General features: G+C 74.8%; 205 protein-coding genes and 4 pseudogenes (1 of these 209 running past the window's edge). 104 read left to right on the top strand and 105 right to left on the bottom strand.

Going from position 1 to position 223,104, the window contains the following annotated elements:
- Both J5Y05_RS11385 and J5Y05_RS11380 read right to left on the bottom strand, forming a co-directional pair.
- A protein-coding gene (locus tag J5Y05_RS11385; RefSeq protein WP_210871130.1) for an Acg family FMN-binding oxidoreductase crosses the window boundary here: on the bottom strand, positions 1-187 show its 5' end (the start). 806 nt of this gene lie to the left of the window's left edge; only the first 187 of its 993 coding nucleotides appear in the window; its start codon is at positions 185-187; its stop codon lies off the left edge, out of view.
- A 68-nt stretch (positions 188-255) separates the two neighbouring features.
- Positions 256-1,212, bottom strand: coding sequence for an NAD(P)-dependent alcohol dehydrogenase (locus J5Y05_RS11380; RefSeq protein ID WP_210871128.1), 957 nt, complete (start codon positions 1,210-1,212; stop codon positions 256-258).
- 167 nt (positions 1,213-1,379) lie between these two features.
- On the opposite strand from J5Y05_RS11380, the gene J5Y05_RS11375 reads away from it, so the two are divergent.
- A complete protein-coding gene (locus J5Y05_RS11375; protein WP_210871125.1) occupies positions 1,380-2,063 on the top strand; it encodes a TetR/AcrR family transcriptional regulator in 684 nt (227 codons plus the stop codon).
- Positions 2,064-2,115: 52 nt separating this feature from the next.
- On the opposite strand, the gene J5Y05_RS11370 is transcribed toward J5Y05_RS11375, so the two are convergent.
- A complete protein-coding gene (locus J5Y05_RS11370; protein ID WP_210871123.1) occupies positions 2,116-3,186 on the bottom strand; it encodes a zinc-dependent alcohol dehydrogenase family protein in 1,071 nt (356 codons plus the stop codon).
- Between the two features lie 267 nt (positions 3,187-3,453).
- Between J5Y05_RS11370 and J5Y05_RS11365 the strand changes: the two genes are divergently transcribed.
- Positions 3,454-4,032 carry an Rv1733c family protein gene (locus J5Y05_RS11365; protein ID WP_210871121.1) on the top strand — a complete coding sequence of 193 codons (579 nt, stop codon included), beginning with the start codon at positions 3,454-3,456 and terminating at the stop codon, positions 4,030-4,032.
- 97 nt (positions 4,033-4,129) lie between these two features.
- Positions 4,130-4,930: a dienelactone hydrolase family protein gene (locus J5Y05_RS11360; protein WP_307853844.1), complete on the top strand. Its 801-nt coding sequence runs from the start codon at positions 4,130-4,132 to the stop codon at positions 4,928-4,930.
- A 230-nt stretch (positions 4,931-5,160) separates the two neighbouring features.
- Here the strand turns inward: J5Y05_RS11360 and J5Y05_RS11355 are convergent, their stop codons facing one another.
- From J5Y05_RS11355 to J5Y05_RS11335, 5 genes are all read right to left on the bottom strand, one after another.
- Positions 5,161-6,069: a universal stress protein gene (locus J5Y05_RS11355; protein WP_210871120.1), complete on the bottom strand. Its 909-nt coding sequence runs from the start codon at positions 6,067-6,069 to the stop codon at positions 5,161-5,163.
- Between the two features lie 5 nt (positions 6,070-6,074).
- Positions 6,075-7,118 (bottom strand): alcohol dehydrogenase AdhP, encoded by a 1,044-nt coding sequence (adhP, locus tag J5Y05_RS11350; RefSeq protein ID WP_210871117.1) that lies wholly within the window; start codon positions 7,116-7,118, stop codon positions 6,075-6,077.
- A 272-nt stretch (positions 7,119-7,390) separates the two neighbouring features.
- Entirely contained in the window at positions 7,391-7,999 is a 609-nt protein-coding gene (locus J5Y05_RS11345) for a DoxX family membrane protein (RefSeq protein WP_210871115.1), read from the bottom strand.
- Positions 8,000-8,228: 229 nt separating this feature from the next.
- On the bottom strand, positions 8,229-9,953 hold the full coding sequence (locus J5Y05_RS11340; protein WP_210871113.1) for a sensor histidine kinase: 1,725 nt from the start codon (positions 9,951-9,953) through the stop codon (positions 8,229-8,231).
- 200 nt (positions 9,954-10,153) lie between these two features.
- Positions 10,154-10,846, bottom strand: a complete 693-nt coding sequence (locus J5Y05_RS11335; RefSeq protein ID WP_210871110.1) for a response regulator — start codon at positions 10,844-10,846, stop codon at positions 10,154-10,156.
- A 403-nt stretch (positions 10,847-11,249) separates the two neighbouring features.
- Here J5Y05_RS11335 and J5Y05_RS11330 point away from each other — a divergent pair, with 403 nt between their 5' ends.
- Together J5Y05_RS11330 and J5Y05_RS11325 are read left to right on the top strand one after the other, a co-directional pair.
- Positions 11,250-11,705, top strand: coding sequence for a pyridoxamine 5'-phosphate oxidase family protein (locus J5Y05_RS11330; protein ID WP_210871108.1), 456 nt, complete (start codon positions 11,250-11,252; stop codon positions 11,703-11,705).
- A 316-nt stretch (positions 11,706-12,021) separates the two neighbouring features.
- On the top strand, positions 12,022-13,230 hold the full coding sequence (locus J5Y05_RS11325; RefSeq protein WP_210871105.1) for a globin domain-containing protein: 1,209 nt from the start codon (positions 12,022-12,024) through the stop codon (positions 13,228-13,230).
- A 51-nt stretch (positions 13,231-13,281) separates the two neighbouring features.
- Here J5Y05_RS11325 and J5Y05_RS11320 read toward each other — a convergent pair whose 3' ends face one another.
- From J5Y05_RS11320 to J5Y05_RS11285, 8 genes are all read right to left on the bottom strand, one after another.
- Positions 13,282-13,755: a hemerythrin domain-containing protein gene (locus J5Y05_RS11320; protein WP_210871103.1), complete on the bottom strand. Its 474-nt coding sequence runs from the start codon at positions 13,753-13,755 to the stop codon at positions 13,282-13,284.
- A gap of 48 nt (positions 13,756-13,803) precedes the next feature.
- The gene (locus J5Y05_RS11315) at positions 13,804-15,051 is read right to left on the bottom strand and encodes an MFS transporter (RefSeq protein WP_247614435.1); all 1,248 of its coding nucleotides are present in this window, start codon (positions 15,049-15,051) and stop codon (positions 13,804-13,806) included.
- Between the two features lie 317 nt (positions 15,052-15,368).
- On the bottom strand, positions 15,369-16,349 hold the full coding sequence (locus J5Y05_RS11310) for an Acg family FMN-binding oxidoreductase (protein ID WP_210871101.1): 981 nt from the start codon (positions 16,347-16,349) through the stop codon (positions 15,369-15,371).
- Between the two features lie 115 nt (positions 16,350-16,464).
- Complete coding sequence (locus J5Y05_RS11305) at positions 16,465-16,911, bottom strand: hypothetical protein (RefSeq protein ID WP_210871099.1); 447 nt, start codon at positions 16,909-16,911, stop codon at positions 16,465-16,467.
- On the bottom strand, positions 16,908-19,535 hold the full coding sequence (locus J5Y05_RS11300) for a multicopper oxidase domain-containing protein (RefSeq protein WP_210871097.1): 2,628 nt from the start codon (positions 19,533-19,535) through the stop codon (positions 16,908-16,910). Before J5Y05_RS11300 ends, J5Y05_RS11305 begins: the two co-directional genes overlap by 4 nt.
- Positions 19,536-19,878: 343 nt before the next feature.
- Positions 19,879-21,150 carry a TIGR04053 family radical SAM/SPASM domain-containing protein gene (locus J5Y05_RS11295; RefSeq protein WP_210871095.1) on the bottom strand — a complete coding sequence of 424 codons (1,272 nt, stop codon included), beginning with the start codon at positions 21,148-21,150 and terminating at the stop codon, positions 19,879-19,881.
- Between the two features lie 322 nt (positions 21,151-21,472).
- Positions 21,473-21,973 (bottom strand): hypothetical protein, encoded by a 501-nt coding sequence (locus J5Y05_RS11290; protein ID WP_210871093.1) that lies wholly within the window; start codon positions 21,971-21,973, stop codon positions 21,473-21,475.
- Positions 21,974-22,187: 214 nt separating this feature from the next.
- Positions 22,188-22,829, bottom strand: coding sequence for a hemerythrin domain-containing protein (locus tag J5Y05_RS11285; RefSeq protein WP_210871091.1), 642 nt, complete (start codon positions 22,827-22,829; stop codon positions 22,188-22,190).
- 419 nt (positions 22,830-23,248) lie between these two features.
- Between J5Y05_RS11285 and J5Y05_RS11280 the strand changes: the two genes are divergently transcribed.
- Genes J5Y05_RS11280 through J5Y05_RS11260 form a run of 5 tightly spaced genes read left to right on the top strand, consistent with a single transcriptional unit; the run spans position 23,249 to position 30,725 of the window.
- Positions 23,249-26,941 (top strand): nitrate reductase subunit alpha, encoded by a 3,693-nt coding sequence (locus tag J5Y05_RS11280; RefSeq protein WP_210871090.1) that lies wholly within the window; start codon positions 23,249-23,251, stop codon positions 26,939-26,941.
- 1 nt (position 26,942) lies between these two features.
- A complete protein-coding gene (gene narH, locus J5Y05_RS11275; RefSeq protein WP_210871087.1) occupies positions 26,943-28,496 on the top strand; it encodes a nitrate reductase subunit beta in 1,554 nt (517 codons plus the stop codon).
- Positions 28,493-29,305 carry a nitrate reductase molybdenum cofactor assembly chaperone gene (gene narJ, locus J5Y05_RS11270; protein WP_210871085.1) on the top strand — a complete coding sequence of 271 codons (813 nt, stop codon included), beginning with the start codon at positions 28,493-28,495 and terminating at the stop codon, positions 29,303-29,305. Before narH ends, narJ begins: the two co-directional genes overlap by 4 nt.
- The gene (narI, locus tag J5Y05_RS11265) at positions 29,302-30,090 is read left to right on the top strand and encodes a respiratory nitrate reductase subunit gamma (protein WP_210871083.1); all 789 of its coding nucleotides are present in this window, start codon (positions 29,302-29,304) and stop codon (positions 30,088-30,090) included. The genes narJ and narI overlap by 4 nt, the downstream gene beginning before the upstream one ends.
- Before the next feature lie 17 nt (positions 30,091-30,107).
- Entirely contained in the window at positions 30,108-30,725 is a 618-nt protein-coding gene (locus J5Y05_RS11260) for a vitamin K epoxide reductase family protein (RefSeq protein ID WP_210871081.1), read from the top strand.
- Positions 30,726-30,779: 54 nt separating this feature from the next.
- On the opposite strand, the gene msrA is transcribed toward J5Y05_RS11260, so the two are convergent.
- Positions 30,780-31,292 (bottom strand): peptide-methionine (S)-S-oxide reductase MsrA, encoded by a 513-nt coding sequence (gene msrA, locus J5Y05_RS11255; RefSeq protein WP_210871079.1) that lies wholly within the window; start codon positions 31,290-31,292, stop codon positions 30,780-30,782.
- A 305-nt stretch (positions 31,293-31,597) separates the two neighbouring features.
- Here msrA and J5Y05_RS32600 point away from each other — a divergent pair.
- Positions 31,598-31,755, top strand: a pseudogene (locus tag J5Y05_RS32600) (SAM-dependent methyltransferase); the annotation flags it as partial.
- Between the two features lie 216 nt (positions 31,756-31,971).
- On the opposite strand, the gene J5Y05_RS11245 reads toward J5Y05_RS32600, so the two are convergent.
- Complete coding sequence (locus J5Y05_RS11245) at positions 31,972-32,427, bottom strand: GtrA family protein (protein ID WP_307853841.1); 456 nt, start codon at positions 32,425-32,427, stop codon at positions 31,972-31,974.
- A 536-nt stretch (positions 32,428-32,963) separates the two neighbouring features.
- Between J5Y05_RS11245 and xynA the strand changes: the two genes are divergently transcribed.
- Positions 32,964-33,980 carry an endo-1,4-beta-xylanase XynA gene (gene xynA / locus J5Y05_RS11240; protein ID WP_210871076.1) on the top strand — a complete coding sequence of 339 codons (1,017 nt, stop codon included), beginning with the start codon at positions 32,964-32,966 and terminating at the stop codon, positions 33,978-33,980.
- A gap of 19 nt (positions 33,981-33,999) precedes the next feature.
- Complete coding sequence (locus J5Y05_RS11235; protein WP_210871074.1) at positions 34,000-35,001, top strand: polysaccharide deacetylase family protein; 1,002 nt, start codon at positions 34,000-34,002, stop codon at positions 34,999-35,001.
- Positions 35,002-35,071: 70 nt separating this feature from the next.
- Here J5Y05_RS11235 and J5Y05_RS11230 read toward each other — a convergent pair whose 3' ends face one another.
- Together J5Y05_RS11230 and J5Y05_RS11225 are read right to left on the bottom strand one after the other, a co-directional pair.
- On the bottom strand, positions 35,072-36,007 hold the full coding sequence (locus J5Y05_RS11230; RefSeq protein ID WP_210871072.1) for an ion transporter: 936 nt from the start codon (positions 36,005-36,007) through the stop codon (positions 35,072-35,074).
- Positions 36,008-36,036: 29 nt separating this feature from the next.
- A complete protein-coding gene (locus J5Y05_RS11225; protein ID WP_307853840.1) occupies positions 36,037-36,699 on the bottom strand; it encodes a CGNR zinc finger domain-containing protein in 663 nt (220 codons plus the stop codon).
- 56 nt (positions 36,700-36,755) lie between these two features.
- Between J5Y05_RS11225 and J5Y05_RS11220 the strand changes: the two genes are divergently transcribed.
- Positions 36,756-38,147 carry an MFS transporter gene (locus J5Y05_RS11220; protein ID WP_210871068.1) on the top strand — a complete coding sequence of 464 codons (1,392 nt, stop codon included), beginning with the start codon at positions 36,756-36,758 and terminating at the stop codon, positions 38,145-38,147.
- Between the two features lie 173 nt (positions 38,148-38,320).
- Positions 38,321-40,057: a glucuronyl esterase domain-containing protein gene (locus J5Y05_RS11215; RefSeq protein WP_210871067.1), complete on the top strand. Its 1,737-nt coding sequence runs from the start codon at positions 38,321-38,323 to the stop codon at positions 40,055-40,057.
- A gap of 76 nt (positions 40,058-40,133) precedes the next feature.
- On the opposite strand, the gene paaE is transcribed toward J5Y05_RS11215, so the two are convergent.
- The 5 genes from paaE to paaA are packed head-to-tail and all read right to left on the bottom strand — an operon-like array spanning position 40,134 to position 43,841.
- On the bottom strand, positions 40,134-41,240 hold the full coding sequence (gene paaE / locus J5Y05_RS11210) for a 1,2-phenylacetyl-CoA epoxidase subunit PaaE (RefSeq protein WP_210871065.1): 1,107 nt from the start codon (positions 41,238-41,240) through the stop codon (positions 40,134-40,136).
- Positions 41,240-41,746: a 1,2-phenylacetyl-CoA epoxidase subunit PaaD gene (gene paaD / locus J5Y05_RS11205; RefSeq protein WP_210871063.1), complete on the bottom strand. Its 507-nt coding sequence runs from the start codon at positions 41,744-41,746 to the stop codon at positions 41,240-41,242. The genes paaE and paaD overlap by 1 nt, the downstream gene beginning before the upstream one ends.
- Entirely contained in the window at positions 41,740-42,567 is an 828-nt protein-coding gene (gene paaC / locus J5Y05_RS11200) for a 1,2-phenylacetyl-CoA epoxidase subunit PaaC (RefSeq protein ID WP_210871061.1), read from the bottom strand. Before paaC ends, paaD begins: the two co-directional genes overlap by 7 nt.
- Positions 42,568-42,576: 9 nt before the next feature.
- Positions 42,577-42,870, bottom strand: coding sequence for a 1,2-phenylacetyl-CoA epoxidase subunit PaaB (paaB, locus tag J5Y05_RS11195; protein ID WP_210871058.1), 294 nt, complete (start codon positions 42,868-42,870; stop codon positions 42,577-42,579).
- Positions 42,867-43,841 carry a 1,2-phenylacetyl-CoA epoxidase subunit PaaA gene (gene paaA / locus J5Y05_RS11190; protein ID WP_210871056.1) on the bottom strand — a complete coding sequence of 325 codons (975 nt, stop codon included), beginning with the start codon at positions 43,839-43,841 and terminating at the stop codon, positions 42,867-42,869. The genes paaB and paaA overlap by 4 nt, the downstream gene beginning before the upstream one ends.
- A 243-nt stretch (positions 43,842-44,084) precedes the next feature.
- On the opposite strand from paaA, the gene paaI reads away from it, so the two are divergent.
- From paaI to J5Y05_RS11175, 3 genes are all read left to right on the top strand, one after another.
- The gene (gene paaI / locus J5Y05_RS11185) at positions 44,085-44,534 is read left to right on the top strand and encodes a hydroxyphenylacetyl-CoA thioesterase PaaI (RefSeq protein ID WP_210871451.1); all 450 of its coding nucleotides are present in this window, start codon (positions 44,085-44,087) and stop codon (positions 44,532-44,534) included.
- Positions 44,531-45,877 carry a phenylacetate--CoA ligase PaaK gene (paaK, locus tag J5Y05_RS11180; protein ID WP_210871053.1) on the top strand — a complete coding sequence of 449 codons (1,347 nt, stop codon included), beginning with the start codon at positions 44,531-44,533 and terminating at the stop codon, positions 45,875-45,877. The genes paaI and paaK overlap by 4 nt, the downstream gene beginning before the upstream one ends.
- A gap of 137 nt (positions 45,878-46,014) precedes the next feature.
- Positions 46,015-47,313, top strand: coding sequence for a flavin-containing monooxygenase (locus tag J5Y05_RS11175; protein WP_210871051.1), 1,299 nt, complete (start codon positions 46,015-46,017; stop codon positions 47,311-47,313).
- Between the two features lie 104 nt (positions 47,314-47,417).
- Here J5Y05_RS11175 and J5Y05_RS11170 read toward each other — a convergent pair whose 3' ends face one another.
- The 8 genes from J5Y05_RS11170 to J5Y05_RS11135 form a co-directional block, all read right to left on the bottom strand.
- Positions 47,418-48,542: a tryptophan dimethylallyltransferase family protein gene (locus J5Y05_RS11170; RefSeq protein WP_210871049.1), complete on the bottom strand. Its 1,125-nt coding sequence runs from the start codon at positions 48,540-48,542 to the stop codon at positions 47,418-47,420.
- A 207-nt stretch (positions 48,543-48,749) separates the two neighbouring features.
- Entirely contained in the window at positions 48,750-50,114 is a 1,365-nt protein-coding gene (locus J5Y05_RS11165) for a cytochrome P450 (RefSeq protein ID WP_210871047.1), read from the bottom strand.
- A 16-nt stretch (positions 50,115-50,130) separates the two neighbouring features.
- On the bottom strand, positions 50,131-50,724 hold the full coding sequence (locus J5Y05_RS11160) for a GTP-binding protein (RefSeq protein ID WP_210871045.1): 594 nt from the start codon (positions 50,722-50,724) through the stop codon (positions 50,131-50,133).
- Positions 50,699-51,076, bottom strand: a complete 378-nt coding sequence (locus J5Y05_RS11155) for a DUF742 domain-containing protein (RefSeq protein WP_210871043.1) — start codon at positions 51,074-51,076, stop codon at positions 50,699-50,701. The genes J5Y05_RS11160 and J5Y05_RS11155 overlap by 26 nt, the downstream gene beginning before the upstream one ends.
- Entirely contained in the window at positions 51,073-51,474 is a 402-nt protein-coding gene (locus J5Y05_RS11150) for a roadblock/LC7 domain-containing protein (RefSeq protein ID WP_210871041.1), read from the bottom strand. The genes J5Y05_RS11155 and J5Y05_RS11150 overlap by 4 nt, the downstream gene beginning before the upstream one ends.
- A complete protein-coding gene (locus J5Y05_RS11145) occupies positions 51,471-52,643 on the bottom strand; it encodes an ATP-binding protein (protein ID WP_210871039.1) in 1,173 nt (390 codons plus the stop codon). Before J5Y05_RS11145 ends, J5Y05_RS11150 begins: the two co-directional genes overlap by 4 nt.
- 646 nt (positions 52,644-53,289) lie before the next feature.
- The gene (locus J5Y05_RS11140; RefSeq protein ID WP_210871037.1) at positions 53,290-54,318 is read right to left on the bottom strand and encodes an SCO7460 family lipoprotein; all 1,029 of its coding nucleotides are present in this window, start codon (positions 54,316-54,318) and stop codon (positions 53,290-53,292) included.
- A gap of 206 nt (positions 54,319-54,524) precedes the next feature.
- On the bottom strand, positions 54,525-54,881 hold the full coding sequence (locus tag J5Y05_RS11135) for a transglycosylase family protein (protein ID WP_210871035.1): 357 nt from the start codon (positions 54,879-54,881) through the stop codon (positions 54,525-54,527).
- A 314-nt stretch (positions 54,882-55,195) separates the two neighbouring features.
- Here J5Y05_RS11135 and J5Y05_RS11130 point away from each other — a divergent pair, with 314 nt between their 5' ends.
- The 3 genes from J5Y05_RS11130 (at position 55,196) to J5Y05_RS11120 (ending at position 58,083) form a co-directional block, all read left to right on the top strand.
- Positions 55,196-55,687, top strand: a complete 492-nt coding sequence (locus J5Y05_RS11130) for a DUF5949 family protein (protein WP_210871033.1) — start codon at positions 55,196-55,198, stop codon at positions 55,685-55,687.
- 219 nt (positions 55,688-55,906) lie between these two features.
- The gene (locus J5Y05_RS11125; protein WP_210871031.1) at positions 55,907-56,965 is read left to right on the top strand and encodes a right-handed parallel beta-helix repeat-containing protein; all 1,059 of its coding nucleotides are present in this window, start codon (positions 55,907-55,909) and stop codon (positions 56,963-56,965) included.
- A gap of 74 nt (positions 56,966-57,039) precedes the next feature.
- Positions 57,040-58,083, top strand: a complete 1,044-nt coding sequence (locus J5Y05_RS11120) for a methyltransferase (protein ID WP_210871029.1) — start codon at positions 57,040-57,042, stop codon at positions 58,081-58,083.
- A gap of 71 nt (positions 58,084-58,154) precedes the next feature.
- Here the strand turns inward: J5Y05_RS11120 and J5Y05_RS11115 are convergent, their stop codons facing one another.
- The 4 genes from J5Y05_RS11115 to J5Y05_RS11100 all read right to left on the bottom strand — a co-directional run bounded on the left by J5Y05_RS11115 (position 58,155) and on the right by J5Y05_RS11100 (position 61,719).
- Positions 58,155-59,315 (bottom strand): SchA/CurD-like domain-containing protein, encoded by a 1,161-nt coding sequence (locus tag J5Y05_RS11115; protein ID WP_210871027.1) that lies wholly within the window; start codon positions 59,313-59,315, stop codon positions 58,155-58,157.
- A gap of 153 nt (positions 59,316-59,468) precedes the next feature.
- Complete coding sequence (locus J5Y05_RS11110) at positions 59,469-60,161, bottom strand: class F sortase (RefSeq protein WP_210871025.1); 693 nt, start codon at positions 60,159-60,161, stop codon at positions 59,469-59,471.
- A 141-nt stretch (positions 60,162-60,302) separates the two neighbouring features.
- Positions 60,303-60,713, bottom strand: coding sequence for a hypothetical protein (locus J5Y05_RS11105; RefSeq protein ID WP_210871023.1), 411 nt, complete (start codon positions 60,711-60,713; stop codon positions 60,303-60,305).
- Positions 60,714-60,876: 163 nt separating this feature from the next.
- On the bottom strand, positions 60,877-61,719 hold the full coding sequence (locus tag J5Y05_RS11100) for an alpha/beta fold hydrolase (protein ID WP_210871021.1): 843 nt from the start codon (positions 61,717-61,719) through the stop codon (positions 60,877-60,879).
- 283 nt (positions 61,720-62,002) lie between these two features.
- Between J5Y05_RS11100 and J5Y05_RS11095 the strand changes: the two genes are divergently transcribed.
- Both J5Y05_RS11095 and J5Y05_RS11090 read left to right on the top strand, forming a co-directional pair.
- Positions 62,003-62,641 carry a hypothetical protein gene (locus tag J5Y05_RS11095; RefSeq protein WP_307853839.1) on the top strand — a complete coding sequence of 213 codons (639 nt, stop codon included), beginning with the start codon at positions 62,003-62,005 and terminating at the stop codon, positions 62,639-62,641.
- Between the two features lie 107 nt (positions 62,642-62,748).
- Positions 62,749-63,276, top strand: a complete 528-nt coding sequence (locus J5Y05_RS11090) for a GNAT family N-acetyltransferase (protein WP_210871017.1) — start codon at positions 62,749-62,751, stop codon at positions 63,274-63,276.
- Here J5Y05_RS11090 and J5Y05_RS11085 read toward each other — a convergent pair.
- The gene (locus J5Y05_RS11085; RefSeq protein WP_210871015.1) at positions 63,266-63,736 is read right to left on the bottom strand and encodes an ATP-binding protein; all 471 of its coding nucleotides are present in this window, start codon (positions 63,734-63,736) and stop codon (positions 63,266-63,268) included. The genes J5Y05_RS11090 and J5Y05_RS11085 overlap by 11 nt on opposite strands.
- A gap of 183 nt (positions 63,737-63,919) precedes the next feature.
- Complete coding sequence (pgm, locus tag J5Y05_RS11080) at positions 63,920-65,560, bottom strand: phosphoglucomutase (alpha-D-glucose-1,6-bisphosphate-dependent) (RefSeq protein WP_210871013.1); 1,641 nt, start codon at positions 65,558-65,560, stop codon at positions 63,920-63,922.
- Between the two features lie 299 nt (positions 65,561-65,859).
- Between pgm and J5Y05_RS11075 the strand changes: the two genes are divergently transcribed.
- Positions 65,860-66,681: an SAM-dependent methyltransferase gene (locus J5Y05_RS11075; protein WP_210871010.1), complete on the top strand. Its 822-nt coding sequence runs from the start codon at positions 65,860-65,862 to the stop codon at positions 66,679-66,681.
- A 22-nt stretch (positions 66,682-66,703) separates the two neighbouring features.
- Here J5Y05_RS11075 and J5Y05_RS11070 read toward each other — a convergent pair whose 3' ends face one another.
- On the bottom strand, positions 66,704-67,639 hold the full coding sequence (locus J5Y05_RS11070) for a LysR family transcriptional regulator (protein WP_210871008.1): 936 nt from the start codon (positions 67,637-67,639) through the stop codon (positions 66,704-66,706).
- A gap of 94 nt (positions 67,640-67,733) precedes the next feature.
- Here J5Y05_RS11070 and mdlC point away from each other — a divergent pair, with 94 nt between their 5' ends.
- From mdlC to J5Y05_RS11055, 3 genes are all read left to right on the top strand, one after another.
- Positions 67,734-69,314 carry a benzoylformate decarboxylase gene (gene mdlC / locus J5Y05_RS11065; RefSeq protein ID WP_210871006.1) on the top strand — a complete coding sequence of 527 codons (1,581 nt, stop codon included), beginning with the start codon at positions 67,734-67,736 and terminating at the stop codon, positions 69,312-69,314.
- A gap of 91 nt (positions 69,315-69,405) precedes the next feature.
- Positions 69,406-70,860 carry a benzaldehyde dehydrogenase gene (locus J5Y05_RS11060; RefSeq protein WP_210871004.1) on the top strand — a complete coding sequence of 485 codons (1,455 nt, stop codon included), beginning with the start codon at positions 69,406-69,408 and terminating at the stop codon, positions 70,858-70,860.
- A 59-nt stretch (positions 70,861-70,919) separates the two neighbouring features.
- Positions 70,920-72,182, top strand: a complete 1,263-nt coding sequence (locus tag J5Y05_RS11055; RefSeq protein WP_210871002.1) for an MFS transporter — start codon at positions 70,920-70,922, stop codon at positions 72,180-72,182.
- Positions 72,183-72,303: 121 nt separating this feature from the next.
- Here J5Y05_RS11055 and J5Y05_RS11050 read toward each other — a convergent pair whose 3' ends face one another.
- On the bottom strand, positions 72,304-73,056 hold the full coding sequence (locus J5Y05_RS11050; RefSeq protein ID WP_210871000.1) for a PepSY domain-containing protein: 753 nt from the start codon (positions 73,054-73,056) through the stop codon (positions 72,304-72,306).
- 291 nt (positions 73,057-73,347) lie between these two features.
- On the bottom strand, positions 73,348-74,349 hold the full coding sequence (locus J5Y05_RS11045; RefSeq protein ID WP_247614434.1) for a LysR family transcriptional regulator: 1,002 nt from the start codon (positions 74,347-74,349) through the stop codon (positions 73,348-73,350).
- Between the two features lie 208 nt (positions 74,350-74,557).
- On the opposite strand from J5Y05_RS11045, the gene snpA reads away from it, so the two are divergent.
- On the top strand, positions 74,558-75,226 hold the full coding sequence (gene snpA, locus J5Y05_RS11040; RefSeq protein ID WP_210870998.1) for a snapalysin: 669 nt from the start codon (positions 74,558-74,560) through the stop codon (positions 75,224-75,226).
- 63 nt (positions 75,227-75,289) lie between these two features.
- On the opposite strand, the gene J5Y05_RS11035 is transcribed toward snpA, so the two are convergent.
- The 7 genes from J5Y05_RS11035 to J5Y05_RS11000 all read right to left on the bottom strand — a co-directional run bounded on the left by J5Y05_RS11035 (position 75,290) and on the right by J5Y05_RS11000 (position 82,775).
- The gene (locus J5Y05_RS11035; RefSeq protein ID WP_210870996.1) at positions 75,290-76,135 is read right to left on the bottom strand and encodes an STM4011 family radical SAM protein; all 846 of its coding nucleotides are present in this window, start codon (positions 76,133-76,135) and stop codon (positions 75,290-75,292) included.
- 8 nt (positions 76,136-76,143) lie between these two features.
- Positions 76,144-77,625, bottom strand: coding sequence for an STM4012 family radical SAM protein (locus J5Y05_RS11030; protein WP_210870995.1), 1,482 nt, complete (start codon positions 77,623-77,625; stop codon positions 76,144-76,146).
- Positions 77,622-78,446 (bottom strand): STM4013/SEN3800 family hydrolase, encoded by an 825-nt coding sequence (locus tag J5Y05_RS11025; protein WP_210871449.1) that lies wholly within the window; start codon positions 78,444-78,446, stop codon positions 77,622-77,624. The genes J5Y05_RS11030 and J5Y05_RS11025 overlap by 4 nt, the downstream gene beginning before the upstream one ends.
- Before the next feature lie 76 nt (positions 78,447-78,522).
- Positions 78,523-79,851: an STM4014 family protein gene (locus J5Y05_RS31730; RefSeq protein WP_247614433.1), complete on the bottom strand. Its 1,329-nt coding sequence runs from the start codon at positions 79,849-79,851 to the stop codon at positions 78,523-78,525.
- Entirely contained in the window at positions 79,832-80,794 is a 963-nt protein-coding gene (locus J5Y05_RS11010; protein WP_210870993.1) for an STM4015 family protein, read from the bottom strand. Before J5Y05_RS11010 ends, J5Y05_RS31730 begins: the two co-directional genes overlap by 20 nt.
- Positions 80,795-80,798: 4 nt before the next feature.
- On the bottom strand, positions 80,799-81,752 hold the full coding sequence (locus J5Y05_RS11005) for an STM4015 family protein (RefSeq protein ID WP_210870991.1): 954 nt from the start codon (positions 81,750-81,752) through the stop codon (positions 80,799-80,801).
- A gap of 333 nt (positions 81,753-82,085) precedes the next feature.
- Positions 82,086-82,775, bottom strand: coding sequence for an adenosylcobinamide amidohydrolase (locus tag J5Y05_RS11000; RefSeq protein ID WP_210870989.1), 690 nt, complete (start codon positions 82,773-82,775; stop codon positions 82,086-82,088).
- Positions 82,776-83,010: 235 nt separating this feature from the next.
- On the opposite strand from J5Y05_RS11000, the gene J5Y05_RS10995 reads away from it, so the two are divergent.
- The gene (locus tag J5Y05_RS10995; protein ID WP_210870987.1) at positions 83,011-83,361 is read left to right on the top strand and encodes a hypothetical protein; all 351 of its coding nucleotides are present in this window, start codon (positions 83,011-83,013) and stop codon (positions 83,359-83,361) included.
- A 42-nt stretch (positions 83,362-83,403) separates the two neighbouring features.
- Here J5Y05_RS10995 and J5Y05_RS10990 read toward each other — a convergent pair whose 3' ends face one another.
- Positions 83,404-84,600: a globin domain-containing protein gene (locus J5Y05_RS10990; protein WP_210871447.1), complete on the bottom strand. Its 1,197-nt coding sequence runs from the start codon at positions 84,598-84,600 to the stop codon at positions 83,404-83,406.
- A gap of 82 nt (positions 84,601-84,682) precedes the next feature.
- On the bottom strand, positions 84,683-85,129 hold the full coding sequence (gene nsrR / locus J5Y05_RS10985) for a nitric oxide-sensing transcriptional repressor NsrR (protein ID WP_210870985.1): 447 nt from the start codon (positions 85,127-85,129) through the stop codon (positions 84,683-84,685).
- Positions 85,130-85,279: 150 nt separating this feature from the next.
- On the opposite strand from nsrR, the gene J5Y05_RS10980 reads away from it, so the two are divergent.
- Positions 85,280-85,711: a hypothetical protein gene (locus tag J5Y05_RS10980; protein ID WP_210870983.1), complete on the top strand. Its 432-nt coding sequence runs from the start codon at positions 85,280-85,282 to the stop codon at positions 85,709-85,711.
- Between the two features lie 33 nt (positions 85,712-85,744).
- On the opposite strand, the gene J5Y05_RS10975 is transcribed toward J5Y05_RS10980, so the two are convergent.
- Together J5Y05_RS10975 and J5Y05_RS10970 are read right to left on the bottom strand one after the other, a co-directional pair.
- Positions 85,745-86,428 (bottom strand): ABC transporter ATP-binding protein, encoded by a 684-nt coding sequence (locus tag J5Y05_RS10975; RefSeq protein WP_210870981.1) that lies wholly within the window; start codon positions 86,426-86,428, stop codon positions 85,745-85,747.
- On the bottom strand, positions 86,425-87,513 hold the full coding sequence (locus tag J5Y05_RS10970) for an ABC transporter permease (protein ID WP_210870979.1): 1,089 nt from the start codon (positions 87,511-87,513) through the stop codon (positions 86,425-86,427). The genes J5Y05_RS10975 and J5Y05_RS10970 overlap by 4 nt, the downstream gene beginning before the upstream one ends.
- 212 nt (positions 87,514-87,725) lie before the next feature.
- Between J5Y05_RS10970 and J5Y05_RS10965 the strand changes: the two genes are divergently transcribed.
- Both J5Y05_RS10965 and J5Y05_RS10960 read left to right on the top strand, forming a co-directional pair.
- The gene (locus J5Y05_RS10965; RefSeq protein ID WP_210870976.1) at positions 87,726-88,964 is read left to right on the top strand and encodes a sensor histidine kinase; all 1,239 of its coding nucleotides are present in this window, start codon (positions 87,726-87,728) and stop codon (positions 88,962-88,964) included.
- A complete protein-coding gene (locus J5Y05_RS10960; RefSeq protein ID WP_210870975.1) occupies positions 88,961-89,611 on the top strand; it encodes a response regulator in 651 nt (216 codons plus the stop codon). Before J5Y05_RS10965 ends, J5Y05_RS10960 begins: the two co-directional genes overlap by 4 nt.
- Here J5Y05_RS10960 and J5Y05_RS10955 read toward each other — a convergent pair.
- Together J5Y05_RS10955 and J5Y05_RS10950 are read right to left on the bottom strand one after the other, a co-directional pair.
- Positions 89,598-91,343, bottom strand: a complete 1,746-nt coding sequence (locus tag J5Y05_RS10955; RefSeq protein WP_210870973.1) for an MFS transporter — start codon at positions 91,341-91,343, stop codon at positions 89,598-89,600. The genes J5Y05_RS10960 and J5Y05_RS10955 overlap by 14 nt on opposite strands.
- Positions 91,344-91,473: 130 nt before the next feature.
- Positions 91,474-91,860 (bottom strand): MarR family winged helix-turn-helix transcriptional regulator, encoded by a 387-nt coding sequence (locus J5Y05_RS10950; protein ID WP_210871445.1) that lies wholly within the window; start codon positions 91,858-91,860, stop codon positions 91,474-91,476.
- A gap of 443 nt (positions 91,861-92,303) precedes the next feature.
- On the opposite strand from J5Y05_RS10950, the gene J5Y05_RS10945 reads away from it, so the two are divergent.
- The 9 genes from J5Y05_RS10945 (at position 92,304) to J5Y05_RS10905 (ending at position 100,691) form a co-directional block, all read left to right on the top strand.
- A complete protein-coding gene (locus J5Y05_RS10945; RefSeq protein ID WP_210870971.1) occupies positions 92,304-94,349 on the top strand; it encodes a sensor histidine kinase in 2,046 nt (681 codons plus the stop codon).
- Positions 94,346-94,753, top strand: coding sequence for a roadblock/LC7 domain-containing protein (locus J5Y05_RS10940; protein WP_210870969.1), 408 nt, complete (start codon positions 94,346-94,348; stop codon positions 94,751-94,753). Before J5Y05_RS10945 ends, J5Y05_RS10940 begins: the two co-directional genes overlap by 4 nt.
- A complete protein-coding gene (locus J5Y05_RS10935) occupies positions 94,750-95,097 on the top strand; it encodes a DUF742 domain-containing protein (RefSeq protein WP_210870967.1) in 348 nt (115 codons plus the stop codon). Before J5Y05_RS10940 ends, J5Y05_RS10935 begins: the two co-directional genes overlap by 4 nt.
- The gene (locus J5Y05_RS10930; protein WP_210870965.1) at positions 95,078-95,695 is read left to right on the top strand and encodes a GTP-binding protein; all 618 of its coding nucleotides are present in this window, start codon (positions 95,078-95,080) and stop codon (positions 95,693-95,695) included. The genes J5Y05_RS10935 and J5Y05_RS10930 overlap by 20 nt, the downstream gene beginning before the upstream one ends.
- Positions 95,692-96,924, top strand: coding sequence for a cytochrome P450 (locus J5Y05_RS10925; RefSeq protein WP_210870963.1), 1,233 nt, complete (start codon positions 95,692-95,694; stop codon positions 96,922-96,924). The genes J5Y05_RS10930 and J5Y05_RS10925 overlap by 4 nt, the downstream gene beginning before the upstream one ends.
- Positions 96,921-98,141: a cytochrome P450 family protein gene (locus tag J5Y05_RS10920; RefSeq protein ID WP_210870960.1), complete on the top strand. Its 1,221-nt coding sequence runs from the start codon at positions 96,921-96,923 to the stop codon at positions 98,139-98,141. Before J5Y05_RS10925 ends, J5Y05_RS10920 begins: the two co-directional genes overlap by 4 nt.
- A gap of 177 nt (positions 98,142-98,318) precedes the next feature.
- Complete coding sequence (locus tag J5Y05_RS10915; RefSeq protein ID WP_030419299.1) at positions 98,319-98,723, top strand: hypothetical protein; 405 nt, start codon at positions 98,319-98,321, stop codon at positions 98,721-98,723.
- Positions 98,724-98,951: 228 nt separating this feature from the next.
- On the top strand, positions 98,952-99,770 hold the full coding sequence (locus J5Y05_RS10910; protein WP_210870958.1) for a YhjD/YihY/BrkB family envelope integrity protein: 819 nt from the start codon (positions 98,952-98,954) through the stop codon (positions 99,768-99,770).
- A 129-nt stretch (positions 99,771-99,899) separates the two neighbouring features.
- On the top strand, positions 99,900-100,691 hold the full coding sequence (locus tag J5Y05_RS10905; RefSeq protein ID WP_210870956.1) for an SAM-dependent methyltransferase: 792 nt from the start codon (positions 99,900-99,902) through the stop codon (positions 100,689-100,691).
- A gap of 114 nt (positions 100,692-100,805) precedes the next feature.
- On the opposite strand, the gene J5Y05_RS10900 is transcribed toward J5Y05_RS10905, so the two are convergent.
- From J5Y05_RS10900 to J5Y05_RS10885, 4 genes are all read right to left on the bottom strand, one after another.
- Entirely contained in the window at positions 100,806-101,828 is a 1,023-nt protein-coding gene (locus tag J5Y05_RS10900; RefSeq protein ID WP_210870954.1) for an iron-siderophore ABC transporter substrate-binding protein, read from the bottom strand.
- 26 nt (positions 101,829-101,854) lie between these two features.
- Complete coding sequence (locus J5Y05_RS10895; RefSeq protein ID WP_210870952.1) at positions 101,855-102,676, bottom strand: ABC transporter ATP-binding protein; 822 nt, start codon at positions 102,674-102,676, stop codon at positions 101,855-101,857.
- Positions 102,677-102,725: 49 nt separating this feature from the next.
- Positions 102,726-103,685 carry a FecCD family ABC transporter permease gene (locus tag J5Y05_RS10890; protein ID WP_247614557.1) on the bottom strand — a complete coding sequence of 320 codons (960 nt, stop codon included), beginning with the start codon at positions 103,683-103,685 and terminating at the stop codon, positions 102,726-102,728.
- Between the two features lie 83 nt (positions 103,686-103,768).
- The gene (locus tag J5Y05_RS10885) at positions 103,769-104,833 is read right to left on the bottom strand and encodes a FecCD family ABC transporter permease (protein ID WP_210870949.1); all 1,065 of its coding nucleotides are present in this window, start codon (positions 104,831-104,833) and stop codon (positions 103,769-103,771) included.
- Between the two features lie 213 nt (positions 104,834-105,046).
- Here J5Y05_RS10885 and J5Y05_RS10880 point away from each other — a divergent pair, with 213 nt between their 5' ends.
- The 5 genes from J5Y05_RS10880 (at position 105,047) to J5Y05_RS10860 (ending at position 110,422) form a co-directional block, all read left to right on the top strand.
- Positions 105,047-105,607: an MSMEG_1061 family FMN-dependent PPOX-type flavoprotein gene (locus J5Y05_RS10880; protein WP_210870946.1), complete on the top strand. Its 561-nt coding sequence runs from the start codon at positions 105,047-105,049 to the stop codon at positions 105,605-105,607.
- A gap of 90 nt (positions 105,608-105,697) precedes the next feature.
- On the top strand, positions 105,698-106,558 hold the full coding sequence (locus tag J5Y05_RS10875) for an ABC transporter ATP-binding protein (RefSeq protein WP_210870944.1): 861 nt from the start codon (positions 105,698-105,700) through the stop codon (positions 106,556-106,558).
- The gene (locus tag J5Y05_RS10870) at positions 106,555-107,535 is read left to right on the top strand and encodes an ABC transporter substrate-binding protein (RefSeq protein WP_210870941.1); all 981 of its coding nucleotides are present in this window, start codon (positions 106,555-106,557) and stop codon (positions 107,533-107,535) included. The genes J5Y05_RS10875 and J5Y05_RS10870 overlap by 4 nt, the downstream gene beginning before the upstream one ends.
- Positions 107,536-107,542: 7 nt before the next feature.
- Complete coding sequence (locus tag J5Y05_RS10865; protein ID WP_210870937.1) at positions 107,543-109,609, top strand: iron ABC transporter permease; 2,067 nt, start codon at positions 107,543-107,545, stop codon at positions 109,607-109,609.
- A 207-nt stretch (positions 109,610-109,816) separates the two neighbouring features.
- Entirely contained in the window at positions 109,817-110,422 is a 606-nt protein-coding gene (locus J5Y05_RS10860; protein ID WP_210870934.1) for a GOLPH3/VPS74 family protein, read from the top strand.
- Between the two features lie 87 nt (positions 110,423-110,509).
- Here the strand turns inward: J5Y05_RS10860 and J5Y05_RS10855 are convergent, their stop codons facing one another.
- Positions 110,510-110,686 carry a hypothetical protein gene (locus tag J5Y05_RS10855; protein ID WP_210870931.1) on the bottom strand — a complete coding sequence of 59 codons (177 nt, stop codon included), beginning with the start codon at positions 110,684-110,686 and terminating at the stop codon, positions 110,510-110,512.
- Between the two features lie 196 nt (positions 110,687-110,882).
- A pseudogene (locus tag J5Y05_RS10850) lies at positions 110,883-113,100 on the bottom strand (MMPL family transporter).
- Between the two features lie 295 nt (positions 113,101-113,395).
- On the opposite strand from J5Y05_RS10850, the gene J5Y05_RS10845 reads away from it, so the two are divergent.
- Both J5Y05_RS10845 and J5Y05_RS10840 read left to right on the top strand, forming a co-directional pair.
- Positions 113,396-114,490 carry a sensor histidine kinase gene (locus tag J5Y05_RS10845; RefSeq protein WP_210870929.1) on the top strand — a complete coding sequence of 365 codons (1,095 nt, stop codon included), beginning with the start codon at positions 113,396-113,398 and terminating at the stop codon, positions 114,488-114,490.
- Positions 114,478-115,170, top strand: a complete 693-nt coding sequence (locus J5Y05_RS10840; RefSeq protein WP_210870926.1) for a response regulator transcription factor — start codon at positions 114,478-114,480, stop codon at positions 115,168-115,170. The genes J5Y05_RS10845 and J5Y05_RS10840 overlap by 13 nt, the downstream gene beginning before the upstream one ends.
- A 106-nt stretch (positions 115,171-115,276) precedes the next feature.
- On the opposite strand, the gene J5Y05_RS10835 is transcribed toward J5Y05_RS10840, so the two are convergent.
- From J5Y05_RS10835 to crtI, 4 genes are read right to left on the bottom strand one after another with little or no spacing between them, the layout of a single operon-like run.
- On the bottom strand, positions 115,277-115,753 hold the full coding sequence (locus tag J5Y05_RS10835) for an MSMEG_6728 family protein (protein ID WP_210870923.1): 477 nt from the start codon (positions 115,751-115,753) through the stop codon (positions 115,277-115,279).
- Between the two features lie 14 nt (positions 115,754-115,767).
- Positions 115,768-116,766: a Rieske (2Fe-2S) protein gene (locus J5Y05_RS10830; protein ID WP_210870920.1), complete on the bottom strand. Its 999-nt coding sequence runs from the start codon at positions 116,764-116,766 to the stop codon at positions 115,768-115,770.
- The gene (locus J5Y05_RS10825) at positions 116,763-117,785 is read right to left on the bottom strand and encodes a phytoene/squalene synthase family protein (RefSeq protein WP_210870917.1); all 1,023 of its coding nucleotides are present in this window, start codon (positions 117,783-117,785) and stop codon (positions 116,763-116,765) included. The genes J5Y05_RS10830 and J5Y05_RS10825 overlap by 4 nt, the downstream gene beginning before the upstream one ends.
- On the bottom strand, positions 117,782-119,302 hold the full coding sequence (gene crtI, locus J5Y05_RS10820; RefSeq protein WP_210870915.1) for a phytoene desaturase family protein: 1,521 nt from the start codon (positions 119,300-119,302) through the stop codon (positions 117,782-117,784). The genes J5Y05_RS10825 and crtI overlap by 4 nt, the downstream gene beginning before the upstream one ends.
- 375 nt (positions 119,303-119,677) lie before the next feature.
- Between crtI and J5Y05_RS10815 the strand changes: the two genes are divergently transcribed.
- The 4 genes from J5Y05_RS10815 to J5Y05_RS10800 all read left to right on the top strand — a co-directional run bounded on the left by J5Y05_RS10815 (position 119,678) and on the right by J5Y05_RS10800 (position 124,527).
- The gene (locus J5Y05_RS10815; protein ID WP_210870911.1) at positions 119,678-120,862 is read left to right on the top strand and encodes a lycopene cyclase family protein; all 1,185 of its coding nucleotides are present in this window, start codon (positions 119,678-119,680) and stop codon (positions 120,860-120,862) included.
- A gap of 45 nt (positions 120,863-120,907) precedes the next feature.
- Positions 120,908-121,633, top strand: coding sequence for a class I SAM-dependent DNA methyltransferase (locus J5Y05_RS10810; protein WP_210870908.1), 726 nt, complete (start codon positions 120,908-120,910; stop codon positions 121,631-121,633).
- A complete protein-coding gene (locus J5Y05_RS10805) occupies positions 121,633-123,189 on the top strand; it encodes an FAD-dependent oxidoreductase (RefSeq protein WP_210870906.1) in 1,557 nt (518 codons plus the stop codon). The genes J5Y05_RS10810 and J5Y05_RS10805 overlap by 1 nt, the downstream gene beginning before the upstream one ends.
- 177 nt (positions 123,190-123,366) lie before the next feature.
- Entirely contained in the window at positions 123,367-124,527 is a 1,161-nt protein-coding gene (locus J5Y05_RS10800; protein ID WP_210870903.1) for a S1 family peptidase, read from the top strand.
- Positions 124,528-124,659: 132 nt separating this feature from the next.
- Here the strand turns inward: J5Y05_RS10800 and J5Y05_RS10795 are convergent, their stop codons facing one another.
- From J5Y05_RS10795 to J5Y05_RS10775, 5 genes and pseudogenes are all read right to left on the bottom strand, one after another.
- Positions 124,660-125,091, bottom strand: coding sequence for a hypothetical protein (locus J5Y05_RS10795; RefSeq protein WP_210870900.1), 432 nt, complete (start codon positions 125,089-125,091; stop codon positions 124,660-124,662).
- Positions 125,092-125,446: 355 nt separating this feature from the next.
- Positions 125,447-125,641 (bottom strand): hypothetical protein, encoded by a 195-nt coding sequence (locus tag J5Y05_RS10790; RefSeq protein ID WP_210870898.1) that lies wholly within the window; start codon positions 125,639-125,641, stop codon positions 125,447-125,449.
- Between the two features lie 229 nt (positions 125,642-125,870).
- Positions 125,871-126,245, bottom strand: a pseudogene (locus J5Y05_RS10785) (hypothetical protein); the annotation flags it as partial.
- Between the two features lie 46 nt (positions 126,246-126,291).
- Positions 126,292-126,705 (bottom strand): SRPBCC family protein, encoded by a 414-nt coding sequence (locus tag J5Y05_RS10780; RefSeq protein ID WP_210870892.1) that lies wholly within the window; start codon positions 126,703-126,705, stop codon positions 126,292-126,294.
- 175 nt (positions 126,706-126,880) lie between these two features.
- Entirely contained in the window at positions 126,881-127,522 is a 642-nt protein-coding gene (locus tag J5Y05_RS10775) for a GNAT family N-acetyltransferase (protein ID WP_210870889.1), read from the bottom strand.
- Between the two features lie 243 nt (positions 127,523-127,765).
- On the opposite strand from J5Y05_RS10775, the gene J5Y05_RS10770 reads away from it, so the two are divergent.
- A complete protein-coding gene (locus J5Y05_RS10770) occupies positions 127,766-128,308 on the top strand; it encodes a DoxX family protein (RefSeq protein ID WP_210870887.1) in 543 nt (180 codons plus the stop codon).
- Between the two features lie 287 nt (positions 128,309-128,595).
- Positions 128,596-129,900, top strand: coding sequence for an SLC13 family permease (locus J5Y05_RS10765; protein WP_307853835.1), 1,305 nt, complete (start codon positions 128,596-128,598; stop codon positions 129,898-129,900).
- Positions 129,901-129,935: 35 nt separating this feature from the next.
- On the opposite strand, the gene J5Y05_RS10760 is transcribed toward J5Y05_RS10765, so the two are convergent.
- Positions 129,936-130,256 carry a hypothetical protein gene (locus tag J5Y05_RS10760; protein WP_053914282.1) on the bottom strand — a complete coding sequence of 107 codons (321 nt, stop codon included), beginning with the start codon at positions 130,254-130,256 and terminating at the stop codon, positions 129,936-129,938.
- Between the two features lie 132 nt (positions 130,257-130,388).
- Between J5Y05_RS10760 and J5Y05_RS10755 the strand changes: the two genes are divergently transcribed.
- Positions 130,389-131,255 carry a fructosamine kinase family protein gene (locus J5Y05_RS10755; RefSeq protein WP_210870884.1) on the top strand — a complete coding sequence of 289 codons (867 nt, stop codon included), beginning with the start codon at positions 130,389-130,391 and terminating at the stop codon, positions 131,253-131,255.
- 29 nt (positions 131,256-131,284) lie between these two features.
- Here J5Y05_RS10755 and J5Y05_RS10750 read toward each other — a convergent pair whose 3' ends face one another.
- On the bottom strand, positions 131,285-132,943 hold the full coding sequence (locus J5Y05_RS10750) for a catalase (protein ID WP_210870882.1): 1,659 nt from the start codon (positions 132,941-132,943) through the stop codon (positions 131,285-131,287).
- A gap of 430 nt (positions 132,944-133,373) precedes the next feature.
- Positions 133,374-134,900 carry a helix-turn-helix domain-containing protein gene (locus J5Y05_RS10745; protein WP_210870879.1) on the bottom strand — a complete coding sequence of 509 codons (1,527 nt, stop codon included), beginning with the start codon at positions 134,898-134,900 and terminating at the stop codon, positions 133,374-133,376.
- A gap of 163 nt (positions 134,901-135,063) precedes the next feature.
- Here J5Y05_RS10745 and J5Y05_RS10740 point away from each other — a divergent pair, with 163 nt between their 5' ends.
- From J5Y05_RS10740 to J5Y05_RS10730, 3 genes are all read left to right on the top strand, one after another.
- Positions 135,064-135,684 carry an L-threonylcarbamoyladenylate synthase gene (locus J5Y05_RS10740; RefSeq protein WP_210870876.1) on the top strand — a complete coding sequence of 207 codons (621 nt, stop codon included), beginning with the start codon at positions 135,064-135,066 and terminating at the stop codon, positions 135,682-135,684.
- A gap of 137 nt (positions 135,685-135,821) precedes the next feature.
- Positions 135,822-136,580 carry a dienelactone hydrolase family protein gene (locus tag J5Y05_RS10735; protein ID WP_210870872.1) on the top strand — a complete coding sequence of 253 codons (759 nt, stop codon included), beginning with the start codon at positions 135,822-135,824 and terminating at the stop codon, positions 136,578-136,580.
- A gap of 109 nt (positions 136,581-136,689) precedes the next feature.
- Positions 136,690-138,210: a metallophosphoesterase family protein gene (locus J5Y05_RS10730; protein WP_210870869.1), complete on the top strand. Its 1,521-nt coding sequence runs from the start codon at positions 136,690-136,692 to the stop codon at positions 138,208-138,210.
- A 15-nt stretch (positions 138,211-138,225) separates the two neighbouring features.
- On the opposite strand, the gene J5Y05_RS10725 is transcribed toward J5Y05_RS10730, so the two are convergent.
- On the bottom strand, positions 138,226-139,239 hold the full coding sequence (locus J5Y05_RS10725; protein WP_210870866.1) for a TauD/TfdA dioxygenase family protein: 1,014 nt from the start codon (positions 139,237-139,239) through the stop codon (positions 138,226-138,228).
- Between the two features lie 182 nt (positions 139,240-139,421).
- Here J5Y05_RS10725 and J5Y05_RS10720 point away from each other — a divergent pair, with 182 nt between their 5' ends.
- Complete coding sequence (locus J5Y05_RS10720; RefSeq protein ID WP_210870864.1) at positions 139,422-140,252, top strand: aldo/keto reductase; 831 nt, start codon at positions 139,422-139,424, stop codon at positions 140,250-140,252.
- 47 nt (positions 140,253-140,299) lie between these two features.
- Complete coding sequence (locus J5Y05_RS10715; RefSeq protein WP_210870860.1) at positions 140,300-140,926, top strand: DNA polymerase ligase N-terminal domain-containing protein; 627 nt, start codon at positions 140,300-140,302, stop codon at positions 140,924-140,926.
- Between the two features lie 63 nt (positions 140,927-140,989).
- On the opposite strand, the gene J5Y05_RS10710 is transcribed toward J5Y05_RS10715, so the two are convergent.
- The 3 genes from J5Y05_RS10710 to J5Y05_RS10700 are packed head-to-tail and all read right to left on the bottom strand — an operon-like array spanning position 140,990 to position 144,008.
- Positions 140,990-143,344, bottom strand: coding sequence for a SpoIIE family protein phosphatase (locus J5Y05_RS10710; protein ID WP_210870857.1), 2,355 nt, complete (start codon positions 143,342-143,344; stop codon positions 140,990-140,992).
- A gap of 32 nt (positions 143,345-143,376) precedes the next feature.
- Positions 143,377-143,847 carry a peroxiredoxin gene (locus J5Y05_RS10705; RefSeq protein WP_210870853.1) on the bottom strand — a complete coding sequence of 157 codons (471 nt, stop codon included), beginning with the start codon at positions 143,845-143,847 and terminating at the stop codon, positions 143,377-143,379.
- On the bottom strand, positions 143,844-144,008 hold the full coding sequence (locus J5Y05_RS10700) for a hypothetical protein (protein ID WP_210870850.1): 165 nt from the start codon (positions 144,006-144,008) through the stop codon (positions 143,844-143,846). The genes J5Y05_RS10705 and J5Y05_RS10700 overlap by 4 nt, the downstream gene beginning before the upstream one ends.
- Before the next feature lie 266 nt (positions 144,009-144,274).
- On the opposite strand from J5Y05_RS10700, the gene fes (J5Y05_RS10695) reads away from it, so the two are divergent.
- The 5 genes from fes (J5Y05_RS10695) (at position 144,275) to J5Y05_RS10675 (ending at position 151,606) form a co-directional block, all read left to right on the top strand.
- On the top strand, positions 144,275-145,642 hold the full coding sequence (fes, locus tag J5Y05_RS10695) for an enterochelin esterase (RefSeq protein ID WP_210870847.1): 1,368 nt from the start codon (positions 144,275-144,277) through the stop codon (positions 145,640-145,642).
- 218 nt (positions 145,643-145,860) lie between these two features.
- The gene (locus tag J5Y05_RS10690; protein ID WP_210870843.1) at positions 145,861-146,643 is read left to right on the top strand and encodes a 2,3-dihydro-2,3-dihydroxybenzoate dehydrogenase; all 783 of its coding nucleotides are present in this window, start codon (positions 145,861-145,863) and stop codon (positions 146,641-146,643) included.
- 239 nt (positions 146,644-146,882) lie between these two features.
- Entirely contained in the window at positions 146,883-147,515 is a 633-nt protein-coding gene (locus tag J5Y05_RS10685) for an isochorismatase family protein (RefSeq protein ID WP_210870840.1), read from the top strand.
- 3 nt (positions 147,516-147,518) lie between these two features.
- Positions 147,519-147,746, top strand: coding sequence for a phosphopantetheine-binding protein (locus tag J5Y05_RS10680; RefSeq protein WP_210870836.1), 228 nt, complete (start codon positions 147,519-147,521; stop codon positions 147,744-147,746).
- On the top strand, positions 147,743-151,606 hold the full coding sequence (locus tag J5Y05_RS10675) for a non-ribosomal peptide synthetase (protein WP_210870831.1): 3,864 nt from the start codon (positions 147,743-147,745) through the stop codon (positions 151,604-151,606). Before J5Y05_RS10680 ends, J5Y05_RS10675 begins: the two co-directional genes overlap by 4 nt.
- Positions 151,607-151,663: 57 nt before the next feature.
- Here the strand turns inward: J5Y05_RS10675 and fes (J5Y05_RS10670) are convergent, their stop codons facing one another.
- Both fes (J5Y05_RS10670) and J5Y05_RS10665 read right to left on the bottom strand, forming a co-directional pair.
- A complete protein-coding gene (fes, locus tag J5Y05_RS10670; RefSeq protein WP_307853830.1) occupies positions 151,664-152,944 on the bottom strand; it encodes an enterochelin esterase in 1,281 nt (426 codons plus the stop codon).
- A 56-nt stretch (positions 152,945-153,000) separates the two neighbouring features.
- Positions 153,001-153,687 (bottom strand): TetR/AcrR family transcriptional regulator, encoded by a 687-nt coding sequence (locus J5Y05_RS10665; protein ID WP_210870828.1) that lies wholly within the window; start codon positions 153,685-153,687, stop codon positions 153,001-153,003.
- Between the two features lie 173 nt (positions 153,688-153,860).
- On the opposite strand from J5Y05_RS10665, the gene J5Y05_RS10660 reads away from it, so the two are divergent.
- The 3 genes from J5Y05_RS10660 to J5Y05_RS10650 all read left to right on the top strand — a co-directional run bounded on the left by J5Y05_RS10660 (position 153,861) and on the right by J5Y05_RS10650 (position 157,363).
- Positions 153,861-155,351 (top strand): MFS transporter, encoded by a 1,491-nt coding sequence (locus tag J5Y05_RS10660; RefSeq protein WP_210870825.1) that lies wholly within the window; start codon positions 153,861-153,863, stop codon positions 155,349-155,351.
- A gap of 97 nt (positions 155,352-155,448) precedes the next feature.
- A complete protein-coding gene (locus J5Y05_RS10655) occupies positions 155,449-156,429 on the top strand; it encodes an ATP-dependent DNA ligase (RefSeq protein ID WP_210870822.1) in 981 nt (326 codons plus the stop codon).
- Between the two features lie 151 nt (positions 156,430-156,580).
- A complete protein-coding gene (locus J5Y05_RS10650) occupies positions 156,581-157,363 on the top strand; it encodes an NPP1 family protein (RefSeq protein ID WP_210870819.1) in 783 nt (260 codons plus the stop codon).
- Positions 157,364-157,385: 22 nt separating this feature from the next.
- On the opposite strand, the gene J5Y05_RS10645 is transcribed toward J5Y05_RS10650, so the two are convergent.
- The 4 genes from J5Y05_RS10645 to J5Y05_RS10630 all read right to left on the bottom strand — a co-directional run bounded on the left by J5Y05_RS10645 (position 157,386) and on the right by J5Y05_RS10630 (position 160,244).
- Positions 157,386-157,913: a hypothetical protein gene (locus J5Y05_RS10645; protein WP_210870817.1), complete on the bottom strand. Its 528-nt coding sequence runs from the start codon at positions 157,911-157,913 to the stop codon at positions 157,386-157,388.
- A gap of 198 nt (positions 157,914-158,111) precedes the next feature.
- Positions 158,112-158,966, bottom strand: coding sequence for an ABC transporter permease (locus J5Y05_RS10640; RefSeq protein ID WP_210870813.1), 855 nt, complete (start codon positions 158,964-158,966; stop codon positions 158,112-158,114).
- Positions 158,926-159,777, bottom strand: coding sequence for an ABC transporter ATP-binding protein (locus J5Y05_RS10635; protein ID WP_210870810.1), 852 nt, complete (start codon positions 159,775-159,777; stop codon positions 158,926-158,928). Before J5Y05_RS10635 ends, J5Y05_RS10640 begins: the two co-directional genes overlap by 41 nt.
- Entirely contained in the window at positions 159,774-160,244 is a 471-nt protein-coding gene (locus J5Y05_RS10630) for a MarR family winged helix-turn-helix transcriptional regulator (RefSeq protein ID WP_210870807.1), read from the bottom strand. The genes J5Y05_RS10635 and J5Y05_RS10630 overlap by 4 nt, the downstream gene beginning before the upstream one ends.
- 295 nt (positions 160,245-160,539) lie before the next feature.
- On the opposite strand from J5Y05_RS10630, the gene J5Y05_RS10625 reads away from it, so the two are divergent.
- Positions 160,540-161,331 (top strand): RNA polymerase sigma factor SigF, encoded by a 792-nt coding sequence (locus tag J5Y05_RS10625; protein WP_210870804.1) that lies wholly within the window; start codon positions 160,540-160,542, stop codon positions 161,329-161,331.
- A gap of 116 nt (positions 161,332-161,447) precedes the next feature.
- Here the strand turns inward: J5Y05_RS10625 and J5Y05_RS10620 are convergent, their stop codons facing one another.
- Entirely contained in the window at positions 161,448-161,768 is a 321-nt protein-coding gene (locus tag J5Y05_RS10620; RefSeq protein ID WP_210870802.1) for an ANTAR domain-containing protein, read from the bottom strand.
- Between the two features lie 235 nt (positions 161,769-162,003).
- On the opposite strand from J5Y05_RS10620, the gene J5Y05_RS10615 reads away from it, so the two are divergent.
- Entirely contained in the window at positions 162,004-162,807 is an 804-nt protein-coding gene (locus tag J5Y05_RS10615) for a VOC family protein (protein WP_210870799.1), read from the top strand.
- A 75-nt stretch (positions 162,808-162,882) separates the two neighbouring features.
- On the opposite strand, the gene glgX is transcribed toward J5Y05_RS10615, so the two are convergent.
- Both glgX and J5Y05_RS10605 read right to left on the bottom strand, forming a co-directional pair.
- Positions 162,883-165,036, bottom strand: a complete 2,154-nt coding sequence (gene glgX, locus J5Y05_RS10610) for a glycogen debranching protein GlgX (protein WP_210870796.1) — start codon at positions 165,034-165,036, stop codon at positions 162,883-162,885.
- Positions 165,033-165,542 (bottom strand): pep a2, encoded by a 510-nt coding sequence (locus J5Y05_RS10605; protein WP_210870792.1) that lies wholly within the window; start codon positions 165,540-165,542, stop codon positions 165,033-165,035. The genes glgX and J5Y05_RS10605 overlap by 4 nt, the downstream gene beginning before the upstream one ends.
- A gap of 261 nt (positions 165,543-165,803) precedes the next feature.
- Between J5Y05_RS10605 and J5Y05_RS10600 the strand changes: the two genes are divergently transcribed.
- The 6 genes from J5Y05_RS10600 (at position 165,804) to J5Y05_RS10575 (ending at position 174,719) form a co-directional block, all read left to right on the top strand.
- Positions 165,804-166,115 (top strand): DUF5133 domain-containing protein, encoded by a 312-nt coding sequence (locus tag J5Y05_RS10600; protein WP_210870789.1) that lies wholly within the window; start codon positions 165,804-165,806, stop codon positions 166,113-166,115.
- A 53-nt stretch (positions 166,116-166,168) separates the two neighbouring features.
- On the top strand, positions 166,169-168,166 hold the full coding sequence (locus J5Y05_RS10595) for an alpha-1,4-glucan--maltose-1-phosphate maltosyltransferase (protein WP_210870787.1): 1,998 nt from the start codon (positions 166,169-166,171) through the stop codon (positions 168,164-168,166).
- Complete coding sequence (gene treS / locus J5Y05_RS10590; RefSeq protein ID WP_210870784.1) at positions 168,163-169,881, top strand: maltose alpha-D-glucosyltransferase; 1,719 nt, start codon at positions 168,163-168,165, stop codon at positions 169,879-169,881. The genes J5Y05_RS10595 and treS overlap by 4 nt, the downstream gene beginning before the upstream one ends.
- 28 nt (positions 169,882-169,909) lie before the next feature.
- Positions 169,910-171,289, top strand: coding sequence for a maltokinase N-terminal cap-like domain-containing protein (locus tag J5Y05_RS10585; RefSeq protein WP_210870781.1), 1,380 nt, complete (start codon positions 169,910-169,912; stop codon positions 171,287-171,289).
- Positions 171,290-171,292: 3 nt separating this feature from the next.
- A complete protein-coding gene (glgB, locus tag J5Y05_RS10580) occupies positions 171,293-173,524 on the top strand; it encodes a 1,4-alpha-glucan branching enzyme (protein WP_210870779.1) in 2,232 nt (743 codons plus the stop codon).
- 103 nt (positions 173,525-173,627) lie between these two features.
- Positions 173,628-174,719 (top strand): glutamate--cysteine ligase, encoded by a 1,092-nt coding sequence (locus tag J5Y05_RS10575; protein ID WP_210870776.1) that lies wholly within the window; start codon positions 173,628-173,630, stop codon positions 174,717-174,719.
- Between the two features lie 94 nt (positions 174,720-174,813).
- Here J5Y05_RS10575 and J5Y05_RS10570 read toward each other — a convergent pair whose 3' ends face one another.
- A complete protein-coding gene (locus tag J5Y05_RS10570) occupies positions 174,814-175,047 on the bottom strand; it encodes a DUF6480 family protein (protein WP_210870773.1) in 234 nt (77 codons plus the stop codon).
- A 155-nt stretch (positions 175,048-175,202) separates the two neighbouring features.
- On the opposite strand from J5Y05_RS10570, the gene J5Y05_RS10565 reads away from it, so the two are divergent.
- Together J5Y05_RS10565 and J5Y05_RS10560 are read left to right on the top strand one after the other, a co-directional pair.
- A complete protein-coding gene (locus J5Y05_RS10565) occupies positions 175,203-177,104 on the top strand; it encodes an AMP-dependent synthetase/ligase (protein ID WP_210870770.1) in 1,902 nt (633 codons plus the stop codon).
- Positions 177,105-177,279: 175 nt separating this feature from the next.
- Positions 177,280-177,714, top strand: a complete 435-nt coding sequence (locus tag J5Y05_RS10560) for an ATP-binding protein (RefSeq protein ID WP_210870767.1) — start codon at positions 177,280-177,282, stop codon at positions 177,712-177,714.
- Between the two features lie 85 nt (positions 177,715-177,799).
- Here J5Y05_RS10560 and J5Y05_RS10555 read toward each other — a convergent pair whose 3' ends face one another.
- Positions 177,800-178,171 (bottom strand): PRC-barrel domain containing protein, encoded by a 372-nt coding sequence (locus J5Y05_RS10555; RefSeq protein WP_210870764.1) that lies wholly within the window; start codon positions 178,169-178,171, stop codon positions 177,800-177,802.
- A 337-nt stretch (positions 178,172-178,508) separates the two neighbouring features.
- On the opposite strand from J5Y05_RS10555, the gene J5Y05_RS10550 reads away from it, so the two are divergent.
- The 10 genes from J5Y05_RS10550 to J5Y05_RS10505 all read left to right on the top strand — a co-directional run bounded on the left by J5Y05_RS10550 (position 178,509) and on the right by J5Y05_RS10505 (position 194,538).
- Entirely contained in the window at positions 178,509-182,498 is a 3,990-nt protein-coding gene (locus J5Y05_RS10550; protein WP_210870761.1) for a HAMP domain-containing protein, read from the top strand.
- Between the two features lie 334 nt (positions 182,499-182,832).
- The gene (locus J5Y05_RS10545) at positions 182,833-185,199 is read left to right on the top strand and encodes a SpoIIE family protein phosphatase (RefSeq protein ID WP_247614542.1); all 2,367 of its coding nucleotides are present in this window, start codon (positions 182,833-182,835) and stop codon (positions 185,197-185,199) included.
- 197 nt (positions 185,200-185,396) lie between these two features.
- Positions 185,397-185,804 carry an STAS domain-containing protein gene (locus J5Y05_RS10540; RefSeq protein WP_210870753.1) on the top strand — a complete coding sequence of 136 codons (408 nt, stop codon included), beginning with the start codon at positions 185,397-185,399 and terminating at the stop codon, positions 185,802-185,804.
- Positions 185,805-185,968: 164 nt separating this feature from the next.
- Positions 185,969-186,865: an STAS domain-containing protein gene (locus tag J5Y05_RS10535; protein ID WP_210870751.1), complete on the top strand. Its 897-nt coding sequence runs from the start codon at positions 185,969-185,971 to the stop codon at positions 186,863-186,865.
- A complete protein-coding gene (locus tag J5Y05_RS10530; RefSeq protein WP_210870747.1) occupies positions 186,862-187,293 on the top strand; it encodes an STAS domain-containing protein in 432 nt (143 codons plus the stop codon). The genes J5Y05_RS10535 and J5Y05_RS10530 overlap by 4 nt, the downstream gene beginning before the upstream one ends.
- Entirely contained in the window at positions 187,293-187,733 is a 441-nt protein-coding gene (locus tag J5Y05_RS10525) for an anti-sigma regulatory factor (protein ID WP_210870745.1), read from the top strand. Before J5Y05_RS10530 ends, J5Y05_RS10525 begins: the two co-directional genes overlap by 1 nt.
- Complete coding sequence (locus J5Y05_RS10520) at positions 187,733-188,818, top strand: ATP-binding SpoIIE family protein phosphatase (RefSeq protein ID WP_210870742.1); 1,086 nt, start codon at positions 187,733-187,735, stop codon at positions 188,816-188,818. The genes J5Y05_RS10525 and J5Y05_RS10520 overlap by 1 nt, the downstream gene beginning before the upstream one ends.
- Positions 188,815-190,617 (top strand): PP2C family protein-serine/threonine phosphatase, encoded by a 1,803-nt coding sequence (locus J5Y05_RS10515; RefSeq protein ID WP_210870739.1) that lies wholly within the window; start codon positions 188,815-188,817, stop codon positions 190,615-190,617. The genes J5Y05_RS10520 and J5Y05_RS10515 overlap by 4 nt, the downstream gene beginning before the upstream one ends.
- A 210-nt stretch (positions 190,618-190,827) precedes the next feature.
- Positions 190,828-192,201, top strand: coding sequence for an NAD(P)/FAD-dependent oxidoreductase (locus J5Y05_RS10510; RefSeq protein WP_210870737.1), 1,374 nt, complete (start codon positions 190,828-190,830; stop codon positions 192,199-192,201).
- A 90-nt stretch (positions 192,202-192,291) separates the two neighbouring features.
- A complete protein-coding gene (locus tag J5Y05_RS10505) occupies positions 192,292-194,538 on the top strand; it encodes an FUSC family protein (protein WP_210870735.1) in 2,247 nt (748 codons plus the stop codon).
- Between the two features lie 68 nt (positions 194,539-194,606).
- Here J5Y05_RS10505 and J5Y05_RS10500 read toward each other — a convergent pair whose 3' ends face one another.
- The 3 genes from J5Y05_RS10500 to J5Y05_RS10490 all read right to left on the bottom strand — a co-directional run bounded on the left by J5Y05_RS10500 (position 194,607) and on the right by J5Y05_RS10490 (position 196,799).
- The gene (locus tag J5Y05_RS10500; protein ID WP_210870732.1) at positions 194,607-195,041 is read right to left on the bottom strand and encodes a hypothetical protein; all 435 of its coding nucleotides are present in this window, start codon (positions 195,039-195,041) and stop codon (positions 194,607-194,609) included.
- 253 nt (positions 195,042-195,294) lie between these two features.
- On the bottom strand, positions 195,295-196,176 hold the full coding sequence (locus tag J5Y05_RS10495; protein ID WP_210870729.1) for a SigB/SigF/SigG family RNA polymerase sigma factor: 882 nt from the start codon (positions 196,174-196,176) through the stop codon (positions 195,295-195,297).
- 176 nt (positions 196,177-196,352) lie between these two features.
- On the bottom strand, positions 196,353-196,799 hold the full coding sequence (locus J5Y05_RS10490; RefSeq protein WP_210870726.1) for an ATP-binding protein: 447 nt from the start codon (positions 196,797-196,799) through the stop codon (positions 196,353-196,355).
- A gap of 159 nt (positions 196,800-196,958) precedes the next feature.
- On the opposite strand from J5Y05_RS10490, the gene J5Y05_RS10485 reads away from it, so the two are divergent.
- A complete protein-coding gene (locus J5Y05_RS10485; protein WP_210870723.1) occupies positions 196,959-197,180 on the top strand; it encodes a hypothetical protein in 222 nt (73 codons plus the stop codon).
- Positions 197,181-197,800: 620 nt separating this feature from the next.
- Positions 197,801-198,256: a cyclic nucleotide-binding domain-containing protein gene (locus J5Y05_RS10480; RefSeq protein ID WP_210870719.1), complete on the top strand. Its 456-nt coding sequence runs from the start codon at positions 197,801-197,803 to the stop codon at positions 198,254-198,256.
- A 4-nt stretch (positions 198,257-198,260) separates the two neighbouring features.
- Here J5Y05_RS10480 and J5Y05_RS10475 read toward each other — a convergent pair whose 3' ends face one another.
- Complete coding sequence (locus J5Y05_RS10475) at positions 198,261-199,562, bottom strand: MFS transporter (protein ID WP_210870715.1); 1,302 nt, start codon at positions 199,560-199,562, stop codon at positions 198,261-198,263.
- Positions 199,563-199,696: 134 nt separating this feature from the next.
- Positions 199,697-200,311, bottom strand: coding sequence for a LysE/ArgO family amino acid transporter (locus tag J5Y05_RS10470; RefSeq protein WP_210870713.1), 615 nt, complete (start codon positions 200,309-200,311; stop codon positions 199,697-199,699).
- A gap of 69 nt (positions 200,312-200,380) precedes the next feature.
- Between J5Y05_RS10470 and J5Y05_RS10465 the strand changes: the two genes are divergently transcribed.
- Positions 200,381-201,283 (top strand): LysR family transcriptional regulator ArgP, encoded by a 903-nt coding sequence (locus J5Y05_RS10465; protein WP_210871437.1) that lies wholly within the window; start codon positions 200,381-200,383, stop codon positions 201,281-201,283.
- Positions 201,284-201,377: 94 nt separating this feature from the next.
- Positions 201,378-201,731 carry a DUF488 domain-containing protein gene (locus J5Y05_RS10460; RefSeq protein WP_210870710.1) on the top strand — a complete coding sequence of 118 codons (354 nt, stop codon included), beginning with the start codon at positions 201,378-201,380 and terminating at the stop codon, positions 201,729-201,731.
- A gap of 13 nt (positions 201,732-201,744) precedes the next feature.
- On the opposite strand, the gene J5Y05_RS10455 is transcribed toward J5Y05_RS10460, so the two are convergent.
- Both J5Y05_RS10455 and J5Y05_RS10450 read right to left on the bottom strand, forming a co-directional pair.
- Positions 201,745-203,418: an FAD-binding dehydrogenase gene (locus J5Y05_RS10455; RefSeq protein WP_210870707.1), complete on the bottom strand. Its 1,674-nt coding sequence runs from the start codon at positions 203,416-203,418 to the stop codon at positions 201,745-201,747.
- A 71-nt stretch (positions 203,419-203,489) separates the two neighbouring features.
- Positions 203,490-204,143, bottom strand: coding sequence for a TetR/AcrR family transcriptional regulator (locus J5Y05_RS10450; protein ID WP_307853828.1), 654 nt, complete (start codon positions 204,141-204,143; stop codon positions 203,490-203,492).
- A 187-nt stretch (positions 204,144-204,330) separates the two neighbouring features.
- On the opposite strand from J5Y05_RS10450, the gene J5Y05_RS10445 reads away from it, so the two are divergent.
- Both J5Y05_RS10445 and J5Y05_RS10440 read left to right on the top strand, forming a co-directional pair.
- Entirely contained in the window at positions 204,331-204,963 is a 633-nt protein-coding gene (locus J5Y05_RS10445; protein WP_210870705.1) for an alpha-ketoglutarate-dependent dioxygenase AlkB, read from the top strand.
- Positions 204,964-205,040: 77 nt separating this feature from the next.
- Positions 205,041-205,787, top strand: coding sequence for an MBL fold metallo-hydrolase (locus J5Y05_RS10440; RefSeq protein ID WP_210870702.1), 747 nt, complete (start codon positions 205,041-205,043; stop codon positions 205,785-205,787).
- Between the two features lie 68 nt (positions 205,788-205,855).
- On the opposite strand, the gene J5Y05_RS32460 is transcribed toward J5Y05_RS10440, so the two are convergent.
- Both J5Y05_RS32460 and J5Y05_RS32455 read right to left on the bottom strand, forming a co-directional pair.
- On the bottom strand, positions 205,856-205,999 hold the full coding sequence (locus tag J5Y05_RS32460) for a hypothetical protein (RefSeq protein ID WP_307853864.1): 144 nt from the start codon (positions 205,997-205,999) through the stop codon (positions 205,856-205,858).
- Between the two features lie 104 nt (positions 206,000-206,103).
- Positions 206,104-206,247, bottom strand: a pseudogene (locus J5Y05_RS32455) (AQJ64_40280 family protein); the annotation flags it as partial.
- 175 nt (positions 206,248-206,422) lie between these two features.
- Here J5Y05_RS32455 and J5Y05_RS10435 point away from each other — a divergent pair.
- Positions 206,423-207,709 (top strand): DUF4032 domain-containing protein, encoded by a 1,287-nt coding sequence (locus tag J5Y05_RS10435; RefSeq protein ID WP_210870700.1) that lies wholly within the window; start codon positions 206,423-206,425, stop codon positions 207,707-207,709.
- A 23-nt stretch (positions 207,710-207,732) separates the two neighbouring features.
- Here the strand turns inward: J5Y05_RS10435 and J5Y05_RS10430 are convergent, their stop codons facing one another.
- Positions 207,733-208,605: a universal stress protein gene (locus J5Y05_RS10430; RefSeq protein WP_210870697.1), complete on the bottom strand. Its 873-nt coding sequence runs from the start codon at positions 208,603-208,605 to the stop codon at positions 207,733-207,735.
- Between the two features lie 203 nt (positions 208,606-208,808).
- Here J5Y05_RS10430 and J5Y05_RS10425 point away from each other — a divergent pair, with 203 nt between their 5' ends.
- The 5 genes from J5Y05_RS10425 to J5Y05_RS10405 all read left to right on the top strand — a co-directional run bounded on the left by J5Y05_RS10425 (position 208,809) and on the right by J5Y05_RS10405 (position 213,629).
- The gene (locus tag J5Y05_RS10425) at positions 208,809-210,134 is read left to right on the top strand and encodes a CAP domain-containing protein (RefSeq protein ID WP_210870694.1); all 1,326 of its coding nucleotides are present in this window, start codon (positions 208,809-208,811) and stop codon (positions 210,132-210,134) included.
- Positions 210,135-210,258: 124 nt separating this feature from the next.
- A complete protein-coding gene (locus tag J5Y05_RS10420; protein ID WP_210870690.1) occupies positions 210,259-210,936 on the top strand; it encodes an AIM24 family protein in 678 nt (225 codons plus the stop codon).
- 106 nt (positions 210,937-211,042) lie between these two features.
- Positions 211,043-212,002: a threonine/serine dehydratase family protein gene (locus tag J5Y05_RS10415; protein ID WP_210870687.1), complete on the top strand. Its 960-nt coding sequence runs from the start codon at positions 211,043-211,045 to the stop codon at positions 212,000-212,002.
- A gap of 112 nt (positions 212,003-212,114) precedes the next feature.
- The gene (locus J5Y05_RS10410; RefSeq protein ID WP_210870684.1) at positions 212,115-213,095 is read left to right on the top strand and encodes an LLM class F420-dependent oxidoreductase; all 981 of its coding nucleotides are present in this window, start codon (positions 212,115-212,117) and stop codon (positions 213,093-213,095) included.
- 108 nt (positions 213,096-213,203) lie between these two features.
- On the top strand, positions 213,204-213,629 hold the full coding sequence (locus J5Y05_RS10405) for an SsgA family sporulation/cell division regulator (RefSeq protein WP_210870681.1): 426 nt from the start codon (positions 213,204-213,206) through the stop codon (positions 213,627-213,629).
- A 72-nt stretch (positions 213,630-213,701) separates the two neighbouring features.
- Here J5Y05_RS10405 and J5Y05_RS10400 read toward each other — a convergent pair whose 3' ends face one another.
- The 5 genes from J5Y05_RS10400 to J5Y05_RS10380 all read right to left on the bottom strand — a co-directional run bounded on the left by J5Y05_RS10400 (position 213,702) and on the right by J5Y05_RS10380 (position 218,246).
- The gene (locus J5Y05_RS10400) at positions 213,702-214,685 is read right to left on the bottom strand and encodes an aldo/keto reductase (protein WP_210870678.1); all 984 of its coding nucleotides are present in this window, start codon (positions 214,683-214,685) and stop codon (positions 213,702-213,704) included.
- Positions 214,686-214,752: 67 nt separating this feature from the next.
- Positions 214,753-215,973 (bottom strand): FAD-dependent monooxygenase, encoded by a 1,221-nt coding sequence (locus tag J5Y05_RS10395; RefSeq protein ID WP_210870675.1) that lies wholly within the window; start codon positions 215,971-215,973, stop codon positions 214,753-214,755.
- A gap of 138 nt (positions 215,974-216,111) precedes the next feature.
- On the bottom strand, positions 216,112-216,813 hold the full coding sequence (locus J5Y05_RS10390; RefSeq protein ID WP_210870672.1) for a ribonuclease H family protein: 702 nt from the start codon (positions 216,811-216,813) through the stop codon (positions 216,112-216,114).
- 31 nt (positions 216,814-216,844) lie between these two features.
- Positions 216,845-217,642 (bottom strand): VOC family protein, encoded by a 798-nt coding sequence (locus J5Y05_RS10385; protein WP_210870670.1) that lies wholly within the window; start codon positions 217,640-217,642, stop codon positions 216,845-216,847.
- 121 nt (positions 217,643-217,763) lie between these two features.
- On the bottom strand, positions 217,764-218,246 hold the full coding sequence (locus tag J5Y05_RS10380) for a VOC family protein (RefSeq protein ID WP_210870667.1): 483 nt from the start codon (positions 218,244-218,246) through the stop codon (positions 217,764-217,766).
- A 361-nt stretch (positions 218,247-218,607) separates the two neighbouring features.
- Here J5Y05_RS10380 and J5Y05_RS10375 point away from each other — a divergent pair, with 361 nt between their 5' ends.
- Positions 218,608-219,492: an RNA polymerase sigma factor SigF gene (locus tag J5Y05_RS10375; RefSeq protein WP_210870664.1), complete on the top strand. Its 885-nt coding sequence runs from the start codon at positions 218,608-218,610 to the stop codon at positions 219,490-219,492.
- Between the two features lie 48 nt (positions 219,493-219,540).
- Here J5Y05_RS10375 and J5Y05_RS10370 read toward each other — a convergent pair whose 3' ends face one another.
- Positions 219,541-219,996 carry an ATP-binding protein gene (locus tag J5Y05_RS10370; protein ID WP_210870661.1) on the bottom strand — a complete coding sequence of 152 codons (456 nt, stop codon included), beginning with the start codon at positions 219,994-219,996 and terminating at the stop codon, positions 219,541-219,543.
- 144 nt (positions 219,997-220,140) lie between these two features.
- On the opposite strand from J5Y05_RS10370, the gene J5Y05_RS10365 reads away from it, so the two are divergent.
- The 3 genes from J5Y05_RS10365 (at position 220,141) to J5Y05_RS10355 (ending at position 222,569) form a co-directional block, all read left to right on the top strand.
- Positions 220,141-220,749, top strand: coding sequence for a PRC-barrel domain-containing protein (locus J5Y05_RS10365; protein ID WP_210870658.1), 609 nt, complete (start codon positions 220,141-220,143; stop codon positions 220,747-220,749).
- Positions 220,746-221,162 (top strand): PRC-barrel domain-containing protein, encoded by a 417-nt coding sequence (locus J5Y05_RS10360; RefSeq protein ID WP_210870655.1) that lies wholly within the window; start codon positions 220,746-220,748, stop codon positions 221,160-221,162. Before J5Y05_RS10365 ends, J5Y05_RS10360 begins: the two co-directional genes overlap by 4 nt.
- A gap of 117 nt (positions 221,163-221,279) precedes the next feature.
- Positions 221,280-222,569 (top strand): streptophobe family protein, encoded by a 1,290-nt coding sequence (locus J5Y05_RS10355; RefSeq protein ID WP_210870652.1) that lies wholly within the window; start codon positions 221,280-221,282, stop codon positions 222,567-222,569.
- A gap of 61 nt (positions 222,570-222,630) precedes the next feature.
- On the opposite strand, the gene J5Y05_RS10350 is transcribed toward J5Y05_RS10355, so the two are convergent.
- A complete protein-coding gene (locus J5Y05_RS10350; RefSeq protein WP_210870649.1) occupies positions 222,631-223,041 on the bottom strand; it encodes a hypothetical protein in 411 nt (136 codons plus the stop codon).
- Positions 223,042-223,104: the final 63 nt, after the last annotated feature.

Raw genomic sequence — 223,104 nt, 5'->3', positions numbered from 1 at the left:
GGTGCAGGGCCCGCTCGTCCGGGTCGGAGCGCGGCATGGCGCGCTCCGGATCGGCGCTCAGCAGCAGCCGGCGCTCCCCCGCGAGGAAGCGGAACCGCCAGGGCTGCGCGTTGTGCATGGAGGGGGCGGCGGTGGCGTCGGTCACCAGCGCGGCCACCGTCTTCTCGTCGAGGGGCCGGGGAACCATGGGTGTCCTCCTCCCGACAGGCTGCTCCCAGTGTCCCCCAGGGACGCCGTCCGTGCCGGGTCCTGGCGTCAGTCGACACGGACGACGTGCTTGCCCCGGACGCCGCCCGCCTCCAGGGCCCGGTGGGCTTCGGCCACGGCGCCGAGCGGGTGGACGGTGTCCACGACGGGGACTACGTCGCCGCGCTCCGCGTACCGGGCCAGTTCGGCGAGGAGGGCGCTGTCCGGGTTGCCGCTGAAGAACCGCACGCGGCCGGAGCCGTGCACGGCGGAGGCGAGGAGGTAGCCGAGGCTGCTCGCGGGCCGGTCGAGGTCGAAGGCGATGGCGACCATGCGTCCGCCGGGGGCGAGCAGCCGCCGCCAGGCGCGGTGCCCGGTGCCCACGGTGTCCAGGACGACGTCGAATCGGCCCAGGCCGGCGGGGTGGGCCGTGGTGTGGTCGTGGACCTCGTCGGCGCCGAGGCTCCGGACGAAGTCCAGGTTCCGGGGGCCGGCCAGGGCGGTGACGTGGGCGCCGAGGGCCTTGCCGATCTGTACGGCGACGCTGCCGACGCCGCCGGAGCCGCCGCGCACCAGGAGGCGTTCGCCGGGCCGCAGGCGGGCCTTGTCGCGCAGGCCGGTCAGGGAGGTGGTGCCGCCGGCGAGGAGGGAGACGGCCTCCTCCGGGGAGAGGTTGCCGGGTGCGGCGGCGAGCCGGCGGGGCCGGACGACGACGTACTCCGCCAGGGTGCCCAGGCGGCGCCCGAGCAGGCCCCACACCCGCTCCCCCGGCGTCACGCCCGTCACCGAGGCCCCGGTGCGGACGACCTCGCCGACGAAGTCGATGCCGACGGTCTGCGGGAAGCGCCGGCCGGTCAGCAGGCGCAGCCTGCCCGCGCGGGCGGGCAGCTCGCCGCCGTTGACGCCGACGGCGCGGACCCGTACCAGCACCTCGCCGGGGCCGGGCTCGGGCCGGGGCAGGCGTCCCTCGTACAGGACCTCCGGGGGGCCGTACCGGTCGAAGAGGGCCGCGCGCATGTCGTTCATGGTCCGTCCGTTCGGGCTGTCGAGGGGTGGCGGGGTCGCCGTCAAGGCCGACAAGGCCGACAAGGGGGGTGGAGCGAGGTTCGGGCGTGGGCCCGTCCGCCGCTGCCGTCTCCGACGCTAACCCGGGAACCGGACGACCCCCTCCACTTCCGGCTAAAGTGAGAGACATGCCTGGTCATCCCTCTCACAACCGGGACGCACGGCCCGTCGCCGACGCGCCCTCGGCGCTGCGGTCGGACGCGCGGGAGAACCGCGAAAGGGTCCTGAAGGCCGCCCGCGCGGCCTTCGCCGAGCAGGGCCTCGACGTCCCGCTCACCGCCGTGGCCCGCCGCGCCGGGGTCGGGGTCGCCACCCTGTACCGGCGCTTCCCCACCCGGGAGGCGCTGGTCACCGCCGCCTTCGCGGACCAGCTCGCCGAGTGCGCGGCGGTGCTCGACGCGGCGCTGGCGGACCCCGATCCCTGGCGGGGCCTGTGCGCGCTGGTCGAGACGGTCGGCTCGCTCCAGGCGGCCGACCGGGGTTTCACCGCCGCGTTCCTCGCCCGGTTCCCGGACGCCCTCGACCACCACCGGGAACGGGCGCGGGCCGAGCGCGGCCTGACCCTGCTGGTCCGGCGGGCGCAGGAGGCGGGCGCCCTGCGCGCGGACTTCGACCCGAGCGACCTCGTACTCCTGCTGCTGGCCACCGACGGGGTCACGGCCCGGACCGGACCGGCCGCCGCGGCGGCCTCGCGCCGTCTGTCCGCCTATCTGCTCCAGGCGTTCCGGGCCGGTCCCCACGCCCCGCTGCCGCCGCCCGCGCCGCTGGACCTGCGCCAGCTCCACGTGCCGACGGCGGCACCCGGCACCTGACACCCACGGGAAGGAGACCGGGGCGGGCGGGAAGGAGACCGGGGCGGGCCGGTCAGGCGTCCGCCACCGGGATCACCTCCCGTTGCTCCCCGCCGAGCACCACCTTGAGGGCCCCGGTGTCGGCGGCGCCCGCGAAGACGTCGTACGCCTCCTGCATCCGCTCCAGTGGGAAGGTGTGGGTCACCATGCGCCCGGTGGGCAGCCGGCCGGCCGACGCCATGCGCAGCAGGGTCGGGGTCGTCCGCGTGTCGACCAGGCCGGTGGTGATGGTGACGTTCTTGATCCAGAGGTCTTCCAGGTGCAGCGTGGCCGGGGCGCCGTGCACGCCGATGTTGGCGACGTGCCCTCCGGGGCGGACCATACGGGTGCACATCTCGAAGGTCTCCGGCACGCCCACCGCCTCGACGACCACGTCCGCGCCGAGCCCGCCGGTCAGATCGGCGACGAGCTGGCCGGGGTCCTCGCGGGCGTCGGCGACCGCGTCGGCGCCGAAGGCGGTCGCCGACTCCAGGCGGGACGGGGCCAGGTCGACGGCGACGATCCGCTCGGGCGAGAGCAGCCGGGCCGTCGCGATCGCCGCCAGCCCGATGGGCCCGGCGCCGACGACGACCACGGTGTCGCCGGGGCGGACCCGGCCGTTGAGCACGCCGATCTCGTAGGCGGTGGGGAAGATGTCGGCCAGCATCACGGCGTCCTCGCTGCGCAGCGCGCCGGGCAGCGGGTGCAGGGACAGGTCGGCGAAGGGGACGCGGACGTACTCGGCCTGGGTGCCGTCGACGAGGTGGCCGAGAATCCATCCGCCGCCGCCCAGGCACTGGCCGTAGGTGCCCTCGCGGCAGTAGCGGCACCGGCCGCACGGGCTGATGCAGGAGACCAGGGCCCGGTCCCCGGGGCGTACGGTGCGCACGTCGCCGCCCACCTCGACGACCTCGCCGACCGCCTCGTGGCCGAGGACCGTCCCCGGCCGGACCTCGGGGACGTCGCCCTTGATGATGTGCAGGTCCGTCCCGCAGATGGTCACGGCGCCGACCCGCACGATGGCGTCGGTGGCGTCCTTGACGGACGGGTCCGGGACCTCTTCCCAGGCGGCCTGTCCGGGACCGTGGAAAACGTAGCCTTTCATGCCGATCCTCACCCTCTTGCTCGATCACTGGGAGGCCGGAACCGGCCGGCGGGCGCCGGCCGGGCCGAGCCGGGGCGGCTCGGCGGCGGGATGACCCCGCCGTTCCAGCTTGGCCGAGGACCGGCCGCCCCGCATGGGCCGGGCGGACCGGGCCGGCCGGCCCGAAGGGTCCGTTCGGCCCCACCGACGCCCCCTCACCGGCCCAAGACCTCGGAGCGCGGCCCGTGCCACGGTCGAATTCCAGGGGGAAACGAGGAGGTGCCGCTCATGTGCGGCGGCGAGGCCAAGAGGAAGCGGCTGTGGCGGTGGCGGCGCAATCCGCTGCGCCGGCGCGTCGACGCCGTCGAAGCCTGGATCGTGCTGCTCGTGTGGGCCCTGATCGCCGTCGGAGGGACCCTCGCGGGCCTGCTGACGGCGCACGCCGCGGACGCCTCGTTCGCGCGCCAGCGCGCCGAACGGCAGCCCGTACGGGCCGTTCTGCTCGCGGACGTGCCGCAGAGCGCGTCCCCCACCCAGACCGCCTACCGCGCCCTGGTGAAGGTCGGCTGGACGGCGCCGGACGGCACGTCCCGGACCGGCGAGACGCCGGCGACGTCGGGGCTGCGGGCCGGTTCGTCGATCACGCTCTGGCAGGACCGGGACGGCTCGCTCACCGGGCAGCCGGCCGATCCGGCCGACGCGTCCGTCGAGTCCGCGCTCTACGGCGCCGGGGCGGCCGTGGCCGTGGCGGGCCTCGCCTACGGGAGCGGGGCCCTGGTGCGGTGGCGGCTGGACCGGCGGCGCCTGGACGAGTGGGCCCGCGAGTGGGAGCGGGTCGGCCCGCGATGGAGCCAGCGGACCGGCTGACTCACGGGACGGCTCCCGCCGGGCGCGACCGGCACGGGCGGGAGCGCCGCCCACTCCGCGGCGCGGCGGCTCCCGCCGGAACCCGAGGAGGTGGCACATGATCCGCGACGACCACCGATACGACGTCCCTCCCGTTGACGGCCCGCCCCCGCGCGACCGGCGCGTCGGTGACCGGCCGCCGGGCGACGGGCCCCCGGGTGATCCGCCCGTGGACGACCGGCCCGTGGTGGTCCCGGCGACTGCCGGAGGACCGTGGGAGCGGCCCCCGGGCGAGGTCGCGGTGCCTGTCGGCCCGGCCCGGCTCACGGGCCGTCTCGTCCTGCCCCCGGGCGCGGGGAGCCTGGTGGTCCTCGCGCACGGCAGCGGTTGCAGCCGGTACAGCCCGCGCAACCGCCACCTGGCCGCCGCCCTCGGCCGGGCGGGCCTGGGCACCCTCCTCCTCGACCTGCTCACCAGCGGCGAGGAACGCGCCCCGGACGCCCTGTTCGACATCCCCCTGCTGGCCGGACGGCTGAGCGAGACCACCCGGTGGCTCGCCCGGGAGACCGGCCTGCCGGTGGGGCTCCTCGGCGCCGGCACGTCCGCGGGGGCGGTTCTGGAGGCGGCGGCCGGGGACGGCGGCGTGCACGCCGTGGTCTGCTGCGGCGGCCGTCCCGACCTGGCCGGACCGGCGGCCCTCGCCCGGGTGCGGGCCCCGACGCTCTTCGTCGTCGGCGCACTGGACGCCCGGGTGCTCGGGCTGAACCGGCTCGCCGCCGGCCGGCTGCGCTGTGAGCACCGCCTCGCCGTGGTGCCGGGCGCCACCCGCCTCTTCACCGAGCCGGGCGCGCTGGAGGCGGTCGCGCGGCTGGCGGCCGGCTGGTTCACGGCGCACCGGCCACGCCCGGCGATGGTGTGACCGGCCCGCCCCCGAGGGCCTCCACCACCGGAGCGCACCCGCCGGGGACCGCCGCCTCCCGGACAGTGGGCGGTCATGTGCCCTCCGTCCGGGAGGCGGGTGACGCGTACCGGCCGGGAAGCGGGTGACGCGTACCGTCCGGGAGGCGGTGACGCGTACCGCGAGGGCCGGTGGAGCCGCCGGCCCTCGCCTGGTCCCCGCTCCCCGCTCGGCCGTTCGGGTGCGCGCCCTCAGTCGAGGGGCCCGAACTCCTCGCGTTCGGGGACGACCGCCACCGGGCAGGCCGAGTGGTGCAGCAGCCGGTGCGCGACCCGGCCGAGCTGGAGCCCCTGGAGCCCGATGTACCCGGCCCGGCGCCGGGCCCCGAGGACCAGCAGGTCCGCGTCGTACGAGGCGGCGAGCAGCACGCGGTGGGCCGGGCCCTCCACGGTGTGCCGGAGCGGTTCCAGTTCCGGCGGGGCCTCCTTCAGCGCCGCCTCCAGGGCGTCGGCGGCGCGTTCCTCGTGCAGTCGGGCCGGTTCCCCGGCCAGGAGGGGATGGTCGGCGCTCTCGTGCGCGGGGCACCGCCAGGCCCGTACCGCCACGAGGTCCGAGTCCCGCAGCCGGGCCTCCTCGCAGGCGAAGCGGACCGCCGTGGCGGAGGTCTCGCCGACGCCGACGACCACGCGGCCCAGCGGACCCGCGCCGCCCCGGTTGTCGTGGGCGCCGCGCACCACGATCACCGGGCGGTCGGCGTGGGCGGCGACGGCCAGGCCGACCGAGCCGAGCAGCAGGTCGGTCAGGCCGCTGCGGCCCCGGGTGCCGAGCACCACGGCGCAGGCGTCGCGGGCCTCCCTGACCAGCGCGTACTCGGGTTCCTCGGGCACCACGGCGGTGGTCACGGGCAGGTCGGGGTGGCGTCGGCGGGCGCGCGCGGCGGCGGTGCGGACGATGGCGCCGCCGGGCGTCCGGCCGGCCGGTCCCTCCTGCGGCCCGGCCTCCGGGGCGGTCTCGGGGACGGTCTCCTCGTACCGTTCCCACAGGGTGGCGTGGACGATCCTGAGGGGGACGTGGCGCAGGGCCGCCTCGTCGGCCGCCCAGTCGGTGGCGCGCAGGCTGGACTCGGAGCCGTCCACGCCGACGATCAGCGGGCGGGTCATCGGCGTCACCGTTCCGCGGAGGCGGCGCCGGCGGCGCCGTCGAGGTCGAAGACGATCCTGGCGCGGACCCGGCCGCGCAGCACCTCGTCGATGGACTCGTTGACGGTGTCCAGCGGGCGGGTCTCGTGGATCACGCGGGTGCGGCCGGCCGCGTGCAGCTCGAACACCTCGGCGAGGTCCTGCCGGGTGCCGACGATCGAGCCGATGACGGAGGTGCCGTTCAGGACGGTCTCGAAGATCGGCAGGTTGATGGTGCCGTGGGCGGGCAGCGCCACCATGACCAGCTTGCCGCCGCGCCGCAGGCCGGAGTTGACCGCGGTGAACGCGGACTCGTTGACGGCGAGCGCGATCGCCGCGTGGGCGCCGCCGTGGCCGCGGAGCACCTGGGCGGGGTCCTGGGTGCGGGCGTCGATGACGAGGTCGGCGCCGAGTTCGCGGGCGAGTTCGAGCTTCTCGTCGGTGACGTCGATGGCGGCGACGGTGGCCCCGGCGATCTTGGCGTACTGCACCGCGAGGTGGCCGAGGCCGCCGACGCCGGAGATGGCGACGAGTTGCGCGGGGCGGACGCCGGCGACCTTGAGCGCCTTGTACGTGGTGACGCCGGCGCAGGTGAGCGGGGCGGCGGCGAAGGGGCTGACGCCCTCGGGCACGGGCTGGGCGAAGTCGGCCCAGGCGAGCATCTTCTCGGCGTAGCCGCCGTCACAGCCGTACCCGGTGTTGACCTGGCTCTCGCACAGGGTCTCCCAGCCGGACAGGCAGTGCTCGCAGCGTCCGCAGGCGGTGCCCAGCCACGGCACGGCGACCCGCTGGCCCACGGTGAGGTGGGTGACGCCGTCGCCGACCTCCTCGATCAGGCCGACGCCCTCGTGGCCGGGGACGAACGGCGGGGTGGGCCGTACGGGCCAGTCGCCGTGGGCGGCGTGGATGTCGGTGTGGCACAGTCCGGACGCCTCGACCCGGACGCGTACCTGGCCGGGGCCGGGCTCCGGGTCGGGGCGTTCCTCGATGACGAGGGGCTTGCCGAAAGCCTGGACGACGGCTGCCTTCATGGCTGCTTCTCCTCACGCAGGTGCGTCGGCCGTGCGCGACGACGGCGACGGGGGCGGTGGCGTGGTGCGGGAACGCGCGGGCGGCGGGCCCGATGTGCGCGCCGGAGGGGGCGCGGCCGTCCGGTACGGCACGGGCTGTGCGCTGCGAGCATCGTGGCGGGCGGGGCCGGTGCGACAGGGGGCCACCGGTCCCCCGCCGGGGCCGGTCGGCCCCTGACGGGCCGGTGCGGCGGTCCCCGGGTGCGGGGGCCGCCGCGGTGGCGGGGAGGGGGTCAGCGGAGCCAGCGGTGGTCGCGGACGACGGGGAGGCGGGCCCAGGTCCGGCCGAGCCCGAGGGTGTCGCCGGCCGAGGCGGCGGCGAGGACGACGAGGAGGACGGCGTAGAGGAGGTGGTAGTCGGCGAAGGGGTTCGTCGACATGCTCGGCGAACCGTCCGAGAGGTGGCGGGCCGGCGGCCACTCGGCCATCCACATCAGCGCCATCATCACGGACCCGGCGAGGGCCGACAGGCGCAGGGCGACGCCGGCGATCAGGGCGACGCCGATGCCGAGCAGGCCGAGCATGAAGAGCCAGTCGGCCCAGACGGCGCCGGCCCAGGAGTGGAAGACGGACTCCAGCGGTCCGACCTTGACGGAACCGAGGAAGCCGCGGGTGGGCGAGCCGCCGTCGAGCCAGCCCTTGCCGGACGGGGTGGCGTAGCCGAGGCCGAAGACCTTGTCGAGGAAGGCCCACAGGAAGACGAATCCCATGAGCACCCGGGCGCCGGCGAGGACGCGGGCCAGGACGCCGGGGGTGGCGGTGGAGTCGGAGGCCGCCGGGCCGGTGCCGAGGGGCGGCGGGCGGTGGCCCTCTCTGTGCGGTGAGTGCTCGTGCACGGCCATGGCGGTGATCCCTTCGGGGACTGCCAGGGTGGTTCCTGGTAGTTCCCACTCTCGCCGTACGCAGGCGCTGACGCCCGACGCCGAAGGTCCGCGGTCCGGGGCCGAACAGCCCCGCGTACGGGGGCCGTTCGGTGGGTGGGCGAGGGGGTGTCAGCTCCGTCCGGCACGTGTCCGGCGCGTACCGGCAGGTGCGGCGCGCGCCCGGGGGCGCGGCGGGCCCGGGAGGGGGTCAGTCCCCGTCCGGCACCGGTACCCGCCACTCCAGGGTGGTCCCGCCCCCGTCCGGGGTGGAGAGCCGCAGTTCGCCGCCGAGTTGGGCGGCGCGTTCGGCCATGTTGCGCAGTCCGCTGCGGCGGCCTCCGGACGGTATGCCGACGCCGTCGTCGGTGACGGTCAGGCGCAGTTCGCGGCCGTCGGTCTCCAGGACGACGAAGGCGCGGCCCGCGCGCGCGTGCCGGGCGATGTTGGTGAGCGCCTCGGAGAGCACGGCGACCACGTGGTCGGCGATGCGGCCGGGGACCTCGGTGTCCAGCAGCCCTTCCATCCGCAGGCTGGGCGCGAAGCCCAGCACCGGGGCGGCCTCCCCGACCGCGCGGACCACGCGTCCGCGCAGACCGGCGCCGCCGTCCTCGCCGCGGGCGCGCAGTCCGAAGATGGTCGACCGGATGATCTTGATGGTCTCGTCGAGGTCGTCCACGGCCCGCAGCACGCGTTCGGAGGCGGCGGTGTGCTCGATGAGGCGGCCGGCGCTCTGGAGGGTCATCCCGGTGGCGAACAGGCGCTGGATGGCGAGGTCGTGGAGGTCGCGGGCGATGCGGTCGCGGTCCTGGAGGACGGCGATCTGCTCGGCGTCGCGGCGCCGTTCGGCGAGTTCCATGGCGAGGGCGGCCTGCGCGGCGAAGCCCTGGAGCGGTTCGGTCTCCTTCTCGGAGAAGGCGGCCTGGCCCGCCTGCCGCACCAGCAGGACGACACCGCGGACGCCTTTGCCGACGCCGAAGGGGACGGCGACGGCGGGGCCGAGTCCGGCGAAGCCGGGAGCGGCGGGCGAGACCCGCTCGTCCTGGTTGACGTCGTCGCAGCGGACGGGGGCGGCGGTGGTGAAGGCCCGGCCGGTGAGGCTGTCGTCGACGGGCAGCACCAGGCCCCGGTGCTCCTCCGCGCCCTGTCCGGTGGCGAGTTCGACGACCAGGGAGTCGGTGTCCTCCATGGGCATGGCGAGGACGGCGAGGGCGGCGCCGGTGATCTCCCGGGCCCGTTCGGCGATCAGCCCGAGCGCCTCGCCGCGCTCGCTGCCGGACATCAGGCTGTGGGTGATCTCCGCGTTGGCCCGGAGCCAGCGTTCGCGCAGCCGGGACCGCTCGTAGAGGCGGGCGTTGTCGATGGCGACGCCGGCGGCGACGGCGAGGGTGGACAGGACCGACTCGTCCTCCTCGTCGAACTGGGCGCCGCCCCGTTTCTCGGTCAGGTACAGGTTGCCGAAGACCTGCTCGCGGACCCGGATGGGCACGCCCAGGAAGGAGTGCATCGGCGGGTGGTGGGCCGGGAAGCCGTAGGAGGCGGCGTGTTCGGAGAGCTTCGCCAGGCGCAGGGGCTCGGGGTGGCGGATGAGTTCCCCGAGGATGCCGTGGCCCTCGGGGTAGGGGCCGATGCGGGCGATCTGCTCCTCGCTGATGCCGACCGTGTGGAAGGCGGAGAGCCGCTTCCCGTCCGGGCCGATCACGCCGAGGGCCGCGTACCGGGCGTCGACGAGGGCCGCGGCGGCCTCGACGATGCTGTGCAGCACCTGTTCGAGGTTGAGTTCCCGGCCGACCGAGAGCACCGCTTCCAGGAGGCTGTGCACCCGGTCCCGGGTGCCCCGGGCGGCGTCCAGCCGCGCCTGGAGCTCCTCCAGCAGCTCGTCGAGTCTGAGCTGCGGCAGTCGTAGGCGGGCCTCCGGCTCGTCAGGGCTCTCCACCAGTGGTCCTCCAGGTCCCTCCGACGCGCCGGCAGCCGTCCGTTCCGGTCTCCTGACCACGGTAGCGGTCCGGGCGGCCCGAGGGGGCGGGAGGGTGAAGGAACCGGGCGGCGGGACCGACCGGTCCGGCCGCCCGTCGCACCCCGGAGGCCGGGGAGCGACCGGGAGACGGCCGGGCAGCGGCCGGGAGACGGCCGGGGTCAGCGCCCGTCGTGCCGGAGCCGGTCCTGCGCCTGGGTGGCGATGACGGCGGCCTGGATGCGCCGCTCGACGCCCAGTTTGGCCAGCAGCCGGGAGATGTGGTTCTTCACCGTCTTCTCGGCGAGATAGAGCCGCTGGCCGATCTGCCGGTTGGTCAGGCCCTCGCCGATCAGGGCGAGGATCTCCCGTTCCCGGTCGGTCAGTCCGGGCAGCGGTTCCGGTTCCTGCTCCTTCTCCTGCTCGCCGCGGAGCCGGGCCATCAGCTTGGCGGTGGCGCTCGGGTCGAGCAGGGACTGCCCGGCGGCGACGGTGCGCACCGCCGAGACCAGGTCCGAGCCCTGGATCTGCTTCAGCACGTACCCGGAGGCGCCCGCCATGATCGAGTCGAGGAGGGCCTCCTCGTCGTCGAAGGAGGTCAGCATCAGGCAGGCGAGGTCCGGCATGCGCGAGCGCAGTTCGCGGCAGACGCTCACCCCGTCGCCGTCGGGCAGCCGCACGTCGAGCACGGCCACCTGCGGGCGCAGCGCGGGGACGCGGACGAGGGCCTGTTCGACGGTGCCGGCCTCCCCGACCACGGTGATGTCCGGCTCGTCGTCCAGCAGGTCGTGCACCCCGCGCCGTACCACCTCGTGATCGTCCAGCAGGAAGACCCTGATCGGGTCGTCACTGCCGGGCCGCTCGCTGTCCGCCATGAACACTCCTCGTCTGCGTCGTCTCCGCGGGCCGCCCGTGCTCCCGGCCGCCCCGCACGCACGCGAGAGGGCGCCCGGCGCCGGTGGCGCTCCGCACCGCGCGGCGGCCCGTCACCGAGCCTAGCGGGGTCCGGGGGCCCTGCGTCCCCCTCGGGACGTGCCGGGACCCGGGCGCGGGGCACGGCATGATCCGACCGGCGCACCGTAGGGCCGAACGGCCCTAGCAGGGGCCCGGTTCCCGGGGCTCCAATGAACTGAGCACCTCTGGACACCCGCGGGCCGCGGCGGGAGGTCGCCGCACCGGACCGGCCCCGTCATCCTCCCCCGGTGGCAGACCGCCCGGCCGCCTCGAAGGCCGAGCGGAGACAAGACAGTGAGCGATGAAACCGCACGAAAGCACGCCATGACTCTCGACAACGTCCGCTCGATCCCGGTCCGGCCCCGCCGCAGCACCGAGCTCGACAGCGAGGAGGCCCTGCGGCTGCTGGGCAGCGTCTCCCTGGGCAGGATCGTCTTCACCCAGCACGCGCTGCCGACGGTCCGCCCGGTCAACCACGTCCTGGACGACGGGGACGTCATCATCCGCACCCACGAGGGCGCGGCCCTGACCTCCCGGACCCGTACGGCCGGCGATCCTGGCGTCGTGGTCGCCTACGAGGCCGACGCGATCGATCCCGAGACGCACCTGGGGTGGAGCGTGGTGGTGACGGGGTACGCGCGGCTGGTGACCGACCCCCGGGACCTCGCCCGCTACCAGGCGATGCTGCGCCCGTGGGTCGAGCAGACGATGGACTACGCGATTCGCATCCGGCCGGATCTGGTCACCGGCATACGGCTCACCGAGGCCGACGGCGCCTGACCGCGTCCGGCCGCGCGGCGTGTGCCGCCGGCGTGGCCGAAAGCCGTCCTGCCCTCCGTTTCCTCCCCCGCTCCCCCGTGGCCCCCGGGTCCCCGTCACCGGACGGCAGGGCCCGGGGGACCCGCGTTCCGGGGACCTCCGGTCCCGGGGCGCCGCCCGCCGGTGGGGACCAGCGGGCCGACTACGGGGGCCATTGGTCCCCGTTCGCGCTCCCGGGCCCGAAGCCCGCCGGAGCGGGGTCCGCCGGCTGGTAGACAGAATTCGCCGCCGCGCCCGGCACGGCGGCCCGCTACTTCCCCCATCTACGGGAGGCCCCATGCTGTCCGCAGAATCCGCGTCCGTGGTGCGCGCCACCCTGCCCGCGGTGGCCGCCGCGCTCGACGAGATCACCACGCGCTTCTACGGGACGATGTTCCACGACCGGCCCGAACTGCTCGACGGACTGTTCAACCGGGGCAACCAGGCCAGCGGCGCCCAGCGCCGGGCCCTCGCCGGCTCGATCGCCGCGTTCGCCACCGCGCTCCTCGACGACCCGGAGACCCGGCCGGACACGCTGCTGGACCGCATCGCGCACAAGCACGTCTCGGTCGGCGTCACCGACGACCAGTACACGATCGTCCACAAGTACCTGTTCGCCGCCATAGCGGAGGTGCTCGGCGACGCCGTCACGGCGGAGGTGGCGGCGGCCTGGGACGAGGTGTACTGGCTGATGGCGGGCGCGCTGATCGGCCAGGAGGCCCGTCTGTACCACGAGGCGGGGCTGCGGCCGGGCCGCGTCTGGCGGCAGTGGACGGTCGTGGAGCGGCGCCCGGAGGCACCCGACGTGGTGTCGTTCGTGATCCGCCCGGCGGACGGCGAGCCGGCGCCGCGGGCCCGCGCCGGACAGTACGTGAGCGTGAGCATGCGGATGGCGGACGGGGTGCGCCAGGTGCGGCAGTACAGCCTCTCCGGCGACCCGGGCGGCGAACTGCGCCGGATCACCGTGAAGCGGGTCCCCGCCGAGGACGGCGCCCCGGCCGGCGAGGTGTCCAACCTGCTCTACGACGACGTGTGCCGGGGCGACGAACTGACCCTGTCGGCCCCGGCCGGCGACGTGTTCCTCGACGACGACGGCACCCGCCCCGTGGTGCTGGTCTCGGCCGGCATCGGCTGCACGCCCATGACGGGCATCCTGGCCCACCTCGCCGCGTCGGACGCGCGGCGGCCGGTGCTGGTCCTGCACGCCGACCGCTCCCCCGCCGAGCACGCGCTGCGCGCCGAGACGCGGGCGCTGGTGGAGAGGCTGCCGGACGCGCGCGCCGCGTTCTGGTACGAGCGCGGCGGCCCGCAGGAGCCCGAGGCCCGCACCGGGCTGATGGACCTCGCGGACGTCGAACTGCCCGAGGGCGCGACGGTGTTCCTGTGCGGCGCGCTGCCCTTCATGCGGGAGGTCCGCGGCCGGCTCCTGGCGGCCGGGGTGCCCGCGCGCGACATCCGGTACGAGGTCTTCGGCCCGGACCTGTGGCTGCCGGGCGCGGCGGCCTGAGCCGGTACGGGGCGGCCCCCGGGCGCGATGCCCGGGGGCCGTCGTGTGCCGTCAAGCGGCGGGGCCGGACAGGGCGCTGCCGGCGCGGGCGCGGACCGCCTCGACGTCCTCCCACTGGTCGGTGGTGAGACTGGCCAGCGCGGCCGGGAAGACGCCGTCCTGCTCCTTGAGGATGTGCTCGCGCAGGTCGGCGAGGGCCGCCAGCAGCTTGTCGGGCCAGGCCGGGTCCGCCGGGACGCCGCCCTCGGCCTCCCCGAGGACCGCCTCGATCTGGCGGTGCTCCTCCGTCAGCGCGGCGATCTGGACGGGGAAGTCGTCCGCCAGCGCGGGGAACAGTCCCTCTTCCTCGACCCGGGTGTGCGGGCCGAGGACGGCGGCGATGCGCCGGGCCAGTGCCGCCGCGGCGGCGGTGTCGCCCGAGCGGCGGGCGGTGCGGACGCGGCTGATGAGGGCGACCACGGTGTCGTGTTCGCGGGTGAGCTGGTCGATGGAGGTGAGCGACTGGCAGCCGCAGTATTCGCACATCACGCGCTCCGTGATCGGTTCGGGGGGCCGGAGGGGCCCGGCCCCGGGTCAGTTGGCGGCGGCCGGGGCGGCGCGGGTGACCGCGCGGCGGACGCCGGTGCCGGTGAAGGCGAGGGCCGCCGCGGCGACCAGGCCGAGCAGGACCAGGCCGAGGCCGTAGGAGCCGTAGTGGCCGTAGAGCGAGCCCATCAGCAGCGGCGGCAGGAAGCCGCCGAGGCCGCCGGCGGCGCCGACGACGCCGGTGACCGAGCCCACCGAGCCGGCCGGGACCAACAGGGCGACCAGGGCGAACACGGCCCCGCTGCCGGCGCCGAGCGCGGCGGCCATCGACAGGAAGGCGACCGTGCCGGTGGAGGCCAGCGGCGGCGTGGTCGCCTGCGCGAAGGCTCCGGCGAGCACCACGGCGAGGGAGCCGGCCACCACCCGTACCGGGCCGAAGCGGTCCGCGAGCCAGCCGCCCACCGGGCGCATCGCCACCGCGAGGAGGACGAAGCCGGCCATGCGGTCGGCGGCGGCGGCCTGGGAGAGTCCGTAGCCGGTCTTCAGGTAGGTGGGCAGGTAGACGGAGAAGGCGACGTACCCGCCGAAGGCGACCGCGTACAGGGCGGACGCCTGCCAGGTGACGCCGAGGCGCAGGGCGGCGGCCAGGCGGCGGGCCGGCGGCTCGGCCGGCGCGGTGCGCCCGGGGGCGTCCCGCAGCACGAGGGCGGCCAGCACGGCGTAGGCGGCGAGTACCGCGGCGGTCAGCAGGAAGGGGTCGGCCATGCCGTGGGCGTCCACCAGCTTCACCGTGGTCAGGGCGCTGATGGCGGTGCCGCCCATGCCCATGCCGAAGACGCCGAGGGCCAGTCCGCGCCGGGCGGGCGGGAACCAGGCGTTGACGAAGGGCACGCCGACGGCGAAGGCGGTGCCGCCGACGCCGAGGAGGAAACCGCCGGCGAGCAGTCCGGCCGGCGAGGTGTGGCCGAAGAGCCCGAGGTAGAGGACGGGGACGATGGTGACGGCGGAGACGGCGGGGAACATGACCCGGCCGCCGTAGCGGTCGGTGAGCGCGCCGACGGGTATCCGGCCGAGCGATCCGACCACGACGGGCACGGCGACCAGCAGCGACTGCTCGAACGAGGTGAGGTCGAGGGAGTCCTTGAAGCGGGGGCCGAGCGGGCTGAGCAGGGCCCAGGCCCAGAAGTTCACCGCGAAGCCGGCGGTGGCCAGGGCGAGCATCAGCCAGGCCCGTCCGGGGGGCACCGCCTGGGGCGGTGGGCCGCCCTCGCTCCGCGTCGTCGGCTGCTGGGCCATGTCGTCGTCCTCTCCCGGTCCCGGGACCGGCGCACCGGGGCCGCGGGCCTGCTGCCCGCGGGCCGTCGTCCCGTGATCACTGTTCCGCCGGGGCGGGCCCGCCCGCATGGGCCGGGGGGTCCCCGCCGGAGGCCGGAGGGACCCGGCGCACGGGGCCGGCGGTCCCGGTCGTGGCCGGAACCTGGGCCCGGGGACGCGGTCGTGGCACGGATACGGCGCCGCGCCCGGTGCCGTCGGTACGGCACCGGACGCGGCGGGGGCGGACGCCAGGCGGCGGACGCGAGGCAGCGGACGCGAGGCGGCGGACGCGGCCCGGGTCAGCCGCCCGGGACGGCGCGGGGCGTCCGGGCCGTGGCGGCGCGCGGGGTGCGTCCGCCCTCCGGGCCGTAGCCGAAGCGGATGAGGAGCTGGGGGCAGCAGCGGCGGCGCGGCCCGCTCATCGCCGCGCGCAGGTCGGGCCACTCCATCGCCTGGTGCAGCATCGAGGTGCGCACCCCGTGGACGGTGGCGGTGAGCAGGACCCGCTCCAGGGCCTGGCCGGCCCGCAGCCAGTCCCCCAGCCGGTCCCGGGGGGTCCACAACAGGGCGATCTGGACGTGCCGTTCGAAGCGCAGGGCCGGCAGCCGCAGCGGGGTGGCGAAGTCCCGCATCGGCACGTGCCCGGAGCTGTCGCGGGGGCCGAGCGCGGTCACCGGGATGCCGTACGCGGAGTCGGCGCCCGGCGTGGTGAGCCAGGTGCGGGTCTCCGCGGCGCGCTCGGGGTGGGTGGCGTTGCGGGCCTCGGCGGCCTGGGTCAGCCGCAGCAGCCGGCGGGTGCCGATGATGTCGGGGACGTCCAGTTGGGCGCCCTCCGCGCGGGCCGCGCCGATCATGTCGGCGACGACGGGGTCGGGGACGGGGCGGCCGGTGAACGGCATCCGGCTGGTGTGCCGCCGCTCGATGGCGTCGTACAGGCCGGCCACGGGGTCCGGGGCCTCGCCGACGGGGCCGGCCAGTTGCACGGTGGCCAGCAGCGTCGGATCGTCCACCGTCGGCAGCAGCCGGACGACCGGGGTCCAGCCCAGGTGGGCGGCGGCCACGCGGAGGTTGAGGACCGCGGCGCCCACGGAGAGGAACTGGGCCCGCCGCTCGGGGTCGGTGAGCGGCAGGGACCGGTTGCGGTCGACGCGGACCTCCACGGACCGGCTGTCGGGGTCCAGGCGGAACCGCCAGGGCTGCGTGTTGTGGATGGACGGCGCCGCCACGGCCGCGGCCAGCAGGGCCTGGACGGCTGTGGCATCGACTTCGCGGGTCTGCATGGCGGCTCCTTCACACGGCTCGGCCCGTTCCCCCCACCTTCCGCCGTCCGGAAGTACGGGGCGAGGGTTGACCGGCCCCGGGCAAGGGGCCATCCGGCCCCAGGGGAGCGGTGCCTCAGCTCGCGGGCAGGGCGGTGGCGAGCAGGACCACGCCGAGGGAGCCGGTCAGGGAGACCACCGCGAGGGCGCGGGCGAGCGCCGGGCGGCCCCGGGCGTGGGCGAGTCCGTGCCCGGCGGCGGCGAGCATCACCAGGGCGAAGAGGCCGAGTTTGGCGGCGAGGGTGCGCCCGTAGCCGGGCTCGGCGAGGGAGGCCCAGGTGACGCCGCGGTGCCAGGCGAGGGCCCAGCCCGTGGCGAGCTGGGCGGGGAGGAAGACGGTGCCGGTGAGCATCCCGAAGCGGCGCCCGGCCCGCTCGGTGAAGCGGTCCTTGTCGGCGTCGGCGAGCAGATGCCGGGCGAGCGGCAACACGATCAGGGATAGGGCGAGTTGGCCGCCGACCCAGAGGGCGGCGCCGGCCACGTGGACGAAGCGCACCAGCGACCACACTCCGACGGGGTTCACCGCCCGGTCACCTCCACCGTGCCGTGGGCGCCGGACTCAGCGTGCCGCATGTCGTGGTCGACGAAGGAGTAGTGCCCGGCCTCGGGGAAGACGGTCTCGACGAACCCGCCCTGGGCCGGGGCCAGATCGAGCGCCTGGGAGCCGCCGGGGTCACCCGGCCGGAGCAGGTACGCGCCCTCCTTGTACACGGTGTCGAAGACGGTGCCGACGAGGTGGAAGGCGACACCGTCGGCGGGGCCGGCGGCGACCACCCAGAACCGGGCGCGTTCCCCGGCGCGGGCGGTCAGGGGGCGGTGCGCGTACTGGGCGGCGACGCCGTTGAACATCCAGGCGTCCGGGGCGTGTTCGCGCAGTTTCGCCACCTGGGCGGTGCCGCCGGGGGTGCCGAGGTACAGCTCGGAGGAGACGAGGAGGTACTCGCGGTCGGCCTCGGCCAGCCCGGGGGGATCGACGACGACGGCGCCGTACATGCCGTTCGCCAGGTGCTGGAGCATGGGCGCGGTGCTGCAGTGGTAGAGCCAGGCGCCGGCCCGCTCCGCGCGGAAGCGGTACGTCAGCCGCTCTCCGGGGTCCAGGGTCCGCATGGGCCGGTCGGGGGCGAGGGCGCCGGCGTGGAAGTCGATGCCGTGGCCCATGGTGTCGTCGTTGACGAGGGTGATCTCGAAGACGTCGCCGACGCGTCCGCGCAGGGTCGGTCCGGGCGCGGTGCCGCCGAAGGTCCAGCGCTCCTGCACGGTGCCGGGGGCCACCTCGGCGCGGGTGCGCCGGGCGCGCAGCTCGACCCGGTGGACGGTGCCCTCGGGGGCGGGGGCCAGTTCGGCGGCGCGGGGCCGCCAGGTGCCGGAGAAGTCGGCGGAGAGGTCCGGGGTGGTGCCCGCCGTGGTGTGCCCGGTGTGCGCGGAGCCGTCGCCGGAGCCGTCCCCGGACGCGGCGCCGACGGTGATGTCGAGGGTCATGCCGGCGGCCCGGTGGCCGGGCAGCGTGCAGTAGGCGGTGCGGTCGGAGGTGATCCGCCCGAGGTCGAGGGTGCGGCGTCCGCCGGGGGCGAGCAGCGGGGTGGCGGGGCCGCCCTCGACCTTGAGGTCGTGGCGCTGGTCGTCGGCGTTGGTGATCCGCAGCGTCAGCGCCGTGCCCCGGGCGACCTCGACGCGGGCCGGGCGGATGCGCATGTCGCCGAGGGTGACGTCGACGGTGCGGGTGACGGCGGCGGCCCCGGTGCCGGTGCCGGTGGCGAGGTCCGTACCGCCGTTGTCGCCGCCGGAGTTGGCGACGAGGGCGCCGAGCAGGACGAGGGCGGCCCCGGCGGCCGTGCCCCACAGGGCCGGTCGCCGCGCGGCGCGGCGGGCCCGCCCGGCGGGGTCGTCACCGGCCCGGAGGTCGCCGAGCACGGTGCGGGCGGCGCGGACCAGGACGGGGGCGGCGAGGGCGAGGAAGGCGGTGCCGGCCGCGGCGGCCAGCAGGGCGCCGGTCGTGGCGGCGGGCGCGGGCAGCGGCAGGGCGGCGAGCGCCACACCGGTGTTGAGGACCGCCAGCCGCCACGTCCAGCCCCGTTCCAGCACCGCGCGCAGGGCGGCCCGGTCCGCCGGGCCCGCGCCGAGGACGACGGGCAGCAGGTACGTCAGCGCCCCGATGAGCACCTGGCCGACGAACCCGGCGAGGAGCACCGGCACCAGCGCGGCGACCGCGTCCCCCGCCTCGTCCGGCGGCCGGAGGGCGAGCAGCACCAGATCGGCGGCGACGGCGGCGCACAGCCAGGCCACGGAGGCGGCCAGCATCCACACGGCGGCGGGCGAGACGGGCCGCTGCTTGCGCGGCGTGCGGGCGAACAGCCCCACGGCGAGGGCGACTCCGGCCGTGTAGCAGGCGAGGCCCGCCACGGCGGCGGGACGCACCCCGGCCGCGAGGGCGGCGACGGCGACGGGCAGGCCGCAGGCGGTCAGGAGGAACGCCCGGCGGGCCACACGGGCGGTGCGGTCGGCCATGCGGACGCCGAGCACGGTCGGCCAGAGCATGAACAGCGTGCCCAGCACGGGCAGTCCGATCCAGCCGAGCAGCGTGACGTGCAGGTGCGCGAGCCGCAGCCCGGCGTACCGCTGCGGTCCGGCGCCGCCGGTGGCCAGCAGCCAGCCGAGGACCGCGCCGGCGATCAGCGCCACCGCCGCGGCGCGGTAGTACGGGACGACGGGGGCGAGCCGTCCGCCCAGCGCGCCGCGCCCGAGGCGGACCAGCATCACGAGGTGGGCGGTGACGACAGCGACGAGGAGGGCACAGGCGGCGCCGGTCAGCACGGGCACATCGGCCCACACCCCGGCCAGGACGCCGGTGACGGCGGCGGTGAACCCGGCCAGGCGGGCGTCGCTCGCGCGCCGGCCGGGGGGCGGTGCGTGCAGCAGCGCGACGGCGAAGTGCTCGCTCCACACGAGGATCGCGGTGCCGGCGCCGCCCAGCAGGAAGAGGTGGACGGCGAGCCAGCGGGCGACGGGCAGCGTCTGCTGGACACCAGCCGCGAGCAGGGCGAGGAGCAGCCAGAGGGCGATCAGGACGTGGGCGGCGAGGTGCCGGACACGGGAGCCGGAGGCCCGGAAACGCCCGGCCGGCCGCCCCGGGGAGACCCCCAGGGGCACGTGGACAGGGCCGGGGCCAGGGCCGGGCCCCGCGACGGGAACGGGGCCGGTGCCTGGGGCGGGCCCGGCGGGCCCTCGGCCGGAGGCGGGGCCGGGGCCACGCTCCGGCTCGGGGGCCGGGCCGGAGGCGGAGCCGGAAACCGGGCCGGCGCCGGAGGCGGAACCGGAAACCGGGCCGGCGCCGGAGGCGGAACCGGCCCCGGAGCCAGGGCCGGAGGCCGAGTCAGAGCCGCGCCCCGAAGCGGCGTCCGGGCCTGGGCCCGCGACGGGAACGGGACCGGGGGCGGGAACGGGACCAGCGACGGGACCGGGACCGGGACCGGCCCCCGCGGTGGGGCCGGGGTCATCGGGGCTGGTCGGCACGGTGCTCCTGCTCCTCGGGGTGTTCGCGGCCGGCGGCGGCCGGGCCCCCGGCCCTCGCCCCGGACCCGGCGAGCAGCACGGCCAGTTCCCGCTGGTGGGGGAAGGAACCGGGGACGTATCCGCACCAGGGTTCCTCGGCGAACGGGTCGCCCGTCACGCCGTAGGCGCGGGAGCGGGAGCCGCCGCAGACCCGGCGGAACTCGCACCGTCCGCAGCGCCCGCCGAGCCGGTCGGCGTCGCGCAACCCGGTGAACAGGGGCGAGTCGCGGTAGATCTCGGTGAGCGGGGTCTCGCGGACGCTGCCCGCGCTCAGCGGCAGGAAACCGCTGGGGTGGACGTCGCCGGTGTGGGAGACGAAGACGAAGCCCCGCCCGGCGTTGACGTCCAGCGGCGGCCGGCGCACCCGCCGCTCCCCGGCGGTGAGCCCGAGGTCGTCCGCGCGGGCCCGCAACTCCCGGTAGAGCGGGCCGAGTCCGAGGACGGCCACGGGGTCCTCGCCGGTGCCCGCGAGCACGCGGCGCTGGAGGGCGACGCGGCGGAAGTGGTGGGCCTCGGTGGTCTTGGCGGGGACGGTGAGGCCCACGTCGTAGACGAAGTTGAGGACGTCCTCGACCTCGGCGGGGGTCAGCGCGCCGAGGAGGCGTCCCCGGCCGGTCGGCACCAGGAAGAAGGCGCTCCACAGCATCGCCCCGTGGTCGGCGACCAGGCGGACGGTGTCGGGCAGGTCGAGCAGGTTGTGACGGGCGACGGTGGTGTTGATCTGCACCTTGAGGCCGAGTTCGCGGGCGGTGTCCCAGGCGTCGAGGGTCCAGCGGTAGACGCCGGGGACGCCACGGAAGGAGTCGTGGAGGGCGGCGGTGGAGCCGTCGAGGCTGAGCGAGATGCCGGCGGCGCCCGCCGCGTGCACCTCCTCCAGCCGCCGCCGGGTGAGGGTGGGCGTGCCGGAGGGGGAGACGGCGATCCGGACGCCGTTCTCGCGTCCGCAGGCGATGAGGTCGGTCAGGTCGGGCCGCTGGAACGGGTCGCCCCCGGTGATGACGAAGAGCGGGGCGGGCCGGCCGAAGGCGGCGACCTGGCGGATGAGGTCCCGGGCGGCGTCGGTGTCCAGTTCCCGCGGGTCGCGGTCGGGCACGGCCTCGGCGCGGCAGTGGCGGCAGGCCAGCGGGCAGGCCCGGGTGGACTCCCAGATGACGAGGAAGGGCCGCCGGGTCGCGTCGTGCCGCTGGTGGCGGATCACGTGGGGCACGGTCACCGCGGCCTCCTCGCCACACCGGGGCAGGGGTGTCCGGCCGGCCGGGTGCCAGGGCAGGGAACCCGGCCGGCCGGACCGTGACCGGACCGGGCCGTGCGCCGGGGCACCCGTCGCGAGCGACAGCGAGGGGGCCGGCCGGGCGGGCGCTCGGTACGGTCGTTCACGGGATGCCTCCGATACGGACGCGGGCGGCTCGCGCCGTGCCGGGCCGGAGGGCGGCGGCCGGTCGTCGAGTCGGCCGGGGGCGGACGGACCGCCCCGGGGTGGGTGGTGACGCGGTGTCGGACGGGTCGGGTGGCGAGGGGGCCGGCGCGGGCGCCGGTCAGGGGTGTGCGGGCGGGGTGCGCAGGGCCCGGGACGTGGCGACCAGGGCGGTGCCGAGGCCGGTGAGGGCGGTGCCCACTCCGGCGACCAGGGTGGTGATCTGCCACGCCTGGTAGGCGGAGAGCAGCGAGGCGCGCAGGGACTCGCCGGTGAAGGCGGTCTGGCGCAGTGCCGTCAGTTCCTCGTCGTCGCCGCCGGCCTTGTGCAGTTCGGCGGTGATCTCGGCGTAGCTGCGGCCGGCGGTGGTGCGGGTGAGGTTGCCCTTGATGTACCGGGCGTAGGCACGGGCCTCGTCGCCGGTGGCCACGGTGCGGCCGGCGTAGGGCATGAGGTCGGCGGGGAGTCCGTCGTCGGGGAAGGTGATCCGCTGGGCGGCGAGTTCGCCGCGGATCTCCTTGCGGCCGTCGGCGGCGCGCAGCAGCATCACGGGCCCGGCGAGGGCGAGGGCGGTCCCGGTCACCGTGAGGAGGGCGCCGGTCCGGGGGTGCGGTGGGTTCATGGCGGGGTCTCTGCTTCCTTCGGCTACGGGGCCGCGGGGTGCGCGGCCGGTCAGGGTGGCTCGGCGGTGCGAGGTGGCCGGTCCGGGGCGGGTGGCCGGGGTGGTGCGGCCGTACGAGGGGCGTGCCGCCCGGAGCGCGCCTACCGGGAGGCGGCCCGGGGGCCCCGGGTGGCCCGCGCCGTACGAGCGGCGCGTGCCGCCGGGGGCCGTCCGGCTACGATCCGCCGGACTCCTCCGCCCCGCCGCACGCCCCCGCGCCACCGCACCCGCAGCTCCCGTCGCACCCGCCGTCCGCCTCCCCGGTCTCACCGGTCTCACCGGTCTCCCCCGTCTCCGCGCTCTCCGGGGCCGGATGCGGGCCCGTCACCGGTGGTCCGGTGGCCAGTCGCCGGTCGAGGTCGGCGTGGAGGACGGAGAGGCGGATGCCGGGGGCCATGGCGAGCAGGGGCAGGACGAGGCCGGTCTCCTTGGCGAGGTGTTCCTCCAGGAGCACCTGGAGCGCGCGGGCGTCGGCGATCGCGCCCGCCGGGTCGGCGGAGCGCAGCGCGCCGACGAGCGAGGTCAGACAGGCGTGTTCGGCGATCAGGCTGTCGATCAGCAGCCGGGCCTCGGGCAGGGCGCGGGCGGCGGGGTAGAGGACGGCCTCGGCGGCGGAGAGGTGCGGCAGGATCGCGCGGTCGCAGAAGGCGAGCAGGCCCCGGTGTATGCGCCGGCCCGCCACCGGGTCGCGGCCCGCCCCGGTGAGCAGCAGTGTCACCCGCGCCGTCAACTCCCCCACCAGGCGGGCGTGGTGCGCCTCGGCGGCCCGGAGGGCGGCGGCGTCCTCCGGCGTCGAGGCGAGGGTGAGGGTGTCCATGGGAGCCTCCAGCAGGTCGGTCCGGCGCCGGCGCCCGACGCGGGCGGGGAACGGCTCGTCCGCCGGGTCGTCAGGGGCCGGCCGGGGGCCGGTTCCGGGGAGCGGATTGACCGCGCCCGGCCGCGGTGGGCGGCGGCCGGACGCGGGACCGGACCGGTTGACGCGTGCCGTACGCCGTCACGTCGCCGGGGCCAGGGACGGGGGAATGACCTGGTCCGGCCCGTGCCGTCGTCGCGGTGGGCGTCAGCGGTTCGATCAGTGCCAGCATGCACCGCCGAGCCCGCCGGACTCGCGGCCGATCGGCCCTGCCAAGAGGGCCGTTGGTCCCTGGACTACGGGCGCGCGATGGGCCGGACTCCGGCCGGGCGGGGCCCGGCGGCCCCGGGGCGGCGCGGCGGGTGCCGCCTACCGTTTCGACCATGGGAAACGAGCGCAACGGGCCCCGGCGCCCGGCCGTCGCGGAGGGGTGGCCCCTCGCCGCCCGCAGGCTGCTGACGCGCCGTGAGGTGTCGGCCGACGGACGGGCCGTCTTCGGCGCCGGCGGCACCGAGTGGGAGGGCTTCTACCGCGACCGCTGGTCGCACGACAAGGTGGTGCGCTCGACCCACGGGGTGAACTGCACCGGTTCCTGCTCGTGGATGGTGTACGTCAAGGACGGCATCATCACCTGGGAGCACCAGGCCACCGACTATCCGTCGATCGGCGCGGACTGCCCCGAGTACGAGCCGCGCGGCTGCCCGCGCGGGGCGTCGTTCTCCTGGTACACCTACTCCCCGAGCCGCGTCCGCTACCCCTATGTGCGGGGCGTGCTGCTGGAGATGTGGCGGGAGGCGCGGGAGCGGCTGGGCGATCCGGTGGCGGCCTGGGCCGAGATCACCGGCGATCCGGAGAAGGCGCGGAGGTACAAGCGGGCCCGCGGCAAGGGCGGTCTGGTGCGGGCCGACTGGGACGAGGTGGCGGAGCTGGTGGCCGCCGCGCACGTGCACACGGTCAAGGAGTACGGTCCGGACCGGGTCGCCGGGTTCTCCCCGATCCCGGCGATGTCGATGGCGTCGTTCGCGGCCGGGGCCCGGTTCATGTCGCTGATCGGCGGCACCCTGCTCTCGTTCTACGACTGGTACGCGGACCTGCCGGTGGCCTCGCCGCAGGTCTTCGGCGACCAGACGGACGTGCCGGAGGCGGCCGACTGGTGGAACGCGGGCTACCTGATCATGTGGGGTTCCAACATCCCGGTGACCCGGACGCCGGACGCCCACTTCCTCACGGAGACCCGTTACAACGGCACCAAGGTCGTCGCGGTCGCCCCGGACTACGCGGACAACGTGAAGCACGCCGACGAGTGGCTCGCCCCGCACCCGGGCACCGACGGGGCGCTGGCGATGGCCATGGGGCACGTGATCCTGCGCGAGTTCCTGGTCGACCGAGAGGTGCCGTACTTCCGGGACTACCTGCGGTCCTTCACCGACGCCCCGTTCCTGGTGTCGCTGCGCGAGCATCCTCGGGGGCTGGTCCCGGACGGTTTCCTGACCGCCGCCGACCTGGGCCGCAAGGAGGAGCACGCGGAGTTCAAGACGGTGCTGCTGGACGCGGCCACCGGTGAGCCGGTCGTGCCCAACGGTTCGCTGGGCTTTCGCTGGGGCCCGTCCGGGCAGGGCCGCTGGAACCTGGACCTGGACGGGGTGGTGCCCGAACTGAGCCTGCTGGAGCGGGCGGAGGCGACCGTCGAGGTGGCGCTGCCGCGGTTCGACGAGGGCGCCACCGAGGGAGGTTCGGTCCTGGTGCGCGGGGTGCCCGTGCGCCGGGTCGGCGGCCGGCTGGTGACGACCGTCTTCGACCTGATGCTCGCCCAGTACGGGGTGTCGAGGCCGGGCCTGCCGGGCTCCTGGCCCACCTCGTACGAGGACGCGGACCAGCCGTACACGCCGGCCTGGCAGGAGACGGTCACGTCGGTGCCGGCCGCGCAGGCGGCGCGGATCGCGCGGGAGTTCGCCCGCAACGCCGAGCGGACCCGCGGCCGTTCGATGATCGCCATGGGGGCGGGGACGAACCACTGGTTCCACTCCGACACCATCTACCGGGCGTTCCTCGCGCTGACCACGATGACCGGCTGCCAGGGTGTCAACGGCGGCGGCTGGGCGCACTACGTGGGGCAGGAGAAGGTCCGTCCGCTCACCGGGTTGCAGCATCTGGCGTTCGCCTTCGACTGGCAGCGTCCCACCCGGCACATGGCGGGCACCTCGTACTGGTACCTCAACACCGACCAGTGGCGCTACGAGGCGTTCGGGCCCGACGAGCTGGCCTCCCCGCTGGGCGAGGGACGGTTCCGGGGGCAGGCGTTCGCGGACTGTCTGGCGCAGGCGGTGCGGCTGGGCTGGACGCCGGGCCATCCCGGGTTCGGCCGCAATCCGCTGGACCTCGCGGACGAGGCCGCCGCGGCGGGCAGGCCCGTCGCCGAGCACGTGGTGGACGAACTGAAGGCGGGGCGGCTGCGGTTCGCGGCCGAGGACCCGGACGACCCGGCCAACTTCCCGCGGGTGCTGACCGTGTGGCGGGCCAACCTGCTCGGCTCCTCCGGCAAGGGCAGCGAGTACTTCCTGCGGCACCTGCTCGGCACCGACCACGCGGTGCGCGGCGGCGAGACCCCGCCCGGAGCCCGTCCCGAGGAGGTGGTGTGGCGGGAGGAGGCGCCCGAGGGCAAGCTCGACCTGCTGGTCGCGATGGACTTCCGGATGACGTCGACCGGGCTGATGGCCGACGTGGTGCTGCCCGCGGCGACCTGGTACGAGAAGGACGACCTGTCCAGCACGGACATGCACCCGTTCGTGCACGCCTTCACCCCGGCGATCGCGCCGCCCTGGCAGTCCCGTACCGACTACGACACGTTCCTGACCCTCGCCGACCGGTTCAGCGAGCTGGCGGCGACGCACCTGGGCACCCGTACCGACGTGCTCGCGGTGCCGCTCCAGCACGACACCCCGGACGAACTCGCCCAGCCGGGCGGCGTGGTGCGGGACTGGCGGCACGGCGAGTGCGAGCCGGTCCCGGGCCGCACCATGCCCCGGCTGGTCACCGTCGAGCGGGACTACGGTGCCGTCGCCGAGAAGATGCGCGCCGTCGGCCCGCTGCTGGACAGCCTGGGCACGACCACCAAGGGCGTGACCGTCGACCCGGGGCCGGAGCTGGAGGAGCTGCGCCGCCGCTGCGGCACGGTCCGCGAGGGCGTCGCGGCGGGCCGGCCCTCGCTCGCCACCGCCTCCGACCTGTGCGAGGCGATCCTCGCCCTGTCCGGCACCACCAACGGGCGGCTGGCCACCGAGGGGTTCCGGGTGCTGGAGCGGCGGACCGGCGCCTCGGGCCTGGCGGAGCTGGCCTCCGAGCGGGTGGCCGAGCGCATCACGTTCGCCGACACCCGCGCCCAGCCCCGCCCGGTCATCACCTCGTACGAGTGGTCGGGTTCGGAGACCGGCGGGCGCCGCTACTCGCCGTTCGTCATCAACGTGGAGCACCGCAAGCCCTGGCACACCCTCACCGGCCGCCAGCACTTCTTCGTCGACCACGACTGGCTGGCCGAACTCGGCGAGCACCTGCCGGTCTACCGGCCGCCGCTGGACGCCCGCCGCCACTACGGCGACGAGGAACTGCGCGACGGACCGGCGGAGGTGACGGTGCGTTACCTCACACCGCACTCCAAGTGGTCGATCCACTCCGAGTACCAGGACAACGCGTACATGCTGGCGCTCTCCCGGGGCGGGCCGGTGATCTGGATGTCGACGGCGGACGCGGAGAAGATCGGCGCCGCGGACAACGACTGGATCGAGGCGTACAACCGCAACGGCGTGGTCACCGCCCGCGCCGTGGTCACCCACCGCATGCCCGAGGGCACCGTGTACATGTACCACGCCAAGGACCGCACGGTGAACGTGCCGAAGACCGAGGTCGGCGGCAAACGCGGCGGCATCCACAACTCGCTCACCCGGCTGCTGCTCAAGCCGACCCATCTCGCGGGCGGCTACGCCCAGTTCACGTACGCCTTCAACTACTACGGACCCACCGGCAACCAGCGTGACGAGGTCACCGTGATCCGCCGCCGCTCGCAGGACGTGGAGTACTGACATGCCGGACGCCGAAGCCCCCGTGGGCCGTGTGATGGCACAGATCGCCATGGTGATGAACCTGGACAAGTGCATCGGCTGTCACACCTGCTCGGTCACCTGCAAGCAGACGTGGACCAACCGGACGGGCGTGGAGTACGCCTGGTTCAACAACGTCGAGACCAAGCCCGGCATCGGCTACCCGCGCCGCCACGAGGACCAGGAGCGGTGGAAGGGCGGCTGGGCGCTGGACCGGCGGGGCCGGCTGGTGCTGCGCTCGGGGGGCCGGGTGCGGCGGCTGCTGTCGCTCTTCTCCAACCCGGACCTGCCGGGCATCGAGGACTACTACGAGCCGGTGACCTACGACTACGACACCCTGCTCTCCGCCCCGGCCGGCAACGACGTCCCGGTGGCCCGGCCGCGCTCGGCGCTGACCGGCGAGCCGACCGCCGTCACCTGGGGCGCGAACTGGGAGGACGGTCTCGGCGGCGCCCCCGAGCACGCCGGCGGCGACCCGAACCTCGGCGGGGCGTGGGCGGAGCGGGTCCGGTTCGAGTTCGAGCAGACCTTCCTCTTCCACCTGCCCCGCCTGTGCGAGCACTGCCTCAACCCGGCGTGCGTGTCGGCGTGCCCCTCGGGCGCCCTGTACAAGCGGGTCGAGGACGGCATCGTCCTGGTCGACCAGGACCGCTGCCGCGGCTGGCGGATGTGCGTCACCGCCTGCCCGTACAAGAAGGTGTACGTCAACCACGCCACCGGCAAGGCGGAGAAGTGCACCTTCTGCTTCCCTCGCATCGAGGCCGGACAGCCCACGGTCTGCTCCGAGACGTGCGTGGGCCGCCTGCGCTACCTGGGCCTGCTGCTCTACGACGCCGACCGGGTCGGCGAGGCCGCGGCGACACCCGGCGAACAGGACCTGCTGGAGGCGCAGCGCGGTGTCTTCCTCGACCCGTCCGACCCCCGGGTGATCGCGGCGGCCCGGCGCTCCGGCATCCCCGAGGACTGGCTGGAGGCCGCCCGCCGCTCCCCCGTGTACGACCTGGTGATGCGCCACCGGGTGGCGCTGCCGCTGCATCCGGAGTACCGGACCCTGCCGATGGTCTGGTACGTGCCGCCGCTCTCCCCCGTGCTGGACGCCGTCGACGCGGCCGGCGGCGACCAGGACGACCCCGACCACGTCTTCGCCGCCGTGACCCGGCTGCGCATCCCGCTGGAGTACCTGGCGAGCCTCTTCACCGCCGGGGACACCGACGTGGTCGGCGGGGTCCTGATGAAGCTGACCGCGCTGCGCTCGTACATGCGCGCCGCCGCCCTCGGCGAGGCGGGCGGCGAACAGGAGGCGGCCCTGCGGGCGGTGGGGCTGACCCCGTCCGGCGCCGAGGAGCTGCACCGGCTGCTCGCGGTCGCCAAGTACGCCGACCGCTATGTGGTGCCGGCCGCGCACCGCGAGGACGCGGCGGCGCTGAGCGCCCTGGAGAACCGGTGCCCCGTGGAGGGCGCCGGAGAGCCGGCCGGGCGCACGGTCTCGCTCGGCATCCCGACCCTGCGCCGCACCCCCTCGGAAGGACCCGCATGAGCCCCCTGCCCGCCACCATCCCGGCCATCGTCCGCACCCGCGTCCGCGCGGCCGTGCGGCGCCGTGCGCCGCTGACGCCCGAGGAGCGGGAGGAGCGGGCGCTGCTGCTGCGGCTGCTGTCGCTGCTGCTCCAGTACCCGGACGGCGAGCTGATGGCGGAGCGGCACCGTCTGGCGTCCGCGGTGGCCGGGCTGCCGTCGTCCCCGGCCGCCGCCGAACTGGCCGCGTTCACCGCCTGGTTCACCGCCCAGGAGGGGGACGCGGCGGCCCGCCACTACGTCGAGGTGTTCGACCTGCGCCGCCGGAGCAGCCTGTACCTCACCTACTATCTGCACGGGGACACCCGGCGCCGGGGCATGGCCCTGCTGACCCTGGCCCAGACGTACCGGGCGGCCGGCTGGGAGGCGGACGGCGGGGAGTTGCCGGACCACCTGCCGGTGGTGCTGGAGTTCGCCGCGCTGGCCGGTCCGGGCGCGGGAGAGGCCCCGCTGCGCCGCCACCGCCGGGGGCTGGAGCTGATCCACCGGGCACTGTCCGACACGGGTTCCCCGTACCGGCACGTGCTGTCGGCGCTGCTGACCCTGCTGCCGGCGGCGACGCGGGCGGACCGGGAGGCCGTGGCGAAGCTGGCCGCCGAGGGCCCGCCCGGCGAGGAGGTGGGGCTCGACCCGTACGGCGCCCCCGGGGCCGACGCGGCTTACGGGGCCGGGGAGTTCGCCCCGCCGGGGGCGTTCGTGCCGCCGGTCGCGGCGCCGCCGACGCGGGTGCCGGGCCAGGCGCCGGGCACGGCGGGGGGCGGACGTCCATGAGCGCCGATCCGGCCGCCTGGCCGAGCGCCGCCCCCGTGAGCGGTACGGAGCTGCTGCTGTGGGTGGCGGTGCCGTACGCCTGCCTCGCGGTGTTCGTGGTGGGGCACGTGTGGCGTTACCGCCAGGACCAGTTCGGCTGGACCTCGCGCACCAGCCAGCTCCTGGAGCACCGCGCGCTGCGCTGGGGCAGCCCCCTGTTCCACCTGGGCGCCTTCATGGTGATCGCGGGCCATGTCGTGGGGCTCGCCGTGCCGGCCTCCTGGACGCGGGCCGTGGGCATCGACGAGCACACCTACCACACGACGGCGGTGTGGGCCGGTTCGGTGGCCGGGGTGGCCATGGTGACCGGGCTGGGGATGCTGTGCGCCCGGCGGCTGCTCTCCCGCCGGGTGCGGCTGGGCACGGACCGCAGCGACAAGCTGCTGTTCCCGCTGCTGTCGGCGACCGTGCTGCTCGGCATCACGGCGACCGCCGCGCACAACGTGTTCGGCGACGGCTACGACTACCGGGACACCGTCTCCGTCTGGTTCCGGGGGCTGTTCGCGCTCCAGCCGCGGCCGGAGGCGATCGCCGGGGCGCCGCTGCTGTTCCGGCTGCACGCGCTCAGCGCCTGCCTGCTCTTCGCCGCCTGGCCGTTCACGCGGCTGGTGCACGTGTGGAGCGCGCCGGTCGGCTACCTGTTCCGGCCGTATCTGGTCTACCGGCGGCGCGGCCCCGCCCCCGCGGCCCCGCCGGTGGGGCCCGGTGCCCGTACCCGGCGCGCGTCGTCCCGGCGGCCGGTGTGAGCGGGCCGGAGCCGGCCGTGGCGGACCCCGCGGCGAAGGCGCCGGCCGCGGCCTCGGTGGCGGCGGGCCGGCGGACCGGACTGGTGCTGCTGTTCGCCGGGATCGTCGGCTGGTACGCCTCGTTCCGGCTCACGGTGGACGACTGGCGGATGCTGCGCGATCCGGCCTACCGGCCCTCGTGCGACATCAGTCCGGTGGTGAGCTGCGGCGGGGTCATGTCCAGCCCGCAGGGGAGCCTGTTCGGCTTCCCCAACATGGTGCTGGGCCTGTCCGCGTTCGCCGTCGTCGCCGCGGTGGGCGTGGCCGTCCTCGCGGGGACGCGGCTGCGCCCGTGGATGTGGCGCGCTCTGGCCGGGGGCGCGCTGGTGGGCGTGGTGTTCGTCCACTGGCTGCTCTGGCAGTCGCTGTACGAGCTGAACAAGCTCTGCCCCTACTGCGTCGTGGTGTGGGTGGTGACCATCGCCCTCTTCTGGTTCCTCGCCCTGCACTGCCTGGAGCACGGGCTGCTGCGGGCGCCCCCGGGCGTGCGGGTCCTGGTGCGGGACACCCACGCTCTGCTGCTCACCGGCTGGTACGGGGTGATCGCCCTGCTGGTGCTGACCCGCTTCTGGTCGTACTGGAGCGGGCTGCTGTAGCCGGGCCCGCCGGCCGGGGTGGGTGGGGGACCCGGGCCGGCCGGAGGGTGCGGCTCAGACCTCCTGCCGCTTCGGCAGGCGCCAGCCGGGGCGGGGGAAGTGGCAGGTGTAGCCGTTCGGGTAGCGCTGGAGGTAGTCCTGGTGCTCGGGCTCGGCCTCCCAGAACTCACCGGCCGGCTCGACCTCGGTGACCACCGGCCCCGGCCAGAGCCCGGACGCCTCGACGTCGGCGATGGTCTCCTCGGCGACGCGGCGCTGCTCGTCGTCGAGGTGGAAGATCGCGGACCGGTAGCTCGACCCGATGTCGTTGCCCTGCCGGTCGCGGGTGGTCGGGTCGTGGATCTGGAAGAAGAACTCCAGGACCGCCCGGTAGTCGGTCGCGGCCGGGTCGAAGACGATCTCGATCGACTCGGCGTGCCCGTCGTGGTGCCGGTAGGTGGGGTGGGGCAGCTCGCCGCCGCTGTATCCGACCCGGGTGGACAGGACGCCGGGCTGCTTGCGGACCAGCTCCTGCATGCCCCAGAAGCAGCCGCCCGCCAGCAGGGCCCGCTGCGTACGCTCAGTCATCAGGTGTCACCCTTTCTCCGCGGCTCGCGCCTGCGCCCTTGGCTCCGCGCACGCGCGCCGGCAACCGCCGGACCTCCATCCTCACACGGGGACGGACCATCCCGACGGCCACCGTCCCCACCTGCCCCGATGCCCCGGGAGACCTCGGTCACGCCTGCCGCCCGCGCCCGTGCTCGGGGCCGTCGCCCCACCCGCCGCGCGACGCCCCCGGGGCATCGCGGGACGTCAACCGTCTTACGGCACCGGGCCGTCCGTCCGTACGTTGACCGGATCACCTGTTCCCGGCGAAGAGACAGGCGGACCCCATGACCGACCCCGCGACGGCGCCCGGCTCCCCCCGGCGCGTCGGACGTTCGACACCTCGGTACCGCATTCGGCCCGCATCCGGAACCACTGGCCGGGCGGGACGGACCACTACCCCGCCGACGTGGCCGCCGGCGACGCCTACGCCGCCGTCCCGGGGTGCACGAGGAAGCCCCCGTCCCGGTGTCCCGGGACGGGGGCTTCGTGTGGAGCGCTGGGCGGGCCTTGCACCTGCATTTCCCCACAGGAAGTGGGGCGTCTTTCCTTAGACGACCAACGCGTGTCCGTTCTCCCCGGCCTCGCGGCCGTTCGAACAAGATCGACTGTAGCGCATCGGCTCCGTTCACGCACCTCGGCCGCCGGGGGTGTACGCGGCTCAGCCGCCTTCGCGCGCGGGCCCCCTGAAGACGGCCAGCCGCAGGACGGTGAAGCGGACCACGGTGACCAGGACCGAGGTGGCGGCGAGGACGAGGGTCTCGGCCGCCGGGGACGCCTGCGGGACGGCGTGCCGGAAGCCGAGCACCGCCCCGGAGGTGACCAGGTAGCCGAGCAGGAAGAGGCCACCGGCCCCGAGGTGGGCGCGGGCGGCCGACGCCTCGGCGTGCCGGAAGGTCAGCCGGCGGTTCGCCTCCGTGTTGAGCACCGTCAGTACCAGCAGCGAGGCGAGGTTGGCCGCGGCCGGGGGCCACCAGGCCCGCAGCAGCCAGTACAGGAGGGCCTGCCCGGCGGTGGACGCGACGCCGACGACGACGAACCAGCCGACCTCCCGCGACCACGGCAGCCGCCGTCCGGCGCCGGCGGAAACGGCCGGGGACGCCTTCAGCCGCACCACACGCCACTCCCCCGCGGATCACCGGCCCCGGCGCACCCCGGGAGCCTCGTGGTCGGGGAGCCTACTACGGCTCCGGGGACCCCCCGGGAACCTCAGGTCCACCCTTCCCTCCGGAAAATCATCGAAAGTTTCGCCCGGGAGAGGCTTACGAGACGGGGCGCATCCCGGGCGCGAGCGCCGGGTACGTCCGCCACCACCCGCACCGCCTCCCCCTAATCCGACTGGCCGGAACCCACCCGGGCGACTCCTCCGGTCCACCGAATCATTCGAAACATTTACCGAAAGCATTGACGCTTGACGGGGACAGACCAACACTGGTCGCCGTCGGCAGGACCCGGCCCGGCCGGTTCCTCCGCGTCCTCCGCCGCTCTGCCCCGCTCTCCCCGCTCTCCCCCGCGCTCCCCCCGCTCCGCCGTTTCCCCGTTCTCCCGCGACGCCGGTCCGCGCGGTCCGCGTCGTGTCCGTCGCCTGCCGCCCCCGGGGCGTCTCGCGCTGCCCGTCTCCACCGGCACCCGCTGCAAGGAGGAAGCACGCTCATGAACCCGCTCGCACGTCCCAGAAGCCCCGGACGGGGCCGTACCAGGCTGCTGGTCCGCTCCGCGTGGGCCATCGCGCTCGCCGCCCTGGCCGCGATGCTCCTGCCGGGCACGGCCTCCGCCGACACCGTCGTCACGACGAACCAGACCGGCACCGACAACGGCTACTACTACTCCTTCTGGACCGACAGCCAGGGCACCGTCTCCATGAACATGGGCTCCGGCGGCAGCTACAGCACCTCGTGGAACAACACCGGCAACTTCGTGGCCGGCAAGGGCTGGAGCACCGGCGGACGCAAGAACGTCACGTACTCCGGCAGCTTCAACCCGTCCGGCAACGCGTACCTGACGCTGTACGGCTGGACGACCAACCCGCTCATCGAGTACTACGTCGTCGACAACTGGGGCACCTACCGGCCCACGGGCACGTACAAGGGCACCGTCACCAGCGACGGCGGCACGTACGACATCTACGAGACGACCCGGGTCAACGCCCCCTCCATCGAGGGCACGCGGACGTTCAAGCAGTACTGGAGCGTGCGCCAGGCGAAGCGGACCGGCGGCACGATCAGCAGCGGCAACCACTTCGACGCCTGGGCCCGCAACGGCATGTCCCTGGGCAGCTTCAATTACATGATCCTCGCCACCGAGGGCTACCAGAGCAGCGGCAGTTCCAGCATCACGGTGGGCGAGTCCGGCTCCGGTGGCGGAGGGGGCGGCGGCGGTGGCGGTGGCGGCGGTGGCGGCGGTGGGGGCTGCACCGCCACCCTCTCCGCCGGACAGCAGTGGAGCGACCGCTACAACCTCAACGTCTCCGTCAGCGGCTCCTCCAACTGGACCGTCACCATGAACGTCCCCTCCCCCGAGAAGATCATCGCCACCTGGAACATCTCGGCGAGCTACCCCAGCGCACAGGTCCTCACCGCCAAACCCAACGGCAACGGCAACAACTGGGGCGTCACCATCCAGACCAACGGCACCTGGACCTGGCCCACCGTCACCTGCACCGCCACCTGATGCGAAGGAGGACCCCGGCATGGGCACCAGAGCACGACCGTCGCTGCGTTCCCTCGTCATGACCCTGGCCGCCGCCGCGCTGGCCGTCGCGGGCACCGTCGTCGCCGACGCGGGCCCGGCTCGGGCCGCGGCCTGCTCCGGGTACGTCGGCCTCACCTTCGACGACGGCCCGAACGGCGGTCAGACGCCCGCGCTGCTCAGCGCGTTGCGGCAGAACGGGCTGCGGGCCACCATGTTCAACCAGGGCCAGTACGCCGCGTCCTACCCGGCCCAGGTACGGGCGCAGGTGGACGCGGGCATGTGGGTCGGGAACCACAGCTACACGCACCCGCACCTGACCCAGCAGAGCCAGGCGCAGATGGACTCGGAGATCTCCCGCACCCAGCAGGCGATCTCCTCGGCGGGCGGCGGCACGCCGAGGCTCTTCCGCCCGCCCTACGGCGAGACCAACGCGACGCTGCGGTCCGTCGAGGCCAAGTACGGGCTGACCGAGGTGCTCTGGGACGTCGACTCGCAGGACTGGAACGGCGCGAGCACCGACGCCATCGTCCAGGCCGTCTCCCGGCTCGGCAACGGGCAGGTCGTCCTCATGCACGAATGGCCCGCCAACACCCTGGAGGCGATCCCGCGCATCGCCCAGGTGCTGGCCGGCAAGGGCCTGTGCTCCGGCATGATCTCGCCGCAGACCGGCCGCGCCGTCGCCCCCGACGGCGGCGGTCCCGGCGGCGGAGACGGGGGTGGCGGTGGCGGCGGTGGGGGCTGCACCGCCACCCTCTCCGCCGGACAGCAGTGGAGCGACCGCTACAACCTCAACGTCTCCGTCAGCGGCTCCTCCAACTGGACCGTCACCATGAACGTCCCCTCCCCCGAGAAGATCATCGCCACCTGGAACATCTCGGCGAGCTACCCCAGCGCACAGGTCCTCACCGCCAAACCCAACGGCAACGGCAACAACTGGGGCGTCACCATCCAGACCAACGGCACCTGGACCTGGCCCACCGTCACCTGCACCGCCACGTAAGGGGGAACGACCGACCGGTCCCGTGGTGCGGCGGCTCGCCGAGCCGCCGCACCCTCGTGCGCGGGGGCGGTCAGCCGGGCCGGGGGGCGCCGGGGGTGCCGTCCGGTTCGGGTGCGCGGTCCCGGGTGCGGGCGGCGGGCAGCGGGGGCCGGCCGAGGCTCGCCTCCAGTTCGTCGAGGGCGTGCCGAGCGGCGGCGATGCGCGCCCTGAGCTCCGGTTCGGGCGATCCGGAGCGTACGGCGGCGTCGCGGTCGTGCCGCCGCTCGATCTCGCGGGCCTCCTCCAGGGAGCTGATGACGACCCCGATGAGCACGTTGACCAGCACGAAGGAGGCGAACAGCACGTAGGAGGCGTAGTAGAAGATGCTCCAGCGGGAGATGGCGAGCCCCGCGTGGACGGCGTCGCCGAGGCCGTCCAGCGTCATCAGCAGGAAGAGGGTCAGCACGGCGCGGCCGATCGAACCGTACTGCTCCGGGTCGTCGCGGCCGAAGAAGACCCAGCCGACCATGGCGTAGACGTACATCAGCAGGGTGCCGACGAGCAGGAAGCTCGCGGTGCCGGGCACACTGCGCACCACCGCCACCATGACGATGCGCAGTTGGGGCAGGAAGCGGGCGGAGCGCAGCACGCGCGCGAGGCGCAGCAGCCGCAGGACGGTGGTGTTCTCGCGCACCACGGGGAGGAAGGCGCAGGCCACCACGGCCAGGTCGAAGAGGTTCCACGGATCGCGGAAGAAGGCGCGCGGGCGGTCGGCGTACGCGCACAGCCGCAGCGCCAGTTCCACGGTGAACGCGGCCAGGCACAGGTGCTCGCCGAGGCGTAACCACTGGTGCCATTCCCCGGCCAGTCCGCGGAAGGTCTCGGCGCCCAGCAGGGCGGCGTTGACGATGATGAGCACGAAGACGGTGAGGGAGAACCAGCGGGCCTCGGTGACGGCGCCCGCCCGTCGCGCCAGTGCCAGGCGGGCCTGTGCGAACGTGTCCGCGTGGTCGGGGTGTTGGGTCATCCTGCTCGTGTCCGCTCCGTACTCAGTGATCAAGTTCCAGAACGTTTTCTACAGCACTGTAGATGGGGGTGGGCGGACGGTCCGGACTCCTGGGCCGGGGAGTGCCGGCGGCGGTGGGCCGCGACGCGCTCGCGGGTCGCGCAGCGGCGTGAGCAGTAGCGGCGGTCCCGGCCGCTGCCCTGGCTGACGAAGACCCGGGGGCAGCCGTCGGCGGCGCAGATCCCGCCGGGCGGGCGCTGGTGGGTCCAGACCAGGACGGCCAGTGCCAGGCAGGACGAGGCGAGGAACCACTCGGGCCAGGGGGCGTCGTCGTCGGGGTCGACGTGCGGGTGCCAGGGGGAGGCGCCGCGGTGGGAGGTGAGCCGCAGCGGGCCGGTGTGCTCGTGCAGGAGGCGGTTGAGGACGGTGACGGCGTCGGTGGTGGTGCCGGCCGCGAAGACCTCCCGGAGCCGGCCGGCGGCCTGCCGCAGTCCGGCGAGGTCGTGCGGGGTGAGGCCGACGGGGTCGTTCTCGCCGTGGGCGCGGAGGAGCGCGGCGATGTCGCCGGGGCCCGCCGTCTCGTCGGCGAGCGCGTTGACGAGGTCGGCGGTGCGCCGGGCGGTGGCCGCCGGGGAGTGCCGGACGGAGCGCGGGTCGCGGGGCGGGGGCGGGGGTTCGGCGCGGGGCGGGGGTTCGGCGGGAAGCGGGGACACCGTCGGAATGTAACGCATATTGCGTCGTTCTGCGTTACGTCCGCAGCGTCTCGCGGATGACCGGAGGGCTGACGCGGCGATACCCCCTGACCGCGTATCTGACGGGGGCGGTGGCGGCACGGGCCGGGGACGAGATGTCGGGGCCCGCGCTGCTGCTGGCCGGATTCGCGCTGTCCGGCTCGGCGGCCGAGGCGTCGTCACTGCTGGCGGCGGTCACGGTCGCGGCGGCTGCGGGCGGGCCGGTGATCGGCGCGCTGCTCGACTCGGCGTCCCGTCCGGGCCGGCTGCTGGCCGTCGCGCTGCTGCTGTACGCGGCGGGGGTGACGGGGGTGCTGGCCGCCCTCGGCCGCCTGCCCTTCGCGCTGACCCTGCTGATCGCGGTGGTCACGGGGCTGCTCGGTCCCGCGCTGTCGGGCGGCTGGACCGCGCAGCTCCCCCGGGTGGTGCCGGGCGGCCGGCTGCCCCGGGCGAACGCGCTGGACGCCATGTCGTTCGGGGTGGCGAGCCTGGCGGGTCCGGCGCTGGCGGGGGTGGTGGCGGAGGCTGCGGGGGCCCCGGCGGCGGTGGGGGTGTCGGCCGCGCTGATCGCCCTGGCGATACCGGCGGCGTGGTGCCTGCCCCGGCGGGAGACGGGGACGGGGACGGGGACGGGGGCAAGGGACGGGGGGCGGGGGGCCGGCGGGCCTCTCCGCGAGGGCACCGCGTCATCCCGGCCGCGTAGGCCCGGCGCCTCCTCCCACGGCCGTGCCGCCCGCGGGGTCGCCGGGCGCGGGGTCGCCGGGCGCGGGATCGCCGCCCGCGGGGCCGGCCTTCTCACCGCCGGATTCCGGGTGGTGGCGCGCTCGCCCCCGCTGGGGCGGGCGACGCTGACCTCGGTGATCTGCTGCGTGGCCCAGGGGATGTTCACCGCCTGCGTGCCGCTGCTCGGGGAACGCGCGCTCGGCTCGGCGGGGCGCGGCGCGCTGCTGTTCGCCTGCGCCGCACTGTCCGCCCTGGTGGCCAACGCCCTGTTCGCGCGGTACGCGGACGCCGTGGCGCCCGACGGGGTGGTGCGGGCCGGCGCCCTGGTCCAGGGGGCCGGGTTCGCCCTGGCGGCGACGGGCGGTCCGGCCGCCCTCGTGGCCGCCGCGATCGTGGTCGGCGCCGGTGAGGGGCCCCAGCTCACCGCTCTGTTCGCGGTCCGGCACCGGGAGGCGCCGGCGGCGTCGCGCGGCCAGGTGTTCACGACCGGGGCCAGTCTGAAGATCACCGGCTTCGCGGCGGGGGCGGCACTGGCCGGGCCGCTCGCCACCCGGTCCCTTCCAACGGCCCTGGTGTCGGCGGCCGGTATCGCGGTCGCCTCGGCCCTGGCCCCGGTCCTGGTGCCGGCGGGCGGCCGGCGGCGCCGGCCCGAGGCGCCTGACGGCGGCCCGGTTCTTCGAAACTTCCGGAAGGAGTGCGAAAAATAGCCAACCTCGGGGAGCGGCGCCCCGCTTGTTGTCATGCCCGCGCCCCCTTCCTAGCCTGGGAGCGCTCCCACCCTGCTCCACGGAACCCGTCCGCGCCTTCCCCAGGAGGTCCCGTGCGCCTGCTCCGCCCAGTCCCCCCACGCCCGCCCCGGTCCCGGAAGTTCCGGCCCCGCATGTGGGCCGCCGCCGCCCTCGTGGCCGTCGCGGGGCTCGCCACCACCGCCCTCGTCCCGCAGACCGGCCCCGCCGCCGGCCTCGTCGCCGCCCAGGCGGCCGGGCCCGGCGTCGAGGACGACGGGGCCGGCTGTCCCTCCCCGGGCACCAACACCCCGCCCGGCGGCGCCCTGTTGCCCGATCCCTTCCTCAGGACGAACGGTTCGCGCATCTCCGCCCAGGCCGACTGGCGATGCCGCCGGGCGGAGATCAAGGAGCTGGCGGAGAGACACGTCTACGGCGCGAAGCCCGGCAGACCGGACAGCGTCACGGGGACTGTCTCCCGGACCGGCATCACCGTGAACGTCAGCCACCAGGGCAGGAGCGCCGCCTTCACGGCGGGCGTCGACCTGCCGAGCGGCACCGGGCCCTTCCCCGTGGTCGTGGTCCTCGGCGGGCTGGGGGCGGACACGGCGACCATCAAGGCGTCCGGCGCCGCGGTCATCAGCTTCGACCCGTACACGGTCGGCAAGGAGGGCACCGGTCGCGGCAACAAGCAGGGCGCCTTCTACAGCCTCTACGGCTCGTCGAGCAGTACCGGGCTCCTCATGGCGTGGTCGTGGGGCGTCAGCCGCATCGTCGACGTCGTCGAGCAGGCGGGCGGCGGCATCCTGCGGGGCGACGCGACCGGGGTGACCGGGTGCTCGCGGTTCGGGAAGGGCGCCCTGGTCGCCGGGGCCTTCGACCAACGGATCGGGCTGACCATGCCCATCGAGTCGGGTACGGGCGGCACCGCCGCCTTCCGCGCGGTCGCCGGCGAGAACGGCGCCCAGCCGCTGAGCAGCGCCTACTCGGAACAGCCCTGGCTCGGCGACGCGTTCGGCTCCTTCACCGGGAACCCCGGAGCGCTGCCGGTGGACACCCACGAGGTCGTCGCCATGGTGGCGCCGCGCGGCCTGCTGGTCATGGAGAACCCGCACATCGACTGGCTCGGCGCCCGATCCGGCGCGGTCGCGGCGCTGGGCGGCGCCGAGGTCTACAAGGCGCTGGGCGCCGGCGCCAACGTCTCGTACTGGTCCGACGTGCAGAGCGGCACGCACTGTGCCGTCCGGCCCGAGTGGAAGGCCCCGTTGCAGCAGAGCATCGGCGCGTTCCTGCGGGGCTCGGGCACGGGTCCGGGGGTGTTCCGGATCGCCCCGGCCAAGTCCGCCGACCTGTCGGCGTGGCGGAACTGGCAGACCCCGGTCCTCGGCGGCCCGGGAACGACCGGCGGCACCAGCACGGGCACCAGCGCCGGGACGACGTCGGGGACGAGCACCGGTACCAGCGCGGGCACGTCGACCGGCACCAGCGCGGGCACCAGCGCGGGCACCTCCACCGGCACCTCCACCGGTACGAGCACCGGCACGACGGCCGGGACGTCCGCCGGTGGCACCGGCGGTCCCGGTGACCCGGCCGGGGCCTGCACGGCCACCTACCGGACCGTCACCAGTTGGTCCGGCGGCTTCCAGGGCGAGGTCGCGGTCCGCAACGTCTCCTCCGCCCCGCTGAACGGCTGGAGCGTCCGCCTGACCCTGGCCTCCGGACAGACCCTCACCAGCGTCTGGAACGGCGTCAACTCCGCCGCCACCGGCTCGGTCACGGTCCGCAACACCGACTGGAACGGCACCGTCCCCGCCGGAGACACGGTCACCTTCGGCTTCACCGCCAACGGCCCGGCGTCGACGCCGGGCGGCATCACCTGCGCGAGCCCCTGAGGATCGCCGGACCACCGCCCCGGCACGGCACCCCCGAGCCGGGGCGGCCCGCGCCCCATGGCACGGCCGAGGGGCCCTAGCTGTCGTAGTCCACCGTCAGCGTCTCCGTGACCGGGTACGACTGGCAGGTCAGCACGTATCCGGCGTCGACCTCGGCCGGTTCCAGGGCGAAGTTGCGGCGCATCTCGGCCTCGCCGCCGGTGACCAGGGCGCGGCAGGTGCCGCAGACGCCGCCCTTGCAGGCGAAGGGCAGGTCGGGGCGGGTGGCCTGGGCGCCGTCGAGGATGCTGCGCCCCCGGGGGAGGTCGGCGGTGGTGGAGCGGCCGTCGAGGGTGACGGTGACGCGGCTGACGGGTCCGGCGGGGCCGGTGTCCTCGTGGCGGGTCTCGCGCACGGGCTCGTCGTCGGCGAAGAAGAGTTCGCGGTGGACCCGCTCGGGGCTCACGCCGAGTCCGGTCAGGACGCGCTGGGCGTCGGCGACCATGCCCTGCGGTCCGCACAGCCACCAGTGGTCGGCGCGGTCCACGTCGACGAGGGCGCCGATGAGGGCGGAGAGCCGCTCGGCGTCCAGCCGGCCGGAGAGCACCTCGGCCTCGCGGGGTTCGCGGGAGAGCACGTGGGCCAGTTGGAAGCGGGCCGGGTAGAGGTCCTTCAGGTCCGCCAGCTCCTCGGCGAACATGACGGTGTCGGTGCGGCGGTTGCCGTAGAAGAGGGTGACGGTGGAGCGGTCGTCGGCGGCGAGCGCCGACTCGGCTATGGAGAGCATGGGCGTGATGCCCGAGCCCGCGGCGATCAGCACATGGTGGCCGGGGGTGCCGAGGTCGGGGGTGAAACGGCCGGTGGGCGCCATCACCTCGACGGTGTCGCCGGGGCGCACCTCCTCGACCAGCCACGAGGAGAACAGGCCGCCGGGCACGGTGCGTACGCCGATGCGGGGCGGGGAGCCGGCCGGCGAGCAGATCGAGTACGAGCGGCGCTCGTCTCGGCCGTCGATCTCGCGGCGCAGGGTGAGCGACTGGCCCGGCGCGAAGGCGAACTCCCCGGCCAGGTCCCCGGGTATCTCGAAACCGACGGCCGCCGCGTCCGCGCAGAGCCGCTGGACCTCGGCGACGCGCAGGCGGTGGAAGGCCGGCCGGCGGCGGGGGCGCGCGGGCGCCTCCGAGGCGGGGGCGGTCGGGGCCATCAGATCTCCTTGACGTACTCGAACGGCTCGCGGCAGGACCGGCAGCGCCACAGCGCCTTGCAGGACGTGGCGGCGAAGCGGGAGGTCTCCTCGGTGTCCGTCGCTCCGCAGCGGGGGCAGGGCACGGTGCGGCGGGTGGGCGCGAGGACCAGGGGGACGGGGCCGCGGGGTGCGGCGCCGGGCGGGGCGATGCCGTGCTCGGTGAGCTTGCGGCGGCCGGTCTCGGTGATCCAGTCGCTGGTCCAGGGCGGGTCGAGGACGGTGCGGATCTCCACGCGCGGATAGCCGGCCGCGCGCAGCCGGGCCGCGACGTCCGCCCGCATCTCGGCCATGGCGGGGCAGCCGGAGTAGGTGGGGGTGAGGCCGGCGACCACGGTGCCGTCCCCGGTGACCTCGACGTCGCGCAGGACGCCGAGGTCGGCCAGGGTCAGCATGGGCAGCTCGGGGTCGGGCACCTGCTCGGCGACGTGGCGGGCGCGGCGGGCGTCGGGGGAGGTGGTCACCATGTCGCCTCCGGATGGGCGCGGGCCACGCTCTGCAGTTCGGCCAGGAGCGGGGCGAGGTGTTCGGTGTGCTCGCCGTCGCGGCCCGAGCCGGGCAGCGGCCGGTAGGCGGGCATGGGCAGTCCGGCGGCCTCGGTGACCTGCCGGAGGACGGCGACGACCTCTTCGCGTACGTCGCAGGCGGTGAAGAGTTCGCCCAGGTAGGGGGCGACGCGGTCGAGGGCGGTGCGCGTCCTGCGGTGGGACTCGGGGGTGCCGTCGCCGAGGCGGACGACCCATTCGGCGGCGTACTGGCGGTGGTACGTCAGTTCCTTGACGCCCTTGGCGGCGACGGCGGCGAGGACGGGGTCGGGGTGGGCGGTCAGGCGCCGGAAGTGCTCCAGGCGCCAGGCGGAGAGGACCAGCAGCCGGGTGACGGCGAACGCGAAGTCCTCGCGGGGCAGTTCGGCGAGGCGGACGTTGCGGAAGTCGGCGGGGTCGCGGAAGTAGGCGTAGGCGTCCTCGTCGCGGCCGGTGCCGTCGGTCTGTCCGGCGCGGGAGTAGAGGAGGCGGGCCTGGCCGAGGAGGTCGAGGCCGATGTTGGCGAGCGCGACCTCCTCCTCCAGTTCCGGGGCGCGGGTGATCCACTCGGCCAGCCGCTGGGCCAGCACCAGGGCGTCGTCGGCGAGGGCCACGCAGTCGGCGGCGAGGGCGGCGGCGTCGACGCCCTCGGGCACGGCGGTGTCGACGCCGTGCAGGGGGTCCTCGAAGCCGGTGCCGAAAGCCCAGCGGGAGTCGTCCTCGTGTCCCTCGGCGAGGGTCATGTAGACGTGGTCGTCGCTCATGCCCTGCTCCTAGATGTGGGGGACGTCGCCGGGGATGTCGTAGAAGGTGGGGTGCCGGTAGACCTTGTCGGCGCTGGGCGCGAAGAAGGGGTCCTTCTCGTCGCGGGTGGAGGCGGCGATGTACTCGGAGCGCACCACCCAGATGCTGACGCCCTCGTTGCGCCGGGTGTAGAGGTCGCGGGCGTGGGTGAGGGCCATGGTGTCGTCGGCGGCGTGGAGCGAGCCGACGTGGACGTGGTTGAGGCCGCGCTTGCCGCGGACGAACACCTCGTACAGGGGCCAGCCGTGCTCTTCGGCGGTCATGCGGCCGCTTCCTTCCGTGCGCGGGCGGCCTGCTTGGCCGCGTGGGCGGTGGCGGCCTCGCGGACCCAGGCGCCGTCCTCGTGGGCGGAGCGCCGGCGCCGCATCCGCTCGGCGTTGCAGGGGCCGTCGCCCTTGATGACGCGCGTCAGCTCGTCCCAGTCGGGGGTGCCGAAGTCGTACCGGCCGCTCTGCTCGTTCCGGCGCAGCTCGGGGTCGGGCAGGGTGACGCCGAGCTTCTCGGCCTGCGGGACGGTCATGTCGACGAAGCGGCGGCGCAGTTCGTCGTTGCTGTGCCGCTTGATCTTCCAGGCCATGGAGCGGGCGGAGTTGGGCGAGGCGTCGTCGGGCGGGCCGAACATCATCAGGGAGGGCCACCACCAGCGGTCCACCGCGTCCTGGACCATCTCGCGCTGGGCGTCGGTGCCGCGCATCATCGTCATCAGCAGCTCGTACCCCTGGCGCTGGTGGAAGGACTCCTCCTTGCAGATGCGGACCATGGCGCGGGCGTAGGGCCCGTAGGAACTGCGGCACAGGGGGACCTGGTTGCAGATCGCGGCGCCGTCCACGAGCCAGCCGATGACGCCGACGTCGGCGAAGGTGAGCGTCGGGTAATTGAAGATCGACGAGTATTTCTGGCGGCCCTCGATCAGCCGCTGGGTCAGCTCGGCGCGGTCGGTGCCCAGGGTCTCGGCGGCGGAGTACAGGTAGAGCCCGTGGCCGGCCTCGTCCTGGACCTTGGCGAGCAGGATCGCCTTGCGGCGCAGCGAGGGGGCGCGGCCGATCCACTCGCCCTCGGGCTGCATGCCGATGATCTCCGAGTGCGCGTGCTGGGCGATCTGGCGCACCAGCGTCCCGCGGTACCCGTCGGGCATCCAGTCGCGCGGCTCGATCCGCTGGTCGTGCGCGATCGTCGCGTCGAAGTCCTCCTGGAGCCGCTCCGGGGGCGGCGCCTGGGCGGATTGTGTCGTCATCGCTCCCCGCTTCCCAACCGACCATTCGTTCGGTCTCAGTGTGCCGTGTTTCGCGGTGCCGGGCAAGACCCGGGAGCGCCGCCACCCACACGGGCCTGACCGGCCCGGATGGCGTAACCCACCCCTTGACAGGGAACTACGTGGCTGGATTACTGGGCGTGCCGAAAGGTGACCGAATGGTCGGTCGGGGCACGAGGGGCACTGGGGGCACGAGGGGCACGAGGTGCCGGAAAGACGGTGGAGATGGCGGCAGAGGCCACGGGGACTCCGGCGGCGGTGATGTTCGCCGCGGACGAGGCGTCCCGAGGGCTGGGCATCGACCTGCTGGAGCAGGGCGAGGGCACGGCGGTGCTGCGCATGACGGTGACCGCCTCGATGGTGAACGGGCACGGGATCGCCCACGGCGGCTATGTCTTCCTGCTCGCGGACACCGCCTTCGCCTGCGCCTGCAACAGCCACGGTCCGGTCACCGTCGCGGCCGGCGCCGACATCGTCTTCACCGCGCCCGCGTACGAGGGCGACGTACTGGTGGCGAGCGCCGAGGAGCGCACCCGGTACGGCCGCAGCGGGGTCTGCGACGTGACGGTGCGGCGCGGCGACGAGGTGATCGCCGAGTTCCGGGGGCGCAGCCGCGCCGTCCGGGCGGCGGCGCCGCGCGACGGGGCGGAGACGACGGGCGAGGGAGCGCGATGAGCGGCGAGCCGACGACCACGACGGACCCCGCGCCCCGCCTCGGGCCGCCCCTCCCCGACGCGCTGCTGGACGACGCCGAGCGCCTGAGCCGCCCCGAACTGGAGGCGCTCCAGCTCGGCCGCCTGCGCGCGACCCTGCGGCACGCCTACGAGAACGTGGAGCTGTACCGGCGCAAGTTCGACGCCGCCGGTGTCGGCCCGGACGACTGCCGTACCCTCGCCGACCTGGCCCGTTTCCCCTTCACCACCAAGGCCGACCTGCGGGACACCTACCCCTTCGGCATGTTCGCCGTCCCCCTGTCCGAGGTGCGGCGCGTCCACGCCTCCAGCGGGACCACCGGCCGCCCCACGGTCGTCGGGTACACCGAGGGCGACCTGTCGATGTGGGCGGACCTGGTCGCCCGCTGCATCCGCGCCGCGGGCGGGCGCCCCGGCCACAAGGTGCACGTCTCCTACGGCTACGGGCTGTTCACCGGCGGGCTGGGCGCGCACTACGGCGCCGAGCGCGCCGGCTGCACGGTGATACCGGCCTCCGGCGGCATGACGGCCCGCCAGGTGCAGATCATCAACGACTTCCGGCCCGAGATCATCATGATCACCCCCTCGTACATGCTCACGCTGCTCGACGAGTTCGAGCGGCAGGGCGTCGATCCGCGCACCAGCTCCCTGGAGATCGGCATCTTCGGCGCCGAGCCGTGGACCGAGGAGATGCGCCGGGAGATCGAGGAGCGGACGGGCATCCACGCCGTCGACATCTACGGGCTCTCGGAGGTCATCGGCCCGGGAGTGGCGCAGGAGTGCGTGGAGTCCAAGGACGGCCTGCACGTATGGGAGGACCACTTCTTCCCGGAGGTGGTCGACCCGTTCACGGACGCCGTGCTCCCCGAGGGCGAGGAGGGCGAGGTCGTGTTCACCTCGCTCACCAAGGAGGCGCTGCCCGTCATCCGCTACCGCACCCGGGACCTGTCGACGCTGCTACCCGGGACCGCCCGGTCCGCCTTCCGCCGGATGCGGAAGGTCACCGGCCGCTGCGACGACATGATCATCCTGCGCGGGGTGAACGTCTTCCCGACCCAGATCGAGGAGGTCGTGCTCCGCACCCCCGGGGTGGCGCCGCACTTCCAGATCCGGCTGACCGAGCGAGGGCGCATGGACCACATGACGGTCCGGGTCGAGGCCCGCCCCGACGCCGGCCCCGCCGAGCGCGAGGCCGCCGCCGGCGCCATCGGACGGGGCGTCAAGGACGGTGTCGGCCTGAGCGTCGAGGTGGAGATCGTCGACCCGGAGACGCTGGAGCGCTCGGTCGGCAAGATCCAGCGGGTCAAGGACCTGCGCCGCAAGTGACTCACGGGACGCTGGTGACCGAGGGAAACGTGAGCACGGACACGCCCCTTCCCCCTCCGTACTGGTGTGCGGTGAAGTCCGGGTGGGCAGTGACTGCATGATCGGGGGAGGAAGTATCCGTCCTTGGGGGGAAACCCGTGCGTGTGTGTGTGATCGGTGCCGGTCTGTCGGGCCTGGCGGTGGCCCGCTCCCTCAAGGAGCGGGGCATCGACTTCGTCTGCCTCGAGAAGTCCTCCGACGTCGGCGGTATCTGGCGCCGCCCCGGCGCCGGCGAACGGGGTCCGGGGTACGAGACCCTGCACCTGAACACCGCCAAGCAGCTCACCGCCTACGACGGCTTCCCGATGCCGGAGGAGTACCCGCTCTATCCGCGGCACAGTCAGTTCGCCGCCTACCTGCGGTCCTTCGCCGAGGCGACGGGGGTACTGGACCACGTCGAGTTGCGCACCGAGGTGGTCTCCGCGCACCGGGAGGCCGACGGCACCTGGACCGTCGCCGCCCGTGACGCCGAGGGCGCGATGGCGTCCCGGCGGTTCGAGCACGTCGTCGTCGCCTCCGGGCACCATGAGAAGCCCGCGCTGCCCGACCCCCTCCCGCCGGGCGCCGACTCCTTCACCGGAACGATTCTGCACTCGCTGGACTTCCACTCCGGAGCCGACTTCGCGGGCCGGCGCGTCGTCGTGGTCGGCCTCGGCGCCTCGGCGGTGGACATCGCGGCGGACCTCTCGCGGCACGCCGGGCGGACGTACCTCTCGGTGCGCCGGGGACTGCACATCGTGCCCAAGCAGCTCTTCGGCAAGTCGGTCGACGAGATCGCCGAGGCCCCCTGGTGGAGCGAGATGACCCTCGCCGAGCAGCGCCGCTTCGTGGAGCAGGCCCTCTACGTCTCCCGGGGCAGGCTGGCGGAGTACGGGCTGCCCGAGCCGGATCACCCCGTCTTCTCCTCGGCCGTGACCCTCTCGGACGAGATCCTCAGCCGCATCCGGCACGGCGCCGTCACCCCGAAGCCTGCCATCGCCGCCTTCGAGGGCGAGGAGGTCGTCTTCACCGACGGCACCCGGGTGGCCGCGGACGCGGTCGTCCACTGCACCGGCTTCCGGCTGGACTTCCCCTTCCTGCCCGCCGGCTGCCCGGCGTCGCCGGACGGTCCGGTGGAGCTGTACCGGCGCGTGGTCCCGCCGGGGACCGAGGGCCTGTACTTCGTCGGCCTGGTGCGGCCGGTGGGCGCGATCACCCGGCTGGTGGAGGCCCAGGCCCGCTGGGTGGCGGGCCTCGTCGACGGCGAGGACACGCTGCCCCCGGCCGACGAGATGCGCGAGGAGATCGCCGCGTACCTCGACGGGATCGCCGAGCGGTACGGCCGGACGCAGGGCGCGTCCATCCAGGTCGACGTGGGCGCGTACCTCGCCGAGTTCCGTGAGGCGCTGAAGGTCTGAGCCCTGCGGGGCCGTGGGCGACGGCCCCGGCTCCTCACCTTCCTCGACGGGTGCGGGGCTCCCGGCGGACGTCCGCCGGGAGCCCCGCCTCGCCGCGCGGCCGGCTACCGCACGGCGGTCACGTGCCGGGGCCGGGCCAGGGCCGGCGGGCGGACCGCGTACGCCTCCGAGGAGAGGTACGCCGTCACCCGGGGCGAGCGGCCCCGCTGGTGGGCCAGGGCCAGGTAGGCGATCAGCCCCACCCCGTCCTCCGGCCGCCGCCCGGTGACGGCGGACAGGGCGCGGGGCAGTACCGCGGTGTCCATGCCGTACCGGGTCAGCACGCGCTCCGCCCGTTCCAGGACCTCCCCGTCGTGCCGGGCGTAGTCCCGGACGGGGATGTGCAGGGTGAAGCCGCTGGGCCGCGCGGCGCCGGTCTCGGTGAAGGCGTGACAGGTCAGGCCGGGCCGCCTGCCGAGCCGGGTGACCTCCCGGCCGCCGCCCGCCGCGGTGAGGAAGAAGTCCTCGACGGCCGCGGCGTCGGGTCCGGGGTCCATGCGGGACAGGCGCCCGGCCCGGCCCGCGGTGAGGTCGTCGTGCCGGGCGTAGACCTTGAGCCGGGGTTCGTCCCAGTCCCCGAGATCCAGGGCGACGAAGGGATAGCCGTCGGCGCGGGCCAGGGAGGCGAAGGCCCGGCCGTGGCCGAGCCGTTCCATCGCCTCGCGCACGGTCCAGAAGGAACGTTTCACCCGCAGCGCCGCGGGGTTGAGGTAGACCTTGACGCGGGGCACGCCGCCCGGCCGCAGCTCCAGGGCGCACCACAGCGCCAGGGGGCCTTGCGGGGAGGGCGGCAGGAAGAGGTCCCGGACGGCGTCGAGCGGGGCGGTGGAGAAGTTCCAGCGCCTGGCCATGGCCCTGATGGCGGCGAGGCCGACGCGGCCGTTGCGGTCCAGGCCGTCTGCGCCGCAGCCCGGTTCCAGCAGGACCCGCAGGGAGGGTGCCGTGCCCGGCTGGAGGGAGAGGGAGAACTCCACCGGGGTGTGGTCGTCGGACAGGAAGGTGCGGTCGGGGGGCGGCAGGTCCAGCGAACGCGCGCCCACCGGGCCGAGGGCCTCGGTCAGCACGTCGGTGTAGGTCGCGGTGTCGGTCTCCGACAGGCCCGCGAGGGCGGCCAGTCTTCGCAGTTGTCCGGTGGTGTGGTCGGTGAGGGTCGGTGCGGGCAGATCGACGCGGAAGGTCGCGGCGGTCACCGGTCCGCCCCTCGGCTGGGGCACACAAAAAGGTACCCGCCCTTGCGGGCGGGTACCGGGGAGCTCACCGGGGGGAAAGCGGCGTTCGTGGATATGTGGTCCACGACACCTCCTTTTGCTCGTAAGCAACTTGAATGCCGCGTTGCTCACTACCCCAGCCGTTGAACGTTCATGCGAAAACGACGGGCACGCAGGGTGTTGCGCATGTCACCGTGTGAGCCAGTTGAGGAACTGGCTCCACAGTCCGCTCCGTTCGCCGGGCCGCGGGGCGGCGGCCTGCGGACCGCCGACGGGCCCGGCGGGCCCCGTGGGGCCCTGGGCGGCGGGCGGTCCGGAGTGCCGCTGGGGCCGCACCGGGGTGAAGGTGGCGGGCAGCGTGGCCAGGGCCCGGTTGAAGGGGCCCGGACGCCAGGTCAGGCTGTCCTCGGGCACGGCGAGCCGCACGTCGGGGAGTTCGTTGAGCAGGTTCTCGATGGCGGTGACGGTGATGTGCCGGGCGGGCTCCTTGGACGGGCAGGCGTGCGGGCCCGCGCTCCAGGCCAGGTGCGCCCGGTTGCTGCCGGCCTGCCGTGAAGCCTCCAGGGCGGGGCCGGTGTTGGCGGCGGCGAAGCTGACCAGGACCAGCTCGCCCTCCTGGAGCGGCTGTCCGGCGAGGTCGGTGTCGGCGGCCGGGTAGTGCGGGGCGTAGTTGGCCATGGGCGGGTTCTCCCACAGCGTGTCGTCGAGCGCCTCGTCGATCAGGCCGCCCTCGCGCGCGTAGCGGTCGTGCGTGAGCAGGCGGTGCAGGGTGTTGCCGATGAGGTTGCGCAGCGGTTCGGCTCCGGCGCCCAGCAGCAGGGCGAGCTGGTGCACCATCTCCTCGTCGCTCAGGCCGGCTTCGTGCCGCATCAGCCAGGAGGTGACGTCGTCGCCGGGCCGGGAGCGCTTGAGCGCCACCAGCTCGCCGACCGCCTGGAACAGCACCTCGGTGGCCTTGTCGGCGTTGATGCCGTCGAACATGCCGGAGATGCCGAAGAGGACGCGGTCGCCGATGTCGGCGGGGCAGCCGAAGAGTTCGTTGAAGACGAACAGCGGGAGCTGCTTGGCGTAGTCGCCGAGCAGGTCGGCCGAACCGCGGGCGCTGAACTGGGAGATGAGGTAGCCGGAGATCTGCTCGGTGCTCCGGCTCAGCCGCCGGGTGTCGACCCGGGCCATGCTGTCGGTGACCGCCTGGCGCAGCCGCAGGTGGTCGGCGCCGTCGGCGAACATGCAGTTGGGCCGGTAGGCGAGGAGCGGCGCGACCGGGCTGTCCGGTCCCACCTTGCCCTCGTTGAAGGCCCGCCAGCGCCGGGCGTCCTTGCGGAAGGAGCCGGAGTCCTGGAGCAGTTGGAGCGCCGCCGCGTAGTCGGTGACGAGGGTCGCCTCGACGCCGGGGGCGAGTTCGACGGGGGCGGTGGGTCCGTAGTGGCGCAGGTAGGCGTAGTACGCCTGCGGGTCGGCGGCGAACTCCGGCCCGTACAGCGGCACGCGGCCGGACAGGCCGTGTGCCGGGCACCCGGGCGGGGGCGCCGGGGTGGTGTCGTGAGCGTCCATGTCGGGGGCTGAGCTCCTAGCGGGTGTGGTCCAGAAGGTGGCGGACGAGCGTGGTCAGCGCGGCGGCGGACGACTTCTCGTCCCGCGCGTCGCAGGTGACGACCGGGGTGTCGTCGAGCAGGTCCAGCGCCTCGCGCAGCGCCGCCTCGTCGCGCAGCGGAGCGCCGTCGAAGTGGTTGACGGCGATGGCGTAGTCGAGCCCGTAGTGTTCGATCAGGTCGATCACGGGGAAGGAGTCGGCCAGCCGTTCCGGGTCGACCAGGATCAGGGCGCCGAGCGCGCCGCGGGCCATGTCCTCCCACATCTGCACGAAGCGCTGCTGTCCGGGGGTGCCGAAGAGGTAGAGCACGACGCGGTCGCTGATGGTCAGCCGGCCGAAGTCCATGGCGACCGTGGTGGTGGTCTTGCCCTGGACCCCCTTGAGGTCGTCGACCTCCTCGGCGGCCTGCGTCATCGTCTCCTCGGTGGACAGCGGCTCGATCTCCGAGATGGAGCCGATGAGCGTGGTCTTGCCCACCGCGAAGTGGCCGACGACGAGGATCTTGACCGCGGTCTGGGTCTCCCCGCCGCGAACGTAGTCATGCTCATCCAAATTTGGCGCGGAGACCATTGAGCACCTCCTCCAGGATCTCCTTGTCGGCGAGGCGCGCGCGGGCCACCGGCGGGCGGGTGACCAGGTAGCCGCCCTCCTTGAGGGAGGCCAGCAGGATGCGCACCACGCCGAGGGGCAGCCGGGCGTGCCCGGCGATCTCGGCCACCGAGAGGTAGCCGGCGGAGCAGAGTTCCAGCATGTTCTGCTCTTCGGGGGACAACCGGGTCGGCCGCTGCGCGTGGTCGGCGGACGCCGTGACCAGGGTAATGAGCGAGAGCTGCTCGTCGTCGGGCAGCCCGCGGCCCCTGGTGATGACGTACGGACGTACTAATTCAGCGGATTCCGGCAGCCAGCCGTCGTGGCCCGTCATGAGCGGGCGCCGAGATTCTCGCGCGGCGGTGTGGTCAGCCGCTTGCCGAGCTGGCCGACGAGCTGCTGCATCCGGAAGGTGATGTCCGCCATGTCCACGTCCGGGGAGGCGGAGACGCCGAGGTAGGCGCCCTCGCCGGCGGAGATCAGGAAGACCCAGCCGCCGTCGAACTCGACCAGGGTCTGCCGCCAGGCGTGGTGGGGGTCCTCACAGAAGAAGCCCAGCGTGCGGCTGAGCGACTGCACCCCGCTCATGGCGGCGGCGACCCGGTCGGCGTCGTCCTTGTCGAAGTCCTTCGTCCGGGCCATCAGCAGACCGTCGGCGGATATCAGGACCGCGTGCAGAGCCCCGGGAATCTCCAGGGCACTGTCGAGCATCCATGACAGATCGTCGTTCACGAGACTCCATGTCCTTCGCTGCTTGCACCAGGGTTACTGCTCGTCCGCTCCGCCTCCTCGGGCCGGCCGGTCCGGCCGGACTGCGTGCCCCGCTGGAAGGCCCCCATGACCTGTGCCTGTTCCGAGTCGCTGCGGGCGGCCGAGCGCGGCGCCGGCGCGCTGCCGGGCACGATCGCCATCGGCCGCTTGCGGCGCCGCCGGGGCAGGCCGTCGTCGGTCCGGGCGGGGACGAGCGCGGCCTCGGGGCCGCCCTCGGGTGCGGTGCGGGCCGCGGCCAGGGGGGCCGGGGCGGGTGCCTGCTTCTCCGGCATGGCGGTGAGCAGGTCGTGCGGCAGCAGGACCACCGCGCGTACGCCTCCGTACGGGGAGGAGGAGTCCACCGACACCTCGAAGCCGAAGCGCTCGCACAGCAGCCCGATGACGGCGAAGCCGAACTGGGGCGGGTTGCCGAGCCCGGCCACGCCGGAGGCCCGCTCACTGGCGAGCAGCTTGTCGGCGCGGGCGCGCTCCTCGTCGCTCATGCCGACACCGGCGTCGTCGACGACCACGCAGATGCCCTTGGGCACGGTACGGATGTTGATCTCGACGACGGTGTCCGGGCTGGAGTAGCTCGTGGCGTTGTCGAAGAGTTCCGCGAGGGCCAGGGCGACGGGTTCGACCGCGCGGCTGGTGATGCCGAAGTCGACCTGCGAGAGGATCTCCACCCGGCGGAAGTGCCGGATGCGGCCCTGGGCGCTGCGCACCACGTCGTAGACCGAGGCGGTGTCGCGCCGTCCGCCGAGCCAGCCGTCGCAGAGCACCGCGATGGACTGGGCCCGCCGTCCGAACTGCGAGTTGGTGTGGTCGATCTCCAGGAGGTCCTGGAGGAGGGCCGAGTCCCCGTACTTGGACTGCAGCCGGGAGAGCACGAGCTGCTGTTCGGCGGCGAGCCCCTGGAGGGTGCGCATGGCGGACTTCAGGACGGTCTTGGTCTCGTCCTCGGCCTGCTCCTGGGCCGCGCGCACGGACTTCCCGTAATCGTTCTCCAGTTCTGTGTAGTGGCTGGTGAGGCTCTGGATCTCCTGCCGGAGGGCCCGTGCCGTCTTGCGCTGCCGGTGGACCAGCACGGCGGTGGCGACGAAGGCGACGAGGAGGACCCAGAGCAATGGATTCGCTGTGTATTCCGTCATAAGACTCTCTTCAGGCGACTGACGGCCGAGTTCCCGCTCCGTGCGGGCGGCCCGGCGGACGCCCGTTCCGGGGTGCTGTCCGGGCCGTCCCTGAAGTCGGGGATGCCGTTTTTCACCCATCCGTCCGCTCCGCAAACGCGGTGATCGTATCACCACATGATCAGGTAAATTTACGTCAAGAAGCGTAAAGCTGGGAGCGGTTGGGAACGATTACCGTTCAACTTTGCTCACCCGGTGCGGTGATGCTGACGGACTCTCTGGTTCCGCTTCGTGGTGAGGGCGATGCCACTCCCCCACGGCCCACCGTGAACCGCCCGCCCCTCCCGCGAAGTCGCAGGTGACGGCCCGTCCGACGGGACTGTCCCGGAAGCCGTGTCGGGTCGCCCGGCGCCGGGCCGTCCGCTTCCTCCCGGCGCCCGCGCGTCGTCTCCGGGCCCCGCCGAGGGCCGTCCGCGCACCCCGTCCCCGCACCGCCGGCGCACGTGGCGAACGCCACGGCACCGCACGGATCGAGCCACGCGCGGGGGGCTCGTCACCCGCCGCACGGGGCGCCGGGACGGCCGGGTGCGGGGGCGGCTGCGGGGACGGGACGGCTGCGGGGAGGGGGCGGCTGCGGGAAGGGGGCGGCTGCGGGGAGGGGGCGGGCTCACGGCGGGGGGAGGCGGAGCACACCGCGCTCGTCGCGGATGTCCGTGAGCACGTCCAGGACGGAGGCGTGACGGCCCTCGGTGTCCGAGGTGACGACGGCGGCGAGATCGCCGAGGCAGCGCTTTCCGTCGGCGGGCGGACGCGCGCAGAAGAGGACGTGGCCCCGCATCCGGTCGATCCGCCCCGGTTCGAGGCGCCAGACGCCCATCCCGGCCCCGCCGGTCGTCACCGCGTCCGGGTGGGTGCGCCGCAGCTCGGGCAGGACCGACGCGTCGATCTGCCGGGAGAACGCCTCCCGCTGCTCGAAGGGCGCGACCAGCCGCAGCGTGGGCGTCCCGGCCTCCGCCCCGCCACCGGCGCCGGGCGCGACCGGGTAGGCGGCCACGTGGTACGGCACGCCGGCGAGGGCGGCGAGCCGGGGCCGGTGGGTGAGCCGCAGCAGGGTCGGCCGGTCCTCCTCGGCGGAGGGCAGCCGGGCGGCCGTGCCGGGGGCGGCGAAGGCGACGGACACCCACCGCGGGCTCTCGGCGTCCGGCCGGGCGGCGCGGGCGGTGGTCCAGCGTTCGACGCAGGCGCCGATCTCCGCGAGCACCTCGTCCAGGTTCCCGTTGGTCGGTTCGGCCTCCACCCAGGGCGTGGAGAGCCCCTGGTCCACGGCGAGCACGGGGTGCCCGCACTCCTCGAACGCCTCCCGCATCAGCCGCAGGTGCTCCCCCTGGGACCGGCCCCGCTCGACCGCCTTGCGCAACGCCTCCGCGCAGGTCCCGCCGCCGTCGCAGCGGTCCTTGTCCGCGTCGACGCGGAGGACGACGGCCGCGTCGGGGTCGTCGGCGAGCGAGAAGGTGATCTCCGATCCGGTGGTCTCGGGGACGAGGGTCCGCGCCCCGATGACCGTCAGCTTCCCGGGGAGGACCTCCTCGGCCACCTCCCGCGCCCGCCGCTCGTCGTCCCCGGTCCCGAAGACCCCGCACCCGGCCACCAACGCCCCCACCAGCAGGACACCCCATCCCCCGAGCCAGCGCCGCATGTCTCCCCCTCCCGCCCCACCGACACGGCCGACGATAGACACACCGGCGACGGACCGAATGAGTGCGCGTACTCAGGGGCGGTGAGTGGGATGACCTGGGAGGGGCCGGGCGACGCGCGGCGGAGGGCCCGGGGATGCCACCGCACACGCGGGGAGGAGTCGGGGCGGGAAGAGCCGTTCGGCGGCTCGGGTCGGCACGCCGTGCGTCAGGCACAGCCCCAGGCCGACATGCCCTGGAGGTGGGCCAGGCGTTCGGCCACGGCGATCTGTTCGGCTCGGGTGGCGAGGTCGGCGCGGGGGGCGTAGGCGAGGCCGCCGGCGGCGATCCAACTGGTGTGGGCGAACTGGAGGCCGCCGTAGTAGCCGTTGCCGGTGTTGGCCTTCCAGTTGCCGCTGGACTCGCAGGCGGCGATGGCGTCCCAGTCGGTGCCCGGCGCGCGGGTCGTGGTGGCGGCGTTCGCCGGCCCGGCCGTGGCCAGTGCCGCGGCGGCGGCCAGGGCGATCAGCGTGACGCGCGGGGCGGGGCGGCTCGGGGTCACCCCGAGGAGTCGTCTGTGGATCATATGAAGAGGGTTACCGCGCGAGGCGGTTCGATCGGTGCCCTCATTCGTGGTTCACCGATCGGAGCACCGGCTCGCCGGGGGCGACGGGGCCGGGCCGGCCTCCCCAACCCTCCCCCGGCACACCGGAGTTGCGCACCAGACCGGGAGCCGCGCACAGACACCCGCGGTGCTCGCGTCCGCTCCATCGGCCGCCGACCGCCCGAGGGGCACGCCGTGCGCTCCGCGGGCCTCGTTCGTGTGAAGACCAGCGCGGGGTTCGTCCGGTCGGGTGAACGGGGCCGGGGCGGCTTCCGGGCCGCGGATACGGTTTCGCGGTGACCTCGATCTCAACCGATTCCCGCCCCCTGCGCACCGCCGACCTGGGCACCGTCGTCCTCATGTCCTGGAGCCGGGAGACCCCGGCCGGCGACGTCCCCTTCCTCCTCGCCTGCTCCCTCGGCGACGGGCCCGAGGGTCCGCAGGGCACGGCCGCCGCCGTCCGGCAGTTGCTCGCCCTCGCCAGGCTCCCCGTGGGCGAGGGCGTCCTCGACGCCACCGTCCTGTCCGACCTGCCGGTGGGGCTGCTGGTGGTGCCCGGCGCCGCCTCCCTCACCATGCCGGGGGTCAGCACCCAGTTCGCGCCGCCGCCGGCCTGGCGCGCGGCGGTCGACGCCCGCGGGTACGCCTGCCTCATCTTCGCCACCCGTGCCTGGCCCGGCGGCGAGCCCGGGGACGCCGAGGCGGTGGCCGCCTTCGCCAACGACGAGCAGACGCTCGCCACGTCGGCGCAGGTGGTGCTCCCGGTGCGTACCCTGCGCGCCGGCTGACCGTGTCCCCGCACCCCCGCGACGCCGCGGCCCGCCGGGGTCGTCGTGCGGGGCGGGCAGGTTCCGGCCCGGCCGGTGACCCGGGCGGGTGCCCTCCGGCGGCGCAACGGCCCGTCGGCGGGACGCGTTTCGCGTGGTCGGAGGGGGGCCGGTGGGTGACACGCCGTCGGATGGCGCATCCTCACCGGGACGGAACAGGCCGGGCATACCGTGCGCGGTATGAAGAAATGCCACGTTGTGTACCTGGCGTGCACCGCCGCCCTGGTCGGCACGGGGCTCGGTGCCGCTCCCTCCCAGGCCGTCCACGCCACCCATGTGGTCCGCCCGGGTCAGTCGATCCAGAAGGCCGTGGACGCCGCCCGACCCGGCGACACCGTCCACGTCATGTCCGGCACCTACCGCGAGAGCGTCAAGGTCACCACCCCCGGGCTCACCCTGCGCGGTTCCGGACCGGACACGGTGATCCGGCCGGGCGGCGAGAAGGCCCCCGACAACTGCTCCGAGCGCGGCAACGGGATCTGCGTGGCCGGCACCAAGGACACCCCCCTGCGGGACGTCACCGTCGCCGCGCTGACGGTCAGCGGGTTCACCGGCAGCGGCGTGTTCGCCATGGGCACCGACCGGCTCACCGTCCGGGACGTGACGGCGGAGAAGAACGGCGTGTGGGGCATCGCCCAGCAGCGTTCCGTGCGCGGCGTCCTGCGGGACAACACCCTCCGCGACAACGGCGACGCCGGGCTCTTCCTCGCCAACACCATCACCGCCGAGGAGGGCGCCGCCGACACCCAGGGCACCGTGGTCGCGCACAACCGGGCCGAGGGCAACCGCATCGGCGTCACCGTCCGCCGGCTGAGCAACCTCAGCGTCACCGGCAACCACCTCACCGGCAACTGCGCCGGCGTCTTCGTCGTCGGCGACGAGAACACGCCCAGGACCGGTGACCTGCTGGTCGGCGGGAACCGCGTGGTGGGGAACAACAAGTCCTGCCCGAAGACCGAGCGGCTGCCCGCCCTCCAGGGCTCCGGCATCGTGCTGACCGGCGTCGAGAAGACCCGGATCACCCGGAACCTGGTCGCGGACAACGCCGGCGCCTCGCCGCTTTCGGGGGGCATCGTCCTGTTCAAGAGCCTCGTCGGCGCCACCAGCGAGCAGAACCGGATCGACCGCAACACCCTGCGCGGCAACGCCCCCGCCGACCTCGTCGACACCGAGACCGGCGCCGTCAACACCTTCGAGGGCAACTCCTGCGCGGCCTCCCAGCCCGCGGGCCTGTGCTGACCGGCGGCGACAGCCCGGCCGCGCCGACTCCCCCGCAACCACCCGTGCACCGTAGAACGGAAGGACAGCGGTACATGACGACCGCTCAGACCGCCCCGCAGCCGCCCATGCGGCTCAGGGAACTCGTGTTCGGGGCGGCGTGTGCAGCCGCCCTGCGCGCCGCCGCCCGGCTCGGCGTCGCCGACGCCCTCGACGACCGCCCCCTGGCCGTCGAGGACCTCGCGGCGGCCGTGAAGACGGAACCCCAGCCGCTGCGCCGACTGCTGCGCGCCCTGACCTGCTACGGCGTCTTCGCCGAGGAGCCGGACGGGACGTTCGCCCACACCGACATGTCCCGGCTGCTGCGCGAGGACGACCCGCACAGCCTGCGCGCCATCACCCTGTGGTGCACCGAGCCGTGGACCTGGGACGCCTGGCCGAAACTGGACGAGGCGGTGCGCACCGGGCACAACGTCGTCGAGGACCTGTACGGCAAGGAGTTCTTCACCTACCTGGGTGAGGACGCGCCCGCGTCGGCCGAGATCTTCAACCAGGCGATGACCACCTCCAGCCGGCAGTCGGCGGCGGACGTCGCGGCCTTCCTCGACCTGTCGGGGCGCGGCTCCGTCGCGGACATCGGCGGCGGCCAGGGCCACGTGGTGGCGAGCCTGCTGGAGAAGTACCCGTCGATGCGGGGCACCCTGCTCGACCTGCCGCGGGTGGTGGAGAACGCGGACCCGCGGCTGCGCGAGGGCGGCGCGCTCGCCGACCGGGTGCGCATCGTGCCCGGCGACTGCCGGACCGCGATCCCGGTCCGGGCCGACGTCTACGTGGTCAAGAACATCCTGGAGTGGGACGACGAGAGCACGGCCCGCGCGCTGCGCAACGTCGTCGAGGCGGGCGGTCCGGGCACCCGAGTCGTGGTGATCGAGAACCTGGTCGACGACTCGCCGTCGATGCGGTTCAGCACCGCGATGGACCTGCTGCTGCTGCTGAACGTCGGCGGGGCCAAGCACACCACGGACAGCATGGTCGCCCGGCTGACCGCGGCGGGCCTCGTCATCGACGACATCCGGCCGGTCAACGCGTATCTGCACGCCTTCGACTGCACGGTGCCCGAGAAGCCCGCGGGGCTCTGAGGGACCCCAGGGCACCGGCCCCGGACCGCGCCGAGCGCGTGGTCCGGGGCCGGTGCCGTGCGGGCGGGGTGTCAGACGCCTTCCGCGCGGCGGTCGGTGACCAGCGTCGTACGGGCCCGCGCGAGGGCGCCGGCGAGCGCGGGCTCGCCCTGACGGAGGGCGGTGCCCAGGCCGTCGGGGTCGTCGAGGAGTTCCGTCAGTTCGGCGGTGCGCTCCGCGTCCGGCAGGCCGAGGGCGACGGCCGGGGCACAGGCGTCGAGTCCGCCGCGCACGTCGATGAGCCGGACGACGATGTCGTCGCGCTGGAAGATCGTGCTGCACACCACCGGGCTGCCCGGGTCGTCCGCCGCGGCCTCGTCGCGTTCGGCCAGCAGCCGGGCCAGTTGGGTGCCGCGGCCGGGCCGGGCCGGGTAGGACAGGGCGTGCCGCCGCGCCGCCGGGTCCTCGCGCCCCGCGGTGACGTGGTGGACGGCGGGCAGCGCGGCCCGGGTGTAGAAGACCCGCGCGGACTCGGGGTCGGCGAGGTCCCGGTCCTGCTCCAGGTACGGGTTGATGGCCTCCTCGACCGCCCGTACCTCGGGCTGCTGGGCGACGTGGCGCAGGGCGGCGAGCAGGTCGCCGCGGACCTCGATGGCCCGCACCACGCGGTTGCCGTGCAGGAAGAGCGAGGTGCGGCAGAGGCGGGTGGAGTCGTCGACGCGGGCCTCGGGCGAGGCGTAGTCGGCGAGGATGCCGGCGACCGTGGCCTCGCTGCCGGGCCGGACGGTGAAGGTCAGGGCGTGCCGGATGACGCCGTCGCCGACCCGGGGCGCGGTCTGGAGTCCGGCGCGGCCGGGCTCTGCCTCGGCCACGGGGGCGCCGGTCTCGCGGACGACGTGGAAGCGCAGCGATCTGGTGTCCCGGACGCAGCGGTGCAGCGGTTTGACCATCCGTACGTGCTCTTCGCTGCTCACCCAGTCCAGGAAGGGCGGGGCGCTCTCCCATTCGCTGGTGATGAGCCACTGGGAGGGGTTCTCGATGGACTGGCAGAGCTGTTCGCTGAGGTGCCCGGGGACGGACTCGACGTGGCTGCGCAGTTGCTCGTACGTATCGAGGAACTGCTGCTGGGCCCCGTCGTTGACGTCGAGGAGCAGGACGACGCGGAGCCGGGAGCCGTCGAACACGGACTGGGAGACGCGGTGCGGCACCTGCCGCGTCGGGGGTTGTGAGGCGGTGGGGGACGTGGTGGTCATGGTGCGCCCATCTCCTTCGCGGGGGTGGTACTGAGCGTCGCCCGCCGGTGATGCGACGCCGGCGTGTCTCGATCCTGTGCCCGCCCCCGCGGGCCCGCGACCCGTGTGCGTTGGGCGGGTGACCGGCCGGAAGGGGCGGTGCCGCCGGGCGGGTCAGGCCAGGTGCGCGAAGACCACCAGGTTGTCGGTGTAGTCCCTGGCCGTGCGGTCGTAGGAGCCGGCGCAGGTGATGAGGCGTACCTCGGGGCGGTCGGCGGGGTCGTAGACGCGCTCGCTGGGGAAGTCGCTCTTCTCGAAGGTCTCCAGGCTGTCCACGACGAAGGAGGCGGTACGTCCGTCGGCCCGTTCCACCTGGAACCTGTCGCCCTCCTCCAGTTGGTCGAGCCGGGCGAAGACGGCCGCGGAGCGGATGGTGTCCACGTGTCCGGCGATGATCGCGGTGCCCTTCTCGCCGGGCGAGACGCCCTTGGCGTACCAGCCGACGAGGTTGGTGTCGTCGGGGGGCGGGGGCTGGAGCCGGCCGTCGGCGGCGAGGGCGAGGCCGGTGAAGGGGGCGTCGACGGAGATGCCCGGGATGCGCAGGCGCACCGGCGCGGAGCGGGGCAGGGCGCCGTCCGTGCCGTCGGCCGTGCCGGCCGACGAGATGGCGGAGGTGGCGGAGGGGGCGGCGGAGGCTCCGGCGCGTGCGGGGGCGGGCGGCGGCGTGGAGTCGGCCGACGTGCCTTTGCCGCCGAGCAGGTTGACCGCGAGGAGCAGCAGCACCACGGCGCACAGCACGGTCGTGCCGCCGCGGGAGCCCTGGCCGGGCGGTGCCTGGCCAAGGGGGGCGGACGGGGGGACGGGCATCGGGGACCACCTCGGGGGTGCGCGGCAGCGGGTCGGACGGGGGGTGGCGCGGCAGTGGTCGGACGGGGGTGTGGCGCGGGCGAGCCGGGCCGCCCCGCGGGGTGCGGGTGACGGCCCGGCCGCTATCGCGCCCGGCACGGCTCAGGCCGTTCCGTTCGACGTCTTCCTGCGGCGCAGGGCGTACAGTCCGGCGCCGGCGACGGCCAGCACGGCGAGTCCGCCCGCGGTCGTTCCCGGCTGGGCGAGGCCGCCGCCGCCCGTGTGCATGCCGCCGCGCGGCTGCTCCCGGTCGCCGCCGCCGCTCCAGGACTTGCCGCCGCTCTCGCCGCCGCCGTCCCAGCCGCCGTCGGCGGAGACCGCGCTCAGCGCGCCGCCGCCGGTGTGCATGCCGCCGCGCGGCTGGTCGTGCCTGTTTCCGCTGTCGTGCTCCTTGCTGTAGGAAGAGTCGTCGTTGTTCCAGTCGCCCCCGGCGGCGGCGTGGGCGCCGGGGGCGCCGAAGGCGAGGACGCCGGCGGCGGCGGCCGTGGCCAGGAGCGTGCGAGCTGAGCGCATCGTGGGTTCCTTCCGTCGGGCGCGGGTAGCTGGTGCTTCGTCAGCTTGGGAAAACCCGGGGCTCGACGTGAATCACCGTCAGTCAGGCGTGGCCCTCGCACCACTCAAGGCGCTCAGGCGGGTGAACACCCCCCGCCGGGTGGGCGGAAGGTGTCCCGATGGCTCACCGGCGAAGGAATTCCAGGAGGTCCGCGGTGAACCTCTCCTTGTCGCCGGGGACCATCGCCAGGCCGTGGGACGCCTTCTCGTAGACCTTCAGCTCGGCGTCGGGGACCAGGCGGGCGGCCTTGCGGCCGGTCGCGTCGAGGGGCACGATCCGGTCGTCGTCGCCGTGCACGACGAGGGTGGGGACGTCGAAGCGTGCCAGGTCGGCGTGGAAGTCCGTGGCGGCGAAGGCGTCGACGCAGCGGACGGCGCCTTCGAGGGTCTGGGACATCGCCATGTACCAGAAGGCGTCCCGGTTGCCCTGGGTCGGGCCCTTCCCGTCGGAGGCGGCGCCGGTGTCGCCGGCGGAGAAGAAGTCGGCCGAGAGGTCCTTCCAGTACTGGGAGCGCTCGGTGAGGATGCCGGCCTTGATGTCGTCGAACGCCTGCTGCGGGACGCCCTCGGCGTTGTCCGGGCCGCGCAGCATCAGCGGGGTGATCGCGGAGAGGAGCACCGCGGAGCGGACGCGTCCGGTGCCGTGGCGGCCGATGTAGCGGGCGAGTTCGCCGCCGCCCATGGAGTGCCCGACGAGGGTGACGTCCCGCAGGTCGAGGCCGGTGATCAGGTCGTCGAGGTCGTCGGCGAAGGTGTCGAAGTCGTAGCCGTCGTGGACGGGGGTGGAGCGGCCGTGGCCGCGGCGGTCGTGGGCGATGCCGCGGTGGCCGGCGTCGGCGACCGCCTTGAGCTGGTCCTGCCAGGCGTCGCCGTTCAGCGGCCAGCCGTGGATGAAGACGACCGGCCGGCCGCTCCCCCAGTCCTGGTAGAAGAGGTCGACGCCGTCGCGGGTGGTGCAGGTGGGCATGGGCCCTCCGTCGGTCAGGGGGCCCGGTCCCGAGGGGCGGGCCGGCGGGAGTGGGTGGGGACGCCGCGGCGGCGTCCCCCAGCAGTCGACCGCACCCGTACGGGCCGCGCACCAGCACGCCGCCGGACGGGTCCGGTCCGTCACCCCACCGCCGGGCCGCCCGGCCCCCGGGGGCGGCGGGGGCGCTTGGTAGGCTGCTGCGCTGACCTCGGCGGATGGGAGGATCGTGCGGGCCACCGGCACAGCGACGACCGTAGGGGCGTGTCTTCTGGCGACGGCGGCGGTGACGGGCTGCGGGTCCGGCGACCCGGCGCGGGACCCGTCGGCGCGGGACCTGCTCGACCGGGCCAACGCCGCGATGCGCCGGCTGGACTCCGTACGGATCGAGTACACGACCACCACGGAGCGGGGCGGCACCATCACCAGCCGCCAGGTGACCGACCTCTCCGGCCGGTGCGTCACCACGATCACGTGGTCCCAGGGCGGCCGGCTGGAACAGATCCGGATCGGCGAGACGGACTACGTGCGGCCCGACCGTGCCTACCTCCAGCGGTGGAAGAAGGACGGCTCCGCCACGGCCGAGCAGCGGCTGTGGGTCCGCACGCCGGTGACCGAGGCGTCCGCCGCCGAGGGTCTGGGCGACTGTCCCCGCGAGTTCCGCTCCTTCGGCACGGTGACCAAGGGCGAGACCACCCGCGTGGGCGGCCGGGCCGCCCGCGAGCTGCACGTCGTGGACGGGGAGCCGGGCGCGGGGACGTACGTCTTCTCCGTCGCCACCGAGGGCACGCCGTACGTGCTGAAGGTGGTCTACCGGGACGACGTGTACGACACCACCACCACCTTCGGCGACTTCGACGCCTCCTTGGACATCCGCCCGCCGAAGGACGCCGAGGTGGTCGACGGGGACGACGTCCGGGGCTGAGGGGCCGGGCCCCGGCCACCGCCCGGCGGGCCTCCCCGCTCCCGGGCCCGCGGCGCCGCGGGGATATCCGGTCGCCCGGCGGAGGGCGGCCCCGCTACGTTCCGGGCATGACGGAACTGCGCACCGCTCGCCTGCTGCTCCGCGGATGGCGGGAATCCGACCTGGAGCCGTGGGCGGAGCTGAACGCCGACCCGGAGGTCCGCGCGTACTTCCCCGACGTGCTCGACCGGGCGCGCAGCGACGCGTCGGCGGCCTTCTTCCAGGCCGGTCTCGACCGGCGCGGCTGGGGCTGGTGGGCGGTGGAGACGGTGGCCACCGGCGAGTTCATCGGGTTCGCCGGGCTCGATCCGGTGGACGCCGGCATGCCGTTCACCGGTGTGGAGGCCGGCTGGCGGCTGGCCCGCGCGGCCTGGGGCCACGGGTACGCCACCGAGGCGGGACGGGCCGTGCTGGCGCACGGCTTCGGTGAGCTGGGGCTTCCTGAGATCCTCGCCGTGACGGCCGCCGGGAACGCCCGGTCGCGGGCGGTGATGGGCCGCCTGGGCATGGTCCACGATCCGGCCGAGGACTTCGACGACCCGGGCGTGCCCGAGGGGCCGCTGCGCCGGAGCGTGGTGTACCGGATCAGGAGGTGAGGCGGACCGGGCGGAGGGACGTTTCGTCGGTGAGGGGGACGGCGGCGCGGGTGCGTTTGCCGACCGGCTCCTTGTGCACCTCGAAGCTCTGGCAGACGGCCATCACGATCTCCAGCCCGTGCCGGCCCACCCGGCCCGGGTCGGGGGCCTCCGGGACCGGCAGTACCGGGGCGCTGTCCCACACGGTGACCTCCACCCGGTCCTCGGCCAGCTCCAGGTCGACCAGGGACGGGCCGGGGGCGTACTTGCAGGCGTTCGTCAGCAGTTCGCTGACCACCAACTGGACGAGGTCCCTCGCCCGGTCGGAGACCACGAGCCCTTGCGCGGCGCGCAGCCGGTCCAGGAAGCGGCGGGCCAGCTCGCGGCCCCGGGCGATGTCACCGGGACCGCCCTCGTACTCCGCCGACATCCTGACCAGCGCTTTCCGTAGCTGGTCCGTGTTCCGGGCAGCCCCGTCCATCCGATCCGCCCTCTTCCTGAGCCTTGACCGTTACGCCTGCCCGTCTACCCCGAAACGGGGAAAGCAACGGACATCGGCCGCCCGGTGTCACGTGCCCCGCACCAGGCCCCGGGCGGGCCGCTCCCCCGGTCCGGCGGCGTACGCGGCCGGACGGCGGGGGCGCGGCCCGGTGGTGCGGGCGGGTCAGCCGCCGAGGGCGGCGAGGACGACGGCCTTGGCCTCCTCCTGGACCTGCCCCAGGTGCTCCGGGCCCCGGAACGACTCGCCGTAGATCTTGTACACGTCCTCGGTGCCGGAGGGCCGGGCCGCGAACCAGGCGTTCCGGGTGGTGACCTTGATGCCGCCGATGGGCGCGCCGTTGCCCGGGGCCTCGGTGAGGACGCCGGTGACCGGCTCCCCGGCGAGGGTGTCGGCGGTGACCTGCGCCGGGGAGAGCCTGGCGAGGCGGGCCTTCTCCTCGCGGGTGGCGGGGGCGTCGATCCGGGCGTAGGCGGGCTCGCCGAAGCGGCCGGTGAGCGTGCGGTAGTGCTCGGAGGGGGTGGCGCCGGTGACTGCGGTGATCTCCGAGGCGAGCAGGGCCAGGATGATGCCGTCCTTGTCGGTGGTCCACACCGAGCCGTCCCGGCGCAGGAAGGACGCGCCGGCCGACTCCTCGCCGCCGAAGCCGAGGGTGCCGTCGACCAGCCCGTCCACGAACCACTTGAAGCCGACGGGCACCTCGACCAGGGGGCGGCCCAGGTCGGCGGCGACCCGGTCGATCATGCCGGAGGAGACCAGCGTCTTGCCGACGCCCGCGTCGGCGGGCCACTCCGGGCGGTGCGCGTACAGGTAGGCGATGGCGGCGGCGAGGTAGTGGTTGGGGTTCATCAGGCCCGCGTCGGGGGTGACGATGCCGTGCCGGTCGGCGTCCGCGTCGTTGCCGGTGGCGATGGTGAAGCGGTCGCGCCGTTCGATCAGGGACGCCATCGCGTACGGCGAGGAGCAGTCCATGCGGATCTTGCCGTCCCAGTCCAGGGTCATGAACCGCCAGGTCGGGTCGGTCAGCGGGTTGACCACGGTCAGGTCGAGGCGGTGCTGCTCGGCGATGCGGCCCCAGTAGGCGACGGAGGCGCCGCCGAGCGGGTCGGCGCCGATGCGCACACCGGCGGAGCGGACGGCGTCCAGGTCGACGACGTTCGGCAGGTCGGCGACGTAGGTGCCGAGGAAGTCGTACCGGCCGGTGCCGGGGGCGGCCAGCGCCCTGGCGTACGTCACGCGCCGGACGTCCCCGAGGCCGGCCGCGATGATCTCGTTGGCGCGGTCCTGGACCCAGGAGGTGGCGTCGGAGCCGGCGGGGCCGCCGTGGGGCGGGTTGTACTTGAAGCCACCGTCGGTGGGCGGGTTGTGCGAGGGGGTGACGACCACGCCGTCGGCGAGGCCGGTGGTGCGGCCCCGGTTGTGGGTGAGGATGGCGTGGGAGACGGCCGGGGTGGGCGTGTAGCCGTCCTCGGCGTCGATGAGGACGGTCACGCCGTTGGCCGCGAACACCTCCAGCGCGGTGATCCTCGCCGGCTCGGACAGGGCGTGGGTGTCGGCGCCGAGGAACAGCGGGCCGTCGGTGCCCTGGGCGGCCCGGTACTCGCAGATGGCCTGGCTGGTGGCGGCGATGTGGTCCTCGTTGAAGGCCGTCGCCGACGACGACCCGCGGTGCCCGGACGTGCCGAACGCCACCCGCTGGCCGGGCTCGGCCGGGTCCGGGTGCAGGGCGTAGTACGCCGTCACCAGCCGGGCCACGTCGGTCAGGTCCTCGGGGCCGGCCGGCCGTCCGGCTCGGTCGTGCAGCATGCGCCCACTCCTCCGCTTCGGTCATGCATTCGCTCGCCGTCCCATCTTCCCCCGGCCGAGCGCGGGCGCCGACCTCGGGCGGGGCGTCGGGGTGGAACGGAGGCGGTGGGGGCGGGTGCGGTGGGGTGGATCGGAGGCGGTGGGGGGCGGGCCGGGCGGACGGCGCGGCCCGGCCGGTTCCCCGACGGCGGCGCGTCCCCGTCGCGCCGACCGGGTGCGTCAAGATGGGTGCGCTCTTCAACTGCCCTTAGTACGTTGGTGCTTGCGTGATCACCAGGGGAATCGGGAGGGACCAGCAGATGGCCGAGTCGTCCGCCAGGACCGAGGCACCTCGCAGGATCAGGACGGACCGGCCGCACACGGCCCGGATCTGGAACTACTGGCTGGGAGGCAAGGACAACTACGCGGTCGACCAGGAGGCCGGGGACCGCATCCGGGCCCTGCACCCCGGGATCGGGGAGTACGCCCTCGCCGACCGGAAGTTCCTCGGCCGCGCGGTGCGCCATCTGGTCGCCGAGCACGGGGTGCGGCAGTTCCTCGACATCGGCACCGGGCTGCCCACCGCGGACAACACCCACGAGGTGGCCCAGCGCCTCGCCCCCGAGTCCCGGGTCGTCTACGTCGACAACGACCCGATCGTCCTCGCCCACGCGGAGGCGCTGCTGACCAGCGCGCCGGAGGGGCGCACCGCGTACCTCGACGAGGACCTGCGCGACGTCGACGCCATCCTCGGGCAGGCCGCGCGGACCCTGGACCTGACGCGGCCAGTGGCGCTGGTGCTGCTCGGCGTGGTCATCTTCGTCGAGGAGGACGAGGAGGCGTACGGCATCGTGCGCCGGCTGGTCGACGCGCTCCCGGCCGGCAGCCACCTCGTGCTGTCGCACACCATCACCCGGCCGGACATGCCCGACGTCGACGCGGCGGTGGCCTTCTGGAACGAGAACGGCACCCCGAGGCTGACCCAGCGCACCCCCGGGGCCGTCGCCCGCTTCTTCGACGGGATGGAGCTGCTGCCGCCCGGCGTCGTCTCCTGCAACCGCTGGCGCCCCGACGAGGTGGGGGCCGGCGGCGAACCGCCCGCCGAGGTCGCCATGTTCGGGGGCGTGGCCCGCAAGGTCTGACGCCCCCGTGCGCCGGGCCCGGTCACCGCACGGCGTACGGCGGAAGCTGGGCGGGGCTGACCTGCTCGCCCAGCACGTCCGACATGAACCGCACGAGCCAGCGCTGCGCCGGGCTGCGCGAGGACTCGTGCCGCGCGTAGAGCGCCACCTCGATCAGCTCGGTCTCGAAGGGCAGCCTGACCAGGCGTACGTGGTGGGAGGCGGTGAAGACCTCCCCCACGTACTCCGGGACGATCGCGATCAGGTCGGTCTGCTCCAGCAGGTACGGCAGCATCGAGAAGCGGGTGGCCTCCACCACCACCCGGTCGAGCAGTCCGAGCGCGGCCAGCGCACCCCGCGGCGCGAGGTGCCCGCTCGGCCCGAACACCGTCGCGTGGTGCTCGGCCGCCAGCTCCGCCAGTGTCACCGTCTCCCCCCGCACGCGCGGGTGGTCGGAGGCGACCATGCCCACGTACCGCTCCTGGAAGAGCGGGATGCGCACGGTCCGGTGCGAGTTCAGCACCGGCGTCGCCACGAACGCGTCGAGGTCCCCGCGCCGCAGGTGACTCTCCGCGTCCTCCACGTCGAAGGGCCGGACGGTGAAGGAGACGCGCGGGGCGCGCTCCCGGGCCGCCGCGAGGAGCCTCGGCAGCAGCGTGGCCTCGCCGAGGTCCGACATGGCGATGGTGAAACGGCCCGGCATCGTCTCCGGGTCGAAGTCGTCCGCCTGCCGGATCGTGCCGTCGATCTCCGCCAGGGCCCGCTGGAGCGGTTCGTACAGCCGCCGGGCGCCCGCCGTCGGCGTCAGACCGCGCCCGGTGCGCCGGAACAGCTCGTCGTCGAAGTGCCGGCGCAGCTTGCCCAGGCTGTAGCTGACCGTGGGCTGGGTGACGTGGAGCGCCTCCGCGGTGGCCGTGACGCTGCCGGATTCGTAGAGCAGGACGAAGACGCGGGCGAGGTTGAGGTCGAAGGAGGCCATATCGACGGACTCTATATCGCGGCGCCGAAACATCTATTGGTGCCCATGTCGCGGGGTCCCTAACGTGTCGGACGTCACTGCGAAAGGAACGTCTGTGCCATCCGTGCGTCGTGTCTCCCACGAATTCCTGGAGCGCCAGGGGCTCACCACCGTGTTCGGCAACCCCGGCTCCAACGAGCTGCCCTTCCTCGCCGACCTCCCCGACGGCTTCCGGTACGTCCTCGGTCTGCACGAGGGCGCCGTCCTGGGCATGGCCGACGGGTACGCCCAGGCGACCGGCCGGCCGGCGCTGGTGAACCTGCACGCCGCCTCCGGTTCCGGCAACGCGATGGGCGCCCTCACCAACGCCGTGGCCTCCCGCACCCCGCTGGTGATCGTGGCCGGGCAGCAGGTGCGTCCGGCCATCGGTCCGGAGGCCAACCTGGCCAGCGTCGACGCCCCGTCCCTGATGAAGCCGCTGGTCGGCTGGGCCGGTGAGCCGGCCTGCGCCGAGGACGTGCCGCGGGCGCTGGCCCAGGCCGTCTTCGAGGCGCGGCTCCAGCGGCGGCCGACGTACCTCTCCGTCCCCTACGACGACTGGGAGGCGGAGGCCGGCGACAACAGCCTGGCCGTCCTCGACCGGGAGGTGGGGCGGGGTGCGGCGCCCGGCGCGGAGCAGGGCCGCCGGCTCGCCGAGCGGGTCGCCGCCGCCCGGCGTCCCGCGCTGGTGCTCGGCGGGGACATCGACGCGGACGGTCTCTTCGACGACGCCGTACGGCTCGCGGAGCGGCTCGGCGGGCCGGTGTGGGCGGCGCCCTCGCAGTTCCGGCTGCCCTTCCCCAACCGGCACCCGCTCTTCCGCGGGGTGCTGCCGGCCGGGATCGCGCCGGTCTCCGAGGCGTTCGAGGGCCACGACCTGGTGCTGGTGCTGGGGGCGCCGGTCTTCCGCTACCACGAGTACCTGCCCGGCCGGTACCTGCCCGAGGGCACGCGGCTGATCCAGGTCACCGAGGACGCCGCCGCGGCGGCGCGGGCGCCGATGGGCGAGGCGCTGGTCGCCGACCCGGGCGCGGTCGTCGACCTGCTCCTGAAGACCCTCGACGCGCCCGCCTCCCCGGCCGGCGACTTCCGCCCGGTGCCCGGACCGCCCACCGCAGAGGGCGCCGAGACCCACCCGGAGGAGGTCTTCGCCGCGCTGCGCGACGAACTCCCCGACGACACCGCGTACGTGGTCGAGTCGACCTCGACCAGTGCCGCGTGGTGGCGGCAGATGGACCTGCGCCGTCCGGGCTCGTACTACTTCCCGGCGGCGGGCGGGCTCGGCTTCGGCCTGCCCGGCGCGGTCGGCGTGGCGATGGGCTCCCCCGGCCGCCCGGTCGTCGGCGTGATCGGGGACGGTTCGGCCAACTACGGCATCACGGCCCTGTGGACGGCGGCGCAGCACCGGGTGCCGCTGACCATCGTGCTGCTGCGCAACGGCACGTACGGGGCGCTGCGCTGGTTCGGCGGGCTGCTCGGCGTGCCGGACGCCCCCGGACTCGACATCCCCGGGCTGGACTTCACCCGGATCGCGGAGGGCTACGGGGTGCCCGCCCGGCAGGCCGGCGACGCCGGGGAACTGCGCGCCCTCCTCGCCGAGCCGGCCGACGGGCCCCGGCTGATCCAGGTGGACACGGCGCTGACCACCCCCTCCTGAGGGACGGGGTGCGGCGAGCACCCCACGAGCACCGCACGAGCACCCGAAGCAGAGCGACGAAGAGCGACGACGGAAGAAGAGAGGGAACACGATGACTTTCCTGGACAGCGGCGTCTGGGGCGGCCGGTTCTTCAGCGACGGCTGGCGGGAGTCGGCCACCGGACACCCGGTCGTGGAGCCGGCCACCGGTGACCGGCTCGGCACGGTGGGCGCGGCCGGCACCGAGGACGTGGCCCGTGCCGCGGCCCGCGCCGCCGAGGCCCAGCGGGCCTGGGCGGCGACCCCGCCCCAGCGGCGGGCCGCCGTACTGCGCCGGGCGGGTGAGCTCTTCACCGAGCACGCCGCCGAGGTGGAGGAGTGGCTGGTGCGCGAGGCCGGCTCGGTCCGGTCCAAGGCCGGCTTCGAGGTGGGGCTCGCCGTCGGCGAGTGCTTCGAGTGCGCGGGCCTGCCGACGCATCCGCAGGGCGAGGTGCTCACCTCCGAGGACGCCCGCTGGTCGCTGGCGCGGCGCCGTCCGGCCGGGGTCGTCAGCGTCATCGCGCCCTTCAACTTCCCGCTCATCCTCGGTCTGCGCTCGGTCGCCCCGGCGCTCGCCCTCGGCAACGCGGTGCTCCTCAAGCCGGACCCGCGCACCACGGTGAGCGGCGGCGTCGTCATCGCCCGGATCTTCGAGGAGGCGGGGCTGCCGGAGGGCCTGCTGCACCTGCTGCCGGGCGACGGCTCGGTCGGCCAGGCGGTCGTCGACGCGCCCGAGGTGCGGGTCGTCTCCTTCACCGGCTCCACGCCGGTCGGCCGGGCGATCGGCGAGCGGGCCGGGCGGCTGCTCAAGCGGGCCCACCTCGAACTGGGCGGCAACAACGCGCTGGTGGTGCTGCCGGGCGCGGACGTGGCGAAGGCGGCGTCGGCGGGCGCGTTCGGCTCGTACCTGCACCAGGGGCAGATCTGCATGACGACCGGCCGGCACATCGTGCACGAGTCGCTGGTCGAGGAGTACACGGCGGCCCTCGCCGCGAAGGCGAAGGCCCTGCCGGTCGGCGACCCGGCCCGCGAGGAGGTGGCGCTCGGCCCGATCATCGACCGGCGCCAACTGGAGCGTGTGCACGGCATCGTCACCCGGAGCGTCGCGGCCGGCGCGAAGCTCGCCGCGGGCGGCGAGATCGACGGCGCCTGCTACCGGGCCACGGTGCTGACCGGGCTGACCACGGAGATGCCGGCCTGGCGCGAGGAGATCTTCGGCCCGGTGGCGCCGGTCATCTCCTTCGCCACGCTGGAGGAGGCGGCGCGGATCGTCGACGACTGCGAGTACGGGCTCTCCGTCGGCATCCTCGGCGACGTGGGCACGGCGATGAAGCTCGCCGACCGCATCGAGTCCGGCAAGGTGCACATCAACGAGCAGACCGTCGCCGACGAGCCCAACGCCCCCTTCGGCGGGGTCAAGGCGTCCGGCACGGGCTCCCGGTTCGGGGGCGCGGCGGCCAACGTCGAGGCGTTCACCGAGACCCAGTGGGTCACCGTCCGCCCCGACATCGCCGACTACCCCTTCTGACCGGCCCGCCCGTCCCCGTCCCCGCTCCGCTCACCCACCCGACTGGGGGGAACGTCACCATGGCTTCCGCCACCACATCCGACTCGTCCACGCGCGGCTCCCGCGGCACGAGCGGCACCTGGACGGTGGTCCTGTGCTGGATCACCGTCATGCTGGAGGGCTACGACCTCGTCGTCCTCGGCGCGATCATCCCCACCCTGCTCAAGACCCGGCACCTCGGCATGACCGCGGCCGACGCGACGACCATCGCCACGCTCTCGCTGGTCGGCGTGGCGATCGGCGCGGTCTGCGTCGGCCCGCTCGCCGACCGGCTGGGCCGGCGCGCGCTGCTCATCGGCTCGGTCGTGCTGTTCTCCGTCTTCACCCTCGTGGTGCCGCTGGCGAACTCCGTCGCCATGTTCGCCCTGCTCCGGCTCATCGCCGGTCTGGGCCTGGGCGCCTGCATGCCGGTCTCGCTGACGATGATGGCCGAGCACATGCCGGCCGGCCGCCGGGCGCGGGCCAGCACGCTCACCATGACCGGCTACCACACCGGCGCGGTGATCACCTCGCTGCTCGCGCTCCAGGTCACCGACGACTGGGAGATCCTGTTCTACCTGCTCGGCGTGGTGGGCCTCGGCGTCGCCGTCATCCAGTGGTTCCGCCTGCCGGAGTCCGAGGCGTTCGTCAAGGCGCAGAAGGAGGGCACCGAACGGGTGCCGTTCGGCGAACTGCTCAAGCCGGCCTACCTGCGCGCGTGCGTCGGCGTCTGGGTCGCCTCGTTCATGGGTCTGCTGCTGGTCTACGGCCTCAACACCTGGCTGCCCAAGCTGATGAACGACGCCGGTTACCCGGTGCCCACCGCCGTCACGCAGCTCCTCGTGCTCAACGTCGGCGGCGTCCTCGGCCTGGTCCTCGGCGGCTGGGTCGCCGACCGGCGGGGCATCAAGGGCACCACCATGGGCTGGTTCGCGGTCTCGGTCGTCATGCTGGCGTGTCTGAGCGTGAAGATGGACAGCGACCTGCTCCTCAACACCGTGGTCTTCCTCACCGGGGTGTTCGTCTTCTCCGCGCAGGTCCTGGTCTACGCCTACGTGACCAACTTCTACCCGGCCGCCGTGCGCGGCACCGCGCTCGGCTCCGCCTCGGGCATCGGGCGGCTCGGTTCGATCGTCGGCCCGTCCATCACCGGTGCCCTGGTGGCGTCGGGGATCGGCCACCCGTGGGGCTTCTACTTCTTCGCCGCGGTCGCGGTCTTCGGCTTCCTCGCCGTGCTGACCCTGCCGAGCCGCAGGGCCGAGCCGGAGGCCCTCGAAGCGGCGGCCGTCGAACCGGCGGCCTGACGCCCGCGTACGGGTGAACGCGACGGGAGCGGTGGGCCGCCCGGCCCGCCGCTCCCGTCGTGGTGCGTGTGCTCCCGCGTGGCGGTCCCGGTGCCCGACCGCCGTGCCGCTCGCGAAGAGGTCAGTCGTCGTCGACCTTCTCGCCGAGGACCTTGCCGTTGGTGGCGTCCACGTCGACGGTCGTCTTGTCCCAGGTGTCGGTGTTGACGACGTCCACGGCCCACTGGAGCTGCTGGTTGTCGTTCTCGTCGAGGGCGAGCCCGGTGACGGTGCCCTTGGTCTTGTCGGTGGCGGCCTTCACGGCCTGCTGCGGGGTCTGGCTCGCCTTGTCCAGCCGGTCGGCCATGTCCCGCTTGTCCGCGGCGCTCTGGTCCGGCTCGACCTGGGTGCGGAAGACCTTGCCGCTGACCGCGTCGATGTCGATCCGGTGCACGGTGCCGTCGGGGGCCGCGACCTTGGCCTCCCACTCGGGTGCGCCCACGCTGGGGGCCGGGTTCGGGGTGCTGGGGCTCGGGGAGCCCGTCGCCGACGTGGCGTCCTTCGAGGTCCGCTGTAGTTCGAGGTCGACCAGCTTGCTCTGGGGCACCTCCTTCATGGCGGTGTCGGCCGCCTTGTCCCAGGTGATCTTCGCCATCGGGATCAGCGCCTTGCGCTCGGCCCGGTCCCCGCCGGGCGAGGACGACGCCGTGCCCGTCGGAGAGGCGGTGCCGGTGTCGGTGGCGGGGGTGGAGGGCGATCCGGTCGGCGCCGCCTCGGCGACGCTCGAACGGGTGGTGTCGGCGCTGCTGCAGGCGGTCGCCAGCAGGAGGGAACCGCCCATGGCGCAGATCACGGCCAGGGATCGGAGGGGCGGAAGTCGTCGCGTAGAGCTCATGGTGCTCTCGGTAACCAGCCGGTCATCCCCTCATACCGGCGGGAAAGGGAAATCACCGCAATGGACCGACACGCCGCTCCGACGCCGTCGCCGGGCTCCGGACCGGGCTCACGGCGGGGCCGCGGGCGGGGCCGGCGGGGTGGCTCGTGCCGTGCGGGGCACGGGTGTTCACCCGGGTGCCGCGGTCGGTGGCGTCCGCCGGGGGACGGGGCGGGCGGGCCGGTGCGGGGGTGGGCGCGGGCCCTGCCGGCCGGGGGCTCCGTACCCGGGGCGGGGCGGGCGGGACGGAGATCAGCGGGACGGGGTCAGCGCCGGCCGGCCGGTGCCCGGGACGGCGGTGCCCGGGGTGAGCGGGGGTGGTGAGGGGGCCGGCAGGGGTCCCGTGTCCTCCAGCCACTCCCGGTACGCGCACGACTCGCGGGCCACCTCCCAGTACGCCTCCTCCAGCGCCGGGTAGGCCGCGTCCAGCCGGTCCCGGGTCCGCGCGGCGAGCAGCAGGCGGACGCCGAGCGGGTCGCCGGCGAGGCGGCGCACGGCCAGGTCGGGGCGCGACCGCGAGCTGGGCTGGCAGACGGTGACCACCTCGCCGGTGGCGACCAGGGACGCGGCCGTGTGGTAATCGCCGTGCAGGACACGGGGGTTGAGGCCGACCGCGCGCAGCATCCGGTGCACGCCGTCCCACTCGCCGTCGACGGTCGGATCGACCATCCAGCGGTCCTCGGCCAGGTCGGCGAGGCGGACCACACCACCGGCGGCGGCCGGATGGTCGGCGGGCAACATCACGAACTGCGGCTCCCGCTCCACGAGCACCCGCAGCCGCAGCCCCTCCGGCACCCGCAGCGGGCTGCCCTCGACCTCGTGCACGAAGGCCACGTCGAGCTGCCCGTCGGCGACCCGGCGCAGCAGTTCGTTGGCGGAGACGTCCATCTGGAGGGCGGGTTCCAGCCCGGGGCGGCGCAGCCGGCGCAGCCACCCGGCGAGGGCACGGCTCGCGGTGGAGCCGACGCGCAGGCGGCTGTCGCCGCCGGCCGCCGCCGCGCGGGTCTCCCGGACCAGGGTGCGCATGTCGGCCACGAGCGGGCGGGCCCGGCCGAGGACGGTACGCCCGAGCGGGGTCGGGCGGCACCCGGTGCGCTCGCGCACGAACAGCCGCCCGCCCAGGGCCTGTTCGATGCGGCTCAACTGGGCGCTCAACGTGGGCTGGGCCACGCCCAGTTGACGTGCGGCCCGGTGCAGGCTGCCCGCGTCGTCGATCGCGCAGAGCGCGCGAAGGTGCCTCACCTCAAGCTCCATGCGGGGAGCGTAGAGGCGTCCAGGGGGTTGCGCCAGGTGAACAAAAGGCGGCGGAACCGGGCGAGTTCAGCACTTCGGCCCACGTCGGGCGGGCAGGGCGGACGGGGGTGATAGCGCGGCCCTATCACCGGTTGCCATCATCACAGCGGCCTCATGGGCGGCTCACACTCACCGGTGACGACTTCACCCCCACACCGAGGAGTCACCGATGCGCATCAAGCTCCCCCTGCTGACCGCCGCGGCCGGCCTCGGCCTGACCGCGAGCCTGCTCGGCGGCCCGGCCGCGACGGCCGCCGCCCCCGCCCCGTCCGCCGACTACCTCGGTTACGCCGCATCGGCCGAGAACGCCCAGGAGAACCAGGAGTTCTTCGAGGCGGTCATCCGCTCGGTCGCCGAGAAGCGCGCGGCGAGCCCGAACGCCGCGGCGGCCGTCACCGTCTACTACAGCGCCGCCAACGCGCCGAGCTTCCGCGGCCAGATATCCCGCAGCGCCCAGATCTGGAACGGCTCGGTCGCCAACGTCCGGCTCGCGGAGAGAAGTTCGGGCGCGGACTTCACGTACTACGAGGGCAACGACTCGCGCGGCTCGTACGCCTCCACGGACGGGCACGGCCGGGGGTACATCTTCCTGGACTACCGGCAGAACCAGCAGTACGACTCGACGCGGGTGACCGCGCACGAGACCGGGCACGTGCTGGGCCTGCCGGACCACTACTCCGGTCCGTGCAGCGAGCTGATGTCGGGCGGTGGCCCCGGCACCTCCTGCACCAACGCCTACCCGGACGCCAACGAGCGGGCCCGGGTGAACCAGCTCTGGGCGTACGGCTTCACGGCCGCGCTCGACAAGGCGCTGGAGAAGTCCGCCGCCCAGCGCTGACCCACGTGCCCGCGGGGACGGCCTGCCCGGCCGTCCCCGTCGGCGTGCCCGGCTCCGGCGCGGTCAGGCCGGGCCCGGTACGCGTTCCAGGACGCCGCCGGCGAACACGTCGTACAGGGGCAGTGTCTCCAGGTGGACGTAGCCGATGTGGCAGTCGCAGACGGCGAGGGGGCAGGGTCGGGGGCGCAGCGCCTGCCGGTAGGAGCCGTCGTAGAGGTTGCCCAGTTCGGTGCGGACGAAGTGGCAGCGGCGCACGGTCCCGTCGCCGTCGACGGAGATCACCGACTCGCCGGTGCGGCAGGGCAGTCCGGCGCTGGCGTGCGGGTGCCGGCTGTAGGGGAAGAGCGGGTCCAGCTCCGTCCAGGCCGCGGCCTCGGCCTCGTCGTAGGTGTGGCCCTCGGCGGCGTTGACCCACAGGTAGACGTGGGCGGGCAGGTCGGCGCGGAGCCGCCGGGCCTCGTCGAGGTGGTCCGGCACTCCGACGACGCCGACGCTGTGGCGCACCCCGAGCGCGGCCAGCTCCCGGCACTTGCCGAGGAACCGGTCGTACGGGGTCTGGCCCGGGTGGTACGTGCACCACAGGGCGAGGGTGTCCCGGTCGGCGTCGGCGAGCCAGTCGGTGCGGCAGCTCAGGTTGGTCTGGATGGCGACGCGGCGGATGTGCGGCAGGTGGGACAGCTCGGTCAGGGTGCGCCGGTACCAGGAGCGGACCAGCCCCTCGCCCCAGGGGGTGAAGAGCACCGAGAGCCGGTCCTCGGCGCGGCCGGCGGCCCAGCCGGCGAACCGCTCCAGCGCGGCGCGGTCGGCGCGCAGTTGCTCCCGGCTGTCGCGGCGCTTGGCGAACGGGCAGTAAGGGCAGTCGTAGTCGCAGGAGGCGAGGGGCCCGCGGTACAGGAGGGTCAGGTCCATGGGGCGGGTCACTTGCTCTCGTAGGCGGCCATGGCGGCCCGGACCGCCGGGGAGAACAGGGCGGGTCCGACGGCGTCGGAGTGGGCCAGTCCCTCCGGGGTCAGCCGGAGCCTGTCGGGGGTGCCGGTCAGCCAGCCCCGGTCGGCGAAACGGTTCAGCTCGGGGGCGAAGTCGTCCTGCGGGAGGGTGCCGAAGCGGGCCCGGTACTCGGCGGTGTCGAGCCCGTCGGCCTGGAGCAGCGACTGGATCAGGTGGCGGCGGCGCGACTCGCCGGCGTCCATGGGGTGGCCGTACTCGGCGTGGGCGAAGTCGGCGGCGGGGCGGGCGACGTAGTCGTCGACGATGGAGCGGACCTTCTGCGTGCCGACCGCGTAGTCGAAGGAGTAGTGCAGCCCGGCGGTGTAGGAGCGGGCGCCGCAGCCCAGGCCGATCATGCCGTCGGTCTGGCAGGCGTAGTCGTCCGCGCCCTGGGGGACGGCTCCGGCGCGGCGGAACATGCGCATCGACCGCTGCTCGTACCCCCGGGCCAGGAGGTGGTCGCGGCCCAGCCGGTACAGGCGCAGCCGCTGCCGGTCCCACTCGGGGTCCGGGTCGCCGGCGCGGCGGCCGAGGCCGGTCAGCGGGCGGATGTAGAGCGGGTAGAGGTACAGCTCTTCGGGGTGCCAGGCGAGGGCGGCGTCCAGGGAGCGCAGCCAGGAGGCGTCGCTCTGGCCGTCGATGCCGTAGATGAGGTCGATGTTGAGGACGGGTATCGCGGCGTCGCGGACGCGGCCGAGGGCCGCCTCGACGTCGGCGCGGCGCTGCGGGCGTACGGCGGCGCGGGCCTCGGTGTCGTCGAAGCTCTGCACGCCGAGGCTGAGCCGGGTGGCGCCGCGGGCGGCGAGGAGCTCCAGCCGGTCGGCGGTGGCCGTCGCGGGCGAGGCTTCCACGGAGAGCGGGACGGAGCGCAGGTCGGCGCCCATGCGGTGTTCGGCGATGTCGCAGAGCCGGTCGAGTTCGGCGGCGGTGAGGAAGGTGGGGGTGCCCCCGCCGAACGCCGCGGTGGCGAAGCGGACCGGTCCGGTGCCGAGCGCCTCGCGGACGGTGGTGGCCTGGCGCTCCAGGGCGTCCAGGTAGGCGCCGGTCAGCCCGTCGGGGGCGCCGACGCGGGTGAAGAGGTTGCAGAAGCCGCAGCGCACCTCGCAGAAGGGGATGTGCAGGTAGAGGGAGAGCGCGTCCTTCGGCTCCGACGCCCAGAGGGCGCGCAGTCCGGGGCGGTCGGGCAGGCGGCGGTAGGCGGTCTTGTGCGGGTAGGCGTAGACGTAACTCTCGTACGGGCGGGGCTCGTCGGGGGGCGCGGGGCTGTCGGCGGGCGCGGGGCCGACGATCGGGAGGGGGCCGACGATCCGGGCGGGGCTGTCGGCGGGGGTGGGGCTGCCGGTGGGGGCCGGGCTGCCGGCGGGGGCGGGGCTGCCGGTGGGGGCCGGGCGGAGGCCGGGGGCGGTGGTCATCGGGCGGCTCCGGCGGCGGGCTCGGGGGCGAGGACGAAGTGGGCGTAGGGCACGGTCCACACGCTGGGGTGGCCGAGGCGGTGGCCGGTGTAGCCGTCCTCGCCGTAGGCGGTGCCGTGGTCGGAGCAGACGATGGCGAAGCAGGGCCGCCTGCGGCTCGCGGCGGCGAAGAGCCGGCCGATGTGCCGGTCGACGTACTCCAGGGCGGCGGCGTGGCTCTCGCGGGAGTCGCCGTCCTCGCGGGTGGCGCCGGGCCGGTGGAACCAGTTGGGCTGGTGCAGCGCGGAGACGTTGACGAAGAGGAACAGGCGCTGTTCGGCGGGGAGCCGGCGCACCACGTCCTCGGCGCGGGCGATCTGGTTCTCGAAGGAGGCGGGCGAGGTGACGCCGAACTCCGGCTCCCAGTGGGACTCGTGGAAGAGTCCCGGCAGCACGGAGCCGAGCGGGCCCCGCCGGTTGAAGAAACCCACTCCCCCGACGCAGACGGTGTGGTACCCGGCCCCGGCGAGGCCGGAGACGAGGTCGGGGGTGTCGAAGACCCAGGTGCGCTCGGCGGTCGTCTCGCTCCCCGCGAAGCTCGCCGCGAAGAGCCGGGGGTGCGGTCCGGGGGCGGCGGGGGTCGGCAGGAACCCCGCGAAGATCGCCTGGTGGGAGGCGTAGGTGAAGCTGCCCGGGGCGTGCCGTTCCTCCCAGCGTCCGCCGGGCAGGTGCCGGGCGAGGTTCGGGATGCGGCCGGCCGCGGCGAGTTCGGCGGCGACGTCGTACCGCAGCGTGTCGAGCGTGACCAGGAGCAGGTCGTGGCTGCCGACGACGCGGTTCATGTCGGGGGTGCCGGTGCCGCCGGGTGGTGCCTCGGGGGCGGCGCCGGGCCGGGGGGCGTCGTGCGGGGGCGTCGGTTCAGGCGCCGGCATGCTGCTCTTCCGTTCTGTGCGGGTGTCCGTACGGGTGGCTCCGCGGCTGTCCGTGCGGAGGGCGGGCGGGGGCCGGCCGTCCGCGCGGGACGGCGGCGATCTGGGCCCCGTAGGTGTCGAGGTGTTCGGCGCCGCTGCCCGGCAGTCCGGTCAGCCGGGGCAGCAGGTCGCCGAAGGCGTTGACCTCGCCGACCGCGAACTGCCGCCAGCCGGTGACGGGAAGCAGGTCGACGCCGACGCAGAGGGTGCCCGGGAAGCAGGCGGCGGCGCGCTCGCAGATGCCGAGAGCCTCGGCCCAGCTCCCGCCGGCCGCCTCGACGGCGTGGCGGACCGCGCCGAGGTCGCCGCGGGCGCCGCCGAGGTGGAGGTTGGTCATGGGCTGTCTGCTGGTGCGGACCACGGCGTGGGTGGCCCGCCCGGCGACGACGAGGACGCGCAGGTCGGCGGCGCGGCCGTGCTGCGACGCCTTCGGCAGCCACCGCTCCAGGTGGAGTCCGTCGGGGGCGAGGGTGTCGACGATGGCGGCGAGGTCGGCCTCGTGCTCGTAGCGGCGCACCCTGAGGGAGTTGTACAGCGCTCCGTCCGGGGCGAGTTCGACCGAGGTGGTGGCGCGGACGCGGCCGGTGGGCGAGGACTCGACGGCGAGCACCCCCGACGCCGACGAGCCGTGCGCGAGCTTCACGAAGACCCGGGGCAGCCGGTGGGCCCGCATCAGGCGCCGCACGTCGTCCCAGCCGTGGACGACGGCCGGGGCGTCCGCCGCGGTCGCGGCCTGAGGAGTGGTCGCGGCCTGGGACGTGGTCGCGGCCTGGGACGTGGTCGTTCCCTGGGCCGTGGGCGGGTCGGTCCCCGGGGGCGCGGGGGGCGTCGGTGCCGTCGCCGGGGCGGGTGCGTGGGCCGAGGTCGGGGAGAAGGGGACGGGGACGCCGGCGGCGGCCAGGGCCGCGTGACAGCGCCGCTTGTCGAACAAGACGGCCAGGTCGTCCGGGTCGTCCAGGCGGTGGCCGCCCTCCAGGGTCCGGACGGCGGTCAGGAAGCGGTCGTACCAGCGCGCGGTCCCCTCGACCCGGGTGGGGTCGTCGACGCCGCGCAGGAGCAGGTCGACCCCGGCGTCCTCACCGGGCGAGTCGAGGCGGACGGTCTCGTCCGGCGCGAAAACGGCCCCGCCGTCGCGCAGGACGCGGCTCCAGGGGACGACGCGCGGCGCGGGCAGCCCCGCCGAGGCGACCGCCTCGGCGAACAGCGTGACCCGGCGGTTCTCCGGATTGCCCACCACCGCGAAGCGCGGCCCGGGTTCACTCGCCGACCGCGACATAGCGTCCCCCGACTCCGGCGTGGTACGCGGGTTCGAGCGCGAGGCGCACCCCGTGCGGGGCGAGGGTGTCGCGCAGCCGCCGGGTCATCGGCTCGCTCATGAAGTGGTGGTCGAGGTCGAGCACGGCGAGGTGGCTGAGGGGCCGTCCGGCGAGCAGCGCGCCGCCGCCCTCGTCGCCGAGGGTGCCCATGCCGAGGTCGAGGCTCTCCAGTCCGGCCACGAGCGGCGCGGTGGACACGGCGGCGGCGACCTGGTCCTGGATGTCGCTGTTGCACAGGCCGAGCCGCCGCAGCCCCGGGTACCGACCGAGGGAGGCGAGCAGCGCGTCGACCTCCCCCGGGCGGCAACTGCCGCCGTACCCGCTGGTGCCGAGCCACAGGTCGATCTCCCGCAGTCCGGGGAAGTCGCAGGCGGCGAGCGCCCGCACCGGCTCGCGTGGCAGTCCGCCGGACTCGACGCGCAGCGTGCGCAGCCCCTCATGCCGCAGAGGCTCGACCACCAGCCCGTCGGCGCCGCGCACGCCCAGTTCGGCCAGGTCGGGCCAGGCGCGCAGCACCCGGGTCACCTCGCCCTGCCTGAGCCAGGAGATGTCCCACTCCTCGCGTCCCACGTCCGCGAGGAAGAGGGCGCGCAGCGCGGGCAGCCGGTGGGCGTCGGCGGTGATCCGCTCCAGGACCGGGTCGATGCCGTGCTCGTCCCACTCCGTCCACCAGGAGCCGATGAGAACGGCGGTGACCTCCTCGGTGCGCACCTCCTCGTGGAAGCGCCGCCAGACCGTCTCGAACTCGATGGGCTCCTCGCTCCAGGCACAGGACAGGCGCCAGGCGACGGAGGCGGCCGGGGGCGGTGGCCGCCGGCGGGCGGACGGCCGCTCCGGGTGCACGGGGAAGTCGCGTACGGGCAGCCCGTGGAAGGTGGTCAGATGGGTGGCGGGGTGGCGCACGCCGTCACTCGCCCACCGAGACGAAACGGTGGACCGTGCCGTCGTCCTCGCGGTCCTCCTCGGCGTCGCCCTCGTCGAGGTCGAGTTCGACGCCGGCGGGGACGAGGGCGTCGCGGAGGCGGTCCCGGAGGGGTTCGCCGATGTAGTGGTGGTGCAGGTCGAGCTTCTTGAGGTGGGTGAGCGGCCGGCCGGCGAGGAGCGCCGCGGCGCCGTCGTCGCCGAGGGTGCCCATGCTGAGGTCGAGCACGTCGAGGCGGGTGACGACGGGCGCGGAGGCGACGGCCGCCGCGACGGCGTCCTGCATGTCGCTGTTGCGCAGGGCGAGGTGGCGCAGCCGGGGCAGGCGGGCGCCGGAGAGGACCGGCTCCAGGTCGGCGACCTCGGAGTCGGCCCCGTACCAGGTGGTGCCGAGCCACAGCTCCAGGCGTTCCAGCGCGGGCAGTTCACAGGCGCCGATGCCGCGCACGACGCGGGCGGGCAGCCCGCCGGTCTGCACGACGAGGGAGCGCAGCCGCTCGTGGCGCGGCACCTCCCACCCGAGGCCCTCTCCGCCGCGCACCCCGAACTCCTCCAGCTCGGGGAAGGCCGTGAGCAGGGCGGTGACGTCGGTCTGCTGAATCCAGGAGATCTCGCACTCGGTGAAGACCATGTCGCCGAGGAAGAGGGCGCGCAGCGCGGGCAGCCGGTCGCGGGCGGCGAGGAGTGCCTCGATGACGTCCCCGGGGCCGCTGTCGTACGCGTCCTCCCACTGACCGACGATCAGGGCCCGCACCCGCGTGAGGTCCACGGTGGCGCCGAACCGGGCGAAGGTCTCCGGCCAGTCCTCCTCGGTCTCCTCGGAGGCCGAGATCCGCCAGGCGACGGCGTCGGCGGCGGGCAGTTCCTCCGTGGCCCCCGGCTCGGGGAAGTCGTGGGCGGGCAGGTGGTACAGCTCGTCGAGATGGGTGTTCAGGGCCATGCGGAGTGTTCCTGACGTGAGGCGGGTCCGGTACGGCGGTGCGCCAGCAGTTCTACCAACCGGCACTGACAACGGCCGCGGGTGCCCCCGTCGGCCCGGACGGCGCGGGAGGGCGTCGCCCGGGGTCCCGGGATGGGGGCTCAGGAGTACGCGGCGACGCGGGAGAGGTGAGCGGTGCCCTCCCGGGGCCGCCGGGCGCGCGGGTCACGGGGGCGGGGGGATGTGCGGGGGACGCGGAGGGCCCGGCCCGGTGGCGTCGCGGGCACGAGGGGCGGCGCCGGGCGGCCCGGGGTGGGGGGGGCTCAGGGGTGGGGGGGCTCAGGGGTGGGGGGCTCAGGAGCCGGTGGGGGCGGGCAGGGCGGTGAGGACGGCGCGGTGCACGGCGCGGGCCAGCCTGGCGCCCCACTCGGAACGGGGTCCGGCGAAGGCGTGGACCTCGGCGCCGGGGCGAGGGGAACGGGCCGCGACGCACACGGCGTCGGTCGGGGTGCCGGAGCAGTCGAGTCCGGCTTCGAGGAGTGCCTGCACCTTGGCCTCGGTCGCGGTGATGACCGCGTTCACCAGCGCCGCGTCGCCCAGCGCGACCGGGACGGCGGCGACGATGTTGATCGTGCCGGGCGCGGGGACCGCCACGGGGGGCTCGTGCGGGACGGCGGCCCAGCCGCGCACCGCGACACCGGCGGTGGCCAGGGCCTCGGCCCCGCCGTCCCGGCCGCGTCCGGGGCGGCGGACCTCGGCGGCGGTCATCAGGCCCACGCCCCGGCCGGACGCCCCGGCGCCGCGGGCGAGGCGGGCCAGGTGTGCGGCGGGGTCGGTGCGCCGGTAGCCGTGGGCCACCTGGGCGTTGAGCACCCAGGCGCGTTCGGCGACGCCGCCGCCGAGCACGGCGCTGCTCGCCATCCGCCAGCCGGGACCGGCCTCCCACAGCAGGGCGTGCAGCCGTTCCCCGTCCTCCAGACGCGTCAGGCACCGCGTCCGCAGGAGCCGGGGCCCGCCGCGCGGCGGTGGCGGGACGACGGTCACCGGTCGGGCTCCCTACGGGGTCGAGGACGGACCGGTCGATCGTACGCGGCGCCCTCGGCGCCGGCCCGGGTGCCCGGGGTGCGGGGAGGCGGGACCGGGGAGGCACCCTCGTCCACCGGGCCCGGGAGCACCACGCCGCTCTGCCCCGGGCGCCCCGCGAAGGCGCGTTGCGGGCCGGGCACCCGGGGCTTTCACTGAAGGCAGACACGCCGTCAGGCGTCGGATCGGAGGCACGATGCTGTCCCATACGTTGCAGCACGGAGTCCTGGTCATCAGGGTGGACCGGGACCCGGGGATCGACGGGCGGGCCGCGCTCGCCACGCACATCACCCGACTGGTCGATGCCCACCATCCCCGTCCCGTCGTCATCGTGCTCACCGAGCCGGCCGCCGGGAACGCCGCCGTCAGCGCCGTGCTCCGGGCCCACCAGTGGTGCGGCCGGCTCGGGGTCCTGATGTCGGTCGTCGCGCACAGCGCCCCCGTCCGGCGGCTGCTGGAGAACAACGCCGACAGCTCCGGTCCGCGCCTGGTGGTGCACGCCCGGGTCGACACCGCGATCAGCACGGCGTTCACGGCGGCGGCCTGAGGCGCCGCCCGGCGGGAGCGGGGCGGCGCGCGGCGGGGCCGGTCAGCTCTCGGCGAGCCAGAGGTCGGGGCCGAACACCTCGTAGTGGACGGCCCCGGCGGGCACCCCGCGGCGCAGCAGGTCGCCGCGGACGGCGCGCATGAAGGGCACCGGGCCGCACAGGTAGGCCGTCAGGTCCGCGGGCAGCTCCAGGCCGGAGAGGTCGGCCCGGCCGGTGGCGGCCTCGTGCGCCGCGTCGCCGGGCTCCTCGTACCAGAGGTGGAACCGGGCGCCGGGCAGGGCGTCGACCAGCGCGCGCTGCTCCTCGCGGTGGGCGTGGTCGGCGGGGCCGCGGTCGGCGTGCACGACGATCACCGGGCGGGCCGAGCCGGTGGCGGCCAGGTCGTCGAGGATGGCCAGCATGGGCGTGACGCCGATGCCGGCGGAGGCGAGCAGCAGCGGGCCCTCTCCCTCGGCCGGCGACAGGTCGCCGAAGGGTTCGGAGACGGAGAGCACGTCGCCCTCGCGGGCGTGGGTGTGCAGCCAGGAGGAGACCTCGCCCTCCGGGCCGGCACCGTCCCGGACCCGCTTGACGGTGATGCGCCGGTCGGGCCGGCCGGGTGCGCGGGAGAGGCTGTACTGGCGTATCTGCCGGGCTCCGTCGGGCAGTTCGCACTGGACGCTGACGTACTGGCCGGGGCGGAAGGGCCGCAGGGGCAGGCCGTCGGCGGGCCGCAGGTCGAAGGAGACGGCGTCGGGGCTCTGCTCCCGCCGGCCGACGATCTCCATCCGGCGCCAGACCTCGCCCTCGGCGACGCCGGACTCCTCGTAGAGGCGGGCCTCGATGGCCACCAGGGCGTTCGCCATCAGCCAGTAGACCTCGTCCCAGGCCGCGGCGACCTCCGGGGTGACGGCGTCGCCGAGCACCTCCGCTATCGCGGCGAAGAGATGGCGGTGGACGATCTTGTACTGGTCGGAGGTGATGCCGAGCGAGGCGTGCTTGTGGGCGATCCGCGACAGCATCGCGTCGGGGCGCTCGTCGGGGCGGTCCAGCAGCATCCCGGCGAAGGCGGCGATGGAGCCGGCCAGGGCCCGTTGCTGCTCGCCGCTCGCCTGGTTGCCCCGGTTGAACAGGTCCCGCAGCAGTTCGGGGTGGGCGGCGAACATCTTCCGGTAGAACAGCTCGGTGATGTCACCGATGGCCGCTCCGACCGCGGGAAGGGTGGCCCGGACCACGGGGACGGACTGTTCGGAGAGCACAGCGGACTCCTTCATTGACTTAATTGGTAGATGAGATGCGTGTTATGCGGCAGACGGAGACCCCCACGGGCAACCGGCCCCCTCAGCCGGGCGGACGGGAGGTCAGGCCGACCAGGACCGGCCCGGTCGGCGAGGCGACGAGATCGGCCACGGTCAGCGGGTCGAGCGCGGCGTAGAACGCCTCCTGCGCGGCGCGCAGGGCCCCCCTGAGCCGGCAGGCGGCGCGCAGCGGGCACGGGGGATCGTCCTCGCAGGCGACGACCTCCCCCTCGCCCTCCAGCTCGCGCACGAGCCAGCCGACCGACGCCTGCCGGCCGAAGCCGGTCAGTGCCAGCCCGCCGCCGCGTCCGCGCCGCGCCTCCACCACCCCGAGGTGTCGCAGGCGCGTGACGGCCTTCGCCGCGTGGGTGTACGGGACCCCCACCGCCTCGGCCACCTCGCGGGTGGTCAGCGGGTCGCCACCGTCTCTCACGACCGCCAGGCGCATCACGGAACGCAGCGCCAGGTCGGTGAACTTCGTCAGCCGCACGTTCCGGACGCTAGCAAATACGCATGCTAAATTCTTCTTTGACTGCGGCAGTGGGGTGTGTGGAGTGCGTCACCCCGTCGGGCCGCGGGGACCGGCCGCCCAACCGGGCGGTGTGCGGGCCGGGTTGCGAGCAGCGGACGGTGACACCCGATGACAGTGGAAGACGGCGGCGCTCCCCTGCCGCGCGTCCTCGCCGACACGGCGGCGCTCCTGGCGCCGGGGGCGGAATCGTCCGGCGCGCTGTGGCGGCTCGCCGAGCCGGGACGGCAGCTCGACGCGAACGTGGTCCGCGTCCCGGCGGGCGGCCGGGTCGGCACCCACAGGGAACCCGACCTCGACGTCCTGCTCCTCGTCCTGGACGGCGCGGCCTCGCTGACCGGCTCCGACGGGGAGCACGCGCTGCGGCCCGGGATGCTGACCTGGCTCCCCCACGGCTCCACCCGCGCGCTGGAGGCCGGCCCGGACGGGGTGGCCTACCTGACCGTGCACCGGCGCCGGCCCGGGATGCGGATCGGCCCGCCCGGCACCGCCGCCCGGCTGATGCCCGACGACGGCGGGGACAGCGGGGACGACGGGGACTGAGCGGGCCCGTGGACGCCGGGGCGCCCGCGCCGGTCAACCGGCCGGTGTGGCGTGCCGCAGGCGTCCGTCGTGGACCTCGGTGATCCGGTCGGCCGCGGTCAGGTGGGCGTGGTCGTGGGTGACCAGCACCGTGGCGGTGTCCCGTTCGCGGGTGAGCCGGGTGAGCAGGTCGATGACGGCCGCGCCCCGTTCGTGGTCGAGGGCGCTGGTGGGCTCGTCGACGAGCAGGACACCGGGGTCGTTCATGAGGGCGCGGGCGATGTTGACGCGCTGGCGCTGGCCTCCGGAGAGCTGGTGGGGGCGGCGTCCGGCCCGGTCGGCGAGGCCGACGGCGTCGAGGAGTTCCAGGGCCCGGCCCCGGGCGGCGCGCGGGCTGCGGCCGTCGAGGTGGGCCATCACCTGGAGTTGTTCGGCGGCGGTCAGCGCGGGCAGCAGGTTGGGCTGCTGGAAGACGATGCCGATCTGCCGCCGGCGCAGTTCGGCGAGGGCGGCGCGGCTCAGGCCGGCGGTGTCGGTGCCGTCCACGGTGACGGTGCCGGAGTCGGGGGTGATGAGGGTCGCGGCGACGGCCAGGAGGCTGGACTTGCCGGAGCCGGAGGGGCCGATGACGGCGGTGAGGCTGCCGCGCGGGACGTCCAGGGTGACCCGGTCCAGGGCGGTGAGGCGGCCGTCGCCGTCGGGGTAGGTGAGGGTGATGTCGTTCAGGCGCAGGCTCATCGGGCGCTCCCCAGGGCGGTCAGCGGGTCGACGGAGGTGATGCGGCGGACCGCGAGGGCGGCGCCGAGGCCGCCGAGGAGGACCATCACGGCGGCGGGGACCAGGACGGTCGCGGGTTCCAGGACGAAGGGGACGGCCGATCCGGAGACGGCCGCGCCGATGGCGGCGGCGCCCGCGGTGCCGACGGCGGTCCCGACGGCCAGCAGGATCACGGCCTGGGCGAGGGCGTCGCGCAGCAGCCCCGAGGTGGTGGCGCCCAGCGCCTTGAGGACGGCGATGTCGCCGCCGCGCTGGATGGTCCACACGGTGAAGAAGGCGCCGACGACCAGCGCGGAGATGGCGAAGAGGAATCCGCGCATGAGTTGCAGGGAGCCGTTCTCGGCGGAGTAGGAGCCGATCGCGGAGAGCGAGTCGTCCTTGGTGACGGTGCGGGTGCCGGCCGCGCGGTCGCCGGCCGCGGTGTCGGTGCCGGAACCGGTGTCCAGGGCGATGACCGTGGCGGTGTTCCCGTCGGCGGCGCCGGTGGGCGGCGCGACGGCCCGCCAGGTGCCGAGGCTCGTCCACACCACGGGCGTGTGGCTGAAGGCGAGGCCGGTGGCGGTGGTGGCGACGGTGAGCCGCTGCCCGGCGAGGGTGACGGCATCGCCCGCCCGGACGCCGAGCCCCTCGGCGGTGCCGGAGGAGAGGACCACCGTACGGTCGTCGAGGCGGACGCCGTCCGGGGCCAGCCGGGAGCCGGGCTCGACGCCGAAGACGGAGACGCCCTCGCTGCGGTCCCCGGCGACGGCCCGGGTGGTGGCGATGCCCAGCGGGTCGGCGGAGCGGACCCCGGGGACACCGGCCCAGCGGGTCCACTGGTCCTCGGTGACGGTGGAGTTGGCGTACGACAGCTCCTGGCCGCCGGGTGGCGCGGCGAAGGCGATCCGGTCCGCCGGCAGGGCGGTGACGGCGGAGACGTTCTCGCGGGCGAGGCCCGCGGTGAGACCGGACAACAGTCCGACCAGGAGGGTGATCAGGACCACGACGGTGCCCATCAGGGCGAACCGGCCCTTGGCGTACGTCAGGTCTCTCAAGGCGACGAACACGTCTTGCCCGCTTTCTCGGCGACGGTGGAGGCTCCCCGGCGGGGGAGGCGGGCCGGCCGGGTGACGGACCGGCGGCGTGTCCCCACCGTCGCCGACCGGGGGCGGTGCGGGCATCGGCCGTGGGCGCGGACTTCGCGGGCCGAAGGTGGCGTGCGGAACTCTCACTTTCGTCGGATGTGCGCCCGCGCCGGGGTCCGTAGGCTGGGGTGATCGTGAACGCGCTGACTCCCACCACCCGGGCCCTGGACTGGAGCCTGCACCTGCTCGTCGCCGGGCTGCTGGTGCTGGCGGCGGCACGCGCGGTGGCGGACGGGCGTCCGCACGCGGCGGCCGTCGTCGTGATGGCCGCGGTGCTCGGCGCGGTGTACGCCCTGGGCCCCGCGCTGTCCTCGGTGCGCGGCTCGCGCCGGGGGGCCGCGCTGTGGCTCGGCGCGCTCGGCGCGGTGTGGCTGGCGCTGCTGGCGCTGTCGGCCGAGGGCGTGTGGCTGGCCTTTCCCCTCTACTTCGTCCAGCTCCATCTGCTGCCGCGCCGGGCCGGGCCGGCGGCGGTCGCGGCCACCGCCGTCGCGGCGATCACCGCCTTCGCCGCGCATCAGGGTTCGCTCACCGCGGCCGTCGTGATCGGCCCGGCGCTCGGGGCGGCGGTCGCCGTGGCGGTGGTCTGGGGCTACCAGGCGCTGTCCCGGGAGAGCGAGGGGCGGCGCCGGCTGATCGAGGAGCTGACCGCCACGCGCGCCGATCTGGCCGAGGCGCAGCGGGCGGCGGGTGTGCTGGAGGAGCGCGAGCGGCTGGCGCGGGAGATCCACGACACCCTCGCGCAGGGGCTGTCCAGCATCCAGTTGCTGCTGCGGGCCGCCGAACGGGCGCTGCCCGGCCGGCCCGAGCGGGCCCTCACCCATGTGGGCCAGGCCCGGCAGACCGCGGTGGACAGCCTCGCCGAGGCCCGCCGCTTCGTCGCCGCGCTGTCGCCGCCCGCCCTGGACGACACCACCCTCGCCGACGCGCTGGACCGGCTCTGCGCCACCACCGGCGAACGGCATCCGCTCATCGCCCGGTTCCGGCTCACCGGGCGGCCCCGTCCGCTGCCGACGGCGCGGGAGGTGGCGCTGCTGCGGGTCGCCCAGTCCGCGCTGGGCAACACGGTCGCGCACGCGGACGCCCGGATCGCCGAGGTCGCCCTCGCCTACCTCGACGACGCCGTCGTGCTGCGCGTCGGCGACGACGGGGCGGGCTTCGATCCGGCGGCGGTGCGCGCCCCGGCGGCGGAGACGGGCGGGTTCGGGCTGGCGGCGATGCGGGCGCGGGTGCGGGCGGTCGGCGGCACGCTCGCCGTGGAGTCCGCGCCGGGCGCGGGCACCGCGCTCACCGTCCGGCTCCCCCTCGACCCCGACCCCGACTCTCCTGTCCCTCCCGCCTCCCCTGCCCCTCCCGACCCCGAGGACCGGCCGTGACCGACACGCCCCCGACGCCGACCCCGATCCGTCTGCTGCTCGCCGACGACCACCCGGTCGTACGGGCCGGGCTGCGCGCGGTGCTGGAGACCGAGGAGGGGATCACGGTGGCCGCCGAGGCGGCGACCGCGGAGGAGGCCGTGGCGCGGGCGGCGCTAGGCGGCATCGACGTCGTCCTGATGGACCTGCGGTTCGGCGGCGGCATGAACGGCGCCGAGGCCACGGCCGCCATCACCGCGCCCCCCGGCGCTCCGCGCGTCCTGGTCGTCACGACGTACGACACGGACGCCGACACCCTGCCCGCCATCGAGGCGGGTGCCACCGGCTACCTGCTCAAGGACGCGCCGCCGGAGGAACTGGCGGCGGCCGTGCGCACCGCGGCGGCGGGCCGCAGCGCGCTGGCGCCGGCCGTCGCGGACCGGCTGCTGACCCGGCTGCGCGAGCCGCACACCTCCCTGACCCGGCGGGAGACCGAGGTGCTGGCCCTGGTCGCGGAGGGACTGTCCAACCAGCTCATCGCCGCGCGGCTCCATCTGACCGAGGGCACGGTCAAGTCCCATCTGGGCCGGGTCTACGCCAAGCTCGGCGTCGACTCCCGTACCGCCGCGGTCGCCGCGGCCACCGGGCTCGGGCTCATCGGCCGCTGAGCCGGTCGGCGTCCGCCGCCCGCGCGCGCAGGTCGCCGAGGGTGGCGGCGGTCAGGGGCCGCGGCTCCGCCTCCGGGTCGACGAGGACCACGGTGCAGGCGGCGTCGTGGATGAGGGCGCTGGTGAAGCTGCCGTCGGCGAACTGGGCGAGGGGTCCGCGCGGGGAGCGTCCGAAGGCGACCGTACGGGCCCCGGCGTCGGTGGCGTGCCGGGCGAGGGCGCGGCCCGCGGCGGCGTGGTCGCCGACGCTGGTGAGGATCTGCCCGGTGACGGTGACGCCGCGGCCGGCGAGCCGGTCGAGGTGGGCGGTCACGGCGGTACGGGCCTGTTCGTCGGTCTCGGTCCGGACGGCCTGCCCCTCGACGACGGCGGTCTGCCGCACATGGACGACCTCCAGGGGGCTGCCGGTGCCCTCGGCGAGCCGGGCGGCGGCGTCCACGATGGCGGCGGCCCGGTCGTGGGCGCCGACGGCGACGATCACGGGCGGCGTGCCGAGCACCGTCGGGGAGCCGACGCGGGTGAGCGCCGGTGCCACCGGCTCGGCGTCCGCGCCCGCCGTCTCGGCGCGGGCCAGCAGCCGGTGTCCGCAGGCGAGGACCGGGATGGCGAGGAGGAAGGTCCCGGCGCCGAGGTAGAAGGGGATGCTCAGGTCGGTGGCGTCGGCGAGCCGGCCGGCGACGTAGGGCGCGAGGCCGCCGCCGATGAAGCGGAGGAAGCCGTACGCGGAGGACGCCACCGGCCGCTCGACCGGGGAGACCAGCATGACGGCCTGGGTGGTGAGGGTGTTGTTGATGCCGATGAAGGCGCCGCTGACGATGACCGCGACGATGACGACGGACGGGGTGGCGACTCCGGCGGCGATGACGGCCATGACGACGGAGAGGCCGAGCAGGTTGGCGTAGAGGACGGGCGCGGTGCCGTACCGGGCCTGGAGGCGCGGGGCGACGAAGACGCTGAAGGCGGCGACGAGCAGGCCCCACGCGGTGAAGACCAGGCCGAGGTGGTGGGCGTCCAGCTCCATCGGGTACGGGGCGTAGCCCAGCATGGTGAAGAAGCCCCAGTTGTACAGCAGGGCCATGATGCCCATGGTGAGCAGGCCGCGGTGGCGCAGGGCCCTCAGCGGGGCGAGGGGTGAGGTCCGCTGCTTCGGCCGGGGCAGGTGGGGCACGAAGGCGAGGGTGGCGAGGAGCGCGACGGCCATGAGGGCGGCGACGCCGAAGAAGGGACCGCGCCAGCTCATGGCGCCGAGTTCGCCGCCGAGCAGCGGGCCGACGGCGATGCCGAGGCCGAGGGCGGTCTCGTAGAGGATGATCGCGCCGCCGAAGCCGCCGCTCGCGGAGGCCACGATGACGGCGAGGGAGGTGGCGATGAACAGGGCGTTGCCCAGTCCCCAGCCGGCGCGGAAGCCGACGATGCCGTCGATGGAACCGGAGGCGCCGGCGAGGGCGGAGAAGACGACGATGACGGCGAGGCCGACGATCAGGGTGCGCTTGGCGCCGATGCGGCTGGAGACCCAGCCGACGAAGAGCATCGCCACGGCGGTGACGATCAGGTAGCTGCTGAAGAGCAGGGAGACCTGGCTGGGGGTCGCGTGCAGGTTCTCGGCGAGGGCGGGCAGGATCGGGTCGACCAGACCGATGCCCATGAACGAGATCACGCAGGCGAAGGCGACGGCCCAGACGGCCTTGGGCTGCCGGAGGGGACTGGTGGCCTTTCCGTGCGGTGCGCTCATGTGCGGTTCTCTTTCGCGTGAGAGGGGGACGGGAGGGTTTTCCGGACGGACGGGCGGATGCGCGGGCGGGGCGGACGGATGCGCGCGCGGGTGCGGCGGGCGCACGGGCGGGCGGGTGCGGCCGGCGCGGTCACAGGCCGCCGGGCCGGCTCTCGATCACGCGGGCCAGGGCGAGCAGCGCGGTCTCGACGGCCTGCCGCTCCGGCTCGGTCAGCCGGTCGACGAGGTGCTGGAGGGCTCGGGCGCGTTCGGCGCGGCGGCTTTCCAGGACCTCCAGACCGGTGCCGGTCAGCTCGACGAGGACACCCCGGCCGTCGCCCGCGGCGGCGGTGCGGCGGACCAGGCCCGCGCGCTCCAGGCGGGTGACGAGCTGGGTCATGCCCGGCTGGGAGACGCCCTCGGCGCGGGCGAGTCCGGTCAGCCGTCGCGGGCCCTCGCGGCTCAGCCGGGCCAGCGCCGAGGAGGCGGCGGTGCTCAGACCGCCGGTCCGGGCGCTGTGCCGGACGTACCGGAGCATCTGCTCCGCGGCGACGATCAGTTCCTCCGGCGGGACCCGCGGCCCCGCGGACTTCTCCGGCCCCGCGGACTTCTCCGGCTCCGCGGACTTCTCCGGCTCCCCCGGCTTCCCGAAGTCGCCCGGCTGCTCGAAGTCCTCCGGTTTCCCGGGGTCCCCCGGCTGCTCGGGGGTCTCCTGCTCGCGCCCATCCATAAGCATATTATGCATTTAGATGTAGTGTGAAACAAGATACGGTGCGGGGGCCCGCCCCGCCCCGGCCCGGCACCCGCCGTGCGGGACGAAGGTGACGGCCGATCGGAAAATACACTGGGCCACTTCTCACATGGATCGCCAACTCGCCTATAGTGATCGCCAGTTGAGCGCCACGTGATCGAGCGCTACCCATTTCGCGCCCCCAAGGACGAGACGAGGGCCGCTCCCGCGGCCTGGCGAGGACCCGATTGATGACCGCGCCCGCCCCTCCCGGCGACCGACCCGCCCTCCGTACCCTCGCCGCCGTCGCGCTGCCGTGCGCGGTGGTGCCGGGGCTGGCCGTCGGCGGTGCCGTCGCCGCCGCCCCGCCCTCGGTGCGCGTCCCCCTCGCCCTGGGCGGGAGTGCGGGCGCGATCCTCCTGTGCGCCGCGCTCACCGTGGCCGTCCACGCGCTGCGGACGGCGCGGACCGCCCGCCGGGCGCTGGAGGCCGCCCGCGCCGAGGCGGAGCGGCTCGACGCGGAACTGGCCCGGCTGGCCGGGGAGATGGGCGCCGGGCAGGAGCGTCTGCGCGCGGAGGCGGCCCGCGAACGCGAGGACCTCCTCGCCGAGCACGGGCGCGCGACGGAGCGTGCCGCCGAGGAGGCGGAGCGGGAGCGGACCCGGCTGGCCGAGCGCTGGGACCGGGAGGTCGCCCGGCTCACCGAGGAGACCGCCCGGCTGCGGGCCCGGCTCGACCTGGCCGCCTCCGAGCGCGCCGCCGCCCTCTCCGCGACCGCCAACGCGGCCGGCCGCATGCAGGCGCTGGCCACCGGCATGCTCGCCGACCTGCGGGCCATGGAGGAGCGGCACAGCGACGAGGACGTCCTCGCCGACCTGCTCCACCTCGACCACCGCACCGCGCAGGCGGGCCGGATCGCCGACTCCGTCGCCGTGCTCACCGGGGCCCGCTCCGGCCGCCGCTGGGCCCGGCCGATCGCCATGGAGTCGATCCTGCGCGGGGCCATGGGGCGCATCGCCGGTTACCGGCGGGTGCGGGTGCACTCGGTCAGCGACAGCGCGGTCGCGGGGCACGCGGCCGAGGGCGTCATGCACGCGCTCGCCGAGATCCTGGACAACGCGGCCACCTTCTCCCCGCCGTCCGCCGAGGTCCACGTGTACGTGGAGGAGGTGCCGTCCGGGGTCATCGTGTCCGTCGAGGACAGCGGACTGGTCATGGGCGACGTGCAGTTGCGCCGGGCGGAGCGGGCGGTGTCCGGCGACTCCGCCGGGCTCGGCGGCCTCACCGGCACCCGGCTCGGGCTGGCCGTGGTGGGCCGGCTGTCCGTCAAGTACGGGCTCCGGGTGTCCTTCCGGCCGTCGGCGCGCGGCGGTACGGGCGTGCTGGTGCTCATCCCGCAGGACATCCTGGCCGGCGCGACCGGCACGGGCTCCGCGACCGGGTCCGGCACCCCGTCCACCACCGGGTCCGCGTCCGGCTCCACCCCCGTATCCACGGCCGGCTCCCGGTCCACCCCCGTATCCACGGCCGGCTCCCAGACCACCCCCGTACCCACCGCCGGCTCCACGTCCACGGCCGGTTCCACGGCCGGTTCCCTGACGGCCCCCGCACCCGCCGGCCCGAGCGCCGAGACGGCCGAGACGCCCGGCGCAACCGCCCGCGACCAAGGCACCGAGCCCGCCCGGACCGGCCGCGCCGACGGCACCGACCGCACCGGCGCGACCGCCGAGCCCGTCGCCCCTCCCGCCGCTCCCCCGGCCACCGCCGTCCCGGCCGCCCGGAAGAGCCCGGAGGCCCCGGCCCGCCCGCAGGCCGCCCCACACCATGAGGACCCCCGCCCCGGCAAGGGCGCCCGGCCGCACCCCGACGACCAGCCCCGCCGTACCTCCGCCCCCGGCACGGACCGCACGACCAACACGGCGGACACGGCGGACACCACGAACACAGCGGACACGGCGGCCCCCTCGGCCGCGACCGCCCCCGCGTCCACCGCGGCCGACGGCACCGAGCCGCCCGGACTCCCCCGGCGCCGCCGCGGCCGGACCCTCGCCGCGGCCGAACGGACCCGCGCCGCCCGCGCCGCGGCGCCACCCGCCGCACCGCCCGCCGAGGGCGACGCGAAGGCCCGCGTGGCCCGCTTCAGCAGTTTCCGCCAGGCCGTCCGGTCCGCCGGCCACGGCTCCGCCGCACGGGACACCTCCCCGGGCGCGGAGCGGGTCACGGCCCCGCCGGACGGGACACACCCCGACGATCCCTCCCCCACTCACGCGCACCCGGAAGGCGACACCACTTCATGACCGGCCAGACCACCGCCGACGAGAAGCTCACCTGGCTCATCGAGGGCCTCCTGGAGCGCACACCGGACGCGCGGCACGCGCTCGTGCTCTCCCGGGACGGCCTCAAACTGTGCCGCACCCCGGAGCTGACCGTCGACCAGGCCGACCAGCTCGCCGCGATCGCCGCCGGCATCCAGTCGCTCTCCCACGGCGCGTCCGTGGAGTTCGGCGACGGCAGCGGCGGGGTCCGTTCGGCGATGACCGAGTTCTACGGCGGCATCCTCTTCATCGTGGAGGCCGGCGAGGGCGCGCATCTGGCCGTCGTCACCTCCGAGGACGCCGACGCCGGACTCGTCGGGCACAACATGAGCGAACTGGTGGAACAGCTCGGCGAGCACCTCACCGCGCCGCCCCGCACCGCATGAGCCGCCCCGGCCGCGACGACGCGCCCGACCGGCTGTACACCCTGACGCAGGGGCGCAGCCGGTCCGGCCCGGACAACCCTTTCGACCTGGTCACCCTCGTCGTCGCCGAGTGCGAGCCGACCCCCGGCATGCAGTCGGAGCACGTGGCGATCCTGCGGATGACCCGCGCGCCCGCCGCCGTGGTGGAGATCGCCGCCGAACTGCGGCTGCCGGTGGGCATCACCCGGGTCCTGCTCGCCGACCTCCACGCGGCGGGCCGCGTGAGCGCGCGTCACCCGCGCCTGGCCGCCGTTCCCGACCCCGACATCCTGGAGCAGGTGCTCGTTGGACTCCGCAACCTCTGACCCCCGTATCCCCCTGGGTGCGTCCGCCGACAACGGCCTGAAGATCGTGGTCGTGGGCGGTTTCGGTGTCGGCAAGACGACCATGGTCCGCTCGGTGAGCGAGATCCGCCCCCTCAACACCGAGGAGACGATGACGCAGGCCGGCGCGGCCGTCGACGACACCAGCGCGGTGCGCGGCAAGTCCACGACGACCGTCGCCTTCGACTTCGGCCGCATCAGCCTCGACGCGCACAACGTGCTCTACCTGTTCGGGGCGCCCGGCCAGGAGCGGTTCTGGTTCCTGTGGGACCGGCTCTTCTCCGGGACGCTCGGCGCGGTGGTCCTCGTCGACACCCGCCGCATCGACGACTCCTGGTACGCGATCGACCGTCTGGAGCACCACGGCACGCCGTTCATCGTGGCCTGCAACGACTTCGGCGGACCCCGGCACTCCCCGGACGCGGTGCGCGAGGCCCTCGACCTCGATCCCAGGGTGCCGCTGGTCGACTGCGACGCGCGCTCCCGCGAGTCCTGCAAGCAGGTGCTGATCGCGCTGGTGGAGCACGTGCGCGGGCACTACGCGGCCCAGGCCGCCGGCTCCCGTCAGGAGCTGGTGTGAGCGCCGACGCCACCGACGCCGTACCGCTGGGCGGTCCCCTCTTCCAGACCGACCCCGCCGGCCTGTACCGGCGGATGCGGCGCGAGCACGGCGCCGTCACCCCGGTGGTGCTGGACGGCGGCGTACCGGCCTGGCTGGTGCTGGGTTACCGGGAGCTGCACCAGGTCACCGGGGACCCGGTCCTCTTCAGCCGGGACTCCGACCTGTGGAACCAGTGGGAGAACATCCCCGAGGACTGGCCGCTGCTGCCGATGATCGGCCGCAGGCAGCCGTCGATCCTCTACACGGTCGGCGAGCGGCACCGGCTGCGCGCCGCCATGGTCAGCGACGCGCTGGAGGCGGTCGACCCGCACCTGCTGCGCGCCCACGCCGAGCGGTTCGCCGACGAGCTGGTCGACCGGCTCTGCGCCAAGGGGGAGGCGGACCTCGTCGGCGAGTACGCGATGCTGCTGCCGGTGCGGGTGCTGGCCCGGCTGTACGGCTTCTCCGACGAGCAGGGCCCGGCGCTGGTCACCGCCCTCAACGACATGATCGACGGCCGGGAGCGGGCGCTGGCGGGCCAGGCGCACCTGGCGACGTCGATGGCCCGGCTGCTCGCCGACCGCCGGGCCGGTCCGGCCGACGACGTCGCCTCCCGGATGCTCGCCGACGACAGCGGTTTCAGCGAGGAGGAGATCGCCCAGGACCTGATGGTGATGATGGCGGCGGGTCACCAGCCGACCGCGGACTGGATCGGCAACTCGCTGCGGCTGATGCTGACCGACGACCGGTTCGCGGCGTCCCTGTTCGGCGGGCGCAACAGCGTCGCGGAGGCCATGAACGAGGTGCTGTGGGAGGACACCCCCACGCAGAACGTGGCCGGCCGCTGGGCCTCCCGCGACACCCAGCTCGGCGGGCGGCGCATCCGCTCCGGCGACCTCGTTCTGCTCGGTCTCCAGGGCGCCAACTCCGACCCGCTGGTGCGCACCGACGGCTCCGCGCTCACCGGCGGCAACAACGCGCACTTCTCCTTCGGCCACGGCGAGCACCGCTGTCCCTTCCCCGCGCAGGAGATCGCCGAGGTGATCGCGCGGACCGGCATCGAGGTCGTCCTCGACCGGCTGCCGGACATCGACCTCGCCGTGCCCGCCGGCTCCCTCACCCGTCGTCCCTCGCCGTGGCTGCGGGGGCTGACCGAGTTGCCCGTGCGGTTCACCCCGACCACTGCCCTGGGAGGCACGTCACCATGACCACCGGCACCGAAGAGGCCAGGATCGCGCTGGACCCGTTCGTCACCGACCTGGACGGCGAGAGCGCCCGGCTGCGCGCGGCGGGACCCCTCGCCGCCGTGGAGCTGCCGGGCGGCGTGCCCGTCTGGGCCGTCACCCACCACGCGGAGGCCAAGGCGCTGCTGACCGATCCGCGCCTGGTGAAGGACATCTCCGTGTGGGGCGCCTGGCAGCGCGGCGAGATCGCCCCCGACTGGCCGCTGATCGGGCTGGCCAACCCCGGCCGGTCGATGCTCACCGTGGACGGCGCCGAGCACCGGCGGCTGCGCACGCTGGTCGCCCAGGCGCTCACCGCGCGGCGCGTGGAGCACCTGCGCAAGCGGATCACCGAGCTGACCGACCGGCTCCTGGACGATCTGCCCGCCGAGGGCGTCGTCGACCTCAAGGCGGCCTTCGCGTACCCGCTGCCGATGTACGTCGTCGCCGATCTGATGGGCATCGAGGAGGAGCGGCTGCCCCGGCTGAAGGTGCTGTTCGAGAAGTTCTTCTCGACGCAGACGCCGCCCGAGGAGGTCGTCGCCACCCTGACCGAGCTGGCCGGGATCATGCGGGAGACGGTCGCGGCCAAGCGGGCGGCGCCCGGCGACGATCTGACCAGCGCGCTCATCCTGGCCTCGGAGAACGGTGACCACCTCAGCGACGAGGAGATCGTCTCCACGCTCCAGCTCATGGTGGCGGCGGGCCACGAGACGACGATCTCGCTGATCGTCAACTCGGTCGTCAACCTCTCCGCCCACCCCGGGCAGCGGGAGCTGGTGCTCTCGGGGGAGGTGGAGTGGTCGGCGGTGATCGAGGAGACGCTGCGGTACTCGACGCCCACCTCCCACGTGCTGATCCGGTTCGCGGCCGAGGACGTCCCGGTCGGCGACCGGGTGATCCCGGCCGGGGACGCGCTGATCGTGTCGTACGGGGCGCTGGGGCGGGACGAGCGGGCGCACGGGCCGACCGCGGGCGTCTTCGACGTCACCCGTACCTCGGAGAACCGGCACATCTCCTTCGGTCACGGTCCGCACGTGTGCCCCGGGGCCGCCCTGTCGCGTCTGGAGGCGGGGGTGGCGCTGCCCGCGCTCTACGCCCGTCATCCGCGGCTCGACCTGGCGGTGCCGGTGTCGGAGCTGCGCAACAAGCCGGTGGTCACGCAGAACGACCTCTTCGAGCTGCCGGTCACCCTGGGCTGACCGGCCGGTTTCCCACCGTGAGGGCCGTCCCCCGCCGTCCCCCCGGCGTCCCCCGCCGTCCAGGGCGGCCCTCACGTCGCGTTTGCCACTCCCGTATCGGGCAACTCCGGCAATCGGGACGTCGGACCCGATCCGGCACACCGGCGTCGACATGCTCTGGTGACTCCGGGAGGCGCTATGTGGAAGCGGAAGCGCAAGAACGGACGGCGGGCCGCGAAGCCGGTCCGGATGGAACTGTGCGACCTGTGTGCCCGGGTCTTCCCCGAGCACGAGTCCCTGCGCGGCTACGTACCGGACTCCTCCGCCGCGGACTCCGGCAGCGAGTGGTTCGACGGGCTGCGGCTCGTCACCGCCTGCTGCGACGAGCACTTCGACACGGTCAAGCAGGAGTACCTGCGCCGGCCCTTCGTCGAGGAGGAGCTGTGGGCGGCCAAGCTGACCCGGGCCCTGACCACGGGACCGCCCGCCCTCTCCATGGACCAGCTCGCCTGCCGCACCGGGCTGCACGAGCCACAGATCCGCCGTGCCATCGCCTGGCACAACGAGCGGATGCGGGAGGAGCAGCAGCGCACCGACCCGTGAGCCCGTGACCGGACCCCACCCGGGCCGGGCGCGCAACAGGGACTCACCCGGCGGTGTCATCGCGTACCGCCGCGGGCGCGCATCTGCCGGGCGCGGCGGGTGACGCGGGGGCCGGCCGGGTAGACGGCGAGAGTGGCACCGCCACCGACACGGACCGGGCGGTGAGCGGCGGGTCCTCCCGTGCCGCGTCCGCGAGTCCTCGAAGGGACCCCTCCCGAGGAGCACCCCGTGAACCGGTTAGGGCGCCCGTTCCACCGCCTGTGGGTCCGGCTGGCCGCGTCCCACCTGGTGCGCCAGGGCCGGGACCTGGAGCTGATGCACCGGGCCATGGGGTTCGCCACGCTGGCCCTGGTCACCCTGGCCCCGCTGCTGATCGTGGTGGCCGCCGCCGACCCGCTGGGCCGCGGCGGCTTCGCCTCGTGGCTGGCCGACGGCATGGGGCTGTCCGGCCGCTCGGCGCGGGTGCTCACCGACATCATCAGCCCGCCGACCGAGGTGGTCGGCACCACCAGCGTGTGGGGCGGTATCGCGCTCGGCGTCTTCGGTGTCTCGTTCGCCGCGAGCGTGCAGAACGGCTACGAACGGATCTGGGGGCTGCCCTCCGGGCCCTGGCACCGGGTCTGGCGGCAGATGACGTGGGTGGTGCTGCTGACCGCGTACCTGTACCAGGAGGTGCAGACGCGCACGACGCTGCACGGGTCGGCGCGGATTGCGCTGTCCACCGCGACCGGCATCCTGTTCTTCTGGTGGGGGCAGCACTTCCTGCTGGGCAGCCAGGTCCGCTGGCGCGCGCTCCTGCCGGGGGCGCTCGCCACGATGGTGGGCCTGATCGGGCTGCGCGGCTTCTCCTACCTCGTCTTCACCTCCCTGATTCTGGACAACGCGATCAGCTACGGGACGGTCGGCATCGTGCTCGTGGTGGAGTCCTGGCTCATCGGGGTCGGCTTCGTCGTCTTCGGCGGCGCGATGGTGGGCCACTGGTTCGGCGAGCACCACTGGCGCCCGCACCACCACAGGCACGAAGACGCAGGTGAGGAAGGTGGCTGAGGCAGCGGCCGAGCACCGCGGACGGCGCGCAACTCGGGCCGCGCAACCCGTACATGAAACCCGCGCCGGGGCAGTACGATGATCGAAAAGTGCGGCGATGCCACGCCTCCCGGACGACGGAGTCTGCCCATGACGACGGACCATTCCCAGCCTCCTCACATCGACACCAGCCGGGCCCACCCCGCGCGCGTCTACGACTGGCTGCTGGGCGGCAAGGACAACTACCCCGTCGACGAGGCCGTCGGCGAGACGCTGCCGCCCGAGGCGCGGGACGCGGCGCGGCAGAACCGCGCGTTCATGAACCGCGCGGTGGCCTACCTCGCCTCCCAGGGCGTCGACCAGTTCCTGGACATCGGCACGGGCATCCCCACCGAGCCGAACCTCCACCAGATCGTGCAGCGCACCCTGCCGACCGCACGGGTCGTCTACGCCGACAACGACCCCATCGTGCTGCGGCATGCCGAGGCCCTGCTGGTGAGCTGCCCCGAGGGCGCCACCGACTACATCCAGGCCGATGTGCGCGAGCCGGACGAGATAGTGCGGCACGCCCGGCAGGTGCTGGACTTCGACCGGCCGATCGCCCTGTCGCTGATCGCCCTGATGCACTTCATCACGGACGAGCAGGACGCCCACGGCATCGTCCGCGGCCTGGTCTCCGCCCTGCCCTCGGGCAGCTACCTGATCCTCTCGCACGCCTCGATCGACCTCTTCCCGGAGCTGTCCGAGCAGGTCATCGCGCAGTACGCCAAGGGCGGCATCCGCCTCGGCTTCCGCGACCGCGCCGAGGTGACCCGCTTCTACGACGGACTGGAACTGGTGCCGCCGGGCCTGGTCACCGCCACCGAGTGGTACGGCGAGGGCCAGGAGCGCCCGGAGCCGGAGGAGAGCGGGATCTACGCGGGCGTGGCCCGCATCCCCTGACCGGGACCGCTCCCGCGGACACGCGTGAGGGGGCCGGCACCGCGGATCGCGGCGCCGGCCCCCTCACGTCGTCTCACGCCAGGGCGTCACCCCTCACTTCAGGGGCGTCACCCCTTACTTCAGGGCGTCCGCGAAGAGCGGAACCACCTTCTCCAGGGCGTACCCGACGGAGAGCACGGAGTTGGTGGCGAACGCCTGGCTGATGTCCTGGTCGTCGAAGACGATCGAGCGGCCCTTCTTCACCGCGGGCAGCGACTCGTAGAGCGGGTCGGAGGAGATCTTGGCCGCGTCGATGCCGATGGGCGCCATGACGAGCAGGTCGGCCTCCAGCATCTGGAGGTTCTCCTCCGAGACCTGGATGAAGAAGTCCGCGCCGGCCTCGGCGTCGACCTTCGGGTTGTTGCGGAAGCCGAGCGCCTCGACGAAGTCGATCCGGGCCGTGCCCTTGACGTACGCGCCCCAGCCGGCGGAGGTGCGGGAGCCGACCGTGACGGTCTTGTCCTTGAACTCGGGGTGCTCCCCGGCGGCGGCGGTGAACTTCTCCTTGGTGTCCGCGATGAGCTTCTCGCCCTTGTCGGCGAGGCCGAGCGCGGTCGAGATCATCGTGGTCTGCTGCTGCCAGGAGATCTTGTACTGGTCGCCGCCCTTGGGCACGCCCAGGGTCGGCGCGATCTTGCTGAGGGTGTCGTAGCGGGTCTGGTCGCCGCTGGAGTTCACGTCGAGGATCAGGTCGGGCTTGAGCCCGGCGATCTTCTCGTACTCGGGCTCCAGGGTGCCGATCTTCTCCGGGCTCTTGGTGTAGAGGCCCTTGGCCCAGGGGCCGACGCCGTCGCCGCCGAAGGCGAGCCAGTCGCTCTGGCCGACCGGCTGCACGCCGAGGGCGAGGGCGGTCTCGGCGTCACCCCAGCCGAGGGCGACGACCCGCTTGGGCTCGGACGGGACGGTGACGGTGCCGAACTTGGTGTCCACCTTGGCCGGGAAGGCACCGGAGGACGCCGGGGCGTCGTCGGAGCCGGCGTCGGAGCCGGAGTCCGCGGAGAAACCGCAGGCGGTGAGGGCACCGAAGAGGGTGACGGCCAGGCCGGACACCCACAGGCGCCTGAGGCGGCCGGTTCCGGCGACGGGGAGCGGGGACATGGTGACTCTTTTCTCGTCAGGTCTCGTCAGGAGGTGGCGGAGGGGACGTGGTGGCGGCCGAGGGGGACGATCATCGGTGTGCCGGACGCGGGGTCCGGGATCACCGTCGAGCGCAGCCCGAACACCTCGCCCACCAGGGACTCGGTCACGACGTCGCGGGGGGCGCCCTCGGCGACCACCCGGCCGTCTTTCATGGCGATCAGGTGGTCGGCGTAGCGGCAGGCCAGGTTGAGGTCGTGCAGGACGACGGCGAGGGTGACGCCGCGGTCCCGGTTGAGGTCGGTCAGCAGGTCCAGCACGTCGAGCTGGTGGCTGATGTCGAGGTAGGTGGTGGGCTCGTCCAGCAGGAGGATGTCGGTCTCCTGGGCGAGGGCCATGGCGATCCACACGCGCTGGCGCTGGCCGCCGGAGAGCTCGTCGACGGACCGGTCGGCGAGGTCGAGGACGTCGGTGGCGAGCATGGCCGCGGCGACGCCCTCGCTGTCGGCGGCGGTCCAGCGGCGGAACCATCCCTGGTGCGGGTAGCGGCCCCGGCCGACGAGGTCGGCGACGGTGATGGCGTCCGGGGCGACCGGGGTCTGCGGCAGCATGCCGAGGCAGGCGGCGACCTGCCGGGTCGAGGTGGTGTGGATGTCCCGGCCGTCCAGGAGGACGGTGCCGGCGGTCGGGGTCAGCAGCCGCGCCATGGCGCGCAGCAGCGTCGACTTGCCGCAGGCGTTGGGGCCGACGACCACGGTGAAGCGGCCCGGCGGCAGGTCGACGTCGAGCTGCGAGACGATCTGCCGGTCTCCGTAGCCGAGCCCCAGACCGCGGGCGCTCAGGGTGTGCGGGGAGGTCGCCGTGGTCACCGAGGTCTCCTTGCGGGGGTCGTGAGGGGGGCGCGTCGGTCGGGTCACGTCAGCCGCCCCGGCCCACACGGTTGGCGCGCGCGAGCAGCCACAGCAGGTACGGCGCCCCGACCACGCTGGTCACCACGCCCACCGGGAGCTGGGTGGCGGGCAGGGCGTGCTGGGCGGCGAAGTCGGCGGCGCCGACCAGCGCGGCCCCGGTCAGCGCGGACGGCAGGAGGGCGGCGCCCTGGCCCGGCAGCAGGCGGCGGGCGATCGGCGCGCTGACCAGGGCGACGAAGCCGACGGGGCCCGCGGCGGCCGTCGCCACGCCCACCAGGCCGGTGGCGCAGGCCAGCAGGGCGAGACGGCCCCGTTCGACGCGGACGCCGAGTCCGCCGGCCGCCTCGTCGCCGAGCTGGAGCGCGGCGAGGCCCCGGGAGGCGGCCAGGGTGAGCGGCACGAGCAGGACGGCGCAGCCGAGCAGCGGCCAGAGCTGGGACCAGGAGCGGCCGTTGAGGCTGCCGGTCAGCCAGAGGAAGGCGTTGTGGGCCTCGGTGACCTCGGCGCGGGTCATCAGGTAGGAGCGCAGGCTGATGAGCCCGGTGCCGACGCCGATGCCGATGAGCACGAACCGGCCGCCGCTGACGCCGCCGCGCCAGGCCAGCAGGTAGATGAGGGTGCCGGCGAGGAGGGCTCCGGCCAGGGCCCCGCCGGACAGGGCGAGGCCGCTCAGTCCGAAGGCCATCGAGGACAGGACGGCGGCGGCGCTGGCGCCGGCGCTGACGCCGATCACGTCGGGGCTGGCGAGGGGGTTGCGCAGCAGCGACTGGAAGACGGCCCCGGACATCCCGAAGCAGGCGCCGACGACGAGGGCGAGCAGGGCGCGGGGCAGCCGCAGTTCGTGGACGACGAAGCGGCTCGCCGGGTCGCCGCCGCCGGTGAGCACGGCCCACACGTCGGCGAGGGGTACGTCGATGTCGCCGACGGTGAGGGAGAGGAGCAGGGCGCCGAGCGCGACGAGGCCCAGGGCGGCGCTGACGGCGGCGAACCGGGCGCGGCGGGCGCGCTGGAGGCGGCCGACGCGGGCGGCGGCGTCGGTGACGGCCGGGTTCACAGGGCCGCCTTTCCCCGGCTGCGGACCAGGAGAATGAAGGGCACGCAGCCCACGGCGGCGGTGACGACGCCGACCTGGACCTCGCCGGGCCGGGCCACCACGCGGCCGAGGACGTCGGCGAGGAGCAGCAGGGCGGGGGCGGCGAGGGCGCTGTAGGGCAGTACCCAGCGGTGGTCGGGGCCGGTGATCATGCGGACGGCGTGCGGGACGGCGAGGCCGACGAAGCCGATGGGCCCGGCGACGGCGGTGGCCGCGCCGCAGAGCAGGACGACGCTCACGCCGCCGGTGAGCCGGGCGGCGGCGACCCGCTGTCCGAGGGCGCGGGCGATGTCGTCGCCGAGGGCGAGGCCGTTGAGGCGCGGGCCGAGGCCGAGCGCGAGGAGCGAGCCGACGAGGACGAAGGGCAGTGCCTGGAGGAGGACGTCGAGGCCGCGGCCGTCCAGGGCGCCGACCTGCCAGAAGCGGAACTGGTCGTAGGTGTGGCTGTCGGTCAGCAGCATGGCGTCGGAGACGGAGATGAGCAGGGCGCTGACGGCGGCTCCGGCGAGGGCCAGCTTGACGGGCGTGGCGCCCTCGCGGCCGATGCCCGCGACGCCGTAGACCAGGGCGGCGGCGAGGCAGGCGCCGAGGAAGCCGAACCAGATGTACTGCTCGGGCTCGGTCAGGGAGAGCACGCTCATGGCGAAGACGACGGTGACGGCGGCGCCCGCGTTGATGCCGAGCAGGCCGGGGTCGGCGAGCGGGTTGCGGGTGACGCCCTGCATGACGGTGCCGGCCAGGCCGAGGGCGACGCCGGCCAGGAGTCCGGCGAGGGTGCGGGGGACGCGCACCTCCTGGACGACGAGTTGCGCGCGCACGGAGCGGTCCGGGTCGACGACGCCCTGGACGACGTCGCGGAGCGGGACGTCGCCGGAGCCGACGGCGAGGCTGAGGGCGGTGGCCGCGAGCAGCAGCACGCCGAGCCCGAGGAGCCCGGCGGTGAGGGTGACGCGGGTGCGGCGCCGTCCGGCGCCCGCCCGGTCCCGGTCCTCGGCGGGGCGGGCCGGGGCGGTGGCGTTCACCGGCGGACCGCGCGTCGGGGCGGGCGCGGTTGTCCGGAGTGGGGGGCGGGGCGCATCTGCGGTCCTTCAGGAGGTGCCGTGAGGAGGTGTACGGGGGGGGTCCCCTCGCGGCCGGAGGGTACCCCTTCCGGCCACATAGGTAAGGTGAACCTAACATCTGCTGATGTCCTGAACACAACCACCCGTCGCACGCAACACCACAGGGGGCCGGCCTTGCCGCACACGATCGAGACGGCCGACGTGGCGGCCGGTGCCGCCCGGGAGGGCTGGGTGGAGCTGGGCTCGCGCGAGGAGTTGCGCGAACTGCTGGGCGAGCCGTGGCCGTTGGTGATCGAGAAGGTGCACGACCGGCTGACCGGGCAGGATCTGGACATCCTGGCCCGCTCGCCCTTCTGCCTGCTGGCCACCTCGGACGCGGACGGCAACTGCGACGTCTCGCCGCGCGGTGACGGGCCGGGTTTCACCCACGTCCTCGACCCGGGCACCCTCGCGCTGCCGGACCGGCCGGGCAACCGGCGCGGCGACAGCTTCCACAACATCCTGGCCAATCCGCACGCCGGCCTGCTCTACCTGATCCCGGGGAGCAAGGAGGTGCTGCGGGTCAACGGGCGGGCCCGCATCCTCAAGGACGCGCCCTTCTTCGACACGATGACGCGTGAGGGGCGGCGTCCGGAGCTGGCGCTGCTGCTGGAGATCGACGAGGTCTACCTGCACTGCCCGGCGTCGCTGAACCGCGCGGGACTGTGGAAGCCCCGGTCCTGGCAGGCGAGTTGAGTCTCACCCGGCCTCGGACAGCGGTTCCGGGCCCGGTCGGAGGAGCCCCCGGCTGACCGAAAACAGTTAGGTTAGGCTAGCCTTCCCTCCGTGAAATCTGGTGAAAAAGCCGCCGGGACCCCACGCCTGGTGGGCCATGAGCTGTCGGCCACGGGCGTCACCGTCGCCTACGACGGCACCGACGTGGTGCACGAGGCCGCGGTCAGGCTCCGCCCCGGCGAAGTGACCGCCCTGGTCGGCCCGAACGGCAGCGGAAAATCGACCCTGCTCCGGACCATCGCCCGGCTCCAGCGGCCCCGCGCGGCAACGGTCACCCTCGACGAGGGCACCGACGCGATGGCGCTGACGGCCCGTGAGTTCGCACGGCACGTGGCGCTGCTGACCCAGAGCCGCCCCACGCCGGGCGGGCTGACCGTCCGCGAGCTCGTCGAGTTCGGCCGCTACCCCTACCGCGGACGGTGGGGCCGGCCCGATCCGGACGGTCCGGCGGCGGTCGACCGCGCCCTCGCCCTCACCGGGGTCGAGGCCCTCGCCGACCGCGGCGCCGACCACCTCTCCGGCGGCCAGCTCCAGCGGGTGTGGCTCGCCGGCTGCCTCGCGCAGGAGACCGGCGTCCTCCTCCTGGACGAGCCGACGACCTACCTCGACCTGCGCTACCAGATCGAACTCCTCGACCTCGTCCGCGACCTGGCGGACGACCACCGGATCGCCGTCGGCGTGGTCCTGCACGACCTCGACCAGGCGGCGGCCGTGGCCGACCGGATCACGCTCCTGGAGGCGGGCCGCGTCGTCGCCGACGGCCGCCCCGAGGACGTGCTCACCCCGGAACGGCTGACCGCGGTCTACGGCATCCGGATCGACGTCGACACCGACCCCCTCACCGGCCGGCTGCGCACCCGCCCGATCGGCCGACACCACATACGCACCGAAAGGCTCGGCATCCCCTCATGAGACGCCTCCTGTTCACCGCCGCCTCCGTGGCCGCCGCCGCGCTCACCCTCTCCGCCTGCGGCACCACCGAACCCGCCGCCGACCCGGCCGCGAAGCCCTCCGAGGGCATCACGCTGAAGGACGGCACCGGCAAGGAGGTCAAGCTCGACAAGGCGGCCACCAAGGTGATCGCCACCGAGTGGAACGTCGTCGAGTCCCTCGTCTCCCTCGGCATCGACCCCGTCGGCGTCGCCGACGTGAAGGGCTACAAGACCTGGGACACCTCGGTCCCGCTGAAGAACGAGCCGAAGGACATCGGCACCCGCGGCGAGCCGAGCATGGACACCATCGCCTCGCTCTCCCCCGACCTCATCGTCGCCACCACCGACCTGCCGCCCGCCGCCGTCAAGCAGATGCGCGAGGTCGCCCCGGTGCTGGAGGTGACCTCCGCCAAGGGCTCCGACCAGATCGGGCAGATGCTGGAGAACATCGACCTGATCGCCGAGGCCACCGGCACCACCGACCGGGCGAAGACGCTCCGCTCGGACTTCGACGCCAAGCTGGAGGAGGGCCGCGAGGCCCTCGCCGACGCCGGTCTGGACGGCACGCGGATCGCCTTCGCCGACGGCTACGTGGCCTCCAACCAGGTCTCCCTGCGCCCGTACACCTCCACCTCGCTCATCGGCGCCGTCAACGAGAGGCTCGGCCTGGAGAACGCCTGGAAGGTCGAGGGCGACGAGAGCTACGGCCTCGGCTCCACCGACGTCGAGGGCCTCACCTCCCTCCCCGCCGACGTGCGGTTCGCCTACATCGGCAGCGACGGCGACAAGAGCAGCAACCCGTTCACCGGCGCACTCGCCAAGAACTCGGTGTGGACCTCCCTGCCGTTCGTGAAGAAGGGCGACGTGCACCGGCTGCCCGACGGCATCTGGATGTTCGGCGGACCCGGCTCGATGCAGGCGTACGTCGACGCGATCGTCGCCGCGCTGACGAAGTAGCGAGGTCATGGCCGTCACCGCCCCCTCCCCCGCCACCCGTGCCCCGGTGGCCACACCCCGGTCGGGCGCGGCCACGGTGACGGCCGGGCTCGTCCTCCTCGTCGCCGTCCTCGCCGTCGTCGACATCACCCAGGGCACCGCCGCCGTCGGCCCCGCCGAGGTCGCCAAGGCCCTGACCGGCCGGGCCGACCCGGCCGACGCGTCCGTCGTGATCGCCTCCCGGCTGCCCCGGATGACCGCCGGGCTGCTGGTCGGCGCCGTCCTCGGCGCGGCCGGCTCGGTCCTCCAGGCCGTCAGCCGCAACGTGCTGGCCTCCCCCGACACCCTCGCCGTCAACGCCGGCTCCTACCTGGCGCTCGGCCTGGTCGCCACCACCGGCGTCTCGCTGCCGCTGCTCGCCTCCTCCGGCGTCGCCTTCGCCGGCGGGCTCGCCGCGGCGGCCGTCGTCCTCGGCCTCTCCGGCCTCGGCACCGGCACCGTCCGCCTGGTCCTCGCCGGCACCGCGCTCGCCCTCGGCCTCGGCTCCATGACCGAGGCGCTGATCCTGCTCTTCCCCGAGCGGACCGAGGGCCTCTACGCCTGGAACCAGGGCAGCATCGCCCAGAACGGCTTCGACGGCGTCCTCCAGATCCTGCCCGTCGCGGTGGTGGGCCTCGCCGGACTGCTCCTCGCCGCCCGCCGGGTGGACGCGCTGGCCCTCGGCGACGACGCCGCCCGCGGACTGGGCGTGCCGGTGCGCGCCACCCGCGTCACGGTGGTCGTGCTGGCCGCGCTGCTCTCCGCCGCGGCGGTCACGCTGGCCGGTCCGATCGGCTTCGTCGGCCTGTGCGCCCCGGCCCTGGTCCGCCCGCTCGGCCGCCTCTTCCGCGGCTTCGCCCGCTCCCGTACGGCGATGCCCGCCGCCGGGCTGACGGGTGCCGCGCTGGTGCTCGGCTCGGACGTGCTGCTGCGGGCGCTGGTCTCCGGCGACCGGGCGGTGGCGGTGCCCACGGGCGTCGTCACCAGCCTGGCCGGCGCGGTGTTCCTGGTCGTGATGGCGCTGCGGATGCGGGACACCGGGGCCTCCGGTGCGCCGGAGCGGCTGCGCATCCCGGGCCGGACGGCGTTCCTCGTCACGGTGGCCGCGCTCGTCGCGGTACTGGCCGGCCTCGTCGTCGCCGCCGTGCTGGTGGGCGACAGCAAGCTGCTCCTGGGCGACGTGGCCAACTGGGCCCAGGGCCGGGCCGGACGGACCGTCTCCTTCGTCCTGGACACCCGGGTGCCCCGGGTGCTCGCCGCCCTGTGCGCGGGCGCGGCCCTCGCGCTGGCCGGCACCCTCGTGCAGGCGGTCACCCGCAACCCCCTCGCCGAGCCGGGCGTGCTCGGTGTCTCGGGCGGGGCGGCGCTGGGCGCCGTGGTCCTCGTGACGACCGTGCCGTCGGCCGGTTCGTGGGGCGTGGCCGGTGCGGCGTTCGCGGGGGCGGCGGTCACGGCCGTGGTGGTCTTCGGGCTCTCCGCGCGCGGCGGCTTCCGGCAGAACCGGCTGGTCCTGGTGGGCGTGGGCGTGGCCGCCGCGACCACGGCGGTGATCAGTCTGCTGATCGTGCTCACCGACCCGTTCAACGCGATCAAGGCGCTGACCTGGCTCTCCGGCTCCACGTACGGGCGGACCCTGCCCGATGTGGTGCCGCTCGCCCTGGCGCTGACGCTGGGCGTCGGCGTCGCGTTCGCCCGGCGCACCGAACTGGACCTGGTCGCGCTGGACGAGGACACGCCCCGGCTGCTGGGGCTCGACCTCGGGCCGGGCCGGCTCGGCTTCCTGGTGGTGAGCGTCGTGCTCAGCGCCACCGCCGTGGCCTGCGCGGGCGCCATCGGCTTCGTGGGCCTGGTCGCGCCGCACGCGGCCCGTGCCCTGGTGGGCCGGCGGCATGTGCGGGTGGTGCCGGTCGCGCTGCTGCTCGGCGCGGCGCTGGTCTGCACGGCCGATCTGCTCGGGCGCACGGTGATCGCCCCGGCCCAGCTCGGCGCGGGGCTGATGACGGCCGTCATCGGGACGCCGTACTTCCTCTACCTCCTGGTACGCGCCCGCCGCTGAGGACGGGTCACGGGGCCGGCCGGAGCGACGGCCGGCCCCGCGGCGTACCCGGGTGATCACAAACGCGCGCGACGCGCTCAGGTGGAGGTGGCGGGCCTCGCGGCCGTCGCCGGGCGCTCGCGTCGCGCGGCGGTCGTACGATGTGGGGGTTGTGCAGGACGCATCGGGCCGACCGGCGGATCGCCCCCCTTCGACGTGGAGTCGCTCATGACCACGGCACGAGACCTGATGATCGTCGCCATCGACACACCGTCCACCCCTCCCGTCGGGCGCGGCGACCTCTCGCTCGCTCTCGCGGGAGCGGAGCTGATCGACCTCGTCGGCGCCGAGGCCGTCACCCTGGACGGCGACCGCGTGCTGCCGGACCTGTCACCCGGCGTCGACGACCCTCTCCTGCGCGAGGCCGCCTCCTCGCTCGTCCGGCAGCCGCCCTACGAATCCGTCGAGGACTGGCTGTGGCGCCGGGGCCGCGATCTGTCGGCCGCGTATCTCGCCGCCCTGGAGGCGGAGGGGGTGATCAGCAGGCCCCACGCCCACCGGAGGTTCCGCGACACCCCGCCGGCCGTGGCCGACTCGGCGGCCCGTCGCCGGGCGGCGGACCGCTGGACGTCCCGGGACCCGGTGCTGACCGGCCTCGCCGCCGCCGCGGGCATCGGGGAACAGCCCTCCGACGAACTGGTCGAGGAACTCGCCGACGACCAGGTCGTCATCGTACTGGCCGAGGTCAACGACGCCGTCATGGAACTGGAGGCCGTACGGCAGCGCCGAGCCATCGAGGACGCGGCCTTCGACAACGTCTGGCGCGGCTTCTGACGCCTTCCCGGCGGGTCCGGGCGGGTCCCCGCCGGCGCCGTCGGGCCGGGGTGGGACCACCACCGCCGGACTCGGCGCGAGTCCGTCTCAGGCGCCGGGCCGGGCGAGTGCGGCCACGGTGAGAACGGCGGGCGTGGCACTGGTGGCGGGCGCGCGGTCCGGCACGGTGGTGGCGAAGGCGGTGGCGGCCCGCACGGGCGCGGCGGTGACCCCGGCAGCCGCGACGGCACCGACGCCCGCACCGCCCCTCGGGGCGGGACGCATCCTGGCCGCCTGCCTGCGCGCGGCGACGGCCCTCGTCACCGTCGAGGCGACGGCCGCCCGCCACCGGGACTGCGGCCGGCCAGGCGGCCCCGGCGGACGCGGCGCCGCGTCCGCCGGGGCCGCCCGTGGGGCCGGCCGGCCACGAGTTCGCCGATGGCGCCGAGACCGTCGGCCCCACCGGCGCGGGTCCTGCCGGCTAGAGGCTGAGGGAGGGGCGGGGCTCCGTCGGCCCGGCCGGGGCCGGGACCGTGCGGCTCAGCTTCTCGCCCTCGACGTCGACGTCGGGCAGCAGCCGGTCCAGCCGTCCCGGCAGACGCCACGCCCGGTCACCGAGGAGGGCCAGGACGGCGGGTACGAGCGCCATCCGGACGACGAACGCGTCGAAGACGACGGCGGTGGCCAGCCCGAAGCCGATCACCTTGATCATCGGTTCGTCGGCGCCGACGAAGCCGGAGAAGACCGCCACCATGATCAGCGCAGCCGCGACCACCACCCTGGCACTGTGCCGGAAGCCGGAGACCACCGCCTGGCCGGGCGCGTCACCGTGGATGTACGCCTCGCGCACCCGGGAGACCAGGAACACCTCGTAGTCCATGGCGAGGCCGAAGACGACGCCCACCAGGAAGATGGGCATCATGCTCATGATCGGACCGACGCTCTCGATCCCCAGCAGGCTCGCGCCGTGGCCCTGCTGAAAGACCAGGACGATCGCGCCGAGGGAGGCGAGGACGGACAGGAGGAAGCCGGCCGCCGCCTTGACCGGGACGAGGAAGGAGCGGAAGACCAGCATCAGCAGGACGACCGCGAGACCGACCACGAGGACGAGGTAGGGCACGAGGGCCGCCCGGACCTTCGCGGCGAGATCGATGTTCAGCGCGGTCTTGCCGGTGACCTCGAAGGTCGCCCCGCCGGTCCGCGCCTCGATCCCGGGACGGGCGTCGCGGATGCCCGTGACGAGGTCCCGCGTCCTCTCGTCGGCCGGGCCCGTGGCCGTGACCGCGGAGAACACCGCGGTGTCGCCCGCCTCGTTGAAACGGGCAGGCGTGACGGAGACGATCCCGTCGACGGCGGCGACGCTCTTCTCGACGGTGACGACGGCGGCCTCGGGCGACTTCGCGTCCTTGGCGTCCACGACGATGGTCAGCGGTCCGTCGGCCCCGGGGCCGAAGCCCGCGGCGAGGGCGTCGTGGGCGCGGCGCTCGGTGGTGGACGTGGGCTTCGCCTCGTCACCCGGCATGCCCAGCCGGAGATCCGCCACGGGCAACGCGACGGCAACGAGGCCGACGACGCCGAGGACCAGTACCGGCAGCGGATGACGCACCACGAACCCCGCCCAGCGGGAGCCGCCGTTGTGCCGCTCCCGCCGCTGCCGCCGCTGCCGCTCGGTGTCCTTGCGCACGCCTCGGGCGAGCACGGCGTCGGGCCACAGGCCCAGCAGCGCCGGGATCAGGGTGAGGCAGATCAGCACGGCGACGAGGACCCCGCCGGCGGCGGCCAGGCCCATCCTGGTCAGCATGGGGATGCCGACCACCGACAGTCCCGCCAGTGCGATGACGACGGTCAGACCGGCGAAGAGGACCGCCGACCCGGCCGTACCGGTGGCGAGGCCCGCCGCTTCGCGGGGCTCGTGTCCCCTGGCTCGTTCCTCCCGGTAGCGGGAGACGACGAACAGGGCGTAGTCGATGCCGCAGGCCAGGCTGAGCATGGTGGCGAGCGTGCCGGTGGTGGAGGAGAGCCCGAACGGGCCGGCCAGGGCCGCGATCGCGGTGACGCTGATCCCGACGCCGAGGAGCGCGGTGAGCAGCGGCAGCCCCGCCGCGGTCAGCGACCCGAAGGTGATCAGCAGCACGACGGCGGCGACGGCCGTGCCCACGGCCTCGGACGAACTCCCCGAGTCCGCCGTCGTGACGAGCGCGTCCCCGCCGACCTCGACGGTCAGACCGGAGTCGCGGGCTCGCGTCGACGGCGCGCGCCAGATGCTCGCGGCCGGCGTCGGTGAGGTCGTCGGCCCGCACCGTGAAGGTGACCGTCGTGTACGCCGTGGACTCGTCCTCGCTGACGGCGCGCACCCGGAACGGGTCGACGACGCCGGCGACCTGTGCGCCGCGGGCCGCCTCGCGGACGAGTTCCTCGACAACGGCCTTGTTCCCGGCGGCGGTCACCTTCTCGCCGCTCGGCGCGACGAACAGGATCTGGGCCTTCGCCCCGTTGGCGAGGGTGCCGGGGAAGCGTTCCTCCAGCAGATCGGAGGCCCTTTGGGATTCGATGCCCGGCATCGTCCAGCCGGCGTCCGCCGCGGGGGGTGCCTGGGACGCGGCGAAGCCGACGACGCCCAGCACGACCACCCAGAACAGGGCGACGAACCAGCGCAGGCGGAAGGCCAGACGGCCCAGACGGTGAAGGAAGGTTGCCACGGCGGAAGAAGCCTCCGATTGCTGGGGTCCTGATCGACACGGGGTGGGACCACCGCCTCGACCGCACGGTCTCCCCGGTCGGGGCGGTGACCGGGCGTGCTCTGTGCCGTTCAGCCTTCCGCGCTCCCGTGATCGCCACGAGGGAGTCCTCTCCCGAATCGATGGTGTAGCGGGCTACACCACGAGGCGGTGTCCGAGGCGCGGTATCGCGCGCGTGGCCGGCGCCGTGATGTCGGCGGGCGTCGGGCTCCCGCGCGCTCCCCGGCGTGAGCATCCGTTCGTCTAGCGTCGCACCATGTGGAAAGCGACGCGGCAAGCCGCGCGGGCCACCGGCTCGCTGGTCATGACCTCGGGGATGTCCTCGGCCTCGGCCCTTTTCCTCGCCCCGGTGCTGGGCGTCCGCCTCCTCGCCCGGATCAAGCGCCGACGGGTGGCCGCCTGGACCGGCCGGGACATCCCCGAGGTGTACGTGCCGCTCACCGGCACCCCGTGGCAGCGGCTGCGCACCGCGGTCCGGGACCCCGGCACCGCGGCGGACCTGCGTTGGCTGGGCGCCTACCTCTTCTACGGCTCGCTCGCCGCGCTGACGGTGCCACTGTGGCCGCTCGCGCTCGCCGTCGACGGGGTGTGGTGCGGAGTCCTGCGCCGTCGGCCGGTCGTCCTCCCGCTGATCTCCCGGCTCGCGGAAGTGGACGCCCGTTTCTCCGAGGCCCTGCTCAAGCCGTCGCGCAAGGCGCGACTCGCCGTGCGGGTACAAGAGCTGACGCAGACCCGGGCCGGGGCGATCGCCGCGCACGGGGCCGAGTTGCGGCGGATCGAGCGGGACCTCCACGACGGCACCCAGGCCCGGCTGGTGTCCCTGTCCGTGCGGATCGGTCTTGCCAAACGCGCCTACGACCGCGACCCGGAGGCCGCGCGCCGGCTGCTCGACGACGCCCAGGACCTGGTCGAGGAGGCACTGGCCGAACTGCGTCACGTCGTGCGGGGCATCCACCCGCCGATCCTCACCGACCGCGGGCTCGTCGGCGCCGTCGGGGCCCTGGCGGCCGGCAGTGGGCTGGACGTGACCGTGGAGGTGGACGGTCTCGACGAGCCCGGGGTGCGCGCTCCGGCCGCCGTGGAGGCGGCGGCGTACTTCGTGGTGGCCGAGATGCTCACCAACGCCGCCAAGCACGGTGGTTGCTCGCGCGCGACGGTCCGGCTGCAGCGCCTGCGCACCGGTCTGCGGGCCGTAGTCTGGGACGAGGGTGTCGGCGGCGCGGACGAGACGGCCGGCACGGGACTGTCGGGCATACGCCGCCGGGTCGCCGCGCTCGACGGCGTGGCGACCTTGACCAGCCCCGTCGGGGGACCGACCACGATGACCGTGGAGCTGCCGTGCGTGTGGTGATCGCGGAGGACAACGCCCTGCTCAGGGAAGGGCTGGTGCTGCTGCTCGACTCGGCCGGTCACGAGGTGGTGGCCGTGGCCGGCAGCGGGCCGGAGATCCTCCCGGCCCTGCTGGAACACCGTCCGGACGCCGCCGTGCTCGACGTCCGGATGCCGCCGGACTTCCGTGACGAGGGGGTGCGCGCGGCGCGCGCGGCGCGCGAAGAAATCCCCGGCCTGCCCGTGCTGGTGCTCTCCCAGTACGTCGAGCAGTCCTACGCCACCGAACTGCTGGCGGCCGGTGCCGGCGGACTCGGCTATCTGCTGAAGGACAGGGTGGGGCGGGTGGACGAGTTCCTCGACGCCCTGGAGCGGGTGGCCGCCGGAGGGACCGCTCTCGACCCCGAGGTGGTCACCGAACTCCTCGCCCGCCGCCGCGACACCCCGCTGGAGCGACTCACGCCGCGCGAGCGCGAAGTGCTCGGGCTGATGGCCGAGGGCCACGACAACGCAACCCTGGCGAAGACGCTCACCGTCACCGAACGCGCGGTCAGCAAGCACATCGGCAACATCTTCCTGAAGCTTGGGCTGCCGCCCAGCGACAGCGGACACCGCCGGGTCCTCGCCGTACTCACCTACCTGAACTCCCCGCAGGGGCAGCCGCCGTCCGAGGCCGTCCGGTCCCGCCTCGCGGGTCGGTGAGCGGGCGCCGGCGGCCGGACCGACGGCCGGTCACACCGCACCCCGACGAGCAACGACGAGACCCGGCCGACTCGGCCACGCGACCCGGCCGCACCGCCGGGCACCCTCAGACGGGCCCTCGCTCGCGGTCCGAGGCCGGCCATACGTAGGGGAGGTCGTCGGGGGTGCCGGGGAACAGGGGGGTGTAGGCGGCGGGGTCCTTGCGGACGAGGGCCGAGCGGTGGCTGCGGTGGAACTCCTCGTCGCCGAGCCAGGGCGGCAGTTCCCCGGCGCGGGCGAGCGCGGCCTGGTCGCGGAGCGCGGTGCCGGGCCGGCCGGCGGTGAGCTGGGCGACGAGCGAGGCGGCGACGCCGTCCTGGTGGCCCTGTTCCCGCCAGACCCGGCAGACCTCCAGCCCGTAGCGGACCAGGGCCTCCTCGTACCCGGCCCACATCCGGACCGCGGGGTGCCGGCGCCAGCCGTAGCCGGGCACGGTCAGTCCGCGCAGTACCTGGAGCGCCTCGACCCGCTGTTTGCCGAGGCGGCGGCGGTCCAGGACGAGCGCGGAGTCCCGGAAGCCGGGGTGGGGCAGGAAGGTCTGCACGGGTCCCCTTCCGGTCAGCCGGGGAAGCGGCCCTGCGCGCGCAGGTGGTGGCGGCGTTCGGCGTAGGCGAGGTCGTCGCGCCACAGGCGGCCGGCGGCGGTCCGCACCAGGGGGCGCAGACCGGGGGCGAGCCGGCGGAGCACGGCGAATCCGGGCCGCTCGGAGGTGGCGAGCACGGCCTCGACGACCGCGGTGCGCGGGCGGCCGTGGCGGTCGGCGCCGAGCGGCGTGGCGTGGCTCTCCACCACCGATCCGGTGCCCTCGCCGCCGGTGATGCGCATGACGACGGTACGGGGCTCGGGCGCGGTGAACTCGGCCCGGACCGGGACGACCAGACGCCCGGTGAGCCGGAAGGAGACGTCGACGACGAACCGGTCGTCGGCGTCTCCGTCGGGGGCCGCGACGACGGTGAGGTCGACGAAGGAGTGCGGGTGGTACCAGGCGCCGTGCCACGGGTCGAGCCGGTTGGCGACCACGTCCTCGGGGTCGCAGACGCCGACGCCGCGCCATACGGACGTCAGGGTGCCGTCGGCCGGGGGCCGGTCCGGGACCACCGGCGCGGGGGTGGGCTCCTCACCGCCGGCGGCGTCGAGCCGTACCCAGGTCAGCACGCCGTCGTCGTGGACGGGCAGGGGGTCCCAGCCGGCGACGGGGCCGCCGTCCAGGGCGAGTCCGTGCCAGTGGCAGACGAGGGTGCCGCACCGCACGGGGGCCTCGGCGAGGGGGGCGCCGAGGTGCGGGCAGGCGCCGGGGCCGCCGACCGGCCGTCCGTACGCGTCCCGCCAGACGACGATCTCGGTCCCGGCGACGGTCCCGGCCAGCGGGCGGCCCTCGCGCGGGCCCGGACTGGCGCCGAGGACGTACCAGTTGCCGGACGGGCGGGCCACGGCCCGTGCGAGGGCGCCGGCGATGAGCGCGGGCCGGGCCTCGCGCCAGGTCGGCCGCTGCCGCCGCCAGGGGACGGGGCGGCGGCGCAGCCGCAGCGGCAGCCGGGCGGGGCGGGGCGCCGTCATCGCGTCTCCCCGGCGGTGCGGGCCGCCTCCGCCGGCACGGCGGCCCCGGCGGGGACGGGCGCGGGGGCGGGGGTGCGGGCGGCGCGCGCGGCGAGCCGGGCGGCCAGCACCCGGGCCAGCCCCTCCCCCGCGACGGCCGCCCGGCGCCGCCGGGACACCCTGGCCCGCCGGTGCAGGACCGCGTAGCCGCCGTCCGCGATGGCGTCGAGGATGCCCCGGTAGAGGACGAACGCCGTGGTGACGCAGGGCCGGGCGACGGGGTCCAGCATCGCCAGGCCGGGCGCGGCCTCCCGGTAGACGGAGCGGGTCAGGTCCTCGGCGGCGCGCAGCGCGGCGGTGACGCGCCGGTCGGGGCGGCCGGTGCGACGGCTCCGGGCGAGCAGGTCCCGGTCGACGCCGTGCGCGGCCAGCAGGTCCGCCGGGAGGTAGACGCGGCCCCGGTCGAGGTCCTCGCCGACGTCGCGCAGGAAGTTGGTGAGCTGGAAGGCGATGCCGAGCGCGGCGGCGTGCGGGGCGGCCGTCTCGCGGGGCGTGACGGTGCCGAGGACGGGCAGCATCTGGAGGCCGATCACGGCGGCCGAGCCGTGCATGTAGCCGCGCAGGGCCTCGTAGGTGGCGTACTCGGTGACGGTGAGGTCGCTGCGCATCGAGGCCATGAAGTCGGTGAAGTGCGCCGCGTCGATGGCGTACCGCCCGGCGGTGTGGGCGACGGCGCTCACCACCGGGTCGTCGCCGCCGCCCTGCCCGGCGAGGGCCCGGCGCAGCCGTGCGTCGAGCCGGTCCAGGGCGGCGGCGCGGTCGGCGGGCGTGGCCCGCGTCCCCGTGTCGTCGACGATCTCGTCGGCCCACCGGGCGAATCCGTACAGGGCGTGCACGGCCGGCCGGCGGTCGGCGGGGAGCAGGCGGGTGGCGAGGAAGTAGGTGCGCCCGTGGCGGGCGTTGAGCCGGCGGCAGCGGGTGTAGGCGGCGCGCAAAGACGGGTCGGTGATGCCGGCGGCGTCCAGTTCGCGGCGGGTCATCGGGTCGCGCCCACGGAGGCGGGGCGGCGGGCGGGCGTGCCGGTGATGCGGGCGGCGGCCAGTTTCCCGGAGATGAGCACGGGCGGCACGCCGACGCCGGGGGTGGTGCCGCACCCCGCCAGGACCGCGTTGACGGTGCCGCGCACCAGGTTGCGGGGGCGGAACGGGCCGGTCTGGGCGAAGGTGTGGGCGACCGAGAAGGGGGTGCCCGCGGCGTGCCCCTGGGCGGTCCAGTCGGCGGGGGTCACCAGGCACTCCTCCTCGATGGCGGCGGCGATGCCGTCCAGTCCCCGGCGTTCCAGGGTGGCCAGGAGCCGGTCGCGGTAGCGGGGCGCCAGTTCCTCCCAGGCGTGGGCGCCGGGGCCGGTGTCGGTGTTGGGGCAGGGCGCGAGGACGTAGTGCAGGTGGCGGCCGGGCGGGGCGAGCGCCGGGTCGGTGGCGGTGGGCCGGGTGATCAGCAGGGAGGGGTCGGTCATCAGGGTGCCGGTCCTGGTCAGTTCGTCGAAGGTGCGCCGCCACGCGGCGCCGAAGGACAGCGTGTGGTGGGCGAGCCGGGGCCAGGTGCGGGTGGTGCCGGCGTGCAGCACGACGGCGGACGGGGCGTGCCGCAGCCGCAGCGGGCGGCGCGGGCGGCGGCCGAGCAGCCGGTGGACGACGGGCAGGTCGGGGGTGAGGACGACGGCGTCGCAGGGGACGCGTTCGTCGGCGGTGACGACGGCGGTGATCCGGTCGCCGGTGCGTTCGAGGCGCAGGACGTCCCGGCCGAGGCGCAGGTCGGCACCGGCCCGGACGGCGGCCCCGGCCATGGCGCGGGGCAGGGCGTGCACACCGCCGCGGGGGAAGTGGACACCGGCGACGGTGTCCATGTAGGCGATGACGGCGTAGGCGGCGAGGGCCCGTGCCGGGGTGACGCCCGCGTACAGGGACTGGAAGGTGAAGACCCGCCGCAGCCGTTCGTCCGTCAGGAACCGTCCGATACGCGGCTCCAGCCGGCCGAAGCCGCCCAGGGCGGCGAGCCGGGCCAGGTCGGGGGTGAGCAGGCCGAGGGGCGAGTCGAAGTTGGCGTCGATGAAGCGGCGCATCTGCACGGTGTGCAGCCGGCCGAGCCACTCGCGCAGCCGCCGGTAGCCGGCCGCCTCCCGGGGTCCGGCGAACCGGGCCACCTCCGCCTCCATCGCGTCCGCGTCGGTGTGCACGTCCAGGGTGGAGCCGTCGGCGAAACCGGCCCGGTAGGCGGGGTGCAGGGGCAGCAGCTCGACGTGGTCGGCGAGGCGTTCACCGACGGCGGCGAACGCCTCGTCGGCCAGGTGCGGCATGGTCAGCACGGTCGGGCCGGTGTCCAGCCGGTACCCGCCGAGGTCACGGCGGCCGGCCCGGCCGCCGGGCAGCGGGTCCCGTTCGAGGAGGGTCACGCGGCGTCCGGCGCCGAGCAGGTGCAGCGCGGCCGAGAGCCCCGCGAGCCCGGCACCGACGACCACGACGTGATCGGTCCGGCCGGGCACCGTCCGAAGAGTCATCGGCCCTCCCGGGGGCGCGGACGGGCGCCGGGGGCGCGGGGGGCACGCCGGGCGCGAACCCCGCCGCACGCCGGACCGCCCCGGGGGCGAGCCCCGGCGCCGCTGCCGCTCGTGCTCGGGCGCATGCCGTCCTCCCGTCGTCGGTCGCGGTCTCGGGCCGCGTGCGGGGCCATGCTTCCCCCCGGCGGCCCGCCGTGACGCGGTCTTGGGCCGTTCACGTCCACGTGTCACCCGGGCGGCGGTCACCCGGCCCGGGGTCCCGCGCGCCGTCCCCCCGCCGGCCGGGGCGGAAGGGGATACTCCGCCGGAACCGCGCCGTCCGCCGCCCTCAGCGGCGTGGCGGCCGGGCCGGCGCACGGGCGGAAGGAGGCGGGCGTGGTCGACGCGGACATCGTCGTCGTCGGTGCCGGGGCGGCCGGGCTCTCCCTGGTCCACCGGCTCCCGGCCGAGACGGCCTCCGTGGTGCTGATCGGCCCGCCCGACGGTCCGCTGCGCGCGCCGGAACGCACCTGGTGCTTCTGGGAGTCGGGGCCCGGCCGGTTCGATCCGGCGGTGACCGCGTCGTGGGAGTGGCTGCGGGTGCGCGGCCGGGACGGGCGCCAGGTGCGGCGCCACATCGCCCCCGCCCGCTACAAGATGATCCGCTCCGCCGACTTCGAGGCCCTGGTCGGCCGCGACCTCGCCGGACGGCCCGGGGTGCGGCGCCTGGAGGCCGTGGTGGACGGCGTGCGGGCGCTGCCGGACGGGACGGCGCGGGTGTCCGCCGTGGACGCCGACGGCGGCCGTCTCACGCTGCGGGCGCGCTGGGTATTCGACTCCCGCCCGGCCGCTCCGCCCGCCGCCCGGACCCGCCTGCTCCAGCACTTCCGCGGCTGGTTCGTCCGCACCGGCAGGCCGGTCTTCGACCCGGCGGTGGTCGAGCTGATGGACTTCCGCACCCGTCAGCCCGAGCGCGGGCTGTCCTTCGGCTACGTGCTGCCCACCGGCCGGCACACGGCGCTGGTCGAGTACACGGAGTTCGGCCCGGAGCCGCTGACCGAGCAGGCGTACGACGCGGCGCTGGCGGAGTACACGGACCGGGTGCTCGGCATCGGCCCCGCCCGGGTGCTCGCCACCGAACAGGGGGTGATCCCGATGACCGACGCCGGTTTCGGCCGGCCGGGCGGGGCGCCGGGCCCGGTCTTCCGGATCGGCGCGGCGGGCGGGGCGACCCGCGGCTCCACCGGCTACACCTTCGCCGCCGTGCAGCGGCAGTCGGAGGCCATCGCCCGCGCCTGCCGCTCCGGGCGCCCCCCGGTGCCGCCGCCCGCGCACCCGGCGCGCGCCCGGCTGATGGACGCCGTGCTGCTGCGCGCCCTGGACACCGGCCGGGTGGACGGCCCCGACCTCTTCTTCCGCCTGTTCGACCGGGTGCCGGCCGGGCGGCTGCTGCGCTTCCTGGACGGGCGGACCAGGCTGCACGAGGACCTCGCGGTCGGCGTGCGCACTCCTTTCTGGCCGATGCTGCGCACCGCGGCCGAGGTGCCCTGGCTGCCGCGCCGCGCCGCCACCGTGCCCTGAGCGACCCCCATCCCGGCCCCACCGCACGCGAGGAGCCCCACCCCGATGCCCCTGCTCCGCGACGCCGCCCTGGCGACCGCCTTCGATCACGGCGCCGACCGCTACGACCGCCTGGTCGCGCTGAACCCCGGCTACCACGCCCAGTTGCGCCGCTCCGCCCGCCGGCTGGCCGCCCTGGACGGCGGCGGCGCGCGCCGGCTGCTCGACCTGGGCTGCGGTACCGGCGCCTCCACGGCGGCGCTGGCCGCGGCCTTCCCCGGTGCCGAGATCGTCGGCGTCGACGCCTCGGCGGGCATGCTGCGCCGGGCGGGCGCCAAGCGCCGTCCGTCGCGGGTGCGGTTCGTGCACGCCCCGGCGGAGGAGCTGGACCGCGCGGAGGTGGGCGGGCCGTTCGACGCGGTCTTCGCCGCCTACCTGTTCCGCAACCTCGCCGACCCCGACGCGGTGCTGGCGGCGGTGCGCGGAGCGCTGGTGCCGGGCGGCTGGCTGGCGGTGCACGACTACGCGCTCAGCGGGCGGCGTACGGACCGGCTGGTGTGGTCCGCGGTGTGCCGGGGCGTCATCGTGCCGCTCGGCACGGCCACCGGGGACCGGGGGCTGTACGGGCATCTGCGGTGCAGCGTCGCGGAGTTCGACACCGCGCCGGCCTTCGGGGCGCGGCTGCGCCGGGCCGGTTTCGGGCAGGTGCGGGTGCTGCCGCTGCCCGGCTGGCAGACAGGCATCGCCCACACCTTCCTCGCCCGCCGCCCCGCCGCGGACGGTGACCGGTGATGCGGCACGGCGCGGCCTGTCCCCCGGGCCGGGACCGGCGGGCGCGGCTGCTCGTCCCGTCGCCGGGGCGGGAGCGGATCGCGGGTGATCCCCCGTCGGTGGCGGTGCTGGGCGGCGGTGTCGCGGGGCTGGCCGCGGCCACCGGGCTCGCCGAACGCGGGGTGCGGGTGGTGCTGTACGAGCGGGAGGCGGTGCTCGGCGGCCGGGTCTGCGGCCGGCCGGTCACGCTGCCCGACGGGACGCCCGCGACGATGAGCCGGGGCTTCCACGCCTTCTTCCGGCAGTACTACAACCTGCGGAGCCTGTTGCGGCGGGCCGATCCGGCGCTCGCCATGCTGACCGGGCTGCCGGACTACCCGCTGCGGCACAGCGGCGGCGTCGCCGACAGCTTCCGCCGGGTGCCGCGCACACCGCCGTGGAACGCGCTGGCCTTCGCCGTGCTCAGCCCCAGCTTCACCGCGCGCGGCCTCGCGGGGCTGCGGCCGGCCGCCGCCCTGCCGCTGCTCGACGCCGGCACCCGGCGCGTGTACGCGCGGCTCGACCACGTCAGCGCCCACGACTTCCTCGACTCGGTGGGGTTCCCCGAGGCGGCGCGGCACCTCGCCTTCGAGGTGTTCTCGCGGAGCTTCTTCGCCGATCCGCGGCTCCTGTCGGCCGCCGAGATGGCGCTGATGTTCCACATCTACTTCCTCGGTTCCAGCGAGGGGCTGCTCTTCGACGTGCCGCGCGAGCCGTTCCCGCAGGCGCTGTGGGACCCGCTCGCCGCCCATCTGGTCCGCCACGGCGTCGAGGTGCGCACCGGGTCCCCCGTCCACTCGGTGCGGTCCGGCGGCCGGGGAGGCCGGGTGGTGGTGGACGACTCCGGTGCCCGGCGGTACGACGCGGTCGTCCTCGCCCTGGACACCGAGGGCCTGCGGACGGTGGTGGGGCGCTCCCCGGACCTCGTCGGCGCCGAGTGGCGGGAGCGGGTGGGCCGGCTGCGGAACGCCCCGCCGTTCCTGGTCTCCCGGCTCTGGCTGGACCGGCCCGTGGCCCCCGGCCGGCCCGGCTTCCTCGGCACCAGCGGCTACGGCACCCTCGACAACGTCAGCGTGGTCTCCCACTGGGAGGGCGAGGCGGCGCGCTGGGCGGCCCGCACGGGCGGCTCCGTCGTCGAACTCCACGCGTACGCCCTGCCGCCGGACTCCGTGCGCGATGTCGAGGAGAAGCGGCTGACCGGGAATCTGCACCGGGTGTACCCCGAGACGCGCGGGGCGCGGATCGTCGCCCGGCTCCACGAATGGCGCGCGGACTGCCCGCTGTTCGCCGTAGGCGGCCACGCCGGCCGGCCCACGGTGCGCACGCCGGACCCGGCCGTGGTGGTCGCCGGCGATCTGGTGCGTACGGATCTGCCGGTGGCCCTGATGGAACGCGCGGCCACCTCCGGCTTCCTCGCGGCCAACGCCCTGCTGGAGGGGTGGGGCGTGCGCGGCGAACCGCTGTGGACGGTGCCCGACCGGGGCCGGTGGGCACTCCTGCGCGCCCTGGCCCGCCGGTACGGGGCGGACCGGGACTGACCGGACGACCCAACTGCCCTTCACAGGACCGTCGTCGAGGAAGTGACGGGGAATACTCAGCATTGGCATGGACCTGTTGTCCAGACCTGGCTAAGCTGCGGGCAACCTCGATGAGAGCGCTCTCAGAACGCGGTTGTTCCACCCCCACCTTTGCTGGAACGACGAAGGGCAACTCCCTTGAGACGCAGCAGATTCAGGTACGCCGGACTGGCCACCCTCCTCGTGCTCGGCGGCTGGACCGCGGCGGGCACCGCCCCGGCCTCGGCGACCGACTCCCCCACCGCGTCCGCCCAGGCCCCCGCCTCCGCCGGGCTGATGGAGGCCATGCAGCGGGACTTCGGGCTCACCCGCGCCCAGGCCGAGGACCGGCTCGCCGCCGAACGCCAGGCCACCGACGTGGAACCCGCGGCACGCAAGGCCGCCGGCGACGCCTTCGGCGGCTCGTGGTTCGACGCCGGGCAGGGCCGCCTGACCGTCGCCGTGACCTCCGACGCGACCGCCTCCACCGTGGCGGCCGTCCGCTCGACCGGCGCCCAGGTGCGCACCGTCGAGCACAGCGCCCGCGCCCTCGACGCCGCCAAGGCCGGCATCGACCGGCTGAAGGCGCCGGACGGCGTCAGCGGCTGGCACGTCGACCCGGCCGCCAACACCGTCGTCGTCGACGTGGTCGCCTCCGAGCGTTCCGACAACGATGTCCGCGGCTTCCTCGACCAGGCCCGCGAGAACGGCCCCGTCGACGTGCGCACCGTGCCGGACGCGCCGCGGACCTACGCGGCGGGCACGGTCGGCGGCGACCCGTACTACACGGGCAACGTCCGCTGCTCGATCGGCTTCTCGGTGCACGGCGGCTTCGTCACCGCCGGGCACTGCGGCCGGGCCGGGGCCGGGGTGAGCGGCTGGGACGGCTCGTACATCGGCACGTTCCAGGGCTCGTCGTTCCCCGACAACGACTACGCCTGGGTCAGCGTGGGCAACGGCTGGTGGACGGTGCCGGTCGTGCTCGGCTGGGGCCAGATCTCCGACCAGCTCGTGCGCGGCTCGTCCGAGGCTCCCGTCGGCGCCTCGATATGCCGGTCCGGCTCGACCACCCACTGGCGCTGCGGCTCCGTGCTCGCCAAGAACGAGACGGTCAACTACAGCGAGGGCGCCGTCCACCAGATGACGAAGACGAGCGTCTGCGCCGAGGGCGGCGACTCGGGCGGCTCCTTCATCAGCGGCGACCAGGCGCAGGGCGTCACCTCGGGCGGCTGGGGCAACTGCTCCAGCGGCGGGGAGACGTGGTTCCAGCCCGTCAACGAGATCCTCAACCGCTACGGGCTGACGCTGCACACGGCCTGACGCGTCACGCGGTACGGAGGGGCCCCGCCGGACACACCCGGCGGGGCCCCTCCCCTGCCGGGGGTGGCCGCGACGGGGCGGCGGATCGCCGGGGGCGGACGCCCGGCGGAGCGGCCGGGGACGCCGCCGGGGTCAGACGTCGCCCGGCTCCGCCGGTTCCCAGACGTCCACCGTGGTCAGCCGGCGGTAGGCGGCGCGGGCGTGGGCGAGGCGGGCCAGGGCGGTGCCGACCAGGGCCGCGCCGAGCAGGCAGGCCAGCCAGACGCCGTCCCGCCCGACCACCCAGCTCACACTGCCGGCGGGCGGCACGGCGAAGCCGTTGAGGGAGAGCCAGCACAGCAGGGCCGTACCGGGGGCAGCGGTGAACCGGGCGCACAGACCGAGCACCGCCGCGAGCAGGGAGAGGGCGGCCAGGGCGAGGTCGGGGCGGCCGGAGCCGACGGTGCCGTTGAGTACCTCCACCAGGACCAGGGCACCGCCGAAGGCGCCCGCCCACACCAGCGGATCGGCGACGGGCCTGGGCACCGGGCGGGCGCCCCTGCTCAGGGACACCCAGTCGATCATCCTCACGGTTCCCTCCGGTCCCGGGCGGCTCCCGACCACGGTGTCGGCACCAACCCTGCGGTCAGATTGTCGCACCGCAAGGTGGGGCGGCCCACGGTCGGGAACGCGTTCGGCTGCCTTTCGGACACCGTGCGGCGAGCCTCCGGGCGCCCGTGAAGGGGACGGCCGAACAGTCACCGGCGAGGGAGCGGACAGCCGGCTGTGAAACGGGCCGGAGAGGTGGGCCGGTCAGGTGGGCCGGGGGCCGGCCCGGGGGCTCCGGGTCCGCCCCGCAGGGCTGATCACCGGGCGGTCTCCACGACGGCGTGCGCCCCGCCGCGCGGGGCGGCGGGGCGCACGTGGCGCGGACGGCCCGTCAGGCCGGCGCGGTCGCCATCAGCCTCTCGAACGACGCCATGCAGTCCGGGCAGTGGCGTGCCCGTTCACCGTCGGTCGCCTCGATCCGTTCGCGGAGCATCTGTCCGCACAAGGTGGCCGGGGCCTCTTTGGCCATCACGTGCCACACCAGTGCTCCGCCCTTCTTCTCCGGGCCCACGCACATCTCGTACATGACCGGCCTCCCAGTCTGGACGCCGCTGACACTCACCAGGAGACCCCACATCGGCTGCCGTCAGTACCGCTCGGGAGCCATTCGGGTGACGGCCCCGGCGCCGGCGCGGGGCACCGGCACACCCGTACGGGCCGAAACGATCAGCCAATCGGCTTGTCTCCGCCCGGTTCACGCGTCGGAACGCCGCGCGGCGAAGGGCCCGGCGGCGGCCCGCCCGTGGTGACCCGGGTCAGTACAGCGCCCGGACGGCCGTCGCGGTCGTGGCCTTGAAGTCGGCTACGCGCGCGTCCTCGAAGGTGCCCATCTGCCCCCACTGGACCACGGTGACCGTCCTGCCGTCCCGGCCGACGGAGACCAGTCCGATGTCGGTGGCGCCCCACGAGGTGGTCGTGTGGACGCCGTGGACGTGGGCGCCCTCCTCGACGTTCACCCGGCCGTAGTACCGCTGAGCGGCGGTGATCTCCGGGTACTGCCGCATCAGCGTCCGCGCGCACCGCCGCAGGTCCGCGCGGAGCAGCGCCGCGAACCGCTCGGCCCGCCGGGCGTCGCGCTCGACGACGGTGACCTGGACGGCGCCGGTGTCCAGGTCGGTCCAGTACCGCCGGCCTCCCGAGGCCGGGCGCGGCCGGGAGGAGCGGGAGGCCGCCCGGTCAGCCGGCGGCGTGGCCGGTGCGCAGCCGCACCTGCTCCTCCAGCCGCCGCAGGCTCTCGTCGAGCGCGGCGGCGACCGCGCGGCTGCCCGGGTCGTGGCCCTCGTCGAAGAAGGACAGGTGCACGGTCACCTCGCTGGCCCCGCTGTCCAGGCCGGCGACCTGGAGCCAGCCCGCGTAGCCGCCCTGGTCGCGGGTGCCCCATTCGAGCCGCATCTGCTCGGGCCGGGAGCGCAGCAGCGCGGCGGTGTCCCGGCCGGTGCCGTCCTCGTGCACGGTGACGGCGGGCGGCTCCTCGGCGCGCACGTGCAGCTCCCCCGGCAGCCAGGTCCCCAGTTGGCCGACGTTGGCGGCCTGGTCGTAGACCTGCTCGGGCTGGGACGGCATGGTGCGGGAACGCTCGTACTCGGTCATCTGGCACCACTCCTCGGTGCTGGGGTGTACCAGGCTCCGCGTGCCCGGTCTGCCGGGTCCGAAGCACGGCGCGGGGCATCGAGTCGGTACGGAGCGGTACGGGGGCGGGCGGTACGGGAGCGGCGCGGGGCGGGACTGGGCGGCGGGAGGGCCGGCCCCGGTCCTTCGGTGGGGCTCAGGGGGCGGCGGGCTTCTCCTCGGTGGTGCGGCCGAGGCAGGTGGTGCCGGTGGCGGCGAGGCCGCGCACCTCGATCTCGTGGAAGCCCATGCGGTCGTAGAAGGTCCGGGCCCGGGTGTTGGCGGTCGCCATCATGAGGTGGACGGCCGGCACCCCGCGTTCGCGCAGCGCCCGCCAGAAGGCGCGCATGAGCCGCCCGCCGTGGCCACGGCCCTGCCATTCGGGCAGCAGGTCGATGTGGAGATGGGCCGGGTACGCCGCCACCTCCGGGACGACCATGCGCTCCGGGTCGTGGAGCAGGGCCGCCATGATCTCGTCCAGGGTGCCGGGCGGGCCCTCTGGCGCCGGATACCGGTCCGCGACGCCGGGCAGCCACGCCGTGCGGAACTCCGCGGCGAACCGGGCGGTGTCCGCCGTGCCGAGGACGTAGCCGACCGCCTTCCCGGTGCCGTCGTCGAGGACGAAGGCGAGGCCGGGGTCGAGGTGGACGTAGGGGGCGGCGAAGAGCGCGGGCAGGATGGACGGGTCGGCGTACACGGGCCGGCTGTCCTGGCCGTTGTGCGCGGTGCGGACGCAGATGTCGTCGAGGGCGGCGGCGTCGGCGGGACGGTACGGACGGATGGCGGCGGTTTCGGTCACCGGGGCATCCTGCCCACCCCGGGGGCGCTCGCTCAAGTACGCGGGTGCGCCGTATGCGCGGCACCGCGTCCCCCGCCGGGAAGGCGCCACGGCGGCCCGCCGCTGCCCGCGCGACCTGCGCGGACCCCATGCGGCGGGGCCCCGGCCCCGTGGCCGGGCGAGGGCGTCGAATGGCGCCGGGCGGGCGGGGCACCTGATGATCCGTACAGGTTTCCCCCCTCCGCGACTCCTTGGGAGAGCGTCATGAGTCTTCTGCGCGTGGCCGGCCGGCCGATGCTCGCCTCGATGTTCATCGCCGGGGGCCTGCGGTCCCTGCGCAAGCCCGGCGAGGTGGCGTCGGCGGCCGAACCGGTCGTGCGGCCGGTGGCCGACCGCGTGTCCGTGCTGCCGGACCGCACCGAGCACCTGGTGCGCCTCAACGGGGCCGTGCAGGTCGTCGGCGGCGTCATGCTCGGGCTGGGCCGCTGCCCACGGCCGGCCGCGCTGGCGATGGCCGCGACGCTGGTGCCGACCACGCTGGCCGGGCACCGCTTCTGGGAGGCGGAGGAGTCCGCCGACCGTGCCCAGCAGCGCGTCCACTTCCTCAAGAACCTGTCCATGCTGGGCGGGCTGCTGATCGCGGCCGACGACACCGGCGGCGCCCCCTCGCTGCTGTGGCGGTGCCGGCACGCGGCACTGGAGCTGCGCCGCGACGCCCGCCTGGTGCGCCGCACGGCACGGGCCACGGCACGCCCGGCGGCGCTGGCGGGCGCGGTGCGGGCCAGGCTGGGCGGGACCGGCGGCTGACCGGGGGGCGGGCGAAGGCGGGTTCGGCGGCCAGGGCCGGGCCCGGCGCGGGCGCGGGCGCGGGCGGATGCCGGGGGCCACGAGGCGGGTCGAGCGGGCTGCCGGGGGGCAGGTTCGGGGCCTGACGAGGGCAAGGTTCGGAGCCTGACGAGGGCAGGGCTCGGGGCCTTACGTGCGGGAGGGCTCGGGGCCTGGGTGCGGGAGGGCGGTGGCGGGCGGTCTTGTCACCGTTCGTGCGGGTCACTGCCCGGGGGGTGCCATCCTGGGGCCTGACGATCACCGGGTGGGTGCCCGGGTCGCCGGCGGGAGGAGAACCCCTGAGTACCGCCCTCGTCTCCGAGGCCGTCCCCGTGGCGCTGCTGCTGGGGGTGCTGGCCTTCGCCGTGCTGCGCCCGCGCGGTCTGCCGGAGGCCACGGCCGCCGTACCCGCCGCCGCGCTGATGGTGCTGCTCGGCGTGGTCACGCCGCGGGAGGCGTGGGAGCAGACGCGGACGCTGCTGCCGGTCGTCGGCTTCCTCGCGCTGGTGCTGATGCTGGCGCACCTGTGCGCGCGGGAGGGGCTCTTCGAGGCGGCCGGCGCCGTGGTGGCCCGCCGGTGCGGCGGCAGCCCGCGGCATCTGCTCGGCGGGGTGTTCGTGGTGGCCTGCGCGGTGACGGCGGTGCTCAGTCTGGACGCCACCGCCGTCCTGCTGACCCCGGTGGTGCTCGCCACCGCGGCCCGCGCCGGCGCGGTGGCCCGGCCGCACGTGTACGCCACCGCCCACCTGGCGAACTCGGCCTCCCTGCTGCTGCCGGTCTCCAACCTGACGAACCTGCTGGCGTTCACGGCCAGCGGCCTGAGCTTCACCCGGTTCGCGGCGCTGATGGCGCTGCCCTGGCTGGTGGCGATCGCCGTCGAGTACGCCGTCTTCCGCCGCTTCTTCCGCGCCGACCTGGACACGCCGGTCTCCGGGCCGGCCGCGGCGTCCGGCGTGGGACCGCCGCCCGGCGTGGCGCGGTTCCCGCTGGTGGTGCTCGCGCTGACGCTGGCCGGGTTCGCGGTGGTCTCGGCGGCCGGGCTGTCGCCCGCCTGGGCGGCGCTGGCGGGGGTGCTGGTGCTCGGCGGGCGGGCGCTGTCCCGGCGCCATGTCACGCCCCGGGAACTGGTGGGGGCCGCGGCGCCGCTGTTCTGCCTGTTCGTGCTCGCGCTCGGCGTCGTGGTGCGGGGCGTGATGGGCGGCGGGCTGGGCACGCTGCTGCGGTACCTGCTGCCGGACGGGGAGTCGGTGCCGGCCCTGCTCGGGATCGCGGTGGTCGCCGCGGTGCTGGCCAACGTCATCAACAACCTGCCCGCCGTGCTGGCACTGCTCCCCCTGGCCGCGCCCGCCGGGGCGGGCCCCGTCCTCGCGGTGCTGATCGGCGTGAACCTGGGCCCCAACCTGACCTACGTCGGCTCGCTGGCGACCCTGCTGTGGCGGCGCATCCTGCACCGGCACGGCGTCGAGGCGGAGCTGGGCCGCTTCACCCGGCTCGGCCTGCTGACCGTACCGGCCACGCTCGTGGCCTCCACCCTCGCCCTGTGGGCGTCCCTGCGGCTGTTCGGCAGCACCTGACGTGCCGTGGCCCCGCGCAGGTCAGCGGCCCGTGGTCACCAGGCGCTCGGGGTGTAGGCGGGGCGGCGGACCGCCTCGGCGGCGTCGCGCAGGTGCAGGGCCACGCCGATGAGGGCGCGCAGGGCGGAGGGGCGCAGGCTCTGGGCGCTTTCGGCGGCCAGGACGAGGAGGCAGCCGGCGGCCTGCTCGACGAGGGGCACCGCGAAGGTGTGGTCGCCGTCGGCGCCGCGGAAGGCCCGCCAGGGGGCGGCGGCGCCGTCGATGGCCTTGTGGACCGCGTGTTCGAGGTAGTCCGCGGCCTGTTCGCAGACCGAGGCGGGCAGCGTGATGCTGCGGGGGAACGAGGAACTGGTCATGTCCCCACTGGTCCCCCGTCGGCGGGGCTTCCAGGGCGTGCGGGGTGTTTTTCACCGGGTCGGCGGCGGGCGGCCCGGCCACGGGGCGAAGAGCCCGGCGGGACGTCACGGACACGGCCTACGCTGACCGGCATGACGCCCCCCGCCTCTCCCTCGGCCGCCGCGGCCCGCTTCACCGGCCGCGCGGTGACCGGTGAACGCCGCCTGTCGGACGCGCTCTCCGAGGTCGCCCTCGACGACGGGCGCACGGTGATGGCCAAACGCGGGGACGGCCCCGGCGCGGTGCGGGCCGAGGCGGCGGGCCTGCGCTGGCTGGCCGGCGCCGGGGCGGTTCCCGTACCCGCGGTGCACGGCGCGGACGCGCGGTGGCTGGTCACCAACCGGGTGGCGCAGGGGCCGCCGGACGGGCGGGCGGCGGCGCGGTTCGGGCGGGAGCTGGCCGCGCTGCACGCCGCCGGCGCGCCCGCGTTCGGCGCCGCGCCGCCCGGCGGCCCCGAGGACGCCTGGATCGGGCTCGCGCCGATGCGCAACGTGCCCGGGGACGACTGGCCCCGCTGGTACGCCGAGCACCGGGTGCTGCCGTACCTGCGCGGCGCGGTCGACGCGGGCGCCGTGGACGCCGCCGGGGCGGCGGACGTCGAGCGGGTCTGCGAACGGCTGCCGGAGCTGGCCGGCCCCGCGGAGCCGCCGGCCCGGCTCCACGGCGACCTGTGGAACGGCAACGTGCTGTGGGGGGCCGACGGGCGCGTGTGGCTGATCGACCCGGCCGCGCACGGCGGGCACCGGGAGACGGACCTGGCGATGCTGCGCCTGTTCGGCTGCCCGCACCTGGAGCGGATCACGGACGGATACCAGGAGGTGGCGCCGCTCGCCGACGGCTGGCGCCGCCGCGTCGGCGCGCACCAGCTCTTCCCGCTGCTGGTGCACACCGTGCTCTTCGGCGGCGGGTACGCCGGGCAGGCCGTCGCGGCGGCCCGGTCCGCCCTCGCCGCCGGCTGAGCCGCGACCGGCGGCGGCCCGGGTGTCCGTCAGCGCGTGACGACGTGCCGCTCGTTCGGGACGCAGTGCGTCATCGTCAGGCCCTCGACGTCGCGCGGCGGGTTCTTGCCGAGCTTGGCCAGCCGTTCGCGGTCCTCGTCGGTGAGGTCCTGTCCGGCCAGCGGCTCCAGCTTCGCCACGTCCTCGGGCGAGATGCCGAGTCCCTCGCCGACGCGTAGCCCGAGGTCGTTCTCGACGAGCAGGAAGTGCCACACCATGCGCTCCTGGACCGGCCGGGTGCACTGGGAGAGCAGGTCGGTGAAGTTGGCGACGAGGTCGTCGCGCTCCCACTGCTCCATCAGGACGTAGCGCTGCCCGGCCTGCTGGTAGTCGTTGGCGCGCGGGATGCGCTTGCGGGTGAGCCGGCCCCGGATCTCCGGGCCCTGGTCGTCGTGGGTCGGGTACTGCGCCTCGCGGAGGCCGCCGGTGATCGACGGCTCGTAGTTGACGCTCGGGTTCTCGCCGCCGCCGTCCACGTGGTAGGCCATCTGGCCGTCGCGCTGGTTGGTGCGGATCTGCGCGTGCTTGGCCTGGTTGACGGGGAGCTGGAGGTAGTTCGGGCCGACCCGGTGGCGCTGGGTGTCGCTGTAGGAGAAGGTCCGGCCGACGAGCATCTTGTCGTCGGAGAAGTCCAGCCCGTCGACGAGGACGCCGGTGCCGAAGGAGATCTGCTCGTTCTCGGCGAAGTAGTTCTCCGGCATCCGGTCGAGCACCATGCGGCCGACCGGCTTCGGCGGGAAGTCCTGTTCCGGCCAGGTCTTGGTGTCGTCGAGCGGGTCGAAGTCCAGCTCGGGGTGTTCGTCGTCGTCCATCATCTGGACGAGCAGCTCCCACTCCGGGTACTCGCCGCGCGCGACGGCCTCGTAGAGGTCCTTGGTGGCGTGGCCGAGGGACTCGGCCTGGACGTTGGCCGCGTCCTCCTCGGTCATGCTGCGCACGCCCTGCTTCGGCATCCAGTGGTACTTGACCAGGACGGTCTTCCCCTTGGCGTCGACCCATTTGTAGGTGTTGACGCCAAAGCCCTGCATGTGGCGGTAGTCCGCGGGGATGCCGCGCGGGCTGAAGAGGTTGACGAGCATGTGCATCGACTCCGGCGTCTGGGACATGAAGTCGAAGATGCGCCGGGGCTGCTGCTCGAAGGTGACCGGGTCCGGCTTGAGGGAGTGGATGACGTCCGGGAACTTGATCGCGTCCCGGATGAAGAAGACGCCGAGGTTGTTGCCGACGAGGTCCCAGTTGCCGTCCTCGGTGTAGAACTTGACGGCGAAGCCGCGCGGGTCGCGGGCGGTCTCGGCGGAGTCCCGGCCGCCGATGACGGTGGAGAAGCGGACGGCGACGTCGGTGCGCTTGCCCCGCTCCTGGAACAGCCGGGCCCGGGTGTGACGGTCGATCGGCTCGTCGCCCCAGGCACCGTACGCCTCGAAGTAGCCGTAGGCGGTGACACCGCGGGCGTGCACGACACGCTCGGGGATGCGTTCCCGGTCGAAGTGGCTGATCTTCTCCAGGAACTGGTAGTTCTCCAGCGTGGCGGGGCCGCGGGCGCCGACCGTGCGCTGGTTCTGGTTGTCGTAGACGGGGTGCCCCTGCCGGTTGGTGAGCACCTTGCGTTCGTCGCCCGGGGCGGGACCCCGGCTCGATACGTCCGTCATGGTCGTGGGCTCCTTCGACTCGTGGCCGTCCGGGCCGGTCCTGAGCTGCGAGGCGGCCGTCGGCCGCGCGTGTCGGCGGGCCGGGTACCCAGAGTGAGCCGCCCGTCACCTACCGGTTTGCCCGCATTTCAACACGGCCTCCCGGGCGGCGCCACGGGGCCGGTCCGGTGGGGGCGCCATCCGTCGGGTTCGGGGGGGGCAGAGCGCGGCGGCGGGCGGCGTCGGCGGGGCAGGCGGGCCGCAGGCGCGCGGGCTGCGGGCGGGGCGGAGGCACGCGGGCCGCGGGCAGGCCGGGCGGGGCGGCGCGGAAACGGCCGAGGGGGGCGCGACCGGTCCCCCGTTCCGGTCGTGCCCCCGCGGCTCGTAGAACCTACGGGGCCGCCTCCGCCGTTGTGAACCGTGCCGGTGCCCGCTGCGCGGCGCCCGGGACTCACCCGTGCACAGGTGCGTCCGGATGGGCCGGTTTCGTCCCGTGCAGCGGGGGCGGGCCGAGGTCGCCGAGTGCCAGATGGGCGAGGACGACCTCGTACAGGTCGCTGCCGCCGGCGAGGAGCTGGCGTTCCAGGACGGGTTCGGCGCCGCGCACGTGTTCGCGGACGGTCTGGGCGTGGACGCCGAGCCTCTGCGCGGCGCGTTCGGCGTTGCCGCCCGCGGCGATCCAGGCGCGCAGGGTGCGCCGGGGGTTGCGGGTGTCGGGCTCCAGCCGGCCGAGCAGGTCGGCGGCCCAGGCGCGCAGCGCGGGCCCGGCGAGCAGGTCGGTGAGCCCGGTGCCGGCGGCCGGGCGCCGGGGCGCGGGCAGGTCGGCGAGGCCGGCGTGGGCGTTCAGCGCGAGGTGGACGGTGGCGCGGGCGGTCAGGTCGGCGAAGTCGGTCCGCAGCAGGCCCTCGACGCGGTCCATGCGGGCGCGGACGGTGTTGCGGCTGACGCCGAGGATCTTCGCGGTGCTGACGGCGGTGAACTCCAGGCCCAGCCGGGTGGTGGCGAGGAGTTCGGCGCGGGTGTGGTGGGCCAGCGCGTCGAGGGGGTCGAGCACCCGGTCCGTCCACAGGCGCAGCGCCTCGGGGTCCATCAGCCGTTCGGGGCGGGTCCGCTGCGCGTACACGGCGGTCTTGTCGGGGCGGTACCGGGCGACGGCCAGGGCGCTCATGGCCTGCCCGTAGGCGGTGGCGGTGCGGGCGAGGCTCTGCCGGGCGCTGCCGCCGAGGTGGCAGCCGGGCAGCGGGCCGACCAGGGTGCGCAGGGCCTCCCCGGCGTCCTCGCGCGGGGTCAGCACGATCACGTGGCCGTCCATGGCGGGGCAGCGGACGACGAGGGCGCGTTCGCCGGTCGCCGCGAGGCACTCCTCGGCGAGGCGGTCGCGCATCTCGGGGCTGGACTCGGCGACGTAGACGCAGGCGGTGTCGGTGTCCAGGAGCCCCGGCCAGAGTCCGGCGGCCACCCGGCGGGCGGAGACGGTGTCCTCGACCATGAGCAGTTGCAGGATGGCCAGGCGCAGGTCGGCGGTGGCCCGCCGCAGCCGGTCCCCGGCGGCGGCCGACTCGTGGCCGGCCAGGAGGAGTTCCAGTACCTGGGCGGTGTGCGTGACGATGTCGGAGGCCCGCCGGTCGAAGGGGGTCTCGCGGACCACGGCGAGGGCGGCGGCGGGTTCCGGGTGGGCCCGTTCGACGCGGACCAGGCGCACGTGCCGGCCGCGGTCCTCCAGGGCGGCGGAGGCGATGCGCCCGGTGGTGAGGCCGGCGACCAGTTCCTCGTCCAAGGCGAGGCGGCGGCCCGCCAGCAGTCGGCCGGCGCCGTCCTGGAGGGACACGGCGGCGGGCACGGTGGCGGCGAGCCAGGCCAGGACCCGGCCGATGTCGCGGGCGGCGGGGCGCAGGTGGCCGAGGAGTTCCTCCGCCCATCCCGGGGGTGCGCCCGCCCTTGTCTCCCGGTGTCCCGTTCCGTCCGCTCGGCCCGCCACGTCGGCCTTCTCCTCGCCCTCGCCTTTCCTCCAGGTCGGGGACGTTACCTCATGAAGGATGGCGGGTCGGGGGCCGCGTACCGGACCGGGCACGGCGGAGCGCGCTCCTCCGCCCGGACCCCGCCTGCGCGGACCGGACCCCCGGGCGGCATAAGCTCGGTGAATGGCGAAGTACTTCGACGTGCACCCCGACAACCCTCAGCCGCGCAGCATCGCCCAGGTCGCCGACAGCGTCCGCCGGGACGCGCTGATCGCGTACCCGACGGACTCCTGTTACGCGCTGGGCTGCCGGCTCGGCAGCCGCGACGGCATCGAGCGCATCCGCGCGATCCGGCACCTGGACGACCGGCACCACTTCACGCTGGTGTGCCAGGACTTCGCGCAGCTCGGCCGGTTCGTACGGATCGACAACGACGTGTTCCGGGCGATCAAGGCGTCGACCCCCGGCAGCTACACCTTCATCCTGCCCGCGACGCGCGAGGTGCCGCGGATGCTCCAGCACCCGAAGAAGAAGACGGTCGGCGTGCGCATCCCGGACCACGTGGTCACCCAGGCGATCCTGACGGAGCTGGGCGAGCCGCTGCTGTCGAGCACGCTGCTGCTGCCGGGCGAGGAGGAGCCGATGACCCAGGGCTGGGAGATCAAGGACCGGCTCGACCACGTGGTGGACGCGGTGATCGACTCCGGGGAGTGCGGCACCGAGCCGACCACCGTGGTGGACTTCTCGGACGGGGAGGCGGAGATCGTCCGCAGGGGCGCGGGCGACCCGGCCCGGTTCGAGTGACCGCCGGCCGGTCCGTGGCCGTGTGCCCCGGGCGGCCGTGAGGAGCCCACCGCGCCACCCCGGCGCCGCGCCGGTGCCGTGGACCACCGGCGCGGGCGACGAGACAGCAGCGACGAGACAGAGAGGCAGGGCCCGCCATGACCGAGGTGCGGGGAACCACCGTCGACATCCCGACCGAGGACGGCACCGCCGACGCCTACCTGACGCATCCGGCCGACGGGGAACCGCACCCGGCGGTGCTGGTCTACATGGACGCCTTCGGGGTGCGCCCCGGGCTGCGGGCCATGGCGGACCGGCTGGCCGCCGCCGGGTACACGGTCCTGGTCCCGAACCTGTTCCACCGGCACGGGCGGGCGCCGGTCGTGGAGCTGCCGGAGTTCATCGACGCCTCGGCACGGCCGGCCCTCTTCGACCGCCTCGGCCCGATCATGCGGTCGCTCACGCCCGAGCGGGCGATGCGGGACGCCGGTGCCTGGCTGCGGTGGCTGGAGAGCTGCCCGCAGGCGGCCGGCGGGCCGGTGGCGGTGACCGGCTACTGCATGGGCGCCGCGATCGCCCTGCGCACCGCGGGCACCTGTCCGGACCGCGTCGCCGCGGTGGCCGGCTTCCACGGCGGGCGGCTGGCGACCGAGGGTCCGCAGAGCCCGCACCTGGTGGCCGGGAACATCACCGCCGAGGTGTACTTCGGCCACGCCGACCACGACGCGTCGCTGCCGCCGGAGCAGCAGGAGCGGCTGGAGGCGGCGCTGACCGCGGCGGGCGTCAGGCACCGCTGCGAGGTCTACCCGGGGGCGCACCACGGCTACACGCAGGCGGACACGGAGGCGTACGACGCCGAGGCGGCGGAGCGGCACTGGGAGGCGCTGCTCGGCCTGCTGGCGCGGACCTTCGGATGAGCCCTTCGGATGAACTTTTCTGACGCTCAATCAACTCACTGACACTGCATACGAGTTGTCGTCCAGGGTCGCCAACGGACCGTGATCGTGAGGTTGTTACCGTGGTCCGGTGTCCGACTCCGACTCCTCACGTGAGACCGCCGCGGGCGCCGGCTGGGGCGCGGCCGAGCCCGGCTCCTACCGGAGCCTGATGCCCGGCCGGGCCCAGAGGCTGTCCTGGCTGAATCCCAAGATCCTGTGGGCCGCCCGCAACGGCGTCCTCGCCTCCTGGCTGGGCGACCCCACCGGCCGCACCCGCGCCCGCTGGGTGGAGCGGGCGGCGGCCCGGGGAGCCCCGGCCGACAAGGTGATCCGGCGGGACGACCCGGACCGCTTCTCCTTCCTGGTCGTCGGCGACACCGGGGAGGGCGGCGAGTCCCAGTACGCCGTCGTGCCGGGCCTGCTGGCCGCCGGGCGGGACACCCGGTTCGCCGTCATCGCCAGCGACGTCATCTACCCGGTGGGCAGCGCCGACGACTACGGCGCCAAGTTCTTCCGCCCCTACCGGGACTATCCGGCGCCCGTCTACGCGATACCCGGCAACCACGACTGGTACGAGGACCTCGGCGGCTTCGTCCGCGTCTTCTGCGGCGAGCGGGAGGCGCCCCTGCCGCCCGAGCCCGCCCCGCGCCCCCTCGGGCGGGCCCGGCTGCGGTCCCTGCTGTGGCACCGGCCGCGCCCGGACGACGGCCGGCGGCTGGAGGAGGACCGGCGGCTGCGCTCCGCCCCCACGCAGCAGGCCGTCCAGCCGGGACCGTACTGGGCGATCGACGCCGGACCGGTCCGTATCGTCGGCATCGACACCGGGCTGCTCGGCACCGTCGACGCGGAACAGGGCGCCTGGCTGCGCGAGGTGTCCCGGGGACCGCGCCCGAAGATCCTCGTCACCGGCTCCCCGCTCTACGTGGACGGCGAGCACCACCCCTGCCCGATCGAGGGCGGCGGCACCGTCGACGACATCGTGCGCGACCCCGGCCACCACTACGTCGCGGCGATCGGCGGCGACATCCACAACTACCAGCGCTATCCGGTCGACGTGGACGGCCGCACCGTCCAGTACGTCGTCGCGGGCGGCGGCGGGGCGTTCATGCACGCCACCCACACCATCCCCCGCGTCGCGGTGGCCGGGGTGGGCGAGCAGGACTTCCGCTGCTATCCGCTGCGCGGCGACTCGCTCGCCTTCTACAGCGCCCTGTACGGGCGGAGGCTGCGGCTGCGGCGGCTGCTCACCCTGACCGAGGCCGAGGCCACCGCCGTGATCGCCGAGCGGCTGGGCATCCGGACCGGCCGGGCCGCGGGCGCCGCGCGGGTCACCCGGCGCACCCGGCTCGTCGCCGCGCTGCTGGGCACCGGGCGGCGGCCGGGGCGGCGCCGGCGGTTCAGGCTGCCGGTGCGCGAGATGTACGCGCGGCTCTTCTCGCCGGGGTCGGTGTCGTACTCCCCGCCGTTCTTCAAGTCCTTCCTGCGGCTCGACGTCTCCCCGGACGCGGTGCGGCTGCGCTGCCACGCCGCCACCGGAAACCGCGCCCAGGAGACCGACCCGCCCGTCGAGGACGAGGTGACGATCCCACTGCCCCGGACCGCTGCCTGACCCGGTGCCGGGCCGTCACCAGAGGCCCGGCGCGCTGCCCGTGAGCGGCTTCGAGGGGGCGCCGTCGACACCCACCGGCACCTCGCCGGCGAGCATCACCCGGTGCATGACGCGGGGGTGGCCGAGGTGGGCGCTGTCGCCGGGGGCGAGGTGGATGGTGGCCCGGTTGTCCCAGAAGGCGAGGCTGCCCGGCTCCCAGCGGAAGCGCACCGTGTACTCGGGCCGGGCCGCCTGTTCCACCAGGAGGTCCAGGACCGCGCTGCTCTCCGGCCGGGAGAGGCCGGTGATCTGCTCGACGTAGTAGCCGTTGACGAACAGCACCCGCTCCCCCGTCTCGGGGTGGACCCGGACCAGCGGGTGCACGGTGGCCACCTGGTGGTCCAGCAGGTGCCGGGCGTAGGCGTCGTCGCCGGGCCGGCTCTGGTAGCCGACGCCGAGGCGGTGTTCGGCGCGCAGCCCGTCGACGAAGGCGCGGAACGGGGCGGAGAGCCCGGCGTAGGCGGCCTGGAGGTTGGACCAGGTGGTGTCGCCGCCGTAGGGGGGCACGGTCTCGGCGCGCAGCAGGGTGAAGGCCGGCGGGTCGACGCGGGCGCCGTGGTCGCAGTGCCAGCCGCGCAGCAGGGTGTGGCGCCTGCGGCGCAGCCACTCCTCGTGGTCCATTCCGTAGCGTCCGCCCAGCTCCAGCCGGTCGGCGGTGGTCTCGATCTCCGGCACCCCGGGCGGTGACGCCTTCCCGCGCCGGGGCAGCAGCACCGGTTCGCCGAAGCAGCGCGCGAAGGCGACGTGCCCCGCGTGGTCCAGGTGCTGGCCGCGGAAGAACACCACCTTCCAGCGCAGGACCGCCGCCCGGACCGCCGCGACCTGCGCCTCGGAGAGCCCGGCGGCGAGGTCGACGCCCTCGATCTCGGCGCCGATGTGTCCGGCGACCGGTTTCACCTCGATCCCGGCCGCCCGTCCGGCCTCCTGTACCGCCCGCGGCGTCCGTGTCGGCCGGGGTGTCTCGGTCGTCGTGGCCCTGTCCGTCGTCATCAGCGCTCCGTGGGTAGTCCGTGTCCGCCCGTGCCGGGTCCACCGCCGATCGTGGCAGGGTTCGCCGCCCGTGGCGACGGTGCCTTTTCCGCCCGCGGGCGGCCGGACGCCGTCCGGCTGGTCGCGCGCCGTGGTGTCCGGGAGGCTGGAGGGAGTCACCGTACGGACGAGGAGGCCCCACCGTGATCAGCATCCCGGCGTACCCGCTCAACGACGGCACCGCGCTGCCCGCCCTCGGGCTGGGCACCTGGCCGATGACGGACGACGAGGCCGAGCGGGCGGTCCGCGAGGCCCTGCGGTCGGGGTACCGCCTGATCGACACGGCCGCGAACTACCGCAACGAGAGGGGTGTCGGCCGGGGGCTGGCCGGGGCCGGGGTGGACCGGGAGGAGATCGTGGTGACGACCAAGCTCCCCGGCCGCGACCACGGCTACGAGGAGACCCTCGCCTCCTTCGAGACCTCCCGCGCCCGCCTCGGCCTGGACCGCGTCGACCTGTACCTCATCCACTGGCCGCTGCCCCGCGTCGACCGGTACGTCGACTCCTGGAAGGCCATGGTCAAGCTCCGCGAGGACGGACTCGTACGGTCGATCGGCGTCTCCAACTTCACGGCCGCGCACATCGAACGGCTGGAGCGGGAGACCGGCGTCCTGCCGTCCGTCAACCAGATCGAGCTGCATCCCTTCCTCCCCCAGGACGAGCTGCGCGCCTTCCACGAAGGCCGGGGCATCCGCACCGAGAGCTGGAGCCCGCTGGGGCGCGGCAGCGACCTGCTGGCCGACCCGGCCGTGGCCCGGGTCGCCGGGGCGCACGGCGTGACCCCGGCCCAGGCGGTGCTGCGCTGGCACACCCAGCTCGGCGCGGTGCCCATCCCCAAGTCGGCCGACCCCGCCCGGCAGCGGGCCAACCTCGACGTCTTCGGCTTCACCCTGGACGACGCCCAGATGCGCGCCCTGTCCGACCGGGCACCCCGGCGGATGGGCGGGGACCCCGAGGTGCACGAGGAGTTCTGAACGGGTACCCATGGCAGGCCCGCGCGGCCTGCGGGAAGGAGCCGGGGATGGGCGAGGACGACGGGCTGCGGGAGTACCGCGGCCGGCGGGACTTCGGCCGCACCGCCGAACCCTCGGGACGAGCGGGGCACCCGGGCAACGGGCGGCCCCGGTTCGTGGTGCAGATCCACGACGCCCGCAGGACGCACTTCGACGTCCGGTTGCAGGTCGACGACGTCCTGCGGTCCTGGGCGGTGCCGAAGGGGCCGTCCGGCGATCCGGGCGACCGGCGGCTCGCGGTCCCCACGGAGGACCACCCGCTGGAGTACGAGGAGTTCGAGGGCGTGATCCCGGCGGGCGAGTACGGCGGCGGCACGGTGATCGTCTGGGACCGCGGCACGTACGAGCCGCTGAGCCACGACCGCGCGGGCCGGCCGGTCGGCTTCGGCCGGTCCCTGGAGCAGGGCCACGCCAGGTTCCGGCTGTACGGCGCCAAGCTGCGCGGCGAGTACGCGCTCACCCGTTTCCGGGGCGGCCCCGGCTCCGCCGGCGAGGAGGCGTGGCTGCTGGTGAGGACGGCGGGCGGCGCGGGCCGCGGCCGGGGCGCCCCGGACCCGTGGCGGGCCCGGTCGGTCACCAGCGGCCGGACCCTCGCGCAGGTCGCGGCGGAGGCCGCCGGGGAACTCGGCCGGTAAGCCACCGGGGCGCCCACCGGGACCCGGTCACTCGCCGGGCCCTGGTGACTCGCCGGGGCCCGGTCACTCGCCGGAGCGCTCGCTCGGGGGCAGTGGCTGCTCGGCCCAGATGGTCTTGCCGTAGTCGGTCTGGCGGCTGCCCCAGCGCTGGGTGAGCTGGGCGACCAGCAGCAGCCCCCGGCCGCCCTCGTCGAAGGCGTGCGCCCGGCGCAGGTGCGGCGAGGTGGAACTCGCGTCGGAGACCTCGCAGATGAGGGAGCGGTCGCGGATCAGGCGGAGCTGGATGGGCGCCTCGCCGTACCGGATGGCGTTGGTGACCAGTTCGCTGACGACGAGTTCGGTGATGAACGCGGTCTCCCCCAGTCCCCAGGCGATCAGTTGCCGGGTGACGGCCTGCCGGATCTCGGCCACCTGCTCGGGGTCGGCAGGCACGTTCCAGGTGGCGACCTGGCCGGCGCCGAGCGCGCGGGTGCGGGCCAGCAGGAGGGCCACGTCGTCGCCGCGCGCCTCGGGCATCACGTCCTTCAGCACGCTGTCGCACAGGGCGTCGAGCGAGGCGGCGGGCGCGGTCAGGGCGCGGCACAGTTCCGCGGTGGTCTGGTCCAGGTCGCGGTCGCGGTCCTCGACGAGCCCGTCGGTGTAGAGGGCGAGGACGGAACCCTCGGGCAGTTCCACCTCGGTCGCCTCGAAGGGCAGGCCGCCCACGCCGAGCGGCGGACCGGCGCTCACCGGGAGCAGCCGGGCGGTGCCGTCGGGCAGGACCAGGGCGGGGGCCGGGTGGCCCGCGGCGGCCAGGGTGAGGCGGCGGGAGACGGGGTCGTAGACGGCGTACAGGCAGGTCGCGCCCAGTTCGGCGACCTCGCCGTTGTCGTCGCCTGCGCCCAGGTGGGTGACCAGGTCGTCGAGGTGGGTGAGGAGTTCGTCGGGAGGCAGGTCCACGTCGGCGAGGGTCCGTACGGCGGTGCACAGGCGGCCCATGGTCGCCGAGGAGGGGATGCCGTGGCCGACCACGTCGCCGACGACGAGGGCGACGCGGCTGCCGGAGAGCGGGATGACGTCGAACCAGTCGCCGCCGACGCCCTCCGCCGACACCGAGGGCAGGTAGCGGTGGGCCACCTCGACGGCGGCCTGTCCGGGCATGCCCGTGGGGAGCAGGCTGTGCTGGAGGGTGAGGGCGGTGGTGCGCTCCCGCGCGAAGCGGCGGGCGTTGTCGATGCAGACCGCGGCGCGGCTGGCGAGTTCCTCGGCGAACACCACGTCGTCGGGCCCGTACTCGTCGGGGTGGTCGGCGCGTACGGCCACGGCCACGCCGAGGGTGATGCCGCGGGCCCGCAGCGGCACGACCAGCATGGAGTGGGCCCGCGCGCGGAAGGCACGGCCCTGGGAGGAGCGGGCGTCGCGTTCGGCGACCCACCGGACGAAGTCCGGCTCGTCCGCCCGGCCGAGGTACACCCGGCCCTCGCGCATCGCGCGGACGAGCGGCGAGGGGGCGGGGTGCACGTCCACCTGCCCCAGGCGGACGGACGCCTCCGGGGTGCCCTCGGTGAGGGAGCCGTGGGCGACCCGGCGCAGCGGGATCTCCTCCATGAGGGGCGCCGGCGCGTCCTGGGTGTCCAGGACCCATTCCATGAGGTCGACGCTGGCGAAGTCCGCGAACCGGGGGACGACCACCTCGATCAGTTCCTCGGCGGTCCGTACCAGGTCCAGGGTGGTGCCGATGGCCGCGGCGGACTCGTTGAGCAGCGCCAGCCGCTCGCGCGCCCAGTAGTGCTCGGTGCTGTCGAAGGCGGCGAGGGCGGTGCCCAGCACCTCGCCGGAGCCGTCCCGCACCGGCCACATCTCGGTCACCCAGGCGTGGCTGCGGTCGTGGGGGGAAGTGCCGGTGACGCTCTCGTAGCGCTCCGGCCGGCCGGTCTCGGCGACCTGGCGCAGGTGCTCCAGGAAGCCCTGGCTCTGCGCGGGGTCGCGCAGGGTGTCCGGGAGGGAGCGGCCGACCAGTTCGGCCTCGGGACGGCCCATGACCTCGCAGGCCACCTCGTTGACCCGCAGATAGCGCTGACGGGTGTCGAAGACGGACATCGACACGGTGGCCTGTTCGAAGGCCCGCTCGGCCGGCGAGGGCTCACCCCCGCCGGGTGGTTCCGCGGTGACGACGTACCCCGCGGGGGTGCCGCCGGGGCCGGTCAGGGCGCAGCCGCGCAGCCGGAGCGCGACGACCGTGCCGTCGCGGCACCGCACGTCGGCGGTGCCCGCCAGCGCGGGCAACGCTCCGGCCGGCACTTCCTGGGCCAGTAGTTCCCGGGCGTCCCGTCCCACGGCCTCCTCGGCCGGATAGCCGGTCAGCCGCCGGGCGCCCTCACTCCACCCCGTCACCATGCCGTCGGCACTCAGGGTCGCCGCAGCGGAGACGTGCTCCATAGCGTCCAGGATTGACCCATTGCCGCCCGGTTTCAACCGCGGCGGTGCGTACGGAGGGCGTCGAGGGCCCGATCGGCGTGCACGGACATCCGCAGTTCGCTGCGGACGACCTCCAGCACGGTGCGGTCCGGGGCGATGACGTAGGTGATCCGCCGGGTGGGTGCCAGGGCGAATCCGCGCGCGACGCCGAAGCGCCCACGGACCGTGCCGTCGGGGTCCGAGAGGAGCGGCATCCCGAGGCCGTGGCGGCCGGCGAACTCGTGCTGCCGGGCGACGGTGTCGCCGCTGATCCCCACGGCGCGGGCGCCGAGGGCGGCGAATTCGGCGGCCAGGTCGCGGAAGTGGCACGCCTCGGCGGTGCAGCCGGGGGTGAGGGCGGCGGGGTAGAAGAAGAGCACGACCGGGCCGTCGGCGAGCAGATCGGTGAGCCGGCGCGGGGTGCCGGTCTCGTCGGGCAGCGTGAAGTCCTCGACCCGGTCGCCGGTGACCGGCCGCCCGCTCACGGCCGCCCTCCGGCGGCCGGGGCGACGGAGCGCGCCCCCGGCACCGGGGCGCCCGGCGGGGCGGTGGCGCGGGCTGGGGCCTGGTGGGGTGCGGCGCGGTGGCGCCGGTCCACGGCCGCCTCGACGGCGGGCGGCAGGGCAGAACGGTCGGACCGGGACACGGTTCCTCCTCCGGGGGGGTGCGCGCGATATTACTCGACGGTAGGGAGGGGTGGCCCGTGCGGACGGCCGGGCCCGGCCGAACGGACGCGGGAGGGGTGCCTACGACGCGGGATCGTACTCCCGGTACGGACTGTTGAACCTCGAACGCTCAAAGGGCCTGGATCTATGGTTAGCTTAGGCTAGCCTTACTTGAGGCGCCGACGGATTCCGCCGGTCGCCCACGGCCCGCCCCCTGCCCTGCGACCAGCGGCCACGGAGTCCACCGATGACCACGCTCCCCCGTCCCACCCCCCACGGTGCCGCCACGCCGGACGTCCGCCCCGTCCGGGTCACGGGCCCCCGCGTCGCGCGCCTCGCGGAGGCCGTGGAGCGGGCCGCCGGTGAGGCCGAACGGACCGCGCTCGCCGACGAGTTCTGGGCGGAGGCGGAGCGGCGCGGCACCCCGCTCGTCGAGCGGATCGGCGGGGCGCCGGGCCACCGGGCCGTGACGTTCCTGTGGCGCGGTCACCGCACCACCCGCCAGGTGCTGTTGCTCGGCAACCGCATCACCGACCGGGACCACCTGGCCGGTTCGCTGCTGGAGCCGGTGCCCGGCACCGACGTGTGGCACCTGGGCCTGCGGCTGCGCTCCGACCACCGCGGGATCTACCGGATGGCCGCGGACATCTCCCTCGGCCTGCCGCCCGAGGAGCCGGTCGCGCTCCAGCGGTGGCTGCGGTCGCTGTCCGCGCACGCCGCGGCCGATCCCCTCAACCGCCGCCGGATAGCGGCCCGTTGGCGGGTCGCGGATGGTTCGGTCTTCGCCCTGCCCGACGCCCCGGCCGAGCCGTGGGCGGGGCGGCGCGGCACGGTGCCGGCCGGCCGCGTCGAGCGTCACCGCGTGCCGGCCGGCCCGCCGGTCGGCGACCGGGACGCCTGGGTCTACCTGCCGCCCCGTCAGGAGGACGCGGACGGCGAACCGTTGCCGGTCGTGGTGCTGTGCGACGGCGACATGTGGTTCGGCCGGCTCGGCTTCGGGGACACCCTCGACGCGCTCATCGCCGACCGGGCGCTGCCCCCGCTGGTCGTGGTGGCGCCGGACGCCGTGGACCGCGAGACCCGCCGGCGCGACCTCGGCGGCCGGGAGCCCTTCGTCGCCTTCCTGGCCGACGAGTTGCTGCCCTGGGCGGCCGGCCGCTGGCCGCTCTCCACCGACCCCCGGCGCACGGTGGTCGCCGGACAGAGCCTCGGCGGCGTGACCGCCCTGTACGCGGGGCACCTGCGGCCGGAGCGGTTCGGCAACGTCCTGTCCCAGTCGGCCTCGCTGTGGTGGCACCCCGGCCTCGCCGCGACCGCCGGCCCCCCGCCGCCGGGGGGCGACACGCCCTGGCTCGCCGGACAGTACGCGTCCGGGCCGGCACGTCCCCTGACGGTCCACCTGGACGCGGGCCTGCACGAGGGCTCCTCGGCCGGGGACCACCGCGTGCTGTACGAGACGCTGCGCTCGGCCGGGTACCGGGTGAGCCTCGACACGTACAACGGCGGTCACGACCACGCCTGCTGGCACGTCGCGCTCGCCTCCGGCCTGGTGCGGCTGCTCGGCGGCGGCTCCCGGTCCGGCGCCCCGGGCGAGGTCCCGGCGGCGGCTCCCTGACGGCCGTACCCCCACACCCGCCGGACCGGCCCGGGGCACCCCCATGCCCTGTCCCGGCCCCTGCCCCTGCCCCCGTCCTCCCGCATGCCCATGTCCCCCTTCCCCCCGCATCCCCGTCCCTCCCGCACCAAGGAGCCCCACCGCATGTCGCGCGTACGTGCCCCCCGACCGCCGGCCGCCCGGACCGTCCCGGACGACGTGACCAAGGCGCCGGCCCCGTGAGCGCCGGGCTCGACGGCCGGATCGCCCTCGTGACCGGGGCCGGCCAGGGCATCGGCGCCGCCGTCGTCACGGCCCTGGTGGCGGAGGGCGCCCGCGTGGTCGCCACCGACCGGACGGCCGAGGGCGTCACCGCGCTCGCCGCCGAGCACCCGGGCCGGGTCACCGCCCGGACGCTGGACGTCACCGACGCCGCCGACGCGGAGGCGGTCGTGGGGGAGGCCGAGGCCGCCCTCGGCCCGCTGGACATCGCCGTCAACGTGGCCGGTGTCCTGTGCCACGCGGACGTCGTCGACCTCGCCGACGAGGAGTGGGCGGCCGTCTTCGCCGTCAACTCCACCGGCGTCTTCCACGTCTCGCGGGCCGCCGCGCGCCGGATGACCGCGCGCGGCCGGGGCAGCATCGTCACCGTCGCCTCCAACGCGGCCGGTGTGCCCCGTGCCGGGCTGTCGGCGTACGCCGCCTCGAAGGCCGCCGCCGTGATGTTCACCAAGTGCCTCGGTCTGGAGGTGGCCGGACACGGGGTGCGCTGCAACACCGTCTCCCCCGGTTCGACCCTCACCGACATGCAGCGGGCGCTGTGGACGCGGGGACAGGAGGCGGCCTCGGCGCGGCGGGTGATCGAGGGCGACCTCGCCTCGTACCGCACCGGCATCCCGCTCGGCCGGATCGCCGACCCGGCGGACATCGCCGACGCGGTGGTCTTCCTCGCCTCCGACCGCGCCCGGCACATCACCATGCACGACCTCTACGTCGACGGCGGCGCCACCCTGCGGGCCTGACGTCCGGCCCCCGGGGCCGCCGCGGCCCACCTCCCCCCACCGGAGACCGACATGACCCCAGCCGTACCCCCAGCCCCGCCCTCACCCCCACGCACGTCGCCACCGCCGGCCCCGTCGCCCTCCCCGTCCCCCGCCCCGTCCCCCCACCCGCGCGGCCCCGGCATCACCGGCACCCCCGGCACGAGACCCCCACGGTCCGCCGCGCAGCCGTCCCGAACGCTCTGAGAGGCCCCACCCCCATGGCTCTGCCCGCCATCGCCCCCTATCCGCTCCCCACGCCGGACGAACTCCCCGCCAACCGCGTGCCCTGGACCGTGGACCCGGACCGCGCCGTGCTGCTCGTCCACGACCTCCAGCAGCACTTCCTGTCCGCCTTCCCCGCCGGTCAGGAGCCGCTGACCGGCATGCTCGCCAACACCGCCCGGCTGCTGACCGCCTACCGCCGCCGGGGCGTACCGGTCGTCTACTCCGTCCAGCGCGGCGGCCAGACGCCCGAGGAGCGCGGCCTCCAGCTCGACTTCTGGGGCCCCGGCGTCGCCGACGACCCCGCCGTGCTCGCCGTGCCGGACGCCGTGGCGCCCGAGCCCGGGGACACCCTGCTGACGAAGTGGAAGTACAGCGCGTTCGTCCGCACCGACCTGGCGGAGCTGCTGAGCGGCACCGGCCGCGACCAGCTCGTCGTCGTCGGCGTGTACGCGCACATCGGCGTGCTGATGACCGCCGCCGACGCGTGGATGCGGGACGTGCGGGCGTTCGTCGTCGCGGACGCCGTCGCCGACTTCTCCCGCGCCGACCACGACATGGCGCTGCGCTGGGCGGCCGGCCGCTGCGCGGCCGTCACCACCACCGACGCGCTGATCGGGGAGGGCTGACGCGTGCCGCTCACCGTGGAGCAGATCCGCGCCGACATCGCCGACTGCCTCGGCGAGGACCCGGCGGACATCGCGGTCGACGACGACCTCGTCGACCACGGCCTCGACTCGGTCCGGGTGATGACGCTGCTGGAGGGCTGGCGCCGCGAGCACTCCGTCACCGCGGACTTCGCCGACCTCGCGGAGCGCCCGGCCATCGAGGCGTGGGCACCGCTGCTGGGGGCGGCATGAGCGGCGCGGCCGTCCTGCCGCTGACCGCGGCCCAGTCGGGCATGTGGTTCGCGCAGGCCCTCGATCCGCTCAGCCCCGCGCAGAACACCGCCGAGTGCCTGGAGATCGACGGCCCGCTCGATCCCGAGCTGTTCGCCGCCGCGCTGCGCCGGGTGACCGCCGAGGCCGAGGCGCTGCGCGTCACCGTCGAGGACACCCCGGACGGGCCCCGCCAGCGCCTCGCCGGCGAGGTCGAACCGCCGCTGGCCGTACGGACGGACCTCTCCGCGGAGGAGGCCGGGGCGTGGATGCGGGCCGATCTGGCCGAGCCGGTCGACCTGGCGGCCGGGCCGCTGTTCGGGCACGCCCTGTTCCGGGTCGGCCCGGACCGCTGGTGGTGGTACCAGCGCGTCCACCACCTGGCCGTGGACGGCTACGGGCACGCGCTGCTGGTGCGCCGCACCGCCGAGGTGTACACGGCGCTGGCCCGGGGCGAGGAGCCCGCCCCGGGCCGCTTCGGCCGCCTCTCCGACCTGGTCGAGGACGACGGGCGGTACCGGGCGTCGCCGGCGTTCGCGGCCGACCGGGCGCACTGGGCGCGGGTGCTGGGCGACCGGCCGGACGCGCCGCGGCTCGCGGGCCGGGGCGCGCTGCCCTCGCGCGGTGTCCGCCGGTGCCGCGCGCACATCGGCCCGGAGACGACGGAGCGGGTGCGGGACCTCGCCGCCCGGCTGCGCGCCACCTGGCCCGACGTGCTGATCGCCGTCCAGGCCCTCTGCACGGCGCGGGCCACCGCCCGTACCGACGTGGTGCTGGGCCTGCCGATGATGGGCCGGATGGGCTCGGCGGCGCTGCGGGTGCCCGGCATGGTGATGAACGTGCTGCCGCTGCGGCTCACCGTCGCCCCGCGGGACACCTTCGCCGAACTGGTGCGGCAGGTGGCGCTGGGCGTCCGCGAGGTCCGCCGCCACCAGCGCTACCGGTACGAGGACATCCGCCGCGATCTGGGCCTGCTGGGCGAGAACCGGGGGCTGGTCGGCCCGCTGGTCAACGTCATGCCGTTCGACTACGCGGTGGACTTCGCCGGTGTCCCCGCGCGGTCCCGCAACCTCGCCGCGGGCCCGGTGGAGGACCTGACGGTCCACATCCACGACCGGGCCGACGGCGGCGGGCTCCGCGTCGACCACGACGGCAACCCCGCCCTGTACGAGGACGCCGGCCTGGCGGCGCATCAGGAACGGTTCCTGCACCTGGTGGAGCGGCTCGCCGCAGCCGACCCGCACCTGCCGCTCGCCGCGCACACCGCGGCTACCCCCGGCGAGAGCGCCCTCGTCCTGGACGAGTTCAACCGCACGGCGCGCAAGGTGCCGCCGACCACGCTCATCGGCCCCATCGAGGCACGGGCCGCGCGCACGCCCGAGGCGACGGCGCTGGTCTTCCGCGACACGGAGCTGAGCTACGCCGAGCTGAACACCCGCGCCAACCGGCTCGCCCGGCACCTCCAGGCGCGCGGCGCCGGTCCGGGTGCCGTGGTGGGCGTGTCGGTGCCGCGGTCCGCGGAACTGGTCGTGGCGCTGCTGGCGGTGCTGAAGGCGGGGGCGGCGTACCTGCCGCTGGACCCGGACTATCCGGAGCGGCGGCTCGCGTACATGCTGCGGGACGCGGCGCCGGTGTGCGCGGTCGCCGACCGGGCCGGGCGGCTGCCCGGGGACACCGGCACCGATCTGGTGGTGCTGGAGGGGCTGGACGTGTCGGCGTACGCCGGGACGGACCCGGCCCGCGCGCTCACCCCCGCGCATCCGGCGTACGTCATCCACACCTCCGGCTCCACCGGCCGCCCCAAGGGCGTCGTGGTGCCGCACCGGGCGATCGACAACCGGCTGCGCTGGATGCAGCACGCCTACCCGCTGGGCGCCGGGGACCGGGTGCTGCAGAAGACGCCGTCGTCGTTCGACGTGTCGGTGTGGGAGTTCTTCTGGCCGCTGCGGGAGGGCGCGACGCTGGTGGTCGCCGAGCCCGGCGGCCACAAGGACCCGGTGTACCTGTCCCGGCTGATCCGCGAACAGTCCGTCACCACCTGCCACTTCGTGCCGTCGATGCTCCAGGCGTTCCTGTCCGCGAAGGAGGCGGCGGGCTGCCGGGGAGCGCTGCGGCGGGTGTTCTGCAGCGGGGAGGCGCTGCCCCGCGAGAGCGCGCGGAGCTTCGCCCGCGTCCTGCCCGGCACCGAGCTGCACAACCTGTACGGGCCGACGGAGGCGGCGGTCGACGTCACGTACCACGCCTGCGACCGGTCGGACGGGGGCCCGGTGCCGATCGGGCGGCCGGTGTGGAACACCCGGCTGTACGTGCTGGACGCCGCGCTGCGGCCCTGCCCGCCCGGGGTGCCGGGCGAGCTGTACCTGGCGGGCGGGCAACTGGCCGACGGGTACCTGGGGCGGCCGGAGCTGACCGCGTCGCGGTTCGTGGCCGATCCCTTCGGTCCGCCGGGGTCCCGGATGTACCGCACGGGCGATCTGGCCCGCTGGACCGGCCGGGGCGAGGTGGTCTACCTGGGCCGCACCGACGACCAGGTGAAGCTGCGCGGGCAGCGCGTCGAACTCGGCGAGATCGAGGCGGCGCTGGCCTCCCGGCCCGGCGTGGACGGGGCGTGCGCGCTGGTCCGCGAGGACCGGCTCGTGGGGTACGTGACCGGCACCGCCGATCCCGCCGGGGTGCGGGCCGCGCTGGCCCGGGAGCTGCCGGAGCACATGGTGCCGGCGGCCGTGGTCGCCCTGGACGCGTTCCCGCTGAGCCCGAACGGCAAGCTGGACCGCCGCGAGCTGCCGGCGCCGGTCTTCGCCGGGGGCGCGGGCGGCAGGCCCTTCGCCTCGGCCCGGGAGGAGGCGCTGACCCGGCTCTTCGCCGAGGTGCTGGACGTGCCCGGCGCCGGTCCCGACGACGCCTTCTTCGACCTGGGCGGGACCTCGCTGCTGGCGGTGCGGCTGGTGGCCCGCGTACGGGAGGAGTCCGGCGCCGAGCTGACCGTCGGCTCCCTCTTCGAGGCGCCGACCCCGGCCGCGCTCGCCGCCCGGCTGGACGCCGATCGGCCGGGCGCCGGGGACGCGCTCGGCGTGCTCCTGCCGCTGCGCACCGAGGGCGACGGGACACCGCTGTTCGCCGTCCACCCGGCGGGGGGCCTGTCCTGGTGCTACGCGGGGCTCGCCGCGCGGCTCGGCGACGACCGGCCGGTGTACGGCCTCCAGGCCCGCGGCCTGGCCGGGGACGACCGGCTGCCGGGCACGCTGTGGGAGGAGGCCGAGGACTATGTCGCGCAGCTCAGGGCGGTCCGGCCGCACGGCCCGTACCGCCTGCTGGGCTGGTCGGTCGGCGGGGTCCTCGCGCACACCGTGGCGGTGCTGCTCCAGCGGGCCGGGGAGGAGGTCGAACTCCTCGCGCTGCTGGACGCGTTCCCCTCCGAGCAGTGGCGGGGGCGGCCCGCGCCCGAGGAGGGCGACGCGCTGACCGCGGTGCTGCGCATGGCGGGCGTCGAGCGGACCGGCGAACGCACCCGCGAGGACGTGCTCGCCACCCTGCGCCGCGCGGGCAGCCCGCTGGCCGGGCTCCCCGACCGGACGCTGTCGCGGATCGTGGACATCGTGCCGAACCACGCCCGCATGATGCGCGAGCACGAACAGGGCCGGTACGAGGGCGACATGCTGTTCTTCACGGCCGCCGCCCCGCGCGCCGAGGAGTGGCTGACCCGCGAGGCGTGGCGTCCGCACGTCTCCGGCGCGATCGTCAACCACGATCTGGAGTGCACGCACCCGGAGTTGATGCGGGACCGGCATCTCGACGAGGTCGCGGCGGTCCTCACCGCGCGGCTGAAGGAACTGGACGCCTGACCCCGCCCGCCCCCGCCCGGCCCCCTCCACGGCCTGTCCCCGGAGGGGGCCGGGCTGTCAGTCGCCCAGCAACTCCACGAGGCCGTCGGCGAGTTCGGTGCGCCAGCACAGGTAGTCGTGGCCGCCGTCGAACTCCCGGTACGAGACGTCGTGGCCGAGGGCGGCGAGGGTGTCGTGGAACCGGCGCGCGGACGGCAGGGCGGCCCACTCCTGCTCGCCGCAGGAGAGCCGGAAACGCACCGGCAGCCGGGGCCCCGCCCCGAGCGTCCGGGTCAGCCACTCGGCGTCCGGTCCTACCGGCCACCAGAAGGAGCCGGACTGGGCGAGGACGTTGCCGAAGCGCCCCGGGGCCAGCGCGGCGGCGTAGGCGGCGGTGAGTCCGCCGAGGCTCTGCCCGGCGATCACGGTGCGCGCCGGGTCGTCGGTGAGCGGCAGCCGCCGGGCCGCCCAGGGCAGCAGTTCGCCGGTGAGGAAGTCCGCGTAGGCGGGCCGGCAGGACAGCTCCGTCCACCGGGTGGCCTCGTCCACCGCCTCCGGCAGCACGGCGGCCAGCGGCGGGAGCCGGCCGTCGGCGATGAGGTTGTCGAGCAGGTGGGAGAGGCCGAGCCGGGGCTGCCAGTGCTCGCCGTCCAGCAGGATCAGGACCGGCAGGGCGGCCGGCCGGGGGACGGCGGCCGGGGGCTGGTAGAGCCAGAGGCGGCCCGAGCGGCCGAGCCGGGCGCTGGAGAGGGTGTGCTCGGTGACGGTGCCGCGCGGGAGACCGGGGCGCGGCTCCCAGTCCGTGCCCCGGGGCGCGGCGGGGAGTTCGGCGTACGGGACCGGTCCGGCGTCCCAGCGGTGCGGCAGCGTACGGGGGTTGAACGGGTCGGGGCGGCGCGGGGCGGCGAGCCGGCGCCGGGGGCCGGACGCGTCCGGGCGGGGTCCGTCGCCCTCGTCGGCGCGGAGTTCGTAGGTGCCGCGCCAGTCGTGGCGGAGCCGGAGGGTCCAGTGCCAGACGTCGGTGCCGGGCAGGTGCGTCATGCGGTTGACGGCGGGGTCGTGGGGGTCGCCCAGCTTGTTGGGGACGACCTCGACGGCCCGGGTGGCGGCGGTGCCGCGCCACAGGAAGGTGACGGCCCGGTACGCGGCGTCGCCCCGCGGGTCGGGTCCGACCAGGGGCGTGCCGCGGCGGCGGACGCCGGTCCAGAACTCCTCGGTCTCCCCCGGTCCGGGCAGGACGTGCGCGGGCGTGTCGAGCCGGGGGACGGGGGCGGGCCGGGGCAGGCGCGGCGGGTGGTGCGGGGTGCCCTCGGGCGGGGTCGCGGCCCGGGGGCGTACGGAGATCGAGAGACTGTCCACGATGCCAGCTTAGGGCAGCCTTACCTAAGTCGATCAACCGCCGTCGTCCGCCGCCGTCAGGCGCCTCCCGTACCGCCGCCGCGCCGGGCGCGGGGTGTGACGGGCGCCAGCCACATGCCGACGATCGCGTCGACGAGGCCGTCGGCGGCGTCCTGCCAGGAGGCCCGCGGGGTGGGCCGGCCCCCGGCGAGGGCCCGCTCGCGCTCCGCCGCCGTGTGCACGATCAACTGCCGTGCCATGTCGCCGCGTTCGGCGCGCACCTCGGGAGGCAGCTCCGGCATGCACCGGTCGCGGCCGGCCAGGATCGCCCGCAGGGCCGGGGAGGCCAGCGACTCCTCCGTCACGATCCGCCGCAGCGCGGGGTCGGTGGTGACCTGGGCGCAGAACCGCGCGTACCAGGTGGGGCTGCCGAGCGCGGCGAGGTGGTCGTAGAGCGGCCGGACCAGGCAGTCGACCCAGTCGCGGACGTCCGTGGAGCCGCCGAGGACGGCCAGTTGCCGGGCGCGCAGCGCCTCGATGCGCTCGGAGTGCCGCTGGGCGATCGCCCGGACCAGATCGGTCTTGGTGCCGAAGTGGTAGCCGACCGCCGCGTTGTTGCCCTGCCCGGCGGCCTCGCTGACCTGGCGGTTGGAGACCGCGTACACCCCGTGTTCGGCGAAGAGCCGCTCGGCCGTGGTCAGGATCGCCTCCCTGGTCGCACCGACCTGCTCCGCCCGTGCCACCCTGCCCGTTCTGCCCGCCACCGCGCCGCCAGCCTTTCCGTGCCCGTGGGCGGCAGCCTACGCAACGGCCGCCCAAAGACCCGCCCCGGGCCGTGCGAGGTGCGCCGCCCCGTTCCCGTACAGTACGTCAAGCGACTGACTTAAAGCATGCCGTCCTCCGGCCGTGCTCCCCCTCTCCCCGGAAAGGCACCTCCATGCCCTCTCCCCCCGCCGGTCCCGACGGGCCCGCCGCCGCCGAGACGTCCGCCCCGTCGCGGCCGAACGTCGTGGTGGCGGTGCTGGCGCTGGCCGGGATCACCGTCTCGCTGATGCAGACGCTGGTGATCCCGATCGTGCCGGAGTTGCCGAAGCTCCTCGACGCCCCGGCCTCGGACGCGGTCTGGGCGGTGACGGCGACGCTGCTGGCCGCGGCCGTCGCCACCCCGGTCGCCGGCCGGCTCGGCGACATGGCCGGCAAGCGGCGCGTGCTGCTGGTCAGCCTGGTGGTGCTGGTCGTCGGCTCGGTGGTCTGCGCGCTGAGCGACTCCCTGGTCCCGATGATCGCCGGCCGGGCCCTCCAGGGGCTGTCGGCCGCGGTGGTGCCGCTGGGCATCAGCATCATGCGCGACGAACTGCCCGCCGAGCGGCTGGCCGGCGCCACCGCCCTGATGAGCGCCTCGCTCGGCGTCGGCGGCGCCCTCGGCCTGCCCGCCGCCGCGCTCATCGCGGACCGGTTCGACTGGCACATGCTCTTCTGGGTCTCGGGCGCCCTCGGTACCGTCGCGCTGGCGCTGGTGGCGGTGTGCGTGCCCGAGTCGGCGGTGCGCGGCGGCGGGCGGTTCGACCTGCCGGGCGCGCTCGGCATGGCCGTCGGCCTGGTCTCCCTGCTGCTGGCGATCTCCAAGGGCGCCGACTGGGGCTGGACCGGCGCGACCACGCTCGGCCTGTTCGCGGTGGCCGTGGTGGTCCTGTCGGCCTGGGGCCGCTGGGAGCTGCGCACCCCGCACCCGCTGGTGGACCTGCGCACCACCGTGCGCCGTCAGGTGCTCTTCACCAACCTGGCCTCCATCGCCATGGGCTTCTCCATGTTCGCCATGTCCCTGGTGCTTCCCCAGCTCATCCAGTTGCCCGAGGCGACCGGTTACGGTCTGGGCCGCTCGCTGCTGACCGCCGGTCTGGTGATGGCGCCCTCCGGCCTGGTGATGATGGCGTTCGCGCCGCTGTCCGCGATGGTCTCCCGGGCCCGGGGCCCGAAGACGTCGCTGATGACCGGCGCCCTCATCGTCGCCGCCGGGTACGGGCTGAACGTCTGGCTGATGGCCGAGGTGTGGCACCTGGTGCTGGCCTCCTGCGTCATCAGCGCGGGCATCGGCTTCGCCTACGGCGCCATGCCGGCCCTGATCATGGGGGCGGTGCCGGTCGGCGAGACCGCCGCGGCCAACAGCCTCAACACCCTGATGCGGTCCATCGGCACCTCGGTCTCCAGCGCCCTCGCGGGCGTGATCCTCGCCCAGATGACCACGAGCCTCGGCGGCTTCGCCGTCCCGTCCCAGAACGCGTTCAGGGTGGTCCTGGCCATCGGGGCGGGGGCGGCGCTGCTCGCCTTCGCCCTGGCCGCCTTCGTACCGCGGCACCGCCCGGCCGCCCCGGCGCCGGCCGCCGCGCCGGCCGGCCGGGCCGGGGCCGACGCCGTCCCGGTGCGCTGAGGAGGGCGGCGCCGGTCCCCGGGCGGGACCGGCGCCGTTCAGGCGAACCTCGCGGGCGACACGCGTGAGGGCGCGCGGGCGCGTCGAGAACTCACCCGTGGACCTGCCTCTGATCGCGCCCATGCTCGCCACCGCGGGCTCCCTGCCGCCCCGCCGGCAGGACGCCCGCTGGGCCTACGAGACCAAGCAGGACGGCCAGCGCGTCGTGGTCTACCTGCCCGGCGACGGACGGATGCTGCTGCGTGCCCGCTCCGGCCAGGACATCACGGCCGCCTACCCCGAGCTGGCGCCGCTCGGCACCGCCCTCGGCCCCACCCCGGCGGTCCTGGACGGCGAGGTGCTGGCCCTGGACGAACGCGGCCGGGCCGACTTCCAGTTGCTCCAGTCCCGCATGGGCCTCGCCCACTCCCCCGCGCTCGCCGCGCACCGGGCGGCGACGGTCCCGGTCCACCTCGTGCTCTTCGACGTGATGCACCTGGGCGCCGAGTCCCTGCTCCCCCTCGGCTACACGCGCCGGCGGGGCCGGCTGGAGGAGCTGGCGCTCGACGGCCCGTCCTGGTCGACGCCGGGCGCGGTGGTCGGCCACGGCGAGGAGGCCCTGCGCGCGACCCGCGAGAACGGCCTGGAGGGCCTGGTCTGCAAGCGGCTCGACTCGGTCTACGAGCCGGGGGTGCGCTCCCGGGAGTGGATCAAGATCCGCAACATGCGCAGCGAGGACGTGGTGATCGGCGGCTGGCTGCCCGGCAAGGGGCGCCTCGGCGGCCTGCCCGGCGCCGTGCTGGTCGGCCAGCGGGCCGCGGGGCGCCTGCGCTACGTCGGCGGGGTCGGCACCGGCTGGAGCGAGGCCGAGCGCACCGACCTGGCCGCGCTGCTCGAGACCGCCGCGAGCGACACCTGCCCCTTCGACCCGGTGCCGGCCGTGCCGGGGGCCCGCTGGGTGGTGCCCCGGCTGGTGGGCGAGGTCCGCTTCAGCACCCGTACCCGGGAGGGGATGCTGCGTCAGCCCTCGTGGCTGCGGCTGCGCCCGGACCTGGCGCCCGAGGAGTCCGCGGCCGACGTCCCGGACGACCTGGTCTGACCCGGTCCGGGCGGTCAACTACATTCGCCAGTACGGCTGTTCACCGTCGAGACACCCGTATCCCCTTGGCGCGCAGGTGAATTGACGGCACTCTTGACTCCCTTACCCCCCACAGCCGTTGGGCTGCGACCGGAGTCCAAGAGGAGACGCAGTGCCGTCGCGTACCACCACCCCCGCCCCCCGCATCCGCAGATGGCTCACCGCGCCGCTCGGCGCCCTCGCCCTCGTCGTCGCGTTCCCCGCCACCGCCTTCGCCGCCCCGCCTCCGGCGCTGCCCGGCAACGCGACCGCCGAGGAGCGGACCTACCAGCCCGCCTACGACTACGACACCGACGGGTGCTACCCCACGCCGGCCATCGGGCCGGACGGCGCCGTCAACCCGGGCCTCAATCCGACCGGCGCCCTCAACGGCAACTGCCGGGACGCCCCGGACCTGGAGAACACCAACGGCTACTCGCGCGCCCTGTGCAACAACGGATGGTGCGCCTACCTGTACGGGCTGTACTTCGAGAAGGACCAGGCGCTGCCCGGCATCCCCCTCGGCGGCCACCGGCACGACTGGGAGCACGTCGTGGTCTGGGTGCGGGACGGCACGGTGGAGTACGTCTCGACCTCCAACCACGGTTCGTTCACGGTGCACCCGCGGTCGTCGGTCCGCTTCGAGGACACCCACCCGAAGATCGTCTACCACAAGGACGGCATCAGCACGCACTGCTTCCGGCTGGCCTCGGCGGGCGACGAGCCGCCGGAGAACCACCGGGGCACCTGGCAGTACCCGACCCTGGTCGGCTGGGACGGCTATCCGGCCGGACTGCGCGAGAAGCTCAGCTCGTACGACTTCGGCAGCGCCAACTTCGGCCTGAAGGACGGGAGCTTCGCCTCCCACCTGGCGACGGCCAAGCCCGCGGGCATCCCCTTCGACCCGTACGCCTGACCGGGCGGCGCCCCGGCGCGGGTCAGGCGGCGCCCTCGTCCGCCTGACCCCGCAGGAAGGCGCTCACCTGGTGCGCGAGGCCGCCGTCCCGTGCCGCGCCCGTGGGGGCCGCCCCGGTGGCGCCCTCGGGCAGGCCGAGGCCGCCGGTCCACATCCGGCGGCCGGCCCACTCCTCGTCGACGCGGAGCTGGACCTGGACGTCGACCTGGCTCAGGTCCGCCTCGGCGGCGGCGGCGTACAGGACGGCGGTGACCCGGCGCAGCGGGTGGACGTCGAAGCCCTCGACGAACTGGGAGTTGCGCCAGTCGAGGAAGGCGCTCTCGCCGTCGGGTCCGACCCGCACGTCGATCTGCCCGTCCTCCAGGTGGACGGCGCAGGGCGTCTCGCCCCGGTTCTCGACGGTGATCCGCACCCGGAAGTAGGTCAGCCCCTCGGCGGCGTCGTCGCGCCCGCGCGGAGGCTCGGCCGGTTCAAGACGGTGGACGCGGAGACGCAGACCGGCATGTTCGTCGTACTCCCGCCAGTCCCCGACCACGTTCGGCTCGTACACAGCACACCTCTCGACTTCCCGAAGCTGCTTCCTATCCGTGTGCTCAGTGCACTGTCAAATGCGCGGAATGCGCCGTGGCCAGGGACTTCGCCCTATTTGATCGTTGATCAAGCGCTGCGCAGGAACGATGCCCCGGCGGGCGCCCGAACGGGTGGTCCGGGCGTGCCGCACGTCACGTCCGCCCCCGTGCCCGGCCGGTCACCGGGCGAGCCGGCCGAGCAGGGCGGAGGCGGCGGCGACCCCGAGGACCGCCGCGCCCGCGAGCACGGCGAAATCCGGCCCGAGGTGGGAGGGGGTGCCGAGCAGCAGTCCGCGCAGGGCGTCGACCTCGTAGCTGAGCGGGTTGACCTTGCTGACCGCCTGGAGCCAGCCGGGCATCACGGAGACCGGGTACAGCGCGTTGGAGGCGAAGAAGAGCGGCATCGTGATCGCCTGCCCGAACCCCATCAGCCGGTCCCGGCTGAGGACGATGCCGGCGATGGTCATCGACAGGCAGGAGAAGAAGGCCGAGCCGAGGATCACCACGACGAGGACGCCGAGGAGCCGCAGCGGGTTCCAGGTCAGGGCGACCCCGAGCGCGGCGGCGATGACGATGACGACGAGGGCCTGCACGACCGACTTGAGCCCGGCCGCGAACGCCTTCCCGGTGATCAGCGCGGATCTCGGAGTCGGCGTCACCAGCAGCTTGTTGAGGACTCCGGCGTCGCGTTCCCAGATGATCTGGATGCCGTAGAAGATGGCGATGAACATCGCGGACTGGGCGATGATGCCGGGCGCCAGGTAGTCGATGTAGGGGATGCCGCCGGTGGGGATGGCCCGGATGTGGGTGAAGGTCTGACCGAAGATCAGCAGCCAGAGGGCGGGCTGGACCGCCCGGGTGTACAGCTCGGTGCGGTCGTGGCGCAGTTTCTGCAGTTCGACGGCGCACAGGGCGATGACGCGGGCGGGCAGCACGCGCCAGCCGGCCCGGGGCTCGGGCTGGCGGAGCAGCAGGTCGATGGAGCCGGCGCGGTCAGCCGACGCGGTTCGCTGTGCGGCGGGTGCTTCGGACATCGCGGAAGTCTCCTGACGTGTCGTCGAGTCCACTGCCGGCCACCTCGCGGAAGACGTCCTCCAGCGTGGGCGGGGCGCCGGTCGCGCCCGCGGCGCGGCGGCGTTCGCCGAGGCCGCGGGTGAGGTCGCCGGGGGTGCCGAGGGCATGGACGCGGCCTCGGTGCATGAGCGCCACCCGGTCGCAGTGCTGGTCGGCCTCGTCCATGTAGTGGGTGGTGACGAGGACCGTCATGCCGGTGGCCGCCCGGACGGCGTCGATGTGCTCCCAGACCCCGGTGCGGGCGATCGGGTCGAGGCCGATCGTCGGCTCGTCCAGGATCAGCAGCCGGGGCGCGCTGACCAGGGCCTGGGCGAGTTCCAGCCGGCGGATCATGCCGCCGGAGAAGGTGCCGGCCATCCGGTCGGCGGCGTCGGCGAGGCCGACGGCGGCGAGCGCCTGGGCGACCCGTTCGGCGCGCTCGCGGCGGGGGACGTCGAAGACGCGGGCGAAGAGCGTCACGTTCTCCCGGCCGGTGAGGGAGGCGTCCGCGGAGAGTTGCTGCGGTACGTAGCCGAGCAGGCGGCGTACGGCCATGCGCTCCCGGGCGGTGTCGCGGCCGAAGACGCGGACCATGCCGGGCGGGACCGGCAGCAGGGTGGTGATGCAGCGGATCGCCGTGGTCTTGCCGGCGCCGTTGGGGCCGAGCAGTCCGAAGACCTCGCCCTCGGCGACCGTCAGGTCGAGTCCGTCGACGGCGTTGGTCTCGCCGAAGGCGTAGGCCAGTCCGGTGCAGTCGACCGCGGGGGCCGCCGTCTCCGTGTCACCGCTCATCGCTCCTCCTCGCGCAGTCTGGCGGCCAGCCGGCGCAGCGCCGGGACCGCGTCCCGCAGGGCGGCCCGGTCCGCCTCGTCGAGGCGGGCCGCCTGCCGCCGTACGAGGTCGGCCCGGTGCCGGCGCCATTCCCGCAGCCGGGTCCCGGCCGCCGGGGTGGGCAGCAGGCGGGCCGCCCGCCGGTCGGACGGGTCGGTCTCCCGGAGCAGGTACCCCGCCGCGGCCAGCCGGTTGACCAGGGTCGAGACCGAGTTGCCCGCCAGGCACAGCTCCCGGGCCGCGTCGGAGACGCTGATGCCGGGGCGGGCCACGACCAGGCGCAGCAACTCCGCCTCGGCGCCGCCGAGGCGCGGCGCGGACATCTCGCGGCGCACCCGTCTGCGGATCAGGCGCTGGACGGCGACGAGGGCGTCGGTCAGGTCCTCCGGGAAGGGGGTTTCCGGAGGGTTTTCCGGTCCCTGTTCCATACCTCCAGATTACCTCTGTAGCAGAGCTAATCACCCTGCCGTGCGGCTTGCCGGAGGTCAGCGGCCCGCGCGCCCGTTCGAGTGGCCACACGGCTCTTCCAGGTCCAATATCCATATATATGAGGACTCGTTTCGCATGCGGCGGCCCCGGGCATGCCGCACCCCGTGCTTCGGACAGGAGGCACGCCCGCGGGAGCCGGTACGCCCGAGCCCCCGGTGCCCCCCATGAGGCCCGACGCCACGCGCCCCATGGTGTTCCTTCCACCCGGCACCCTTGCTGAGGGAGGTGCGCACCATGCGTATCGCCAGCAGAACCAAGCCCCACCCGCACGACGACGCCCCCGACACCGTCGCGGCGTTCGAACGGCTCGCCGGACTGCCGGACGGGCCCGAGCGCAAGGCGCTGCGGGACGAGCTGATCCGGCTCTGGCTGCCCATGGCCGAGCGGATCGCCGTCCGCTTCCGGGGGCGCGGCGAGAGCCTGGACGACCTGTACCAGGTGGCGGCGCTCGGCCTGGTGAAGGCCGTCGACCACTACGACCCCGAGCGCGGCCACGCCTTCGAGGCGTACGCCGTGCCGACCGTGACCGGCGAGATCAAGCGGCACTTCCGCGACCACATGTGGACGCTGCACGTGCCGCGCCGCATCCAGGACCTGCGCAACCGGGTCCGCCGGTCCGCCAAGGAACTCGCCCAGACGACGCCGGGCCGCTCCCCCACGGTCCAGGAGATCGCCGAGCACGCGCACCTGACCACGGACGAGGTCCGCACCGGCATGGAGGCGCTGGAGTGCTTCTCCGCGCTTTCGCTGGAGGCGGAGATGCCCGGCACCGACGGGTACGCCCTCGCCGACGCCCTCGGCGGTCCCGACCCCGCCTTCGACACGGTCGTCGACCGGGTGGCCGTACGGCCCTGTCTGGAGGCGCTGCCCGAGCGCGAGCGGACCATCCTCTACCTGCGCTTCTTCCGGGGGATGACGCAGAGCCGCATCGCCCAGCAGCTCGGGATCTCCCAGATGCACGTCTCGCGGCTGCTCAGCGGCTGCTTCGACCGCATCCGCGAGGAGATCCTCACCGAGAGCGGATGACGGGTCACGACCGGGCGACCGCGGGCCGGGCCGCGGCGCGCGTGGCCGGGCCGCGCCGCATGGCACCGGGAGGGGCGGACCGCCGTCCCGCACCGGGAGGGGCGGACCGCGGCGGCTCAGCGGCGCGGCGGGTCGCCGGGTACCCGGGTGGGCCCGTGGCGGTCGAGGGCGTCCTCCAGGGCGGCCCGGATCGGCGCGGGCATCACTCCGGTGCGCCCCCAGATGAGAATCGTTTCCGCGACATTGCGCAGTTTGATGTTCGTATGCTGGGAAACTTCCTTCAGGACGACCCATCCCTCGTCGGGACCCACCCGGCCGAGCACCACGACCATCCCGATCGCCTGGTCGACGACGGCGTGCGAGACGACGGCCTCCTTGAGCTGCCGCACCTGCTCCTGGAGCGCGAAGATCTGGTCCGGGTCATCGTCCGTGGACATGGCCACCTCCGGGTCCGGCGGGTGAGCGACGGCCGCGCCGCGCGGTACCGCTCCGACGCGTCCATCGTGCGCAGATGCCGGGCCCGGCGCCACTGCGCCGTCCGGGCCGCCGGGGCCACCGTTTCGGCGGTGCCGCCGGGGTACCCGGCAGGCGCCCCCCACCGGTCGGGCCGGACACTGGTGGAGAGCGACGAGAGCGGCGCCCGCCGGCGGACGAGAGCAGGACGCGACTGAGATGAACGACGACAGGACCTCCCCCGCCGGCCGGCGGGGTCCCCTCTCCACGCACTCCGTGTTCGGGGCGCCCTGCTGGGTCAGCCTGACCAGCCGCGACCTGAAGGTCACGGAGGAGTTCTACTCGGCGGTGCTGGGCTGGCAGTGGCGGCCCGTCAGGCTCGGCGACCCGTTCCGGATCGCGCTGGCCGGCGGGCGGCCGGTCGCCGGGATCGCCGCGGTGGCCGCGATGTGGCAGATGGCGGTGGCCTGGACGCCGTACTTCGCGGTGCGCAGCGCCAACGAGACGGTCTCGCGGGCGCAGGAGCGCGGCGGCACCGCCGCGGTCGGGCCGATCTCCCTGCCGCCCGGCCGGGGCGCGCTGCTCGCCGACCGGGACGGGGCGACCTTCGGCATCTGGGAGGGCGAGCTGTTCACGGACTGGGAGAACTGGCGCACCGCCCAGCCGGCCTTCATCCGGCTGCACACCCGCGACGCCTTCGACGCCGCGATCTTCTACGGCGAGGTGTTCGGCTGGGCCGATCCCGAGGGGGACTGCGAGGTGCAGTACGAGGGCGGCGAGGTGGTCCTGCGCAACGGGGGGCACATCGTCGCGCGGATCGTGTCGGGGGCCCTCGGGTCGGCGCCCGATCCCGCCATCCGGCCGCACTGGCAGGTGCACTTCGCCGTCGACGACGTCGAGGCGTGCGCGCGCGCCGCGGAGCTGCACGGCGGCGGGGTGCTGGCGACGCACGGGAGCGAGGCGGTGCTGCGGGACGTGGACGGCGCACTGTTCACGGTGACCGCGCGCCCGGTACCGCGCTGAGCCGCCCGCCGGGTCCGGCGGGCGGCTCGTCTTCCGCTCCCCAGCGACCCCGCGGCAAGATCCGAAAGAAAGGCCCTAACGGCCGTCCTCGGTGAGGGAGGGGCGGGAGAGCAGGACGAGGCCGCGTGGCGCGACGGTCAGCGCCGTGCCGGCCTTGCGTTCGGTCTCGTCCGGGACGCCCTCCGGGTCGGCGGTGTCGATCAGGGCCGTCCACCGTTCGCCGTAGGCGGCGCCGGGCAGCCGGAAGCGGGCGGGCTCCCAGTGGCTGTTGAGCAGCAGCAGGAAGGAGTCGTCCACGACGGGCCGGCCGTGCGGGTCGGGTTCGGCGATGGCGTCGCCGTTGAGGAAGACGCCGACCGCGTGGCCGTCGGAGCGCCGCCAGTCGTCGTCGGTCATCTCCCGCGCGTCCGGCAGCAGCCACACCAGGTCGGGCAGCGGGGCGCCGTCCCGGTTCGCCGTCTCGCCCTGGAAGTAGCGGCGCCGGCGCAGTACCGGGTGGGCGGCGCGCAGGGCGATCAGGCGCCGGGTGAAGCCGAGCAGGGCCCGCTGTTCCTCGTCGAGCCGCCAGTCGGTCCAGGAGGTCTCGTCGTCCTGGCAGTAGGCGTTGTTGTTGCCCCGCTGGGTGCGGCCCAGTTCGTCGCCGTGGGAGAGCATGGGGATGCCCTGGGAGAGCAGGAGGGTGGCGAGGAAGTTGCGCTGCTGGCGTGCGCGCAGCTCCAGTACGGCGGGGTCCGTCGTCTCCCCCTCGGCGCCGCAGTTCCAGGACCGGTTGTGGCTCTCGCCGTCCCGGTTATCCTCGCCGTTGGCCTCGTTGTGCTTGTCGTTGTACGAGACGAGGTCGCGCAGGGTGAAACCGTCGTGCGCGGTGACGAAGTTGACGCTGGCCCGGGGCCGGCGGCGGCTGTGCTGGTACAGGTCGGAGGAGCCGGTCAGCCGGGAGGCGAACTCGCCGAGCGTGTGCTCCTCGCCGCGCCAGAAGTCCCGTACGGCGTCGCGGTACTTGCCGTTCCACTCCGACCACAGGGGCGGGAAGTTGCCCACCTGGTAGCCGCCCTCGCCCAGGTCCCAGGGCTCGGCGATGAGCTTGACGCGGCTGATGACCGGGTCCTGCTGGATGAGGTCGAAGAAGGCCGAGAGCCGGTCCACCTCGTGGAACTGCCGGGCCAGGGTGGCCGCGAGGTCGAAGCGGAAGCCGTCGACGCGCATCTCGGTCACCCAGTACCGCAGCGAGTCCATGATGAGCTGGAGGACGTACGGATGCCGCATGAGCAGGCTGTTGCCGGTGCCCGTGGTGTCGTAGTAGTGCTGCCAGTCGCCGTCCACCAGGCGGTAGTACGAGGCGTTGTCGATGCCGCGGAAGGAGAGGGTGGGTCCCTTCTCGTTGCCCTCGGCGGTGTGGTTGTAGACCACGTCGAGGATGACTTCGAGGCCGGCCGCGTGCAGCGCCTTGACCATCGACTTGAACTCGGTGACCTGCTGGCCGCGGGTGCCGTGGGCGGCGTAGCCGTTGTGCGGGGCGAAGAAGCCGATGGTGTTGTAGCCCCAGTAGTTGGCGAGGCCGCGGTCCACCAGGACACCGTCGTGCACGAACTGGTGCACCGGCATCAGCTCCACGGCGCTCACCCCGAGGGAGGTGAGGTGGCCGACGACCGCGGGGTGGGCCAGCCCGGCGTAGGTGCCGCGCAGTTCCTCGGGCACGTCGGGGTGGGTGCGGCTGAGGCCGCGTACGTGGGCCTCGTAGATCACGGTGTCGGCGTAGGGGCGCCGGGGCGGGCGGTCGTCGCCCCAGTCGAAGAACGGGTCCGTGACGACGCCGAGCATGGTGTGCCCGGCGCTGTCGGCGGGGTCGGCGCCGCCGGGGGCCCTCTCGAAGAGGGAGGCGTGGTTGTCGACCTGTCCGTCCACAGCCCTGCTGTAGGGGTCGAGGAGCAGTTTGGCGGGGTTGCAGCGGTGGCCGACCGAGGGGGCCCACGGCCCGTGCACCCGGTAGCCGTAGCGCTGTCCCGGGCCGACGCCGGGCAGGTGGCAGTGCCAGACGAAGCCGTCGACCTCGGGCACGGGGATGGTGGTGTGGGTGCCGTCGTCGTCGACGAGGACGAGGTCGACGTGTTCGGCGACCTCGCTGAACAGCGCGAAGTTGGTGCCCTGTCCGTCGTAGACGGCGCCCAGGGGGTAGGGGTGCCCGCTCCCCACGGGCGCCCCCTTCCAGCTCGGCCGGGAACGGCTCACCGGGCCCCCTCCAGGACTCCGGTGGCGGCCGGCGCGGCCAGGCGGGCGACCGGCAGGAGCGCGCGGGGCAGGCGCAGCCCCTCCTGGGTGATCGGCTCCGGGGCGGTCGGCACCAGCGGGACGCGTTCGCCGGCGCGGGCGCGCTGGGAGAACCAGATGACCTTCGCTCCGGTGCCGGTGGCGCAGCAGCCCCAGCCGTCGCTGGTGGCGGCGAGGTGCCGCAGGCAGCCGCGCAGGTCCTGGTCGGGGCGCAGGGCCCGGTCGTTGCCGCCCACGGCGGTGATGAGGTGCTGGTGGTTCCACCACAGCTCGATCGAGGTGTTCTTGTCGCTGGCGTGCTCGTCGATGCCGCGGAGCAGCATCTCCGCCCCCGAGCAGACGGGTTCGACGAGGTTCTCCAGGTCCCAGTAGCGCAGGTGGGCGGCCAGGATGCGCCTGACCTGTCCGACCCGGTCCGGGGTCACCTCCACGTCGAGGTGGTAGTAGCAGGGCACTGCGGTCTCCATCGTCTTGGCTCCTCACCGCGACAGCTCGCGCCGTTCCCCGTCCCTTGGGGGAGGGGCTCCCCGAACACGAAGCGTGAGTGCCGATCGCTTCTGAGTCACTCCAGAGTGCGATCGGTAGTCCATTCGTGCAACACGAACACCGTCCGTCACGGCACCGCCGCGGACCGTTGAAGATCCAACAAGACGGGGAGTCACTGTCCGTGCACCATGTGTGAAGAACTCGACCGCCCGTACCGACCGTCCCGAAAGGTGGCCGGCACCATGCTGCTTCCCGCGAAGACCGAAGTCGCCCGGCAGCTAAGGCGTTTCCGCGCCTGGGAGCGGAGGATGCTCGCGTCGCCCGCGGACGTGGCGGTGCGGGCGACGTTCGAGGACTCCGGCTACACCCTCTGCGTGCTCATGGGGAAGCGGTGCGCACGCGAGGCCGCGGACGCCGCGGAGCGGTACCTGCGGACGACCCCGGTCACCTACCTGCGGGAGCAGGGGGAGCGGCCCCGTACCGTCCGGACGCCCCGCCGGGGCCCGGTGGCGGTGGACCGGCTCGCTCCGACGGCCCCCTCCGGCGTGGCGTGACCCATCCGGCCGGGCCGGTGGCCCGGCGTCGAGCACGGCGGAGGTGAGAACGGATGAGGACTGTGGAGATCGGGCGGATTCCGGTGCTGGACGTCCGCCCGGCGGTGGACGGCGGCAGACGGCCGGCGAAGGCGGTGCCGGGCGAGACGTTCGAGGTCACCGCGACCGTGTTCCGGGAGGGCCACGAGGCGGTGGCCGCCAATGTGGTGCTGGAGGACGCCGAGGGGCGGCCGGGGCCGTGGACGCCGATGCGGGAGCGGGCCCCCGGCACGGACCGCTGGAGCGCCGAGGTCACCCCGGACGCCCCCGGACGCTGGACCTACCGGGTGGAGGCGTGGAGCGACCCGGTCACCACCTGGCGCGAGCACGCGCGGATCAAGGTCCCGGCGGGCCTCGACACGGGGCTGGTGCTGGAGGAGGGCGCCGACTTGTACCGGCGGGCGGCGGCCGGCGTGCCGCGCAAGGCGGGCCGCCGGGTGGTGACGGCCGCCGCGAGGGCGCTACGGGACGACGCGCTGCCGGTGGCCGAGCGGCTGGCGGCGGCGCTGGCGCCGGAGGTGGCGGCGGTGCTGGCGCGGTATCCGCTGCGGGAACTGGTCACCAGCAGTGAGCCGTACCCCCTCCTGGTGGAGCGGGAGCGGGCCCTGTACGGCTCCTGGTACGAGTTCTTCCCCCGCTCCGAGGGCACCCCGGAACAGCCGCACGGTACGTTCCGCACCGCCGGGCGGCGGCTGCCGGAGATCGCCGCGATGGGTTTCGACGTGGTCTACCTGCCCCCGATCCACCCCATCGGCACCACCCACCGCAAGGGCCGCAACAACACCCTGACCGCCGGTCCGGACGACGTCGGCGTGCCGTGGGCGATCGGCTCGCCGGAGGGCGGGCACGACGCCGTCCACCCCGCCCTGGGCACCCTGGACGACTTCGCCCACTTCGTCGGCCGCGCCCGCTCGCTCGGCCTGGAGGTGGCCCTCGACTTCGCCCTCCAGTGCTCCCCCGACCACCCCTGGGTCCACAAGCACCCCGAGTGGTTCCACCACCGCGCCGACGGCACCATCGCCTACGCGGAGAACCCGCCGAAGAAGTACCAGGACATCCACCCCCTGGCCTTCGACACCGACATGGACGGCCTGGTCGCCGAGAGCGTGCGCGTGCTGCGGCACTGGATGGGCCTCGGCGTGCGGATCTTCCGCGTCGACAACCCCCACACCAAACCGGTCGTCTTCTGGGAACGCCTCCTGGGCGAGATCAACCGCGCCGACCCCGACGTCGTGTTCCTGGCCGAGGCGTTCACCCGGCCCGCGATGATGCGCACCCTCGCCCAGATCGGCTTCCAGCAGTCCTACACCTACTTCACCTGGCGCGAGACCAAGCGGGAACTGACGGAGTACCTCACCGAACTCACGGGAGAGGCCGCCTCCTTCATGCGGCCCAACTTCTTCGTCAACACCCCCGACATCCTCCCCGCCCACCTCCAGCACGGCGGCCGGCCCGCCTTCGAGGCCCGCGCCGTCCTCGCCGCCACCCTCTCCCCCGCCTGGGGCGTCTACAGCGGCTACGAACTCTGCGAGAACACCCCCCTGCACCCCGGCGGCGAGGAATACCTCGACTCCGAGAAGTACCAGCTCACCCCCCGCGACTGGGTCGGCGCCGCCCGCGAGGGCCGCACCATCGCGCCCCTCATCACCCGCCTCAACACCATCCGCCGGGAGCATCCCGCGCTGCGCCGGCTCAGGAACCTGAGCTTCCACCAGGCCGACAACGACCAGGTCATCGTCTACAGCAAGCGGGCCGGGTCGGACGTGGTCCTGGTGGTCGTCAACCTCGATCCCCACCACACCCAGGAGGCCACGATCTCCCTCGACATGCCGCGACTCGGCCTGGACCGGCACGCGTCGACGCCGGTCCGCGACGAACTCACGGGTGAGACCTACCACTGGGGCGAGACGAACTACGTGCGGCTGGAGCCCGGCCGGGCGCCCGCGCACGTCTTCCACGTCCAGTCCCCGTCCGCCGCAGCGCCGCACACCGAAGGGCCGGGAGCCTCATGACCGTCAACGAGCCCGTACCGGACACCTTCGAGGACACGCCGGCCAAGGACCGCGACCCGGACTGGTTCAAACGAGCCGTCTTCTACGAGGTCCTCGTCCGCTCCTTCCACGACAGCAACGGCGACGGCGTCGGCGACCTGAAGGGCCTCACCGCCAAACTGGACTACCTCCAGTGGCTCGGCGTCGACTGCCTCTGGCTGCCCCCCTTCTTCAAGTCCCCCCTCAAAGACGGCGGTTACGACGTCTCCGACTACACCGCCGTCCTGCCCGAATTCGGCGACCTCGCCGACTTCGTCGAGTTCACCGACGCCGCCCACCAGCGCGGCATGCGCGTCATCATCGACTTCGTCATGAACCACACCAGCGACCAGCACCCGTGGTTCCAGGAATCCCGCAGCAACCCCGAAGGCCCCTACGGCGACTACTACGTCTGGGCCGACGACGACACCCGCTACCCCGACGCCCGCATCATCTTCGTCGACACCGAAGCCTCCAACTGGAGCTACGACCCCGTCCGCCGCCAGTACTACTGGCACCGCTTCTTCTCCCACCAGCCCGACCTCAACTACGAGAACCCCGCCGTCCAGGAGGAGATCCTCGCCGCCCTCAAGTTCTGGCTCGACCTCGGCATCGACGGATTCCGCCTCGACGCGGTGCCCTATCTGTACGCCGAGGAAGGCACCAACTGCGAGAACCTGCCCGCCAGTCACGCCTTCCTCAAACGGGTCCGCAAGGAGATCGACGCGCAGTACCCCGACACGGTGCTGCTGGCGGAGGCCAACCAGTGGCCCGAGGACGTCGTCGACTACTTCGGCGACTACGCCTCGGGCGGCGACGAGTGCCATATGGCGTTCCACTTCCCGGTCATGCCCCGCATCTTCATGGCGGTGCGCCGCGAATCGCGGCACCCGGTCTCCGAGATCCTCGCCAAGACCCCGGCCATCCCGTCCCGTTGCCAGTGGGGGATCTTCCTGCGCAACCACGACGAACTGACCCTGGAGATGGTCACCGACGAGGAACGCGACTACATGTGGGCCGAGTACGCCAAGGACCCGCGCATGCGGGCCAACATCGGCATCCGCCGCCGCCTCGCCCCGCTCCTCGACAACGACCGCGACCAGATCGAGCTGTTCACCGCCCTGCTCCTGTCCCTGCCCGGCTCGCCGATCCTCTACTACGGCGACGAGATCGGCATGGGCGACAACATCTGGCTCGGCGACCGCGACGCCGTCCGCACCCCCATGCAGTGGACCCCCGACCGCAACGCCGGCTTCTCGACGGGCGATCCCGGCCGCCTCTTCCTGCCGACGATCATGGACCCGGTCCACGGCTACCAGGTCACCAACGTCGAGGCGTCGATGGCGTCGCCCTCGTCCCTGCTGCACTGGACGCGGCGGATGATCGAGATCCGCAAGCAGAACCCCGCCTTCGGCCTCGGCACCTACACCGAACTGCCCTCCTCCAACCCCGCCGTCCTCGCCTTCCTCCGTGAACACGAGGACGACCTCGTCCTGTGCGTCCACAACTTCGCGCGCTTCGCGCAACCCACCGAGCTGGACCTGCGCGAGTTCGCCGGGCGGCACCCGGTGGAGCTGTTCGGCGGGGTCCGTTTCCCGGCCATCGGCGAGCTGCCGTATCTGCTGACCCTCGGGGGCCACGGCTTCTACTGGTTCCGGCTCACCCGGGTCGCATCCCGCATCGGCCGCCCCGTGTGACCGCGGGCCGAGGAAAGGACGCGTCACCATGCAGAAGACCGCTCCCCCGCGCCCCAGGCCCGCGCACCTCGCCGAGCCGATGGCCTCGCTCGGCGGGCTGCTGCGGGACTGGCTGCCGCGCCAGCGCTGGTTCGCGGGCAAGGACCGGCCCGTGGCCGACCTCGCGCTGCTGTCGATGACGGAACTCTTCCCGGGCTGTCTGCACCTGCTCGTCCACACGGGGCACGGCTCCGTGCCCGCCCCCGGCGGCGCTCCCCCGGCCGGCGACTGCTACCAGCTCCTCCTCGACGTCCGCGAGCGCCCGGCACCGCACCTGGGGCGGGCGCTCATCGGCCGGGTACGGGAAGGGCCGCTGGCCGGGCGGACGGTCTACGACGCGCTGCACGACCCGCGCACCGCCCAGCTCCTCCTGGAACGGCTCCGGCACCCGGGCACCACCGGCCCGCTCCGCTTCGAACGGGACCCGGCCCGCCCCGTGCCGGCCGGTCTCGCGCCCCGGCTGCTGGACGCCGAGCAGTCCAACTCCTCCCTGGTGTACGGCGACGCGTACATCCTCAAGCTGTTCCGGCGTATCCAGCCCGGCGTCAACCCCGACCTGGAGGTGCCGGGCGCGCTGGCCCGGCAGGGGTGCGACCGGGTCCCCGCGCCCGTCGCGTGGCTGCGCACGACCCACCCGTACGAGGCGACGCTCGGCGTGCTCCAGCCCTTCCTGCACGACGCCACCGACGGCTGGACCCTCGCCCTCGCCGCGCTGGGACGCGGGGAGGAGTTCACCGCCGAGGCCCACGCGCTGGGGCGGGCCACCGCCGACGTGCACCTGGCACTCGCCTCCGCCTTCCCGGCCGCGCCCGCGGCGCCCGCCGCGCCCGCCGGGGAGAACTCCCGGACGGCGGCGGCGATGTCCGAACGGCTGACCGCCGCCGCGCGCTGCGTGCCCGCGCTCGGCCCCTACGTCCCCGGGCTGCGCGGGGCCTTCGAGGCGCTGGCCGGCTGCGACTCCGGCCCGCCCGACCAGCGCGTCCACGGCGACCTCCACCTGGGTCAGGTGCTGCGGGCCGGCCGGGACTGGTTCGTCATCGACTTCGAGGGCGAGCCGTCCCGGCCGCTGTCCGAGCGGCGCAGCGCCCACTCCCCGGTCCGGGACATCGCGGGCATGCTGCGCTCCTTCGACTACGCCGCCCGCCAGCGCCGCCCGTGGCGTCCCGAATGGGCCCTGCGCTGCCGCGAGGCGTACTGCGCGGGGTACGCCTCCCGCGCCGGCTGGGACCCCCGCGAGGAGCACGGCCTGCTGCGCGCCTACGAGACGGACCGGGCGGTCTATGAGGTGCTGTACGAGGCCCGCCACCGTCCCGACTGGCTTCCCGTACCCATGGCGGCGATCGAACGACTCGCCGTGAGAGGAGACTGACCCGTGGCCCTCCGCGACACCACCCTCCCCGAGCCCTCCGGTCCCGTCCCGCCCGTCATCGGGCCGTACGGCACCGCGCCGCCCCTCGATCCCGCCGACCGCGGGCGGCTGCTGGCGGGCGCGCACCACGATCCGCACGCCCTGCTCGGCGCCCATCCGGTGCCCGGCGGGATCGCCTTCCGGGCGCTGCGCCCCTTCGCGCGCCGGGTGGGCGTGGTCGTCGGCGGGGAGCGGCACGACCTCGTCTCGGAGGGGGACGGGCTCTTCTCCGGCGTCCTGGACCTGCCGGAGATCCCGGAGTACCGGCTGATCGTGGCGTACGAGGAGGGCGAGCGGGAGACGGAGGACCCGTACCGCTTCCTGCCCGCGCTCGGCGACACGGATCTGCACCTGATCGGCGAGGGCCGGCACGAGCAGGTGTGGCGGGCGCTGGGCGCGGAGCCGATGAGCCACCAGGGCGTGACGGGCACCCGGTTCACGGTGTGGGCGCCGAACGCCCGGGGGGTGCGGGTGGCCGGCGACTTCACGCACTGGGACGGGACGGCGTTCCCGATGCGCTCGCTGGGCTCCTCGGGCGTCTGGGAGCTGTTCCTGCCCGGGATCGGGGAGGGCGCGCGGTACAAGTTCGAGATCCACTCGCGGTACGGGCAGCGGTTCCTGAAGGCCGACCCGATGGCCCGCCGGACGGAGGAGCCGCCGGCCACGGCCTCGGTCGTGACCGCCTCGCACCACACGTGGGGCGACGGGGAGTGGATGCGCGGCCGGGGCGCCGTGCCGGTGCACGAGGCGCCGTTCTCGGTGTACGAGGTGCACCTGCCGTCCTGGCGGCCCGGACTCTCCTACCGCGAGCTGGCCGACGTGCTCCCCGCCTACGTCCGGGACCTCGGCTTCACCCACGTCGAGCTGATGCCGGTCGCCGAGCACCCCTACGGGCCGTCCTGGGGCTACCAGATCACCGGCTTCTACGCGCCGACCGCGCGGCTCGGCTCCCCCGACGACTTCCGGTACCTGGTCGACGCCCTGCACCGGGCGGGCGTCGGCGTGATCCTGGACTGGGTGCCGGCGCACTTCCCGAAGGACGACTGGGCGCTGGCCCGCTTCGACGGGGACCCGCTGTACGAGCCGGGGGACGCGCGGCGCGCGGAGCACCCGGACTGGGGGACGTACACCTTCGACTTCGCCCGGACCGAGGTGCGCAACTTCCTCGTGGCGAACGCCGTGTACTGGTGCGAGGAGTTCCACATCGACGGGCTGCGCGTCGACGCCGTCGCCTCGATGCTCTACCTGGACTACTCGCGGGACTCCGGCCAGTGGGAGCCCAACGTGTACGGCGGGCGGGAGGACCTGGCGGCGGTGGCGTTCCTCCAGGAGATGAACGCGACCGTCTACCGCCGCTGCCCCGGGGTGGTGACGATCGCGGAGGAGTCGACCGCCTGGGGCGGGGTGACGCGGCCGACCGACACCGGCGGGCTCGGCTTCGGCTTCAAGTGGAACATGGGGTGGATGCACGACTCGCTGGAGTACATGGGCCACGAGCCGGTGCACCGCAGGCACCACCACCACGAGATGACCTTCTCGATGGTGTACGCGTACAGCGAGAACTACGTGCTGCCGATCTCGCACGACGAGGTGGTGCACGGCAAGCGGTCCCTGGTCTCCAAGATGCCGGGCGACTGGTGGCAGCGGCGGGCCGGGCTCCGCGCATACCTGGGCTTCATGTGGGCCCACCCCGGCAAGCAACTCCTCTTCATGGGGCAGGAGTTCGCGCAGGGCGGGGAGTGGTCGCAGAAGGACGGGCCCGAGTGGTGGCTGCTGGACGACGGGTACCACTCGGCGGGCGACCACCGCGGGGTGCGGGACCTGGTCCGGGACCTGAACGCCCGCTACCTGGGCACTCCGGCGCTGTGGCAGCGCGACACCGACCCGGCCGGGTTTAGCTGGGTGCGGGTGGACGCGGCCGACGACAACGTCCTCGCCTTCCTGCGGCTGGACGCGGGCGGCGCCCCGCTGCTGGCGGTGTCGAACTTCTCCCCCGTCGTCCGCCACGACTACGCGCTCGCCGTGCCGGAGGGCGCCGGCGCCTGGCAGGAGGTCCTCAACACCGACGACGCGCGGTACGGCGGCAGCGGCGTCACCGGGACCGGCCCGGTCGAGCCCGTGGACGGCGCGGTCCGGATCACGCTGCCGCCGCTGGCCACGGTGTGGCTCACCCCGGACGCGCCGTCGCTCCCGTGAGGCGCCGGGGAGGTGTCCGCCCGGTGTGAGGGGGCAGACGGGGTGCACGGGCGGGAGCGCCCCGCCGGCGCCGCGGCGGGGCCCGCAGAGAGGGCGGCATCAGGTGCGTACCGTCGGAGTGGAGGAGGAACTCCTCCTGGTCGACCCGGATTCCGGGGAGCCGCGGGCGCAGTCGTCCGCCGTCCTCGCCCACGCCGGACGCGACGTCGCCCCGCGGGGTGCCTTCGAGGAGGAACTCCACGACCAGATGCTGGAGTTCGCCACGCGTCCGCAGGCGGACCTGGGGAAGCTGCACGCCGAGATCGTGCGCTGCCGCGCGGAGGCGGCGCGGCACGCCCGGGAGGCCGGCTGCGCGGTCGCCGCGCTCGCCACCTCCCCGCTGCCGGTGACGCCCTGCGTCGGCGGGGGCCGGCGCTACCGGTGGATGGCCGCCCAGTACGGCGTCGTGGTCCACGAGCAACTGGTGCTCGGCTGCCATGTGCACGTGGCCGTGGGCGGCGACGAGGAGGGCGTCGCGGTGATCGACCGGGTGCGGCCGTGGCTGCCGGTGCTCTGCGCGCTCAGCGCCAACTCCCCCTTCTGGCAGGGCCGGGACTCCTCGTACAGCAGCTACCGCAGCCGGGTCTGGCAGCGCTGGCCGTCGGCCGGTCCGACGGAGCTGTTCGGCTCGGCGGCGGAGTACCGGCGGCGGGTCGCCGGCATGGTCGCCACCGGCACCATCCTCGACGAGGGGATGGTCTACTTCGACGTCCGGCTCTCGCCGCGCTATCCGACGGTGGAGTTCCGGGTCGCGGACGTCTGCCTGGACGCCCGGACCGCCGTCCTGGTCGCCGCGCTGGCCCGCGCCCTGGTGGAGACGGCCGTACGGGAGTGGCGGGAGGGCGCGGCGCCGGCCGGGCACAGCGTGAGCCTGCTGCGGCTGGCCGCCTGGCGGGCCGCCCGCTCCGGGCTGACCGGGGAACTGCTGCACCCGGAGACGCTGCGGCGTGCGCCTGCCGCCGCGGTGGTGGACCGGCTCCTGGCGCACACCGGGGAGGCGCTGGCCGCCGACGGCGACCTGGACCGGGTCCGCGAGGGCGCCGCGGAGCTGCTGCGGCACGGCAACGGCGCCCGGGTCCAGCGCGAGCTGCTGGAACGGACCGGCAGCCTGCGCGAGGTGGTCGCCGCCTGTGTCGACCGCACCCAGGCGGCCTGACACCGGTCGACGGGGGCCGTCCGGCGCGCGGGCAGCGGGGGGCGCCCCGGCGGCCGAGGTGGTGGCGGTGCGCCGGGCGGGGCGGGGCGGCCGGTCAGAAGATCAGGGCGAGGGCGTACGCCAGCAGGCCGGCCGCGAAGACCACCACCAGGGCGAGGATCATTGTCAGCGGGCCCTTCGCCCAGCCCTTGGGCGGATTGTGCGATTCGTAGGGCCCGGCCTCCGGCAGGCTGCTCTCCGCGGGCGGGGTCTCGCCGGGCGGGACACCGCCACCCGGCTCCAGGCCGGTGGTGCGCTCGGGATCGGGATCGGGGTTCGTGAAGGTCATGCTCCCCGGGTCCCCCGTTCGGGCCGAGATCACCAGGCGGCCACACTTCTGCCGTCCCGGCCCCCCGGCGTCCCCGGCTCGGCTAGATTCGAGCTCCCCGGCCGCTGACGGTGCCCATCCGCGACGTCACCCTCTGTACAGCTCAGGAGCAGCGCATGCGCGAACTCGCCCTCGCTCCCCCCGCCGCCTCGCCCCTGACCGGCGGACTCGCCGACAGTGTGTTCGAGAGGGCGGACCGCACGCCCCGGCTCCCGGTGCTCGCGCGGCGGCCCGTGCCGCCCTCCGCCGAGTGGGAGACGGTGACGGCGGCGCAGTTCCGGGACGAGGTGGTCGCGCTGGCCAAGGGCCTGATCGTCTGCGGCACGTCCCCCGGCGACCGGGTCGCCATCCTCGCCCGCACCCGGTACGAGTGGACCCTCTTCAGCTACGCCCTGTGGACCGTCGGCGCCGAGGTCGTCCCCATCTACCCGTCCTCCTCGCGCGAGCAGGTCGAGTGGATCCTGCGGGACGCCCGCTGCGTGGCCGTGGTGGTCGAGGACGAGCAGAGCGTGATGACCGTCGGCTCGGTCTGTGCCACCCTGCCCGCGCTCAAGCACGTCTGGCAGCTCGACGCGGGCGCGGTGGAGATGCTGATGGAGCGCGGCGAGTACATCCCGCCCGCCACCGTCGACTCGATGCGCCGCATCGTCCTGCCGGACTCCACCGCGGTCGTCGCCTACACCTCGGGCACCTCCGGGCAGGCCCTCGGCTGCGCGCTGAGCCACCGCAGCGTGGCCAGCCCCTGCGACACGCTGCTCGCCGGCTGGGGCCACACGGTGGCGCCCCCGGGCGAGCAGGGCGTCATCCTCGCCTTCCTGCCGTTCTCCCACGTGTACGGGCTGATGATCCAGACGCTCTGCCTGCGCGGCGGGCTGCTGATGGGGCACGAGCCCGCGATGAGCGAGGAGGCGCTGTCCCGGGCCCTGAACACGCTGCGGCCGACGTACCTCTACGCGGTCCCCTCGGTCCTGGAGCGGCTCTACAAGAACTTCCTGCGCACCGCCCAGGAGTCGGGCCGCGGCGCGCTGTTCGAGCGGGCCGCGGAGACCGCGCGGGACTTCGCCGAGGCCCTGGAGCGCCGGCGCCTCGACCGGGGGCCGGGGCCGGGCCTGGACCTGCGGATGCAGCACGCGCTGTACGAGCGGACCGTGTACCGCCGGCTGCGGACGGCCCTCGGCGGGCGGGTGCGCCGTGCCACCTCGGGCGGCTCGCCGCTCAGCCGCGACCTGTCCCTGTTCTACGAGGGCATCGGTGTCTACGTGCACGACGGGTACGGCCTGACCGAGACCAGCGGCGGGCTGACCATGCAGCCGCTGGGCCGCGAGAAGTCCGGCACCGTCGGCAAGCCGCTGCCCGGCGTCGACGTCCACCTGGCGAAGGACGGGGAGATCCTGGTCCGCGCCCCCTCGATGTTCCAGGGGTACGTGGGCCAGGAGGCGGCCACGCGGACGGTGCTGCGCGACGGCTGGTTCGCCACCGGCGACCTCGGCCACCTGGACGAGGAGGGCTATCTGACGATCACGGGCCGCAAGAAGGACGTCATCATCACCAGCGGCGGCAAGAGCGTGTCGCCGTCCGCGCTGGAGGAGCGGCTGCGCGAGCACCCCCTCGTCCACCAGGCGGTCGTGGTGGGCGACAACCGGCCCTGCGTCGGCGCGCTGATCACGCTGGACCCGCGGTTCCTGTCGCACTGGCGGGCGGGCCTGGCCCTCCAGGGCGACGCGTCGATCCGCGAGGCCCGAGAGGAGAACGCGCTGCGCGAGGAGATCGCGCGGGCCGTCGCCGCCGCCAACAGCGCCGTCTCCCGTTCGGAGTCGATCCGGGTCTTCCGTATCCTGCCGGACCCGTTCGACGTGGCCAGCGGATTGCTGACGCCGTCGATGAAGCTGCGCCGCGACGAGATCGTCCGGACCTACGCCGCCGAGATCGACGCGATGTACGAGGCGCGCTCGCGCCGCCGGCCGCCCGCGGAGGAGCCGGCCGGCTGGGACGACTCGGACAACGTGTTCTTCCGCTGACCCCCGCGCCCCGGCGCCGTCCGCCCTCCGTCCCGCCCCCTTCCGCGGCTTCCCCGGCTTCCGCGCACCGCTCCGTCCCAGGTGCACGCGCGTAGGCTCCGCCCGCACGGGAACTAACCAACCAGGGGGCGCAGGACAGGACGATGCCCGGCCCGTGCCGGGCCGGGAAGGCGAGATGGCAGCCGAGCCGCGTTGGGACAGGACACTGGCTTCCGAGGAGATCACGAACCGCATCGCCAGCTTCACCGGGGAACTGCACAACGTGACCGGTGCGCGTCTGGTCGCCGAGGACTTCCTCGGCGACCTGGCCCGGGTGTCACCGCCCTCGGCGCCGGAGCACTGGGACGACATCCTGCTGGTCGTCACCGAACTGGCGGCCAACGCGGTGCAGTACGCGCCGGGCCCCTTCCAGTTGCGGCTGCGGCGGACCTTCGACGGGGTGCACGTGGTGATGCACGACACCAGTACGACGGAGCCCTCGCCCCGTCCGTTCCATCCCAGCAGCGGCGGCGGGGGCATCGGCTGGCATCTGATCCACACCCTGTCCGACCAGGTGAGCGTGGTCACCGGAGCGCGGGGCAAGGACATCCACGTCTTCCTGCCCTGGTGAGCGGGGGCGCCCGCGCGCCGGGCGGGTCCGGGGCCGGACGCGGCGTCCGGCTCCGGACCCGGCCGTGCGGTGGCACGGCGCCGGCTCAGCTCCGGGGGGCCTCCCCCGCCGTGAGCCGGTGGTAGTAGTCGCCGACGGCCGCCAGGTACGCGCGGTCCATGGTCTCGCTGTCGGTACGGAAGCGGGGCGCGGCCTTGACCTCGGCCCGGGTGCACCCCAGGGTCACCGTGCGGGCGGCCGGGTCGACGCGCCGGACGACGCCGACCGGGACGAGCGCGCTGCGGCCGAAGACCCACACGCCCGTGTCGACGACCAGGTGCCGCATGCCGAAGTGGCCGGCCTGCCGGTCCACGCGCCCGATGGCGCCGTCACTCGCGTGGACGGCGAACCCCGTGGGGTCCTGCCCCTCCACGTACCCGCTGTCCGCCGGGAACGACCAGATGCTGTCCGTCGGCACGCTGCCCCTTTCCTCCCGCGCCGGTCGCGGCGACGGGCCCGGGGCGGATACCGCGGGCCGGACCGGCTCCCCAGAACGCATACCCGTCCCGGGCCGCCGCATTCGAACGTGTGTGGCCGGCGGGAGCGGTCCCACCCGGTCCGGGGGTACTTCTTGGTGGGTTCCCGGCGCCCGGGTTAGCCTCTGACGTATTTTCCTCATCGGGCAGATCCGTGAACTGCGAAGACGTGTGCGGGGTACAGACGCCCGCACGACGGACGGGACCGCGCGGCGGTCTCCGGAGGGGTTCCGAGTCCTCGGCGGCCGAGGACTCCTGGGGAGCGGAACGAGGGTGCGCATGACCAGCGAGAGCGCCGGGACGGTGGACGCGGTCCCGGGCGACCGGGAGCTGCGCCGGCTCCTGGCGGGCCTGACCGCCGTACGGGACGGGGACTTCGGCACCCGTCTCCCGGACGACGCGGACGGTCTGATGGGCGACATCGCCACCGTCTTCAACGGGATGGTGGACCAGTTGTCCGTGTTCACCTCCGAGGTCACCCGGGTGGCCCGGGAGGTCGGCACCGAGGGCACCCTCGGCGGCCAGGCCCGGGTGCCGGGGGTCTCGGGCACCTGGGCCGACCTGACGGACTCGGTCAACGCCATGGCGGGCAACCTCACCACACAGGTCCGTGACATCGCGCAGGTCGCCACGGCGGTGGCCGAGGGCGACCTCTCCCAGAAGATCGACGTGGACGCGCGCGGGGAGATCCTGGAGCTGAAGAACACCATCAACACCATGGTCGACCAGCTTTCCGCCTTCGCCGACGAGGTCACCCGCGTCGCCCGCGAGGTCGGCACCGACGGGCGGCTCGGCGGGCAGGCCGACGTCCAGGACGTCCGGGGCACCTGGCGCGATCTGACGGACTCCGTGAACTTCATGGCGGGCAACCTCACCGCCCAGGTCCGCAATGTCGCCCAGGTCGCCACGGCGGTGGCCGAGGGCGACCTCTCCCAGAAGATCACCGTGGACGCGCGCGGCGAGATCCTGGAGCTGAAGAACACCATCAACACCATGGTCGACCAGCTCTCCGCCTTCGCCGACGAGGTCACCCGCGTCGCCCGCGAGGTCGGCACGGCCGGCAACCTGGGCGGTCAGGCCCAGGTGCGGGGTGTCTCGGGCACCTGGAAGGACCTGACCGACAACGTCAACGTGATGGCGTCCAACCTGACCGGGCAGGTCCGCTCCATCGCCCAGGTCGCCAGTGCGGTGGCGCGGGGCGACCTGTCGCAGCGGATCACGGTCGAGGCCGAGGGCGAGGTCGCCGCGCTGGCGGACGTCATCAACACCATGGTCGACACGCTCTCCGCCTTCGCCGACGAGGTGACGCGGGTCGCCCGCGAGGTCGGCACCGAGGGCCGGCTCGGCGGGCAGGCGCACGTGCCGAACGTCGCCGGCACCTGGAAGGACCTCACCGACAACGTCAACTCGATGGCCAACAACCTCACCGGCCAGGTGCGCAACATCGCGCTGGTGACGACCGCGGTGGCCCGGGGCGACCTGTCGCAGAAGATCGACGTCGACGCGCGCGGCGAGATCCTCGAACTCAAGACGACGATCAACACCATGGTCGACACCCTGTCCGCCTTCGCCGACGAGGTGACGCGGGTCGCCCGCGAGGTCGGCACCGAGGGCCGTCTCGGCGGGCAGGCCGAGGTGGAGGGCGTCTCCGGCACCTGGAAGCGGCTCACCGAGAACGTCAACGAACTGGCCGGCAACCTCACCCGGCAGGTCCGCGCGATCGCCGGGGTGACGAGCGCGGTCGCCGAGGGCGATCTGACCCGTTCCATCAACGTGGAGGCGTCCGGCGAGGTCGCCGAACTCAAGGACAACATCAACGCCATGGTGGAGTCCCTGCGCGAGACCACCCGGGCCAACCAGGAGCAGGACTGGCTCAAGACCAACCTCGCCCGGATCTCCGGCCTGATGCAGGGCCACCGCGACCTGCCCGTCGTCGCCGAGCTGATCATGGACGAGCTGGTGCCACTGGTCTCCGCGCAGTACGGCGCCTTCTACCTGGCGGAGGACGGCGAGGAGGGGCCCGAGCTGCGGCTCGTCGGCTCGTACGGCTGCCCGGCGGAGCCGGCGCGGCCCGCCCGTATCGCCTTCGGACGCACCCTGATCGGGCAGGCCGCCCGCAGCCGGCGCACCATCGTCGTGGACGCGCTGCCGCCCGGTTACGTCACCATCTCCTCCGGGCTCGGCGAGGTGGTGCCGACCGCGCTGCTGCTGGAGCCGATGGTGGTCGAGGGCCAGGTCCTCGGCGTGATCGAACTGGCGTCGGTCACCCCGTTCAGCCCCGTGCACCGGGACTTCCTGACGCAGCTCATGGAGACCATCGGCGTCAACGTCAACACCATCGTGGCCAACGCCCGTACCGACGAACTGCTGGTGGAGTCGCAGCGGCTGACCGTCGAGCTCCAGGCCCGTTCCGAGGAACTCCAGGTGCAGCAGGAGGAGTTGCAGCGTTCCAACGCCGAGCTGGAGGAGAAGGCGTCCCTGCTCGCCACGCAGAACCGGGACATCGAGGCGAAGAACCTCCAGATCGAGCAGGCCCGGCAGGAGCTGGAGACCCGGGCCCAGCAGCTCTCGCTGGCCTCGAAGTACAAGTCGGAGTTCCTGGCCAACATGAGCCACGAGCTGCGCACCCCGCTCAACAGCCTCCTGATCCTGGCCCAGTTGCTCGCCCAGAACCCCTCGCGCAACCTCACCCCGAAGCAGGTCGAGTACGCGGGCATCATCCACTCCGCCGGCTCGGACCTGCTCCAGTTGATCAACGACATCCTGGACCTGTCCAAGGTCGAGGCGGGCAAGATGGACGTCTCCCCCGAGCGGGTGACGCTGCGTCAGCTCATCGACTACGTGGAGGACACCTTCCGGCCGATGACGACGCAGAAGGGCCTGGCGTTCGCGGTCACCACCGCGGCCGGTGCCCCGGGGGACCTGCTCACCGACGACTCCCGGCTGCGCCAGGTGCTGCGCAACCTGCTCTCCAACGCGGTGAAGTTCACCGAGCGGGGCAGCGTGGAACTGGCCGTCGAACCGGCCCCGGACGACGAGGTGCCCGCGGACGTGATCCGCGGCGGTGCCGTGGTGGCCTTCCGGGTGAGGGACACCGGGATCGGCATCCCGGAACAGAACCTGGAGTCGGTCTTCGGCGCCTTCCAGCAGGCCGACGGCACCACCAGCCGCAAGTACGGCGGCACGGGGCTCGGCCTGTCCATCACCCGGGAGATCGCCCAACTGCTCGGCGGCGCCGTCACGGTGGACAGCACGCCCGGCCGGGGCAGCACCTTCACGCTCTTCCTGCCGGTGGCCCGGCCGGACTTCGAGGAGGTGCTGGAGCACGGCGGCGAGAGCCTGCCGGCCGCCTCGGCCGCCGCCGCGCTCCCCCGCGCCGTCCCACGGGAACCGGCCGGACACCGCGCCCGGCCCCGGCGGCTGCTGGTCGTCGAGGAACGGCCGCGGGGGCTGCTCACCCTGGTCGCCGAGAGCGTGGTCGCCGACCTCGCGCACGGCCGGGACGACGCGGGCGACCGGCCCCCGGTGGACGTCATCACCGCCGTCGGCGCCCAGGAGGCGGCCGGGGCGCTCGCGGCCGAGCCGTGCCACTGCGTGGTGCTGGAGCTGGGCCTGCCGGACGGGGAGGCATCCCGCTTCCTGGGCGCGCTGCGGGGCGACTCGGCGCTGGCGAGCGTGCCGGTGCTGGTGCACAGCGGCCACCGGGCGGACGCGGCGCAGGAGGCGAGCCTGCGCTCCGGTGCGCAGGGCGGGGCGCTGGAGTTCCTGTCCAGCCTGGACGAGCTGCGCGAGCGCATCGCCCTGCACCTGGCGGCCGAGGAGCCCGGGGACGTACTGCCGCTGGTGCGGCACGAGGAGCCGGAGCGGACGCCGGAGCCCGCCACCGCCGGGCCGCCACCGGGCCGTACGGTCCTCGTCGTCGACGACGACGCGCGCAACCTCTTCGCGCTCAGCGGCATCCTGGAGCTGCACGGCTTCCGGGTGCTGCACGCGGAGAACGGGCGGCGCGGCATCGAGACGCTGGTGGACCATCCGGAGGTCGCCCTGGTGCTGATGGACGTGATGATGCCGGAGATGGACGGCTACACGGCGACCGCGGAGATCCGCCGGATGCCCCGGTACGCCGGTCTGCCGATCATCGCGGTCACGGCGAAGGCGATGCCCGGCGACCGGGAGAAGAGCCTCGCCTCCGGGGCCAGCGACTACGTCACCAAGCCGGTCGACACCCGGGACCTGATCGCCTGCGTCCGCCGGTGGCTGGCCACGTGAGCGCGCGCGTCCCCCTCCCGTGCGCCCGCCGGACGGCCGTCCCGACGGCGCCGCGTCCCTCCGGCCGGGGAGCGTGGTCGGCGTGAGCGGTCCCGGACAGCCGCACGAGCCGCCGGAGTGGCGCCGGACGGACCCCGGCCCGGCCTCGGCCGAACCACCGGACACGGCGGGTACGGCGGACACGGCGGGCACGGCGGGTACGGCGGACACGGCGGGCACGGCGGGTACGCCGGACACGGCAGGTACGCCGGACACACCGGGCACCCACGAGCCGGGCGCGGCACACGAGCCGGGTACGGCAGGCCCATCCGCCGCCGCCCCCGGGCTCGGCGCGATGACCCCGCTGTCCCCCGTGGGCCGCCTCGCGGCCACCGTCGCGCGGCTCAGCCGCGAGGTGCGGGCCGCGCAGGCCGAGGCCGAGGGGCGGGCCCTGATCGAACTGGCCAAGGGCATCCTCGTCGCCCGGCTCGGCTGCGGTCCCGCCGAGGCCGCCCGGCAACTCGCCGAGCTGGCCGAGCAGTCCCAGGCGACACCGCTGGAGTTCGCGGTCGACGTCATCAACCAGGCCGCCCGGGACCGGATGTCGGAGATCACCGACGCGTTCCTGACGGCCACGGGCGCGGACGGCGGCCGGGAGGCGGCCGAGGCGGACGGCAACGGCGCGGCGGCCGGGTCGGCCGCGGTGCGGCTGCGCTCCGCCGAGAGCCGGGCGCTCGCCGCGAGCGACACCCAGGCCGTCGCCGACGCCCTCCTCGAACAGGCGCTGCGCCCGCTCGGCGCGGTCGCGGTGGCCATCTGGGCGGCGGGCTCCGACGGGTCGCTGACCCTGGCCGGCAGCGCCGGGTTCTCTCCCGCCGAGGCGGCCCGCTGGCGGTACGTCCCGCCGGACGTGGCGACGGTGGCCCGCAGCGGGCTGACCGAGCGCGCCGGACAGTGGATCACCTCGCTCGCGCGGACCGGGCTGCCCAGCGTGGGCCGCCACCAGTACCCCGAGGGCGGCCGGGCCGCCGTGCCCGCCGGCACCGGGGGCCGTGTCCACGGGGTGCTGGAGATCGCCTGGCCGGTGCCGCTGGCCCCGCAGCCGCCCGCGGTGGTCCGGCAGGTCGAGGCGCTGGCCGAACTGTGCGCGCACACCCTGGAGACGTACACGCCGCCGCCCGGCGGGCCCGAGGAGCCTCGGGTCATGCCGGACGCGGCGGAGCTGATGGACCTGGCCGACGGGCTGCACGACCCGGCGCTGGTCCTCGTGCCGCACCTGGACGACGCCGGGCACCTGGCGGACTTCCGCATCCAGCACGTCAACAAGCGGTTCCTGGACCCGGCCGGGCGGCCCCGCGCGGTCGTGGGCGGCGCGCTGCTGCTGGAGGCATTCCCGATGGCCGCCGGGGACAGCGAGCTGTTCCAGAGCGTGGAGCGGGTCTACGCGACCGGCGAGCCGTTCCGGGCCCGGCGGATGAACCTCACCGCCCTCGTGGACCAGGTGCCGCTGTCGGCGACGGCGGACATCAGCATCAGCCGGCACGGCAACGCCGTCCTGCTGATCTGGCGGATCGAGGACGAGACGGCCCGGCTGGCCAGCCTGCTCCAGCACGCCCAGCGGCTCGGCCGGATCGGCGGTTTCGAGGAGAACCTGCTCACCGGCGAGATCACCTGGAACGGCCAGTTGTTCGACCTGTACGGGCGCCCCGCGTCCAGCGCCCCGGTGCCGCTGGAGGAGCTGGCCGCGCACAGCCACCCGGACGACGCGGTGGCCATCGGCCGGTTCCTGCGCACACTGCTGCACCACCGGCGGCCCGCGTCGGCGGCCTTCCGGCTCCAGCGCCCGGACGGCGTGACCCGGCACGTGCGGGTGGTCGCCGAACCGGTGCTGGACACCGACGACCGGCTGCTCGTCGTCCGCGGCGCCTACCAGGACATCTCGGCCCAGCACTGGACGGAGGTGGCCCTCGCGGCGACCCGCGACCAGTTGGCCCACACCGAGCAGCAGGCGATCGAGCGCAACCGGCTCACCCTCCAGTTGCAGCACGCGATCATGCCGCCGGCCCAGGCCCCGCTGCGGGTGCCCGACCTCCAGGTCGCCGTGCGCTACCGGCCCGCCGAGACGGAGCAGCTCGTCGGCGGCGACTGGTACGACGCCGTGATGCTGCCCAACGGCATGGTGCTGGTCTGCGTCGGGGACGTGGCCGGGCACGGCATAGAGGCCGCCACCAGCATGGTCGTCCTGCGCAACGCGCTGCGCGGCCTCGCGGTGACCGGCGCCGGTCCGGGCCAGCTCCTGTCCTGGCTGAACATCGTGGCGCACCATCTGACCGGCGGCGTGACGGCCACCGCCGTGTGCGGGCTGTACGACCCGGCGCGGCGCACCCTGCGCTGGGCGCGGGCCGGTCACCTGCCGCCGGTGCTGGTGCGCGGGCCCGAGGCGGCGCCGCTGCCGCTGGTGAAGGGCATGCTGCTGGGGGCGGTGGCGGAGGCGGTGTACGAGGAGGACGAGGTGCAGCTCGCCGGGGAGGACACGCTGCTGATGTACACCGACGGGCTGGTGGAGCGCCGGGACCGCACCGTGGAGGAGTCGCTGGCGCAGTTGCTGAGCACCGCCCGGCCGACGCCGGCCACGCTCGACCAGCACCTGGACCGGCTGCTCACCTACAGCCGTTCGGACACGGACGACGACACGTGTCTGGTGGGCATCCGGGTCGGCTGACGTCGGGTGACGGGGCCCGGCGGGCGGCGGGTGTGCTGCGCGGATTCGCGGGTAGACGGGCGGCGCGGTGAGACGTGTGCGCGGGCGTGGGGGCGCGACGGGCGGGGAGACCGGCCCTCGGCCGCGCCCCCGCGGACGGCGCGCATCGACGTCGCGTACGGGGGTGACCGAGCCGTCCGTCAGTTGTGGAGGTACACGTGCCCATTGCCCAGAACCCGCTGTCCGTCGAGGTGACGCTCCCCCGGGAGGACGTCGCCCTGCTGAAGGTGGAGGGCCATCTGGACGTCGACACCGCGACCGAGTTCCGGCACCATCTGGCCAACCAGCTCCACCACGGCCGGCGGCACTTCCTGCTGGACCTGTCCGAGGTGCCGTTCATGGACTCCTCCGGGATGAACATCGTCCTGCGGGTCTACCAGGAGGCGCGGGAGCTGCCGGGCAGCGTGCACATCATCGCGCCGACGCCCGCGGTCCGGCGCGTCCTGGACCTGACGGGCGTCAGCATCACCGTGCCCGTCTCGGAGAGCCGCGACGAGGCCCTGGCCCGTGTCGACGCCGGGCAGACGGGGCCCGAGGCGCCCGGCACGGGGGCGGCGGACGGCTGAGGGACCGGGCCCCGGACACGCGGGGCCGGTGACACGTTCGCCCCGAACCAGGTGTCGTACGAGGTCGGCGCGTGGTTACAGTGGTCGACCGGCGAGAACACACGTCGTCGTCGCGCCGCCCCGCGGGGCCCGGCGCGGTGCACCGCGGATGAGGAGTGGGACAGGTGCCGGAGCAGGCGCAGAAGACATCCGGATCGCCGACGCCGGAGGTCAGGGACTTCCTGCGGCGCCGCCGGGAGCAGATCGCGCAGCGCTGGGCGGACGAGCCGTTGTTCCGGTCCGTGTTCACCGTGTCGCGGGACGAGGCGGTGGAGGCCGGCAAGTCCGTCGTGGACGCCCTCGCCCAGGTCGCGGACGCGGAGCGGGTCGAGGACCCGGACGCCGCCGGGTTCGCGGCGGTGCGCGAGCAACTGGCCCGGATGGGCGCGGCCCGCTCCCGCGCGGGGCTGAGCACCGGCCAGGTGTCGACGGAGCTGGCCGCGCTGCGCCCGCCGGTGGAGAACCTCCTCCTCTCCGACCTCCAGGGCGCCTCCGCCGACCACACCCGTGCCTCGGTGACCGTGCTGAACGTGCTGATGGGCACGTTGCGGGTGGTCGTGATGCAGACCGCGCTGAGCGAGGGCCAGTCGCTCATCGACCGCCAGCGGCTGCAACTGCTGGAGGTCGCCACCCCGGTGATCAAGCTGTGGGACGGCATCGTGGCGGTGCCGCTGATCGGCACGCTGGACAGCGCCCGCAGCCAGGTCGTGATGGAGACGCTGCTGGAGACCATCGTCGAACAGCAGGCGCGGCACGCGATCCTCGACATCACCGGGGTGCCGGCGGTCGACTCGCTGGTCGCCCAGCACCTGATGAAGACGGTCGCGGCGGCCCGGCTGATGGGCGCGGAGTGCATCGTCTCGGGCATCCGGCCGGCGATCGCGCAGACCATGGTCCACCTCGGGCTGGACCTGGGGAACGTGGTCACCCGGGCGAGCCTGGCCGACGCCCTCGGCTACGTCCTGCACCAGCTCGGCGTCGGCATCGTGACGCCGGGGCCGAACGGAGCGGTCCCGCGGTGAACGAGGCGGTGCCGTGGCCCCTGCCGGGCCCCGCGACAGGCCACGTACCGGTCCTGCGTCTCGGCGACGTGCTCCTGGTCACCCTCCAGGGCGACCTGTACGACAGCACGGCGGAGCAGCTCCAGCGGGACCTGGCGGAGGCCATCGCCCGCAGCGGGGCCGCCGGGGTCGTCATCGACGTCTCCGGGGTGGACGTCGTCGACTCCTTCCTCGGCCGGATTCTCGCGGAGATCGCGGGGCAGGCCCGGCTGCTGGCCGCGCGGACGGTGCTGGTCGGCATGCGGCCGGCGGTCGCCATCACCCTGGTCGAACTGGGGCTGACGCTGCCGGGTCTGCGGACCGCGCTCAGCACCGAGGCGGCGATGGAGCTGCTCACCGGGCGGGCGTGGCCGGCCCGCTCCGGCGGCCGTCACCGGGGGAGCCCGTGATGGACACGGCCGCGGGCGCTCAGGCCCGCCTGCCGATCCGCTCGGACATGGACCTGATGTGGGTGCGGCAGCATGTGCGGCAGATGGCCGCCGCGCTCGGTTTCGGCCTGGTGGACCAGACGAAGCTGGTCACCGCGGCGAGCGAACTGGCCCGCAACACGCTCGTCTACGGCGGCGGTGGGACCATGGAGACGACGCCCCTCGCGGAGGGCGGCACGCCGGGTCTGCGGCTCACCTTCCGCGACGAGGGTCCGGGCATCGCCGACCTGGAGCAGGCGCTCCAGGACGGTTTCACCTCCGGCGAGGGGCTGGGGATGGGACTGGGCGGCGCGCGGCGCCTGGTGCACGAGTTCGCCATCGAGAGCAGTCCGGGAGCCGGCACCACCGTGCGGGTGACCTCGTGGGTGGGCCGGCCGCCGCTCCGGCGCGAGGAGGTGTGATGCCGCGGGTGTGGGACGTGCCGGTGCGCGATTCGACCCGGGTGCGGGACGCGCGGGTGGCCGCGGAGCACGCGGCGGCCCTGGCCGGACTCGACGAGCGGCGCACCGCCTCGGCGGCCCTGGTGGCGACCGAGCTGGCGACCAACCTGCTCAAGCACGCGGGCGGCGGCCGGGTCCTGGTCGACGTGGTGGCCCCGCCGGTCCTCGCGGCCGGGCGCGGGGCGGACCGGCTGGTGCAGATCACGGCGGTCGACCACGGTCCGGGTATCGGGGACGTCTCCGCGGCGCTCGGCGACGGCTTCTCCACGACCGGTTCGCTCGGCGCGGGCCTGGGCACCTGCGCCCGGCTCGCCGACGACTTCGCCGTGCACGGCGTCCCGGGCCGCGGCACGGTCGCCCTGGCCCGCGTCGGCGCCGCCCACGGTGCGCGAGCCGTGGCGGACCCGGTGCGGGACGAGGTGGCGGACCCGGTGGCCGGGGTGCGTGCCGGCGGGGTGAACGTGCCGTTCGCCGAGGCCGCGTACTCGGGCGACGCCTGGGCGTGGGTGCGGCACGGGGACCGGGTGACGCTGATGCTGGCCGACGGGCTGGGCCACGGTCCGGAGGCGGCCCGCGCCTCGTCCGCCGCCGTGGAGGCGCTGCGCGGCGCGGCGCACCTCGGGCCGGCCGACGCGCTGCGGCACCTGGACGCCGCGCTGTCCGGGACCCGGGGCGCGGCCGTCGCGCTCGCCCAGGTGGACCCTGCCGCGGGGCGGCTGTGGTTCGCCGGGGTCGGGAACGTCTGCGGGCGCCTTGGGGCGGGCGGCACCTGGCGGCATCTGGTGTCCCGGCCCGGCATCGTCGGGGTGCACCGGCCGGCGACGGTACGCGAGGAGGAGAGGGAGTGGGCGCCGGACCGGGTGCTGATCCTGCACAGCGACGGGCTGCCGAGCCGCTGGACGCCGTCGGCCGCCTCGTGCCGCCCGGGGACCGACCCGGCGGTGACGGCCGCCGTGACCGTACGGGACGCGAGCAGTTCCGCCCGCCCGGTGCGGGACGACACCGCCGTGGCGGTGCTGACCTCGACCCCGCCGGACCGGCCATGATCCGCGTCTGGGAGGTCTCGGACGTCACGGGCGCCGCGCGGGCCCGGATCGCGGTGGCGCGGCTGGCCGCCGCGTACGGGGTGGCTCCGCTGGAGCGGACGAGGCTGACGGCCTCGCTCGGCGCGCGGCTGCGGCGGTGTCTGGCCAAGGGCGGCACCTGGCGGCTGACCCTGGAGACCGGGACGGGGACGGGGACGGGGTCGGGGACGGAGACCGGGACGGGCACGGAGACGGGCGAGGAGACCGGGACGGGCGCCGCCGCCGGCGGGGACGGGGACGTGCTGCGGGCCGTGCTGACGCCGTCGCCGCGGGCGTCCGCCGCCGGGGAGCCGCCGTGGCGGATGTCGGTGCCCCGTTCCGGGAGCGCGCCCGGGGCGGACGCGGCCGGCGAGGCCGTGGCGGACGATCCGGCCGTGCCGGCCGAGGCGCTGCTCGGCGCCGACGAGGACACGGCGCTGGTGCTGGACCGGCTCGGCGAGCAGGAGGCGCTGGTCGTCTTCCACCGGGAGGAACTGCACCAGACCAACCAGGGCGTGGTGGCGCTCCACGCCGAACTGGACGCTGCCGGGCGGGCCCAGCGGGAGGCGTTCGCCGCCGAGCGCGCGGCCCGCACCGAGGCGGAGCACGCGCGCCGCCGGCTGACCTTCCTCGCGGACGCGAGCGCGGTGCTGACGGCGTCGCTGGACCACCACGAGATCGTGCGCCGCCTGCCGGACCTGCTGGTGCCCGAGTACGCGGCCCACGTGGACGTGTGGCTCTTCGACCAGGACAGCGACCCGCGCGGGGTGCCGGCCCATCCGGCCGCCGCGGTACGCGCCGCGCGCACCGGCCGGCCGCAGTACGCCGCCGCCCAGCCGGGCGGGCTGCCCGGCGTCGACGACCAGCCGCCCTCGGCGCTGGACCCCGGCCGTCCGCTGCTGTGCATCCCGCTGCCGACCCGCCGGGCCCCGCTCGGCGTGCTGACCCTGTCGCCGCCCGGGGAGCGCTGGGACCCGGACGACGCGGTGATGCTGGTCGAGCTGACCCGGCGGGCGAGCATCGCCATCGACCACGCCCAGCGCTACGAGCACAACCGGGACATCGCCGAGACGCTCCAGCGGGCCCTGCTGACCGAGCTGCCGGCCACGCCCGGTCTCGCCCTGGCCGCGCGGTACCTGCCGGCCACCCACGGGCTGAACATCGGCGGGGACTGGTACGACGCGTTCCGCCAGCCCGACGGCGGGGTGATCGTCGTGGTCGGCGACGTGACCGGGCACGGGCTGCGGGCCGCGGTGATGATGAGCCAGTTGCGGACCGCGCTGCGGGCGTACGCGGTCGACGGGGGCAGCCCCGGACGGCTGCTGACCCGGCTGCACACCTTCCTGCACCACCTCCAGCCCGATCTGTTCGCCACCGCGGTCATCGCCCGCTTCCATCCGGAGGAGCCCACCCTGACCTGGGCCGGCGCCGGTCATCCGCCGCCGGTGCTGCGCGACGCGGACGGGCGGGTGCGGGTGCTGGACGCCAAACCCGGCGCGATGCTGGGCATCCCGCTCCACCAGGAGATCGCCGACCACACGGTGCGGCTGGCGCCGGGTGCGACGCTGGCGCTGTACACCGACGGTCTGGTGGAACGGCGGGCCCAGGGCATCGACCCGGGCATCGAGCGGCTGGCCCAGGTGCTCGGCTCGTTCGATCCGAGGGAGCTGGCGACGGACCTGGAGGGCTCGGCGGAGGGCATCCTGCGCCCGCTGCTGAGGGACTCCGAGCGCGACGACGACGTCTGCCTCCTCCTGTGTCACCACACCGGTCCCGCCTGACCCCGCGGTTCCACTCTCCCGGGTGAACACCCGGCCTCAGGCCCCGCCGCCGGTCCCGCCCGGTGCGCGGGGCCCGCCCGCGTCCCCTGGCTGCTCCATTCGGCTCGCCGGAACGACGCCGGTGGGGTGAGATCGAAGAGGTGCGAAGCGGCGATCTCCGGGCAGGCGCATGGCCATCGCGGCATATCCGCCCGTAGCCGCAGAAAGGGGATGGACACCGTGACACGACCCAGGATTCTGGTGGTCGGCGCAGGTTTCGCCGGCGTGGAGTGCGTCCGCCGGCTGGAGCGAAGGCTCTCCCCTCGAGAAGCCCGCATCACCCTCGTGACACCGTTCTCGTACCAGCTCTACCTGCCGTTGCTGCCCCAGGTCGCCTCCGGGGTGCTGACGCCCCAGTCGATCGCGCTGTCACTGCGCCGCAGCAGCCGCTACCGCACCCGGATCATCCCGGGCGGCGCCGTCGGCGTCGACCTCAAGGCGAAGGTGTGCGTGGTGCGCACCATCACCGACCAGATCGTCGACGAACCGTACGACTACATCGTGCTGGCACCCGGCAGCATCACCCGCACCTTCGACATCCCCGGCCTCACCGAGCACGCCTTCGGCATGAAGACGCTGGCCGAGGCGGCGTACATCCGCGACCACGTCATCTCGCAGCTCGACCTCGCCGACGCCAGCCAGGACCCGGCCGAGCGCGCCTCGCGGCTCCAGTTCGTGGTGGTCGGCGGCGGCTACGCGGGCACCGAGACCGCGGCCTGTCTGCAACGGCTGACGCACGCCGCCGTCGAGCGCTACCCGCGGCTGGACCCGGGCCTGATCAAGTGGCACCTGATCGACATCGCGCCGAAGCTCATGCCCGAGCTGGGCGAGAAGCTGGGGCGGAGCGCGCAGCAGATCCTCACCCGGCGCGGTGTCGAGATCTCCCTCGGGGTCTCCATCGCCAAGGCCGGGGCGGAGGAGGTCACCTTCACCGACGGCCGGGTGGTGCCGACCCGGACGCTGATCTGGACGGCCGGCGTGGTCGCCAGCCCGCTCATCGCCACGCTCGGCGCGGACACGGTCAGGGGCCGGCTCGCGGTCACCTCCGAGATGCGGCTGCCCGGCTACGACGGGGTGTTCGCGCTGGGCGACTCCGCCGCGGTGCCGGACCTGGCCAAGGGCCAGGAGGGCGCCGTCTGCCCGCCGACCGCCCAGCACGCGGGCCGGCAGGGCCGGCACGTCGCCGAGAACCTCATCGCCACCCTGCGCAACCAGCCGCTGCGGCCCTACCACCACAGGGACCTCGGGCTCGTCGTCGACCTCGGCGGCACCGACGCGGTCTCCAAGCCGCTCGGCGTGGAGCTGCGCGGGCTGCCCGCCCAGGCGGTGGCCCGCGGCTACCACTGGTCGGCGCTGCGCACCAACGTGGCCAAGGCCCGGGTGGGGGTGAGCTGGATACTCAACGCGATGGCCGGGGACGACTTCGTCCGCACCGGTTTCCAGGCCCGCAAACCGGCCCGGCTGAAGGACTTCGAGTACACCGACGCCTACCTGACGGCCGAGCAGGTGCGGGAGCGGGTCGAGAGCGCCGGCCGGGCCCGGTAGCGCCCCGGGGGGAGCGTACCGCGCGGGGCATGACATGCTGAGAAGTGGATCTCGGCGTGAATCGGGTGTGAATCGGGAGAGTACGGCGGCGTGAAGGCAGCGGGGCGCTCGGTGCGGACGCGACTGCGCGACCGTGTCGCCGCGTCCGACCCCGGTCTGCTGCGGCTCATGGCCGGGCTGCGCACGGTCGGCGCGATCGCCCTCGCGCTGCTGGTGCTGCGGCTGTTCGGCGCCGATGTCACGCACCTGGTGGCCGGGGCCATGGTGGCGATGGTCGCCACCTTCGCCATCCGGGAGAAGCAGCGCGGCGCGCAGGCCGTCACCCTCGCCCTCGGGCTGCCGGTGGCGCTGGCCTCGGTGACCCTGAGCACCCTGCTCTCCACGCGGGTCGTCGTCGGGGACGCGTTCTTCGTCGTCCTCATCTTCTGCGCGGTCTACGGCCGCCGGTTCGGGGACCGGGGCACCACCCTGGGACTGATCGGCTTCCAGGTCTACTTCGTCTCCCTCTTCGTCGGCGCCGAGCCGGCCCAGCTCCCGTCGCTGTACGGCACGGTCGTGCTGGCCTTCGCGTGCAGCGCCACGGTGCGCTTCGGCGTGGTCGCCACCACGAGCGCGGGTGTGCTGCAACGGCTGCGGCAGGCGTTCCGGGCCCGGCTGGCCCAGCTCATCGCGGCGCAGATCGCCCTGCTGGAGGCCGGTCCGGAGGACGTCGACAAGGTGCTGGAGTCCATGCGGGAGGGCACCGCCCGGCTGCACGAGACGGCCCTGATGATCCAGTCCCGGCTGGAGGAGGGCACGCCGGACCAGTCCACGGCCCGGCTGGTGCAGCGCCGTATCGCCGACGCCGAGATCGCCGCCGAGCGGCTGGGGCTGCTCCTGCTGACCGCGCGCAGCGCCGAGCGGGCGGACACCCTGACCCTGCACCTGCCGGGTGCCGTCACCCCGCTGGTGGACCACGCCCCGGCCCAGGACGAGGCCATGGCGAAGCTGCGCCGCGACCTCCGCGCGCTCCAGGCGCTCGTGCTGCGCCCGCCGGCCGAGGCCCGCGGCACGGCCCTCGCCCACCTGCGCAACCGGCTCCTCGGCTACCGCGACGAGGAGAACCTGCCGCGTGCCGGCGCCGCCCTCCAGGACGTCTTCCGCGGCATCGGTGAGGCCGCCCGCGCGGTGATGGGCCTGCGGATCGCGCTGGACGGGCCGCAGGACGAGTCGGACGACAGCCCCGCGACGGCCCGCTCGCGCGAGGAGCTGGACGCCGAGGACGCGGCGATCGACGCCGGCGAGGAGCGGGCCGCCGAGGAAGAGCCGACCGGTCTGCGGCGGCCCACGACCCGCGCCGCGGTGCAGGTGGCCGTGGGGTCCTCGCTCGCCATCGTCGGCGGGGAGTTCCTGTCCTCGCAGCGCTGGTACTGGGCGGTGCTGACCTGCTGGATCGTCTTCCTCAACACCGCGTCCACCGGCGAGATCCTGGTCAAGGGCTACCGCCGGGTGCTCGGCACGGTCCTGGGCGTGGTGGCCGGCATCGTGCTGGCCGGACTGGTCGGCGACCACACGTGGACGGCGTTCGCGCTGGTGCTGCTCTTCGTCTTCGCCATGTTCTACACCGCGCCGCTGTCGTACACGCTGATGTCGTTCTTCGTGACCGCGATGCTCGGGCTGCTCTACACGGTGCTCCAGACGTACAGCCTGTCGGTGCTGGTGCTGCGCGTGGAGGAGACGGCGCTCGGCGCGGCCTGCGGCATCTTCGCGGCGGCGCTGGTGCTGCCGGTGCGCACGGACCGGCGGACCAACGAGCTGCTGGGCACGGTGCTGGAGCGGCTGGTGGACGTCACCGAGGGCGCGGTCGACCAGCTCAGCGGCGGCCCGGCGGCGGACCTGCTGGACACGGCGCGCGAGCTGGACCAGGCCCTCGGCGATCTGCGGGCGGCCACCCAGCCGCTGACCCACCCGATCACGCCGATGCGGGCCCGGCGGGACGCGGCGCAGTACGTGGTGGCGCTGCTGGAGACGTGCGCGTACCACGCGCGGTCGCTGGCCGCGACGGCGGAGCTGCTGCCCACCCATCCCTCGATCGCGGCCGATCCCCGGCTGCGCGGGGCGGTGGCCCGTACCGTGCGCAACATCGAGGCGATCGCCGCGCGCGTCGCCGACGAGCACGCGGCGGTCGAGGTGGAGACGGGGCCGAGCATCGCCTCGCTGCTGGAGCAGCGGGCGGACGGGATGCCGCGCTACGGGCGGATCACCGGCCGGGTGCTGCGGCATCTGGAACGGCTGGACGAGGCGGTGGTCGGCCTCGCCCGGCCGCTGGACGTGCCGGTGGCGGCGCCGGGGCGCTGACGGGCCCCGGGACGCCGGGGAGGGCGCCGTGGTGCGCGCCCGTGGTGCGCCGGAGGCCGGCCGGCGGCTCAGAAGTCGGTGGGCAGCCCGCTGGCCTCGGCGATGCCGCGCAGTTCCTCGTTCTGGCGGTGGCGGTCCTTGAGGTAGTCGGCGATCTCGCCGAGGCGTTCGGGATCGGACGCGGTGACGGCGTCGGTGACCACCCTGACCGGTCCGGTCTCGTCGGTGTCGATCTCGACGACCTCGTTGTCGAGCCGGCCGGTGACGGCGGTGGCGATGACCAGGGCGGCCTCGTCCCGGATCTCCTGGGGCAGGGTCTCGGCCCCGTCGCCGTCCAGGGAGAAGTCGATGGTCGGCATCTGGTGCTCGTCGATGGCCTGGAGGACAGGCTCCACGACACTGAGCAGGAGCTGGTAGTCGGCGGTCTCCATGCGGATGCGCAGGAGATCCAGATAGACGTCCACGGGACGTCCGTCCGGCGGAGGAATCTCGTGTTCGTTCATCCGTCCCGTGTTCCCCGTGGCGCGCGGCTCAGACCCCCGCACCCGCGTTCCGCCGCGGACGGGAAACCGCCCGGGGGAAACGGGGCGCGGCAGCACGCCGTGCGCGAGGGAGCGGGCAGGGGGCGGGTTCGGGGCCGGCCGCCGTGCGGGACAGCGCGAAGCGGCCCCGGCGGTGCCCGCCGTCGGCGGGCCGCCCGGGACCGTGCGAGCCCCGTCGAGGCCCCCGGCAGCCCTTCGCCGGGGACCGCGGCCGTCAGGCCGTCGCCGGGCGGCCCGTCCCCGGGCGGCCGGCGCGCTGCCCCATCGCCTCGTCGCGCACCCGGGCGCAACTGCGGCTGATCAGCCGCGAGACGTGCATCTGCGAGATGCCCAGGCGGTCCGCTATGCGGCTCTGCGTCATGTCCTCGAAGAAGCGCATGTAGAGGATGGCCCGCTCGCGCTCGGGCAGCCGGCGCAGCCCCTCCTTGGCGGACTCGCGGTCGATGACCACGTCGTACGAGGAGTCGGCCGAGCCGATCGTGTCCGCGAGGCTGTACCCGTCGTCGCCGTCGGACAGCTCGGCGTCCAGCGACAGGGTGCTGAAGCTCTCCAGCGCCTCCATCCCGGCGCTGACCTCGTCCTCGGTCAGCCCCGTGTGGGAGGCGAGGGCGGCGACGGAGGGCTCGGGGCTGCCCGGACTCTGGGTGAGTTCGCGGCGGGCCACGCGCACCTTGTTGCGCAGTTCCTGCACCCGCCGGGGCACGCGCAGCGCCCACATGCGGTCCCGGAAGTGCCGCTTGACCTCGCCGGTGATGGTGGGCACGGCGTAGCTCTCGAAGGCCCCGCGCTCCGGGTCGAAACGGTCGATGGCCTTGACCAGGCCGAGGGCGGCCACCTGGCGCAGATCCTCGATGGACTCGCCGCGGTCCCGGAAACGTCCGGCGATGCGGTGGGCCATGGGGAGCCAGGCGGTGACCAGGTCATCGCGGACCGCGTCACGCTCCGGCCCCTCCGGCAGTCCCGCGAGCCGGCCGAAGAGGGCCACCGTGTCGGGGGCGTCGTCGTGCCGGCGGCGCGTGGCGGACGGGGCGGAGGGGTCGGTCACGGACTCGGGGGAAGGGGAATCGGAACGAGTGGTGGGGGTTTCGATGAGCATGCGGATTCGCTCCTGAACGGTGGACTTCAGGGGACTGTCCGCGGGAACGGCCCTGCTCTCAGGACTCCCGGAGGGTCACGCGGCCATGCCGTTCCCGCTGCTGCGCCTCCGGTCCGAAGCACGAGACTGCGACTGCCCCTGGCCCGGCGGACGAAACTCCGGACCGCGAAAAGTCCTCAGGACAGCGGAACGACGACGGTGATGCACTTGCCACCCGCCGGAAGGTCTGCCACGCGCACCTCGCGCGCGAGCCGGCACACGATCGGCCAGCCCCGCCCGCCGAGCCGCCGGCGGCCCTGCGGACCGGCCGGTTCCACGAGCACCGGCAGGGCGCTGCTGCGGTCGCTGACCGAGAGGCGGACCCCCGGTCCGACGACGACCTCGACGCGGAAGTCGGTGACGCCTCCGGCGTGCAGGATCGCGTTGGTCGTCAGCTCCGAGGCGACGAGCACGGCGTCCGAGAGGGCACCCGCGTCGCACGGGGTGTGGCGGGCGTGGCAGCACTCGGTGACCACGCGTTCCACGGTCCTGCGGGCCTCGGCCGGTCTGCGCGGCCGGAACCACCGGCGCCGCTCGGCGCCGGGGTACCGCGCGGCCGGTTCGGTCGGGTCGCTGTCGCTCATCGGTCGGCTCCCAGGTCGGTGGGGCGGTCCGGGTCCGGGCCGGGCCCGCGCCGCCGCGGGCCTGTCGTCTCCGGCTGACCGCCGAGGGCACCGCCAAACCCGATGCCCTCCGTACGGCTCAACGGGCCTTCCGTCGGCGAGTGGGGGTACGCGGAGTGCATGACGGATGTTGTGGACTCGGACGAACTGTTGCGCCGCCTGCACCGTGCGCGGGCCTGCGCCGCGGAACAGGAGCGGAACTGGCGGGAGCGGCGCGAGCAGTTGCGGGCGACCGATCCCGAGGGGGCCCGGGAGGCCGAGGTGCGCACCCTCGCCTACGAGGCGGTGCTGAGGGTGCTGGACGAGGTCGTCACCCCGGGCCGCCACGGCCGGCCGCTCTGAGCCGGGACCGCCCCCGAGCGGCCCGGCCCGGGTCAGGGGCCGGGCGTACGGGGCTCTGTACGGACCGGTCCGTACGGTGAGGACCCGGTCCGGCGGTGATTGACCCGGCCGGAGCGGGGAACCGGGTCGGCATGGCGGCCGACCCGGCGCGTGCCCGGGTCCCGGAGGCCGGGACGTTGCTCCCCGACCCGGGCGACCGGGCCCCGAGGACGGTCCGGGCACCACTGGACATCGCCGCCGACGGCCCCGGAGGGTGACCATGTCCGACACCGGACGACCAGTTCTGACAGGCGGGGATCGATCCCTGGCCGGGGATGACCGAGGGTGGCCGAAGTGAAACAGGTCACGTGCCCCGGTTCCGGCTTCGCGGAACCCTCACCAATGGTTTACGGTTCACCCATACGTGGCGACGGAGTCGACCCCCGCGTCCTCCGTGCGTCACCGCAGACGGCCCTGGCTGGCTTCCCCCGTCCAGCCAGGGCTTTCTCCTGCCCGCGCGCACCCCCGCCGGACCGGGCCCGTAAGACGCCCGCCGCCGAGGTGCCCGGTGGGTCACGCGCGGCGGAAAATGGGCGGAGGGAAAGCCCCGGGACCGAGTCGTCGGCGAGGAGCCCCACGTCATGACCGAAGCGATCAAGCTGTTGCCCGCGCTTCCGCCGCCCCAGCGCGAACGCCTGATGGGGCTGGCCCGGGAGGTGTCCTTCCCCGAGGACACCAGGATCTTCGAGGCGGGCGGGACGGCGGACCGCTTCTGGGTCATCCGCTCCGGGGCGGTCTCCCTGACCCAGCAGGTGACGTCCCTGCGACAGGTCACCGTGGCGAGCCTGGGCTCCGGCGACCTGCTCGGCTGGTCCTGGCTCTTCCCGCCGTACGCCTGGGACTTCGGCGCCGAGGCGTTCAGCCCGGTGCGGGCCTACGAGTTCGACGCCTCCTCGGTGCTCGCGCTGTGCGAGGCGGACCCGCAGCTCGGCATGGTGCTGGTGCGGACCGTCGCCGAGATCCTCGCCCACCGGCTGGAGAACACCCGGGGCCGGCTCATGGAGCACTACACGCCGCACGGCCGGGGCGTGCTGTGAGGGGTCAGACCCGGTAGCGGCGCAGGGCGGGCACGGCGGCGGCGAGGGCGAGCATCACGACGACCACGAGGAGCCCGCCGCCGGCGACCGCCTCGCGCGGGCCGTAGAGGGAACCGGCGCTGCCGTGCAGGACGTCGGCGAGGCGCGGGCCGCCGGCGACGACGACCGTGAAGACGCCCTGCATGCGCCCGCGCATCTCGTCGGTCGCGGCGGAGAGCAGGATCGCGCCGCGGAAGACCATGGACACCATGTCGGCCAGGCCCGCGACGGCGAGGAAGGCCACGGCGAGCCAGAGACTGTCGCTCAGCCCGAAGCCGGCGATGGCCGCGCCCCAGACGACCACCGCGCCGATCACCATCCAGCCGTGCCGCCGGGCCCGCGAGAACGTGCCGGAGAAGAGGCCGCCGGCCACGGCGCCGACGGGTATCGCCGCGAACAGCAGGCCCAGCGCCAGCCCCTCCCCGTACGAGGGGTACGTCTCGGCGGCGAGCTGCGGGAACAGGGCGCGGGGCATGCCGAAGACCATGGCGATGATGTCGGCGACGAAGGAGAGCAGCAGCACCTTGTGCCCGGCGATGTAGCGGAACCCGGCCGCGATCTCGCGGAGGCCGGCGCGGCGCCGGGTCGCGGTCGCCGTCAGCGGCGGCAGGGCGGGCAGCTTGTAGACCGCCCACACCGTGACGCACAGGGCGAGCGCGTCGATGAGGTACAGCTCGGCCAGGCCGACGACCGGGATGAGCACGCCGGCCAGCAGCGGGCCAACGACCTGGCCGGTCTGCATGACGGTGGAGCCCAGCGCGTTGGCCGCGGGCAGTTCCTCCGCCGGCACCAGCCGGGCGATGGAGGCGTTGCGGGCGGGCGCGTTCAGCCCCCAGAACGCCTGCTGCACCGCGAGGAGCACCATCAGGGCGCCGACCGACTCCAGTCCGGTGGCGGCCTGGACCCAGAAGAGCAGCGAGGTCAGGGCGATGCCGGTGTTGGTGACGAGGAGCAGCTTGCGGCGGTCCACGGTGTCGGCGATCGCGCCGCCCCACAGCGCGAACACGATCAGCGGCAGCAGTCCGGCCATGCTCGCGGCGCCGACCCAGGCGGAGGAGCCGGTGATGTCGTAGACCTGTTTGGGCACGGCGACGGCGGTGAGCTGGCTGCCGACGGCCGTGACGATCGTCGACGACCAGAGCCGGCGGTAGGCCGGGCGGCGCAGCGGCCGGGTGTCCATGGCCCAGCGGCGCCAGCCGCGGGGGCGGGCCGGTTCCGGGGCGGGGTCCTGTTCCCGGGGCGGGTTGCTGCTCTCGCTCGTGTCCACGCGCTTCCTACGTGCTCGATACAACGGTCGGCTGCGGAGATCACTATGGCAGCTCCCGCCACGGGCCCGGGAGCCTGCCCGAATCGTGGTCCCGCCCCGCCCGGGGCTCCCGAGCCGGAAACCAGCCGGTCCGCTCAGGCACCGGCGATCAGCGTGACGCCGAGCACGATCATGGTGACGGCGACGAGGGCGTCCACCACCCGCCAGGCGGCAGGCCGCGCGAGGACGCCGCCGAGCCGGCGGGCGCCGAAGCCGAGCGCCGCGAACCAGCACAGGCTGGCGCAGGCGGCGCCCACCCCGAAGGCCCAGCGCAGCGGGCCCCGGTCGGCGGCGACCGAGCCCAGCAGGAACACGGTGTCGAGGTAGACGTGCGGGTTGAGCCAGGTCAGCGCGAGGCAGGTGAGCACCGCCCGGCGGCGCGACCCGGCCGCCTCCCCCTCCGCCCGCAGCGCCCCGGCCGGCCGCAGCACGCGCCGCGCGGCCATCGCCCCGTAGACGAGGAGGAAGGCGCCGCCGGTCCAGCCGACGACGGTCAGCACGCCCGGCCAGGCCACGACCACGGCGCCGACCCCGGCGACGCCGAGGGCGATCAGGACGGCGTCGGACAGGGCGCAGATGGCGACGACGGCGAGGACGGCGTCACGGCGGATGCCCTGGCGCAGCACGAAGGCGTTCTGGGCACCGATGGCGACGATGAGCGAGAGTCCGGTGCCGAAGCCGGCGACCGCGGTGGTCAGGGCGTTGGTCATGATCTCGACGCTAAGACGGCGATCACCACGCGTACAGCTAAAGATTCTTACGTATCCTTAGCCTTCGTGATGACGACGGCGCTCGCGGGACTCCCGCTGGACCAGGTACGGACCCTGCTGGCCGTGGTGGACGAGGGCACGTTCGACGCGGCGGCCACCGCGCTGCACGTGACGCCGTCCGCGGTGAGCCAGCGGGTGAAGGCGCTGGAGAAGCGCACCGGCCGGGTCCTGCTGACGCGCACCAAGCCGGTGCGGCCCACCGAGTCCGGCGAGGTGCTGGTGCGCCTGGCCCGTCAGGTGGCGCGGCTGGAGCGGGACGCCACGGCCGAACTGGGGCTGAGCGGCGCCGGGGAGCCGACGCGCGTCTCCGTCGCCGTCAACGCCGACTCCCTCGCCACCTGGTTCCTCGGGGCGCTGACGCGGGTGCCGCCGGAGGCGGGGCTCTGTTTCGAACTGCGCCGTGAGGACGAGGGGCACACGGCGGCCCTGCTGCGGGAGGGCGCGGTGATGGCGGCGGTGACGTCCTCGCCGGACCCGGTGCCGGGGTGCTCGGTCCGCGCGCTGGGCCGGATGCGCTACCTGCCCTGCGCCTCCCCCGGCTTCGCGGCCCGGCACCTGGACGGCCCGCCGGCCGAGGTGATCGCGCGTGCGCCGGTGGTGGTCTTCGACCGGCGCGACGACTTCCAGGACGCCTTCGCCCGCCGCCTGGGCCTGCCCTCCGCGAGCCGGGCCCGGCACCACGTGCCCACCTCGGAGGGGTTCGTGGAGGCGATCGCGGCCGGCCTGGGCTGGGGCATGGTCCCCGAACCCCAGGCCGCCCCGCTCCTCGCCGCCGGCCGCCTCACCGACTTCGCGCCGTCCCTGGCCACCGACATCACCCTCCACTGGCAGCAGTGGCGCCTCGACTCCCCCGCCCTCGCCGCCCTCGCCGAAGCGGTGGCGGAAACCGCCACCGCGACCCTCCGCCCCTGAACAACCGCTCGAACGGACCCCGTCCCGGGGTCCACGGGACGGCCGCGTCGTAGGCTCCCGGGCAGTGGGGGTGTGGCGTGGAAAGGAGCGTGCCGTGGCTGTTCGTGTGCGTCGGATCTACGATTCGCCCGAGCCGGAGGACGGGGTGCGGGTGCTCGTGGACCGGCTGTGGCCCCGGGGCATGGCGAAGGACGCGGCCCGGATCGACGAGTGGCCCAAGGGGCTCACCCCCTCGTCCGAGCTGCGCCGCTGGTTCCACGCCGGTGACGGCTCCTACGAGGAGTTCGCCCGCCGCTACGAGGCCGAGCTGGCCGAGCCCGAGGCGGCGCGGCTCGTGGACCATCTGCGGGAGCTGGTGCGCTCGGGCGACGTGACGCTGCTGACGGCGTCCAAGTCGCCCGACCGCAGCCAGGCGTCGGTGCTGCGCGGCGTCCTCGACGGAGGCTGAGGCCCCGTACCGGTCAGGCCGTCTGACGGGCCGCCGCCCGGCCCGCGGCCCGGCCCGAGAAGAGGCAGCCGCCCAGGAACGTGCCCTCCAGCGCGTTGTACCCGTGCACCCCGCCGCCGCCGAACCCGGCCGCCTCCCCCGCCGCGTACAGACCGTCGACGGGGGTGCCGTCGGCGCCCAGGGCGCGGGAGTCCAGGTCGGTCTGGATGCCGCCGAGGGTCTTGCGGGTGAGGACGTGCAGCTTGACGCCGATGAGCGGGCCCGCCTCCGGGTCGAGGACGCGGTGCGGGGTCGCCACCCGGCCCAGGCGGTCGCCGACGTAGCGGCGGGCGTTGCGGATGCCCTGGACCTGGGCGTCCTTGGCGTACGGGTTGGCCATCTGGAGGTCGCGGGCCTCGATCTGGCGGCGGATGAGGGCGGGGTCGAGGAGCGGCCGTTCGGTCAGCCCGTTCATCCGCTCGACGAGCGACTCCAGGCCGGGCGCGGTCACGAAGTCGGCCCCGCGGCGCAGGAACGCCTCCACCGGGGCCGGTGCGCCCTTGCCGAGCAGGCGGCTGCGCAGCACCCCGGCGCGGTCCTTGGCGGTGATGTCCGGGTTCTGTTCGGAGCCGGAGAGCGCGAACTCCTTCTCGACGATCTTCCGGGTGAGGATGAACCAGGAGTGGTCGTGGCCGGCCAGGTCCTCGGCGGTGCGCAGGTGGCGCAGGGTGCCGAGGGTGTCGTACCCGGGCAGGTACGGCTGGGGCAGGCGGCGGCCGAGCGCGTCGAACCAGAGCGGCGACGGCCCGGACAGGATGCGGATGCCGTGGCCGGGCCAGATCGGGTCCCAGTTGCGTACGCCCTCGGTGTAGTGCCACATGCGGTCGCGGTTGACCAGGCGCGCGCCCGCCGCCTCGCTGATGCCGAGCATCCGGCCGTCGACGTAGGCGGGGACGCCGGTGACCATCTCGGCGGGCGGGGTGCCGAGCCGCGCGGGCCAGTGGCGGCGCACGGTGTCGTGGTCGGCGCCGATGCCGCCGGAGGCGACGACGACGGCCTGGGCGCCCAGCTCGAACTCGCCCACCGCCTCCCGGCCGGAGGCGACCCCGCGGGGTGAGGCGTCCTCGGCCAGGAGCGTGCCGCGCACCCCGCGCACGGCGCCGCCCTCGACGACGAGTCCGTCGACGCGGTGCCGGTGGTGGAAGGTGAGCAGCCCCTCGCGGGCGGCCTCCCGGGCATGGCGTACGAAGGGTTCGACGACGCCGGTCCCGGTGCCCCAGGCGATGTGGAAGCGGGGCACGGAGTTGCCGTGCCCGCCCGCGCCGAGGTCGCCGCGCTCGGCCCAGCCGACGGTGGGCAGGAAGGTGATCCCGTGCCCGGTCAGCCAGGACCGCTTCTCCCCCGCCGCGAACTCGACGTACGCCCGTGCCCAGCGCACCGCCCAGGAGTCCTCGTCCTCGGTGCGGTCGAAGGCGGCGCTGCCCTGCCAGTCGCTCCAGGCCAGCGCGAAGGAGTCCCGGACCCCGAGGCGGCGCTGCTCGGGCGAGTCGACGAGGAAGAGCCCGCCGAAGGACCAGAACGCCTGGCCGCCGAGGTTGGCCGCGTTCTCCTGGTCGACCAGGGCGACCTTCCGGCCGCGGCTGGTCAGCTCGTGGGCCGCGACCAGGCCCGCGAGTCCCGCTCCGACCACGATGACGTCGGCATCCATGGCGCCCGTCCCTTCCTTGGCATCGGCAATCGGTGTGTGGTGTCGGTGTATCGGTACGTCGGTGGGTCCGTTCAGCGGGGTCCGGTGACCGGGCCCCCCGCGCCGGTGAGCAGCGCGGTGAGGAGCCGGCGCAGCCAGGCACGGGCGTGCCCGGTGTTCCGGTCCAGGAGGAGCTGGGTGGTGACCCCGTCGTAGGCGGCGACCACGGCGTGCGCGGCGCCCTCGGCGTCGCCGAGGACGGCGGGGAGCGGGAGGTGGTCGCGGGCCCGGTCGAGCCGGTCGGCGATCGCGCGCCGCAGCCGCGCGCGGTGTTCCAGGAGGGTGCGGGCGACGTCCGGGTTCCGGGCGGCGTGCACCAGGAAGTCGGTCTTGACCAGGAGCCAGTCCCGGTCCAGGAGCAGGACCTCGGTGACGCGGTCCGCGGCGGCGGGCACGTCCAGGTCGGGTCCGTCGAGGGCGAGGGCGCCGGCCACCTGCTCGGCGATCAGCTCGGCGCGCTCCCGGTAGAGGGCGAAGAAGAGGTGGTCGAGGCTGTCGAAGTTGGAGTAGAAGGCGCCGCGGCTGTAGCCGGCCGCCTCGCAGATCTCCTCGATGGAGACGCGTCCGAAGCCCTTGGCGGCGAAGACCCGGAAGGCGGCGGCCAGCAGGTCGGCCCGGGTGCGGGCGCGGCGCCTGGTGACCCGGCGGGCGGGCGCCGCGGCGTCCACGCACTCGACTCCGTCCACGCGGCACCCCTCGCCTTCTTCCCTCCCGGTCACGCCCGCGCGCCACCGGATACGCGAATGTATCCGATACGGCGGTGTATCGGGAACACCCGTGCGGGCACCCCCGGCGGCCATCTGCGGGCACCCCCGGCGGTCATATCGGGCAGGCATATAGAACAGATATTCGATCCAGGAGTACGCTGGCCCCATGGCCACGCACCACCTCCAGGGATCGCTCTTCGACCAGACGGACGAGATCCGGCTCGGCCCGCTCGACGGGATCACCCGCACCCCGCTCGCCTCCGGGGCCTGGATCGACGTCCTGCCCGGCTGGCTGAGCGGGGCCGACGCCCTCTTCGAACGGCTCGCCGCCGACGTGCCCTGGCGCGCGGAACGGCGGGCCATGTACGACCACGTCGTCGACGTGCCCCGGCTGCTCGCCTTCTACGGAACGGACGACCCGCTCCCCCACCCCGTACTGGACGAGGCCCGCGACGCGCTGTCCGCCCACTACGCCGGCGAACTGGGCGAACCCTTCCGCACCGCCGGCCTGTGCCACTACCGGGACGGCCGGGACAGCGTCGCCTGGCACGGCGACCGGATCGGGCGCGGCGCCCGGCAGGACACGATGGTCGCCATCCTCTCCGTCGGCGCCGCGCGGGACCTGCTGCTGCGTCCGGTGCGCGGTGGCGGGGCGACGGTGCGCCGCCCGCTCGGCCACGGCGACCTGATCGTGATGGGCGGTTCCTGCCAGCGCACCTGGGAGCACTGCGTCCCCAAGAGCACCCGGGCCGCGGGCCCCCGCATCAGCGTCCAGTTCCGCCCGTACGGCGTCCGGTGACGCCGAAGGCGCACGGCGCCACACCCCGCCCTGGTTGACTGGCTCTCCTCAACGCCGCCTGGAGTACAGGGAGAACGATGCGCGCGGACGTACGGCAAGTCGCGGACGGCACCTACCTGGTGCACCGCAGGGACGCCAACTGGGTCATCCTCACCGACGGCGACGCGGTGACCCTCGTCGACACGGGTTACCCCGGGGACCGGCAGGCGCTGCTGGACTCCCTGGCCGCCGTGGGCAGTTCACCCGAGGCGGTGGCGGCGGTGCTGATCACCCACGCCCACGCCGACCACCTGGGCTCCGCCGCGCACCTGCGGGCCGCCCACGGCACGCCCGTCCTGATGCACGAGGCCGAAGTCCCCCATGCCCGGGGCGACTTCCTCCAGCAGATCACCGGCACCACGGTGCTCCGCAACGCCTGGCGGCCCGGTGTGCTGCCCTGGACGGCGCGCGTGCTCCGCTCCGGCGGGACGCGCCGGGTCCCGGTGGCGGACCCGGCGCCCTTCCCGGCGAAGGGGGCGCTCGACCTGCCCGGCCGGCCCGTCCCGGTGCCCACCCCCGGGCACACCGACGGCCACTGCGCCTACCACCTGCCCGGGGCCGGTGTGGTGATCTCCGGTGACGCGCTGATCAGCGGCCACGGGACCTCCCGCCTGCACGGGCCCCAGATGCTGCCCGACATGTTCCACCACGAGCGGGCCCGCGCGCTGGCCTCCCTGGACCGCCTCGCGGAACTCGACGCCGACGTGCTCCTCCCCGGGCACGGGCCCGCGCACCACGGCCCGGTGAAGGACGCCGTGCGCCGGGCGCGGGAACGGTCGCGGTAGCGCGGCCCCGCCCCGCGACCCGGGGGCCGATCCGGACGGGCGCGCATGGTCTCCGGGCGGGCTTCGGGTCAGGTGGCGGAACGTGCGTCCCAGGTGTTCCGCAGGGCCGTCAGCGCGTCGTCCCCGAGGAGCAGGTGCGTCGTCCTGCCCGGCAGGGTGGGCAGCTGCGCCCAGTGGGTGATGGTCTCGTCACTGCGGGGGCTGTACGGCAGACGGACGACCTCGTCGGAGTCGACGAAGCAAAGTCCGTGTGCTCCGTCCCGTTCTCATCGCAGTGCAGAGCGATGAAGACCATCGGCCTCACCAGCCAGAAGTCCTCCCCCGACGCCGCTGCCGTACCGGGCTCGGCGAAGGGGTCGGGCCGGTACCGACCGGTGATCGCCGCCGCCACCGGAGAACCGCTCGGAGGCAGCCCGTCCCGTACGTCGACCCACGTCACCACGGCGTTCTGGTACGTCATGTCCACCTCTGCTCAGGCACTCGGCACACGGTCTCGCGTTCTGTGCCGTCCGGTCAGGGGCACTGCCCCGACCCGCGGCATCGGGCAGGACGCCTCCGGCCCTCGCCAGGTTGCCCGGACGGCACATGTCCGACCGGCGGCAAGGCTTCGACCCGGATCACCTAGAGTCGGGGCCATGGCCTTGCAGATCAGTGCCACCAACCCCGAACACCCCGCGCTCCTGCTCCGACTGCCCTGGCACCTGCCGTTGGAGGAGTGGCCCGAGGAGCACCTCGTACCGCTGCCGCGCGGCATCTCCCGTCACGTCGTGCGCTACGCCAGGGCCGGCGACGAGGTCATCGCCGTCAAGGAACTCGCCGAACGGCCCGCGCTGCGCGAGTACCGGCTGCTGCGCGACCTGGACCGGATCGGCATCCCCGCGGTGGACGCGCTCGGCGTGGTCACCGGCCGCGCCGACGACGCGGGCCGGCCGCTGGAGCCGGTGCTGATCACCCGCCACCTGGGCGGTTCGCTGCCCTACCGGTCGATGTTCGAGACGACGCTGCGCCCGGCGACCATGCACCGGCTGATGGACGCCCTGGCCGTGCTCCTGGTCCGGCTGCACCTCTCCGGGTTCGCGTGGGGCGACTGCTCGCTCTCCAACACGCTCTTCCGGCGCGACGCGGGCGCCTACGCCGCGTACCTCGTCGACGCCGAGACCGGGGAGCTGCACCCCCGGCTCAGCGAGGGCCAGCGGGCCTACGACCTCGACCTCGCGCGGGTCAACATCAGCGGCGAACTGCTCGACCTGGAGGCGTCCGGGGCGCTGCACCCCTCCGTCGACCCGGTGGGCTTCGGCACCGAGATCTGCGTGCGCTACGAACGGCTGTGGGAGGAGCTGACCCGGACCTCGGTCTATCCGGCGGGCAAGCACCACTACATGGAGCGCCGCATCCGGCGCCTCAACGACCTGGGTTTCGACGTGGCCGAGATGCAGATCGAGCGCGCCCCGCACGGCGACACGGTCACCTTCGTGCCCAAGGTGGTCGACGCGGGCCACCACCAGCGCCAACTGCTGCGGCTGACGGGGCTGGACACGGAGGAGAACCAGGCGCGCCGGCTGCTCAACGACCTGGAGTCCTGGATGGCCACCCAGGACGACCACGCGCCGCCCGGCGCAGCCCGGGGGGCCGGGGCCCGGCCGGAGGTGCTCGCCCACCGCTGGGTGCGCGAGGTCTTCCGGCCGACCGTGCGGGCCGTGCCGCCCGCACTGCGCGGCACCATGGACGCGGCCGAGGTCTACCACGAGTTGCTGGAGCACCGCTGGCAGCTCTCCGAGCGGGCCGGGCAGGACATCGGCCTGGAGGCGGCCGTCGCCGACTACGTCGCGCACGTCCTGCCGAAGGCCGCCGCCGTCCCACGCCCCGCGGGTGACCCGCACGGGTCCGGACCTGCACCGGCGGCGGACCCCACCCGCGGCTGACCGGCTCGGCTCCCGGCGCCCGCTCAGGCGTGCGGGACCACCGCCACCGGGCACTGCGCGTGGTGCAGCACCCCGTGCGCCACCGAGCCGATCCGCGCGCCAACGGCCGTACGGCGGGCCCGGCGCCCGACCACCATCAACTGCGCTTGCCCGGCCACCGACAACAGCACCTGCCCGGCGCTGCCCATCTCCACGTGCTCGACCACCCGGACGCCGGGGAAGCGCTCCCGCCACGGTTCCAGCGCCTCGGAGAGCGCCGTCCGCTCGTACGGCTCCAGGCCGCCCGCCTCGTCGAGGAGCTTCATCGACCCCGGGCTGTAGGCGAACACCGGCGGCAGCGTCCACGCCCGCACCGCGCGTACGGAGGCGCCGCGCGCGGCGGCGGTCTCGAAGGCGAACCCGAGCGCGTCGGCGCTGTCCTCCGGCTCCCCCTGCTGACCGACGACGACCTCGCGGCCCCCGGCCTCGGCGTCGGCCCGGTCCCCGGCCCGTACGAGGACGACGGGCCGCTCGCTCCCGGCGATCACCTGCCGGCCGACGGAGCCGAGCAGGAAGCCCACGACGGGCCCGTGGCCGCGCGAGCCCAGCACCAGCGTGCCGGAGGCGGCGGCCTCCTCCAGCAGCACGGCGGCGGCGTCGCCCTCGCGTACCTCGGTGCCGACCTCCAGGTTCGGGTGGCGTCCGGCGACGGTGCGCGCGGCGGCCTCCACGGTCTCGCGCACCCACCGCTGCTGGGTCTCGCGGTCCCCGGCGTCGACGGCGTGCCGCGTCTGGAAGCGCCAGGCGTGCACCACCCGCAGCGGCGCGTCCCGGCGGACCGCCTCCCTCGCCGCCCAGGCCAGCGCGGCCAGGCTCTCGTCGGTTCCGTCCACCCCTGCGGTGATCGGGCGCGTCATCGGTTCCCTCCCTGTCGTCGGGTCACGTCCATCGGGGCCAGTCTTCACCACCCGCGCCGCCCCACCGCGCACCGGGAGCCGCCCCGGCCGGGGACGGGTGCCGTGCGGCCGGGAACACCCGCCCTCCGGCGGACGTTCACACGGCACCCCCACCGCGGCGCCCCACCGCAGCAGCGACGACGACCACGACCGAGGGCGGCAGGATGAGCGAGTTGGTACCCGGTGGCAATCTGACGGTGCCGGACGGGCCCCTCGACGTGCGGGTGCCCGGCGGATTCGACGTCTCGGCACTCGTGACGGACGACGGCGGCAAGGTGGCGGGCGACGCGGACTTCGTCTTCTACAACCAGCCGGACGCGCCCGGTGCCCACCTGCGCGGGGACACCCTCGCCCTCGATCCGGCCGGGCTGCGGCCCGGCGCCACCCGGGTCACGGTCGCCGTCACCGCCGCCGACCCCGGCACCCCGCTCGCCGGCCTCCCCTCCCCCACCCTGCGCGTGAGCGGCCCCGGCGGGGCGCCGGTGGCCCGGTTCACGCCGCCGGGCCCGGGGCCGGAGACGGTGCTGCTGCTCGCGGAGTTCTACCGGCGCGGCGACCGGTGGAAGCTGCGCGCGCTCGGCCAGGGGTACGCCGACGGACTCGCCGGACTCGCCCGGGACTTCGGCGTCGACGTCGCCGACGAGGCGGACCGGGCCGCCGGCGCCGCGACCCCGGCACCCGCCCCGGCCGGGCCACCCGCCGTCGACGCGGGCGGCGACCCCGACGGCTTCCTGGGCCTCGTCAACTCGGCGCGGGCCGCGGCCGGTTCACCGCCCGTCGCGCGCGACGCCCGGCTCGCCTCGGCGGCGCGGGCGCACGCGGAGGCGATGGCCGGGGCGGGCGCGCTCGCCGTCGAGAGCCGCGACGGCGTCTCGGTCCACCAGCGCGTCGTCGCCGCCGGGTTCGCCTACCTCACCGTCGGCGAGCACCTGGTCCTCGGGCCGCGCACCGCCGCCGAGTTCGTCGGTTCCTGCCGGGAGACCGAGGGCGCCCGCCGCACCCTGCACGAGCCCGTCTTCACCCACGCCGGATGGGCCCACGCCACCGGGCCCTCGGGCGACACCTACTGGACGGTGCTGTGGGCGGTGCCGCTGACGCCGGCCGGGCTGGACCGCACCACGGCCGAGGTCGTCGCGCTCACCAACCGGCGGCGGACGGCGGCCGGACTGCGCCCGCTCGCCCCCGATCCCCGGCTCGCTGCCGCCGCGCAGGCGCACAGCACGGCCATGGCGGAGCGGGACTTCTACGCCCACACCGGCCCCGACGGCGACCGGCCCTGGGACCGGGCCGCCGCCGCGGGCGCCACGCACCGCCGCGTCGGCGAGAACATCGCCTGCGGGCAGCGCTCCCCCACCGCCGTCGTCGAGGGCTGGATGAACAGCCCCGGGCACCGCGCCAACATCCTCAGCGGCGACTTCACCCACATCGGCGCCGGTCTGGCCGGCGGCGGCCGGGCCGCCACGTACTGGACCCAGCTCTTCGGCGGCTGACCCGCGCCCCGCCCCGCCCGGCACCCCCGCGTCGCACGCCCCGCCCGGCACCAGTTCAGGAACCGCCCGCGCGAAAACCGGCACCGATCTTGGCAGACCGGACGATCCGGGTCAGGATGCCCTCATGAAGGGTGACCTGTTTTCCAGCCGGCACATGGTGCATCCGGCCACCGCGCCGGGCATGACCGTCGAGAACCCCAAGTGCGTCCGGTACGTGGTGAACGGCGAGATGCTCGCCCGCCAGGGCGCGATGATCGCCTACCGGGGCGGCCTCCAGTTCGAGCGCAAGGGCCAGGGCGTGGGCGGCATGCTCAAGCGGGCGGTCACCGGGGAGGGGCTGCCGCTGATGACGGTGCGCGGCCAGGGCGAGGCGTGGTTCGCGCACGAGGCGCAGAACTGCTTCATCGTGGAGCTGGAGCCGGGCGACGAGTTCACCGTCAACGGCCGCAACGTGCTGTGCTTCGACGCGTCGCTGTCGTACCGCATCTCCACCGTCAAGGGCGTGGGCATCGTCGGCGGCGGGCTGTTCAACAGCGTCTTCACCGGGCACGGCAAGCTGGGCCTGGTCTGCGAGGGCGACCCGCTGGTCATCCCGGTCTCCCACCAGTACCCGGTCCACGTCGACACCGACGCGGTGGTCGGCTGGTCGGCGGGGCTCTCGACGTCGCTGCACCGTTCGCAGTCCGTCGGCTCGATGCTGCGCGGCGGCTCCGGGGAGGTCGTGCAACTCGTCCTCCAGGGCGAGGGCTTCGTCGTCGTCCGGCCGAGCGAGGCGACGCCGCAGAAGGCGCAGCAGCACTGAGCGTGCGCGCGGCGACCGGCCCCGGGCACGCTGTTGACCTGGGGCGGTACCACGCGAAAAGCTGCCCGGGGCGCGGAACACCGCCCGTGCCGGAAGGAAGACTGCCTTGATCGGGATCACCGGGATCGAAGCCGCGGCCGAGCGGATCGCCGGACATGTCGTACGCACCCCGACCGTGCCGAGCCCCGGGCTGTCCGCGCTGCTCGGGGTCCCGGTCACCGCCAAGCTGGAACTGCTCCAGCGCACCGGGTCGTTCAAGGCGCGCGGAGCGGTGGCGAAGCTGCTGACGCTGACGGAGGCCGAGCGGGCCGCCGGGGTCGTGGCGGTCAGCGGCGGCAACCACGGCATCGCCGTGGCCGTCATGGCCGCCGCGCTGGACGTGAAGGCCACCGTGGTCATGCCCCGGTCGGCACTAGCCCGTTCCGTCGGCATCGCCGAGGAGGCGGGGGCCGTGGTGCGGCTGACCGACGGCATGGACGGCGCGTTCGCGCTGGTGGACCGGTTGCGGGAGGAGGGGCTGACGCTGGTCCACCCCTTCGACGACCCGGTGGTGATCGCCGGGCAGGGCACGGTGGGGCTGGAGTTCGCCGAGGACGCCGGCGAGCTGACCGACGTCCTGGTCAGCATCGGGGGCGGCGGGCTGATCTCCGGGGTGGCGGCGGCCCTGCGCGCCCGGCGGCCCGGGGTGCGGGTCTGGGGGGTGGAGACCAAGGGCGCCGAGTCCATGTCCCGGGCGCTGGCGGCGGGCGGGCCGACGCCGGTGGAGCTGTCGTCGATCGTCACCACGCTCAGCGCGCCGGCCGTGTCGCGGCTGACGTACGAGATGGTGTCGGAGCTGGTCACGGAGGTGCTGGTGGTGCCGGACCGGGAGGCGGTCGCGGGATCGCTGGAGTTCGCGGAGCACGCGAAGCTGTGGACGGAGCCGGCCGCCGGATGCCTGCTGCCCGCGGCGCGGCGCGTGGTGGAGCGGGTCGGCGACGGCGCCCGGATCGGGCTGGTGGTGTGCGGGGGCAACGCGCAGGCCGGTGACATGGCCGCCTGGACGGACCGCTTCGGCCTGCGCTGACGCCGGGCGACCGGCCCCCGCGCCCCGCACCGGCGCCCGCGACGTCCGGTGTCGGCGGGCGTCGGCGGGTGTCCGTCGTTTCCGGGCGGCCAGGGCGGGGACTCGCCGCCGCATGGTGCGAATCGGATACACGATGATGACCGAGCACGCCGGGCCCCGGGCGCTCGTGGACCATCTGGTGGGGGCCGAGGAGGCCGGTTTCGACTTCTCGGTCACCTCGGACCACTCCTTCCCGTGGCTGCGCTCGCAGGGGCACGCGCCCTACGCCTGGAGCGTGCTGGGCGCCGCCGCCCAGGCCACGTCGCGCATCCCGCTGATGACCTACGTGACGTGCCCGACGTTCCGCTACCACCCGGCGGTGGTCGCGCAGAAGGCGGCGACGCTCCAGTTGCTGTCGCGGGGCCGCTTCCGGCTGGGCCTCGGCGCGGGCGAGAACCTCAACGAACACGTGGTCGGCGGCGGCTGGCCCGCCGTGGACGTGCGGCACGCGATGCTCCGCGAGGCCGTGGAGATCATCCGCGCGCTCTTCGAGGGCGGCCACGTCAACCACCGCGGCGAGCACTTCGACGTGGAGTCGGCCCGGCTGTGGGACCTGCCGGAGACCCCGCCGCCGATCGGCGTCGCCGTCTCCGGGGAGCAGTCCTGCGCGCTGGCCGGCGAACTCGCCGACCTGGTCATCGCCACCGAGCCCGAGCCGGAGCTGCTCAGCGCCTTCGACCGGCACGGCGGCACCGGCAAACCGCGCGTCGGCCAGCTCCCCGTCTCCTACGACCCGGACCGCGAGGCGGCGGTCGCCCGCGCCCACGACCAGTTCCGCTGGTTCGGCGGCGGCTGGAAGGTCAACGCGGAGCTTCCGCACCCGGACGCGTTCGCGGCGGCGACGCGGTTCGTCACGCCCGAGGACGTCGCCGCGTCGATCCCCTGCGGGAACGATCCGGCCGCCTTCGTGGACGCCGTACGCCCGTACGCGGAGGCCGGGTTCACGGAGATCGCGCTGGTGCAGACCGGCGGGGAGACCCAGCCGGCCTTCCTGGACTGGTCACGCACGACGCTGCTGCCGGCCCTGCGCGACACGCTGGGCGAGGGGTCCTGAAACCACCCGTGCCGGGGGAATCACCCGCTTGCGTGAGCATCGGGCGGTCGGACGGGGTACTAGCCGCCCTGTGTCCGACCGCACCCGTCCTCCCGGAGGTCTCCCGTCGTGAACCGCCCCGTGCGCACCACCCTGGTCGTGCAGCTCCAGGCGGGTGAGACCGACCGCTTCCCGGTGCTCGCCCACCTCGGCTACGACGCCGCCGACCCGTTCGCGCTGACCGTGGTCTTCGCCCACGACGGCCGGGTGCTCGCGCGGTGGACGCTGGACCGGGAGATGGTCGGCGAGGCGCTGCTGCGGCCGGTCGGCGTCGGTGACGTGCGGATGCGGCCGGAGTCCCGGGGGCTGTGGGAGGAAGTGCGCCTGGAGTTCCTCGGCGACACCCGTCCCGACGGGCGGCGGCACCGGGCGGTGGTGTACGTCTGGGCGGCGCCGGTCGCGGCGTTCCTGCGGGAGACGTACGCGGTGGTACGGCCCGGGGAGGAGGAGGTCCGCCTCGACGACTTCCTCGCCCAGGTCATGGCCGAGGGCTGACGGCCCGGAGGCGGACCCGGGGACCGGGCGCCGGGGTGCTCCGGCGCCCGGTCGGGCGCGTCCGGGCGCCGGTCACCAGCGGTTCTCGACCTGCTCCTTGACGCGCCGGTCGTAGAGGCCGCGGATGGCGTCCAGGGTCTCGGCGGACAGCTCCGGCAGCCGGGCGGCCCGCGTGTTGGCGCGGGCCTGCTCGGGCGAGCGGGCGCCGGGGATCACGGTGGTGACGCCGGGCTGCCGGATGATCCAGCCCAGCGCGAGCTGGGCCGGGGTGTACCCCTCGGGGGCGAGGGCGGCGAACTCGGCGGCGGCCTCCACACCGGTGGCGAAGTCGACGCCGGAGAAGGTCTCGCCCTGGTCGAACGCCTCGCCGTGCCGGTTGAACGAGCGGTGGTCGTTGGCGGCGAAGACGGTGTCCTCGGTGTACTTGCCGCTCAGCAGCCCCGAGGCCAGCGGCACCCGGGCGATGATGCCGACGCCGGCCTCCCGGGCCGCGGGCAGCACCTCGCGCAGGGGCTTCATCCGGAACGGGTTGAGGATGATCTGCACGCTGGCCACGTTCGGGCGGGCGATGGCGGCCAGCGCCTCGGCGCAGGTCTCGACGCTGACGCCGTAGGCCGCGATCCGCTCCTCCTCGACGAGGGTGTCGAGGGCGTCGAACACCTCGTCGGTGGAGTAGACGGGGGTCGGCGGGCAGTGGAGCTGCACGAGGTCGATCACGTCGACGCCGAGGTTGCGCCGGGAGCGGTCGTTCCACTCGCGGAAGTTGTCCAGTACGTAGTTCTGCGGGAGCTGCTCGACCCGGCGGCCCATCTTGGTGGCGACCAGCACGTGCAGGTCGGGCCGGCCGCGCAGGAAGGCGGCGATGGTCTGCTCGCTGCGGCCGTCGCCGTAGACGTCGGCGGTGTCGAAGAAGGTCACCCCCGACTCGGCGGCGGCCTCCAGCACCGCGAGGGCCTGCTTGTCGTCGACGTCCCCCCAGTCGGCACCCAGTTGCCAGGTGCCGAGGCCGATCACGGAGGCGTGTTGATCCGACCTGTCGAAAGTGCGCTCGTCCATGCGGGCCAGTCTGTCATCCGGAACGGCCCCGTCACCCCGGGGTGCGACAACCGGGAGCCGCTGGGCCCTAACGGCGGGTGGTGAGGGTGCGGGACTGCACCGTGCGGGCCACCCGGGGGCCGAGCCAGCGCTTGGCCCGGCGCAGGGGCTCCAGCCGGCCGGCGGCGCGGTCGAGCCGGTAGTAGAGCCGGGGCGGTGTGTAGGGCAGCAGGGGCGAGTGGCGCTGGCCGAGCAGGGCGAACATCTCGTGCGGCGGCAGCCCGAGGTAGCGGGGCAGGTTCTCGTACCAGCGGGCGCTGTAGCGGGCCGCGCTCTGCACGGGGAGCAGGGCGGCCTTGCGCTCGCGTTCGTAGGCGCCGAGGGCGGCCGGGAGGTCCGCGTGGGCGCGCAGGGCGCCGGCGAGGGCGATGGCGTCCTCCAGGGCGAGGGTGGTGCCGGCGCCGATGGAGTAGTGCGTGGTGTGGGCGGCGTCGCCGAGCAGGATGAGGTTGTCCTTGGACCAGGTGCGGTTGGTGAGGGTCCGGAAGGTGAGCCAGGGGGCGGGCGGCGCGGCGGAGGTGGGGCGCGCGGTGAGCGGGTGGCCGTCCAGGACGTCGGCGAAGAGCTTCTCCAGCAGGATCAGCCCCTCGGCCTCGTCGGCCCGGTCCAGTCCGAGGCCGGTCCAGGTCTCGGGGGCGCATTCGATGACGCAGGTGCTGCCCTCGGCCCCGTATCCGTAGCCGTAGGCCCAGATCCAGCCGTGGTCGGTCTCGACGAAGGCGAAGGTGAAGGCGTCGAAGACCTGGGGGGTGCCGAGCCAGACGTAGTGGTTGCGGCCGGCCCGGATCTCGGTGCCGAAGTGGCCGGCGTGCCGGGTGCGCAGCGCGCTGCGGACGCCGTCGGCCGCCACCACGAGGTCGGCGTCGGGCAGGTCGTCGCCGGTGACCTCGTGGTCGAACTCCAGGTGGACGCCGAGCGCGCGGGCGCGGGCGGCGAGGACTTCCAGCAGGCGGTGGCGGCCGATGCCGAAGCCCTCGTCGCCGCTGTGCCGGGTGGTCAGGTCGCGGACGTGGGCGACGCCGTCGCGCCACCGCACGGAGTTCTCCTCGACGGCGCGGGCGGACTCCGGGTCGTGCGCGTGGAGCCGGTCGAGGAGTCCGCGCCAGTAGGTCACGCCCCAGCCGTAGGTGGAGCCCTCCGGGTTGCGCTCGTGGACGGTGATGTCGTGGGACGGGTCCTGGAGCTTGAGCAGGATCGAGAGATACAGGCCGGCGGGCCCGCCGCCGACGCAGACGACCTTCACACACACCCCTGAATACACTCAAATCGGTCATTTAGTGACGCAAGACCGCAGAGTAGCAGTCAGAAGGCGGCTCTCCGGTGCGCCGGGGCAGCGCGATTCGCCCCGGCGGAGGGGGGTGACGGCAGGGGGTGCGCTGTCGTCGGCCTACGGCTGGGCCGCGGCCACCGTGCGGCACTCCGGGTGGCCCCAGCCCTGGTCGTTCTTGGTGATGGGCTCGCCGGCCGCGTAGGAACGGCCGCAGACGCAGCGGCCGGGGAACTTCGCCTTCAGGGTGCGCGAGGACGAGCCGCCGCCCTTGCCCGCGGGCTTGCGGCGCGGGGCCTTGCGCGCGGCGGGGACGTCCGGCGCCGCCGGGGGCTCGGGCGAGCCGAGCGCGCTGCCGGCCTCCTCCTGGGCGGTGGCCGCCTGGCTGGCGGCGCGGTCGGCGAAGTCGTTGAGCGGGTCCCCGTCGACCTGGTGGGCGGGGACGTAGCGGAAGTCGACCGCGCGGCCGTCGAGCAGCCGGTCGATGCGCACGACCAGTTCCTGGTTGGCGACCGGCTTGCCGGCGGCGGTCTTCCAGCCGTTGCGCTTCCAGCCGGGGAGCCAGGTGGTGACGGCCTTCATCGCGTACTGGGAGTCCATCCGGACCTCCAGCGGCACCTCGGGGTCGGTCGCCTCCAGCAGCCGCTCCAGGGCGGTGAGTTCGGCGACGTTGTTGGTGGTCCGGCCGAGCGGCCCCGCCTCCCAGCGGACCGGCGCCTGCGAGGCGTCGGCGACGACCCACGCCCAGCCGGCCGGTCCCGGGTTTCCCTTCGAAGCGCCGTCGCACGCGGCCACCACACGTTCACGCATGGAACCGATCATGCCATGGCGGGGCGGGGCCCCCGGACCGCGCTCAGTCGACCTGGTGCAGCTTGGGCATCTCCCCTTCGGTCTTCGAGGTGTCGATCACCGAGAAGTTGGCGCCCTGCGGGTCGCTGATGGCGGCGAAGCGGCCGAAGGGGGTGTCCATCGGCCCGAACCGCAGCACGCCGCCCAGCTCGGTGGCCCGGGAGACCGCCGCGTCGCAGTCGGCGACCCCGAAGTAGACGTTGATGTAGGGCGGCATCCCGGCCGGGAAGTCGTCCGTCATCGCCATCCGGCCGATGGCGGGGCGGTCGCCCAGCTCGAAGACCCGGAAGTCGACCGCGTCGTCCTCCATCTGCTTGGCCTTGTAGGAGAAGACCGTGGGGAAGAAGGTGTCCGACGCTCCGGTCTCGCGGGTGAAGATCTCCGCCCAGCAGTACGCCCCGGGCTCGCCCATCGCCTGGAAGCCCTGGTGGGTGCCGCCCTGCCAGACGCCGAAGAGGACCCCGCCGGGGTCACGGGCCAGGCACATGGTGCCGAACTCGCCGACCTGCATCGGCTCCATCAGCATCTCGCCGCCGGCGTCGCGAATCCTCGCGGCGGTCGCGGCGGCGTCGGGGGACGCGAAGTAGAGACACCACTGCGAGTGGCCCTCCTGTCCCGGCATGGGCGGTACGACGGCGGCGACCGCCTTGCCGTCCTTGTAGCACTGGGTGTAGTTGCCGAACTCCGACGAGGACTCGCCGAAGGTCCAGCCGAGGACTTCGCCGTAGAAGCTCTTGGCCGCCTCCAGGTCCGAGAACATCGCGTCGGCCCAGCACGGGGCGCCTTCGGGTTGTACGGCCATGACTGCCGCCTCCGTTCGAGGAATTGCTGTGCTCTGTCGGGAACCGACCCCTTTCTCACGCTAGCCATCCCGGCGCGGACCCGCGCGGGGACGGGGCGCCGGGCGGGCCCCGGCGCGGCCGTCACCCACCGGCGTGGGCGCGTTCCAGGGCGGCGATGTCGAGCTTGCCCATCGTCAGCATGGCGCCGGTCGCCCGTGCCGCCTTGGCCTGGTCCGGGTCGCGGACCATCTCCAGCAGGACCGCCGGGACGACCTGCCAGGACACCCCGAACTTGTCCTTGACCCAGCCGCAGGGCCCCTCCTCGCCCCCGTCCTCGGTGAGCCGGGCCCAGTGGTAGTCGACCTCCGCCTGGTCCGCGCAGAGGATCTGGAAGGAGATCGCCTCGGTGAAGTGGAAGTCGGGGCCGCCGTTGAGCGCGACGAAGCGCTGTCCGTTGGCCGTGAACTCCACGGTCAGCACGGAGCCGGCCGGTCCCGGACCCGCCTCGGTGTACCGGGTGACGGGGCCGAGGCCCGCGTCCTTGAAGACCGACACGTAGAAGCGGGCGGCCTCCTCCGCCCGGCCGTCGAACCAGAGACACGTGATGAATCCGTCGGTGGTCATGGGTTGCCTCCCGGAGAGTGGAACACCGTCACCCAGGCAGACCCTCCGGCGCCCCGGAACTCATCGGCGGTCCGGGAACCGGGCGGAAAGGATCACGAAGGGCGAGCGGAGGGTGCGGTGTCGCCATTCTGCGCCCCGAAGAGGCTTCTTTCAGCCAGAGCGCGGCAGCGGTCCGAGTGCCCCTTCGGGGTCCCGCGGCTAGCCTGGAGGCGATCGCGGGGTCCCGCACCGGGCGAACGGGGTCGCGTTCACGCCACCGGGGTCACCCGGGGGGCATGGGCGGTGACAGCCCGGGTACCCGCACCACGGGAAAGGACCCGGCAGGAGCGGTCCGACCGTGAACTTCGTGGGAGAGGCAAGGGTGAGCGCAGTGATCCGGCCCAGCGCACAGGTCGTCGAGAAGACCACCGGGAGCACGACGGGCGAGGGATCACTGCCGGGTGTCGAGGACCCCCGGGCCGTGGCGCCCCACGACGCCCGGCACCTCTCCCGCCCCTTCTTCCAGCGTCTGGCCGCGCTCGAAGAGGGCACGCACGAGTACCAGTACGCGCGCAACACCCTCATCGAGATGAACATGTCCCTGGTCCGCTTCGCCGCCGGACGGTTCCGCGGACGCGGCGACGACATGGAGGACATCGTCCAGACCGGAATGATCGGCCTGATCAAGGCCATCGACCGGTTCGAGCTGTCGCGCGAGGTCGAGTTCACCTCCTTCGCGCTGCCGTACATCGTCGGCGAGATCAAGCGGTTCTTCCGGGACACCACCTGGGCCGTGCACGTGCCGCGCCGGCTCCAGGAACTGCGGGTGGAACTCGCCAAGGCCCGCGAGGAGTTGTCCAGCCGCCTGGACCGCGAGCCCACCGTCGCCGAGCTGGCCACCCTGATGAACATCGGCGAGAAGGAGGTCGTCGAGGGCCAGATCGCCTCGAACGGCTACAACTCCTCCTCGCTGGACGCCGCGCTGACCGGGGACGGTCCCGAGAACGGCGAGTCGGTCCTCGCCGACTTCATCGGCGTGGAGGAGCAGGGGCTGCGGCTGGTGGAGGACTTCCACTCGCTGGCCCCGCTCATGGCCGAGCTGAGCGAACGCGACCGGCAGATCCTCCACATGCGGTTCGTGGACGAGGCGACCCAGGCGGAGATCGGCGAACGGCTCGGCTGCTCGCAGATGCACGTGTCCCGGCTGATCAAGCGGATCATCACCCGGCTGCGGGAGGGCATGCTCGGCGAACTGGGCTGCGCCTGACCGCGGCGCGGCGCGGCTGCGCCGACGGACTCCGCCCGGTCCGGCGGGTCACTCGGCGGTGAGCCGCACCACGGCGCGCACCCGTTTGCCGACCGGCACCCGTTCGACGAGGACGGCCTCGGCCAGGGCGTGGACGATCTCCAGTCCGTGCCGGCCGACGCGCTCGGGATCGCGGGGGTAGCGCTGGGGCACCGACCCGCTGCTGTCGTAGACGCAGACCTCGACGGAGGAGTCCGTGCCCTCCAGCTCCAGGATGTACGGACCGCTGCTGTGCCGGTCCGCGTTGGTGACCAGTTCGCTGACGACCAGGAGCACCGCGCCGTCGGAGCGCCGGCCGATCTCGGCGCACCATTCGGTCCGGAGCTGTTCGAGGAAGAGCGAGGCGAAGGAACGGGCCTCGGCGATGCTTCCCGGCTCGCCGGAGTAGTGCGCCGCCCGCCTCAGCGGTTCCACGGGTACGTCGAAGCCAGTCGGTATCACTGCCCCGTCCAGGTATTCGGTCATGCGTTTCTCTCTCGGAAGCCGGACTGGCCGGACGCTACTGCACCAGTCCTCGTACCCCGAGCGCGGCCCCCCAGTCCCCCCGCGCGGGCAGTGCGTGCATCGTCACAGCCGGAGGGGGAACCCGGGGCCGCTGGAGGGTGCGCGATGGACGAACTCATGACCGCGCGGAGCCTCACCACCCGGCCGGTGGTCACCCTCGGCGGTGATGCGATCGCCCATGTGAGGGACACGCTCTTCGACGCGGAGGCCCGCTGGATCACCGGATTCACCCTGACCGGGCGACGTCTGCTCTCCGGTCCGCTCCCGCACGCCCTGCCCTGGCCGTCGGTGCACGCGCTCGGCCACGACGCGGTGATGCTGCGCGACGCGCTCGGGCTGATCCCGGAGGACGCGCTGACCGGCCACCGGGGCAGCCTGCGGGCCCGCGTCCTGGGCGCGCGGATGCTGACGGAGGCGGGCGAGGCGATCGGCACCGTCGCCGACGTCGTGGTGGAGGGCGGCACCAGCGGACGGATCGTCGGCTTCCGGATCGCCGCCGACCAGCGGTTGGTGCCGGGCCGCTCAGGACACCGGCGCCGGGTGTACGTGGCGCGCGGGCCGTCGCTCACGGTCGCCGGACGCACCCTGGTCCTGCCCGAGGAGACCGTCCGGCACCTCGCCGACGACCTGGCGGGCCTGACCGCCCTGACGCGAGGCGTCCGGGGGCCCGGTGGCGGGGGAGGGACGGACACGGGGCCGGGGGCGCCGCCATGATGCTCCTCACCGAGGTGTACGGGCTGCCCGTGACGGGCCCGGACGGGCGGACGCGGCTGGGCACGGTGGCCTCCCTCTCGGTCGACGCCGGGGCGGGCACGGTGCGTCAGGTACGGGTGCGGCGGGGCCCCTTCCGCAAGGAGGCCGCGGTGTCCTGGGACGCGGTGCGCTCGGTCGGCCCGGACGGGGTACGGCTGCGGGCCGACGCCGCCGCCGACGCGCCCCGGCGCCCGCGCGACCTGCTGGGCAGCCTGGTGCTGACGGAGGCGGGGCGGGAACGGGGCAGGGTGCTGGACGCGGCCGTCGCACCGGAGACCGGCCGGGTGCTCGCGGTGTTCACGACCCGCGGCGAGCTGCCTCCGGCGCGGCTGCTGGGGCTCGGCGACCACGCGCTCGTCGTCCGCTCCGGCTGAACCCCCCTCCCCCGCGCGCACGGAACCGGCACGGGTCCGGCCGCCACCGTGGGGGACGGCGGCGCGGACGGACCGTCCGGGCGGGCGCGGGGCGCGGACGCTGCTTAGCGTGGCAGGGTGAGCGCGCGAACCCCCCTCCCCCCGGCGGTCGCCCGGCACGGCTGGGCCCAGGCCCTCGGCACGGTGCTGGCCGGGCTGGTCACCATGGGCGTGGTGGCCGCGCTCGGCCTGTGGGCCGCCGGCGCCGACGACCTGCCCCTCGGCGCCTTCCCCCGGGTCGTCACGGCGACGGTCGTCACCGCGGTCGGCGGCGCCCTGGAGGTGACCGGCAACGCCGACGGACTGGTCGGCACCGACGCCGCGCTGGCCGTGCTCCCGCTCTCCGTCACGCTGACGGGCGCCCTGGTGATCGCCTGGGGTTTCCTGCGCCCGCTGCGGCACCGGGCCGTCGCCGGCGCGGAGGAACTGGCCGGGTGGGCCGGGCGGATCGCCTTCCTGTGGCTGCTCGCCCTGATCGGCATGGCGTACGCCGCCCACCAGACGTTCGAGGTCTCCCTCGGGGAAGGGCTCCTGAGCGACCTCGGGGACCTCCTCGGCATCACCCCCAAGATCGGCTTCACGACCGACCTCGGGGCGACCGTCCTCTTCGGGCTGCTGTGGCTGGCCGGGGTGCTGCTGCTGGCGCTGCTGGTCTCGCCGGGGGCGCCGCTGCCGGGGCGGCTGCTGCGCTGGGGCGAGTCGGTGCGGCCCGCCGCGTACACGATGGTGGCGCTGCTGCTGGCCTCACTCGTGATCGGCGTCGTCATCTGCCTGGTGGTCGCCGGGACGCGGGGGCATGCCTCGCGGACACTGGCGGTGCTGCTGCTCGGCCTGCCGAACGTGGCGTGGCCGGCGCTGACGGTCGGCATGGGCGCGACCTGGGACGGGCGGGTGGAGGGGCCGTTCGGGCTGCCGATGCCGCACGTGCTCGACCAGGTACTGCGCACCCGGGACGTCTCGGCGGTGAACCTGGGCACGCTCGCCGAGCACGACGGGCGGATCTGGTGGCTGCTGGTCGCCGACGTCGTGCTGCTGCTCGCGGCCGGTTTCCTGCTGGCGGCGCGGTCGCCGGCCCGGACGCCGCCGTGGCGCCTGGCGGTGCACATGGCCGTCGCGCTGGCGCTCACCGTGCTCATGATCGGCCTGGTCGGCCGGATCTCGGCGCACTTCGGTCTGTCGGTGCTCGGCATCGGGAACCTGGGCGGGGAGTTGTCCGGCCGGGTGTTCCTGCGCCCGCGGCTGTGGGGCGCGGTGGGTCTCGCCGCGGCCTGGGGGCTGGTCGCCGGTTTCCTGGGCGCGCTGCTCGCCCACGCGGTGGGCCGGCGCTCCGGCGCGGTGCGGGGCCGGGTGCCCGGTCCGGAGGACTGAGCGGAGCGCGGGGCGCGGCCTCCCCGGGCTCCGGTCCACGTGTCACGGTCCAGGCGAGGGCTCAGGCCACGGTGACGACCAGGGGCGGGGCGGCCCGCTGCATGCGCAGGGCGTCCACCGACTCGGCGAGCAGTTCGTACTCGGTGGTCTCGTCGCCGGTGGCGATGCGGACGAGCCGTCCGGCGGCCAGCTCCTCGGCGACCGATTCCTGTCGGGCGATGTCGGCGCACCAGGCGCGCAGCACGGCGGGGACGTCGGGGGCGTCGTCCGCGAGCGGGGTCAGGGCGCCGCGCGGCAGGTGCGGGGCGTCGGGCTGCGGGTCGAGGCGCTCGGCGATCCAGGAGGCCCGGTCGCGCAGCCACCACAGGGCGAGGGCGAGGGTGGGGGCGCGGTAGGTGCCGAGGGGGACGCCGATCCGCCGGCCGTCACAGACTCCGTACGCGGTGACATGGCACAGGAATTCGTCGTGCACGGCTCCCCTCCCCCGTCGTCCGGCACGCCCGCCGGTCGGGCAGGGCGGCGGCCACGCGGCTCG

It is taken from the genome of Streptomyces tagetis (genome assembly GCF_018069565.1).
Classification (GTDB): Bacteria; Actinomycetota; Actinomycetes; order Streptomycetales; family Streptomycetaceae; genus Streptomyces; species Streptomyces tagetis.
Note: the sequence above shows the minus strand (reverse complement) of the source record. Positions and strands in the feature narration are given on the sequence as shown.

Excerpts from the sequence above, each read along its gene's own strand:
- J5Y05_RS11380 (WP_210871128.1), bottom strand. The coding sequence starts at position 1,212 with ATGAACGACATGCGCGCGGCCCTCTTCGACCGGTACGGCCCCCCGGAG.
- J5Y05_RS11375 (WP_210871125.1), top strand. The coding sequence starts at position 1,380 with ATGCCTGGTCATCCCTCTCACAACCGGGACGCACGGCCCGTCGCCGAC.
- J5Y05_RS11370 (WP_210871123.1), bottom strand. The coding sequence starts at position 3,186 with ATGAAAGGCTACGTTTTCCACGGTCCCGGACAGGCCGCCTGGGAAGAG.
- J5Y05_RS11365 (WP_210871121.1), top strand. The coding sequence starts at position 3,454 with ATGTGCGGCGGCGAGGCCAAGAGGAAGCGGCTGTGGCGGTGGCGGCGC.
- J5Y05_RS11360 (WP_307853844.1), top strand. The coding sequence starts at position 4,130 with ATGATCCGCGACGACCACCGATACGACGTCCCTCCCGTTGACGGCCCG.
- J5Y05_RS11355 (WP_210871120.1), bottom strand. The coding sequence starts at position 6,069 with ATGACCCGCCCGCTGATCGTCGGCGTGGACGGCTCCGAGTCCAGCCTG.
- adhP (WP_210871117.1), bottom strand. The coding sequence starts at position 7,118 with ATGAAGGCAGCCGTCGTCCAGGCTTTCGGCAAGCCCCTCGTCATCGAG.
- J5Y05_RS11345 (WP_210871115.1), bottom strand. The coding sequence starts at position 7,999 with ATGGCCGTGCACGAGCACTCACCGCACAGAGAGGGCCACCGCCCGCCG.
- J5Y05_RS11335 (WP_210871110.1), bottom strand. The coding sequence starts at position 10,846 with ATGGCGGACAGCGAGCGGCCCGGCAGTGACGACCCGATCAGGGTCTTC.
- J5Y05_RS11330 (WP_210871108.1), top strand. The coding sequence starts at position 11,250 with ATGACTCTCGACAACGTCCGCTCGATCCCGGTCCGGCCCCGCCGCAGC.
- J5Y05_RS11325 (WP_210871105.1), top strand. The coding sequence starts at position 12,022 with ATGCTGTCCGCAGAATCCGCGTCCGTGGTGCGCGCCACCCTGCCCGCG.
- J5Y05_RS11320 (WP_210871103.1), bottom strand. The coding sequence starts at position 13,755 with ATGTGCGAATACTGCGGCTGCCAGTCGCTCACCTCCATCGACCAGCTC.
- J5Y05_RS11315 (WP_247614435.1), bottom strand. The coding sequence starts at position 15,051 with ATGGCCCAGCAGCCGACGACGCGGAGCGAGGGCGGCCCACCGCCCCAG.
- J5Y05_RS11310 (WP_210871101.1), bottom strand. The coding sequence starts at position 16,349 with ATGCAGACCCGCGAAGTCGATGCCACAGCCGTCCAGGCCCTGCTGGCC.
- J5Y05_RS11290 (WP_210871093.1), bottom strand. The coding sequence starts at position 21,973 with ATGAACCCACCGCACCCCCGGACCGGCGCCCTCCTCACGGTGACCGGG.
- J5Y05_RS11285 (WP_210871091.1), bottom strand. The coding sequence starts at position 22,829 with ATGGACACCCTCACCCTCGCCTCGACGCCGGAGGACGCCGCCGCCCTC.
- J5Y05_RS11280 (WP_210871090.1), top strand. The coding sequence starts at position 23,249 with ATGGGAAACGAGCGCAACGGGCCCCGGCGCCCGGCCGTCGCGGAGGGG.
- narH (WP_210871087.1), top strand. The coding sequence starts at position 26,943 with ATGCCGGACGCCGAAGCCCCCGTGGGCCGTGTGATGGCACAGATCGCC.
- narJ (WP_210871085.1), top strand. The coding sequence starts at position 28,493 with ATGAGCCCCCTGCCCGCCACCATCCCGGCCATCGTCCGCACCCGCGTC.
- narI (WP_210871083.1), top strand. The coding sequence starts at position 29,302 with ATGAGCGCCGATCCGGCCGCCTGGCCGAGCGCCGCCCCCGTGAGCGGT.
- msrA (WP_210871079.1), bottom strand. The coding sequence starts at position 31,292 with ATGACTGAGCGTACGCAGCGGGCCCTGCTGGCGGGCGGCTGCTTCTGG.
- xynA (WP_210871076.1), top strand. The coding sequence starts at position 32,964 with ATGAACCCGCTCGCACGTCCCAGAAGCCCCGGACGGGGCCGTACCAGG.
- J5Y05_RS11235 (WP_210871074.1), top strand. The coding sequence starts at position 34,000 with ATGGGCACCAGAGCACGACCGTCGCTGCGTTCCCTCGTCATGACCCTG.
- J5Y05_RS11230 (WP_210871072.1), bottom strand. The coding sequence starts at position 36,007 with ATGACCCAACACCCCGACCACGCGGACACGTTCGCACAGGCCCGCCTG.
- J5Y05_RS11220 (WP_210871068.1), top strand. The coding sequence starts at position 36,756 with ATGACCGGAGGGCTGACGCGGCGATACCCCCTGACCGCGTATCTGACG.
- J5Y05_RS11215 (WP_210871067.1), top strand. The coding sequence starts at position 38,321 with ATGTGGGCCGCCGCCGCCCTCGTGGCCGTCGCGGGGCTCGCCACCACC.
- paaE (WP_210871065.1), bottom strand. The coding sequence starts at position 41,240 with ATGGCCCCGACCGCCCCCGCCTCGGAGGCGCCCGCGCGCCCCCGCCGC.
- paaD (WP_210871063.1), bottom strand. The coding sequence starts at position 41,746 with ATGGTGACCACCTCCCCCGACGCCCGCCGCGCCCGCCACGTCGCCGAG.
- paaC (WP_210871061.1), bottom strand. The coding sequence starts at position 42,567 with ATGAGCGACGACCACGTCTACATGACCCTCGCCGAGGGACACGAGGAC.
- paaB (WP_210871058.1), bottom strand. The coding sequence starts at position 42,870 with ATGACCGCCGAAGAGCACGGCTGGCCCCTGTACGAGGTGTTCGTCCGC.
- paaA (WP_210871056.1), bottom strand. The coding sequence starts at position 43,841 with ATGACGACACAATCCGCCCAGGCGCCGCCCCCGGAGCGGCTCCAGGAG.
- paaI (WP_210871451.1), top strand. The coding sequence starts at position 44,085 with ATGGCGGCAGAGGCCACGGGGACTCCGGCGGCGGTGATGTTCGCCGCG.
- paaK (WP_210871053.1), top strand. The coding sequence starts at position 44,531 with ATGAGCGGCGAGCCGACGACCACGACGGACCCCGCGCCCCGCCTCGGG.
- J5Y05_RS11165 (WP_210871047.1), bottom strand. The coding sequence starts at position 50,114 with ATGGACGCTCACGACACCACCCCGGCGCCCCCGCCCGGGTGCCCGGCA.
- J5Y05_RS11160 (WP_210871045.1), bottom strand. The coding sequence starts at position 50,724 with ATGGTCTCCGCGCCAAATTTGGATGAGCATGACTACGTTCGCGGCGGG.
- J5Y05_RS11155 (WP_210871043.1), bottom strand. The coding sequence starts at position 51,076 with ATGACGGGCCACGACGGCTGGCTGCCGGAATCCGCTGAATTAGTACGT.
- J5Y05_RS11145 (WP_210871039.1), bottom strand. The coding sequence starts at position 52,643 with ATGACGGAATACACAGCGAATCCATTGCTCTGGGTCCTCCTCGTCGCC.
- J5Y05_RS11140 (WP_210871037.1), bottom strand. The coding sequence starts at position 54,318 with ATGCGGCGCTGGCTCGGGGGATGGGGTGTCCTGCTGGTGGGGGCGTTG.
- J5Y05_RS11135 (WP_210871035.1), bottom strand. The coding sequence starts at position 54,881 with ATGATCCACAGACGACTCCTCGGGGTGACCCCGAGCCGCCCCGCCCCG.
- J5Y05_RS11125 (WP_210871031.1), top strand. The coding sequence starts at position 55,907 with ATGAAGAAATGCCACGTTGTGTACCTGGCGTGCACCGCCGCCCTGGTC.
- J5Y05_RS11120 (WP_210871029.1), top strand. The coding sequence starts at position 57,040 with ATGACGACCGCTCAGACCGCCCCGCAGCCGCCCATGCGGCTCAGGGAA.
- J5Y05_RS11115 (WP_210871027.1), bottom strand. The coding sequence starts at position 59,315 with ATGACCACCACGTCCCCCACCGCCTCACAACCCCCGACGCGGCAGGTG.
- J5Y05_RS11110 (WP_210871025.1), bottom strand. The coding sequence starts at position 60,161 with ATGCCCGTCCCCCCGTCCGCCCCCCTTGGCCAGGCACCGCCCGGCCAG.
- J5Y05_RS11105 (WP_210871023.1), bottom strand. The coding sequence starts at position 60,713 with ATGCGCTCAGCTCGCACGCTCCTGGCCACGGCCGCCGCCGCCGGCGTC.
- J5Y05_RS11100 (WP_210871021.1), bottom strand. The coding sequence starts at position 61,719 with ATGCCCACCTGCACCACCCGCGACGGCGTCGACCTCTTCTACCAGGAC.
- J5Y05_RS11090 (WP_210871017.1), top strand. The coding sequence starts at position 62,749 with ATGACGGAACTGCGCACCGCTCGCCTGCTGCTCCGCGGATGGCGGGAA.
- J5Y05_RS11085 (WP_210871015.1), bottom strand. The coding sequence starts at position 63,736 with ATGGACGGGGCTGCCCGGAACACGGACCAGCTACGGAAAGCGCTGGTC.
- pgm (WP_210871013.1), bottom strand. The coding sequence starts at position 65,560 with ATGCTGCACGACCGAGCCGGACGGCCGGCCGGCCCCGAGGACCTGACC.
- J5Y05_RS11075 (WP_210871010.1), top strand. The coding sequence starts at position 65,860 with ATGGCCGAGTCGTCCGCCAGGACCGAGGCACCTCGCAGGATCAGGACG.
- J5Y05_RS11070 (WP_210871008.1), bottom strand. The coding sequence starts at position 67,639 with ATGGCCTCCTTCGACCTCAACCTCGCCCGCGTCTTCGTCCTGCTCTAC.
- J5Y05_RS11060 (WP_210871004.1), top strand. The coding sequence starts at position 69,406 with ATGACTTTCCTGGACAGCGGCGTCTGGGGCGGCCGGTTCTTCAGCGAC.
- J5Y05_RS11055 (WP_210871002.1), top strand. The coding sequence starts at position 70,920 with ATGGCTTCCGCCACCACATCCGACTCGTCCACGCGCGGCTCCCGCGGC.
- J5Y05_RS11050 (WP_210871000.1), bottom strand. The coding sequence starts at position 73,056 with ATGAGCTCTACGCGACGACTTCCGCCCCTCCGATCCCTGGCCGTGATC.
- J5Y05_RS11045 (WP_247614434.1), bottom strand. The coding sequence starts at position 74,349 with ATGGAGCTTGAGGTGAGGCACCTTCGCGCGCTCTGCGCGATCGACGAC.
- snpA (WP_210870998.1), top strand. The coding sequence starts at position 74,558 with ATGCGCATCAAGCTCCCCCTGCTGACCGCCGCGGCCGGCCTCGGCCTG.
- J5Y05_RS11035 (WP_210870996.1), bottom strand. The coding sequence starts at position 76,135 with ATGGACCTGACCCTCCTGTACCGCGGGCCCCTCGCCTCCTGCGACTAC.
- J5Y05_RS11030 (WP_210870995.1), bottom strand. The coding sequence starts at position 77,625 with ATGACCACCGCCCCCGGCCTCCGCCCGGCCCCCACCGGCAGCCCCGCC.
- J5Y05_RS11025 (WP_210871449.1), bottom strand. The coding sequence starts at position 78,446 with ATGAACCGCGTCGTCGGCAGCCACGACCTGCTCCTGGTCACGCTCGAC.
- J5Y05_RS31730 (WP_247614433.1), bottom strand. The coding sequence starts at position 79,851 with ATGTCGCGGTCGGCGAGTGAACCCGGGCCGCGCTTCGCGGTGGTGGGC.
- J5Y05_RS11005 (WP_210870991.1), bottom strand. The coding sequence starts at position 81,752 with ATGGCCCTGAACACCCATCTCGACGAGCTGTACCACCTGCCCGCCCAC.
- J5Y05_RS10995 (WP_210870987.1), top strand. The coding sequence starts at position 83,011 with ATGCTGTCCCATACGTTGCAGCACGGAGTCCTGGTCATCAGGGTGGAC.
- J5Y05_RS10980 (WP_210870983.1), top strand. The coding sequence starts at position 85,280 with ATGACAGTGGAAGACGGCGGCGCTCCCCTGCCGCGCGTCCTCGCCGAC.
- J5Y05_RS10975 (WP_210870981.1), bottom strand. The coding sequence starts at position 86,428 with ATGAGCCTGCGCCTGAACGACATCACCCTCACCTACCCCGACGGCGAC.
- J5Y05_RS10955 (WP_210870973.1), bottom strand. The coding sequence starts at position 91,343 with ATGAGCGCACCGCACGGAAAGGCCACCAGTCCCCTCCGGCAGCCCAAG.
- J5Y05_RS10950 (WP_210871445.1), bottom strand. The coding sequence starts at position 91,860 with ATGCTCCGGTACGTCCGGCACAGCGCCCGGACCGGCGGTCTGAGCACC.
- J5Y05_RS10945 (WP_210870971.1), top strand. The coding sequence starts at position 92,304 with ATGACCGCGCCCGCCCCTCCCGGCGACCGACCCGCCCTCCGTACCCTC.
- J5Y05_RS10940 (WP_210870969.1), top strand. The coding sequence starts at position 94,346 with ATGACCGGCCAGACCACCGCCGACGAGAAGCTCACCTGGCTCATCGAG.
- J5Y05_RS10935 (WP_210870967.1), top strand. The coding sequence starts at position 94,750 with ATGAGCCGCCCCGGCCGCGACGACGCGCCCGACCGGCTGTACACCCTG.
- J5Y05_RS10920 (WP_210870960.1), top strand. The coding sequence starts at position 96,921 with ATGACCACCGGCACCGAAGAGGCCAGGATCGCGCTGGACCCGTTCGTC.
- J5Y05_RS10915 (WP_030419299.1), top strand. The coding sequence starts at position 98,319 with ATGTGGAAGCGGAAGCGCAAGAACGGACGGCGGGCCGCGAAGCCGGTC.
- J5Y05_RS10905 (WP_210870956.1), top strand. The coding sequence starts at position 99,900 with ATGACGACGGACCATTCCCAGCCTCCTCACATCGACACCAGCCGGGCC.
- J5Y05_RS10900 (WP_210870954.1), bottom strand. The coding sequence starts at position 101,828 with ATGTCCCCGCTCCCCGTCGCCGGAACCGGCCGCCTCAGGCGCCTGTGG.
- J5Y05_RS10870 (WP_210870941.1), top strand. The coding sequence starts at position 106,555 with ATGAGACGCCTCCTGTTCACCGCCGCCTCCGTGGCCGCCGCCGCGCTC.
- J5Y05_RS10865 (WP_210870937.1), top strand. The coding sequence starts at position 107,543 with ATGGCCGTCACCGCCCCCTCCCCCGCCACCCGTGCCCCGGTGGCCACA.
- J5Y05_RS10860 (WP_210870934.1), top strand. The coding sequence starts at position 109,817 with ATGACCACGGCACGAGACCTGATGATCGTCGCCATCGACACACCGTCC.
- J5Y05_RS10855 (WP_210870931.1), bottom strand. The coding sequence starts at position 110,686 with ATGCGTCCCGCCCCGAGGGGCGGTGCGGGCGTCGGTGCCGTCGCGGCT.
- J5Y05_RS10845 (WP_210870929.1), top strand. The coding sequence starts at position 113,396 with ATGTGGAAAGCGACGCGGCAAGCCGCGCGGGCCACCGGCTCGCTGGTC.
- J5Y05_RS10830 (WP_210870920.1), bottom strand. The coding sequence starts at position 116,766 with ATGACGGCGCCCCGCCCCGCCCGGCTGCCGCTGCGGCTGCGCCGCCGC.
- J5Y05_RS10825 (WP_210870917.1), bottom strand. The coding sequence starts at position 117,785 with ATGACCCGCCGCGAACTGGACGCCGCCGGCATCACCGACCCGTCTTTG.
- crtI (WP_210870915.1), bottom strand. The coding sequence starts at position 119,302 with ATGACTCTTCGGACGGTGCCCGGCCGGACCGATCACGTCGTGGTCGTC.
- J5Y05_RS10810 (WP_210870908.1), top strand. The coding sequence starts at position 120,908 with ATGCCCCTGCTCCGCGACGCCGCCCTGGCGACCGCCTTCGATCACGGC.
- J5Y05_RS10805 (WP_210870906.1), top strand. The coding sequence starts at position 121,633 with ATGCGGCACGGCGCGGCCTGTCCCCCGGGCCGGGACCGGCGGGCGCGG.
- J5Y05_RS10795 (WP_210870900.1), bottom strand. The coding sequence starts at position 125,091 with ATGATCGACTGGGTGTCCCTGAGCAGGGGCGCCCGCCCGGTGCCCAGG.
- J5Y05_RS10790 (WP_210870898.1), bottom strand. The coding sequence starts at position 125,641 with ATGTACGAGATGTGCGTGGGCCCGGAGAAGAAGGGCGGAGCACTGGTG.
- J5Y05_RS10780 (WP_210870892.1), bottom strand. The coding sequence starts at position 126,705 with ATGACCGAGTACGAGCGTTCCCGCACCATGCCGTCCCAGCCCGAGCAG.
- J5Y05_RS10770 (WP_210870887.1), top strand. The coding sequence starts at position 127,766 with ATGAGTCTTCTGCGCGTGGCCGGCCGGCCGATGCTCGCCTCGATGTTC.
- J5Y05_RS10760 (WP_053914282.1), bottom strand. The coding sequence starts at position 130,256 with ATGACCAGTTCCTCGTTCCCCCGCAGCATCACGCTGCCCGCCTCGGTC.
- J5Y05_RS10755 (WP_210870884.1), top strand. The coding sequence starts at position 130,389 with ATGACGCCCCCCGCCTCTCCCTCGGCCGCCGCGGCCCGCTTCACCGGC.
- J5Y05_RS10750 (WP_210870882.1), bottom strand. The coding sequence starts at position 132,943 with ATGACGGACGTATCGAGCCGGGGTCCCGCCCCGGGCGACGAACGCAAG.
- J5Y05_RS10740 (WP_210870876.1), top strand. The coding sequence starts at position 135,064 with ATGGCGAAGTACTTCGACGTGCACCCCGACAACCCTCAGCCGCGCAGC.
- J5Y05_RS10735 (WP_210870872.1), top strand. The coding sequence starts at position 135,822 with ATGACCGAGGTGCGGGGAACCACCGTCGACATCCCGACCGAGGACGGC.
- J5Y05_RS10725 (WP_210870866.1), bottom strand. The coding sequence starts at position 139,239 with ATGACGACGGACAGGGCCACGACGACCGAGACACCCCGGCCGACACGG.
- J5Y05_RS10715 (WP_210870860.1), top strand. The coding sequence starts at position 140,300 with ATGGGCGAGGACGACGGGCTGCGGGAGTACCGCGGCCGGCGGGACTTC.
- J5Y05_RS10710 (WP_210870857.1), bottom strand. The coding sequence starts at position 143,344 with ATGGAGCACGTCTCCGCTGCGGCGACCCTGAGTGCCGACGGCATGGTG.
- fes (WP_210870847.1), top strand. The coding sequence starts at position 144,275 with ATGACCACGCTCCCCCGTCCCACCCCCCACGGTGCCGCCACGCCGGAC.
- J5Y05_RS10685 (WP_210870840.1), top strand. The coding sequence starts at position 146,883 with ATGGCTCTGCCCGCCATCGCCCCCTATCCGCTCCCCACGCCGGACGAA.
- J5Y05_RS10675 (WP_210870831.1), top strand. The coding sequence starts at position 147,743 with ATGAGCGGCGCGGCCGTCCTGCCGCTGACCGCGGCCCAGTCGGGCATG.
- J5Y05_RS10660 (WP_210870825.1), top strand. The coding sequence starts at position 153,861 with ATGCCCTCTCCCCCCGCCGGTCCCGACGGGCCCGCCGCCGCCGAGACG.
- J5Y05_RS10640 (WP_210870813.1), bottom strand. The coding sequence starts at position 158,966 with ATGTCCGAAGCACCCGCCGCACAGCGAACCGCGTCGGCTGACCGCGCC.
- J5Y05_RS10635 (WP_210870810.1), bottom strand. The coding sequence starts at position 159,777 with ATGAGCGGTGACACGGAGACGGCGGCCCCCGCGGTCGACTGCACCGGA.
- J5Y05_RS10630 (WP_210870807.1), bottom strand. The coding sequence starts at position 160,244 with ATGGAACAGGGACCGGAAAACCCTCCGGAAACCCCCTTCCCGGAGGAC.
- J5Y05_RS10625 (WP_210870804.1), top strand. The coding sequence starts at position 160,540 with ATGCGTATCGCCAGCAGAACCAAGCCCCACCCGCACGACGACGCCCCC.
- J5Y05_RS10620 (WP_210870802.1), bottom strand. The coding sequence starts at position 161,768 with ATGTCCACGGACGATGACCCGGACCAGATCTTCGCGCTCCAGGAGCAG.
- J5Y05_RS10615 (WP_210870799.1), top strand. The coding sequence starts at position 162,004 with ATGAACGACGACAGGACCTCCCCCGCCGGCCGGCGGGGTCCCCTCTCC.
- J5Y05_RS10605 (WP_210870792.1), bottom strand. The coding sequence starts at position 165,542 with ATGGAGACCGCAGTGCCCTGCTACTACCACCTCGACGTGGAGGTGACC.
- J5Y05_RS10600 (WP_210870789.1), top strand. The coding sequence starts at position 165,804 with ATGCTGCTTCCCGCGAAGACCGAAGTCGCCCGGCAGCTAAGGCGTTTC.
- J5Y05_RS10595 (WP_210870787.1), top strand. The coding sequence starts at position 166,169 with ATGAGGACTGTGGAGATCGGGCGGATTCCGGTGCTGGACGTCCGCCCG.
- treS (WP_210870784.1), top strand. The coding sequence starts at position 168,163 with ATGACCGTCAACGAGCCCGTACCGGACACCTTCGAGGACACGCCGGCC.
- J5Y05_RS10585 (WP_210870781.1), top strand. The coding sequence starts at position 169,910 with ATGCAGAAGACCGCTCCCCCGCGCCCCAGGCCCGCGCACCTCGCCGAG.
- J5Y05_RS10570 (WP_210870773.1), bottom strand. The coding sequence starts at position 175,047 with ATGACCTTCACGAACCCCGATCCCGATCCCGAGCGCACCACCGGCCTG.
- J5Y05_RS10565 (WP_210870770.1), top strand. The coding sequence starts at position 175,203 with ATGCGCGAACTCGCCCTCGCTCCCCCCGCCGCCTCGCCCCTGACCGGC.
- J5Y05_RS10560 (WP_210870767.1), top strand. The coding sequence starts at position 177,280 with ATGGCAGCCGAGCCGCGTTGGGACAGGACACTGGCTTCCGAGGAGATC.
- J5Y05_RS10550 (WP_210870761.1), top strand. The coding sequence starts at position 178,509 with ATGACCAGCGAGAGCGCCGGGACGGTGGACGCGGTCCCGGGCGACCGG.
- J5Y05_RS10545 (WP_247614542.1), top strand. The coding sequence starts at position 182,833 with ATGACCCCGCTGTCCCCCGTGGGCCGCCTCGCGGCCACCGTCGCGCGG.
- J5Y05_RS10525 (WP_210870745.1), top strand. The coding sequence starts at position 187,293 with ATGGACACGGCCGCGGGCGCTCAGGCCCGCCTGCCGATCCGCTCGGAC.
- J5Y05_RS10520 (WP_210870742.1), top strand. The coding sequence starts at position 187,733 with ATGCCGCGGGTGTGGGACGTGCCGGTGCGCGATTCGACCCGGGTGCGG.
- J5Y05_RS10515 (WP_210870739.1), top strand. The coding sequence starts at position 188,815 with ATGATCCGCGTCTGGGAGGTCTCGGACGTCACGGGCGCCGCGCGGGCC.
- J5Y05_RS10510 (WP_210870737.1), top strand. The coding sequence starts at position 190,828 with ATGGACACCGTGACACGACCCAGGATTCTGGTGGTCGGCGCAGGTTTC.
- J5Y05_RS10500 (WP_210870732.1), bottom strand. The coding sequence starts at position 195,041 with ATGAACGAACACGAGATTCCTCCGCCGGACGGACGTCCCGTGGACGTC.
- J5Y05_RS10495 (WP_210870729.1), bottom strand. The coding sequence starts at position 196,176 with ATGCTCATCGAAACCCCCACCACTCGTTCCGATTCCCCTTCCCCCGAG.
- J5Y05_RS10490 (WP_210870726.1), bottom strand. The coding sequence starts at position 196,799 with ATGAGCGACAGCGACCCGACCGAACCGGCCGCGCGGTACCCCGGCGCC.
- J5Y05_RS10485 (WP_210870723.1), top strand. The coding sequence starts at position 196,959 with ATGACGGATGTTGTGGACTCGGACGAACTGTTGCGCCGCCTGCACCGT.
- J5Y05_RS10480 (WP_210870719.1), top strand. The coding sequence starts at position 197,801 with ATGACCGAAGCGATCAAGCTGTTGCCCGCGCTTCCGCCGCCCCAGCGC.
- J5Y05_RS10470 (WP_210870713.1), bottom strand. The coding sequence starts at position 200,311 with ATGACCAACGCCCTGACCACCGCGGTCGCCGGCTTCGGCACCGGACTC.
- J5Y05_RS10465 (WP_210871437.1), top strand. The coding sequence starts at position 200,381 with ATGACGACGGCGCTCGCGGGACTCCCGCTGGACCAGGTACGGACCCTG.
- J5Y05_RS10455 (WP_210870707.1), bottom strand. The coding sequence starts at position 203,418 with ATGGATGCCGACGTCATCGTGGTCGGAGCGGGACTCGCGGGCCTGGTC.
- J5Y05_RS10445 (WP_210870705.1), top strand. The coding sequence starts at position 204,331 with ATGGCCACGCACCACCTCCAGGGATCGCTCTTCGACCAGACGGACGAG.
- J5Y05_RS10440 (WP_210870702.1), top strand. The coding sequence starts at position 205,041 with ATGCGCGCGGACGTACGGCAAGTCGCGGACGGCACCTACCTGGTGCAC.
- J5Y05_RS10435 (WP_210870700.1), top strand. The coding sequence starts at position 206,423 with ATGGCCTTGCAGATCAGTGCCACCAACCCCGAACACCCCGCGCTCCTG.
- J5Y05_RS10430 (WP_210870697.1), bottom strand. The coding sequence starts at position 208,605 with ATGACGCGCCCGATCACCGCAGGGGTGGACGGAACCGACGAGAGCCTG.
- J5Y05_RS10425 (WP_210870694.1), top strand. The coding sequence starts at position 208,809 with ATGAGCGAGTTGGTACCCGGTGGCAATCTGACGGTGCCGGACGGGCCC.
- J5Y05_RS10420 (WP_210870690.1), top strand. The coding sequence starts at position 210,259 with ATGAAGGGTGACCTGTTTTCCAGCCGGCACATGGTGCATCCGGCCACC.
- J5Y05_RS10410 (WP_210870684.1), top strand. The coding sequence starts at position 212,115 with ATGGTGCGAATCGGATACACGATGATGACCGAGCACGCCGGGCCCCGG.
- J5Y05_RS10400 (WP_210870678.1), bottom strand. The coding sequence starts at position 214,685 with ATGGACGAGCGCACTTTCGACAGGTCGGATCAACACGCCTCCGTGATC.
- J5Y05_RS10390 (WP_210870672.1), bottom strand. The coding sequence starts at position 216,813 with ATGATCGGTTCCATGCGTGAACGTGTGGTGGCCGCGTGCGACGGCGCT.
- J5Y05_RS10385 (WP_210870670.1), bottom strand. The coding sequence starts at position 217,642 with ATGGCCGTACAACCCGAAGGCGCCCCGTGCTGGGCCGACGCGATGTTC.
- J5Y05_RS10380 (WP_210870667.1), bottom strand. The coding sequence starts at position 218,246 with ATGACCACCGACGGATTCATCACGTGTCTCTGGTTCGACGGCCGGGCG.
- J5Y05_RS10370 (WP_210870661.1), bottom strand. The coding sequence starts at position 219,996 with ATGACCGAATACCTGGACGGGGCAGTGATACCGACTGGCTTCGACGTA.
- J5Y05_RS10365 (WP_210870658.1), top strand. The coding sequence starts at position 220,141 with ATGGACGAACTCATGACCGCGCGGAGCCTCACCACCCGGCCGGTGGTC.
- J5Y05_RS10360 (WP_210870655.1), top strand. The coding sequence starts at position 220,746 with ATGATGCTCCTCACCGAGGTGTACGGGCTGCCCGTGACGGGCCCGGAC.